Origin of the sequence: Polynucleobacter sp. JS-JIR-II-b4, from assembly GCF_018687815.1 — a bacterium.
Lineage (GTDB): Bacteria > Pseudomonadota > Gammaproteobacteria > Burkholderiales > Burkholderiaceae > Polynucleobacter.
Genome location: NZ_CP061306.1, coordinates 1,255,314 through 1,485,999 on the forward strand (window position 1 = coordinate 1,255,314; position 230,686 = coordinate 1,485,999).

The 230,686-nt window shown below is 45.8% G+C and carries 222 protein-coding genes, 3 tRNA genes, 1 other RNA gene, 3 pseudogenes and 1 riboswitch (2 of these 230 only partly in view); of the genes and pseudogenes, 83 read left to right on the forward strand and 146 right to left on the reverse strand.

The window, feature by feature from the left end; translation table 11 throughout:
• Both ICV90_RS06335 and ICV90_RS06340 read right to left on the reverse strand, forming a co-directional pair.
• Nucleotides 1–1,235 carry the 5' portion of an exo-alpha-sialidase gene (locus ICV90_RS06335; RefSeq protein ID WP_215357194.1) on the reverse strand. It extends 4 nt beyond the left edge of the window, so only the first 1,235 of its 1,239 coding nucleotides appear in the window; it begins with the start codon at nt 1,233–1,235; its stop codon lies off the left edge, out of view.
• A complete protein-coding gene (locus ICV90_RS06340) occupies nt 1,232–2,953 on the reverse strand; it encodes a glycosyltransferase family 39 protein (RefSeq protein ID WP_215357209.1) in 1,722 nt (573 codons plus the stop codon). The genes ICV90_RS06335 and ICV90_RS06340 overlap by 4 nt, the downstream gene beginning before the upstream one ends.
• A gap of 179 nt (nt 2,954–3,132) precedes the next feature.
• Between ICV90_RS06340 and ICV90_RS06345 the strand changes: the two genes are divergently transcribed.
• Nucleotides 3,133–3,465, forward strand: coding sequence for a c-type cytochrome (locus ICV90_RS06345; protein ID WP_251367701.1), 333 nt, complete (start codon nt 3,133–3,135; stop codon nt 3,463–3,465).
• A gap of 14 nt (nt 3,466–3,479) precedes the next feature.
• Nucleotides 3,480–4,754 carry an NAD(P)/FAD-dependent oxidoreductase gene (locus tag ICV90_RS06350; protein ID WP_215357211.1) on the forward strand — a complete coding sequence of 425 codons (1,275 nt, stop codon included), beginning with the start codon at nt 3,480–3,482 and terminating at the stop codon, nt 4,752–4,754.
• Nucleotides 4,755–4,811: 57 nt separating this feature from the next.
• On the opposite strand, the gene ICV90_RS06355 is transcribed toward ICV90_RS06350, so the two are convergent.
• The gene (locus ICV90_RS06355; RefSeq protein ID WP_215320159.1) at nt 4,812–6,149 is read right to left on the reverse strand and encodes a DUF3422 domain-containing protein; all 1,338 of its coding nucleotides are present in this window, start codon (nt 6,147–6,149) and stop codon (nt 4,812–4,814) included.
• 70 nt (nt 6,150–6,219) lie between these two features.
• On the reverse strand, nt 6,220–7,644 hold the full coding sequence (locus ICV90_RS06360) for a TAXI family TRAP transporter solute-binding subunit (RefSeq protein WP_215357213.1): 1,425 nt from the start codon (nt 7,642–7,644) through the stop codon (nt 6,220–6,222).
• Between the two features lie 86 nt (nt 7,645–7,730).
• Between ICV90_RS06360 and ICV90_RS06365 the strand changes: the two genes are divergently transcribed.
• On the forward strand, nt 7,731–8,432 hold the full coding sequence (locus tag ICV90_RS06365; RefSeq protein ID WP_215357215.1) for a pirin family protein: 702 nt from the start codon (nt 7,731–7,733) through the stop codon (nt 8,430–8,432).
• Nucleotides 8,433–8,453: 21 nt separating this feature from the next.
• On the opposite strand, the gene ICV90_RS06370 is transcribed toward ICV90_RS06365, so the two are convergent.
• From ICV90_RS06370 to ICV90_RS06385, 4 genes are read right to left on the reverse strand one after another with little or no spacing between them, the layout of a single operon-like run.
• Nucleotides 8,454–9,437, reverse strand: a complete 984-nt coding sequence (locus ICV90_RS06370) for a tripartite tricarboxylate transporter substrate binding protein (protein ID WP_215357217.1) — start codon at nt 9,435–9,437, stop codon at nt 8,454–8,456.
• Between the two features lie 27 nt (nt 9,438–9,464).
• A complete protein-coding gene (locus tag ICV90_RS06375) occupies nt 9,465–10,514 on the reverse strand; it encodes an Ldh family oxidoreductase (RefSeq protein ID WP_215357219.1) in 1,050 nt (349 codons plus the stop codon).
• Nucleotides 10,515–10,520: 6 nt separating this feature from the next.
• Nucleotides 10,521–11,255 (reverse strand): GntR family transcriptional regulator, encoded by a 735-nt coding sequence (locus tag ICV90_RS06380; protein WP_215357228.1) that lies wholly within the window; start codon nt 11,253–11,255, stop codon nt 10,521–10,523.
• 1 nt (nt 11,256) lies between these two features.
• The gene (locus ICV90_RS06385; protein ID WP_072583457.1) at nt 11,257–12,189 is read right to left on the reverse strand and encodes an SMP-30/gluconolactonase/LRE family protein; all 933 of its coding nucleotides are present in this window, start codon (nt 12,187–12,189) and stop codon (nt 11,257–11,259) included.
• Nucleotides 12,190–12,332: 143 nt separating this feature from the next.
• On the opposite strand from ICV90_RS06385, the gene ICV90_RS06390 reads away from it, so the two are divergent.
• The 4 genes from ICV90_RS06390 (at nt 12,333) to ICV90_RS06405 (ending at nt 16,307) form a co-directional block, all read left to right on the forward strand.
• Nucleotides 12,333–13,268, forward strand: a complete 936-nt coding sequence (locus tag ICV90_RS06390; RefSeq protein ID WP_215357230.1) for a 3-hydroxyacyl-CoA dehydrogenase family protein — start codon at nt 12,333–12,335, stop codon at nt 13,266–13,268.
• Between the two features lie 135 nt (nt 13,269–13,403).
• Nucleotides 13,404–14,951, forward strand: coding sequence for a UxaA family hydrolase (locus ICV90_RS06395; RefSeq protein WP_215357232.1), 1,548 nt, complete (start codon nt 13,404–13,406; stop codon nt 14,949–14,951).
• A 61-nt stretch (nt 14,952–15,012) separates the two neighbouring features.
• Nucleotides 15,013–15,993, forward strand: a complete 981-nt coding sequence (locus ICV90_RS06400; RefSeq protein ID WP_215357234.1) for a DnaJ C-terminal domain-containing protein — start codon at nt 15,013–15,015, stop codon at nt 15,991–15,993.
• Nucleotides 15,994–15,998: 5 nt separating this feature from the next.
• Nucleotides 15,999–16,307, forward strand: a complete 309-nt coding sequence (locus ICV90_RS06405; RefSeq protein WP_215357236.1) for a chaperone modulator CbpM — start codon at nt 15,999–16,001, stop codon at nt 16,305–16,307.
• 9 nt (nt 16,308–16,316) lie between these two features.
• Here the strand turns inward: ICV90_RS06405 and ICV90_RS06410 are convergent, their stop codons facing one another.
• Nucleotides 16,317–18,251, reverse strand: a complete 1,935-nt coding sequence (locus ICV90_RS06410; RefSeq protein WP_215357238.1) for an ATP-binding cassette domain-containing protein — start codon at nt 18,249–18,251, stop codon at nt 16,317–16,319.
• Nucleotides 18,252–18,318: 67 nt separating this feature from the next.
• Between ICV90_RS06410 and ICV90_RS06415 the strand changes: the two genes are divergently transcribed.
• Complete coding sequence (locus tag ICV90_RS06415; RefSeq protein WP_215357240.1) at nt 18,319–18,915, forward strand: AAA family ATPase; 597 nt, start codon at nt 18,319–18,321, stop codon at nt 18,913–18,915.
• 61 nt (nt 18,916–18,976) lie between these two features.
• Here the strand turns inward: ICV90_RS06415 and ICV90_RS06420 are convergent, their stop codons facing one another.
• From ICV90_RS06420 to ICV90_RS06430, 3 genes are all read right to left on the reverse strand, one after another.
• On the reverse strand, nt 18,977–19,612 hold the full coding sequence (locus ICV90_RS06420) for an OmpW family protein (RefSeq protein ID WP_215357242.1): 636 nt from the start codon (nt 19,610–19,612) through the stop codon (nt 18,977–18,979).
• A gap of 169 nt (nt 19,613–19,781) precedes the next feature.
• Nucleotides 19,782–21,197 carry an oxygen-independent coproporphyrinogen III oxidase gene (gene hemN / locus ICV90_RS06425; RefSeq protein WP_215357244.1) on the reverse strand — a complete coding sequence of 472 codons (1,416 nt, stop codon included), beginning with the start codon at nt 21,195–21,197 and terminating at the stop codon, nt 19,782–19,784.
• Nucleotides 21,198–21,215: 18 nt separating this feature from the next.
• Nucleotides 21,216–22,829 carry an NAD(P)/FAD-dependent oxidoreductase gene (locus ICV90_RS06430; protein ID WP_215357246.1) on the reverse strand — a complete coding sequence of 538 codons (1,614 nt, stop codon included), beginning with the start codon at nt 22,827–22,829 and terminating at the stop codon, nt 21,216–21,218.
• A gap of 120 nt (nt 22,830–22,949) precedes the next feature.
• Between ICV90_RS06430 and ICV90_RS06435 the strand changes: the two genes are divergently transcribed.
• Both ICV90_RS06435 and ICV90_RS06440 read left to right on the forward strand, forming a co-directional pair.
• Nucleotides 22,950–23,495: a YaeQ family protein gene (locus ICV90_RS06435; RefSeq protein ID WP_215357255.1), complete on the forward strand. Its 546-nt coding sequence runs from the start codon at nt 22,950–22,952 to the stop codon at nt 23,493–23,495.
• Nucleotides 23,496–23,504: 9 nt separating this feature from the next.
• Complete coding sequence (locus ICV90_RS06440; RefSeq protein WP_215357256.1) at nt 23,505–23,921, forward strand: putative toxin-antitoxin system toxin component, PIN family; 417 nt, start codon at nt 23,505–23,507, stop codon at nt 23,919–23,921.
• Here the strand turns inward: ICV90_RS06440 and ICV90_RS06445 are convergent.
• Nucleotides 23,916–24,914 carry an LLM class flavin-dependent oxidoreductase gene (locus ICV90_RS06445; protein WP_215357258.1) on the reverse strand — a complete coding sequence of 333 codons (999 nt, stop codon included), beginning with the start codon at nt 24,912–24,914 and terminating at the stop codon, nt 23,916–23,918. The two genes, ICV90_RS06440 and ICV90_RS06445, sit on opposite strands and share 6 nt — an antisense overlap.
• 33 nt (nt 24,915–24,947) lie before the next feature.
• Here ICV90_RS06445 and ICV90_RS06450 point away from each other — a divergent pair, with 33 nt between their 5' ends.
• Genes ICV90_RS06450 through ICV90_RS06460 form a run of 3 tightly spaced genes read left to right on the forward strand, consistent with a single transcriptional unit; the run spans nt 24,948 to nt 25,788 of the window.
• Nucleotides 24,948–25,169: a hypothetical protein gene (locus ICV90_RS06450; RefSeq protein WP_215357260.1), complete on the forward strand. Its 222-nt coding sequence runs from the start codon at nt 24,948–24,950 to the stop codon at nt 25,167–25,169.
• 10 nt (nt 25,170–25,179) lie between these two features.
• On the forward strand, nt 25,180–25,380 hold the full coding sequence (locus ICV90_RS06455) for a SlyX family protein (RefSeq protein WP_215357262.1): 201 nt from the start codon (nt 25,180–25,182) through the stop codon (nt 25,378–25,380).
• 60 nt (nt 25,381–25,440) lie between these two features.
• Nucleotides 25,441–25,788, forward strand: a complete 348-nt coding sequence (locus ICV90_RS06460) for a phage holin family protein (RefSeq protein WP_215320197.1) — start codon at nt 25,441–25,443, stop codon at nt 25,786–25,788.
• A gap of 23 nt (nt 25,789–25,811) precedes the next feature.
• Here ICV90_RS06460 and ICV90_RS06465 read toward each other — a convergent pair whose 3' ends face one another.
• Nucleotides 25,812–27,611 carry an AsmA family protein gene (locus ICV90_RS06465; protein ID WP_215357264.1) on the reverse strand — a complete coding sequence of 600 codons (1,800 nt, stop codon included), beginning with the start codon at nt 27,609–27,611 and terminating at the stop codon, nt 25,812–25,814.
• A gap of 66 nt (nt 27,612–27,677) precedes the next feature.
• On the opposite strand from ICV90_RS06465, the gene ICV90_RS06470 reads away from it, so the two are divergent.
• Nucleotides 27,678–28,022, forward strand: coding sequence for a zinc ribbon domain-containing protein YjdM (locus ICV90_RS06470; RefSeq protein ID WP_215320201.1), 345 nt, complete (start codon nt 27,678–27,680; stop codon nt 28,020–28,022).
• Nucleotides 28,023–28,085: 63 nt separating this feature from the next.
• Here the strand turns inward: ICV90_RS06470 and ICV90_RS06475 are convergent, their stop codons facing one another.
• Nucleotides 28,086–28,301 carry a YdcH family protein gene (locus tag ICV90_RS06475; protein ID WP_215320203.1) on the reverse strand — a complete coding sequence of 72 codons (216 nt, stop codon included), beginning with the start codon at nt 28,299–28,301 and terminating at the stop codon, nt 28,086–28,088.
• Between the two features lie 217 nt (nt 28,302–28,518).
• Between ICV90_RS06475 and ICV90_RS06480 the strand changes: the two genes are divergently transcribed.
• Nucleotides 28,519–29,397, forward strand: coding sequence for a hypothetical protein (locus ICV90_RS06480; protein ID WP_215357266.1), 879 nt, complete (start codon nt 28,519–28,521; stop codon nt 29,395–29,397).
• A gap of 367 nt (nt 29,398–29,764) precedes the next feature.
• Here the strand turns inward: ICV90_RS06480 and arsB are convergent, their stop codons facing one another.
• Genes arsB through ICV90_RS06495 form a run of 3 tightly spaced genes read right to left on the reverse strand, consistent with a single transcriptional unit; the run spans nt 29,765 to nt 31,610 of the window.
• Nucleotides 29,765–30,808, reverse strand: coding sequence for an ACR3 family arsenite efflux transporter (arsB, locus tag ICV90_RS06485; protein ID WP_215357268.1), 1,044 nt, complete (start codon nt 30,806–30,808; stop codon nt 29,765–29,767).
• Nucleotides 30,805–31,284 carry an arsenate reductase ArsC gene (locus ICV90_RS06490; RefSeq protein ID WP_215357270.1) on the reverse strand — a complete coding sequence of 160 codons (480 nt, stop codon included), beginning with the start codon at nt 31,282–31,284 and terminating at the stop codon, nt 30,805–30,807. Before ICV90_RS06490 ends, arsB begins: the two co-directional genes overlap by 4 nt.
• A complete protein-coding gene (locus tag ICV90_RS06495) occupies nt 31,281–31,610 on the reverse strand; it encodes a helix-turn-helix transcriptional regulator (RefSeq protein WP_215357272.1) in 330 nt (109 codons plus the stop codon). Before ICV90_RS06495 ends, ICV90_RS06490 begins: the two co-directional genes overlap by 4 nt.
• A gap of 252 nt (nt 31,611–31,862) precedes the next feature.
• On the opposite strand from ICV90_RS06495, the gene ICV90_RS06500 reads away from it, so the two are divergent.
• Both ICV90_RS06500 and ppk2 (ICV90_RS06505) read left to right on the forward strand, forming a co-directional pair.
• Nucleotides 31,863–32,045, forward strand: coding sequence for a hypothetical protein (locus tag ICV90_RS06500; protein ID WP_215357274.1), 183 nt, complete (start codon nt 31,863–31,865; stop codon nt 32,043–32,045).
• Nucleotides 32,045–32,818 (forward strand): polyphosphate kinase 2, encoded by a 774-nt coding sequence (gene ppk2, locus ICV90_RS06505; protein ID WP_215357276.1) that lies wholly within the window; start codon nt 32,045–32,047, stop codon nt 32,816–32,818. The genes ICV90_RS06500 and ppk2 (ICV90_RS06505) overlap by 1 nt, the downstream gene beginning before the upstream one ends.
• A 4-nt stretch (nt 32,819–32,822) precedes the next feature.
• Here the strand turns inward: ppk2 (ICV90_RS06505) and ppk2 (ICV90_RS06510) are convergent, their stop codons facing one another.
• Nucleotides 32,823–33,728 carry a polyphosphate kinase 2 gene (gene ppk2 / locus ICV90_RS06510; protein ID WP_215357278.1) on the reverse strand — a complete coding sequence of 302 codons (906 nt, stop codon included), beginning with the start codon at nt 33,726–33,728 and terminating at the stop codon, nt 32,823–32,825.
• Between the two features lie 46 nt (nt 33,729–33,774).
• Nucleotides 33,775–34,569: a 1-acyl-sn-glycerol-3-phosphate acyltransferase gene (locus tag ICV90_RS06515; protein ID WP_215357280.1), complete on the reverse strand. Its 795-nt coding sequence runs from the start codon at nt 34,567–34,569 to the stop codon at nt 33,775–33,777.
• Between the two features lie 103 nt (nt 34,570–34,672).
• Between ICV90_RS06515 and ICV90_RS06520 the strand changes: the two genes are divergently transcribed.
• From ICV90_RS06520 to ICV90_RS06535, 4 genes are read left to right on the forward strand one after another with little or no spacing between them, the layout of a single operon-like run.
• The gene (locus tag ICV90_RS06520) at nt 34,673–35,482 is read left to right on the forward strand and encodes a UDP-2,3-diacylglucosamine diphosphatase (protein WP_370623812.1); all 810 of its coding nucleotides are present in this window, start codon (nt 34,673–34,675) and stop codon (nt 35,480–35,482) included.
• Entirely contained in the window at nt 35,479–36,507 is a 1,029-nt protein-coding gene (locus tag ICV90_RS06525) for a glycosyltransferase family 1 protein (protein WP_215357282.1), read from the forward strand. The genes ICV90_RS06520 and ICV90_RS06525 overlap by 4 nt, the downstream gene beginning before the upstream one ends.
• An 11-nt stretch (nt 36,508–36,518) precedes the next feature.
• On the forward strand, nt 36,519–36,923 hold the full coding sequence (locus tag ICV90_RS06530) for a diacylglycerol kinase (RefSeq protein ID WP_083564292.1): 405 nt from the start codon (nt 36,519–36,521) through the stop codon (nt 36,921–36,923).
• A gap of 19 nt (nt 36,924–36,942) precedes the next feature.
• The gene (locus ICV90_RS06535) at nt 36,943–37,866 is read left to right on the forward strand and encodes a GNAT family N-acetyltransferase (RefSeq protein WP_215357284.1); all 924 of its coding nucleotides are present in this window, start codon (nt 36,943–36,945) and stop codon (nt 37,864–37,866) included.
• Between the two features lie 72 nt (nt 37,867–37,938).
• Here ICV90_RS06535 and ppx read toward each other — a convergent pair whose 3' ends face one another.
• From ppx to ICV90_RS06565, 7 genes are all read right to left on the reverse strand, one after another.
• Nucleotides 37,939–39,501, reverse strand: a complete 1,563-nt coding sequence (gene ppx, locus ICV90_RS06540) for an exopolyphosphatase (RefSeq protein WP_256441477.1) — start codon at nt 39,499–39,501, stop codon at nt 37,939–37,941.
• 112 nt (nt 39,502–39,613) lie between these two features.
• Nucleotides 39,614–39,820: a GDCCVxC domain-containing (seleno)protein gene (locus tag ICV90_RS10345; RefSeq protein ID WP_305848937.1), complete on the reverse strand. Its 207-nt coding sequence runs from the start codon at nt 39,818–39,820 to the stop codon at nt 39,614–39,616.
• Between the two features lie 52 nt (nt 39,821–39,872).
• The gene (locus tag ICV90_RS06545; protein ID WP_215357286.1) at nt 39,873–40,589 is read right to left on the reverse strand and encodes an MgtC/SapB family protein; all 717 of its coding nucleotides are present in this window, start codon (nt 40,587–40,589) and stop codon (nt 39,873–39,875) included.
• A gap of 18 nt (nt 40,590–40,607) precedes the next feature.
• Complete coding sequence (locus ICV90_RS06550; protein WP_215357288.1) at nt 40,608–42,353, reverse strand: alkaline phosphatase; 1,746 nt, start codon at nt 42,351–42,353, stop codon at nt 40,608–40,610.
• An 83-nt stretch (nt 42,354–42,436) separates the two neighbouring features.
• A complete protein-coding gene (locus ICV90_RS06555) occupies nt 42,437–43,789 on the reverse strand; it encodes a DUF2252 domain-containing protein (RefSeq protein WP_215357290.1) in 1,353 nt (450 codons plus the stop codon).
• 145 nt (nt 43,790–43,934) lie between these two features.
• Complete coding sequence (locus ICV90_RS06560; RefSeq protein ID WP_215357292.1) at nt 43,935–44,438, reverse strand: arsenate reductase ArsC; 504 nt, start codon at nt 44,436–44,438, stop codon at nt 43,935–43,937.
• A 24-nt stretch (nt 44,439–44,462) separates the two neighbouring features.
• Complete coding sequence (locus tag ICV90_RS06565) at nt 44,463–44,639, reverse strand: hypothetical protein (protein WP_215357294.1); 177 nt, start codon at nt 44,637–44,639, stop codon at nt 44,463–44,465.
• A gap of 349 nt (nt 44,640–44,988) precedes the next feature.
• Here ICV90_RS06565 and ICV90_RS06570 point away from each other — a divergent pair, with 349 nt between their 5' ends.
• Nucleotides 44,989–45,465 carry an MgtC/SapB family protein gene (locus tag ICV90_RS06570; protein WP_215357296.1) on the forward strand — a complete coding sequence of 159 codons (477 nt, stop codon included), beginning with the start codon at nt 44,989–44,991 and terminating at the stop codon, nt 45,463–45,465.
• Between the two features lie 83 nt (nt 45,466–45,548).
• Nucleotides 45,549–45,749: a hypothetical protein gene (locus tag ICV90_RS06575; protein ID WP_072583835.1), complete on the forward strand. Its 201-nt coding sequence runs from the start codon at nt 45,549–45,551 to the stop codon at nt 45,747–45,749.
• Nucleotides 45,750–45,752: 3 nt separating this feature from the next.
• Here the strand turns inward: ICV90_RS06575 and phoR are convergent, their stop codons facing one another.
• The 12 genes from phoR to ICV90_RS06635 all read right to left on the reverse strand — a co-directional run bounded on the left by phoR (nt 45,753) and on the right by ICV90_RS06635 (nt 59,235).
• The gene (gene phoR / locus ICV90_RS06580; RefSeq protein ID WP_215357299.1) at nt 45,753–47,051 is read right to left on the reverse strand and encodes a phosphate regulon sensor histidine kinase PhoR; all 1,299 of its coding nucleotides are present in this window, start codon (nt 47,049–47,051) and stop codon (nt 45,753–45,755) included.
• 64 nt (nt 47,052–47,115) lie between these two features.
• Nucleotides 47,116–47,829: a phosphate regulon transcriptional regulator PhoB gene (gene phoB / locus ICV90_RS06585; RefSeq protein WP_215357307.1), complete on the reverse strand. Its 714-nt coding sequence runs from the start codon at nt 47,827–47,829 to the stop codon at nt 47,116–47,118.
• Nucleotides 47,830–47,845: 16 nt separating this feature from the next.
• Nucleotides 47,846–48,553, reverse strand: a complete 708-nt coding sequence (phoU, locus tag ICV90_RS06590; protein WP_072583832.1) for a phosphate signaling complex protein PhoU — start codon at nt 48,551–48,553, stop codon at nt 47,846–47,848.
• 12 nt (nt 48,554–48,565) lie between these two features.
• A complete protein-coding gene (gene pstB, locus ICV90_RS06595; RefSeq protein WP_192846867.1) occupies nt 48,566–49,402 on the reverse strand; it encodes a phosphate ABC transporter ATP-binding protein PstB in 837 nt (278 codons plus the stop codon).
• 8 nt (nt 49,403–49,410) lie between these two features.
• The gene (gene pstA, locus ICV90_RS06600) at nt 49,411–50,277 is read right to left on the reverse strand and encodes a phosphate ABC transporter permease PstA (RefSeq protein WP_215357309.1); all 867 of its coding nucleotides are present in this window, start codon (nt 50,275–50,277) and stop codon (nt 49,411–49,413) included.
• On the reverse strand, nt 50,274–51,260 hold the full coding sequence (gene pstC, locus ICV90_RS06605) for a phosphate ABC transporter permease subunit PstC (RefSeq protein WP_215357311.1): 987 nt from the start codon (nt 51,258–51,260) through the stop codon (nt 50,274–50,276). Before pstC ends, pstA begins: the two co-directional genes overlap by 4 nt.
• A 73-nt stretch (nt 51,261–51,333) precedes the next feature.
• Nucleotides 51,334–52,356, reverse strand: coding sequence for a phosphate ABC transporter substrate-binding protein PstS (gene pstS, locus ICV90_RS06610; RefSeq protein WP_215357313.1), 1,023 nt, complete (start codon nt 52,354–52,356; stop codon nt 51,334–51,336).
• A gap of 215 nt (nt 52,357–52,571) precedes the next feature.
• Nucleotides 52,572–54,410, reverse strand: a complete 1,839-nt coding sequence (recQ, locus tag ICV90_RS06615; RefSeq protein WP_215357315.1) for a DNA helicase RecQ — start codon at nt 54,408–54,410, stop codon at nt 52,572–52,574.
• A 120-nt stretch (nt 54,411–54,530) separates the two neighbouring features.
• Nucleotides 54,531–54,620, reverse strand: a tRNA-Ser gene (locus tag ICV90_RS06620).
• Between the two features lie 252 nt (nt 54,621–54,872).
• A complete protein-coding gene (gene serS / locus ICV90_RS06625; protein ID WP_215357324.1) occupies nt 54,873–56,183 on the reverse strand; it encodes a serine--tRNA ligase in 1,311 nt (436 codons plus the stop codon).
• A 48-nt stretch (nt 56,184–56,231) separates the two neighbouring features.
• Nucleotides 56,232–56,963, reverse strand: coding sequence for an outer membrane lipoprotein carrier protein LolA (locus tag ICV90_RS06630; protein WP_251367702.1), 732 nt, complete (start codon nt 56,961–56,963; stop codon nt 56,232–56,234).
• Entirely contained in the window at nt 56,923–59,235 is a 2,313-nt protein-coding gene (locus ICV90_RS06635; protein WP_371743824.1) for a DNA translocase FtsK, read from the reverse strand. The genes ICV90_RS06630 and ICV90_RS06635 overlap by 41 nt, the downstream gene beginning before the upstream one ends.
• A gap of 39 nt (nt 59,236–59,274) precedes the next feature.
• On the opposite strand from ICV90_RS06635, the gene trxB reads away from it, so the two are divergent.
• The gene (gene trxB, locus ICV90_RS06640; protein WP_215357326.1) at nt 59,275–60,231 is read left to right on the forward strand and encodes a thioredoxin-disulfide reductase; all 957 of its coding nucleotides are present in this window, start codon (nt 59,275–59,277) and stop codon (nt 60,229–60,231) included.
• A 78-nt stretch (nt 60,232–60,309) separates the two neighbouring features.
• Here trxB and ICV90_RS06645 read toward each other — a convergent pair whose 3' ends face one another.
• The 3 genes from ICV90_RS06645 to ICV90_RS06655 form a co-directional block, all read right to left on the reverse strand.
• The gene (locus ICV90_RS06645; protein WP_215357328.1) at nt 60,310–60,651 is read right to left on the reverse strand and encodes a DNA-binding transcriptional regulator; all 342 of its coding nucleotides are present in this window, start codon (nt 60,649–60,651) and stop codon (nt 60,310–60,312) included.
• On the reverse strand, nt 60,629–60,907 hold the full coding sequence (locus tag ICV90_RS06650) for a BrnT family toxin (RefSeq protein ID WP_215357338.1): 279 nt from the start codon (nt 60,905–60,907) through the stop codon (nt 60,629–60,631). Before ICV90_RS06650 ends, ICV90_RS06645 begins: the two co-directional genes overlap by 23 nt.
• A 123-nt stretch (nt 60,908–61,030) precedes the next feature.
• The gene (locus ICV90_RS06655) at nt 61,031–63,091 is read right to left on the reverse strand and encodes a sodium-translocating pyrophosphatase (protein WP_215357340.1); all 2,061 of its coding nucleotides are present in this window, start codon (nt 63,089–63,091) and stop codon (nt 61,031–61,033) included.
• Between the two features lie 182 nt (nt 63,092–63,273).
• Between ICV90_RS06655 and ppa the strand changes: the two genes are divergently transcribed.
• The 3 genes from ppa to ICV90_RS06670 all read left to right on the forward strand — a co-directional run bounded on the left by ppa (nt 63,274) and on the right by ICV90_RS06670 (nt 65,870).
• The gene (gene ppa, locus ICV90_RS06660) at nt 63,274–63,810 is read left to right on the forward strand and encodes an inorganic diphosphatase (protein WP_215320286.1); all 537 of its coding nucleotides are present in this window, start codon (nt 63,274–63,276) and stop codon (nt 63,808–63,810) included.
• Nucleotides 63,811–63,841: 31 nt separating this feature from the next.
• Nucleotides 63,842–65,461: an NAD+ synthase gene (locus ICV90_RS06665; RefSeq protein ID WP_215357342.1), complete on the forward strand. Its 1,620-nt coding sequence runs from the start codon at nt 63,842–63,844 to the stop codon at nt 65,459–65,461.
• A gap of 70 nt (nt 65,462–65,531) precedes the next feature.
• Nucleotides 65,532–65,870: a P-II family nitrogen regulator gene (locus ICV90_RS06670; RefSeq protein WP_072583818.1), complete on the forward strand. Its 339-nt coding sequence runs from the start codon at nt 65,532–65,534 to the stop codon at nt 65,868–65,870.
• 34 nt (nt 65,871–65,904) lie between these two features.
• On the opposite strand, the gene ICV90_RS06675 is transcribed toward ICV90_RS06670, so the two are convergent.
• Nucleotides 65,905–66,915 carry a helix-turn-helix domain-containing protein gene (locus ICV90_RS06675; protein WP_215357350.1) on the reverse strand — a complete coding sequence of 337 codons (1,011 nt, stop codon included), beginning with the start codon at nt 66,913–66,915 and terminating at the stop codon, nt 65,905–65,907.
• A 78-nt stretch (nt 66,916–66,993) separates the two neighbouring features.
• The gene (locus tag ICV90_RS06680; RefSeq protein WP_215357352.1) at nt 66,994–67,623 is read right to left on the reverse strand and encodes a response regulator transcription factor; all 630 of its coding nucleotides are present in this window, start codon (nt 67,621–67,623) and stop codon (nt 66,994–66,996) included.
• Between the two features lie 229 nt (nt 67,624–67,852).
• On the opposite strand from ICV90_RS06680, the gene ilvD reads away from it, so the two are divergent.
• Nucleotides 67,853–69,544 (forward strand): dihydroxy-acid dehydratase, encoded by a 1,692-nt coding sequence (gene ilvD / locus ICV90_RS06685; protein ID WP_215320294.1) that lies wholly within the window; start codon nt 67,853–67,855, stop codon nt 69,542–69,544.
• An 81-nt stretch (nt 69,545–69,625) separates the two neighbouring features.
• Here the strand turns inward: ilvD and ICV90_RS06690 are convergent, their stop codons facing one another.
• From ICV90_RS06690 to ICV90_RS06725, 8 genes are all read right to left on the reverse strand, one after another.
• Nucleotides 69,626–70,102 (reverse strand): copper chaperone PCu(A)C, encoded by a 477-nt coding sequence (locus ICV90_RS06690; protein WP_215357354.1) that lies wholly within the window; start codon nt 70,100–70,102, stop codon nt 69,626–69,628.
• A gap of 37 nt (nt 70,103–70,139) precedes the next feature.
• The gene (locus ICV90_RS06695) at nt 70,140–70,616 is read right to left on the reverse strand and encodes a TlpA disulfide reductase family protein (protein ID WP_215357356.1); all 477 of its coding nucleotides are present in this window, start codon (nt 70,614–70,616) and stop codon (nt 70,140–70,142) included.
• Nucleotides 70,613–71,860: a sialidase family protein gene (locus tag ICV90_RS06700; protein ID WP_215357358.1), complete on the reverse strand. Its 1,248-nt coding sequence runs from the start codon at nt 71,858–71,860 to the stop codon at nt 70,613–70,615. Before ICV90_RS06700 ends, ICV90_RS06695 begins: the two co-directional genes overlap by 4 nt.
• 2 nt (nt 71,861–71,862) lie before the next feature.
• Nucleotides 71,863–74,052 (reverse strand): TonB-dependent receptor, encoded by a 2,190-nt coding sequence (locus tag ICV90_RS06705; RefSeq protein WP_215357360.1) that lies wholly within the window; start codon nt 74,050–74,052, stop codon nt 71,863–71,865.
• A gap of 58 nt (nt 74,053–74,110) precedes the next feature.
• Nucleotides 74,111–74,482, reverse strand: a complete 372-nt coding sequence (locus ICV90_RS06710; protein ID WP_215357368.1) for a DUF2946 domain-containing protein — start codon at nt 74,480–74,482, stop codon at nt 74,111–74,113.
• Between the two features lie 113 nt (nt 74,483–74,595).
• Nucleotides 74,596–75,858 (reverse strand): oxalate/formate MFS antiporter, encoded by a 1,263-nt coding sequence (gene oxlT, locus ICV90_RS06715; RefSeq protein ID WP_215357370.1) that lies wholly within the window; start codon nt 75,856–75,858, stop codon nt 74,596–74,598.
• A gap of 546 nt (nt 75,859–76,404) precedes the next feature.
• The gene (locus ICV90_RS06720; protein ID WP_215357378.1) at nt 76,405–76,872 is read right to left on the reverse strand and encodes a DUF1854 domain-containing protein; all 468 of its coding nucleotides are present in this window, start codon (nt 76,870–76,872) and stop codon (nt 76,405–76,407) included.
• Complete coding sequence (locus ICV90_RS06725; protein WP_215357380.1) at nt 76,869–79,202, reverse strand: ABC transporter ATP-binding protein; 2,334 nt, start codon at nt 79,200–79,202, stop codon at nt 76,869–76,871. Before ICV90_RS06725 ends, ICV90_RS06720 begins: the two co-directional genes overlap by 4 nt.
• A 203-nt stretch (nt 79,203–79,405) precedes the next feature.
• Here ICV90_RS06725 and cphA (ICV90_RS06730) point away from each other — a divergent pair.
• Nucleotides 79,406–81,586 (forward strand): annotated as a pseudogene (gene cphA / locus ICV90_RS06730) (cyanophycin synthetase); the annotation flags it as partial.
• A gap of 12 nt (nt 81,587–81,598) precedes the next feature.
• A complete protein-coding gene (gene cphA, locus ICV90_RS06735) occupies nt 81,599–84,169 on the forward strand; it encodes a cyanophycin synthetase (RefSeq protein ID WP_215357384.1) in 2,571 nt (856 codons plus the stop codon).
• Nucleotides 84,170–84,234: 65 nt separating this feature from the next.
• Here cphA (ICV90_RS06735) and ICV90_RS06740 read toward each other — a convergent pair whose 3' ends face one another.
• Complete coding sequence (locus tag ICV90_RS06740; protein ID WP_215357393.1) at nt 84,235–85,233, reverse strand: class 1 fructose-bisphosphatase; 999 nt, start codon at nt 85,231–85,233, stop codon at nt 84,235–84,237.
• A 169-nt stretch (nt 85,234–85,402) separates the two neighbouring features.
• Here ICV90_RS06740 and ICV90_RS06745 point away from each other — a divergent pair, with 169 nt between their 5' ends.
• Both ICV90_RS06745 and ICV90_RS06750 read left to right on the forward strand, forming a co-directional pair.
• Complete coding sequence (locus ICV90_RS06745) at nt 85,403–85,606, forward strand: type II toxin-antitoxin system VapB family antitoxin (protein ID WP_215357394.1); 204 nt, start codon at nt 85,403–85,405, stop codon at nt 85,604–85,606.
• Between the two features lie 2 nt (nt 85,607–85,608).
• Nucleotides 85,609–85,992: a type II toxin-antitoxin system VapC family toxin gene (locus ICV90_RS06750; protein ID WP_215357396.1), complete on the forward strand. Its 384-nt coding sequence runs from the start codon at nt 85,609–85,611 to the stop codon at nt 85,990–85,992.
• Nucleotides 85,993–85,996: 4 nt separating this feature from the next.
• Here ICV90_RS06750 and pepN read toward each other — a convergent pair whose 3' ends face one another.
• The 5 genes from pepN to ICV90_RS06775 all read right to left on the reverse strand — a co-directional run bounded on the left by pepN (nt 85,997) and on the right by ICV90_RS06775 (nt 92,823).
• Nucleotides 85,997–88,606, reverse strand: coding sequence for an aminopeptidase N (pepN, locus tag ICV90_RS06755; protein WP_215357398.1), 2,610 nt, complete (start codon nt 88,604–88,606; stop codon nt 85,997–85,999).
• A 45-nt stretch (nt 88,607–88,651) separates the two neighbouring features.
• Nucleotides 88,652–89,227, reverse strand: coding sequence for a TMEM165/GDT1 family protein (locus ICV90_RS06760; RefSeq protein ID WP_215357400.1), 576 nt, complete (start codon nt 89,225–89,227; stop codon nt 88,652–88,654).
• Between the two features lie 87 nt (nt 89,228–89,314).
• Complete coding sequence (ald, locus tag ICV90_RS06765; RefSeq protein WP_215357408.1) at nt 89,315–90,433, reverse strand: alanine dehydrogenase; 1,119 nt, start codon at nt 90,431–90,433, stop codon at nt 89,315–89,317.
• Between the two features lie 12 nt (nt 90,434–90,445).
• Nucleotides 90,446–91,828 (reverse strand): amino acid permease, encoded by a 1,383-nt coding sequence (locus tag ICV90_RS06770; RefSeq protein ID WP_215357410.1) that lies wholly within the window; start codon nt 91,826–91,828, stop codon nt 90,446–90,448.
• A 245-nt stretch (nt 91,829–92,073) separates the two neighbouring features.
• A complete protein-coding gene (locus tag ICV90_RS06775; RefSeq protein WP_215357412.1) occupies nt 92,074–92,823 on the reverse strand; it encodes a ThiF family adenylyltransferase in 750 nt (249 codons plus the stop codon).
• A gap of 22 nt (nt 92,824–92,845) precedes the next feature.
• Here ICV90_RS06775 and pdxH point away from each other — a divergent pair, with 22 nt between their 5' ends.
• Complete coding sequence (pdxH, locus tag ICV90_RS06780) at nt 92,846–93,481, forward strand: pyridoxamine 5'-phosphate oxidase (protein WP_215357414.1); 636 nt, start codon at nt 92,846–92,848, stop codon at nt 93,479–93,481.
• Between the two features lie 13 nt (nt 93,482–93,494).
• Here pdxH and msrA read toward each other — a convergent pair whose 3' ends face one another.
• Nucleotides 93,495–94,067: a peptide-methionine (S)-S-oxide reductase MsrA gene (msrA, locus tag ICV90_RS06785; RefSeq protein ID WP_215357416.1), complete on the reverse strand. Its 573-nt coding sequence runs from the start codon at nt 94,065–94,067 to the stop codon at nt 93,495–93,497.
• Between the two features lie 49 nt (nt 94,068–94,116).
• Here msrA and ICV90_RS06790 point away from each other — a divergent pair, with 49 nt between their 5' ends.
• The 3 genes from ICV90_RS06790 to ICV90_RS06800 all read left to right on the forward strand — a co-directional run bounded on the left by ICV90_RS06790 (nt 94,117) and on the right by ICV90_RS06800 (nt 97,924).
• The gene (locus ICV90_RS06790) at nt 94,117–95,514 is read left to right on the forward strand and encodes a coniferyl aldehyde dehydrogenase (RefSeq protein ID WP_215357418.1); all 1,398 of its coding nucleotides are present in this window, start codon (nt 94,117–94,119) and stop codon (nt 95,512–95,514) included.
• Between the two features lie 296 nt (nt 95,515–95,810).
• Nucleotides 95,811–97,349: a DEAD/DEAH box helicase gene (locus tag ICV90_RS06795; RefSeq protein ID WP_215357420.1), complete on the forward strand. Its 1,539-nt coding sequence runs from the start codon at nt 95,811–95,813 to the stop codon at nt 97,347–97,349.
• A 2-nt stretch (nt 97,350–97,351) separates the two neighbouring features.
• Nucleotides 97,352–97,924, forward strand: coding sequence for a chorismate lyase (locus ICV90_RS06800; protein WP_215357422.1), 573 nt, complete (start codon nt 97,352–97,354; stop codon nt 97,922–97,924).
• A gap of 16 nt (nt 97,925–97,940) precedes the next feature.
• On the opposite strand, the gene ICV90_RS06805 is transcribed toward ICV90_RS06800, so the two are convergent.
• Nucleotides 97,941–98,765: a uroporphyrinogen-III synthase gene (locus ICV90_RS06805; protein ID WP_215357424.1), complete on the reverse strand. Its 825-nt coding sequence runs from the start codon at nt 98,763–98,765 to the stop codon at nt 97,941–97,943.
• A gap of 34 nt (nt 98,766–98,799) precedes the next feature.
• A complete protein-coding gene (gene hemC / locus ICV90_RS06810; RefSeq protein ID WP_215357426.1) occupies nt 98,800–99,765 on the reverse strand; it encodes a hydroxymethylbilane synthase in 966 nt (321 codons plus the stop codon).
• 43 nt (nt 99,766–99,808) lie between these two features.
• Here hemC and argH point away from each other — a divergent pair, with 43 nt between their 5' ends.
• Genes argH through ICV90_RS06825 form a run of 3 tightly spaced genes read left to right on the forward strand, consistent with a single transcriptional unit; the run spans nt 99,809 to nt 103,313 of the window.
• Nucleotides 99,809–101,227 (forward strand): argininosuccinate lyase, encoded by a 1,419-nt coding sequence (gene argH / locus ICV90_RS06815; RefSeq protein WP_215357428.1) that lies wholly within the window; start codon nt 99,809–99,811, stop codon nt 101,225–101,227.
• Nucleotides 101,228–101,232: 5 nt separating this feature from the next.
• The gene (locus tag ICV90_RS06820) at nt 101,233–101,784 is read left to right on the forward strand and encodes a TRAP transporter small permease subunit (protein WP_215357430.1); all 552 of its coding nucleotides are present in this window, start codon (nt 101,233–101,235) and stop codon (nt 101,782–101,784) included.
• The gene (locus ICV90_RS06825; protein ID WP_215357432.1) at nt 101,781–103,313 is read left to right on the forward strand and encodes a TRAP transporter large permease subunit; all 1,533 of its coding nucleotides are present in this window, start codon (nt 101,781–101,783) and stop codon (nt 103,311–103,313) included. Before ICV90_RS06820 ends, ICV90_RS06825 begins: the two co-directional genes overlap by 4 nt.
• A gap of 294 nt (nt 103,314–103,607) precedes the next feature.
• On the opposite strand, the gene ICV90_RS06830 is transcribed toward ICV90_RS06825, so the two are convergent.
• From ICV90_RS06830 to ICV90_RS06845, 4 genes are read right to left on the reverse strand one after another with little or no spacing between them, the layout of a single operon-like run.
• On the reverse strand, nt 103,608–105,875 hold the full coding sequence (locus ICV90_RS06830) for an arginine/lysine/ornithine decarboxylase (RefSeq protein WP_072583773.1): 2,268 nt from the start codon (nt 105,873–105,875) through the stop codon (nt 103,608–103,610).
• Nucleotides 105,872–106,786: an ion channel gene (locus ICV90_RS06835; RefSeq protein ID WP_215357434.1), complete on the reverse strand. Its 915-nt coding sequence runs from the start codon at nt 106,784–106,786 to the stop codon at nt 105,872–105,874. Before ICV90_RS06835 ends, ICV90_RS06830 begins: the two co-directional genes overlap by 4 nt.
• Before the next feature lie 12 nt (nt 106,787–106,798).
• Nucleotides 106,799–107,365 carry a dCTP deaminase gene (gene dcd / locus ICV90_RS06840; protein WP_071464932.1) on the reverse strand — a complete coding sequence of 189 codons (567 nt, stop codon included), beginning with the start codon at nt 107,363–107,365 and terminating at the stop codon, nt 106,799–106,801.
• 40 nt (nt 107,366–107,405) lie between these two features.
• The gene (locus ICV90_RS06845; protein WP_215357436.1) at nt 107,406–108,248 is read right to left on the reverse strand and encodes a formate dehydrogenase accessory sulfurtransferase FdhD; all 843 of its coding nucleotides are present in this window, start codon (nt 108,246–108,248) and stop codon (nt 107,406–107,408) included.
• Nucleotides 108,249–108,409: 161 nt separating this feature from the next.
• Here ICV90_RS06845 and metG point away from each other — a divergent pair, with 161 nt between their 5' ends.
• The 4 genes from metG (at nt 108,410) to panC (ending at nt 112,088) form a co-directional block, all read left to right on the forward strand.
• Complete coding sequence (gene metG / locus ICV90_RS06850; RefSeq protein ID WP_215357445.1) at nt 108,410–110,080, forward strand: methionine--tRNA ligase; 1,671 nt, start codon at nt 108,410–108,412, stop codon at nt 110,078–110,080.
• A 103-nt stretch (nt 110,081–110,183) separates the two neighbouring features.
• Nucleotides 110,184–110,372 carry a DUF3460 family protein gene (locus ICV90_RS06855; RefSeq protein WP_215357447.1) on the forward strand — a complete coding sequence of 63 codons (189 nt, stop codon included), beginning with the start codon at nt 110,184–110,186 and terminating at the stop codon, nt 110,370–110,372.
• The gene (locus ICV90_RS06860; protein ID WP_215357449.1) at nt 110,365–111,240 is read left to right on the forward strand and encodes a ScpA family protein; all 876 of its coding nucleotides are present in this window, start codon (nt 110,365–110,367) and stop codon (nt 111,238–111,240) included. The genes ICV90_RS06855 and ICV90_RS06860 overlap by 8 nt, the downstream gene beginning before the upstream one ends.
• A complete protein-coding gene (gene panC, locus ICV90_RS06865; RefSeq protein ID WP_215357461.1) occupies nt 111,237–112,088 on the forward strand; it encodes a pantoate--beta-alanine ligase in 852 nt (283 codons plus the stop codon). The genes ICV90_RS06860 and panC overlap by 4 nt, the downstream gene beginning before the upstream one ends.
• 25 nt (nt 112,089–112,113) lie before the next feature.
• On the opposite strand, the gene ICV90_RS06870 is transcribed toward panC, so the two are convergent.
• The 9 genes from ICV90_RS06870 to ICV90_RS06910 form a co-directional block, all read right to left on the reverse strand.
• The gene (locus ICV90_RS06870) at nt 112,114–112,593 is read right to left on the reverse strand and encodes a cupin domain-containing protein (protein ID WP_215357463.1); all 480 of its coding nucleotides are present in this window, start codon (nt 112,591–112,593) and stop codon (nt 112,114–112,116) included.
• A 15-nt stretch (nt 112,594–112,608) separates the two neighbouring features.
• Nucleotides 112,609–114,048: an amino acid permease gene (locus ICV90_RS06875; protein WP_215357478.1), complete on the reverse strand. Its 1,440-nt coding sequence runs from the start codon at nt 114,046–114,048 to the stop codon at nt 112,609–112,611.
• A 47-nt stretch (nt 114,049–114,095) separates the two neighbouring features.
• Complete coding sequence (locus tag ICV90_RS06880) at nt 114,096–114,767, reverse strand: amino acid ABC transporter permease (RefSeq protein ID WP_215357480.1); 672 nt, start codon at nt 114,765–114,767, stop codon at nt 114,096–114,098.
• Nucleotides 114,768–114,769: 2 nt separating this feature from the next.
• Entirely contained in the window at nt 114,770–115,498 is a 729-nt protein-coding gene (locus ICV90_RS06885) for an amino acid ABC transporter ATP-binding protein (protein ID WP_215357482.1), read from the reverse strand.
• On the reverse strand, nt 115,495–116,154 hold the full coding sequence (locus ICV90_RS06890) for an amino acid ABC transporter permease (protein WP_215357484.1): 660 nt from the start codon (nt 116,152–116,154) through the stop codon (nt 115,495–115,497). The genes ICV90_RS06885 and ICV90_RS06890 overlap by 4 nt, the downstream gene beginning before the upstream one ends.
• A 20-nt stretch (nt 116,155–116,174) precedes the next feature.
• The gene (locus tag ICV90_RS06895; RefSeq protein WP_072583785.1) at nt 116,175–116,927 is read right to left on the reverse strand and encodes a transporter substrate-binding domain-containing protein; all 753 of its coding nucleotides are present in this window, start codon (nt 116,925–116,927) and stop codon (nt 116,175–116,177) included.
• A gap of 138 nt (nt 116,928–117,065) precedes the next feature.
• Complete coding sequence (locus ICV90_RS06900; RefSeq protein ID WP_215357486.1) at nt 117,066–118,775, reverse strand: multicopper oxidase family protein; 1,710 nt, start codon at nt 118,773–118,775, stop codon at nt 117,066–117,068.
• A 7-nt stretch (nt 118,776–118,782) separates the two neighbouring features.
• A complete protein-coding gene (locus ICV90_RS06905; RefSeq protein WP_215357488.1) occupies nt 118,783–119,865 on the reverse strand; it encodes a hypothetical protein in 1,083 nt (360 codons plus the stop codon).
• Nucleotides 119,866–119,885: 20 nt separating this feature from the next.
• Nucleotides 119,886–121,118: a YHYH protein gene (locus ICV90_RS06910; RefSeq protein WP_215357490.1), complete on the reverse strand. Its 1,233-nt coding sequence runs from the start codon at nt 121,116–121,118 to the stop codon at nt 119,886–119,888.
• Nucleotides 121,119–121,283: 165 nt separating this feature from the next.
• On the opposite strand from ICV90_RS06910, the gene ICV90_RS06915 reads away from it, so the two are divergent.
• Nucleotides 121,284–121,907: a TetR/AcrR family transcriptional regulator gene (locus ICV90_RS06915; RefSeq protein ID WP_215357492.1), complete on the forward strand. Its 624-nt coding sequence runs from the start codon at nt 121,284–121,286 to the stop codon at nt 121,905–121,907.
• On the opposite strand, the gene ICV90_RS06920 is transcribed toward ICV90_RS06915, so the two are convergent.
• The 6 genes from ICV90_RS06920 to ICV90_RS06945 form a co-directional block, all read right to left on the reverse strand.
• On the reverse strand, nt 121,908–122,840 hold the full coding sequence (locus ICV90_RS06920) for a methionyl-tRNA formyltransferase (RefSeq protein ID WP_215357495.1): 933 nt from the start codon (nt 122,838–122,840) through the stop codon (nt 121,908–121,910). It abuts the gene before it with no gap.
• A gap of 1 nt (nt 122,841) precedes the next feature.
• The gene (frc, locus tag ICV90_RS06925) at nt 122,842–124,089 is read right to left on the reverse strand and encodes a formyl-CoA transferase (protein WP_215357497.1); all 1,248 of its coding nucleotides are present in this window, start codon (nt 124,087–124,089) and stop codon (nt 122,842–122,844) included.
• A 140-nt stretch (nt 124,090–124,229) separates the two neighbouring features.
• On the reverse strand, nt 124,230–124,658 hold the full coding sequence (locus ICV90_RS06930) for a PAS domain S-box protein (protein WP_215357499.1): 429 nt from the start codon (nt 124,656–124,658) through the stop codon (nt 124,230–124,232).
• A gap of 82 nt (nt 124,659–124,740) precedes the next feature.
• A complete protein-coding gene (frc, locus tag ICV90_RS06935) occupies nt 124,741–125,991 on the reverse strand; it encodes a formyl-CoA transferase (RefSeq protein WP_215357501.1) in 1,251 nt (416 codons plus the stop codon).
• Between the two features lie 49 nt (nt 125,992–126,040).
• Nucleotides 126,041–127,750, reverse strand: coding sequence for an oxalyl-CoA decarboxylase (gene oxc, locus ICV90_RS06940; protein ID WP_215357503.1), 1,710 nt, complete (start codon nt 127,748–127,750; stop codon nt 126,041–126,043).
• 204 nt (nt 127,751–127,954) lie between these two features.
• On the reverse strand, nt 127,955–128,572 hold the full coding sequence (locus ICV90_RS06945) for a Crp/Fnr family transcriptional regulator (RefSeq protein ID WP_072583791.1): 618 nt from the start codon (nt 128,570–128,572) through the stop codon (nt 127,955–127,957).
• Between the two features lie 82 nt (nt 128,573–128,654).
• A riboswitch (cobalamin riboswitch) is annotated at nt 128,655–128,870 on the forward strand.
• A 142-nt stretch (nt 128,871–129,012) separates the two neighbouring features.
• Between ICV90_RS06945 and ICV90_RS06950 the strand changes: the two genes are divergently transcribed.
• From ICV90_RS06950 to ICV90_RS06970, 5 genes and pseudogenes are all read left to right on the forward strand, one after another.
• Nucleotides 129,013–131,043: a TonB-dependent receptor domain-containing protein gene (locus ICV90_RS06950; protein WP_215357505.1), complete on the forward strand. Its 2,031-nt coding sequence runs from the start codon at nt 129,013–129,015 to the stop codon at nt 131,041–131,043.
• 27 nt (nt 131,044–131,070) lie between these two features.
• Nucleotides 131,071–131,358, forward strand: a complete 288-nt coding sequence (locus ICV90_RS06955; protein WP_215357507.1) for a hypothetical protein — start codon at nt 131,071–131,073, stop codon at nt 131,356–131,358.
• Nucleotides 131,339–131,554: pseudogene (locus ICV90_RS10365) on the forward strand (cell division protein ZapA); the annotation flags it as partial. The gene ICV90_RS06955 and the pseudogene ICV90_RS10365, both read left to right, overlap by 20 nt.
• Nucleotides 131,555–131,653: 99 nt before the next feature.
• Nucleotides 131,654–131,872: non-coding RNA, 6S RNA (ssrS, locus tag ICV90_RS06965), on the forward strand.
• The gene (locus ICV90_RS06970) at nt 131,873–132,691 is read left to right on the forward strand and encodes a sulfite exporter TauE/SafE family protein (protein ID WP_215357516.1); all 819 of its coding nucleotides are present in this window, start codon (nt 131,873–131,875) and stop codon (nt 132,689–132,691) included. It abuts the RNA gene before it with no gap.
• Here the strand turns inward: ICV90_RS06970 and ICV90_RS06975 are convergent, their stop codons facing one another.
• From ICV90_RS06975 to ICV90_RS07015, 9 genes are all read right to left on the reverse strand, one after another.
• Nucleotides 132,692–134,215, reverse strand: a complete 1,524-nt coding sequence (locus ICV90_RS06975) for a malonyl-CoA synthase (protein ID WP_215357518.1) — start codon at nt 134,213–134,215, stop codon at nt 132,692–132,694.
• Between the two features lie 40 nt (nt 134,216–134,255).
• Nucleotides 134,256–135,614, reverse strand: coding sequence for a TRAP transporter large permease (locus ICV90_RS06980; protein WP_215357526.1), 1,359 nt, complete (start codon nt 135,612–135,614; stop codon nt 134,256–134,258).
• Between the two features lie 2 nt (nt 135,615–135,616).
• Nucleotides 135,617–136,123 (reverse strand): TRAP transporter small permease, encoded by a 507-nt coding sequence (locus ICV90_RS06985; protein WP_215357528.1) that lies wholly within the window; start codon nt 136,121–136,123, stop codon nt 135,617–135,619.
• Nucleotides 136,124–136,126: 3 nt separating this feature from the next.
• Nucleotides 136,127–137,194, reverse strand: a complete 1,068-nt coding sequence (dctP, locus tag ICV90_RS06990) for a TRAP transporter substrate-binding protein DctP (protein ID WP_215357544.1) — start codon at nt 137,192–137,194, stop codon at nt 136,127–136,129.
• A gap of 131 nt (nt 137,195–137,325) precedes the next feature.
• Complete coding sequence (locus ICV90_RS06995; RefSeq protein ID WP_215357546.1) at nt 137,326–138,630, reverse strand: malonyl-CoA decarboxylase domain-containing protein; 1,305 nt, start codon at nt 138,628–138,630, stop codon at nt 137,326–137,328.
• Between the two features lie 138 nt (nt 138,631–138,768).
• On the reverse strand, nt 138,769–139,677 hold the full coding sequence (locus tag ICV90_RS07000) for a LysR substrate-binding domain-containing protein (RefSeq protein WP_215357565.1): 909 nt from the start codon (nt 139,675–139,677) through the stop codon (nt 138,769–138,771).
• A gap of 7 nt (nt 139,678–139,684) precedes the next feature.
• The gene (gene lgt, locus ICV90_RS07005; protein WP_215357567.1) at nt 139,685–140,473 is read right to left on the reverse strand and encodes a prolipoprotein diacylglyceryl transferase; all 789 of its coding nucleotides are present in this window, start codon (nt 140,471–140,473) and stop codon (nt 139,685–139,687) included.
• A gap of 5 nt (nt 140,474–140,478) precedes the next feature.
• Nucleotides 140,479–140,943, reverse strand: coding sequence for a DNA polymerase III subunit chi (locus tag ICV90_RS07010; RefSeq protein WP_215357569.1), 465 nt, complete (start codon nt 140,941–140,943; stop codon nt 140,479–140,481).
• 27 nt (nt 140,944–140,970) lie between these two features.
• Entirely contained in the window at nt 140,971–142,575 is a 1,605-nt protein-coding gene (locus ICV90_RS07015) for a leucyl aminopeptidase (protein WP_371743893.1), read from the reverse strand.
• A 163-nt stretch (nt 142,576–142,738) separates the two neighbouring features.
• Here ICV90_RS07015 and lptF point away from each other — a divergent pair, with 163 nt between their 5' ends.
• The 3 genes from lptF (at nt 142,739) to ICV90_RS07030 (ending at nt 146,009) form a co-directional block, all read left to right on the forward strand.
• Nucleotides 142,739–143,854 (forward strand): LPS export ABC transporter permease LptF, encoded by a 1,116-nt coding sequence (gene lptF / locus ICV90_RS07020; protein WP_215357587.1) that lies wholly within the window; start codon nt 142,739–142,741, stop codon nt 143,852–143,854.
• Complete coding sequence (gene lptG / locus ICV90_RS07025) at nt 143,851–145,005, forward strand: LPS export ABC transporter permease LptG (RefSeq protein ID WP_215357589.1); 1,155 nt, start codon at nt 143,851–143,853, stop codon at nt 145,003–145,005. Before lptF ends, lptG begins: the two co-directional genes overlap by 4 nt.
• Nucleotides 145,006–145,067: 62 nt before the next feature.
• Nucleotides 145,068–146,009: a CysB family HTH-type transcriptional regulator gene (locus ICV90_RS07030; RefSeq protein ID WP_215357591.1), complete on the forward strand. Its 942-nt coding sequence runs from the start codon at nt 145,068–145,070 to the stop codon at nt 146,007–146,009.
• Between the two features lie 38 nt (nt 146,010–146,047).
• Here the strand turns inward: ICV90_RS07030 and ICV90_RS07035 are convergent.
• Nucleotides 146,048–146,132: transfer RNA gene (locus tag ICV90_RS07035), tRNA-Leu, on the reverse strand.
• Between the two features lie 152 nt (nt 146,133–146,284).
• Here ICV90_RS07035 and ICV90_RS07040 point away from each other — a divergent pair.
• The 8 genes and pseudogenes from ICV90_RS07040 to rng all read left to right on the forward strand — a co-directional run bounded on the left by ICV90_RS07040 (nt 146,285) and on the right by rng (nt 152,961).
• Nucleotides 146,285–147,004 (forward strand): YebC/PmpR family DNA-binding transcriptional regulator, encoded by a 720-nt coding sequence (locus tag ICV90_RS07040; protein WP_072583807.1) that lies wholly within the window; start codon nt 146,285–146,287, stop codon nt 147,002–147,004.
• A 52-nt stretch (nt 147,005–147,056) separates the two neighbouring features.
• On the forward strand, nt 147,057–148,334 hold the full coding sequence (gene purD / locus ICV90_RS07045; RefSeq protein WP_215357593.1) for a phosphoribosylamine--glycine ligase: 1,278 nt from the start codon (nt 147,057–147,059) through the stop codon (nt 148,332–148,334).
• 42 nt (nt 148,335–148,376) lie between these two features.
• Nucleotides 148,377–149,288, forward strand: coding sequence for an oxygen-dependent coproporphyrinogen oxidase (gene hemF, locus ICV90_RS07050; protein WP_215360418.1), 912 nt, complete (start codon nt 148,377–148,379; stop codon nt 149,286–149,288).
• On the forward strand, nt 149,285–149,974 hold the full coding sequence (locus ICV90_RS07055; protein ID WP_215357595.1) for a nicotinate-nucleotide adenylyltransferase: 690 nt from the start codon (nt 149,285–149,287) through the stop codon (nt 149,972–149,974). Before hemF ends, ICV90_RS07055 begins: the two co-directional genes overlap by 4 nt.
• Nucleotides 149,975–150,019: 45 nt before the next feature.
• Nucleotides 150,020–150,406, forward strand: a pseudogene (rsfS, locus tag ICV90_RS07060) (ribosome silencing factor); the annotation flags it as partial.
• A gap of 23 nt (nt 150,407–150,429) precedes the next feature.
• Complete coding sequence (gene rlmH / locus ICV90_RS07065; RefSeq protein ID WP_215357603.1) at nt 150,430–150,873, forward strand: 23S rRNA (pseudouridine(1915)-N(3))-methyltransferase RlmH; 444 nt, start codon at nt 150,430–150,432, stop codon at nt 150,871–150,873.
• Nucleotides 150,874–150,877: 4 nt separating this feature from the next.
• Nucleotides 150,878–151,501, forward strand: coding sequence for a nucleoside triphosphate pyrophosphatase (locus ICV90_RS07070; protein WP_215357605.1), 624 nt, complete (start codon nt 150,878–150,880; stop codon nt 151,499–151,501).
• Nucleotides 151,498–152,961: a ribonuclease G gene (gene rng, locus ICV90_RS07075; protein ID WP_215357607.1), complete on the forward strand. Its 1,464-nt coding sequence runs from the start codon at nt 151,498–151,500 to the stop codon at nt 152,959–152,961. Before ICV90_RS07070 ends, rng begins: the two co-directional genes overlap by 4 nt.
• Nucleotides 152,962–152,971: 10 nt before the next feature.
• Here rng and msbA read toward each other — a convergent pair whose 3' ends face one another.
• Nucleotides 152,972–154,735, reverse strand: a complete 1,764-nt coding sequence (gene msbA / locus ICV90_RS07080) for a lipid A export permease/ATP-binding protein MsbA (protein ID WP_215357616.1) — start codon at nt 154,733–154,735, stop codon at nt 152,972–152,974.
• A 10-nt stretch (nt 154,736–154,745) separates the two neighbouring features.
• Between msbA and ICV90_RS07085 the strand changes: the two genes are divergently transcribed.
• The 3 genes from ICV90_RS07085 to ICV90_RS07095 are packed head-to-tail and all read left to right on the forward strand — an operon-like array spanning nt 154,746 to nt 157,455.
• Nucleotides 154,746–155,507 (forward strand): glycosyltransferase family 2 protein, encoded by a 762-nt coding sequence (locus ICV90_RS07085; RefSeq protein WP_215357618.1) that lies wholly within the window; start codon nt 154,746–154,748, stop codon nt 155,505–155,507.
• On the forward strand, nt 155,504–156,283 hold the full coding sequence (locus tag ICV90_RS07090; RefSeq protein WP_215357620.1) for a glycosyltransferase family 2 protein: 780 nt from the start codon (nt 155,504–155,506) through the stop codon (nt 156,281–156,283). Before ICV90_RS07085 ends, ICV90_RS07090 begins: the two co-directional genes overlap by 4 nt.
• Nucleotides 156,284–156,297: 14 nt before the next feature.
• Complete coding sequence (locus ICV90_RS07095) at nt 156,298–157,455, forward strand: glycosyltransferase family 9 protein (protein ID WP_215357622.1); 1,158 nt, start codon at nt 156,298–156,300, stop codon at nt 157,453–157,455.
• 28 nt (nt 157,456–157,483) lie between these two features.
• Here ICV90_RS07095 and dnaE read toward each other — a convergent pair whose 3' ends face one another.
• Nucleotides 157,484–161,101 carry a DNA polymerase III subunit alpha gene (gene dnaE, locus ICV90_RS07100; RefSeq protein WP_215357631.1) on the reverse strand — a complete coding sequence of 1,206 codons (3,618 nt, stop codon included), beginning with the start codon at nt 161,099–161,101 and terminating at the stop codon, nt 157,484–157,486.
• A gap of 3 nt (nt 161,102–161,104) precedes the next feature.
• Between dnaE and gluQRS the strand changes: the two genes are divergently transcribed.
• Nucleotides 161,105–162,055: a tRNA glutamyl-Q(34) synthetase GluQRS gene (gene gluQRS, locus ICV90_RS07105; RefSeq protein ID WP_215357634.1), complete on the forward strand. Its 951-nt coding sequence runs from the start codon at nt 161,105–161,107 to the stop codon at nt 162,053–162,055.
• Between the two features lie 24 nt (nt 162,056–162,079).
• Here the strand turns inward: gluQRS and ICV90_RS07110 are convergent, their stop codons facing one another.
• The 3 genes from ICV90_RS07110 to ICV90_RS07120 all read right to left on the reverse strand — a co-directional run bounded on the left by ICV90_RS07110 (nt 162,080) and on the right by ICV90_RS07120 (nt 165,289).
• Entirely contained in the window at nt 162,080–163,546 is a 1,467-nt protein-coding gene (locus tag ICV90_RS07110) for a DEAD/DEAH box helicase (RefSeq protein ID WP_215357636.1), read from the reverse strand.
• 6 nt (nt 163,547–163,552) lie between these two features.
• Nucleotides 163,553–163,960 carry a heme-binding protein gene (locus ICV90_RS07115; protein WP_072583972.1) on the reverse strand — a complete coding sequence of 136 codons (408 nt, stop codon included), beginning with the start codon at nt 163,958–163,960 and terminating at the stop codon, nt 163,553–163,555.
• 144 nt (nt 163,961–164,104) lie between these two features.
• Entirely contained in the window at nt 164,105–165,289 is a 1,185-nt protein-coding gene (locus ICV90_RS07120) for an alanine--glyoxylate aminotransferase family protein (RefSeq protein ID WP_215357644.1), read from the reverse strand.
• Between the two features lie 216 nt (nt 165,290–165,505).
• Here ICV90_RS07120 and ICV90_RS07125 point away from each other — a divergent pair, with 216 nt between their 5' ends.
• Both ICV90_RS07125 and ICV90_RS07130 read left to right on the forward strand, forming a co-directional pair.
• Nucleotides 165,506–166,192, forward strand: coding sequence for a GntR family transcriptional regulator (locus ICV90_RS07125; protein WP_215357646.1), 687 nt, complete (start codon nt 165,506–165,508; stop codon nt 166,190–166,192).
• Nucleotides 166,189–169,266 (forward strand): FAD-binding and (Fe-S)-binding domain-containing protein, encoded by a 3,078-nt coding sequence (locus tag ICV90_RS07130; RefSeq protein ID WP_215357657.1) that lies wholly within the window; start codon nt 166,189–166,191, stop codon nt 169,264–169,266. Before ICV90_RS07125 ends, ICV90_RS07130 begins: the two co-directional genes overlap by 4 nt.
• Before the next feature lie 32 nt (nt 169,267–169,298).
• Here ICV90_RS07130 and ICV90_RS07135 read toward each other — a convergent pair whose 3' ends face one another.
• From ICV90_RS07135 to queG, 3 genes are read right to left on the reverse strand one after another with little or no spacing between them, the layout of a single operon-like run.
• Nucleotides 169,299–169,661 carry an AzlD domain-containing protein gene (locus ICV90_RS07135; RefSeq protein ID WP_251367703.1) on the reverse strand — a complete coding sequence of 121 codons (363 nt, stop codon included), beginning with the start codon at nt 169,659–169,661 and terminating at the stop codon, nt 169,299–169,301.
• The gene (locus ICV90_RS07140; RefSeq protein WP_215357660.1) at nt 169,658–170,443 is read right to left on the reverse strand and encodes an AzlC family ABC transporter permease; all 786 of its coding nucleotides are present in this window, start codon (nt 170,441–170,443) and stop codon (nt 169,658–169,660) included. Before ICV90_RS07140 ends, ICV90_RS07135 begins: the two co-directional genes overlap by 4 nt.
• A 27-nt stretch (nt 170,444–170,470) precedes the next feature.
• Nucleotides 170,471–171,565: a tRNA epoxyqueuosine(34) reductase QueG gene (queG, locus tag ICV90_RS07145; RefSeq protein ID WP_215357662.1), complete on the reverse strand. Its 1,095-nt coding sequence runs from the start codon at nt 171,563–171,565 to the stop codon at nt 170,471–170,473.
• Nucleotides 171,566–171,608: 43 nt separating this feature from the next.
• Here queG and tsaE point away from each other — a divergent pair, with 43 nt between their 5' ends.
• The 3 genes from tsaE (at nt 171,609) to ICV90_RS07160 (ending at nt 173,674) form a co-directional block, all read left to right on the forward strand.
• Nucleotides 171,609–172,151 carry a tRNA (adenosine(37)-N6)-threonylcarbamoyltransferase complex ATPase subunit type 1 TsaE gene (tsaE, locus tag ICV90_RS07150; protein WP_215357675.1) on the forward strand — a complete coding sequence of 181 codons (543 nt, stop codon included), beginning with the start codon at nt 171,609–171,611 and terminating at the stop codon, nt 172,149–172,151.
• Between the two features lie 14 nt (nt 172,152–172,165).
• A complete protein-coding gene (locus ICV90_RS07155) occupies nt 172,166–173,512 on the forward strand; it encodes an N-acetylmuramoyl-L-alanine amidase (RefSeq protein ID WP_215357678.1) in 1,347 nt (448 codons plus the stop codon).
• Nucleotides 173,513–173,598: 86 nt separating this feature from the next.
• A tRNA-Lys gene (locus tag ICV90_RS07160) sits at nt 173,599–173,674 on the forward strand.
• A 66-nt stretch (nt 173,675–173,740) separates the two neighbouring features.
• Here ICV90_RS07160 and ICV90_RS07165 read toward each other — a convergent pair.
• The 6 genes from ICV90_RS07165 to ICV90_RS07190 form a co-directional block, all read right to left on the reverse strand.
• Nucleotides 173,741–174,559 (reverse strand): sulfite exporter TauE/SafE family protein, encoded by an 819-nt coding sequence (locus ICV90_RS07165; RefSeq protein WP_215357681.1) that lies wholly within the window; start codon nt 174,557–174,559, stop codon nt 173,741–173,743.
• A gap of 52 nt (nt 174,560–174,611) precedes the next feature.
• On the reverse strand, nt 174,612–175,913 hold the full coding sequence (locus tag ICV90_RS07170) for an amidase (RefSeq protein ID WP_215357691.1): 1,302 nt from the start codon (nt 175,911–175,913) through the stop codon (nt 174,612–174,614).
• Between the two features lie 63 nt (nt 175,914–175,976).
• Nucleotides 175,977–176,948: an ABC transporter substrate-binding protein gene (locus ICV90_RS07175; RefSeq protein ID WP_215357693.1), complete on the reverse strand. Its 972-nt coding sequence runs from the start codon at nt 176,946–176,948 to the stop codon at nt 175,977–175,979.
• Between the two features lie 28 nt (nt 176,949–176,976).
• Nucleotides 176,977–177,792, reverse strand: coding sequence for an ABC transporter permease (locus tag ICV90_RS07180; RefSeq protein WP_215357695.1), 816 nt, complete (start codon nt 177,790–177,792; stop codon nt 176,977–176,979).
• Nucleotides 177,789–178,577 (reverse strand): ABC transporter ATP-binding protein, encoded by a 789-nt coding sequence (locus ICV90_RS07185; protein ID WP_215357704.1) that lies wholly within the window; start codon nt 178,575–178,577, stop codon nt 177,789–177,791. The genes ICV90_RS07180 and ICV90_RS07185 overlap by 4 nt, the downstream gene beginning before the upstream one ends.
• Before the next feature lie 200 nt (nt 178,578–178,777).
• The gene (locus tag ICV90_RS07190; RefSeq protein WP_215357706.1) at nt 178,778–179,593 is read right to left on the reverse strand and encodes an alpha/beta hydrolase; all 816 of its coding nucleotides are present in this window, start codon (nt 179,591–179,593) and stop codon (nt 178,778–178,780) included.
• A 47-nt stretch (nt 179,594–179,640) separates the two neighbouring features.
• Between ICV90_RS07190 and ICV90_RS07195 the strand changes: the two genes are divergently transcribed.
• From ICV90_RS07195 to ICV90_RS07215, 5 genes are all read left to right on the forward strand, one after another.
• On the forward strand, nt 179,641–180,819 hold the full coding sequence (locus ICV90_RS07195; RefSeq protein WP_215357708.1) for an amidase: 1,179 nt from the start codon (nt 179,641–179,643) through the stop codon (nt 180,817–180,819).
• Nucleotides 180,820–180,886: 67 nt separating this feature from the next.
• Complete coding sequence (locus ICV90_RS07200) at nt 180,887–181,882, forward strand: ABC transporter substrate-binding protein (RefSeq protein ID WP_215357711.1); 996 nt, start codon at nt 180,887–180,889, stop codon at nt 181,880–181,882.
• 2 nt (nt 181,883–181,884) lie between these two features.
• Nucleotides 181,885–182,658, forward strand: a complete 774-nt coding sequence (locus ICV90_RS07205) for an ABC transporter permease (protein WP_011903027.1) — start codon at nt 181,885–181,887, stop codon at nt 182,656–182,658.
• Nucleotides 182,655–183,425 (forward strand): ABC transporter ATP-binding protein, encoded by a 771-nt coding sequence (locus ICV90_RS07210; RefSeq protein ID WP_215357713.1) that lies wholly within the window; start codon nt 182,655–182,657, stop codon nt 183,423–183,425. Before ICV90_RS07205 ends, ICV90_RS07210 begins: the two co-directional genes overlap by 4 nt.
• 5 nt (nt 183,426–183,430) lie before the next feature.
• Complete coding sequence (locus tag ICV90_RS07215; RefSeq protein WP_215357725.1) at nt 183,431–183,856, forward strand: lipocalin-like domain-containing protein; 426 nt, start codon at nt 183,431–183,433, stop codon at nt 183,854–183,856.
• Here the strand turns inward: ICV90_RS07215 and ICV90_RS07220 are convergent.
• The 17 genes from ICV90_RS07220 to ICV90_RS07300 form a co-directional block, all read right to left on the reverse strand.
• Nucleotides 183,853–186,288, reverse strand: coding sequence for an ATP-binding cassette domain-containing protein (locus ICV90_RS07220; protein WP_215357735.1), 2,436 nt, complete (start codon nt 186,286–186,288; stop codon nt 183,853–183,855). The two genes, ICV90_RS07215 and ICV90_RS07220, sit on opposite strands and share 4 nt — an antisense overlap.
• Nucleotides 186,285–187,157 carry a branched-chain amino acid ABC transporter permease gene (locus tag ICV90_RS07225; RefSeq protein ID WP_215357737.1) on the reverse strand — a complete coding sequence of 291 codons (873 nt, stop codon included), beginning with the start codon at nt 187,155–187,157 and terminating at the stop codon, nt 186,285–186,287. Before ICV90_RS07225 ends, ICV90_RS07220 begins: the two co-directional genes overlap by 4 nt.
• 31 nt (nt 187,158–187,188) lie before the next feature.
• Nucleotides 187,189–188,358: an ABC transporter substrate-binding protein gene (locus ICV90_RS07230; RefSeq protein ID WP_215357739.1), complete on the reverse strand. Its 1,170-nt coding sequence runs from the start codon at nt 188,356–188,358 to the stop codon at nt 187,189–187,191.
• 32 nt (nt 188,359–188,390) lie between these two features.
• Complete coding sequence (locus ICV90_RS07235; protein WP_215357741.1) at nt 188,391–189,617, reverse strand: amidohydrolase family protein; 1,227 nt, start codon at nt 189,615–189,617, stop codon at nt 188,391–188,393.
• Between the two features lie 596 nt (nt 189,618–190,213).
• A complete protein-coding gene (gene infA, locus ICV90_RS07240; RefSeq protein WP_215357749.1) occupies nt 190,214–190,474 on the reverse strand; it encodes a translation initiation factor IF-1 in 261 nt (86 codons plus the stop codon).
• 85 nt (nt 190,475–190,559) lie between these two features.
• Nucleotides 190,560–190,763 (reverse strand): cold-shock protein, encoded by a 204-nt coding sequence (locus ICV90_RS07245; protein WP_072583619.1) that lies wholly within the window; start codon nt 190,761–190,763, stop codon nt 190,560–190,562.
• Between the two features lie 382 nt (nt 190,764–191,145).
• Nucleotides 191,146–192,627, reverse strand: coding sequence for a DUF1254 domain-containing protein (locus ICV90_RS07250; protein WP_215357757.1), 1,482 nt, complete (start codon nt 192,625–192,627; stop codon nt 191,146–191,148).
• A gap of 130 nt (nt 192,628–192,757) precedes the next feature.
• On the reverse strand, nt 192,758–193,543 hold the full coding sequence (locus ICV90_RS07255) for a hypothetical protein (RefSeq protein ID WP_215357759.1): 786 nt from the start codon (nt 193,541–193,543) through the stop codon (nt 192,758–192,760).
• A 301-nt stretch (nt 193,544–193,844) separates the two neighbouring features.
• Entirely contained in the window at nt 193,845–194,246 is a 402-nt protein-coding gene (locus ICV90_RS07260; RefSeq protein WP_215357761.1) for a hypothetical protein, read from the reverse strand.
• Nucleotides 194,247–194,574: 328 nt separating this feature from the next.
• Nucleotides 194,575–194,967 (reverse strand): VOC family protein, encoded by a 393-nt coding sequence (locus tag ICV90_RS07265; protein ID WP_215357763.1) that lies wholly within the window; start codon nt 194,965–194,967, stop codon nt 194,575–194,577.
• 21 nt (nt 194,968–194,988) lie between these two features.
• Complete coding sequence (locus ICV90_RS07270; protein ID WP_215357765.1) at nt 194,989–195,924, reverse strand: hydroxymethylglutaryl-CoA lyase; 936 nt, start codon at nt 195,922–195,924, stop codon at nt 194,989–194,991.
• Nucleotides 195,925–195,934: 10 nt separating this feature from the next.
• Nucleotides 195,935–197,128, reverse strand: coding sequence for a CaiB/BaiF CoA-transferase family protein (locus tag ICV90_RS07275; protein WP_215357767.1), 1,194 nt, complete (start codon nt 197,126–197,128; stop codon nt 195,935–195,937).
• A 119-nt stretch (nt 197,129–197,247) separates the two neighbouring features.
• Nucleotides 197,248–197,856, reverse strand: a complete 609-nt coding sequence (locus ICV90_RS07280; RefSeq protein ID WP_215357775.1) for a glutathione S-transferase — start codon at nt 197,854–197,856, stop codon at nt 197,248–197,250.
• A gap of 22 nt (nt 197,857–197,878) precedes the next feature.
• Entirely contained in the window at nt 197,879–198,175 is a 297-nt protein-coding gene (locus tag ICV90_RS07285) for a hypothetical protein (RefSeq protein WP_215357777.1), read from the reverse strand.
• 110 nt (nt 198,176–198,285) lie between these two features.
• Complete coding sequence (locus ICV90_RS07290; RefSeq protein WP_215357779.1) at nt 198,286–198,438, reverse strand: DUF2256 domain-containing protein; 153 nt, start codon at nt 198,436–198,438, stop codon at nt 198,286–198,288.
• A gap of 8 nt (nt 198,439–198,446) precedes the next feature.
• Nucleotides 198,447–199,994 (reverse strand): cryptochrome/photolyase family protein, encoded by a 1,548-nt coding sequence (locus ICV90_RS07295; protein ID WP_215357781.1) that lies wholly within the window; start codon nt 199,992–199,994, stop codon nt 198,447–198,449.
• Nucleotides 199,991–200,260 (reverse strand): TIGR03643 family protein, encoded by a 270-nt coding sequence (locus tag ICV90_RS07300; RefSeq protein WP_215357783.1) that lies wholly within the window; start codon nt 200,258–200,260, stop codon nt 199,991–199,993. Before ICV90_RS07300 ends, ICV90_RS07295 begins: the two co-directional genes overlap by 4 nt.
• A gap of 41 nt (nt 200,261–200,301) precedes the next feature.
• Here ICV90_RS07300 and ICV90_RS07305 point away from each other — a divergent pair, with 41 nt between their 5' ends.
• Together ICV90_RS07305 and ICV90_RS07310 are read left to right on the forward strand one after the other, a co-directional pair.
• Nucleotides 200,302–200,652, forward strand: a complete 351-nt coding sequence (locus tag ICV90_RS07305; RefSeq protein WP_215357785.1) for an HNH endonuclease — start codon at nt 200,302–200,304, stop codon at nt 200,650–200,652.
• Between the two features lie 176 nt (nt 200,653–200,828).
• A complete protein-coding gene (locus ICV90_RS07310) occupies nt 200,829–201,047 on the forward strand; it encodes a hypothetical protein (RefSeq protein WP_215357787.1) in 219 nt (72 codons plus the stop codon).
• Between the two features lie 9 nt (nt 201,048–201,056).
• Here ICV90_RS07310 and ICV90_RS07315 read toward each other — a convergent pair whose 3' ends face one another.
• The 3 genes from ICV90_RS07315 to ICV90_RS07325 form a co-directional block, all read right to left on the reverse strand.
• Nucleotides 201,057–201,434, reverse strand: coding sequence for a hypothetical protein (locus ICV90_RS07315; protein ID WP_215357794.1), 378 nt, complete (start codon nt 201,432–201,434; stop codon nt 201,057–201,059).
• Nucleotides 201,434–201,661 carry a hypothetical protein gene (locus tag ICV90_RS07320; RefSeq protein WP_215357796.1) on the reverse strand — a complete coding sequence of 76 codons (228 nt, stop codon included), beginning with the start codon at nt 201,659–201,661 and terminating at the stop codon, nt 201,434–201,436. Before ICV90_RS07320 ends, ICV90_RS07315 begins: the two co-directional genes overlap by 1 nt.
• 90 nt (nt 201,662–201,751) lie before the next feature.
• Nucleotides 201,752–202,981 carry a dicarboxylate/amino acid:cation symporter gene (locus ICV90_RS07325; RefSeq protein ID WP_215357798.1) on the reverse strand — a complete coding sequence of 410 codons (1,230 nt, stop codon included), beginning with the start codon at nt 202,979–202,981 and terminating at the stop codon, nt 201,752–201,754.
• A gap of 129 nt (nt 202,982–203,110) precedes the next feature.
• On the opposite strand from ICV90_RS07325, the gene ICV90_RS07330 reads away from it, so the two are divergent.
• Nucleotides 203,111–203,776, forward strand: coding sequence for an alpha/beta hydrolase (locus tag ICV90_RS07330; RefSeq protein ID WP_215357818.1), 666 nt, complete (start codon nt 203,111–203,113; stop codon nt 203,774–203,776).
• On the opposite strand, the gene ICV90_RS07335 is transcribed toward ICV90_RS07330, so the two are convergent.
• From ICV90_RS07335 to pmbA, 4 genes are all read right to left on the reverse strand, one after another.
• Complete coding sequence (locus tag ICV90_RS07335; RefSeq protein ID WP_215357825.1) at nt 203,769–204,554, reverse strand: sulfite exporter TauE/SafE family protein; 786 nt, start codon at nt 204,552–204,554, stop codon at nt 203,769–203,771. The genes ICV90_RS07330 and ICV90_RS07335 overlap by 8 nt on opposite strands.
• 9 nt (nt 204,555–204,563) lie before the next feature.
• Nucleotides 204,564–205,841: an NRAMP family divalent metal transporter gene (locus ICV90_RS07340; protein ID WP_215357827.1), complete on the reverse strand. Its 1,278-nt coding sequence runs from the start codon at nt 205,839–205,841 to the stop codon at nt 204,564–204,566.
• A gap of 114 nt (nt 205,842–205,955) precedes the next feature.
• On the reverse strand, nt 205,956–207,038 hold the full coding sequence (locus ICV90_RS07345; protein WP_215357829.1) for a TRAP transporter substrate-binding protein: 1,083 nt from the start codon (nt 207,036–207,038) through the stop codon (nt 205,956–205,958).
• 74 nt (nt 207,039–207,112) lie between these two features.
• Nucleotides 207,113–208,459 carry a metalloprotease PmbA gene (gene pmbA / locus ICV90_RS07350; protein ID WP_215357831.1) on the reverse strand — a complete coding sequence of 449 codons (1,347 nt, stop codon included), beginning with the start codon at nt 208,457–208,459 and terminating at the stop codon, nt 207,113–207,115.
• 26 nt (nt 208,460–208,485) lie between these two features.
• Here pmbA and mog point away from each other — a divergent pair, with 26 nt between their 5' ends.
• Complete coding sequence (gene mog, locus ICV90_RS07355) at nt 208,486–209,118, forward strand: molybdopterin adenylyltransferase (RefSeq protein ID WP_215357839.1); 633 nt, start codon at nt 208,486–208,488, stop codon at nt 209,116–209,118.
• A gap of 74 nt (nt 209,119–209,192) precedes the next feature.
• Here the strand turns inward: mog and orn are convergent, their stop codons facing one another.
• Entirely contained in the window at nt 209,193–209,789 is a 597-nt protein-coding gene (gene orn, locus ICV90_RS07360; RefSeq protein WP_215357841.1) for an oligoribonuclease, read from the reverse strand.
• 15 nt (nt 209,790–209,804) lie between these two features.
• Between orn and ICV90_RS07365 the strand changes: the two genes are divergently transcribed.
• Nucleotides 209,805–211,058 (forward strand): M48 family metallopeptidase, encoded by a 1,254-nt coding sequence (locus ICV90_RS07365; RefSeq protein ID WP_215357843.1) that lies wholly within the window; start codon nt 209,805–209,807, stop codon nt 211,056–211,058.
• A 2-nt stretch (nt 211,059–211,060) separates the two neighbouring features.
• Entirely contained in the window at nt 211,061–212,074 is a 1,014-nt protein-coding gene (gene rsgA, locus ICV90_RS07370; RefSeq protein ID WP_215357845.1) for a ribosome small subunit-dependent GTPase A, read from the forward strand.
• On the opposite strand, the gene ICV90_RS07375 is transcribed toward rsgA, so the two are convergent.
• The 6 genes from ICV90_RS07375 to rpsP all read right to left on the reverse strand — a co-directional run bounded on the left by ICV90_RS07375 (nt 212,019) and on the right by rpsP (nt 215,992).
• Nucleotides 212,019–212,978 (reverse strand): CobD/CbiB family protein, encoded by a 960-nt coding sequence (locus tag ICV90_RS07375; RefSeq protein WP_215357847.1) that lies wholly within the window; start codon nt 212,976–212,978, stop codon nt 212,019–212,021. The genes rsgA and ICV90_RS07375 overlap by 56 nt on opposite strands.
• Complete coding sequence (locus ICV90_RS07380; protein ID WP_215357849.1) at nt 212,975–213,712, reverse strand: CoA pyrophosphatase; 738 nt, start codon at nt 213,710–213,712, stop codon at nt 212,975–212,977. The genes ICV90_RS07375 and ICV90_RS07380 overlap by 4 nt, the downstream gene beginning before the upstream one ends.
• A 64-nt stretch (nt 213,713–213,776) precedes the next feature.
• Nucleotides 213,777–214,169 (reverse strand): 50S ribosomal protein L19, encoded by a 393-nt coding sequence (gene rplS, locus ICV90_RS07385; RefSeq protein WP_215357851.1) that lies wholly within the window; start codon nt 214,167–214,169, stop codon nt 213,777–213,779.
• A gap of 136 nt (nt 214,170–214,305) precedes the next feature.
• Nucleotides 214,306–215,052: a tRNA (guanosine(37)-N1)-methyltransferase TrmD gene (gene trmD / locus ICV90_RS07390; RefSeq protein WP_215357867.1), complete on the reverse strand. Its 747-nt coding sequence runs from the start codon at nt 215,050–215,052 to the stop codon at nt 214,306–214,308.
• Between the two features lie 35 nt (nt 215,053–215,087).
• Nucleotides 215,088–215,654, reverse strand: coding sequence for a ribosome maturation factor RimM (rimM, locus tag ICV90_RS07395; RefSeq protein WP_215357869.1), 567 nt, complete (start codon nt 215,652–215,654; stop codon nt 215,088–215,090).
• Between the two features lie 92 nt (nt 215,655–215,746).
• Complete coding sequence (rpsP, locus tag ICV90_RS07400) at nt 215,747–215,992, reverse strand: 30S ribosomal protein S16 (RefSeq protein WP_011902362.1); 246 nt, start codon at nt 215,990–215,992, stop codon at nt 215,747–215,749.
• Nucleotides 215,993–216,216: 224 nt separating this feature from the next.
• Here rpsP and ICV90_RS10335 point away from each other — a divergent pair, with 224 nt between their 5' ends.
• Both ICV90_RS10335 and ICV90_RS07410 read left to right on the forward strand, forming a co-directional pair.
• The gene (locus ICV90_RS10335; protein WP_215357871.1) at nt 216,217–216,747 is read left to right on the forward strand and encodes an META domain-containing protein; all 531 of its coding nucleotides are present in this window, start codon (nt 216,217–216,219) and stop codon (nt 216,745–216,747) included.
• 38 nt (nt 216,748–216,785) lie between these two features.
• Complete coding sequence (locus ICV90_RS07410; RefSeq protein ID WP_215357873.1) at nt 216,786–217,232, forward strand: hypothetical protein; 447 nt, start codon at nt 216,786–216,788, stop codon at nt 217,230–217,232.
• A 68-nt stretch (nt 217,233–217,300) separates the two neighbouring features.
• Here the strand turns inward: ICV90_RS07410 and ICV90_RS07415 are convergent, their stop codons facing one another.
• The 5 genes from ICV90_RS07415 to ICV90_RS07435 form a co-directional block, all read right to left on the reverse strand.
• Nucleotides 217,301–219,088 (reverse strand): acyl-CoA dehydrogenase, encoded by a 1,788-nt coding sequence (locus ICV90_RS07415; protein ID WP_215357875.1) that lies wholly within the window; start codon nt 219,086–219,088, stop codon nt 217,301–217,303.
• Nucleotides 219,089–219,145: 57 nt separating this feature from the next.
• A complete protein-coding gene (locus ICV90_RS07420) occupies nt 219,146–220,081 on the reverse strand; it encodes an electron transfer flavoprotein subunit alpha/FixB family protein (RefSeq protein WP_215357877.1) in 936 nt (311 codons plus the stop codon).
• Nucleotides 220,082–220,831, reverse strand: coding sequence for an electron transfer flavoprotein subunit beta/FixA family protein (locus ICV90_RS07425; protein ID WP_215357879.1), 750 nt, complete (start codon nt 220,829–220,831; stop codon nt 220,082–220,084).
• A gap of 87 nt (nt 220,832–220,918) precedes the next feature.
• Nucleotides 220,919–222,571: an acyl-CoA synthetase gene (locus ICV90_RS07430; protein WP_215357887.1), complete on the reverse strand. Its 1,653-nt coding sequence runs from the start codon at nt 222,569–222,571 to the stop codon at nt 220,919–220,921.
• A gap of 36 nt (nt 222,572–222,607) precedes the next feature.
• Nucleotides 222,608–223,528 (reverse strand): histone deacetylase family protein, encoded by a 921-nt coding sequence (locus ICV90_RS07435; protein ID WP_072583659.1) that lies wholly within the window; start codon nt 223,526–223,528, stop codon nt 222,608–222,610.
• Between the two features lie 50 nt (nt 223,529–223,578).
• Here ICV90_RS07435 and ICV90_RS07440 point away from each other — a divergent pair, with 50 nt between their 5' ends.
• The gene (locus ICV90_RS07440; protein WP_251367705.1) at nt 223,579–224,874 is read left to right on the forward strand and encodes a lytic transglycosylase domain-containing protein; all 1,296 of its coding nucleotides are present in this window, start codon (nt 223,579–223,581) and stop codon (nt 224,872–224,874) included.
• Here ICV90_RS07440 and cysM read toward each other — a convergent pair.
• From cysM to lapB, 6 genes are all read right to left on the reverse strand, one after another.
• Nucleotides 224,871–225,782: a cysteine synthase CysM gene (cysM, locus tag ICV90_RS07445; protein ID WP_215357889.1), complete on the reverse strand. Its 912-nt coding sequence runs from the start codon at nt 225,780–225,782 to the stop codon at nt 224,871–224,873. The two genes, ICV90_RS07440 and cysM, sit on opposite strands and share 4 nt — an antisense overlap.
• Before the next feature lie 41 nt (nt 225,783–225,823).
• Nucleotides 225,824–226,252, reverse strand: coding sequence for a helix-hairpin-helix domain-containing protein (locus tag ICV90_RS07450; RefSeq protein WP_215357895.1), 429 nt, complete (start codon nt 226,250–226,252; stop codon nt 225,824–225,826).
• A gap of 88 nt (nt 226,253–226,340) precedes the next feature.
• Nucleotides 226,341–227,360 (reverse strand): ADP-glyceromanno-heptose 6-epimerase, encoded by a 1,020-nt coding sequence (gene rfaD, locus ICV90_RS07455; protein ID WP_215357897.1) that lies wholly within the window; start codon nt 227,358–227,360, stop codon nt 226,341–226,343.
• Nucleotides 227,357–228,286 (reverse strand): D-glycero-beta-D-manno-heptose-7-phosphate kinase, encoded by a 930-nt coding sequence (gene rfaE1 / locus ICV90_RS07460; protein WP_215357905.1) that lies wholly within the window; start codon nt 228,284–228,286, stop codon nt 227,357–227,359. Before rfaE1 ends, rfaD begins: the two co-directional genes overlap by 4 nt.
• Nucleotides 228,287–228,297: 11 nt before the next feature.
• Entirely contained in the window at nt 228,298–229,662 is a 1,365-nt protein-coding gene (locus ICV90_RS07465) for a UDP-glucose/GDP-mannose dehydrogenase family protein (RefSeq protein ID WP_215357907.1), read from the reverse strand.
• Nucleotides 229,663–229,728: 66 nt separating this feature from the next.
• A protein-coding gene (gene lapB, locus ICV90_RS07470) for a lipopolysaccharide assembly protein LapB (RefSeq protein ID WP_215357909.1) crosses the window boundary here: on the reverse strand, nt 229,729–230,686 show its 3' portion. 254 nt of this gene lie beyond the right edge of the window; only the last 958 of its 1,212 coding nucleotides appear in the window; its start codon lies off the right edge, out of view; the stop codon is at nt 229,729–229,731.

The window sequence follows — 230,686 nt, forward strand, 5'->3', positions numbered from 1 at the left end:
TGCTGCACCTCCTGATGAGCCGTATCTGCTTCAGCACTGCTTACTTGCTGATAGGCATGCTTTAACCAAGCACCAGAAAAATAACGATGTCGGATCTTCTTACGATCCCAGGTATAAACTAAGTGCGCATCATCACCATCTACGGTGATTAAGTAAGGGTATGAGAATTCTTTACGTTGAGCTTCAGGTATAGCTTCATCGTCCTCCAATACCTCAATGGTTTGCCACTGTCCAGATGTGACATCGCTCATCAGTAAGACCAAACGATAACGCCCATTTTCAATATTGTTTAATACCAAAATGCGAGCGCCGCTTTTGAGAACAAGCCCAGCAACTGCAGAATTGGGATTGGCGATGGCCAAATCTTCTGACTGATGCCATGTTTGACCCGCATTTTGGGTATGACTAACCGGGATTTGCTTTGGTAAACCAGAGCTTCGTGTTTGTCGAAAATAAGCACTGGCATCTTGCGCGTCATTTACAAATACGAGTGGCTGAATCGCTCCGCGTCCAGAACTCATACGACGTTTATCGATTACTTGACCTGCCTCTATTCTTAGAAACTCGCCAAAACGCCCTATCCATTCATGATAGGCAGGCAAGCCTAGTAGGCCATCAGCGAACATTACATTAGGGGATTTGACGAGGGTACTTAAATTCAGTAACGGGGAGCTAATGAGGCGTTGCGGCTTACTCCATGTCAAACCTTCATCATCCGAAGTTATGGCAGAAATTGAGCTACCCGCCCAACCACCAATAGATACAGTAACAAAGAACAATTGCAGACGTCCATCAGCCAATCTGGCTGGCACTGGATTGCCTAACTTAGCGATATAACGTGAAAGCCCCTTCTCTGCACTAATTCGATCCATCACAACAATGGGCGCACTCCAGCTAGAAGTCTTCGAGTCATATACGGAGCTGTAGATTGATACATCAGCAGCGCCTTCGCGACTACCGGCAAACCAAAATGCTCTCACTGCACCATCCTTGAGGGCAATCATTGAAGCTGCATGGACTGAGGCAGCGCCAGTATCAGGAAGCCAATGTGATTGAGGCGCGGGAATGTTGATCTTGATGGGACCTTTTGTCTTTGTTACTGCTGGCTCATCTAGAACTTCATCTACCTGGAATGCAGGAGTAGCAAATGGCGCCCACACTGGGCGACTATCAATATGCAGAAAGCCAATCACTGCAGCAAGCAACAAAAAACAAAGAGCAATGACACGACTCATCTACAAACATCCTTTAAGTTCGATAAATCTGGGTTCGCTACCGGTGTAGAGATCAGGTATTCATTAACAAATAAATGTTTACCAATCTGTCCCATCAACATTTCCTGAATTTCTTCATTAGAGTGACGGGCTCTCATCTCCATTCTTTGTCCAACAATCTGACAAGAATCACAGAGTACAGGCTGAGCACCCAAAGAAGTATGCGCCGCAACTAAAGGGTAGGCGGATGTCAGAGTTGCGACATCACTAGCATCTTTCGCTAAATAGCCATGCAGTTTTGCACCTGGCAGCAACAATCGATACTCCTCATCCTTAGCTCGATAGTCACAAGGAATCCAAACATCCCTGCCTTGCAACTGAGCAATCGTTTCTGCCGAGTAGCGCCCTAAGCTCCCTTCTAATGGAGCAAGACTACTAGTCAACCCGCAATAAACCAAAAAGCAGGCTGCCAAAGAAATGGTTTTAGTAAAACGTCGATTCAGTAAGCCAAGCAAGACCAGCAATATTCCTGCCGCCATGAGAATCCAATGGCAATAGGAGTAAATCCATACGCCAGCATCACTCATAAATTGTGAGAACTGAAGATTGATACCAATCCATAGCAAGAGCGATAACACTAGTAATTGCAAAAGCAAGGCAATGCGGAAGCCCCATAAAGGCAACTTATCCCAATATAAGGCAATTAGCGCCGCAAACGCTGGCATCACTGGCAAAAGGTAACGACCTGAACGCTGACTAGGTAAGCTGAACACAATGAAGAACGCTGCTATCAAGAGCAGTAATAGAACCTCTTCTAAATTCAGAAAGCGACGTGCACGCCAGCATTGCATCACACTCGATATCAATACAAAGCTAAATAAGCCTGCATTAGCAATCGTCGTCAAAATTAAAAGCCAAATGCTGTCTCCACCGCGCAGTAAATCCATCAAATAACTAGACTGGCGAGCAGCAAACTTACCGGCATTCTCGCCCAGTACAAATTCGTTCCAAACAGCCACTGGATATGGGTCCATGGCAAACCACAAGGCAAATACGCCTAGGGCAAGCACAGAAATCAAGATCAACTTATATAGGTCGCGGATGAGTACCTGAGGAATACTCCACTGCCGCCAGCGCCAGTAATACAGCCCCAAAGCAAAAGTAGCAGGAACGATGTAGGCAAAAGATTTGGCAAATAGCGCAAGACCAAAACAAACCCCCGCCATCAATGGGAAAAAGAGTTTAGATTCGAACGCACTCTTACCCCAATACAAAATCGCCATAAATGGTAGCGATACCCAAAATACTTCTGGGGGATCCGCCAAGAATGGTCGACCATAGCGATAGGTTGCAAAAAAGGAAAGCCAAACTAATGCTGCCAATATTCCAGTTTGCGTTTTACCACTGAAACGTCGGACTGCTAAAAATAAGAAAAATGCCGTTAGTGCGGTATATAAAACACTAGGCCAACGCAAATTTGCCAAACTCCATTCGCTTGCCCAATGCGTACTAGCGATACCCTGCCAAAAAATCAATGGCGGCTTAGTGTTTTTAATGCCATCCATTTCAGACTGCAGAGGCAGCCATTGGCTCGACTCCGCCGTCATTCGCACAATATGCATATAGGGGTACTCATCACCGTTTTTTGGCGCAAATCGGCTATCCAAACCATAAAGGTAGGTAAATACACCTAAAAGGAGTATCAATATGGCGGAACGGTAAGAAAATGAAATTCTCATACCCGTAGTTTATAGGGCTTATAGAAAATTCCAACAAAACACATCAGGCCCGTATTTTCGAATGAGCTTATGAAAAATGAATCTGAGGTAAGCGCTACTTTTTAAGGATTTCTTGATTAAGATACTCATAAAGCAATACACCTATGAGTCAAAAAATAATTCGAATGGAGAAAAACCGCATGCGAACACTGTTTTCAAGACCCGCAATCGTAGTGTCGACATATATTGGATTGTGTCTATGGAGCAGTCTTTCTTTAGCGCAAAATCCAGATGCAAGCAATTTATATAAACGTAGTCTTGCAGCAACCTGCGCAAATTGTCATGGCACTGACGGAAACGGTGTTGTTGATGGCAACATCCCACTCATCAACAATCTTACTCACGCGCAAATATTAGAAAAATTGATGGCTTATAAATCTGGGTTACTGGAAGGCACTATCATGCCGCAGCTTACCAAGGGCTATACCGAAGAACAGCTTAATACCATCGCCAATCAACTTGGCAAGAACTAACAAGGAAGCTCATCATGGATCGTCGACACTTTATCGGTCAGAGCACCGCCGCACTTGGTTTGCTGGCAGGCTTTTCTGGTCAAGCCCACGCTAATTTACAAAAGGCAGAAATCCTCGTGATTGGCGGAGGGTATGGTGGCGCTACTGCTGCTAAATATTTACGCCTGTTTTCCAACAACACCGCCAAGGTGACGTTGATTGAGCCTAATGTTGCCTTTGTTTCCTGCCCACTATCTAATTTAGTTGTAGGTGGCTCACGCACAATATCTGAAATCACGACCCCTTATGACAATCTGACTAAGCGTCATGGCGTGAAGATCATTCAAGACAGCGTCTCCAGCATCGACCCCGATAAAAAAACAGTCAAGCTTGCCTCTGGGAAAACCTTACGCTATGACAAAGCGATCGTTTCACCCGGTGTTGCTTTAATGATGAATAGTATTGAAGGACTGGCTCAAGCCAATAAAGCAGGCGTTACCCTCCAGGCCTGGAAAGCAGGCCCCGAAACAGTAGCCCTACACAATCAACTGGCAGCAATGCGCGATGGTGGCACCTTCGCTATCAGTATTCCAGAAGCCCCCTATCGCTGCCCTCCAGGACCTTACGAGCGAGCCTGCCAGGTAGCAAACTATCTTAAGCACCACAAGCCTAAGTCTAAAGTTCTCATTTTGGATGCTAACCAAGATGTCACCTCAAAAGGTGCGCTCTTTAAGAAGGTGTGGGCAGAACAGTACCCAGGATTGATTGAGTATTTGCCCAAATACAATGTCACCGCCGTGGATGCAAAAACAAAAACTTTGAAATTTGAAGTGCAAGAAGATATTAAGGCTGATGTTTTAAATCTTCTACCGGCGATGAGCGCCGGTGAGATTGCCGTCAAAACTGGGTTAGCAAATTCCAATGGCCGCTGGGTTAATGTGAATTACCTCAACTTTGAATCTACCGCACAAAAAGACATTCATGTCCTGGGTGACTCGATTCAAGTAGCGCCAGCAATGCCTAAGTCAGGGCACATGGCCAATCAACATGCCAAAGTGGCGGCTGCGGCGATTGTGGCTGAACTCAGTAATTGGGAAGTTAATCCAGCGCCAGTAGTAAACAATACTTGCTACAGTTTTGTGAACGAACGAGAAGTGATTCATGTGGCAAGCGTTCATCAATACAGCGCTACTAAGAAAACTTTTGAACCTGTTCATGGTGCAGGAGGGCTATCTCCAGCACCCTCAACTCTTGAAGGGGTATACGCCTGGGGCTGGGCTCATAACATCTGGGCTGATAGCTTGGGCTAGAGCCTTTACCCTTAATAAAAAAGAGACCTTCGAGTCTCTTTTTTATTGATCAGGACATCAAGACGATAGCCGATGCCGTCTACGCCGACTAATAATTATGAAAATAATGGCAATCACTGGCGCCGCTATAGCAGCAATAATCTCAGGGTGAATATCGAGACCTGCCTCTTTCCCGCCTTTGACAATGTATGCCAATAAACTCACAGCATAATAAGTTAGCACCAGCACCGATAAACTCTCGACCGTTTCTTGAAGTCTTAACTGTAATCTGGCCCGTTGATCCATACTAGCTAGTAATTTTTGCGTTTGCTCCTCGTTTACAAACTCAATTCGAGTTCTTAGGGTTTGCGTTGTTCTGGAGATACGATCAGATAATTCTCGTAAACGTCGCTGAGTCCAAATGCATGTTCCCATAGCTGGCTGAAAACGCCGATCCATAAACTCGGACAATGTTTGCACCCCTGGGATAGATGACTCATTTAAGCCTATTAAATTCTTTGATAGAAGCTGACTATAGGCTTCAGAAGCAGTAAATCGAAGTCCATACCCAGAGATCCATTGCTCAATACGAGAAGCTAAGCGAGAAAGCTCTTCTAGAAAAATCCCATCTTTTTCCGTATTCACACCGGCCTCACCTTGTAACTGCGATATCTTTTCAGACAAGGCGGCTAACTCAGACTCTGCCTCTCTTAATGGCAAAGAAAGGCTTTTAGCTACCGGAAAAGAAATCATGGCAACCATACGGTATGTTTCTGCTTCTGCTAACGCCCTAGCGATTCGCCCTAGCTGTCTTGAGCCCATCCCCTCATGCGGGATGAAAAAAGAAATGAATCCATCCTGATCAAGTTGTAAGTCGGTCCATAACTGAGCCTTTTTACTAGAAAAGATGTGGCTACCTAAAACGGTATTGCCGCTAAAAATTTCGGACACTTCTTGCGCCTCTATAAATAGTGGGCGATGCTCAAAAACTAAATCTAAAGCAGAAATTCTTTGGCCGCCAGCCTCAGAGATGATCGGGCAACCTAGATCCTTAAAAAGTAAATCTAACTCGCGCTCATTTTCCAATCTAGACTTGAGCAAAGGTTCTTTCACCTTCGACTTGTTGTGAAAAATTACCGCAATGGTTGCGAATTCTCCGTGCAACTCCCACTTCACCAGCACTCTTTCGGGCTCTGGCGCTAACCGCAAGATCATAAAAGAGTGGTCATCTGTATTTGGAGGACGTCCTAAGGCATTGCCTAATTTTTGCACCCACTGGATTTGTTGCTGACGAGAGGCGGCATCCAATAAAAAGGATTGGGATATCACCCTTTCATTTGGCCACAGTGGGATTGGAGGACGTGCATGAACCTCTTCATGCAAGACTGCTCTAGAGGGATGGTCGTAAGGTCTCATAAAAGGGTATAAATTTCTAAGTTATTACGATCATATACCCAGATTTATAAGCTAATAAGGCGCCATAAATCTAATAGCGCATATTGCCAGAGCCTAGGTCAACAACTTCATCAAATTGATAGGGGTGTACGCCCCTATTTAAGCAATTTCGCACGTAATCAATGCTAGCTCGTAAGGCATAGTAGTCGCCAGACAGGCGCTTAGAAACTTTAATATTTAAAGCTTGATACTCAAGTAAATTAAGCCTCTTTAGATAATCATCCCGCTGTTGATCATCAAAACCATTGAGCAATTCTTGCTCCAAAGATTTTAAAGAGCCATATAAGCGATTGATCTTATTTTGCATGCGCTTAGCGCGATATCCTGGCAGTGCCTGCAAAAGCGGATAACCCAATACACAGAAAGGTAGCAATACAAAAATGAGGCGATTAATGAGCTCAGCCACCCAGAACGGAAAATAGGTTACCAATAAGGGGTAATTATTTTTCTCGTAATGAATTGCGACAGGACTTTCAGGCAGCATGGAATCTTTAAATGATGGAAACTCTCCGCGCTCAGAAAAGAAAGATTCTTTGCCGTTAATCTCTCTAGCGGCCTCCAAAAATAAAAATTGAATAGCTGGATGCATGCGATCATCGATGAGAAGATTTGTTGTAGTAGCCAAAAGCTTAATATCAGATGGTGGAAAGTTACGCGGCAAATTCAAGGATCCTTGGGGGACATCCAAAATATTGAGATAAGGCATTAATTTGACATAGGCTGCTGCACGTTTAAAAGTGACTAAATGCAAGGACTTATCGTTCAATAAGGCCTGTACATTGGGAGCATCATAGGAATCCACAATAAAGGTGCCATCTATCTCGCCCGCCTGCAGCGCTTTCACCGCATCATGCCCAGCAAGATTGAAAACTTGCACCCCTTTTTCATAGCCGGCGGCCTTCAGTATTTTGGTTGACTGAGCATAGGTGCCGCTGCCCTCAATTCCCACAGAAATCTTTTTATTAGCAAAATGTTGAAGTACGACACCAACCGAATCGGACTCGGTAGACTTTAGCTCCGAACCTCGATAAAAAAACCAAACAGGATCATAGGCAATAGCACCCAAGGACTGAATACCAGTCACCTCTTTGGCATGATCAACCCCAGCTTGAACAAAGGCTACTTGTACAGGGTCGTTACGATCCGATAAGCGATCAATGTTTTCTTGCGCCCCCGTAGTAGCTACGAGCTCGAGAGTAATTCCCTTTGCCTTGAAAAACTCTACATACTTTTTCCCTAGGGCTTCGTATGAGCTGCCCGATGAACCGGTAGCCATGAGGACGTGTCTGGGAGGGGGCGGATCTGCATACCACCAGATCCCCATCAGTATTGCTAGCAAGAGAATGAGGAGTGGCCAAGCCTCTTGCAGGAACTGGGTAAAGTCATCCCACTTCTCCCGAGCGCTCTCAGAAAGCCCTAAATACGTTTCTGTTATGTCTTGTTTAAAGCTTCCCATGTGCTACCGATCGGCAAATATCATTAAAGCTAATGATAATAGGCTTATTCTGATTCTTTCAATTAGACTTTTAACACCCCAAAAACATGATAAATCTTAGAAAATCCCAAGATCGCGGCTATGCTGACCATGGCTGGCTTAAAAGCTTTCACTCTTTCTCATTTGCTGGCTACCACGACCCCCGTTTTATAGGCTGGGGAAATCTGCGCGTCATTAATGAGGATCGCGTGGCTGCAGGAATGGGTTTTGGCAAGCACAGCCATCGCAATATGGAAATTATTAGTTACGTACTATCTGGAGAGTTGGCGCACGAAGATAGTATGGGCAATATCAAAGGTATTCCACCCGGGGATGTCCAGCGTATGAGTGCAGGTAGTGGAGTTACACATAGCGAGTTCAATCACGCCAAAGATCAGACTACTCATTTTTTACAAATCTGGATAGAGCCCAATGTTTTAGAAATTGAGCCAAGCTATGAACAAAAATCCATCCCAGAAAGAGAAAAAGATGGCAAGCTGCGCATCATTGCCTCCCCTACCGGAACTGATGGTGCTGTGAAAATTTATGCAGATGCCAAGGTATATGCTGGACTCTTTGATCAAGGTCAATCATTCGAACTAGCACTAGATCCCAATAGAAAATTCTACGTTCACCTTATTCGCGGTTCACTTGATGTGAATGGCCACGTTTTAAACAGCGGTGATGCCCTCTTAATACAAGATGAAAACCAATTAGCACTCTCTCATGGAAAAAGCGCCGAAGTCTTGGTATTTGACCTCAGCGCTTAGCGTATTTCTGAAGGGCCAGAGTTAATCTAACTTAATTTTGGCCTTTTCAATTACTGTTTTCCATCGAGCAATGTCTGAAAAATACAGGTCTGAGAATTGCTGAGTATTCATTGGGGCAATTTGTACTCCAGCCTTTTGAAAGCGATCTTTCATCTCAGGGGTTTCTAGGATCTTCAAAATAGAGTTATTCAGCTCCTTGATAACGCCTTGAGGCGTTTTGGCAGGCACAAAGACTCCCTGCCACAAAGCCATCTCGTAACCCTTAACTCCCGCCTCCTGAATCGTTACCAACTCTGGAGCGCCACTGAAACGATTTTTACTAGTGACAGCCAGCGCCCTCACCTTGTCGCCTTTATACAAAGGGAGGCCTACTGGCATGCCTGCGAAATAAAAGTCGATCTGCCCACCCATCAAGTCTGTAGCAGCAGGTGATCCACCTTTATACGGAATATGAATCGCCTGCAATCCAGTAGTAGCTAAAAATAATTCGCCAGCCATATGATCTGAATTACCAATTCCTGAAGAGCCAAAACTCAATTTACCTGGCTCGGCTTTAAGCATTGCCATTAAATCTGCAACACTCTTGGCTGGTGAGTTGTTATTGACAATCAGAATATGAGGGGTTGCCGCGACCCCAACGACCGGCAATAAATCTTTTTGGCCATTGAACGGCAGTTTTGGATTGGCTGCCACATTAATAGCCAGGCCATTTTGTGCGAACAAGATGGTGTAGCCATCAGGGGCGCTTTTTGCTACCGCATCCGCTGCTAAGCTTCCTGCTGCGCCGCCACGATTCTCAACAATAATAGGCTGCTTTAAAGCAATGCTGAGATCATTGGCAATCATCCTGCCGACAATATCAGTAGAGCTTCCTGGCGCATAACCAATCATCATCTTGATCGGTTTATCAGGGTAGGCAGCCCAAGCTGCCCCCGCAAATACTGGAACAACCGCCGGAACAACTACCGCACTTATTACTATGTTTTTTATTAGTTTTTTAAACATATGTCTCCTCCAGTAATTTAGTATTTTTTAAAACGTTAAAGCGGGGATGCCGCATTCCTGAGCGCAAGCATTCAATGCCTCTAGCAGCTCGGGCGAGACAGGGATACCCCTTTCACTTCTCTCTGCCATTGTTTTTGCTGCGCCTTCACCTGGCACACGAATCTCTTTAACGCCAGGCAATGTTGACGAATTTTTTAAATCGTTCACTAAAGCAATTACTCTTTTAATAAACTCTTCCGTGTTACCAAATGCACTTGGATCGACTGCAATAATCGTTTGCCCCGTATTTGTAACCAAGTCGTGGTGAGCATTGAAATCAATTGTGCCCTTGCCAACTGCTGCATTATTAAGTGCGCCTGCAAGCAAGCCAATCATGACTGCTAAGCCATAACCCTTATATCCACCAATGGGCAATAAAGATCCTTCGGCAGATTTTTTAGGATCCGTTATTGGCTTGCCCTGGCGATCAATCATCCAATCGTCTGGAATGGACTCACCCTTTTGCGCAGCTACTTTTACTTTTCCGTAGGCCGCTACAGTAGTTGCAATATCCAAAAGCACTGTTGGCCCATCGCCTGCTGGCACCGCAATCGCAATTGGATTGGTTGATAACAATAAGTCAATGCCGCCCCATGGCGCCATATGATTTGCATTACCAACAGCCATATAAATACCAATGTAGCCCTGCTCCGCTAACTTACGAACATATACCGAAGCGGCGCCTGAATGATTGCCGTAGTGACTACCAATCCAACATACGCTGTGCTGCTTCACTTTTTCGATAGCGAGGTCTACGGCTCTATTCATGACCAAGTGCCCTAAGGCATTATCACCATTAATTAACGCAGTTGCACCCTGCTCACGCTCAATATGAATATTGGGATTCAAATTCACGCCACCAGCCCGAATTCTTTTTAAATAAGCCGGCAAACGGAAAATGCCATGACCATCCGCACCAACGAGATCAGACTGCACCATCAGACTGGCAATGATGTCTGCATCACTTGCAGGAACTTTCTCTGCTTGAAGTGCGCTCGAGATAAAACGCTCTGCATCAGTTATAGATAAATAGTTCATTCTGATTTAAGCCTCTGAGCTCGCTTTAAATTCCATGCTGTAAACATATTTATTCTCCGGATGATGCGTTACTGTCACTTCAAATAATTTATCCTGGTCATCAAAATAGCGGCGAATAATGACTAGACATGCAGTGTCAGGCTTGATGTGGAGTTTTTCCGCAATTTCTGGCGACACTTGAGAAGCATATACATCTACCTCCGCCCTCTCGATACGAGCGCCATATTTTTCCTCAATCTGCTCGTACACCATTACCTGGGTATGTTCTGGATCTTTTGTCAACGAAGCAAACTGGGGCAATATATAAATATCCGTCCAGGCTATGACCTCCTCTGCCTGTTGGCGCTTTCGAATTCCGCCAATGTGATACCAAGATGATCCAATCGGTGCGCCAACAATCTGACTTAGAGACTTATCTAGCTCAATGAATTCTTCGACTATGTTCTGACGATAGGTATCCCGTGAATAACTCAGAATATCAATTGGAGAGTTATAGCTTTGGGTGAAACGGCGTAAGCGCTGTCTAGACACCACCTTTGTAGGCGCGCCTTGATGGCGATAAATCAGGCCATTAGCTTCCAGAATTTGTAGTGCATGCCGCAATGTATGCCGACTAGACTGAAAATCCCGACAAAGATCCGCCTCGGCAGGCAAGACGGATCCCACTGGCCAATCACCGTTATAAATACGCTGCTCTAGCGTTTTGGCTAGAGACTTATATAACGGTGATCGTTCACTCAATTTAAGAAAGTCCAAACATTTTTTTACCAGCAACTGGCAAACGTGCTTTTAGAATATCGCCAGATAAAGACTCGGTAATGTAGAGATCTTTTCCGTCCGCTCCACCAAAACACATATTAGCCAAATGATGGTGATGTGGGTTCTCAGAGTAGATCAAGTGGGTTGGCAGCATATTGTTATCAAATCTCCAGATTCCAATACCAAGGTGACATACCAACAAACCATTTTCTGAGTCCATTTCAATACCATCTGGACCTGCCACGCCACCCGTTAACTGTATCGCTACACCTGTCTTGGAAACGGAGCCGTCAGCCATCAAAGGCAATCTCCAGATTTGCTGAGATCTAGTGGCCGCTACGAATACATGCTTTTCTTGAGTATTCAAAGTAATGCCGTTTGGGCTTGGCACATTAAGCGCCAAACGATCTAATTGACCATTGGCACGCAATCTAAACACGCGACCAGTTGGATCGGCAATACCGGTCTGACCTTGATCTGTGAAATACAAATCGCCATTCGAGGCAAAGTGAAGATCGTTCAAGCCTTTAAAGTTTTCGCTATACATTGATCCCAAAATGGTTTCAATTTTTCCAGTTTTTGGATCTAGCGCTAGCAAACCTGCTTTGTAGTCGCAAATAAAAGCACGACCATCTTTATGAAACTTCATACCGTTTGGCCAACCATCATATTGAGTAATCAGCTCCCACTCGCCCTTGGTGTCAATGCGGAAAATGCGGCCAAAGGGAATGTCAACAAACCATAAATTACCTTCACGATCGAATGAAGGCCCCTCTAAAAAGCACTCAACCTCTGCACCTTGACGATTAGGATCGGACCATCCGGTACGGGATTTTTTGCGAAACTTCTCTGGCATGGTTGAAAACACTTCCGTTTTAATTTTCTCAACGGGCTGGAAAGGGTTATGCATCGTCATGGGGAGATCTCCTAGGGTAAGTTATACGGATAAGTACGTTTTATTATTAAACAATTAAACCATAAATAATGATAACCTAAGGTAATTATTGATCAGCAATGATCTTGCCCTATTTATTACTTAACCGTATAGGTTTAAAAAATATGAAATCTGTAGCTGTTATTGGAACTGGAATCATGGGTGCTGGCATTGCAGCCGGCTTTATTGCCCAAAACATACCCGTAGTCATTCTGGGGAGATCAAAAGACAAGGCTGACGCCTGCTTAGATAAAGCTATCAGCCTTGCCAAAAAAATAGGTATGGTTGGAGACAACGCCACTAAAGATGACGCTGACATTAAGAAGCAGCAATTCATTGGCGTCCTAGAGGATTGGCAGGACTGGAATCAATTCTCCTGGGTGATTGAGACTGTTGCCGAGAACTTAGAACTAAAACAAAAAGTTTTCCAACACCTTGATCAAGTGGTGCCGGCAGATATTCCTATTGGCAGCAATAGCTCGGGCTTCCCCATCAGTAAAATTGCAGAAGGCCTCAAAACAGCAAACCGCATGATGGGTGCGCACTATTTCATGCCAGCAGAAGTTGTCCCCCTAGTTGAGATTGTCATGGGACAAAAAACAGAACTTAAATATGCGGAGCAAGCTTGCGAGCTTTATAGGGCCATCGAAAAGAAGCCTGTCCTGGTAAAGAAGGATATTCCCGGATTTTTAGCGAACCGTATTCAACACGCCTTGATGAGAGAAGCGCTCTCGCTCGTACAAGAGGGAATTGCTACGCCAGCTGATATTGATGATGCCGTGAGGTATAGCTTTGGCTTCCGTTACGCCGCTGTAGGCCCAATGACACAGAAGGAAATTTCAGGCTGGGATGGAATGGCAAATGCCGCTAAGGAAATTTATCCATCGCTTTCTAATATCACTGCCCTACCTCCAAAAGTAGTTCAGCTCATGGCTGATGGAAAAACAGGCATGAAAGCTGGGGAAGGATTTAGGAAGTGGACCCCAGAAGAAATCAAAACCGTTTCCGACTCATACTCCCGTAGACTGAAAGCTGCTTTTGACGTTCTTAATATTGAATGATTGAGAAACCATGAGCGCCATCACCCCAAAATACCAAGGCGAATATATTAAGTCCGAAGCTGCTAAGTGGGCCCCTATTGTTAAAAAATCTGGCGCAACTGCTGAATAAATAAACTATTGAATCGAAAGAAACCTATGATTGAAATCTCTGAAAAAAAACTGGCTGGCCCTATTATTCGCCTGCATCCTAATGACAATATTGTGGTCGCACGGGTTGATGTTGGAATTGGTGCTGAAGTTCCTAGCGAGAACTTTACAAGTCGCAGCCAAGTGCCTGCTGGCTACAAAATTGCTACCAAAAAGATCCTCAAGGGCGAGCCAATTCTGAAATACAACGTCACGGTAGGTTTTGCGAATACCGACATTGAACCCGGCACGATGGTACATAGCCACAATACCGAGTTCCGTGAGTTTGATCGTGACTATGCTTATGCAAGCGAATATAAGCCGACCCAATTATTACCTGAAGATCAGCGCGCTACATTTCAGGGTTATGTCAGACCCAATGGAAAAGTAGGAACACGTAATTTCATCGGCATTCTATCGACAGTAAACTGCTCAGCAACCGTTGTGAACAAAATTGCAGACTGGTTTACCCCCGAAAGATTGAAAGATTTTCCTAATGTAGATGGAGTCGTAGCATTTAGTCATGACATCGGCTGTGGCATGGAGATGAGTGGTGAGCCGATGCAATTGCTTCGCCGTACTATGGCTGGATATGCTCGTCATCCCAATCTAGCGGCCGCTCTAATTGTGGGTCTTGGTTGCGAGCGCAATCAATTAAAAGGTTTGATGGAGCAGGAAGACCTGGCCAAAGGCAATACTCTGCATACCTTCATCATGCAAGAATCGGGCGGCACGCGCAAAACTATTGAGGCTGGCATCGAGGCTGTCAAAGCACTTTTGCCTGCAGCCAATCAAGTAAAACGGCAAACGGTATCTGCAAGCCACCTGACGGTTGGCTTGCAGTGTGGTGGTTCCGATGGCTTTTCATCAATTACAGCCAATCCTGCACTAGGTGCCGCGATTGATATTTTGTCGCGTCATGGTGGCACTGGAATTCTTTCAGAAACACCAGAAATCTATGGCGTGGAACATACTCTCACCCGCCGTGCTGTTAGCAAAGAAGTGGGCGAAAAACTCATTAAGCGAATTCGCTGGTGGAAGGATGAATACTCTGTTGGTAGAGATGTGCAAATTAACGGGCAAGTAAGTCCCGGCAATCAAATTGGTGGTTTAGCGAATATTTTTGAGAAATCTTTAGGCTCCTCCATGAAGGGTGGCACTGGTCCTCTAATGGAAGTCTATAAGTACGCAGAGCCAGTGAGCACTAAAGGCTTTGTATTTATGGATACCCCGGGATTTGACCCCGTATCCGCCACTGGCCAGATCGCTGGCGGCGCTAATCTGATTGCCTTTACCACCGGCCGTGGATCCATGTTCGGCTCTAAGCCTGCTCCCTGCATCAAACTGGCCACCAATACACCAATGTATCAGCGCCTTACTGAAGATATGGACATTAATTGCGGTGAGATTTTGGATGGCACTGTCTCCGTTCAGGAGATGGGTCAGCGGATATTTGAGCTATTCCTGCGTACTGCTTCCGGGGAGGCCTCCAAAAGCGAACTTCTTGGCCTGGGAGACTATGAATTTGTTCCATGGCAAATTGGGGTAATGAGCTAAGAGAACTGTAGAATCAATCCTATTAGCATAACCCAGACAGAAACCGAACTGAAACAGGCTTATGAAATTTAGGGATTACTACGAAACTCTTGGCGTAGCTCGTGGCGCCACTGAAGCTGAGATTAAATCAGCCTATCGCAAGATGGCGCGCAAGTTCCATCCGGATGTTAATAAAGAGCCTGGTGCTGAAGAACAGTTCAAGCAAATCGGCGAAGCTTATGCCGTATTAAAGGACACTGAGAAACGCGCAGCCTACGATCGCTTTGGCGAGAACTGGAAAAACGGTCAAGACTTTACTCCTCCGCCAAATTGGAATGAAGGCTTTGAATATTCTGATGACGGCTTTGGCGGTGGTCATCCAGGTTACGGTGGCGGTTTTGAAGGTGATCAAAGCGAGTTCTTTGAATCTCTGTTTGGTCGCGGCAAACATCGCCAAGGTGGTCGTGGTGGCAATCCTCGACAGGGTATGAATTTCAAAGGCCAAGATCATCACGCCAAAATTTTGATTGATCTCGCTGATGCATATAACGGAGCTAAGCGCACTATTGCATTACATATGCCCGTGCAAGATGCGAGCGGCCACGTCAGCACCCAAGAACGCAAGTTAGATGTCAGCATTCCTAAAGGCATTAAGGCCGGACAAAATTTGCGACTCTCCGGACAAGGTGGTCCTGGTGTTGGCGAGGGCCCTGCTGGTGACCTCTATCTCGAAATTGAATTTCATCCTAACGCTATTTATCGCGTAGAAGGCAAAGACGTCTTCATCGATATTCCTTTGGCACCATGGGAAGCGGCACTCGGTACTACCGTCAACGTCCCCACTCCTGCAGGCAGCACTTTAGAATTGAAGATCCCCGCAGGAACTGTTGCTGGTCGAAAGATGCGCCTTAAAGGTAAAGGCATACCAAGTTCAGAGCCAGGTGATTTATATGCGGTACCTTCTATCGCCTTGCCTCCTGCTGATAATGAATCACAAAAAGAAGCTTATCAAGCCTTTGAGAAGGCTTTTGATTTCAACCCTAGAACACACTTGAAGGGATGATTGATATGACACAAACTAATATCACTTGGATTGAAGGTGCTGTTGTGGAGAATGAGGTGCACATGACCATTGTTGAACTCTCTCATGCCTCACGCACACCTGAAGAACTCATCATGACCTGGGTATCCGAAGGCGTTTTAAGTCCAGCTGGCTCTTCACCTCAGGATTGGCGCTTTAGTGGCGACTCTTTGCGAAGAGCAAAAACCGCAGCACACCTCACCCATGATCTTGAATTAAATGTGCCTGGGGTTGCCTTGGCGCTAGACCTGCTTGATGAAATCGCCCAGTTGCGCGCTCGTTTACCGCGCGACTAGGCTATAGCACTAAGACTCTGAACGACTCAATAGCTGTTCCCAGCGTTGCAGCTTTTGATCTAAGTCAGCAGTGATTTCACTCAAGCGCGCTTGCATGCTCGCTGCCAACTCAGGTTCATTTTTATAAAGATCGGGATTGCTCATGGCAATACCAATATCAGCTTGCTCAGTTTCCAATGTCTCGATCTGTAATGGCAAAACTTCCAGTTCTTGGCGCTCTTTGCCATTGAGTTTCTGAACTCCACTTTTGGCTACAGGCTTAACTTCTGTCTTAACTTCTACCTTTGCCTCTGCTTTGACCTCAACCTTATCCACAGTTTTAGTGTTGGCATTGCCATTGGCAGCACGAATTTTGTCTGAGCGCGCTTTCTGGATTTTCCAATCCTCATAACCCCCTTCGTACTCACGCCAGAAGCCATCGCCCTCGTTGGCAATAATGCTAGTGACGACGTTATCTAGGAAGTAACGATCATGACTGACCAAGAAGACCGTGCCCTTATAGTCTTGCAAGAGTTGCTCAAGCAAATCTAAAGTATCAATATCTAAATCGTTAGTAGGTTCATCCAAGACCAAGACGTTTGCAGGCCGCGCAAATAGGCGTGCTAGTAATAAACGATTGCGCTCACCGCCCGACAAAGTACTTACTGGGGAATTGGTTCTCTCGGGAGCAAATAAGAAATCACTCAGATAACTCTTAACGTGCTTTTTATTGCCATTGATTTCAATCCACTCACTCCCTGGGCTAATGTAATCTTCCAGCGAAGCATTCAGATCTAAACCTTCACGCATTTGGTCAAAGTAAGCCACTTCAATACGCGTACCCATAGTTGCAGTACCAGAGTCTGGCGCAATAGTTCCCAAAATCAATTTCAGCAAAGTTGTTTTGCCTGCACCATTAGGACCCAGCAAACCAACCTTATCACCGCGCAAAATCGTTGCCGTGAAGTCTTTCACAATCGGACGATCATAGGTTTTGCTAACGTTTTGAAGATCAGCCACAATCTTGCCGCTTCGATCTCCAGCAGAAACAGCCAACTTCACCTGCCCCATCGCATCTCTGCGTTCGGCACGGCTACTCCGTAATTTTTCTAAACGGGCAATTCGGGCAACGCTTCGAGTGCGGCGTGCCTCAACCCCTTTACGAATCCAGACCTCTTCTTGCGCCAATAATTTATCGGCACGAGCATTAGCCAAGGATTCAGAATTCAGTTCTTGTTCTTTTAAAACTTCATATTGCGTAAAGTTACCAGGGTAACTGCGCAAAATACCGCGATCGAGCTCAACAATCTGGGTGCAGACGTTATCCAAGAAGGCGCGATCATGGGTAATCAAAATTACTGAGCCTTGATACTCTTTGAGCAATTCCTCTAACCATGCAATCGAATCCAAATCCAAATGGTTGGTTGGCTCATCAAGTAGGAGTACGTCAGGCATCTCAACTAAAGCACGCGCTAAGGCAACCCGTTTCTTAGTACCGCCAGAAAGCGTATTAATTTTGAGATCAGCCTCTAAGTGCAAACGATCTAATGTTTCATAAACACGCTGCTCCCAATTCCATCCACTCAAAGCCTCTAATTGCGACTGCACTTCGTCAAGTCGATCATGGGAAGCATCATCCCACTCACCAACGCTGAGAGCCTCATATTCCTCGCGCAAAGCCTTAGCTTGAGCAACGCCTTTGGATACCGCCTCGAAGACAGTCTCTTCTGCCTCAAATATAGGCTCTTGAGGAACATAAGCAATTCTGAGACCTTGCTGATATTGCAACAGGCCATCATCCATTTTTTCTATACCGGCCAATATCTTCAACAAGGAAGATTTACCAGTGCCATTGCGGCCAATTAAGCCAACACGTTCACCGGATTCCAGTGAAAAAGCGGTGTTTGCGAGGAGGTCAACGTGGCCAAAAGCCAGTTTTGCATCAGTGAGTACGATTAAAGCCATGGCGACATTATCGTCACTTCCCTAAAAGAAGAGATATTTCTACTTATTTCTGCGAGACTAGCTACTTATGGTCTGTAAATTAACCCCCTCCGCGCCCCGCCTAATCCTCTTTGCAGGACATGCCGGCACCGGAAAGTCGACTTTAGCCAAAAAAGCGTTACCGCTGTTGATCGAGAAAACCGGGGAAGATTTTTTCTTTTTAGATAAAGACACCGTGTATGGCCGCTTCAGCGCCCATGTCATGGGCCTCACTACTCAGAACCCCAATGACCGTGATAGCCCCTTCTACCTTGAGAATCTCCGCGACTGGGAGTACCAAGGATTAATTGATATCGCTAGAGAAAATTTACTCCTGGGCATCAATGTCATTTTGGTTGGGCCATTCTCGAAGGAGATTCAGAGCGGCCAGATGTTTGACGCGCAGAAATTGGAAGTGCCACCACAGACCTCTATTCAGGTTGCCTGGATAGATCTAGAGGAGCTTGAGGCCAAAAAACGGATGGAGAAAAGAGCTGACCCAAGAGATGAATGGAAACTTGCACACTGGGAACAATATGCTAAGCGCAGGACTGAACCGCCAACCCACCTCTCATTGCATAGATTTGATAACTTCGTTTTGAACGAAGCTGCATTTGAAAAGCTAATTGATGACTTGATTCAATAAAGTCGAGACAAAAAAATAGAGCCCCTTAGGGGCTCTACCTCAAGACCTAAGAACTAAATTCTTAGAACTTGTAAGTCACACCAACAGCTGGCATCCATGGGTTCAATGTCAACTTGCCAGATGCGCCGGCAAGCGCTCCGCTACCAGTTACATTGGTGCTCATAGTTGCATATTTCACATCAACGTTTAAACCCCAATTTTTATCCAGCATGTAATCCATACCAACTTGACCTACAAAACCAACGCTTGACTGATCAACTTGGACCTGATTTCCGAGCGCAGGGAAATTTTGACGATTTCCAAAGATGGTGTAATTGATACCAGCGCCAACATAAGGTTTAAAAGCACCTAAATCAGTAAAGTGGTATTGAGCTAAAAGTGATGGCGGCAAAGCTGTAATCTTACCGGCGTTGGCATTACCTGGGCCATAAGTAATATTCACCTGTTGCGGCCATGTCAACACTAACTCAGCAGCAATATTTTTTGTGAAAAAGTAAGAAACATCAAACTCAGGAATAACTTGATTTTTAGCTTTTACGTTTGCGGCTTGAACCAAACCAGACTGTCCATTTTGCCAAAGCAAGTCGACCGCACGGACACGCAACATCCATGGATTTTCTTCAGCTTGAGCTTGAGCCGCGATTGGGGCTAAGGATGCTACAGCAGCCATTGCTGCTACGAGTGTCTTAATACGCATGATGGTTTCCCTTTTTGTTATCAATTTCGATGTAACTATTTTCGAATTGATGAAGGGGGTGCAATTTGATGTAAATCAAATTGACTGAGACTGGAGATTTTTTATTGGTTTAAAAGCAACAGAGTTTTTAGGCTTATTTGATCTAGATCAAATTACCTCAGATTTACCCTTACAGAACCTTGGAATAGGTCCCTTTGGCTTGAGACTCTCTAAGGTGCCGATCAAAAGTCATGGCTACACGCCTAGCGAGGAGACGGCCCTTGGTGGGAACCAGGATACTTTCACCCTCCCAGCTGAGGAGACCAGCCTCCTCTAGACTCTTGAGTTCTTCTATTTCCGTCTTAAAGTAATTTGAGAATTCAATTTGATGTGATGTTGCAAAAGCTTTGGTGTCTAGGGCAAATTGGCACATCAACTCACCAATTAACTCACGGCGCATCAGATCGTCTTCATCAAGACGCAAACCTCGGAGTACCGGTAAGTGACCTACATCTAATGCCTCGTAATATTCATCCAAAGTGCGCACATTCTGAGAGTAGCAATCATCCACTTTACCGATTGAAGAAATTCCAAATGCCAGAAGATCGCATTCTGCCTGGGTAGAGTAACCCTGAAAGTTGCGATGCAGCCTGCCTTCTTTTTGGGCTATAGCCAACTCATCATCTGGTTTAGCGAAATGGTCCATGCCAATAAAGACATACCCTGCCTCACCTAAGCGTGCAATGGTATTGGAGAGAATATCCAGCTTATCTGCTGCCGCAGGCAAGTCAGCTTCAGCAATGCGCCGTTGCGGCTTAAAGATATGCGGCAAATGTGCATAGTTGTAGACGGATAGGCGATCTGGATTCATTGCCAATACTGCATCGACTGTTTCCTTGAAAGTCTCTGGCGTTTGCTTTGGTAGACCATAGATCAAGTCAACGCTTCTGGATTTAAACCCATACTTTCTGGACCAATCCATGACTGCTTGGGTTTCCTCAATAGTCTGCACACGATGTACTGCCTCTTGGACGGCCAAATTAAAGTCTTGCACGCCCAAGCTAATACGGTTAAAGCCTAGATCGGCCAAGAGTGCAATATCTTGCTCAGTAACACGGCGCGGATCAATCTCAATTGAATACTCACCGCCAGGCAGTAGCTCAAAATGCTCGCGAGTGTGCTGCATCAACTCGGTCATCTCTTCATGCGATAGAAAAGTAGGCGTGCCACCACCCCAATGCAATTGTGTAACGGGAATCTTTTTCTGAGCACCCATGGCTTTAGTAACCATGGCCATTTCTTTAGCGAGATATTTGATGTATTTGGCGCTACGCCCATGATCCTTGGTGATGATCTTGTTGCAGCCACAGTAATAACAAATATTGGGGCAAAACGGTAAATGGAAATATAAGGAAAGTGGCTCATTAGCTTTGGCCACCCTGTTGAGTGCACCCAAATAGTCAGCCTCAGAAAAGTCACTCTGAAAACGATCGGCGCTCGGATAAGAGGTATAACGTGGCCCATTAATATCAAACTTCTTCAACAACTCCGGATGAAATAGAACTTCTTTTTCTTCGGCTGATGAATGAGTTACTTCAGAATTCATGGAGTTCTTATGTGATATTTACTTCGACAGATAGTCTAGTGCGACTGCTTCTGCTACTTTAATCCCATCAACACCTGCCGACAAGATTCCACCGGCATAGCCAGCACCCTCTCCCGCTGGATAAAGGCCTTTGATATTCAGACTCTGATAGTTGGCGCCTCGAGTAATTCGCAAAGGAGAGGAAGTGCGCGTCTCCACACCAGTTAAAACAGCATCTTTCATAGAGAAGCCTTTAATTTGCTTCTCAAAAGCAGGAATCGCCTCGCGAATAGCCTCAATAGCATAAGCTGGTAAGCTTTCTGCCAGATCCGTTAAATGAACGCCGGGCTTGTATGACGGCATGACGCTACCGAACTGAGTTGAAGGCTTGCCTTCTAAAAAGTCACCAATCAGCTGGCCCGGCGCTTCATAAGTTCTACCACCCAATTCAAAAGCCTTTGATTCAATAGCGCGCTGAAACTCAATACCTGCCAATGGGCCACCCGGGTAATCTTCTGGCGTAATGCCAACGACGATGCCCGCATTGGCATTTCGTTCGTTACGAGAATATTGGCTCATGCCATTGGTAACCACACGATTCGGTTCGGAGGTGGCGGCGACTACTGTCCCACCAGGGCACATGCAAAAACTATAGACGGAACGACCATTTTTGGCGTGATGGACTAATTTGTAATCTGCCGCACCAATTAACTCATTACCCGCGTGAGGACCCAGACGTGCTTTATCGATTAGTGATTGGGGGTGCTCAATCCGAAAGCCAACAGAAAAGGGTTTAGCTTCCATGAAGACGCCAGCATGATGCAAGGCCTCAAATGTGTCACGCGCACTATGTCCAAGCGCCAAGATGACGTGGTTAGCAGGCAGATCTGCCTGCCCCTCAATCTTGACCCCGGTAATTTGCTCATTTTCAATATCAAAGCCAATTACCTTTTGCGAGAACCGAATCTCACCGCCTAAGTCAATAATTTCTTGGCGCATCTTCTCTACCACGCCAACTAGGCGGAAGGTGCCGATATGCGGCTTAGCTACATAGGTAATTTCTGCGGGAGCGCCGGCTTTTACAAATTCGTAAATAACCTTACGTCCATAAAACTTAGGATCTTTGATCTGGCTGTACAACTTGCCATCTGAAAACGTACCAGCCCCGCCCTCGCCAAACTGCACATTAGATTCTGGATTTAAAACATTCTTACGCCACAAGCCCCAGGTATCCTGAGTGCGCTCACGAACTTTCTTGCCACGCTCAAGAACGATAGGCCTAAATCCCATTTGCGCTAACACTAGAGCGGCAAAAATACCGCATGGGCCAAATCCAACGACTACTGGGCGCAGCTCTTTGCCAGAGTCTATAGTTTCAGGGGCTTTTGCTACAAAGTGGTAGCTCGTATCCGGGGATGGTCTTACATGAATATCTCCAGAAAATTGCTTCAGAAGAACATCTTCATGCTTTGCAGATAAGTCAACCGTATAGATAAAAGAGAGGGCGACGTTCTTTCGAGCATCGTAACTACGCTTAAAGACCTCAAATCGTATTAAGTCTTTAGCGTCTAAATTGAGACGCTTCAATATCGCCTTCTCCAGAGCTTCTGGAGCATGGTCAATTGGCAGACGTAATTCAGTAATACGGATCATGGGTTTTACGGTACACAGTAATTTGAGGCATTTCCAGGCTCATCAGGAGCCCCAAGCCAAATAATACTGGTTATGAGCTCACTCAGGCCAGGAGTTGGTTCATAAAGGCGATAATAGGTCATGGCTCTACGCGCAACTATCCACAAAGCCGACCTTCATGTCGCAGATTCTGACCGCCACTACTATGGCAGTCATTCATTAACTATTGCTAAGCACCCTTCTGAGACTGAGCAGCGGATGATGATCCGCATCATTGCCTTTGCATTGCAGGCAAATGAGGATCTAGTGTTTACAAAAGGTTTGAGTGATACCGATGAACCCGACCTGTGGATTAAAGATCTTACCGACGCAATTAAGTTGTGGATTGAAATCGGCCAACCAGACGAGCGTCGTATTCTGAAAGCCTGTGGTCGTTCTGATCAAGTGATTGTCTATTGCTACGGCGGACATACCAGCAAAATCTGGTGGGATGGCATTGCCAACAAACTCACTCGTGCTCGTAATTTACAAATAGTCTCTATACCAGCAGAACAAGCGGAAGAGCTGAACAAGTTGGTTGAGCGCAGCATGGTGATCCATGTCAATGTTCAAGATGGTGAAGCTTACGTCTCCTCTGATAAAGGGCAGGTCACCATTACTCCAGAGATTTGGCGCAACAATCAATAGGCCTTAGAGATGAAGGTAGTAGTTTTCGATACCAATGTCTTGCTAGATCTTTTTGTCTTTAATGACTTTAGAGCGCTTCATTTAAAGCAAGCGCTGATCGAAGGCAAAATAGATGCACTCGCAACTCCAAATACTTTAGAAGAATTTGCTGATGTGATTGCTCGCCCCCTGTTTTCGCTCGATGAAGTGCAACAAGAGCAAATTCGCCAGCAATGGCATGGTTTAGCAAGAATCATGGATGATAAAAACTTAGCCAAAGCCCCCTGGATATGCCAAGACCTAGATGACCAAGTGTTTTTAGACCTTGCTTACACTGCAAAGCCCTGCATCTTAATCAGCAAAGACAATGCAGTGCTGCGATTTGCGAATCAGGCTGCAAAAGAACAAGTATTGATTACCGCAGATTACAACGCAGCGATCTTATAGGCTTTGTGCGGCTTGTGCGGCAATCTCAAATGATCGGAGACGAGCCTGATGATCGAAAATTTGCCCAGTCAAGATGATTTCGTTTGCGCCAGTCAGATCCAACCAACGACGCATCCCCTTCTTTACTGTCTCCAGTGAACCCACTACTGAAACCTGCAAGGTATGATCTGCAGCTGCTCGTTCATGAGGCTCACAAAATTCATTCATATCAGTAATTGGAGGTGGTAGCTGCCCGCGTGTATTGCGTCGCATCCTGATGACGTTCTGTTGCAGAGTGGTAAATAAATATTGAGCCTCTTCATCGGTATCCGCAGCAACTACATTCATCACAAATGCTGAGTAGGGCTTATCTTGTTGTGCAGATGGCTTAAAGAGCTCACGATAAATCTTCATTGCCTCTAAAAGTTGCTCTGGCGCAAAGTGAGAAGCGAAGGCATAAGGTAAGCCAAAGTGAGCAGCTAATTGAGCTCCATACAAACTAGAACCTAAAATCCAGATAGGAACATTGCTATCTACTCCTGGTATCGCCTTTACAGATTGCCCCTCTTGTAACGGGCCAAAATAATGCTGTAACTCACGGACATCCTGCGGGAAGCGATCATCACTCCCCAATAAGTCCCTACGCAATGCCCTGGCGGTCATTTGATCGGTACCGGGTGCACGACCCAAGCCAAGCTCAATTCTTCCTGGATATAAAGCTTCCAGGGTGCCAAATTGCTCAGCAATTACCAAAGGAGCATGATTAGGCAGCATCACACCACCAGAACCTACTCGGATATGAGAGGTGCCAGCTGCGATATAACCAATCAAGACTGCGGTTGCAGAACTCGCATTACCCGTCATATTGTGATGCTCTGCTACCCAGTAGCGGGTATAGCCCCATTTTTCGGCATGCCTTGCCACATCCAAAGAGTTGCGCAGTGCATCGGCAGCAGTAAAACCCTGGGGAATCGGAGATATATCTAGAATGGAGTATGGGATGGAATTTGCCATCGCTAGATCATACCGAGAAAGTGCATTGTTGACATGAATAAACCTAAAATGGCCGATCCTGACGATGGCCTCTTTAAGCCAGGCAGTAGATTGCGCCACATTAAGACTGGTGGATTTTATAAGGTGGTCTTCTTGGCCAACATAGAGGCAAATCTTGAGCCAGCCTACGTTTACGAATCCATGCAATCACATGATTTCTGGATTAGACCCAAAGCAGAAATGGAAGATGGGCGCTTTGAGCTTATCTCAGAATAGAAAGTAAGTTATGTCAGAAGAACGCATCACTAATCTAGAAATCAAATTGAGCTTTACAGAAGACTTAATTGAAAAGCTCAATGAGACCGTCTATAAACAGCAACAGCAAATCGAATTTCTGTACCGCGAATTAAAGGCCATCAAAGAACAAGCCAGCAGCAGCGGCGGTGGCGGCGCAAGTTCTCAGGATGAAATCCCCCCGCACTATTAATCAACTGCTAATATAGTCACTAGGCCTAAACCCCTTACAACACCAGCAAAGGAATCATTCATGAGCAACTTAACTCTATTTCTAGTCCAATGGGGCTTAACTTCTTTATCCCTTTGGGTCGCAAGTTATATTTTCAGTGGTCTGCGCTTTGCGGATGGTGGCTCATTATTAATTGCCGCCCTCCTATTGGGATTTGCCAATGCCATCGTTAAACCTTTACTTATACTTTTCACGCTGCCATTAACAGTAGTAACCATGGGCCTCTTCTTGCTCGTGATTAATGCTTTGGTATTGATGCTGGTTTCTGCAGTGGTGAGTGGCTTTACGATCTCTAGCTTCTGGACCGCATTTTTTGCCAGCATCTTTATTTCTTTGTTCAGCCTCTTTGTCAGTGGCTTAGTTTTCTAAGAAATTCTTAGACTTAGTCTCTCTTACTTGCTTGCAGGATAGATATCAGACCAAGGGTGCAGCGCTGTTTTACAGGGCTGCGACTTGGTCGCCAATGATTTAGCATTTTCCGCCGCGATACTAATACCGCCGGTTAAGAAACCCAGCCCAATCGAGACGGCACTATTCACCACCCCTGCTTTATTCACCCCAGTTTGCGGGTTTTTCAGAGTTCCCTCAATTTTGACAAGACCACCTAAATCTAGACCCGTTGTGAGTCCTGATTTTTCTCTTGGGTTAATGCTGATATTGAGAGCCTCGTTGGCAAGATTGATCGAGCCCGCTAAGGTGATATCAAGACGATCAGTCTCTACCCCAACTGAATTCTGAATATTCACCATCCCACTATTGATGGGCAAGTAGGCAACTGCACAATCTAAAGTAGTTTGATTGGATTTCTTATACATCGGATTGATTGCATCTATTACAGTGATGACAAAGTCTCCGCCTTTATTGATGAACTTCGAATCTAATTTACTTTGTCCTACTGAAACCTGAATAGCACCATCAGCTCGGCTAGCCATTTGATGCAAACTCATCCCGCTTCCCCGCAAGTTCCAAGCGACTTTTGCATCACCACCAGAAACTCTAGCGCTTGAATCAGTGACGGCAATAATTTGTTCCAAGGTAAAGTCTTTGGCAATACCCTTCACAGAAATCTTAGGCGCAGGGCCGGTGAACTGAGTAATGGACAGCTGTGCTTGGGCACTTCCCTTGCCTATATTAAAGCTAACATCGCTCGCATCAATCCTATCTTTCTGAAATTGGAGTGTCGTTTTGAAGTTCGTAAACGGCGCCTGATGAGGAATCCCAAGCTCAGCAATATTGATATTAATAAGGCCATCAGCCAAAGGCAAAAGATCAAAAGGCAGCGCGTCATCGGAGAATAAATACTTTCCTTGGGCCTTATGAGTGGATGCCGTGGAAGTTTTTCCAGCTGATCCAGCAATTACAACAGAACCCGCTAAGGGTGCTAAATCAAAGGATTTTGAATTGAGGTTGATATTGAATTTTGGCAATAGATCTGGCTTCTTATCAATGTCGCCCGTAATTGCAAGCGACTTACCGTTTAAGGTTAGAACTAAATCGAGATCTAGGTTTACTGGAGATTGATTCCAAGCGAAGTAAGCATTACGCAGTGAAGTTGTTTTACCCTTTAGATTCAGGGTGTAGTTAGTACGCTGAACATCTACCAAAATCGTAGACTTCCCATCGCCACCGTCTAAAGAAAGTTTAGGAATACTAATCGGGCTGGCTGCTTTTTCTCCGTCTTGATAATTGATGCGCGCATCTACGACATCAACAGTTTTAATAGAGACTAGCGCGTTATTAGAAGAGTCGCTAGTTGCAGACTGTGCTGCCGAACCACTGGCAACTATCGTAGGTGGAGTGAGATTCCAATTACCCTCCCCAGCCTTATTGGTTTGTAAGTTTGCCTCTAATCCTCTTATACCGATTCTGCTGATTTCAACGCTACCTTTCAGAAGCGGAAGTATCCTAATATCTAATTCAATATGCTTGAATACAAACATATCAGGATTGCTTGCCCATGAGGCATTGCTCAAAGACACCTGTTCGGCTTTTACGCTAATTGATGGGAAAAGACTCAGACTTACTGGACCGGCGATTTTCAACTCACGCCCAGTAGCATCTTTGACCGAAGAACTTAGGAGCTTGGTTACCTGGGCAGGATTTACAAAAGATGATGCATACCATGCACCCAAACCTATTATGGCAAGACAGCCTATCAGAGCAATAAGAATAATCTTCAGGGTTTTATTCACCTAACCATTCTAAATCGAGTGCTAAATGCGGGACAAGACTGATCACCTGTAGACTAAAATGAGTCAATGAGCACAGATAATCTACCAAAGTGTCCTGCCTGCCAGGAAGATATGACCTACCCCGATGGGGAAAATTACGTTTGTGCCCAGTGCGGTCATGAATGGCCTATGGCTGCTGTTGCAGAAGAGGCTGAGGCTGGGCTCATTGTGAAAGATGCCAATGGAAATTTATTGGCAGATGGCGATACAGTCACCCTCATTAAGGACCTCAAGGTCAAAGGCTCTTCCACCACCCTGAAGGTTGGCACCAAGATTAAAGGGATTCGTCTGGTATCAGGTGATCATGAAGTCGACTGCAAAACAGAAGCGGGCAATATGCTACTCAAAGCCTGTTTCCTGAAAAAAGCCTAGAAGTATTTTGTATCTAGACTTTTCTAAATCAATGCTTGCTTAGTTAGTTAATTAGTTACTTAGCTAGTTACTAGCCTTCTTTAAGACGGCATAAATCTGGTCTTTTAAAAGGAGTTTTTCCTTTTTCAAGGTCTCGATTTCTTCTGGGGTACTTGGCTCTGAATGGGATTCCATTCTTTGGATCTTTTGATCTAAATTGTTATGCTTATCAAATAAATGTGAGAAATGACGATCTGTCGTTTTCAGCTTGGTGATGAGTTCGCGATATTCAGGAAACATAGACCCTCTTCATATTTAGGTTAGACAAAACTTCACGCTTTTAGTGTAGCAACCCTGCATTGCAAGAACAATGGCTACGTCCATCTATTTATTTCACCCCTACCCTTGTAATCCGCAGGAAAAACCCCATATAGGAAAGGCGAATTCCCCAGGGAATTTGCAGTAATATCAGATAGTGCATCAAGCACGATAACTACCGAAAGAAGGGTAATAAACCATGGCTACAAAGAAGTCTCCAGCAAAAAAGAAAGTAGCTACCAAGGTGGTAAAAAAAGCCCCTGTTAAAAAAGCTGTCAAGAAAGTTGCCGCTAAGAAAGTAGCAAGTAAAAAGACGGTCAAAAAGGTAGTGAAAAAACCAGCAGCCAAGAAAGTGGCTGCAAAGAAGCCTGCTGCCAAAAAAGTAGCAGTTAAAAAATTAGTGGCAAAGAAACCTGCGGCCAAAAAGCCAGCAGCGAAGAAAGTTGCCAAGAAGACTACAAAACCTGCTTCATCTAAATCGCCTAAAGTAGACCAATATGGTCTTGAGCTAGATGATGAGTTTTACGGTCTGTATTTTGCAAAGTCTACCAACAAGGGATTGGTTGAAGTAAAACCCTGCACTTTCTCGCTGATGTATTGGTGGAAAGGCTTGCTTGGCTACCCTGACATGATCGAGATCTCCAAGGGAAGCAATACTGCTATGTTGCAGTTTGAATCCACATTTGGTGGTGGCGATTCTGGCGAAACTGAGTTAACTGAAAAAGATGTGCTGGATATTGATCACATCATTGAAGTAGATGAAGAGGAAATGATGATCTCCCTCTACTCCTATGTGCCTATCCCAGTGCCCGAGAAATTGGTTGGGGCTTTGAGCCTAGCTGTTCTCAACATTAACCCAGAAACTCGCTATGGCAGTCTAGAAATCTGCCCAACCGAGAATGAAAATGGTGAAACTGAGCACTTCTTGCGTTACCGTGCTGCAACCTATTTGCGTGGTATCAAGTCTGGCAAAGTGGAGGCAATCGAAAGCATGGTGACCAATGGTTCTGAGTTCTTTGGCCTTGCTTTAGATGCGATGTGCGTCAACAAGTCGATTAAGAAGTGGTTGCTTAGCTAAGAACCAATCAATGGCGAGCTAACTAATCGCCACTATCTGCAAAGATAGATATAAGTTAAGGGAAAACGGTCATTGACCGTTTTTCTGCTTTCTACAATCGTCGCAGTTCTCTTCCCCAGTTTTTTACACTCCTCAAGTGCCACTTCTTGCGCTTCATTTTCTTTTGCATCTTTGGGCGCATGAACCCCAACCGTGCCATCTGATTGCTTGTACACACCAAACTGACTGACTGGTGTGGAGCAGGCCGCTAATAGCAAACATATTAGTAGAAATAAATAGCGACTTAACATTTTAAATGCTGCCCAACAGATAGGAGATAAATGAATTCTATCTTATTCCAACTTATGAAAAGCGAGAATTTACAGCATTAAGCCCGAAAGAACCTCTCTTTAAGCCTGAGAGCAACCGAGACAAGACCAACCATAATAGGCACTTCCACCAGGGGTCCAATCACTGCCGCAAAGGCTGCTCCAGAGTTAATTCCAAATACCGCAATAGCTACGGCAATAGCTAACTCGAAGTTATTACTAGATGCCGTAAACGATAAAGTGCAGCAACGCTTATATTCAATGCCCATTTTGATGGTGATAAAGAATGTCAGTAAGAACATCACCACAAAGAAGACTAACAATGGAATTGAGATGGTAACCACATCCATTGGCAACTGAAGAATTAACTTACCCTTCAAACTAAACATCACTACGATCGTGAAAAGCAAAGCAATTAAGGTGAGCTTGCCTATTCTGGGAACGAAAGTATTTTGATACGACTCTCTCGATACAAATTTGAGGGCAATGTATCTCGTCAGGAAGCCAGCCACACAAGGGACGCCCAGATAGATAGCAACTGTCTTCGCGATTTCGCCAATGGTGATATTGACAACAGAGCCTGCAAAGCCAAAATATGGTGGCAGAACTGTTAAGAAGAGATAGGCATACAGACTAAAGAACAGCACCTGAAACACGGCGTTAAAAGCCACTAAGCCAGCCGCATATTCCGTAGAGCCTTTGGCTATATCGTTCCAGACAATCACCATGGCAATACAAGGCGCTATTCCAATGAGTATTAATCCGGCCATATATTCTGGCTGATTGGGAACAAAGAGGATAGCCAAGAAGAACATCAAGGTAGGCGCCACAATCCAATTGAGCAAGAATGCCAATCCAAAGATCCGCTTGTCTCTAAAGACATCAGGCAAGTCTTCGTACTTCACCTTCGCGAACGGTGGATACATCATCAATATCAATCCAATGGCTATTGGGATATTGGTAGTGCCCGATTGAAAGGAATTAATGAACCCCTCTACTCCAGGAACAAAATATCCCAAGCCAATACCTGCCGCCATGGCAGCAAAGATCCAAACAGTGAGATATCGATCTAAAAAGGAAAGTTTGCTGGTAACTGTACTCATGATTTAGTGTGAATTTCTTGAAGGCTGAGTGAGTTAAGTCGATCTAATGGCATATCCGCCAGAAGATCAATGCGTTTTTTTAAGCCAATCATGACTTCTTTAAATGCACGGCGTTTATCGTCATCCGTACCGGGCACTTGTGATGGATCCGGGAAGCCCCAATGGGCGGTAGCTGGCTTACCTGGCCAGAATGGGCAGACCTCTCCAGCAGCGTTATCACAAACCGTAATAATGAAATCCATCTTTGGAGCTTCCGGTAAACCAAACTCATCCCATGACTTGGAGCGTAATTTAGATTCGTCGTAACCCATCTGCAAAGCCAACTCACGTGCAAATGGATTTACTGAAGTGCCTGGAGTGGATCCTGCTGAGTAGCCCACAAATTTGCCGCTGACATGAGTTGAAGCAAGCGCCTCCCCCAAAACAGACCGAGCAGAATTATGGGTACATAAGAAGAGAATATTGAACTGCTTCATTTAGCCTTCGCCTTTTTCAAGATTAATACTGGAGCGCATGATTTGCCACCGCAGCAGTTTTCAAGCAAGAACTCGCTTAACTCTTGCACCAAGCCTGCATTGGGTCGATAGATGAGATTGCGGCTTTGACGCTCTACTGACAATAAATCAGCGCCTACTAGTTCTTTCAGGTGAAAACTCAGTGTGGCGTTAGCAACCCCTAGCTTTTCAATCATCTCGCTAGGCGTTAATCCAGTATCACCACGCTGAACTATCAAGCGAAAAATATTCAAGCGGGTCTCTTGACCCAGGGCCAGGAATGCTTTGATGGCATCAGTATTTTTCATATTTCCAATTGTATCGAAATATATATTTCATAATAGTGACAATCAATGTCACATAACTGACATATATGTGTCATATATGCTTGAAAATAGAGAAAATTAAACGTAGGATTGATTGAAGATACGCCAATACAACGAATTCACAATCAACCCAGGAATCAGCATGAGCCAAAAGAAATTAGTTAAGCAGCTATTAAAAAGCTCGATAAATTAGAGTCAGATAGAGAAAAGCTCATCGACAAACTTGGAAAAGCGTTGGATAAGTTAGATAAAAAAGTAGCAACGAAGAAAACTCCGGCCAAAAAAGCACCCGCCAAAAAAGTTGCGCCTAAGAAAGTGCCTGCTAAGAAAGCAGCAGCGAAAAAGGTGGCAGCCAAGAAAGCTCCTGCTAAAAAGGCGCCCGCTCCAAAGCCAGCCACTACCAATGAAGCAAGCTAATGGGCCAAAAAGGCAAAGATAAACTAGAGCGATCTAGCTATGATGATCAACTTCGTTTATTGCAAATTGAGTTGGTTAAGCTACAAAATAGTTTAATAAGCAAAGGTGATCAAATATTGGTCATTCTTGAGGGCCGTGATACGGCAGGCAAGGATGGCACTATTAAAGTCATCACTCAACACTTAAGCCCTAGAGAAACTCGCGTGGTTGCACTTGGCAAACCATCTGATAGCGAATCTGCTGAATGGTACTTTCAAAGATATGTAGCAGAACTACCCAAGAAAGGTGACTTTGTTCTATTCAATCGCAGTTGGTACAACCGTGCTGGCGTTGAGAAGGTCATGAATTTCTGTACCAAGCCGCAATATGCCAACTTTATGGGAACCGTAAATGAGTTTGAGTCCATCTTGGCCAGCTCAGGCATGACTATTCTCAAATACTATTTAGACATCTCAAAAAAGGAACAGGCTGTTCGTCTTGCAGATAGAGCTAAAGATCCACTCAAGCAATGGAAGATTAGCCCGATTGATCAGCAAGCGCAGAAAAACTGGAATGCCTATAGCAAATGTAGAAATGACATGCTAGAAAAAACCAGTTCCAAAGATGCGCCCTGGATCGTTGTGAAGGCGAACGATAAAAAAGTTGCTCATCTCAATATGATTCAGGATCTTCTTTCTAGAGTTTCATATCCAGGAAAAGATAAGGGCTTGCTGAAGGCTGATAAGGATATCGTCTTCAAATGGGACGGCAAACTATCTAAGCTCGAAAAATAAGTCCTTAAAAAACCTCAGGAACATACATTTCAGGCGGTACTGGCCCTCGTAGGTAATCCGGGTTATGAACGCGTTTTGGCAAGGTAATCACTGGGTGATCAATCTCTTTATATGGGATTTGATCCAATAAATGCGTAATGCAATTTAGACGTGCTTTTTTCTTGTCATTGGCAGCAACCACCCACCAAGGCGCCTCAGGAATATGCGTACGCTCAAGCATGGTCTCTTTGGCCTTGGTATAGGCCTCCCACAACCTTCTTGCCTCTAAATCCATTGGACTTAACTTCCACTGCTTTAAAGGATCGTGAATACGCATCATGAAGCGGTTGTACTGCTCGTCATCAGAAATAGAGAACCAATACTTAATCAAGATAACGCCCGAACTAATCATCATGCGCTCAAGATCAGGAACCGTTCTTAAAAATTCTTCATACTCATAATCCGTACAGAAACCCATCACTTTTTCAACACCTGCGCGGTTGTACCAGCTTCTATCAAATAGAACGATCTCGCCGCCAGCAGGTAACTGGGAAATATATCGTTGAAAGTACCACTGCGTCTTTTCGCGTTCGTTAGGTGCGGGCAAAGCAACTACTTTACAAACCCGGGGATTCAATCGCTGGGTAATGCGCTTAATCGCCCCTCCCTTACCAGCAGAATCTCGACCTTCAAATAGGACTGCCACCTTAAGCTTGTTCTCTACCACCCAGTCTTGAAGCTTTACTAACTCACCCTGGAGTCTAAAGAGTTCTCGGAAGTAAACGTTACGTGGAATTTGTGAATGGCTATCACCATCAGGAGATAGGCGGTCATCATCGAGCTCCATTTCAAGCTCTTCATCCATGCTGTCCAGAATCTCTTCTTGTGCACGGCGATACCACTCGGCCATTTCGTTATGTTTTGATGTCATATTGTTTCCCTAATAATACTTATAGCGGGGGAAAATGACACTTTTGTTACATAGAGGGCTGATTACCCTTTAATTGATTAGAAATCGCCTCTTGACTATGCAAAGCCAGCCATTTGCGATCGCTAGAAGCCTCAGGACTAGCTCCTGAGGGTGACAAGAAGGCTAGTTCCACTATCAGCTTTCGATCCTTCAGGATCTTAGCCATGGATTCCAGTAACCCCATCTCACCCACAAATGCAGGCACTTCACTTCTCTCGCCAGATGACAGGGATCTATAGGTAATTGCAAGCGAATAGACTGGCACTTGAGCAATAACCGCAGATTCAAATAAATTGGGCTTAAAAGGTAGGACACCCTCACCTATTGTGGAGGTGCCCTCTGGAAAAATGCAAACAGACTGAGCTTTAAGTACATCACTCACTTCGTTAGCAACATACTTTCCATGACGAGCACTATCACGCTTGATAAATACCGTACCCAATTGCTTGGCCATCCACCCAAATATAGGCCAGCCCTCTACATCGGACTTTGCTACAAAGCGAATAGGTTTAAAAGCATTGATAGCGTGGATATCCATCCAAGAGATATGGTTTGATGCCAGTAGATAGGGGGTAGCAGGAAGAATTTCTGGATTCCTGAGTCTTAATTCAATTCCAAATATAGATAACAGTCTTCTTGACCACTTCTGAATATGTGCATTTTTAGCTTCCTGAGTGGCAAATGGAAACTGAAAAGACAGAGTCGCCAATCCAGCCATCACATGACACCACACCAGAACCCACGACCATGCATAAGCCCAATATTGAAACGGGGGCTGTTTGGAGTGTTTATTCAGGCTCATATGTTGTAGGAATATAAAACAATTTCAGAAAATACTGCGTCGTCATAAAACTGTCTTAGAACTGTCATGCTGGTTTCATACTCAGTAGGCTTAATACTGTTTCATGATGCATTACAAAGCCATCTGGATTTCAGACGTACACCTAGGAACATCAGGGTGTCAGGCAGACTACCTTCTCGATTTCCTAAAGCACAACGAAGCAGATAAATTCTACTTAGTTGGCGACATTATTGACGGCTGGAGACTAAAGAAGTCTTTCTACTGGCCTCAATCACATAATGATGTAGTACAAAAACTCTTACGTAAGGCGCGCAAGGGCACCGAAGTCATCTATGTCCCCGGAAATCATGATGAAAGCGCTAGACAGTTCTTTGGAATGTCTTTTGGTGATGTCAAGGTAGTCGAGGAAGTCATTCACACAACCGTAGATGGTAGAAAGCTATGGGTAACTCATGGCGATCAGTTTGATGGCGTGATGCAATATGCTAAGTGGCTGGCTTACGTTGGTGACAACCTCTATTCGCTCATTCTTTATATAAACCGTTACTTTAATATGGTACGTGCCAAGATGGGGCTGCAGTATTGGTCGCTATCTCAATACTTAAAACATCAAGTCAAAAATGCCGTCAGCTATATCGCAGACTTTGAACACATCATGGCCAGAGAGGCCCGCTTAAGAGGCTGTGATGGCGTAGTTTGTGGTCATATTCACAAAGCAGAAATTCGCGAGATCGATGGCTTGCTGTATTGCAACGATGGTGATTGGGTCGAGAGCCTTACTGCCTTAGTGGAAACACAAACAGGCGAACTCAAAATTATTCACTGGACACAGATCAAGGGTGAGCCAGTTGAATCACCTCAAATCACTCTTCAACCTGCTATCGAATCACTCATCAAAGAGGCTGCGCTATGAAAATTATGATCATTACAGATGCATGGGATCCACAAGTAAATGGTGTGGTCCGCACCCTGAAGCAAACCCGCGCTGAATTAACTGCCATGGGGCATCAAGTGGAAATGATTACTCCCAACGGCTTTAAATCCATTCCTTGCCCAACCTATCCTGATATCGCCCTCTCACTCTTCCCGGGCAAAGAAGTAGCTCGTCGCATTAAAGAATTTGCACCGGATGCAATGCATATTGCAACAGAAGGCCCACTAGGTTTATCGGCTCGTGCCTACGCAGTTAAAAATCGCCTGCCTTTTTCTACTGCTTATCACACTCGCTTCCCAGAATATGTCAAAGCGCGTACCGGTATTCCTCTAGCAATTACCTATGCCTTTATTCGCTGGTTTCATAAACCGTCAATGGCTGTCATGGCGCCAACGATTGTCGTAAAGGATGATCTGGAAGCTTATGGTCTAAATAACGTAGTGTTGTGGTCAAGAGGTGTTGATCTGGATATCTTTAAGATGCAAGATTCCAAAGCCTTAAATACCGCGCATCCCATCTTTTTATACGTGGGCAGAGTTGCTGTTGAGAAAAATATTAATGCATTCTTAGAGATTGATTTACCAGGTTCAAAGTGGGTGGTAGGAGACGGTCCAGCAATGGCTGGAATCAAAGAAAAATATCCAGAAGTAAACTATCTGGGCGTGCTTCAGCAGCATGAGTTAGCAAAAGTGTATGCAGCAGCAGATGTATTTGTATTTCCTAGCAAGACCGATACATTTGGCCTGGTTTTACTAGAAGCCATGGCATGCGGGACGCCAGTAGCCGCTTATCCTGTTACTGGCCCTATTGATGTCTTAGGCAACTCCAATTCTGGCGCCATGAACGAAGACTTGCGTGAGGCTTGCATGCAGGCCCTCAAAATTCCTCGCGAAGTAGCACGCGCACATGCGGAGAGATTCTCCTGGAGAGCGGCTTCAGAGCAATTTGCCAATCACCTTAAGCCTGTACCAACAACAGAAGTACATGTAACAGCACTAGCTTAAGAAGACCCAACTTGAACTCCCCATATCACATAGATCAGAATCCCCATAAGGGCAATCGAGGCCTTGCCAGAGCATGGCATGCGGCCAAGAACTCTTGGTGTGGTTTGGTTTATGCATTTATGGAAGAAAGCGCCTTTAGACAAGAGCTGACTTTATTTGCTTTGCTAACACCAGTCGCCCTCTTGTTGCCGATCACACTGCTAGAGAAATCATTACTCATTTCTTCCTTGATGATGGTGCTGGTTATTGAACTATTGAACTCCAGCGTGGAAGCAGCGATCGATCGAATCTCATTCGAACATCATGATCTCTCCAAAAGAGCAAAAGATTTTGGTAGTGCCGCCGTCATGCTTGCGCTATTTGTCGCAGCTCTACTCTGGGCTGCAGTCTGCATCCCTTTGCTCCTGAAACTTTAATTACCTACTAAGGCTAGCCATGTCTGATATCCCTAATCCAATTGGTTCATTTGAGATTTTCACCCCCAAGAAAGTCAAAGCATTAAAAAGAAATAAGCCAAACCCGTTTAAAAAGCTCTCTAAAAAGTTGGCCAAAAAGCTGTTTGGTAAGAAGTTTGTGACAAAAACAAGGGCTGAGCTCAGAGAAGTAGCTCCTGTTCCTGCGGTTCAGATTGATAAGCCTAAAAAGCCTGCCTTTCAAATTGTTTGGGCAAGCACACCGAGCGAGATTAAAGAAGCACAAAGATTGCGCTATAAAGTATTCGCCGAAGAAATGGGTGCCAATCTTCCTAAGAACGCTGAAGGCTTAGATGTTGATGAATTCGATTCCTATTGCGATCATTTATTGATTCGTGATCAAGACAGCCTGAGAGTAGTAGGCACCTATCGCGTATTGCCCCCACATAAGGCACAAGAAATCGGTCGCCTCTATTCTGATTCCGAGTTTGATTTATCCCGTATTAATCACCTGCGCCCTAAATTGGTTGAGCTTGGTAGATCTTGCGTGCATCAAGACTATCGCTCAGGAGCGGTCATCATGGCGCTATGGAGTGGCTTGGCTCAATATATGCAAAAGAATGGTTATGAAATCATGCTTGGTTGTGCCAGCATTCCAATGGCAGATGGTGGTCACTTTGCAGCGAGCCTTTATAACTCTCTAGGCAACGATCAAATGGCTCCAACAGAATTCCATGCCTTCCCGCGCCTGCCTTTGCCTCTTGATAAGCTAAATGGTGGTTTAGATGTGCAGCCTCCACCATTGATTAAGGGCTACCTAAAGCTGGGGGCAAAAATTTGCAGCTCCCCAGCCTGGGATCCAGACTTCAATACAGCTGACTTATTGACGATGCTCCGCCTTTCAGAAATCAACCCTCGTTACGCAAAGCATTTTCTAGGTTTGTAATATTCAAGCATCGACTCTTAAAGAAAAAGCCGCTTCGCATTGAAGTGGCTTTTTTCATTCTGAGATGTATCCCTACTTAAAGCTAACTTGGTAAGAACGCCCTACCCTTTCCCATTCTGCCGCCTCTTTCAGAAGGCTAAATTCAGTCAAGGGATGCTCGGCAACCCATTCCTTTGGAAGGCTAACTAAATACGAACCATCGTGTTCAGAAACTTTTACTTTAGGAAAATTGGTGTCATTTCGGCCGCGACACAGCACTTGAGCCAGTCGCAAACAAAAGAGCATGCGCCAATCTTCAAAGCTAGCATTATTCGCCAACTTGCCTAGCTTGCCAGTATGCCCAATGAGTAATGCGGCAAGCCTGGCCTGATCATTTTTAGAGAATCCCGGCATATCAGCGTTGCCCGCTATGTAGGCAGAATGTTTGTGATAACCGTTGTGGGAGATTGATAAGCCGATTTCATGTAAATTGGCTGCCCACTGCAATAACGCCACGTTATCCGCCCTGCTCTCCGATTCAGGTTTTGGCAATTGCTGTAAAAAATCTGCAGCTAATTTACCAACCCGATCTGCCTGCTCTCGATCGACGGTGTAGCGTTGCATAAATTGCTCTACAGTCACATAGCGCATATCGTGATGTTGTGATCGGCCAAGTAAGTCATACAAGACACCACTTCGCAATGCAGCGTCCGTTACCTCCATCTCTTCAATGCCTAATTCATCGAATGCCGCCAACATAATCGCTAAACCGCCTGGCCACACAGATCTTCTGTCATCCTTCAGACCCTCTAGCTCTACTTGATTTACATGTTCATACTTGAGAAGGTGTTTTTTGAGATTCTTAAGGCCTTCACGGGTAATCATTCCACTCGAGCTATTGACGCGGCCCATCATTAAGCCATCGCCACTTCCATTGAAATGATTATTTCCGATGAGATCAGCTAAAGCTCTAGCGGTACCGGAAGAGCCAATAACTTGCTTCCAACCACTTTTTAAATAAGCTCCTGATATAACCTGTATTTCACGGCGAGCTGCCAACTCAGCCTCCTTAAAGGCATGAGCATCAATATTTCCCTTAGGGAAAAATCGCATACTGTGAGATACGCAGCCGATATAAAGGCTTTCCATCAACTTAGGCTCATAGCCTTTGCCGATAATAAATTCAGTAGAACCACCGCCAATATCAATCACCAATCTATTACCCTGTACAGCCTGAACCTCATGCGCCGCTCCGATATAAATCAGCCGTGCCTCCTCAACCCCAGCAATGACTTCAATCGGGAACCCTAGGGCTACTTGTGCATCTTCAATAAATTGCTGAGAATTTTTAGCAACGCGCAAAGTATTAGTTGCCACCGCTCGAACATTGGCAGGATCAAAGCCGCGAATGCGCTCTCCAAAGCGCCGAATAGCAATCAAACCCCGTTGATAGGCATCATTACCAAGCAATTTATTTTCAGTCAGACCAGCAGCCAGGCGGACTGTCTCACGCAAGGTATCAATAGGGCGTAACTGTGTGCCAGAGGGGGTATTTACTGCTTGGGCCACCAGCATGCGAAAACTGTTCGATCCCAAGTCGACCGCAGCAACAAGGTCTTCTGAATGAACTAAAGGATCTACGGGATTGCTGGCCAAAATATTCCCCAAAAATGGAATGCTGTATCAATTATGTCTATTTTATGTAAAAACCATGACATCCTGATGAAATCAACAGCAAGCCTTAGTGGCTGGGATATATGAGCCTTGTTTAGGCTGCTAAGTTTTGCTCTGAGCTAGAACAATCTCGATTACCGAAGCTACACAAAATGCAGCAATCGCCAGATTTTGGCTTCAAGATAGCGCTACATGAGCGGCAGCGATACAAGTGCTGAGCACCCTCTTCGGAATTAATAAGCTCGGAAGCCTGGCAATGGGGGCAGGTAACGATAGATTGGAGATAGTTGGTCTTATTCACATCGCAATACTGAACCAGAAATATTTCAATATTGTGTCAATAAATAAATGGCTTAGTCGGTTGTGCTGGGACTCCAGAACGCCTGGGTAACAAATTCTTGATCAGCAATCTTAGCGATCAACTGATCCATCTCATCGCCATCAACAGCCGATGCAGTTAAAACGGCCTGTATTTCAACATCATCGCTGCCAAATTGATGCACTTCAATATCTTGGGTTTGATAGCCTGCCTCTTCGAGCGTCTTAATAAATTGCTTTAAGGCATGCTTTTGAGCATGCTTAGGAGTGATGATATATACCGAATTAGTCACCTCTACCGCTTCGGTATCTAGGGGCTGCCTATTAATTAAGCTGACTACTGGGCGAAGTAAGGTATTGGCTGCCAGAACAAAAACAGTAGCTAGGCAAGCCTCTAAAATTAAGTCAGCCCCTGCACATGCACCCACTGCGCCCGATGCCCACAAAGTAGCGGCAGTGTTGATACCCCTGACGTTGCCCTCTTCTCGCATGATGACACCGGCGCCCAAAAAGCCAATTCCAGAAACAACATAAGCCATCACATGAACAGCCCCATCATGACCAGTGAGGCGATTGCCAGCGTCCACAAAAATTGCAGCTCCGATAGCAACTAGAATATTTGTTCTTAAGCCCGCAGTCCGTTGGCGGTATTGGCGCTCTAAACCAATTAATCCCCCCAAAATAAAAGCAGCGCAGAGGCTGACGCTCGTATCGGTCAGCGATCCATAGTTAATGTTGTTAATGAATTCCATGGCAGCTTTAATCCAAAATTATTTTGATCCTAAACCTAAGGATTGCACCATTATCTTAAACACTTCCGTGTTATCCATAAAGCCCTTGAAGTTTTCTGAGCCGGGGCCCATGGCATTCAGAACAGCATCATCTGCCGTATGAACGCCAGACTCTTGGTGCGATGGCAAATTACCGCCCACATGAATTGCATCCTCCTGAAGCTGAAGATATTTTGGATTAGCTACATATTTACCAGAATCATCTTTAACGGCAGGAACAAAAGTGCCATCCATTTTAGGATGTAGGGTTTCATAGTGATCGGGGTAGTTACCATAAAAGAAGGCAATGCGCTTAGATACATCGATCTTATTTGGGTAACCCTGAATATCTGCTTTTGGATAATTTGGATAGCCGGCCTCGGCGTAAATACCCACCTTTTCACGTAAAGGTCCAGGCTTGTCATCATGCACTACCCCGCTAATGGATCCACTGTGAGTATGATCAGGCGTCACGATGATTAAAGTATCTGGATGCGTTTTAGCAAAGTCCTTAGCGATTTGTACGGCATTACTAAGCATGATGGTATCAAATGCAGCTCGCTCCCAATCAAGAGGGTGATTGAACTTATCAATTAAAGCTGCCTCTACCATCAAGAAAAATCCATTGGGATTTCTGGATAACACATCAATGGCAGATTGGGTCATCTCGGTTAAATCGGGCTGATTGGGAAATTGTTCAACCGTATTCTTTTTCAGATACAAACGATCCAGCGATCCATCCATATTGTCTGGATGAAAGACGCCAAATAGTTTTTTTGTACCTTTACTCTCTGATGCTAAAAGTAATTCTTGTTTTGTAAAAGCTAACTGATAGCCCTTCAACTTGAAGTTTTCAACCAAATTCTTCTCATCCTTACGTCTTGAGCCCTTAGTGGATTGCGGATAAAAATAGGCAGAGCCACCGCCTAGGATGACTTCAGCGCCACTAGATAAGAGCTGATCAGCAATATATTGTTTATCTGCTCTACGCCTAGTATGAGATACCATGGCGCCCGGGGTTGCATCCTCCAACTCGGCATCAGAAACAATGCCTACTGCCATCTTGGTATTGCGCTTGATCAGCTCTGCAATGGTTTCCACTTTGGGATGCGAGAGATTATCGCTAGCTCGGGATACATAAACGCCCATGGCATTCACTGCTGTCTTATGCCCTGTTGTGTATGCGCTCATAGAGTTTGCAGAGTCTGTAATTAGTGAATCAGACCCTGAAGTACCTATCATGGCTGTACTGGGCATATCGTCAAATGCCAATCTGCCTTGATATTTGCCCTCTTGAATTCCCTTCGAGAGGACTCTTGCGGTTGTCCGGTTAGCAATCGTCATACCATCGCCAATAAATAGAATCACATTTTTTACGCGGCGAGGACCAGTTGCATATACATCCCAATTTACTTGCAAACGCTCCTGGGGTGCTCGAGCCACGATTTGATATTTACCAGCCTTAGTTAACTGAACCTCTCGATACAGGATGGAGCTACCTTTGCCATTTTCATTAGAAATAAACTCGGGTTGGGCGCTAATAATTTTATTTATTGGTGCGCCATTGAGTTCGATCTCAGCATCCCCAAGATTAATGACGGTATTAAATTCAATCTTGATATCAAACTTAGATCCAGCCAAAATGGCAGCTTGGTCGATTGGATAGATAGCTGCAGCTTGGATAAATCCTGCAATTGATCCAAAAAAAATGAAGGAGGCAATCCTGATAAGACGGGGAGTTTTCATAGAGTCGAAATGGTGAATAAGCTTAGGGAAGCTACAATATCCACCAATAAAGTGACACTCTCATGACTACGCCCTGATAGGCCTTAAAGGGCTGCTTTTTTCTTAGCCGCTTTCAATCTACCCGATTTGACCGCCTTACGAAATAAATCGAAGTCTTGCTCATTCTGCTTTGCATAGGATCTTGCAAAGGAATACATTGCCTCGCCAAATTCTTTTAATTCACCACAATAACCGGTAAGTTCAGCCGCATCTCCAGAGCGAGCGTGACCCAGGGCAAGAGCCCAGCCGAACAATTTTGAATAGTCGGCAAAGTTCTTTAGAGAGATGCCGCCAGGACCGATCGGAATACCTCCCTTCATATCGCGTAGTTGGCGAAGGTAAAATCCCTCGCTATTGTCTATATCAAACTGTACCGAGCCGTAGTTTAAAAAGATATCTGGAGCACCCTGAAGTAATCTCTGACCAGCCACCACACGCTGACCCATATCACGATAAATGGATGCCCCAAGATAAGGACTCAAGACAGACTTTTGAGCTTCCTTGTATTGCAAGAACAGGGGATCATTTTCACTATCACCCTCAAAATAAAGAACCAAGCAATTAGTCCCCACGCTACCTACGCCAACCACCTTACGTGCAAAATCTTTTAAAAAGTAGCGCTCGAATAGAATCTTGCGATCAGCTAGTAAAGTACTTGAATAATTTAACAAGGCCCTATTAATAAGAGAGCTTAGAGGTTGTCCGTAAGCACTCCCTTTGAAATGCTCAATTAAAGGAGGCTTGTTGATGATCTTTCTATCTTTGCCAACAAGCGTAGTCAGTTTTTGCAGTACTTGTATATTGCCCTGCCCTTTAGTCTGCTTTAAATAAACATCAATTTGCTTTTGATGTTCTTTAGAAAAATGCTTACGTATCTCTGAATCACTAATAAATTCTTGAGCTAAATCCAAATAAGGCATATGCGCATATTGAGCCATCCGCTTTTGATACTCAGCGCAAATACGCAATACTATTTTTTTACTTAATACTTTGTCGCCACCATTGCTTTCACAGGCAATGACTGCGCTTGCAACAAGACGTTTGAGGTCCCATTCCCAACTACCAGGCAAAGTTTCGTCAAAGTCATTAATACCAAATACCAGTCGATGTTCGGCAGTTCCAAACAAGCCGAAATTAGATACGTGCATGTCTCCACATAGCTGAACCGTGATATTGGTAGATGGTTGGTTAGCTAAGTCTTGAGCCATGATGGCGGCTCCCCCTCGATAAAATGCAAAGGGCGACTGCAGCATGCGCTCATAACGAATCGGGATCAGCGACTCAATTCGAGTCTTAGCTTGATTCTCCAGAATGGTGACAGGGTCAATTCGGTGTTTTGGGGGGGGTATAGATACCCTGCTGAGCAATGCTGACCTTTTTTCGCAAGGCTTTACCATCTGCCATGCGCTTTTTGATGCTGGGCCTAGGATTACTAAAAGACTCTACCGACCTAAGAACAGCAAATTTTGGCTTTTTCTCTATAGACATCAGATTCCTCAAAAGGGTTACATTCAATCTTAACCCTTTATTCGATGCTATTGCCTATCTAAACTTTAGGCGATGATGAATGGACTGTAGTTCATCCTTAATTTGCACATGATCTAATTTATCTATGGGTAAATCCATGAGTAGTTCAATGCGATTTCGCAGCCCCATTTCGACCTGCCTAAATGCATCTAGCATGGCTACATCCCCTGAATCTACAGCGGCAGGATCAGCAAACCCCCAATGGGCGCTAACAGCATGGCCGGGCCAGTAAGGGCACTCCTCACCAGCAGCAGAGTCACAGACCGTAATAATGAAGTCCATACGTACAGCCCCATCTACTCCAAACTCATCCCAGCTTTTACTACTCAGCAGCTCTAGTGGGTAATCTAATTGCCTGGCAATACCCAATGCGATTGGATGCACATACTTTGATGGCCTAGATCCAGCTGAATACCCTCTAAATCGTCCATGGCTTAGAGTGGTTGCCAATACTTCACCAAGAATGGATCTTGCGGAGTTGCCAGTGCATAAAAATAAAATATTGTACTGATTACTCATTAATATTTATGCACTTCAATTGGATTAAATAATTTCGTCAAGACGAAGAGAAAATCTCCCATCCATCAAAAATTGATTTTGATGAGAATCTAATGGTTGATTCTGAGAAATGATTTCTTTCTCAATTTTTTCAATTGTGGATTTTCCATCGACACCAATTCTGAGCGCCAAAGGAAGATACTTAACAAGATTCTCAGTCATTTGGAATGCATTCTTATGTATAAAGTTAAGATCAATATTAGGCGTAATTTATGGCAGTTTTATTAATATATAAATCGAAAAGCCCAATAAAGCTGGCATTCAAATCAACTACCTAGCCTATGAAAGACGTAGCGCTTTGCATAAGCCCGTCTTGCCTCGTACCATGCTTGCCAAACCATCATAAGAAATTTTTTCATCGCGTCATCCCTTTGTTTAAAGAATTATTCCAAAACACCTTCATGACTAGTGTGACTTTGAAACATGTCAAGGTGATGGCTTATTTGTGACCAATCAAAGCATCTGATATACACTGAAGTTATAAGAAGTCTGATTGTTAAAGGGAAGTCATATGACTCAATGGGAAATATATGGGGCCATTGCCCTAAGACTAGGTTTGGCTTTGTTAGTAGGCACCATACTGGGCCTAAATCGCTGGCTTCATCACAAACCCGCAGGCATTCGTACACATTCGCTAGTAGCCATTGGTTCTGCAACCGCAGTATTACTCATTAGTGATTTTGTTCAAGATGATGCGCAATCAGTCAGTCGTGTTTTGCAAGGTCTGATTACAGGCCTAGGATTTTTAGGTGCTGGCGTCATTATTCGCGAACAAAGATTACAAAAAATTCACGGCCTAACTACAGCAGCAAGTATTTGGTCTTGCGCCTTAATTGGCGCTGCTTTTGGGGCGGGCCAATTTGCCCTGGGAGGTCTTAGCTTGGGCGCCATCCTACTGACATTAGTCATTGGTGGTCCCCTTGAAAGGTTTGTCGCCAGGCTTAATGGGATCAAGCGGAGCTCCGAAGTATCTAGCGATCCAGACTAAAACCCGTATTGAGGCCTCAAAAAGCAGTTTTGTCATATTAGTTTGCTAGGATTGGCTCCATCCTGATCCTTAGTTGAAAAAATATGAGCAAATACCTATACGAAGACGCTGTAAAACAATTACAAGAGTCTGGCAGCATTGGATTGGCAGACTTAAAAAACCTACCCCATGAAGATCTAGTAGAACTGCTTGAGGAAATTAAGGTTTGGTGTCTTTATGCCAACGGCAAAGCCGAGAAGCTACCTAAAGAATCCAAAAAGAAGAAGAAAAAGAAAAAAGATTAATGCTTAAGAAGTAACGCGCTCTTTAGGGAAGCGGAGCATAAATTTACTACCTCTTCCCGGAGTGCTTTCTATTACCAGCTGAGCCTGGTGCCGATTGGCAATATGCTTCACGATAGCCAATCCCAAACCAGTTCCACCCGTATCTCTTGACCGACTTCGATCTACACGATAGAAGCGCTCAGTTAATCTTGATAAGTGCTCAGATGCAATGCCTGGACCCGTATCAGTAACCGAGAACTCACCCTGCCCTTGCTCGTTAACATTCCATTCAACACCGATAGAACCAATATCAGGCGTGTAGCGAATAGCATTAGATACCAAATTACTGAATGCAGAAAGAATTTCTCTTTCATCACCCATTAAATTCTGTTTGGAATTCACAACAAAATTAAATGCATGCTTACCTTGAGAAAGCGCTTCAGCATCATTCTTCAGCAGCGCCATTAAAGTCTCGACTTTGACTACCGTATTTGTGGCTGGCAATGCATTTGACTCGAGGTTTGCCAAGGTCAATAAGTCCTCAACCAAACTCTTCATCCTCTGTGCCTGCGACATCATCATTTCAAAGTATTGATCCTGCTGATCTTTCTTAAGCTCCAGGGATTGGACGGTCTCCAGAAAGCCCATTAATACAGTAATCGGTGTACGCATTTCATGAGAAACATTGGCTACGAAATCACGCCGCATCGCATCGGCTTTTTGTAAATCAGTTACATCTTGAATCAAAAGAAGGTTGCGCTTTTGACCAAAGGGGAAAGCTTGCAACATCAAACTCAAGCTACCATCGGGCCCCATGCGCTCCATTAGCAAAGGCTCATCAAAATTACGCTTATTTAAATACTGTATAAATTCTGGGCGTCGTATCAAAAAATTAATGCGCTGCATGACATCGCGTTTAAAGATGAGCCCAAAGAATCTCTCCGCAATACCGTTACACCATTCAATCTGGTCGCTCTCATCGAGCATGACAATTCCATTGGGGGAGGCCTGGAATGCCTCAATAAAGTGCTCGTGTTGCTGCTCAATACTTCGGATATGTTGCTTTAGGTTTCTGACGAGACGCTGAAGCCTAAAAAATACCTCTTCCCAAAAGCCACTGGGTAAGGGCATGCTTTCAACAGAATCAGCAAGGGTATATTTTCTCAGGCGGGCTAAGTTGATATAAGCGTAGACCAGCGGAATGGAGAGTACAGATATTCCCACTGCGATAGCCCACTGCGCACCCCATAAAGACAATGTTGTGAACGCCAATACAAATGCGACGCAAATAATGACAAAGAAACGGGTGAGCACAGATAACATGATGCAATATTAGAGCATCTCCAAAAATCCCTGGAGATTCCCAATAAAATAGAGAAATACGGGCTTAAGATTCGGTTGGAGTCTTGGTAATTCGGTAGCCGCTACCACGCACTGTCTCAATATAGCGGTCACAGTCAAACGGAGCGAGGGCTGCTCTTAAGCGCTTAATATGAACGTCAACCGTTCTTTCTTCGATATAAACCTCGCTACCCCACACCTTATCTAGCAAGCTGCCCCGAGAGTGAACACGCTCAGGATTAGCCATGAAATACTGGAGCAATCGAAACTCTGTTGGCCCAAGAGCAATGGATTTATGCTCCTGATTTGGCCAGATAGCCAGCACACGATGAGAGCTTGGATCCAACTTTAATGGGCCAACAGTCAGCGGACCGGTATCTTCGATCGGCATCTGCCTCCGTAGAATTGCCCTCACCCTAGCCACTAATTCTTTTGGAGAAAATGGCTTAGTAACGTAATCATCGGCGCCTGAGTCCAAGCCAAGAACCTTATCAGACTCTTCACTTTTGGCGGTCAGCATCAAAATCGGCAATGCCTTAGTGCGTTCATTAGAGCGCAGCTCTTTTGCAAACTGGACGCCAGATTTGCCAGGCAACATCCAATCCAGAATGATCAGATTAGGCAGCTGATCATTCATCATCATCAATGCGAGATCGGTTTGCATGGCCTTTTCAACTTCATAGCCTGCATGTGACAGGTTAATCGCAATCAATTCTGCAATTGATGGCTCATCCTCTACTATGAGTATGCGGTGAGTCATTATTAGGGGCCCCTAATTATTGTCTGTTGGCTTCGCGAACTAAATCTTCATGCGGGATGTGACGTACATCAGACCCCTTAGCAATGTAGATGACGAACTCTGCAATATTTTTGGCGTGATCACCGATACGCTCAATTGCCTTCGCAATCGTCAGCATATCCAAGCCTGTACTGATCATATGTGGATCTTCAGACATATAGGTGATGAGCTTACGAACAAAGCCTCTGAACTCTTCGTCAATCTGACGGTCTTCCTGGACCACATCAGCGGCTGCGATCGTATCTAGACGAGCAAAAGCATCAAGGCTACGACGCAATAAGGAAATTGCCATTTGACCCGAAAGACGGATTTCTGCAACGTTAATATTGTGTGGCAAGCCGGATTCAATTAAGCGCTTAGTGCGCTTAGCAACGCGCTCAGCCTCGTCACCAGCACGCTCTAGATTGGTAATTGCTTTAGAAACTGCCATTACTAAACGCAAGTCTCGAGCTGTTGGCTGTCTACGTGCAATCAGCTCAGTACAAGCCAAGTCGATCTGAATCTCTAAGTCATTGACTAACTTTTCATTTTCGATCACTACATTGCAGGTATCGAGATCCATTTGGGTAAAAGCACGCATCGCTGTTGCGATTTGGGATTCGACTAAGCCACCCATTTCAAGCAAGCGGCTTGAAAGAGAATTGAGATCGGCATCAAATTGTGATGATAGGTGTTTATCTGGCATATATTTCTCCAATTAACCGAAGCGGCCGGTGATGTAGTCTTCGGTCTCTTTACGCTTAGGCTTAATAAATATTTCGTCCGTTTTGCCGTACTCAATCATGCTGCCCAAATACATATAGGCCGTATAGTCAGATACACGCGCTGCTTGCTGCATATTATGAGTCACGATCGCAATCGTATAGTCCTTTTTGAGCTCATGAATCAACTCTTCCACTTTTCCAGTAGAAATAGGGTCCAAAGCTGATGTTGGTTCATCCAGAAGAATCACTGAAGGCTTGACCGCTACACCACGTGCGATACATAAACGCTGCTGTTGACCACCAGAAAGGGATAAACCACTCTGGTTTAACTTATCTTTCACCTCATTCCACAAGGCCGCCTTATTCAATGCCCACTCTACGCGCTCATCCATTTCAGAGCGGGAAAGCTTTTCATAGAGACGAACACCAAAAGCAATGTTTTCATAAATAGACATTGGAAATGGAGTTGGCTTCTGAAAAACCATACCAATTCGAGAACGCAATAAGTTCAGGTCCTGTCCAGGCTCTAGAATATTCTGACCGTAGAAGTTAATTTCGCCTTCAGCACGTTGACCTGGATAGAGGTCATACATCCGATTTAGTGTTCGCAATAGGGTGGATTTTCCACAGCCTGATGGACCAATAAAAGCAGTTACCTTGCCTTGCTCAATATCTAAGTTAATCTTTTTTAATCCCTGAAATGCGCCATAGTAAAAATTCAAATCGCGCACTTCAATAGCATTAATAGCCGTTTTTTTCGGCTCTTGGTTTACCGTATCCACTCTACCCCCTTGACCATCAATCTTATTTAAGTCAAACATTGTTCTCATATTGCTCATCATCCCTGCACCTTGTCACGGAATACAACGCGCGCCAAAATATTCAAACCCAGCACCGCAAATGTAATCAGGAGAGATCCACCCCAGGCCAAGCTAACCCAATTGTCATATGGACTCATAGCAAATTGGAAAATCACCACCGGCAAATTAGCCATAGGCTTATTCATATCTGTTGAGAAAAACTGATTGCTTAGGGCGGTAAATAGTAAAGGCGCTGTTTCACCACTAACCCGAGCTAATGCCAACAGAATTCCTGTCATGATGCCGCTTTGCGCAGCACGTAAAGTAACCATAAAGGCCACTTTCCACTTGGGAGTCCCTAATGCATAGGCGGCTTCTCGCAAGCTACCAGGAACCAAACGCAACATATTTTCAGTAGTGCGTACAACTACCGGAATAGCAATCAAAGCTAATGCTACGGTCCCAGCCCATCCTGAGAAATGCTGAACCTTGGCAACATATAAGGCATAAACAAACAGGCCAATCACAATCGAAGGTGCGGAAAGCATAATGTCAGTCACGAAACGGGTAAGAGAGGCAACCTTGCTGCGATCCCCGTATTCTGATAAATATAGGCCAGCCAGGACTCCAACAGGTGTACTAATAAAGGTACATGAGCCAACCAATAAGAGACTTCCCACAATGGCATTGGCTAAACCCCCGCCTTCAGTGCCAGGGGCAGGAGTACTTGCTGTGAACATATTCAAATTAATGGCAGAGAATCCTTTAATGAAAAGGATGCTGAGAATCCAAATAAGGCTAGCCATACCAATGGCCATAGCTAGCAAAGAGAGAGTTAATCCAATTTTATTTGCTCTCTTACGACGGGCAAATACTGCCATATCCAAATTAACATTAGAACTCATGATTTAAGCCCTTGTTTTTTCTCCATGCTAATTAAAAGCCATTTAGCAAAGGCTAGAACAATAAATGTAATAAAAAATAGCGCTAGCCCCAAGGCAAAAAGCGAAGAGTAATGCAAACCAGCTTCCGCCTCACCGAATTGGTTTGCTAAAGTCGATGCAATAGAGCTACCTGGCGCAAAGAGGGATGGTGAAATACGTTGGGCGTTTCCAATCACGAAGGTGACTGCCATAGTCTCTCCGAGTGCCCTACCTAAACCTAACATCACACCGCCAATGACGCCTGCCTTTGTATAAGGCAACACAATATTTCTGACAACTTCCCAGGTGGTACAACCTATTCCGTAGGCCGATTCCTTGAGAACTGGTGGAACAATTTCAAATACGTCACGCATCACAGAGGCAATAAAAGGCAAAATCATGAGGGCAAGAATTAATCCGGCACACAACATACCAATGCCATTGGGCGCTCCTGAAAACAGAATTCCAATTAGTGGAATTTGACCTAAAGTAGCCTGAAGAGCAGGTTCAATATAGTCGCCAAATATTGGGGCAAAAACAAATAAACCAAACATGCCATAGATGATGGAAGGCACTGCAGCCAATAGCTCAACTGCGGTACCAAGAGGGCGGCGGAGCGATGGAGGGCAAATTTCTGTTAAGAAAAAGGCAATACCAAAACTCAGGGGGACAGCAATCAACAATGCAATCACTGAAGAAACTAATGTTCCATAAATTGCTATCAAGCCGCCGAATTCGCCATTAACAATATCCCAGTTCGAGGTTATAAAAAACTGGGGGCCGAACTCTTGCAAGGCAGGCCATGCATTTACGAACAAGGAGCCAATAATTCCTAATAGCGCGAATAACACCGATAGGGAGAAAAATTGGGTAACTCGATGGAATAAAAAATCCTGAACCCGCTGGAGTCGCGCAATTTTTGAAGCCATGAGCGTCGGAGCACCGGAAGATTCTAGAGTATTCATTCTATGCTTAACTTAAGTAGAAAAACGACCCTGAACAACAGGGTCGTTAAAAACATAATAATAAAAATAATTATTATTTAGAGTCAACTTGCGACCAAACCTGCTTGCGAATGTAATCCACGGTTGCATCAGGCATTGGGACGTAATCTAACTCTGAAGCAGCTTTTTTACCATCCTTGAATGAATAGTCAAAGAATTTTAGTACTGCTGCAGCTTGTACTTTATTCTCAGGCTTTTTGTAAACCACCACAAAAGTTGCGCCTGTGATTGGCCATGCTTTAGCGCCTGATGCATAGGTAATGAAAGTATTCATTCCAGGAAATTTAGACCAGTCTGTACCAGCAGATGCAGCAGCAAACGCTTCTGCTGTTGGAGACACCATTACGCCATCAGCATTGCGAACTTGCGTGTAGCTCAGATTGTTCTTTTTGGCGTAAGCATACTCAACATAGCCAACAGAGTTCTTAATACGTGCAACGTTTGCAGCAACGCCTTCATTTCCCTTACCGCTTACAGTTGAAGCCGCTGGCCATTTAACTTGCGCACCGAAACCAACGGCATCCTTAAAGTTGCTGCTTGCTTTAGAAAGGAAGCTGGTAAAAATTGCCGTAGTACCAGAGCCATCAGCACGAGTAACAACTGTGATTGGGCCAGAAGGAATCTTCACACCAGGATTGAGCAGGGCAACACGTTTGTCGCTCCAATCAGTTACTTGACCTTGGAAAATATCTGACAATAGGTCACCAGAAAGTTTCAACTGGTTAGGACCAATGCCTTCAATGTTCACTACAGGAACTACACCGCCAATAATTGCTGGAAACTGAACCATGCCATGGCTTTGCAGATCATCAAAACTTAATGGAGCATCAGTAGCGCCAAAATCAACAGTTTTTGCCTTAATTTGCTTGATACCGCCGCCAGAACCAATCGACTGATAATTTAAGCTGTCACCACTTTTGGCTTTATAGGATTCAGCCCACTTACTTAGAACTGGGTAAATAAATGAAGAACCAGCACCCGTCATCTCCACAGCGAATGCTGTTGGAGCAAGAGAAATAGCACCAATAACGAGGGCTTTTTTCAAAAAAGATTTCATTTAATTCGTCCTTAGATTGAATGTGCGCAACAGCGCGATATAAGAACGATACGGATGGAATGTGACAGCTATATGACAGCTCTATGACACCCCAAAAACAGCGTTTTTTGCATGCCTAGAGGCATTAATCACTCAAATCACTCTTAATCAAAAAGTTATCGAGCACGTTAAATGAACGAAATTCAATTAATGGTAATCCCACTAAATATAGCGATTTATGCGGGATTCGTTAAGTTTTCCTGTATGACTTCAATAAAGTGTTCGCCATAGCGCTCTAACTTGGCCTGCCCCACCCCGCCAATACGGCTAAATTGATCTAAGGTCTTTGGCGCAGACTTAACCATCTCCTGCAAAGTGCTGTCATGAAAAATCACATAGGGTGGAACCCCTTGCTCACGTGCCAGCTCAGTGCGCTTCGCTTTGAGTGCCTCCCACAATCTTTCATCTGCAACATTACTAAAGGGGTGCGTAGAACTTTTCTTTGCTCCCGATTTCGTAGCCTTAGTCTTGGAGTAGCCCGTTTCTTTGCGCAACCAAACCTCTTGCTCGCCACGCAGCACTGGTAATGCGATCTCATCGACCAACTTTAAGCCACCATGCAGGGCAATATCCGCATCTAGATAACCGCCTGCTACCAATTGACGATAAATGCTATTCCATTGAGCCTGATTGAGTTCTGTACCGATTCCAAAGGTACTGACCTGCTCATGAAAGTACTGCTTCACTCTGGGAGTAACCTTGCCAAGGAGTACATCAATTAAATGGGTTACTCCAAAACGCTGGCCCGTACGATATACACATGACAATGCTTTTTGCACTTCCTGTGTGGCATTCCAAGTCGCCACTGGCTCTAGACAGTTATCACAGTTCCCACAGCCGCCAGGATGTGTTTCTCCAAAGTAGCGCAAGATCGTTTGATGGCGACAGGTTGTGGATTCGCAATAGCCTAGTAGTCCGTTGAGTTTTTGGCGCTCTACCCGCTTACGGTCTTCAGATGCTTCGCCAGAATCTACCATTTGCCGCAAGCTGACTACATCCCCAAATCCATAGACCATCCAAGCATTTGCGGGTAAGCCATCACGTCCTGCTCGCCCCGTTTCCTGGTAATAGCCTTCCATACTTTTAGGCAGATCTAAATGGGTTACGAAGCGAACGTTAGGCTTATCAATGCCCATACCAAAAGCCACCGTTGCAACCATGATGACGCCCTCTTCACGCAAGAATCGCTTTTGATTCGCGCTGCGTGTTTCTACGCTTAATCCTGCGTGATACGGCATTGCATCCCACCCGCGATCTTTTAACCATTGCGCAGTCTCTTCTACGCTACGTCGCGATAGACAATAAATAATGCCTGAGTCATCGGCATGCTCAACATCTAAAAAATGCTCTAACTGTTGTTTGGCACTCTGCTTTTGCAGAACACGATATTTAATATTGGGACGATCAAAGCTGGAGACAAACTGCTCGGCAGATTCGAGCGAAAGGCGCTCTACGATTTCGGCTCGAGTTGGCGCATCTGCGGTTGCTGTTAAGGCGATACGAGGTACCTTAGGAAATCGCTCATGCAATACAGTGAGTTGGCGATACTCTGGACGGAAATCATGACCCCATTGAGAAACGCAATGCGCCTCATCAATCGCGAACAAGGCAATTCCAGGGCCTGAATTAAGTCTATCGAGTATCGATAGAAAACCAGGGTTCATGAGACGCTCAGGCGCCACATAGATTAAGTCAAGATCCCCAGCCAGCAACTGACTGGTCACCTTTTGAGATGTAGCCGCATCCAAACTGGAGTTTAGAAAAGAGGCTTTAACGCCTAACTGGGTTAATGCATCAACCTGATCCTGCATTAGTGCAATCAGGGGTGAAACTACTACGCCAACACCACGTCGAACAAGTGAGGGAATTTGATAGCACAGCGACTTACCGGCGCCAGTGGGCATCAGAACCAAAGCATCGCCGCCTGCCACTACATGTCTAACAATAAACTCTTGAGCCCCGCGGAATTGATCAAAGCCGAAAACATCATGAAGAACTTGGTGGCTCGACTGCAAAAGTAATACTCCCCTGTCTTATTCAATAACTGCGGATTGCAAACTACGTATAAATAAAAAGCCCCACGTCACGCGGGGCTTTTTAAATATTTTCTCTACAAAACAAATATAGAGTCTAAATGGCGGAGAGGGTGGGATTCGAACCCACGGTAGGTTTGACCCTACGCTTGATTTCGAGTCAAGTACATTCGACCACTCTGCCACCTCTCCGGACCGAAGGGGAATTATAGCGGGCATACCAAGAATATCCGCGTAACAACAAGGGGCTTAAATCCCTTGAGTTTCCATTGCGACAATCCAATAATCATAATATGAGTGAAACCCTGAAACAGAATAAATTAACCAAGCCTCCATTTGATAGAAAAAAGTTTGCTCAAGAACTTAGAACGCACAGAGCCTCAATGAAGATGGGCACCTCAGTTATGAATGAAGTCCGCTCTGAGCCCCGCTACGAACTGGCTACTAAATCGACTGAAGTACTTCCAATCCACCCAAGTAAGGTTGTAGTGCCTTCGGAATAGCAATACTGCCATCCACTTGCTGCTTGTTCTCAAGTAATGCAACCAACGCCCTACCAACTGCAAGGCCTGAACCATTTAAGGTATGCACCAATTCTGGCTTGCCTTGACCCGCTTTAAATCTAGCCTGCATCCGTCTTGCCTGGAAATCACCCATGCTGGAGCATGAGCTAATTTCTCTATAGGCTTTTTGTGAAGGCACCCAAACTTCTAAGTCATAAGTCTTGGTACTACCAAAACCCATATCACCGGTGCAGAGTAATACTTTTCTGTAAGGTAACTCAAGCAATTCCAGAATACGCTCAGCGTGGCCCGTGAGCTCTTCCAAGGCTTGCATGGAATCTTCTGGCTTAGTGATTTGTACTAACTCAACTTTGTCAAACTGATGCTGACGAATCATGCCTCGGACATCGCGACCATAGCTACCGGCTTCTGAACGGAAACATGGTGTGTGAGCCACAAACTTCATTGGCAAGCTATCAGCATTAACGATTTCGTCACGCACTAAATTCGTTACAGGCACTTCTGCAGTTGGGATGAGGTAAAAGTTTTCAGTCTTCGCTTCACCACCCTCGTCTTCACCGCCCATTTGACGCGGAACCTTAAATAGATCCTCCTCAAACTTCGGCAACTGACCAGTACCGCGCATAGAAGCAGCATTCACCATGTAAGGCGCATACACCTCTTGGTAATTGTGATCTGTGGCATGCGTATCAATCATGAACTGCGCCAAAGCGCGGTGCAATCTGGCAATCGGCCCCTTGAGAACTACAAAGCGTGAGCCGCTAATCTTAGCCGCCACTTCAAAGTCCAAACCGAGTGGACCGCCGAGATCAACGTGATCTTTAATCTCAAAATCAAAAATGGGCTCTTCACCCCAACGCTTTACTTCTTTGTTTTCAGTTTCATCTTTACCAGCAGGCACAGACTCATCTGGTAGATTGGGAATACCCATCAAGAAATCAGAGATTTCTGCTTGCAGCATACCCAGTCTTGCGGCACCAGATTCCATATCAACATTAACGCCTGCAACTTCAGCCATCTCGGCAGAGGCATCCTCACCCTTACCTTTTTTCATGCCAATGGCTTTGGATAATTGGTTGCGTTTAGCTTGCAATTCTTCGGTACGGGTTTGCAGAGATTTACGCTCAGATTCCAAGGTGTTGAATTTCTCAACGTCGAGTTGGAATCTGCGAGTTGCTAAACGTGAAGCAACTGCGGCGATATCTTTACGGAGTAATTGCGGATCAATCATGTGATGCTCTGTAGATTAGGGGTTCTAGGTTTTAGTTTTATACGGGCTCTAGTTTAAGCGCAAGACTTCGGCTCCAGCTGGCGGAGTGAAAGTAAAGCGATTGGCGGGCAAATTAACATTGAGTTGGATCTTATCCAGAGTCACCAGAACCACACTTCCAAGCCCATCGGTTAACTCCAAAGCTTTGGGTAAGCCGTTAGCCATGCCAATTGAGATCTTTGTATAAGGCAGGTCATTTTTATTCTTGGCGTTGGGATCTTTTTTTGGAATCAAAGCTACCCACTTCATTCCTAAACGCTCTTCGCCTTCAACCAAGTCAAAATGCTGTTCTAGCGAAGTCTCACCAAACAAAATAGCCGCCGGCGTCGAAGCTAAAGCCTGACCCGCCGGACGAAAAGTCGCCTGGTTTAAATCTTTATCCCATAAGATTAGTTGCTTGCCATCCGCAATTAACTTTTGCTCGTAAGGCTTTTGGGTATCCCAGATAAATCTTCCTGGACGCTGAAACACAAAATGACCTTGGGTTTGACGGAGGACTTTCAAGCCCTTGTCTTGTGACTCATTGGCTTTAGGTGCGCGCAACTGTTGCTGCACAAAATCTCCCTCTGCAGTTTTGGAGTTCCGTACAAATTGACGCAGCTGCTCTGAGCCACTCTCGCTTTGCGAATGAGAAACACCTGAAAACAGAATGGCTGTTCCAAGCAATACTGCAGATAAGAATCTTTGCAAAATGGCTGCCTTACTCTGAAGGGCGATGAAGAATCTCGCGATTACCACCATTACCCATCTTAGATACAAGTCCTGCTTTTTCCATATCTTCGAGTAGGCGTGCGGCACGGTTGTAACCAATACGCAGGTGACGCTGGACTAATGAGATCGATGGGCGTTTATTTTCTAGAACAATAGCAACGGCTTGGTCATAAAGAGGATCCGCCTCACCACCACCCTCGCCAGTCAATGCATCCACATTGGATTCGTCAGCACCTTCAAGGACGCCATCAATATAGTTGGCTTCGCCCTTCTCTTTGAGCCACTCCACTACGCGGTGCACTTCATCATCCGATACGAATGCGCCATGAACACGAACTGGCAAACCGGTACCTGGCGCCATATAGAGCATGTCACCCATACCCAACAATGCTTCCGCGCCCTGCTGATCCAAAATCGTACGACTATCAATCTTGCTGCTGACTTGGAATGAGATACGGGTTGGTACGTTGGCTTTAATTAAACCAGTAATGACGTCAACGCTTGGGCGTTGTGTTGCTAATACCAAATGAATGCCTGCAGCACGAGCCTTTTGCGCAATACGGGCAATTAACTCTTCGATCTTCTTGCCCGATACCATCATCAAGTCAGCCAACTCATCAATCACGATGACGATGACTGGTGCCTTGTAGATTGGCTCTGGATCATCTGGAGTTAAGCTAAATGGATTGGTGAGCTTCTCACCTTTTTCCTCTGCTTCTAGAATCTTTTTATTAAAGCCAGCTAGGTTACGAACGCCAAACTTACTCATCAGTTTGTAACGGCGCTCCATCTCATTTACCGCCCAGTTAAGTGCGTTGTATGCCTGCTTCATATCCGTTACAACTGGGCACAACAAATGTGGGATCTTGTCGTAGATGGCCATCTCGAGCATCTTCGGATCAATCATGATCAAACGCACTTCATCAGGCTTAGCCTTAAAGAGTAGCGACAGAATCATGGCGTTGATACCAACTGATTTACCGGCACCCGTAGTACCCGCAACTAAACAGTGAGGCATCTTTGCTAAGTCAGCCACCATTGGGCTACCAGAGATATCTTTACCTAAGGCTAGAGTCAGCAATGAATGATTGTCGTTGTAAACCTGCGAAGTCAAAATCTCTGATAGGTAGACTGACTGGCGCGTTGGATTTGGTAACTCCAAAGCCATGCAAGTCTTGCCAGGAATAGTTTCTACAACACGCATACTGACAACGCCTAGTGAGCGCGCTAAGTCACGTGAGAGATTCACGATCTGACTGCCCTTTACACCAATCGCAGGATCAATCTCGTAGCGAGTCACTACTGGGCCAGGATAGGCGGCAATCACTTTCACTTGAACATTAAACTCAGCTAACTTGCGTTCGATTAAGCGTGAAGTAAATTCCAGCACGTCAGCAGAGATGGTTTCTTTTGCTTCAGGTACAGGATCAAGTAATGCGAGCGGTGGTAATTCTGAATCTGGAATATCCACAAACAATGGCTGCTGCTTCTCGCGCTCTACACGGGCACTCTTCGGAATCTCAATGGGAGCACGTACGATTTGCACTGGCGCTGCAACCTCAACGCGTCCGCGGAACTCTTCTACAAACTCTTCACGCTCCTCTGCAGCCGCTTCACCTAACTTGCGGTCTTCTTCGCTATCGCGACGTTCACGAATGCGGTGATATGTCACCTCCAAGAAACGTCCCACTTTTTCAGCAACATCCAGCCAGGAGAAATGCAAGAACAAAGAGAGGCCAGCACAAAGACCAAATAGGAGAACCAGAGTGGAGCCGGTAAATCCAAGAGACATTTGCAATGGGTCACCAATCAGCTCACCCAAAATACCGCCAGGAGGTCTAGGGAGCTCCCAGGACAGCGAATGCATGCGGATGGACTCCAAACCCATACTGCAGGCCAGAGTCAGTCCAAAGCCTAACCAACGCATTAGTAGAGAATCTGGCTTTGCATCCGGATCTGGCGGCAAAGGAATGCTCCAAAGCTCACGCCAGCCATTTAAGACGCGGCGCCCAAAGAGAGCAACCCACCAAAAGGCAGAAATACCAAAGATATACAGCATTAAATCGGCTAAATAGGCCCCAAAACGACCCCCCAGGTTCTTGGGAGCCTCAAAACTGGCATGGGACCAGGCTGGATCAGCCTTGGAATAGGTCAGCAAAATGGCAAATAAGCCCAGGCATAAGCCTAGAGAGATAAACCAACGAGCCTCTAATAAGAGGCGGGGCATCCTGCCCTGCGGGCCGTTCTCTGGGGGCTGGGAGCTCATTGGAGCCTTGGACTTCGGGTATGCGGTTCTTGCCATGTTCTACCGATTGTAATCAAGCAAATCTATAATTTGAATATGACTACAAATACCCCAAAACACTCCAAAGTTCTGATCCTCGGATCCGGCCCTGCTGGCTATACAGCAGCTGTTTATGCAGCCCGAGCCAATTTAAGCCCCACCCTGATTACCGGCCTAGCTCAGGGCGGTCAATTAATGACCACTACTGACGTTGAAAACTGGCCTGCGGATGCTGATGGCGTTCAAGGTCCAGAGCTGATGGAGCGTTTTTTAAAGCATGCTGAACGCTTTAATACTGAAATCATTTTTGACCATATTCATACGGCAGCCCTGAAAGAAAAGCCGATTCGCTTGGTTGGCGATTCTGGAACCTATACCTGCGATGCCTTGATTATTTCTACTGGCGCTTCTGCACAATATATTGGCTTACCAAGTGAAGAAGCATTCATGGGTCGCGGTGTTTCTGGTTGCGCCACTTGCGATGGCTTCTTTTACCGTAATCAAGATGTGTGCGTAGTCGGTGGTGGCAACACTGCAGTTGAAGAAGCGCTCTACCTTACTGGTATTGCTAAAAAAGTAACCGTTATTCATCGTCGCGATAAGTTTCGTGCTGAACCAATCTTGAATGACCGCTTAATGGCAAAAGTTGTGGAAGGCAAAGTAGAACTCAAATTGAACTCAACACTCGACGAAGTTCTGGGTGATGAAAAAGGCGTTACCGGTGTGCGCATTAAGAAGCAAGATGGCAGCACTGAAGATCTCGCTGTGACTGGTGCCTTTATTGCCATTGGTCACAAGCCTAATACAGAACTTTTTGTTGGTCAGCTCGATATGAACAACGGCTACCTCAAGACCCACTCAGGACTGGAAGGCAATGCCACTGCCACCAATATCCCAGGCGTGTTTGCTGCTGGCGACGTACAAGACCATATCTATCGTCAAGCCATTACCAGTGCTGGAACAGGCTGTATGGCTGCATTAGATGCGCAACGTTATTTAGAAACTTTGGAGTAAGTTTTATTTGCTTAGAACTTTAAGTAAGTGTGAAATAAAAAACGCCTAGCAATGCTAGGCGTTTTTGTTTGAGCTTTCCTATACGCTCAAGGCCAGTAAAGCCACCTCAGGGGCACGATCCAATATCTTTAGCAGCGCCTTTGCTGCGCCTGTAGGACTTCTTTTTCCCTGCTCCCAGTTTCGAATAGTTTCTAAAGAAACTTCTATGCGACTTGAGAACTCTTGTTGAGATAAGCCAATCCGTTCACGAACTCGCTTTGCATATTTTGCAGCATCTTGCATGGCTTCGTCATCGTCTTGCCGTTGGTGTAGCTTTATGAGGCGCTCAGAAGTTGCATCTAATAGCTTCTTATCTACAACCCCCTTGGGGAAACTTTTAGGGTTATTTAGATCAACGCTAACTCGTACTATTTTTTTCATATCGCTTGACCTCCCTGTTATTAGCTTTCCTTGCTGAAATAATTCTGATGGCCTTAACTCTTCTGGTGAACACAACTACGAAGACTCGTTTATCAATGGCCCCTATTGCGCGATACCGCTCTTCCCCGTAATCCCATCTTTGGTCATGCTCAATAACTATCGTAGGATCTTTAAAAATTGATACCACATATGCGAAATCAAAATTTCGAGAGATCTGGCATGAGTTACTTTTAGCCAAATCCCATTCAAAATCCATTGACCCTATAGTAGGCCAATGGCCTACACTTTGTCAAGTGGCGTCAACATAAATAAAAACGCCTAGCAATGCTAGGCGTTTTTATTGCTGCAGTCTGATTGCTACTGCATTGAACTTCTTTTCTTAACGCGAGATCACTGGCAAGAGTGGCACGATGAGCAATGCCACGATATTGATGATCTTGATGAGAGGGTTCACGGCAGGACCCGCAGTATCTTTGTAAGGGTCACCTACGGTGTCGCCAGTAACTGCAGCTTTGTGAGCTTCAGAACCTTTTCCGCCGAAGTTACCTTCCTCGATATATTTCTTCGCGTTGTCCCAAGCACCACCACCGGTACACATCGAAATTGCTACGAATAAGCCAGTCACGATAGTTCCCATGAGCAAGCCACCCAATGCAGCAGGTCCTAACAAGAGACCTACGACAACTGGAGCAACCACTGGCAAGAGGGAAGGAACGATCATTTCTTTAATAGCAGCAGAAGTCAGCATATCGACAGCTTTGCCGTACTCTGGCTTTGCAGTGCCTTCCATGATTCCAGGGATATCACGGAACTGACGGCGCACCTCTTCCACCACAGCGCCAGCACAACGACCGACCGCTTCCATCGCCATCGCACCAAACAAGTAAGGAATCATGCCGCCGATAAAGAGGCCAATGATGACCATGTGATTGGACAAGTCAAAAGACACTTGTTGGCCCATGCCCTCTAAAGCATGGGTGTAGTCAGCAAAGAGTACGAGCGATGCCAAACCAGCTGAACCAATTGCATAGCCTTTAGTAACTGCTTTAGTAGTGTTGCCAACTGCATCCAATGGATCGGTAATATCGCGAACAGATTGTGGCAAGCCTGCCATCTCTGCAATACCACCAGCGTTATCTGTAATTGGGCCATATGCATCAAGCGCAACCACAATACCTGCCATGGACAACATGGCTGTTGCTGCAATTGCAATGCCATATAAACCAGCCAACCAATACGCTGCAAAAATCGCCGCACAAACAAAGAGAACTGGATAAGCAGTTGACTTCATCGAAATACCTAAGCCAGCAATGATGTTGGTACCGTGACCTTTGGTTGAAGCTTCAGCAATATGTTGCACTGGCTTGAACTGGGTACCGGTGTAGTACTCGGTAATCCATACCAAACCTGCTGTAAGCAACAAGCCCACTACGGTTGAACCAAACAAACGCCATTGGCTGCCAGGGATACCTAATGCATCATCCGGCATGATGAAGTTGGTTACAAAGTAGAAAGCAATCAATGACAAACCACCGGCAATGATCAGGCCCTTATACAAAGCAGGCATCACATTTTTCATGCCAGGAGTTGCCTTTACAAATGAGCAACCGATGATGGAGGCAATGATAGAAACGCCGCCCAGCACTAATGGATAAATAATTGCAGCGACTGGTGCGCTAGAAACCATTAAGGATCCCAGCACCATGGTTGCAATCAGCGTGACCGCGTAAGTTTCAAATAAGTCCGCCGCCATACCTGCGCAATCACCAACGTTGTCGCCAACGTTATCAGCAATCACCGCAGGATTGCGTGGATCATCTTCCGGAATTCCAGCCTCAACCTTACCGACCAAGTCAGCGCCAACGTCTGCACCCTTAGTAAAGATGCCGCCACCTAAACGAGCAAAGATCGAAATCAAAGAGGAACCGAATGCCAAACCAATCAGGGGATGCAATACAGAAGAGAGATCTTGTCCAGCGCCAATCGATACGAGGAACATAAAGAAGAGGCCAACACCCAAGAGACCCAATCCAACTACCAACATACCGGTAATAGCACCGCCTTTGAATGCCACATTAAGCGCTTCGTTCATACCCTTGGTGGCCGCTTCCGCTGTCCGCACGTTTGCGCGTACTGAGACATTCATACCAATGAATCCGCAAGCGCCGGAAAGCACAGCGCCAATGACAAAGCCAATCGCGGTCGCAAAATCAAGGAAGAGCGCCATAAGAATGGCCAGAACCACCCCAACCACGGCAATCGTTTTATATTGGCGCGACAAATACGCTGCCGCCCCCTGCTGAATTGCCTCAGCAATTTCTTGCATTTTGGCATTACCCGTACTTTGCTTCAAAATCCAGCCGCGCATCACAAAACCGTAAATCACGGCCAGGACACCGCACGCCAAGGCAAAATACAAGCCTAAAGTGACATTACTCATGCTTGAACTCCCCAAAGTTAATCATTTGTTAATCTTTATTGTTTTGTATAACTGCACTTAGGTAGACCTGGTTTCCGAAAGCTTTAAACTATGGTCTTTAAGCTGTATCAGTATGTAACAGAATCACCCCTGCTCTCCCTTGATAGGATCAGGGTATTTACTAATCAATATTCGGAGTATTTATGAGTCTCGAAAAAGTCAAGCCAGGTAAAAAGATCCCTGAAAGCTTCAACGTCATTATTGAAATCCCAATGAACGCTGATCCAGTGAAGTACGAAGTGGATAAAGAGTCTGGCGCAATTTTCGTTGACCGTTTTATGGGCACTGCAATGCACTACCCATGTAACTACGGATACATTAATAAAACGATTGCCGGTGATGGCGACCCTGTTGATGTTCTCGTAATTACTCCATTTCCACTCATTCCAGGTGTTGTTGTTAGCTGCCGTGCAATTGGCATCCTACAAATGGAAGATGAGGCTGGTCAAGACGCTAAATTATTGGCCGTTCCAGAAGACAAAATTTTGCCTATCTATACACACTGGCAAAAACCTGAAGACATGAACCCATTGCGTTTGAATCAAATTCAACACTTCTTCGAGCACTATAAAGATCTCGAAAAAGGTAAATGGGTAAAAGTTAAAGGCTGGGGTGGCGTTGCTGATGCTCATAAAGAAATTCTTGAAGGCATCGAGCGCTACAACAAAGAGAACAAGTAATTCTTTTATTGAAAAGGCTTTGTGATTCGGAGTGAGCACGCAGAAAATTGCCTTAGCCCAAATCAACCCATTACTGGGTGATTTGGCTGGCAACGCGCAACTCATTCACAAAGCCGCTCTAGATGCCTACTCACAAGGCGCCAAACTCGTAGTCACCCCTGAGCTTTCGCTCACCGGCTATCCCCCAGAAGACTTACTCCTCCGCCCTGCTTTTATTGAGGCGGCACAATCACAGCTCGAGCTCTTGATGAAAGAGCTAGCTCAGTACTCTGATCTGACAGTCATCGTCGGTCACCCCAAACAAACATCTGCAGGTTTGCAAAACTACGCATCTGTTTTACGAAACGGCAAAGTCATTGCGAGCTACGCAAAACAAGAATTACCTAACCATGAAGTATTTGACGAAGTTCGCTACTTCGTACCTGGTAATCAAGCTTGTGTTTTTGAATGCGAAGGTGTTCGCTATGGATTGATCTTGTGTGAAGATGCCTGGCATGCAGGTCCCGCTAAACAATCTCATGCTGCTGGCGCACAAGTATTGTTAGTCCCCAACGCCTCTCCTTACCACCTGCAAAAAGAAGCCTTGCGTATTGAAGTGCTCCGTGGGCATATTGCACAAACCAAAATGCCACTGGTTTACGTCAACGCTGTTGGCGGTCAGGATGAATTAGTTTTTGATGGCGGCTCATTTGCATTAAATAGTGATGGCAAAGTCGTGATGGCCATGCCTCAGTTTGAAACCGGCCTAGGCCTTGTTACCGTGACAGCAACTGGCGAGCTAGAAAAAGGTCTGATCACCCCACCCCAATCCGTTGAGGCACAGGCCTATCAAGCGCTGGTTTTGGGTGTACGTGACTATGTCACCAAAAATCGCTTCCCTGGCGTGATTATTGGCCTATCTGGCGGTGTAGATTCAGCTTTGGTATTGGCAATTGCCGTGGATGCCTTAGGTGCTGACAAGGTGCGCACCGTCATGATGGCCTCTCGCTATACCGCCGATATCTCTTGGATTGATGCACGGGAGATGGCCCAGAACTTAGGCGTGCAATACGACGAGATTCCGATTAGCGGGCCGGTAGATGCTTTAGAAGCATCTCTAGCGGAGCAATTCAAAGGTTTAACAGTAGACGCCACCGAAGAGAATATTCAGGCACGCGTTCGTGGCACTCTGCTAATGGCCCTATCTAATAAAACAGGTCGACTTGTTTTGACTACCGGCAATAAGAGTGAAATGGCAGTCGGCTACTGCACACTCTATGGGGATATGGCGGGTGGCTTTGCAGTCATTAAAGATATCGCCAAGACTTTGGTGTATCGCCTGTGCGCCTATCGCAACAGTATTACGCCAGTGATTCCGGAGCGAATTCTGACCCGCGCACCTTCGGCAGAGTTACGTCCAGACCAAAAAGATCAAGATAGCCTGCCCTCTTATGAAGTGCTGGATGGCATTGTTGAGCGCTATATGGAGCAAAACCAATCGATTGCTCAAATCATTGCTGCAGGCTTTGATGCCGAGAGCGTAGAAAAAGTAACCCGCTTAATCAAGCTTAATGAATATAAGCGTCGCCAAGCCCCACCGGGAGTCCGTGTAACCACTCGTGCCTTTGGCCGCGATTGGCGCTACCCCATTACCTCGCAATTTAGAGCCTAGAACGCTCAGCGGGTCGGTTTTTGGTAGTTCAGAACAGATCTAGGTATGATTACTGAATTAGGGGGAACACATGAAATTAATTACATCCATCATTAAGCCGTTCAAACTCGATGAAGTTCGTGAGTCATTGGCAGAAGTCGGTGTTACAGGTCTGACCGTTACTGAAGTTAAGGGCTTTGGCCGTCAAAAAGGCCATACTGAACTCTATCGTGGCGCTGAGTATGTAGTCGACTTTTTACCTAAAGTAAAAGTAGAAGCCGTGGTTTCTGATGACCGTGTTGAAGCTGCTATTGAGGCAATCACTAAAGCTGCTCGTACCGGGAAGATTGGTGACGGTAAGATTTTCGTGACTGCAGTTGAGCAAGTGATTCGTATTCGTACCGGTGAAACTGATAACGCTGCGGTTTAATTCAACGAATTAAACCTGCGAACCTCTCAGGCCATCAACGTAGCTGAGAGTCTGTGGAGTTTGATGGAGCTGCAGGCTGAATCATTTCAGCCGGCTCCAAAATAATTGTCTTACTAGTTGTATTTCCCACGCGCACCTTTGCACCTTGGTAATACAAATCCACCTGATTTAAACCACCAGTTAAAACCTTTAATGGCGGCTTGCCATAAACACTCGTACCAACTCCAGGTTCTAGAGTTTTATTCTGGGTCTTACCTGTAGCATCCACCACACATACTGTTTGCGCAGTCTTTGATTGCAGATAAACCATGTCACCCGCTTTTTTAGGGGCTTCGGGCCTGTAATTGAGTGCAGATGCATCTGCAGGCGGGCATTCCGCACTAACCGCTAATGGAGTTGTCTCTGGTACTGCTGCTGGGGCTTGCTTTGCCTCTGCCGGAGCATCTGCCGGGGCAGGCTCTTGTGCTACTTCTTGAATAATCACCACTTCTTCTTTAACCGGTTCGGGAAAAAATAGGGGGCGCAAGTTCACTACAGAGAAAATCACTGCCGCGCCAATTGCCAACAGTAAGAATAATTTCTTTTTAGGATTTGCAGAAGCAGTTAACTTCACGCGATAGTCAACAACACTGTCTGTAATTTTATTAACGTTACTCTTCTGAGGTTTTTGTTTTGCAGCCACCGCTGGTGCAGTTTCTTTTTCTTCTTTGGCGTTCTCAGCCTTTGTCTTATTTCCTACCGCAGAAGCTTTTGTCTCCAGCTGCAATTTCTCTTCAACATCAGCTGCTTTAACAGGTTGCGCGACACCAGAAAAATCAAACGCCTCTTCTGGTGTGAGCTTTAGTAAGCCAGCTACTTTTTTTGCTGCCGTGAATTTCACTTGATCGCCATAAAAAGAGCTGATCTCACCATTTTCAATCTGCTCAATTTGGCGAACAGAAAGGCAAGCCGTTCCCGAAAGATCTTTCGTGCTGAGGCCAAGGCTTTCTCTGGCCTTAGTAAACGCCTCTTTACGAATCTCAGGAAGTTTGACTGGTTTATTCACTACGCAGTAACCATCTCATATGGAATTAATAAGATTGATAGTAATACCAAAATGGGACAAGAGTAATTAGCCACAAAGCTAGGTGTTTAATGGATGGTTCTCAAGGTTGGATTCAAGATACTTCTTCACCAGCACTTGCAGGGAATCCGCATGCATTTTGTCCATCACCCGAGCCTTGTGCACCTTAATGGTGGCATCAGTGGTTCCTAGTTTTACGGCAATATCCTTGTTTAGGAGGCCCTTAACAAGCCATCCACATACCTCACGCTCTCTAGGAGTGAGGCTTTCATAGTCTTTCTTAGCTTCAACATCTAAAGAAACGCGCTTCAACTGACGGCTATCAAAGTCAATTGCGTCTGCCACGGCCTTTAGTAGCTCCTCTAAATTAAATGGCTTGAATAAGAAATCTAGTGCGCCCCGCTTAAGGCCTTGAACGATTTGATGGGGATGACTTTGACCGCTCACAAATACGATAGGAGTCTTGCGACCTAACTTCTGGAGTTTTTCTTGTAAATCAAGGCCGGTCATATCCGGCATCTGCATATCTAACAAGATGACAGCTGGAGATACCGGAACTGATTTCTCCAAGAAAACGGTAGCAGACGCATAGTCATCGACGAGATAACCTAATTCACGCAGCATTCTAGATAGAGAGATGCGCATCGACTCGTCATCATCAATTAGGTATATGTGGCCGACTTTAGTCATTGAATTCAAAGGAAAAAGTGATTGATGACTTAATGTACTGCAGCCTCTTTTACTAAGCTATTAGCTCCTTAGCTAATATTTTGATCTAAATCTATGAATTCTTTGGCATTTTCATACTGCAGTGCAACATTTGTAGTAATTATGATGAGCTCATCGATCTAAAGCACCCTTAACCCATCTCACGGCACAATAGAGCCTTTCGACACAAACCTTTTCTGGAGTAATAAGCATGAAACGCCTTAATGAACGCTCGCGCATGGTCACCGAAGGGGTCGCTCGCGCACCTAATCGTTCGATGTATTACGCAATGGGTTACGAAGAAAAGGATTTCGTAAAGCCGATGGTTGGCGTTGCGAACGGCCACTCCACTATTACCCCCTGTAATAGTGGTTTACAAAAATTAGCCGATGCTGCTGTTGAAGCTCTAGAAGCAGCCGGTGCAAAAGCACAAGTATTCGGTACACCAACTGTTTCCGATGGCATCGGTATGGGCACTGAGGGTATGAAGTACTCCCTAGTGTCACGTGAAGTGATTGCTGACAGTATTGAAGTGTGTGTAAATGGTCTCTGGCAAGATGGCGTTGTCGTCATTGGTGGTTGCGATAAAAACATGCCAGGCGGCATGATGGCCTTAGCCCGCACTAATGTGCCCGGCATCTATGTCTATGGCGGCACGATTAAGCCAGGTCATTACAAAGGCAAGGAACTCAATATTGTTTCTGCATTTGAAGCGGTTGGTGAATTTACTTCCGGTCGATTGAGTGAAGAAGATTTAAAAGGTGTGGAACAACACGCCTGTCCAGGTAGCGGCTCTTGTGGCGGCATGTACACCGCAAACACCATGAGCTCCTCATTTGAGGCTTTGGGCATGAGCTTGCCCTACTCCTCTACGATGGCGAACGTTGATGCTGAAAAAGTAGCGAGTGCTGCCGAATCAGCGCGCGTACTGGTTGAGGCTGTGAAAAATAACTTGCGTCCCCGTGACATCATCACCAAGAAGTCCATTGAGAACGCTGTCAGTGTGATCATGGCAGTTGGTGGATCCACAAATGCAGTATTGCATTTCTTGGCCATCACCAGCGCAGCTGAAATCGACTGGACGATTGATGACTTTGAGCGTATTCGTAAACGCGTTCCTGTGATCGTTGATATGAAGCCATCCGGCACTTACCTTGCAACTGACTTGCATCAAGCCGGCGGCATTCCACAAGTAATGAAGATTTTGCTTGATGGCGGATTACTTCACGGTGACTGCATGACCATCACTGGAAAAACGATTGCTGAAGTACTAAAAGATGTTCCGTCAGTACCGCGCGCTGATCAAAAAGTGATTCGCACCTTAGACAATCCTTTGTACAAACAAGGTCACTTGGCAATCTTGAAGGGCAATATTTCTCCAGAGGGTTGCGTGGCTAAGATTACCGGCCTCAAGAATCCTTCGATCACTGGCCCAGCCCGTGTGTTTGATTCTGAAGATGATGCCATGGCAGCCATCATGGCTCAGAAGATCAAGGATGGTGACATTGTTGTGATTCGTTATGAAGGCCCTAAAGGCGGCCCAGGCATGCGTGAGATGCTTGCCCCAACCTCTGCTCTTGTAGGACAAGGTCTAGGTGAGTCTGTAGGCCTCATCACTGATGGCCGCTTCTCTGGTGGCACCTGGGGTATGGTTGTGGGTCACGTAGCTCCTGAAGCCTACGTAGGTGGCACGATTGCTCTCATTCATGAAGGGGACTCGGTAACCATTGATGCCCATCAACTACTGATTCAATTGAACGTTGATGAAGCAGAAATTGCGAAGCGTCGCGCAGCTTGGGTGCAACCTAAGCCTCGCTACACTCGTGGCTTACTGGCAAAATATGCTCGCCTTGCAAGTACTGCAAGTAAAGGTGCGGTAACCGACTTGAACTTGGGTGACTAAGTTGATAAAGTAAAAGCCTCAAAAGAAAAAGCCCCCAGGTAAAACTAGGGGCTTTTTTATTACGTGTACCACCCAATCTACTTAGTGCTTCATGGCTCCAGCACCCATTGCATTAACTGGCATCTTGACCTCAACATCACCTGCCTTAGCAAACTTCAGCTTCACGGGAACGGTTTCACCTGCAGCTAATGGAGCTTTAATGTTGATAAACATTAAGTGCAAGCCACCAGGTTTTAATTCAACAGCGCCACCTGCTGGCACAGCGATATCCCTCACTTGACGCATCTTCATGACATTACCTTCCATTGCCATCTCGTGGAGCTGCACTTCACCTGCAAGAGGTGAGCTGGCAGAGATCAATTGATCAGCAGCGCCTTTGTTTTCAATCTTCATAAAGCCACCAGCTACCTGCTGTCCAGGAACTGTGGCACGGGTATAGGCATCTTCAATTTTGATAGCGTTAGTAGTAACGGTTTTGGAAACGTTTTGCGCCCATGTCGTTCCTACGAAAGCTATCCCTGCAACGGCACACAGTGTTACTAATAGTTTTGTCTTCATTTATATTCTCCCGGTAATTGATAAGCGATACATTTAATTATGGTTTAACTATCAAAGCATTTTGCAATTGCTGAAAGTCTACTAAGCCTGTTTTTCTGGTGGCTTTGCCATTTTTATCAATCACTATGGTTGTCGGTGTTTCACCATGCCATTTGGGATCAATTTCATAGCGCAAGCGCTCATCAAAAGGCGCTGCGACATAATAATTATTGGCCTTATCCAGATTTGCTTTGCTCAACATTTTTTTCATCGACTCGATTGATACATCATCAACCTGAATAAAAACTACTTTAGCGCTTGGATTGTTTTTGATAAACAAACCCCACTGCGGCATCTCTTTAACGCAGGATGGGCAAGTCACCCCCCAAAAATTAATAGCTAGAGGTCCACCATTTGCAGCTTTGATGATGGATTTCCAATCGCCTGCCTGATAAGGCTTCAGAGAAACTGGATCGGCAAAGGTAAACCCAGTCACCGATAAGGCGAGTATAAAAAAGAGCCAATATCTTTTCATTGCTTTTGTCCAATATTAATTAACTGGTATCCATCATGACGCGTAAGCCAGGATAAAAATACAAGATTCTCTTGAGCTAGCAACAAGGGATGATCACTATACCCTGCTGTACTAGATAGTATTTTAGGAGTTGCCCAAGTTTTTCCATTGTCGCTAGATTCTTTTAAATATACGGAAGATTGCACACCATCGAATTCTTTCCATACCAACCAAACTTGCTGGCCCAATGCCAATAGATATGGCCTGGATACATTGGCACTTTCAGAACCTACGCGACTAGGCTGGGAATAGGTGGCACCTTGATTGGTGGAATTGGCATAAAACACTCCAGAGCGCTTACTGCCTTGGGTATACCAAGCCACATGGTATGTACCGGCGTTTGATACGGCTATGGATGGCCCATGATGCGGGCAAGCATCCGTTTTCCAGTTGTCATCAGCCACCTTACGGATTGGTCCAGCACCTGAAGCTGAAATCACTTGACTTGCTTGATCCCGAATTCCGCCAGGAAATATTGCTCTGTACGCTAGCACCGGATTACCTTTTGGATCAAGGCTGCCACCGATGCGACAGCACTCACAACTACTCTCATTAGCAAAGCGCTCTGCCTGGAAGTTTTTGCCGCCATCCTGAGAAAAAGAATAGGCAATTGAGCCACCAAGACGATTTTGTCCACCCTGCTTCGCAGCAGAAACTAAACGCTTATCGATCCAAGAGATAAAAATATCGCCATCTGGCTTTATCAGAACGGATGGAAAACGCTGACTAGAGCTGTCATTGACCAAGGACTCTGGTTTGGTGAATGTCTTAGCCCCATCGGTCGATCTAGCAGTATTAATTTGCGCATTCCAGTTAGCATCTTTGAAAAATGCATATGCCAAAAAGACATTCCCTTGTTTATCAGCAACAATTTGCGGACGTGCATCAGCGCCAGCATCTAATGATTTACCGTGCTCAGCAATTTTGACTGCCGGTGAAAATGTTTTTCCTAAATCAGAAGACTGCGCAACAGCAACTACCCCATTTGCCGTCCATGCCAACAATAGCTTTCCATCCTGCGTAAAAAATGGGGTTGCAGCATTGGCGCACTCCAAACCAGCGCCCTGACAGGTATTGCCAGGCTTTGCGCTAACCATAGACGAATGATCCATTTGCATTTGCGCCTGCGCAGGAAAGCTCAGCGCCCCCAATAGAAGCGCTCCGAGCAATAAGAATCGATTAAAAGAGTATGGGATCGGATTCATGATTAGAAGATGATACGTGCACCTACAGAAATGGCTTGCGGCATACCTAAGACATAGCTTGAATTATTATTACCCGTACCGAATGTGATGTATTGGCGATTAAATAAGTTCACTGCGGAAGCATACACAGTCGTATTTTTTGTCATCTCGTAGTTAGCACGCAACCCCACTACCGCATAAGCAGCAACCGGCAAAGTATTGGCAGTGTTCATCCAAGAGCTGCCTACATAACGAATGGTCGCGGTAAAGCTGGCCTGCGGAACTGGGAAATAAGTTAAACCGCCACCTAAAATATTTTGCGGAACACCACCAACCTGCTTATTAATAGGGTCGCTTGTCGCACTCATCGTTAACTTGGTACTAGTGAATGCATAGTTAGCATCCGTAGCCCACTTTGAACTGATGTCGTGATGAAACTGGAACTCGATACCCTGACTCAGGAGATTTTGGTTATTGGTGTAGTAGCTAATGCTAGTGGAGTTACAAATTCCGACATTACCTGTGCCGGTGAGTGGATTGCCAGTGGCGCCACATAAGCTTTTGGCTAACGCTACGTCTGTGGCGCTCTTAGAAGAAAGACTGTAGCTAGCTACAGCATTCTGAATGTAGTTATTAAATGCGGTCAACTGCGCAAAGCCCCCCTTCCATCGATAATCTGTACCGACCTCGTAACCCGTCATAGTCTCAGGGGTTAAATTAGGGTTAGCAAAGCTATAGCCTGTTGAAGAACCATATGAACGAAGAGTGTTGTTCATACCCGGCGCATGGAATGCTTGATAAGCAGCAGAGCGTAAATCCCAGTCCTTACTCATCTTATATAACAAGCCAAGAGTGGGGCTCACCTGGGTCTTGCTTTGGTTGGGAATATTTTGATAGGCAGGATTGGCGCCATTCGGGCCCGCGTTGTAACTGGTTGGTGTTTGGCTATTCCATTGATCCACCCGGGCAGCTAAGGTTGTCTCTAGCGGAAAGGATTCCGCTTTAGACTTCAGTTGACCCATAAGCCCGTAAAAAGATTGTTGCCCTTGGGCATAATTTACCGCGGCTGAAGTGCCATTGTTGTTTAAGTTATTGGTTTGATTTGAGCCAGCAATATTGCGCGCATCCACCCCGACAACATATTGATCAATTAAGCCCACAACTTCTTGGGTGTATTGAGCAGAAGCGCCAACCGTGCTGTAAGGATCTTTGTAGTTCGCATTGATGTAGGGGGTATTGGCTGGAATATTGTTTGATTTTGTTGTGGTCGTTGAACCATTTTGCTTATTAAAGCCCGTGTTCTCATAGAAGAAATTGACATCTACCTTTGACTTGTCGTCTAAGCGGGTTGTTGTGCCACCAGCCAAATCCGTCTCTTGCATGATGTTAGTTGCAAAGGCATAACCCGAAGAGAGGTCGGACATGGTGTGATAACCCAAACGGAAGAAACCGTTAGTGTCTTGCGTTGCCTTGAAATAACCCTGCATTCTGACGTTGGAGTTATGTGAGGCAGCATCGCCCTGCCCGTTCTTGATACTGGTTGGTGATGCAGGTGAAATCGTTGCAATATTTTGATAGCCATCAGTATTGAAATAATCTGCCGAGAATCGTAGTTGGAGATTTTCAGACGCGATCAGATCCTTAGAGGCGGCTACGTTACCCGTACCAAATGCCCCGTAACTAGCTGATGCTTCTTGCTGACTGTTCACTGGCGTCTTGGTTTTGATATTAATGACGCCGCCCATGCCATAGTTACCCCACAAGCTAGAAACACCCCCTCGGATAAACTCAACCGAATCAATTGAGGACATGGGAACCAAATTCCACTGGACGGTTCCATAAAAAGCATCATTCGCTGGAACGCCATCGATCAATACCAAGGTTCTCGCATTACCCAGACCGCGCACATTAATGCTTTGACCAGTTGGGTCTTTTTGGTAATAAGGCGTGTCATTCAAAATAACGCCAGAGACATTTTTTAAAATTTGATCAATCGTTTGGTCTGGAGCTACCTCTAAGGCCTCCTTAGTCAAAACGGTTGTATTTAATGGGATCTCATCCAAAGGCGTACCAGAACGGGTTGCCGTTACAGTGACGCTTTTTAATTTCTGATCGTAGTCAGGTGGTGGGGCAATTTGCGCTTGCGCACTGATTAGTGCTGACCCAAATAGCATACCCACGCATGCGCTAATTTTCTTTTGCTGCAAAAACATTAAACTCTCCACACAACTTCATTGCCAATTACATAGCTAGGCTATGCCCTAATTTTGATTAGGCTTGTGCTGGTGGAGCTGCTGAAGGTGGGGTTACCCAAACAGCAAGTGGTTTAGGTGATTGATAGAAAAGCTGAGGCAACAGAGCTAAAGTCTGTGGAGCTTCAAATCTGAGATTAGTATTGAATGCCGGAGTGATAACACTCTGCGCCACGCAATACGGGCAAGGCTGCATTTGATTGGCAACGTATTGCCCATCATCTTGAACATCGATTTGCATCTTGCTGCCATCAACAGAACAAATCTCCATTGCAAAACCTTCGCCATGCTTAGCCATGGAAACTGCTTGAGATGCAGCTGGCGCAAGCGCACTCATTGCAATTGCCAAGGCAGCAATCCAGTGAACGAAGCGGTTTTTGGAGGAATTCATGATGGAGGAATTTTATCTGATTTCCACCTTTGACCAATGCTATCGAGCTTTACTTTATTTTGGGCAAACAAAAAGGGGTCCGAAGACCCCTTTTCTTAGGCTTTTGACCTGAATTACATAGAAGCAGAACGCTCGATGAGTTTGCGACGCATTGGGCGCAATACAAACCAAGCCAAGATCGCAGCAGTTCCATTTAAGAAACTCGCAACCCAGAACACCACTTCCCAGCCACCAGTAGTAGCCACCAATACGCTAGACAAAGGCACCAGCAATGAAGCAGTTCCTTTTGCTGTGTAGAGGAGACCTGCGTTACCAGCAGCATATGTTGATCCAAAAGTATCAGCGTTAGTTGATGGGAACAAGCTATAGATCTCACCCCATGCAAAGAACACTAAACCAGTTAAGAGAACAAACATGACTGGATCGCGACCGAGGTAATACAAACCGAGAATACCTAAGCACTCAAATGAGAAGCATAAGGTCATCGTTTGTTCGCGGCCAATCTTGTCAGACACCCAACCAAAGAAAGGACGGGTCAAGCCATTCAATACACGGTCAACAGTCAATGCAAAGGTCAAAGCAGGTAATGCCAAGCCCATCAAGCTCACAGTTACGCCAGCAATTTGGAAGTCTTTAGCAATTGGGCCTAATTGCGCTGTAGCCATCAAGCCACCAGCTGCAACCATCACGAACATGAGATACATGATCCAGAACACTGGTTGCTTGATCATTTCCATTGGGCGGAAGTCTTTGCGAGTCTGAACAACAGCAGCTTTCACAGTGGTGATAGCGCTCTTGATTGGCTTTGAAAGCAACAAGCTCAGAACAACAACGATGATGCCTTGCCAGATACCAAAGTACCAGAATGCATCTTGATAGCCTTGATTGGCAATCATATTAGCGATTGGAATAACAGTTAATGCGGAGCCTGCACCAAAGCCTGCAGCAGTCATACCAGCAGCCAAACCACGGCGATCTGGGAACCACTTGAGCGCATTACCTACGCAAGTACCATAAACAGCACCAGCACCTACACCACTAACAGCAGCAGCAACGTAGAGCATAGTCAATGTATCAGCATGAGCATTCATCATCCAGCCCAGGCCACACAAAATACCGCCACAGAAAACAACTGGGCGTGGACCAAACTTATCAACGAGGTAACCTTCGATTGGCACCAACCAAGTTTCAGTCAGCACGAAAATGGTAAATGCAACTTGAATCGCTGCGCGACCCCAACCAAACTTAGCATCGATTGGGTTTACAAACAAAGTCCAACCGTATTGCAAGTTTGCAATCATCGACATACAAATGATGCCAATTAGTAGCTGAAACCAACGACCTCCTAAAGGTCCTGCAGTTTTCTCGCCGCTCATCCTGAATCTCCTATTTTTACTTTTTATAAATACAAATCGCACCCAAAAATTTGGGTTATGTGATTTTTAAGCATTTACATATTTGAATACTTGACACTAATCAAGTTTTACTCAATTCCCCACTAGTGATTACCCTTGCCTTAACCCTATGAAATATAAGCTTTACAAGGGTAAATCATCGGTTTTTTTACCCCACTGACTAGCAGCAATAGGAAACAAAAAAGCCACCCGAAGGTGGCTTTTGAATTGCTGTAATTTTTTAAATTACATGCCGCGGTAAGCGCCGTCAAAATCATAGTGACGAGCAGGCTTTGCTTGGCTTGGTTTGCTTTCAGAAAAAAGCTGGTTAATCATATTCAATAAAACAGTCATTTGAATCTCCTTAAGGGTTAGTACCTAGAGTATAACCCTAATACTATTGCAGTGCAACAGGCCTAAAAAACGGGCAAAAGTGTCGTAAGCCTATGTTTTTACAAGGAATTAACTCAATTTAGGGGAAATGCCTGGGATACGCCTGTCCAATGGGGATTGGCGTGGCAAACCTTTTTAGCGGAACCGGTCTAGCAGTTTTTTACTGACTTTATCCAATTGCGTAGAGTCTTTGATGAGAAATTGCAGCCCGTTGGAATCGGCAATCAGCAATGTATTGCCAGCAATTCGACGAATATCTTCCTCGCCCTTGAGGCGAATTCGTGTTGGACCTCGGTCCGTTTCGATATCCCAAATACTAGGAGTAGCGAACGTAGAAACCTTAGTGATCCTCTCAATGACTGGCATGAACTCGCGCTCAGCCAGTTCTTCCTCGATCAACCCAAGTTCTGCTTCAGAAATAGCGGTGACATCCGGAAACCAGCAAAGCTCTTTTCCAGATTGATTCATGATGCCAATACCCGCAGCAGGCGCAGTAATTGGAAAAGCTCTGACAGGATGAACGCCAATGTGTCGCTCACCTTTGTTGTCGATAAAGACCAGACGGCCTAGCGCATCACGCTCTAGCTGATGAGTCGTACTCATACCCCACCCCCAACTTGCTTAGCAACTTCTTCCAGTTTTTCTTCTTGCACTTCTTCCAGACTTTCACCAATAGCACCGCCTTCAACAAGCTCCGCAGCATGACGCAGCTGGGCCTGATACAAGGTGTAATACGCGCCCTGAGCTTCCATCAATTGATCGTGAGAACCTATTTCTACAATCTCACCCTTATCTAGAACCACTAAGCGATCCGCTTTTCTTAAGGTGGAGAGACGGTGGGCGATTGCAATCGTAGTGCGGCCCTTCACCAGGTTATCCAAAGCGCGCTGGATTTCTTTTTCAGTAGTGGTATCAACAGATGATGTTGCTTCATCTAGGATCAGAATGCTTGGATTAATCAGCAGTGCTCGCGCAATTGATATACGCTGACGTTCACCGCCAGAGAGAGATTGGCCACGCTCTCCTACTAAGGAGTCATAACCTAGAGGAAGGCGAAGAATAAATTCATGGGCATGAGCGGCGCGTGCTGCCTCAATAATTTCTTCGCGAGTTGCATCTGGTTTACCGTAAGCAATATTCTCCGCAATCGTTCCAAAGAATAAAAATGGCTCTTGCAATACCAAGCCAATACGCTTGCGATAGTCAGCAATTCTGATACTGCGAATATCCCGACCATCCAAGGAAATCGATCCTGCGCTCACGTCATAGAAGCGGCAGATCAAGTTCACCAAAGTGCTCTTACCAGAACCACTATGACCTACTAGGCCAATCATTTCTCCGGGAGCGATATCTAAGTCAATGCCTTTAGAAACAGCACGATTACCATAACGGAAGCCGACGCCACGCAGGGAAATGCGGCCTTTGACTTCACCCAAAGGCGCTGGATTGATAGGCTCAGGGACGCTAGAGACGTGATCCAAAATATCAAAAATACGTTTAGCGCCAGCGGCTGCTTTCTGGGTATGAGAAACAATTCGACTCATGGAATCTAAGCGAATATAAAAACGTCCGATATAGGCCAAGAAAGCAATCAAGACGCCAACAGAAATTTTCTGATGCGCCACCTGCCAAATACCAAAGCCCCATACCACTAGTAAGCCCGTTTCAGTAAGCAAAGTTACCGTAGGAGAAAATAATCCCCATACGCGATTCACGCGATCATTGATTTGTAGATTATGTTTATTGGAATCCACGAAGCGCTTGAGTTCGCGGTCTTCTTGTGCAAATGCTTTGACTACTCGAATGCCCGGGATAGTGTCCGCCAAAATATTGGTTACTTCAGACCAGATGCGATCAATCTTTTCAAATCCAAAACGCAAACGATCGCGCACGACATGAATCATCCACACAATGAATGGCAATGGCGCCAAGGTAACCAAGGCCAGCAAAGGATCAATGGATACCAGGATGGCCGCGGTCATGGTGATCATCAACACATCGGTAGCAAAGTCAAGCGCGTATAAGGAGAGGAAAACGCAAATACGATCGGTCTCAGCGCCAATGCGGGCAATCAAGTCACCTGTTCTCTTGCCGCCAAAGTATTCCAGTGAAAGTTTAAGTAGGTGTTCGAAAGTAGTATTGCGTAAATCAGCACCAATGCGCTCACTCACCAATGCAAGTAAATAGGTCTTCCACCAACCTAAACCCCAAGCAACAATTGCTGCACCAAATAATGCAAACAGATACATGCTGGCCAAATGAAAATCAATTGGATTGCCGCGCTCATATGGAATCAACACGTGATCCATTAATGGCATGGTGAGATACGGTGGAATTAAAGTGGCGCCCGTAGATAACAGAGTCAACACAAAACCCAGTAGCAATTGTTTTTTGTAAGGGCGAGCAAAACGCCAAAGCTTGAAGAGCGTCCAAGTAGATGGCGGTGCATCATCCTCAGGATCACACGTCGGACAAGAATCAGAATTTGCTGGTTTTGGACTCAAACAAACCGGGCAGACCTGCTTGTCATACTCACTGACCTCACCATTGCTCAGCTCCTCGCCGCGAGTTAATTGCTTAAAACTGGATTGGAGGCGAAGTACCTGGGGATTTACCGCCAAGGTGAAATTCCAGGATCTCAATAATTTATCGGGAGTTTCCAGGCGCAAATGGCCTACTCCAGCATGATCACCGTGAATTAAATGGGTATTTGTCTCTAATTTCCAAGACTCAAACGCATTGCCGTCTGTCCAAAACAAGCCTTGTTCACTGAGTAAAAGCAGGCTTTTTTCAAAGCGTAAATCGAGGCCTAAATCGAGCTCAACCCAAGCTAGTAGGTCTTCAGAGCTCTTTACTGGGGAGGTTTCAGCCCCCAAAACAGCCAACCAATAGCTCGGTAGCACGGGGGCAAAAGGTAGGATTTGTGGCTTCATTGACCTTAAAAGTATAGTGGAGCTGAATTTTTTAGATTTATTGCTCCTGTCAACTTTAGAGGGTCAAAAGCCGTTAAATTGTCTATGTAGGCCCTTTTATGTATTTTTGCTGAATTTGTGAGTTTTTCAATAACTATTAGAAACAGAGAGACTGTCTGACGCGTCAACGCCAAAACCTGGCGCCGGCCATCGCAACACTGCATATGCCCCAATTACTAGATAAATCCATCGAGATTCTGAGCGTTAAGCATCTCCGTGGCCCCAATATGTGGACTTACCATCCCGTGATTGAGGTTTGGCTCGATATTGGCGATTTAGAGGACTACCCCTCTAACCTGATTCCTGGCTTTTATGAACGCTTAGTCAAAGCTCTTCCAAGCCTCGTTGAACATCGCTGTAGCTATGGTGAAACTGGCGGATTTTTAAAGCGTGTTGAAGAAGGCACCTGGCCTGCTCACATTCTCGAACACTTAACTCTTGAGTTACAAAACCTAGCCGGCATCCCTGGCGGCTTTGGTAAGGCACGTGACGGCGATAGGCGCGGCGTTTACAAAGTGATGGTTAGCGCTATCAATGAGGAGGTTACACTCACCGCTCTTAAATATGCGCGTGATCTTTATTTAGCTCTAGCGCAAGACAATGCTGACTGCGTTGCTCTTGTGCAAACCATCATTGAAAATTTACGTGATCTTGGCGATGATCTTTTGCTGGGTCCAAGTACAGCATGTATTGTGAATGCAGCTGAAGAGCGCGGTATTCCATCGATTCGTTTATCTGAAGGTAACCTGGTTCAACTGGGTTACGGTGCTAAACAACGCCGCATCTGGACAGCAGAGACCGATCAAACAAGCGCAATTGCGGAAACCATTTCTCGTGACAAAGATTTAACCAAGAGCTTACTTCGTAGCGCCGGAGTTCCAACACCTGAAGGTAGAACCGTTACTAGCCCTGATGATGCTTGGGAAGCGGCACAAGATATTGGCTTACCTGTAGTGGTTAAGCCGATCGATGGCAATCATGGCCGCGGTGTATTTATTAACCTGTATACCCAACAAGAAATTGAAGCTGCATATGCCGTTGCGATCGATGAAGGTAGTGAAGTTTTAGTTGAGCGCCACATTGTTGGTGATGAGCACCGCTTGCTAGTTGTAGGCAACAAGGTAGTTGCTGCGGCAAAGGGTGAAACCGTATGGGTCACTGGTGATGGCAAACATACTGTTCATGAACTGATTCAAATACAGATTAATTCTGATCCCCGTCGCGGCACCGCAGAAGAGCACCCTCTTAATCCTGTACGTATTGATTCTGCAGTAGAGCTCGAGCTGGCCCGTCAACAATTAAAAGGTGACAGCGTTCCTGCAATAGATCACAAAGTACTCATTCAAAGTAACGGCAACGTGGCATTTGATGTTACTGATTTAATTCATCCTGATGTTGCTAGCCAAGTAGCCTTAGCAGCTCGTGTTGTTGGCCTTGAAATTGCCGGTGTTGATTTAGTAGCGCAGGACATTAGCAAACCATTGGCAGATCAAAATGCTGCCATTGTTGAAGTCAATGCAGGCCCAGGACTTCTGATGCATCTCAAACCCGCAAGCGGCAAACCACAACCTGTTGGCAAAGAGATTGCGAATCATCTCTTTCCACCTGGGGTAGATTTCCGTATTCCGGTAGTTGGTGTCTGCGGTGAACGAGGCAAAACCCCTGTCGCCGAAATGATTGCCCATTTCTTACGCTTAACGAATGTCTATGTTGGCCTGTCTTGCAGTAAAGGCCTCTTCTTTGGTAACCGCGCTATTCCAAACTCCAATGCATCAAATTGGGAGAATGCCCGGCGCACCCTACTTAATCGCGCAGTAGAAGCTGTCGTGATTGAGAATAATCATTTATCGATGTTGATTGAGGGCTTAGCCTACGATCGCTGCCAAGTGGGTGTTGTTCTCAATGTGGATCCAAAGGCAAACTTCCCGCAATACGCAATTTATGATGAAGACCAAGTCTTCAGCGTTGTACGTACCCAGGTTGATGTCGTTCTTCCAACTGGTGTTGCTGTACTCAATGCTGATGATCCAATGTGTGTACAAATGGCCGAGCTTTGTGATGGTCAGGTGATCTTCTTTAGCGAAAATTCGGACTCTGAGATTGTCAAATCCCACTTAGCAAACGGTGGTCGTGCAGTTGTCATTGGCAAACAGCAAATTACCTTGAAGTCTGGAAAGCTGGATCAGAAATCCATTCCTGTGCCACGTCACTCTGAAGCCAACCACTCTACTCCTTGGAAGACCATGAATTTAGGTGCGGCTATAGCAGCAGCCTGGGCTCTTGAAATTCCATTCAATGTTATCGAAGCAGGCGCAGAAACATTCGTGCCTGATGCCACTACTGCTACAGGGGCTTAATTGGAAATTACTCGTATTCGCATGTTGCGCGGCCCAAATTTATGGAGCCGCCACACCGCTTTAGAAGCGATTGTTTCTTGTGATGAGTCTGAACGCTCAATCGATTCTATCCCTCAATTTGAAACTAAGATTCGCGAGCGCTTCCCTCAACTAGGTAGCATGCGTCGCGGTGGGCACAATGAGGTACTTTCTTTAGCTCATGCTCTTGAACATGCGGCGCTTGGACTTCAAGCGCAAGCGGGTTGCCCCGTCACCTTTAGTCGCACAGTACAAACAGTCGATACCGGCGTTTATCAAGTCGTAGTGGAATATACCGAAGAAGTAGTTGGTCGCATGGCTTTTGACTTTGGTTTTGCTTTGATTCAAGCCACCCTCAACGATGCACCATTTGATCTTGCTGCCGCCCTCTCAGAGTTAGAAGCTCTTTACGAAGACGTTCGCCTTGGACCAAGTACTGGATCCATTGTTGATGCAGCAGTACAGCGCAATATCCCCTACCGCCGGATGACCGAAGGCAGCATGGTGCAGTTTGGTTGGGGTAGCAAACAGAAACGCATTCAAGCTGCAGAGACTAGCGACACCAGCGCGATTGCTGAAGCGATTGCTCAGGATAAAGAACTCACCAAGAACTTACTTGCCGCTGCCGGCGTATCCGTTCCCATTGGCGAAGTAGTTACCACTGCAGACGATGCTTGGCGTGCCGCTCAAAAAATTGGTGGTCCGATTGTTTTAAAGCCGAAAGATGGCAATCAAGGCAAAGGCGTTGTTGCCAACATTCAAACTGAAGAAGAGGTTCGGGCTGGCTTTGTTGTGACTCAAGCCTTTGGTCGTGAAACTATTGTTGAGCGCTATCTCCCTGGTGCAGACTACCGCTTGCTCGTAGTTGGCAATCGGCTCTCAGCCGCCGCTCGTCGTGAGCCAGCACAAGTAGTTGGCGATGGAAGTCACTCCGTTGCAGAGCTAGTTGAAATCGAGAATAAAAATCCATTGCGTGGCGATGGCCATGCAACAGCTTTAACCAAGATTCGCTTTGATGACATTGCTATGGCGCATCTCGCAAGCTCTGGCCTCACTCCACAATATGTGCCCAAGACTGGCGAACGCGTTTTACTCCGCAATAACGCCAATCTCAGTACCGGCGGAACCGCTACTGATGTTACTGACGATGTTCATCCAGACGTGGCAGCAAGTGCAGTGGCTGCCGCCCAGATGATTGGACTGGATATTGCTGGTGTAGATATCCTTTGTGAAAATATTTACAAGCCATTGGAACAGCAAGGTGGCGGTATCGTTGAAGTCAATGCCGCACCTGGTTTACGTATGCACCTCAAGCCTTCGTATGGCAAAGGACGCCCCGTTGGCGAAGACATCATCAATATGATGTTCCCGCTAGGTGAAGATGGTCGCATTCCAGTGGTAGCGGTTACCGGTACAAACGGTAAAACTACTACAGTGCGCCTTATTGCTCACCTGTTAAATGAAACTGGCCTACGCGTTGGCATGACAGGGACTGATGGCGTTTACATCAATCATCGCCTCATTGATACCGGCGATTGCAGCGGACCGAAGAGCGCCCGAAATGTCCTGATGCATCCAGATGTAGATGCAGCTGTACTTGAAACTGCTCGCGGTGGAATGCTCCGCGAAGGTCTTGGCTTTGATCGTTGCGAAGTTGCGGTTGTAACTAATATTGGCGAAGGTGATCACTTAGGTCTTAATTACATCACCAGCGTTGAAGATTTAGCCATTCTCAAGCGCGTGATTGTGCAAAACGTTGCCCCAACCGGTGCCGCAGTACTCAATGCGGCAGACCCAATGGTTGTGAAGATGGGTGATAAGTGTTCTGGTCGAGTGATTTTCTTTGCCCAAAATCAACATCACCCAGTCATTGCTGCTCATCGCGCCAAGAATAAAAAAGTCATTTATTTTGATGGCACCTACATAGTTGCCTCCAAGGGATCACGCGTGATGTATCGCTTCCCCGTAAGCGAAATTCCCCTGACCCAAAATGGCGTACTGGGCTTCCAAATTGAAAATGCTATGGCCGCGATTGGCGCAGCCTGGGCCCTTGGTCTTGATGCCGAAAAGATTGCGCGCGGTTTACATAGCTTTGAAAGCGATCCGAATTCCGTACCGGGACGCTTTAATCAATTCCAACACAATGGCGCCACCGTCATTGCTGACTACGGCCATAACCCCGATGCTATGCGCGCTCTTACTAGCGCAGTTGAGGCCATGAAACCGAAGAAGAGCCATGTGGTTATTAGTGGTGCAGGTGATCGCCGTGACGAAGATATCCGTGATCTAACCCGTATCTTGGGCAACTCATTTGACAACGTCATTCTTTATCAAGATGCTTGCCAGCGTGGTCGTGAAGATGGTGAGGTATTAAAGCTATTGCAAGAAGGCTTAGTTGGCGCAACTAAGGCCAAACAAGTCAAAGAGATTCATGGTGAATTCAAGGCCATTGATACAGCACTAAATGATCTTGCTGCAGGCGATATTTGCTTGATTCTGATTGACCAAGTGGAAGAGTCACTTGCTTACCTTAAGCAACAAGTAAGACCTTAAGAACAACTTTTGCCAATAAAAAACCCAATCAATCGATTGGGTTTTTTATTATGAAGTGAGATTACTTATGCGTGATAGTGCATGATGCGATCAATCTCTTCTTTTGAGCCGAGCATTACAGAAACACGCTCATGGAGATCAGTTGGCTGCAAATCCATAATGAGATCCGTGCCATTGGTAGAGGCACCACCCGCTTGCTCTACCAGAAAACTCATTGGATTTGCCTCGTACATCAAGCGTAACTTACCTGGCTTGTGTGGTTCACGCTGATCCCATGGATACATAAATACCCCGCCACGAGATAAAACACGGTGCACATCCGCCACCATGGAAGCGATCCAACGCATATTGAAATCCTTGTCACGCGTCCCACTAACGCCAGCTAAGCACTCTTCAACATAACGACGAACCGGGTCAGCCCAATGGCGCATATTGGACATATTGATTGCAAACTCTTTAGTCGAATGAGAAATCTTGACCGCATCCTTGATGAGCAAAAACTCACCAGTCACCTTATTCAAGGTAAACATCACCACACCATCACCCAAGGTTAAGGCCATCGTGGTTTGAGGACCATACACCACATAACCCGCAGCAACTTGATGACGTCCTGACAATAAAAAGTCAGAGGTCTGTAACGGTGCATTCGGGTCCCGCTTCTTGAGGACTGAGAAAATGGTTCCAATCGAAACGTTCACATCAATATTCGATGAGCCATCAAGTGGATCAAATAACAGAAGGTAGTCACCTGTACCTTGAACTGGAACTGGCAGCTCCATCTCTTCTGAAGCTAAACCTGCGAGTGATTTACAAGCCTTTACGCCGTCGATCAGCAAATCGTTTGCAATGATGTCGAGCTTTTGCTGAACTTCGCCCTGTACGTTGCCAGTGCCCGCGGAACCCAATAAGCCAATCAAGGCGCCCTGCGCTACTTCATGACTGAGAGTTGAGCAGGTATTAACAACCGCGGTCAGCAAATCTTGCAATCCAACCGGGATAGCGGCGCCAGCCGGCTTTGTGGAGGCCAAATATTGCTTGAAATTAATATGGGTACTTGAGGACAAAGGTATTTCTCCAAAGCTCTATTGAAATTAAGGTCTATTTTGCCTTGTTCCGAATGCCAACCTCAAAATATTGATATTTCCCATCTAAATGATCATTTGGGCACTAAACCACTCTAATTTTGATGTTATTTTAGATGTTATAATGCATCAATAATGATGAGGGATATATATGAGAACTACTGTCACGATTGACGACGATCTATATCAAAGAGGTTTGGATCTTGCTGACCCTGATATGGATAAAGCTGATCTCTTTAGGGAGGCCATTAACGTATTCATAAGAGTTCAAGTTGCTAAGAGGTTGGTAGCATTGGGTGGTAAATCACCTCAGATGAAGGCTACTCCTCGCCGCAAACCGAAGGATGGCCAGTAATCATGACCATGGTTTTAGTTGACACATCAGTCTGGGTAGCTCACTTTAGAAAGTCAAATGCATCTTTCGAAGCTCTACTACTAAATGACCAAATACTGTGTCATCCCCTAATCCAAATAGAATTAGCCTGCGGATCACCCCCATCGCCACGCTCTAAAACCTTGGGCTATATTAAAAAATTACGACAAGCAACTATAGCCACCCCTTATGAAATATTGGAGTTTATTGAAAAGCATCAACTCCAAGAGTCTGGATGTGGGGCTATTGATATGTCACTCCTTACATCAACTCTGCTTTCAGAAAATGCCCAGCTTTGGACTCTGGATAAGAGCCTAGAAAAGCTTGCAATTCGATTGGGTATTTCGTACGGCAATAAGCTCCATTAACTTCTTAGTTACCCAGCGCCTTTCCAATCACTTCCCTTACATCGGGAGAGAGTGTTGGGCATGCAGAAACACGCTCTAGAGCTGCTTTCATATGATCTTGATAGGGTTGAGCAAATAAACGCCAGCGGTCCAGCGCTCTTGCAAGACGAGCCGCTACCTGGGGATTGATGGGATCAAGAGCTAATACGCTATCGGCCCAGAACTCATAACCACTGCCATCCGCCTGATGAAAGCTAGCTGGATTGTTAGCGCAGAACGAATGAATCACGCTACGAACTCGGTTTGGATTATTTAGCTTGAACGCAGGATGCTCACGGAGCTTCTTCACCTCGGCGAGAGTGGAGTCAAGACCGTCAACAGGGGGGCGACTAGATTGCAGGCCAAACCACTTATCGATTACCAAGGCGTCATTCGCAAATCGATTGTAAAAATCAATTAAGCAATCTTTAGCTTGTTTTGCGCCGTGCACCACTAATGCAGATAAGGCCGCATAACGGTCAGTCATATTGTCAGCAATTTGATATTGATTGGCTGCCATTGGTGCCCATACTGCTGGTGCCGCCTCCAGCAACATACTCAATGCTAGATTTTTCAGGGCACGCTTACCAGCATCTACCCCATCAGACTTAAATGGTCCAGGTGTTTGCATCTGCTGATACAAGGCGGCCCACTCAAGTTGCAGCTGTTTGGCAATCTCTTTACGGAAAGCGCGTCGCGCAGAAAATATCTCCTGAGGATCAACGCTCGTGCATTGCTCATACAAATAAGACTCTGCAGGCAGCGTTAAAGCCAGATCTTTAAAGGCGGGATCCAAATTAGGGTCTAGCAAAATATTGCGATACGCCTCAATCAATTTCTCATCCGGCAAACGATGATTCAGAATCATTTGCATCGCTAACTTCTGACCAGCTTCCCAACGATTAAATGCATCATCATCACTTGAGAACAAAGTCAGAAGATCTGCCTCGGATTGCTCAAAATCTAAATTAATCGGCGCAGAGAAGTTGCGATTGATTGAAAGCACTGGTCGCTCTTCAATATCGTCAAAAGTCCAGGTTTGACTCTCTTGCGTTAATTCCAATAGCTGTTCAGCTTGGTCATTTGCCTTGGTAATTAAACGCATCTTCAGCGGAATATGAAAAGGCTTCTTCTCCGGCTGGCCTGGGCTAGGCGCACAACTTTGCGTCAGCGTCAGCTGATACTGCTTCTTAGCGGCGTCATAGCACTCTTGCACCTTAACCCTTGGGGTGCCTGCCTGGCTGTACCAATTCTTAAACTGAGTCAGGTCCTTGCCATTGGCGTCTGCCATCGCAGCCAAGAAATCATCGCAGGTAACCGCCTGACCATCATGGCGCTTAAAGTAGAGATCCATTCCTTTGCGGAAGCCGTCTTTACCCAAAAGAGTTTGATACATCCTAACAACTTCTGAACCCTTCTCATAGACAGTAACGGTATAAAAGTTATTGATTTCTTGATACTCATCCGGACGAATTGGATGCGCCATCGGACCCGCATCTTCAGGAAATTGCAATTGACGAAGCAAGCGAACATCTTCAATTCGCTTTACCGCCCTACCGGATTCACTACCCATTTGATCAGCAGAAAACTCTTGATCTCTAAATACAGTCAAACCTTCTTTCAGGGATAGCTGGAACCAATCCTGGCAAGTAACGCGGTTACCTGTCCAATTATGGAAGTATTCATGAGCAACGACACTCTCAATATTGGCAAAGTCTGCATCTGTCGCAGTTTCTGGCTGAGCAAGAACAAACTTGGTATTGAAAATATTCAACCCTTTGTTCTCCATTGCGCCCATATTGAAATCGCTTACCGCCACAATCATGAAGCGCTCTAAATCCAACTCCAGTCCAAAACGCTTTTCGTCCCAATGAATAGAGGCAATTAGGGAGTCCATGGCATGTCGAGTCTTCTTGAGGTCATGCGGCTCAACCCAGATCTGCAGTAACTTCTTAGCGCCGCTGCTAGTGGTGATGGTCTCCTCAATACATTCCAACTTACCAGCAACTAAGGCAAACAAATAGGATGGCTTAGGAAACGGATCTTCCCAAGTAGCGCTATGCCATCCATTAGGTAGTTTTTCTGTAGTCAGTAAGTTGCCGTTGGATAACAGCACCGGGCACTCTGTTTCGCGCGCACGCAATGTCACGCGATAACGCGCCATCACATCTGGGCGGTCCAAGAAGTAAGTAATCTTTCTGAAACCTTCTGCTTCACATTGAGTGAAAAAGTTCCCGTTGGAAACATACAAGCCCATCAGAGTAGTATTTTTTTCTGGGACGCAAACGCAAATAATTTCTACGACAAACTTTTCTTTACCTTCATTTGGCAGCGTATGAATCGTTAGTGTTTCTGGTGTTAATTCAAAATGACGATGAGCCTCACCATTGATGCGCAAACTAACAAACTCAAGCTCTTGCCCGACCAAAACCAAGGGGGCTCCTACCTTAAAACTTTTGCCTGGCAAAACCTCAATACGACTTTTCACAATAGTTCGCGCTGGATCCAGAGCGATATCGAGTTCGACTTGATCGAAGGTGTATACAGGCGGTAAGTATTCGAGCCTACGAAAGCTCTGGGGGAGATCAGTTTTCATGAGCCTATTTTAAGTCTTGGCTGGCAGACGGGTTGGTTCGCTATCTCAGGCCCATATCAGGGTAGCCAAGCCAATTGCAATAAAGGTGACGGCTGCCACTGCATGCACCCACTTAATGGGCACACGTTTCGTGAATTTCTGACCAATCCAGACGGCGGGGGCATTTGCCAGCATCATCCCCAATGTGGTGCCAACCGTTACGGAGAATACGTCCTCGTAACGGGCGCCTAAGGCAATGGTCGCTATTTGCGTCTTATCGCCCATCTCGGCCAAAAAGAACAAGCCTACCGTGAGCAAAAATACTTGGAGAGCCCTATCAGTTACCCTAGAGCCAGCTGCATCATCGATATGATCTGGCACAAGTAACCATAAGCCGATTCCTAAAAAACTCAAACCCAAAATCCAACGCATCACATCTGGCGACACTAAAGTCGTAAGCCAATGACCTAATAATGCAGCACAGGCATGATTAGCAATAGTGGCAATAAAGATGCCTGCAATGATCGCTAATGCTTGCTTGGGATAGCGAGCCGCAAGCATTAATGAAAGCAATTGGGTTTTATCCCCCATCTCTGCTAGGGCAACTACCCCGGCAGAGAGGGTTAAGGCTGAAAAATCCATAAATGATGTGGGTCCAGTAAGTTTTGCGTATCAGAGATAGTTTAAATCCTAGCGCTCACTAGACCCACTCATTTTGGAAATATATTGCTATGCCACTAAAAGCTCCTCAGCCAGCGCATAGTCTAGGCCCTGAGCCATTGCAACTGGCTTTGATGTCAACACCCCTTTGTGCACATTCAAACCATTGCGCAGGTGATGATCAATTGAGAGTGCCTTCATCACCCCCCGGTTTGCCAAAGCCTCAACAAACGGATAAGTTGCATTGGTTAAGGCAAAGGTAGATGTTCTCGCAACTGCTCCAGGCATATTGGCTACGCAATAATGCAGTACGCCATCTACTAAAAAGGTTGGATCAGCATGCGTAGTAGGCTTGGATGTTTCAAAACAACCGCCTTGATCAATGGCAACATCCACCACAACCGAACCAGGCTTCATTGTTTTAATCATTTCACGCGTCACCAACTTTGGAGCTGCTGCCCCAGGTAGCAAAACTGCTCCAATCACGACATCCGCTTCACACACTTCTTGCTCAATCAACAAGCTGTCAGAATAAAAAGTTCTGACGCGATTGCCATAGAACATATCGATCTGACGCAAGCGATCAATATCACGATCAAAGATGCAAACATCAGCCCCCATACCGACCGCCATTTGCAAAGCGTTACGGCCCACGACGCCACCGCCCAGAATGACAATCTTGGCCGGTGATACGCCAGGTACACCCGCCATCAACACACCTAAGCCACCATTGGTTTTTTCTAAATGCGATGCAGCTGCCTGGATGGACATGCGACCCGCTACTTCACTCATGGGCGCCAAAAGAGGGAGAGCGCCATTCATAGCAGTCACTGTTTCATAAGCAATGCAGGTAGCGCCTGATTGCAACAAAGCTTTTGTCTGCCTCGGATCTGGGGCTAAGTGCAAATAGGTAAACAGAATTTGGTCCTCGCGCAACATAGCGCACTCTTGCGCCTGAGGCTCTTTGACTTTCACAATCATCTCGGCCCTATGAAATACTTCAGCCGCACTATTGACCAGGCTAGCACCAGCAAGTCGATAAGACTCATCCGTTAAGCCGATTTGCTCACCCGCTCCTCTCTGGATCAGGACAGAATGTCCCTGCTTACAAAGTCCGCTGACATTACCTGGGGTTAATCCCACCCGAAACTCATTATTTTTTACTTCTTGAGGTACGCCAATAATCATTACCTTCTCCTATTATTTAAAGTCACGCTGGTTTGCTGTTTTGCGATGTAACCCCACGACATAGAACATTGCGAGATACACGCCCAATAAACACGGCCCCACTATGAGTGCGATCCGTGCATCCTCATGAAAGCCCATTAGCACCACAACCAAAGCAATGAATGCCAAAGCAAACCATGAGGAATAAGGCCACCAGGGAGCGCGATACCCTAATTCCGCCACTTGGGATTTAGAGAGCGAGCGACGGAATTTGATCTGTGTAAACAAGATCGCGATCCAAACCATTAAGCCAATAAAGGTCACTGCAGCCATCATGTATTGAAAGGCTTTGTCAGGCACAAAGTAGTTCAGTACTACGCCCGACATACAGACCCCAACCGTAGTCATCACTGCACGATGAGGAACGCCATACCTAGAAAGCTTTGAAAAAGATCTAGGAGCGTAGCCGTTAGACGATAAGGAGTACAACAAGCGTCCACCGCTAAAGATACCTGCATTACAAGAAGAGAGTGCTGCAGTGATCACGACAAAGTTAATTAAGCCAGCTGCCTCTCGCAAGCCCAGCCTCTCAAACATCACCACAAATGGACTGCCTTGCTGCCCAACTTGATTCCAAGGAAAGATTGCCAAAATAACCAGGATGGCGCCCATGTAAAAAATCAGAATGCGCCAAGCCAAAGAATCAATGGCCATCGGAATGGTTTTTTGTGGGTTCTCAGCCTCGCCCGCAGAAAGACCAATCATTTCTATACCAACATAAGCAAACAAGACCATTTGCAATGAGAGCAACATTCCACTAATGCCATTTGGAAAGAAGCCACCGTGCTGCCATAAATTACTGAGGCCAATGGGCTGCCAATCATTCGTAAAACCAAACAAGATAACCGAACCTCCCAGTGCAATCATGGCGACAATCGCCACCACTTTGATCAGGGCAAACCAAAACTCAAACTCCCCAAATACCTTTACGGCAATCAGATTGATTAAGCCCATCATCACAATGGAGGACAGTGCCCAAATCCACTGCGGCGTTTCAGGAAACCAAATGCCCATATAGATGCCAACCGCTGTAACTTCAGCAATGCCAACCACAATCCAATAAGTCCAGTATCCCCAGCCCACCATATACCCCGCCAGTGGACCCACATAGGTATTGGCGTAGGCCGCGAAAGAACCGGCTACAGGTTCATGCACCGCCATCTCACCAAGCGTCCGCAGAACAATGAAAGCAACAATGCCTGCCAGCAAATAACCCAGAAGAATGGATGGGCCCGCTATTTGAATTGCGCTTGCTGACCCTAGAAATAATCCAACGCCGATCGTTGAGCCTAAGGCCATCAAACGAATATGCCGTACTTTGAGGTGACGTTTTAAGCCATTGTGTTCAGTCTGCAAGAGAGACCTCCTTTCGATTTGTCGTTGGCGATTTACCAACGGAGCAAAGTCTAGGGAGGACTGGTGATCAGCACTAGGGGAGAAAAATTACTAAAGTGACTAATTAAATAAATCTATTTAGACAAATATTGAAATGCCTTTGAAATCAACGCAGGGATTGAAATAAATTATTTCTGATTGCAAAAGAATCAGTAATTTCCTACAGGGAATCCCCTTAAGGATTTACAGCAATGTTTGAGAAAAACTTACTGTGCAGAGATGAGATTCAGAATTTCTGCGGCAGCTGCAAGCCCACAAGCAGCCGTTACCATCACGGTAGAGCCATAGCCCGAGCAGGCCAGACCTCCGCTGGAAGCCCCCGCTCGTGGTTCATGCGAGTAGATCGCACGAATGCCAATTTTTTTCTTCAGATTTCTGGAGAACCCATGATCTTGTCTGAGTCCTTGGCGAACCTTAGCCAATAAAGCATCTTGTTCAGTACGAGAAAGATCTTCGCAGCGCACCGATGTGGGATCTGACTTCCCTCCAGCGGCGCCACACATAACTAAAGCACGATTATTTTTCACGGCCCACACTGATAAAGCAATTTTGGTTTGTACTGAATCGGTCGCGTCTAATACCAATGCATTTTCTGGAATAAGTCGATCTAAGTTTTCTGGCTCCAAAAATTCATCACAAGCAGTCAAATTGATCTCTGGATTAATTTGCAGAATGCGCTCCTTCATCGCCTCGACTTTTGCTTTGCCGAACTGCCCTTCTATGGCGTGCAGCTGTCGATTGGTATTGCTTTCGGAGATATGATCAAAATCAATGATGACAAGGTGCCCGACACCCGTACGAGCTAAGGCCTCTGCCGCCCAGGACCCAACACCCCCTAGACCAGCCACCACTACCGTTGCATTCAGAAAGCGCTCGCGCAGTTCTGGCCCATAGAGTCGTGAGACCCCGCCAAAACGACGATTTTCTAAGCTGCCTTCTACCTTGTCTTCTGCCATAGCTTCTCTTTATACTGAATAAATGGACTCCATTGCACAACTTCGCAAAAACTATACCTTTGGTCAGCTCTCAGAGACCGAGGTTCCCCAAGACCCGCTCCAGCTTTTCAAGCTTTGGTTTGATCAGGCGGTGAAAGCAGAATGTCCTGAACCCAACTCCATGACCTTGGCAACGGCTAACCAAGCTGGCAATCCATCAGCCCGTATTGTCTTACTAAAAGGCGCAGACCAAAACGGCTTCACCTTTTTTACTAACTACGAGAGTCAAAAAGGCAAAGACTTGGCCATCCGCCCTCAAGCAGCCCTCCTCTTCCATTGGCATGAATTAGAGCGCCAGGTACGTATTCAGGGTGCTGTTGAGCGGGTTAGCGCAGCCGAAAGCGATGAGTATTTCCATTCTCGCCCAGCCCCCTCCAGAATTGGTGCCTGGGCCTCGCCTCAGAGCACTGCCATCCCAAACCGTGAATTCTTAGAAGAAGCGGAAAAACGTTTTAAGACAGAGTTTGGTGATACACCCCCACGCCCAGAGAATTGGGGTGGTTACCGCTTACGCCCTACTGAAATTGAATTCTGGCAGGGACGCCCATCTAGATTGCATGACCGCATGCACTACAAACTAGAAGGTGCCAACTGGCGAGTAAATCGCCTAGCACCCTAGAGACTGTTAACCCTCAGGAATATTGTGGCGCTATGAGCGATTTAAATTTCGCTCTAAATTTAGCCAGCTTAGGCGCAACTACCGCCATGCAATATCCTTGGTTAGGGTGCTGCTGAAAATAATTCTGGTGATAGTCTTCTGCAGGATAAATGGTTGGCGCAGAATCGATCTGCGTCACCACTGGATTAGCATAAATTTTTGAATCCTCAAGTTCTTGCACAACCTCGTGCGCAATCTTGAACTGCCCTTCACTATGCGTAAAAATCACCGAGCGATATTGCGTGCCATGATCATTGCCTTGATAGTTCAAGGTAGTCGGATCATGAATCACGAAAAAGATTTCTAATAAATCCCTAAATGAAACAATTTGCGGATCAAACAAGATGTCGACAATTTCGGCATGGCCAGATACACCCGTGCAAACAGCCTCATACGTCGGATTAGGTCTAGCGCCACCGGCATAGCCAGAAACCACCGACCGAACTCCAGAAATTTGCTGGTAAACCGCTTCCAAACACCAAAAACAGCCCCCACCCAAGGTGGCACGCTCTAAAAGAGGTTCTTTTTTATCTAAATTTGTTTCCATGGCTTTATCCTAATGCCTTATTCCAATACCTGCCAACTATTAATAGACTATGAATCGCTTCACTATCCAGCTCGATGAAATGAGAGCAGCCTACGCTGCAGAACCAAACCCCACCCTCGAAGTGAGACTGGATCGAATTGCTCGCATTGAAAAAATGATTGAGGCAAATGAAGAAAAAATCTGCAAAGCCCTCGAGGCTGACTTTGGGGTGCGCCACCCAGTAGAAACGAGACTTGCTGAATGCCAGATGATTTATCAGGCTTGCAAGTACACCCGCAAGCATCTCAAAGAATGGTTGAAGCCTGAGCAAAGAGAAGTTCCAACACACATGGGCGCCTCGCAGGCTTGGGTTCAAAGTCAATCACTAGGCGTAGTTGGCATTCTGAGTCCCTGGAACTATCCGGTTCAATTGGCCCTCATTCCAGCAATCGCTGCTTTTGCTGCTGGTAATCGCGTTTGGCTCAAGCCATCTGAGCGCAGCTCACGCACCTCAGGTTTTGTTGCCAGCCTCATTCAAGAATATTTCCACCCTAGCGAGTTCTGTGTCACTACTGGCGGCCCAGAAGTAGCCGAGCAATTTTCAGCGCTACCTTTTAATCATCTTTTCTTCACTGGCTCAGGAACTATTGGCAAAAAAGTGATGCGTGCTGCTGCAGAGAATCTCACGCCAGTCACCCTAGAGCTTGGGGGCACAACACCCGTCATCATTGATAAGAGCGCCAAACTCAAAGATGCTGCTGCCTCTATTGCTTATGGAAAATTACTGAATGGTGGTCAAACCTGTATTGCCCCTGACTATGTTTTGCTAGAACCAAGCATTCAAGAAGAATTTATTCAAGAATTACAAACTGCAGCTCAAACCCAATTTAGCAACCCTGAAGAACTGACGGGCCCTATTGATGAGCGCCAACTGGAATACTGGCAGCATCTAGTCAGTGATGCTCTAGACCGTGGTGCAAAAGTGATTCCTTTGCTCAACAACCCTTGTGCTGGCGCAAGACCGTTTGAACCTATCGCACTGATCAATGTTCCGCCGGAAGCCCGAATTCTTCATGAAGAAATCTTTGGACCAATACTGCCGATCGTGACTGTTGCAGATACCTCGGCAGCGATTGCTTATGTCAACAACAAACCCAATCCCTTGGCTCTATATTGGTTTGGCAAAGACAAAAAGAATATGAAGCGTGTTTTAAATGAAACATGCTCTGGTGGCGTCACTATAAATGACGCGCTTCTACATATCACCATTGAAGATCTTCCTTTTGGTGGAGTGGGTGCGAGTGGCATGGGAAGTTATCACGGCAAAGCAGGCTTTAATACCTTCAGTCATCAAAAGTCGATCCTGGAAGTGCGCGGCTTCTTTGGTTTAAACCTTTTCAAGGGAACTAAAACAGCGCGCCCTCCATATGGAAAAATGACTGAGTGGCTTTTGCGTTATCTCAAATAGAGAGTCAAACAAGCAATACTTCTATTACTAAGCTCAGAAGATGAAGCTTTAAACCTCTATTTCTGAATTAAGTCGGGAAAACCCTTGTAATCGAGTGCTGAAAATGCCATAATAGGAGGCTTTTTTAAAGCAATTTGATTCATCGCCCCCCAGCTCTATTTCAGCGATTAGTTTAGAAGTCATAAACACAACAACGCTGCCGCTTGTCTGATGGTCGATGCCTTTGACCATCGCACCCTATAAAAAACAATGGGTGCAACATACGGAGACATCCCTTAAAGGGGATGTGTAATAGCATGACTTTTTCTAAAGAAACTAATCACGAGTCGAAAGACTCAAAGAGCACTGGAACTGAGTTCCAGAATTTTGCCCTAGCGGCATCACTCCTTAAAAACGTTGCTGAACTGGGTTATACCCAAGCCACATCCGTGCAAGCTCAGGTTATTCCTGCGGCTTTAGCTGGTGGTGACTTATTGGTCAGCAGCCAAACCGGTAGCGGTAAAACCGCAGCCTTTTTATTGCCTTTGATTAATCAACTCATCGAAGACAACCCGAACAACTCACCTGTACCAGGTCGCGCACAACCTAAAGTGTTAGTGCTCTGCCCTACTCGTGAATTGGCTCAGCAGGTTTCTGCTGATGCAGTGAACTTAGTTCGTGGCATGAAAGGTATCCGTATCGCAACTGTGATGGGTGGCATGCCTTACGGAAAGCAGATCCAGGCATTGAAAGGTGCGTTGTTAGTTGTTGCAACTCCAGGTCGTTTGCTCGACTTGTGCGATAGCAAAGCAATTCGCTTAGATGATGTTAAACAACTCGTAATCGACGAAGCTGATCGCATGCTTGACATGGGATTTGCTGATGACCTTGAGGCTATTGACAAGCGTTGCGCAGGCCGCAACCAAACTTTGATGTTCTCCGCAACTTTTGCGCCAAAGATTATGTCTTTAGCAAACGAGTTGACTACAGATGCCAAGCGTATTGAACTTGCTCACGCAGGTGAAAAGCACGCCAACATTGAACAGAAGTTACATTGGGCTGACAGCATGTCACACAAGCATAAATTGCTCGAGCACATTTTGGCTGATGCCGATTTGGATCAAGCAGTTGTGTTTGCAAGCACTCAAGTTGAGAGCGAAAAAATTGCTGACACATTGCGTGCCAATGGCTATGAAGCCACTGCCCTACATGGTGCAATGCCTCAAGCTGTGCGTATGCGCCGTCTCGAGTCTTTACGTAAAGGTCACACCAAGATTTTGGTTGCAACTGACGTAGCGGCTCGTGGTATCGATGTGCCACGTATTAGTCACGTGATTAACTTTGGCTTGCCAATGAAACCAGAAGACTATACACATCGCATCGGTCGTACAGGTCGTGCAGGTCGTAATGGTGTTGCTATCACTTTGGTTGAACATCGTGATCGCGCGAAGATCCGCAATATCGAACGCTTCACACAGCAAGATATCGTTGCTTCAGTCATTGCCGGTCTTGAGCCACAAGCCAAGCCAAGCTTTGGTGGTGGCGGTGGCGGCAATCGCTCTGGTGGCGGTCGCTCTGGTGGCGGCTTCGGCGGTGGCAATCGCTCTGGCGGTGGCGGTGGTGGCCGTTATGGCTCAGGTGCTCGCTCAGAGTCTCGCTCTGGCGGCGGCTTCGGTGGCGGTAATGCTGGCGGCGGTCGTTCAGGTGATTCACGTCCAGCGCGCTCTGCTGACTCACGTCCTGCGCGTTCTGCTGACTCACGTCCGGCACGCTCTGGTGACTCACGTCCAGCAGGTGGCCCGCGTTTTGCTAAACCAAAGGCTGGCGGTCAACGTCGTAGCTTTAGCGGTAGCTAAAAATGATTCACCGTAATCGTCTCCGTTCTGCATGGAATCGAGTCGGTTCCGGTGAAATCCATCGGGCGCCACGCGAGTGGCAACCTTGGCTAAGCGATACCGGGTCTCTCACCCAAAAAATTGAGAACGCAATTGGGCAAAAGCTAGAAGTTCAGGTTTTGCGCGACTGTCCTCAATCACTTAATAGCGACGAAAGTCGCTATTTTCATTTCAAGCTCAGACGCTGCAGAGTACGTGAAGTACTGCTCTGCTCAAATGGCATTCCTTTAGTAATGGCGCACAGCGTCATTCCAACACTCAGTTCCAGCGGCAGCAATCATCAGGTCTTGCGCTTAGGTACTAAGCCTTTGGGCGCAGTCTTGTTTAGCAAAACTCGCAAACACTCCAAGGCAAAGCCACCGCGCGATATTGCACGTCTAGATAAAAGCAGTGAATTGTGGAAAAAATACTCTAAGCACTTTGCTGACTTGAGTTCACCCTTATGGGCAAGACGCACCCTCTATCGCTTAAAGGGTCATCCCATCTTGGTTAATGAGATTTTCTTGCCTGCCTTACTACAGACCGCAAAGCGTTAGTCATTCGCTTTTACTTTTAGATTGTCAGCCAAGCTAAAGTTGACTTGATTAAGGCTTCATCGCCTGGCTCACTCGTAAAGACTTCACCAAACCCAATCATTTCGGCCGCATCCGCAATATTGTGATGCGGACATAGCGCGCTGGCGACATTGAGATTTTGCGTGAATTGGTCTTTCATAACTTCGCCAAGATAGCGAACAGCTTCAGATGAAGTAAGTAACCAAAGTGATTTACTCAAATCCATTTCTCGCACAAGTTGCCAAGACGGATTATCAATATCCAAAGGTACGCGCGTGTAGGTTGAAATAGCTTCCACAGTTGCCCCTGCCTTTTTCAAAGTGTCAGCCAGCCAATCACGGCCACCCTCACCTTTAAAGATCACTACTTTTTTACCCTGCCAATTCCATTTCAGGGATTGAAGCTCTTTCCACAAACCTTCGGAGTCCCAGTTTTCGTTATTTCCTGGGATGATGATGGGGGTGGGATTATCTTCCGATCCGACACCATGATTTTTCAGGGCAAGATGACTGCTGCCACCCATCACTCCAATCGGAATAATCTTCTTAGAAAAATCTTGCCAATCTCGCTCCAATAAACGCATCACACTCTCGATGGCATTAGGACTTACAAAGATGGCAAGATCTGCGTCACTCAGGGTGGTAGCGATATGGTCAGCTAAATGCCCATCCGACTTCGGAACAATCGTTAGCAAAGGCAGAGAGAGTATTTCTGGAAGACTGCGCTTTCCGACGCCGCTTGCCTCGATTGCCCTGGTGAGCACTTCAATCAATTGACGAGCCTGACCACTAGGTCTCGTGACAATGATAGTTTTAGTGCTCATACTGAATGGCTGCTTTTTCTCTATTTTTTATGTGTTACTTAGAAATTGTAGGAATTAAATCTGCGGCGCCTTGTGACAGTAAGTCCTTTGCCACTGCAAGGCCCAAGGCCTCCGCATCTTCAACTGACTTCACTTGAGCGCTACCATTAGCCAAGCAAATTGCTTGGCCATCAACACTCGCTACAAAAGAGCGAATGTTCATTTGGTTCTGATCCCATACTGCGTGCGCAGCCAGCGGCACTTCACATGACCCGCCTAATTGGCGAGACACCATACGTTCAGCAGAAACAGCAAACAAAGTTGGCAAATCATTGAGTGGAGCAAGCCACTGTTTGATATTGGGGTGCTTACTTAAAGTTTCGATGCCCAAGGCACCCTGACCTGCAGCAGGAGTGTAAGGATCGTATGGCAAGTAAGCGCGAATGCGTGACTCCAAACCCAAACGCTTCAAGCCAGCGGCTGCCAAAATGATAGCTTGATATTCACCTCGATCTAACTTGCTCATGCGGGTATCTAAGTTGCCGCGTAATGGCTGTATGGCCAAATGAGGAAACTTTGCGCGCAACACCGATTCACGTCTGAGGCTCGATGTACCCACAATGGCCCCATGAGGAAGATCCTCAAGACTGGCGTAATCATTAGAAACAAAGGCATCGCGTGCATCTTCCCTAGCCATGACGCAAGAAAGATCAAATCCCTCGGGCATCACCATTGGGACATCTTTTAAAGAATGTACCGCTAGATCGGCGCGCCCATCCTCTAGCGCGGTTTCGAGCTCTTTCACAAAAAGGCCCTTACCACCCACTTTAGAGAGGGCTCGGTCCAAAATCTGGTCCCCACGGGTGGTCATACCCAAAATCTGGACATCGCAGCCTGGATAGAGCTTTTTAAGGCAATCCCGGACATGCTCAGCCTGCCACATAGCTAGGCGACTTTCGCGGGAGGCAATTACAAGGCGCTTTGGAGCGTCGGATGGGGAGGAATTCAGGGTTGGGGACATAACATTTAAAATAATCAAAGACCTACACCAATATACTGTGTTTATGAGCTCATCAAATAATTCCTTAGCCAACAAAGCCCAAGCTTGGTCGGCCCGTTTTGCAGAACCTGTCGACGAACTCGTTCAGCGTTATACCGCTTCTATTGGCTTTGATCAACGCTTTGCCATGGTTGATATTGCCGGCTCCCTGGCCCATGCTGAGATGCTGGCTACCCAAAAGATCATTAGCAGCCAAGATTTGGCCGATATTCAGAAGGGTATGGCTCAAATCAAGAGTGAAATCGAGTCAGGACAATTTAATTGGCAATTAGCACTAGAAGATGTGCACCTGAATATCGAAGCACGCTTAACCGCATTAGTAGGAGATGCTGGTAAGCGTTTGCATACCGGTCGTTCACGCAATGACCAAGTAGCAACGGATTTACGCCTATGGTTGCGTAGCAGCGTTGATGACATTGCAGTCACCCTAAAGTCTTTACGTCTTGCACTATTAGATTTAGCTGAAAAGCATGCATCCACGATCATGCCTGGTCACACGCATTTGCAAGTTGCGCAACCGATTACATTTGGTCACCACTTGATGGCCTACTTTGAAATGTTTAGCCGTGATGCCAGTCGATTAGTAGATTTGCGTGCTCGTTTCAATCGTCTGCCTTTAGGTGCGGCAGCATTAGCCGGAACCACCTATCCGATCGATCGCGAACAAGTAGCTAAGGCCTTAGGATTTGATGGTATCTGCAATAACTCATTAGATGCCGTTTCTGATCGTGACTTTGCAATTGAGTTTTGTGCCTTCTCATCGATTTTGATGATGCACGTGTCGCGCCTATCTGAAGAACTAATCTTGTGGCTGAGCCCCCGCTTTGGCTTCATTGATTTACCAGATCGCTTCTGCACTGGTAGCTCGATCATGCCGCAAAAGAAGAATCCGGATGTTCCAGAATTAGCTCGCGGTAAGACTGGCCGCGTATATGGCGATCTGATTTCTTTGTTGACCCTAATGAAAGGTCAACCGCTGGCTTACAACAAAGATAACCAAGAAGATAAAGAACCTTTGTTTGATGCAGTAGATACCGTGCAAGATACCTTGCGGATTTTTGCTGACATGGTCCCGCATATTGAAGTCAAAGCTGAAGTCATGAAGAAGGCTGCTGAAGAAGGTTTTGCGACAGCAACCGACTTGGCTGACTACTTGGTTAAAAAAGGCTTGGCATTCCGCGATGCCCATGAAGCAGTCGCCCATGCAGTTAAGGCTTGCGTAGGTAGAAACTGCATGCTCACTGATCTCAGTCTTTCTGAGTTGCGTTTTGCATGCGGTTTAGATAACCGCCCCGAACTCATTAGCGATGATGTGTTTGTCTTGCTCACCGTTGATGGCTCAGTGCAATCACGCCAACATGCTGGTGGTACCGCCCCCGCCCAAGTACTTGCTGCTATTAAACGGGGTCGTGCAGACCTCTAAAGTGCATGGGGTTTTGGTCCAAACTCTCTGCAGGCATTGATCGTGTAAACCAGCTTCTGGGTAAGGCAGCCAGCATCATGATTTTGCTGTCTTGCATAGTGTCAGCGCTCAATGCCCTACTCCGCTACGGATTGGATGTCAGTAACAACTGGCCACTAGAACTGCAATGGTATCTCTTTGCCGCAGCCGTTATGCTTGGTGCTTCCTACACCCTCAAACGCAATGAACATGTTCGCGTAGATTTAATTTACTCACAGCTTTCTGATCGTGGGTGCTTGTGGGTTGATCTTTTTGGCTTGGTGTTCTTTTTAATGCCAGCCTGTCTCTTATTTGCTTGGCTCTCTTGGACGACACTCTTTTACCCATCATGGTTGGTCATGGAGCATTCACTGAACTCTGGTGGCTTAGCGCGTTACCCCATTAAGTTTGTAGTGCCCTTTGGGTTTTTGATGCTGAGCCTGCAAGGTGTTTCAGAAATCATTAAGCGTATCGGTGCTTTGCAGGGCAAAACAACCCTCCCGGCCGAAGACCTTCATTACGAAAAGCCGATGCAATGATTCCATTAGAGTGGATGCCGCCCTTGATGTTTGGTGGACTAATCGTCTTTATGTTGATCGGCTTTCCGGTTGCATTCTCTTTAATGGCTGCGGGATTATTTTTCTCAGCCATTGCTATTAGCGAGGGTTTCTTTGGCATCCCATTTTTGCAAGCCATTCCGCAGCGCATCTTTGGCAGCGTGCTCGCCAATGATCTACTGCTAGCCATTCCCTTCTTCACTTTCATGGGCGCCATTTTAGAGCGCTGTGGTCTCGCAGAAGAAATGCTCGATTCGATGGGCCAACTGTTTGGGCGCGTACGTGGCGGCCTTGGTTACTCTGTCATCATCGTTGGATTTATCTTGGGCGCTATCACTGGCACTGTAGCTGCTCAGGTGATCGCTATGGCGATGATTTCTTTACCGGTAATGATGCGTTACGGCTACAACATGCGCTACGCTACGGGCGTTTTAGCAGCCTCTGGGACCATTACGCAGTTAGTACCCCCATCATTAGTATTGATTGTGCTGGCAGACCAACTCAAAACACAAAGCGGCAGTGCGGATGTGGGCAGCATGTATCTCGGCGCATGGGGTCCATCGCTTTTGCAGATCGCCCTCTTTGCCCTGTATACCTTCTTCCTGAGTCGCGTTCGCCCCGACTATCTACCGCCAGTACCAGAGGGCGCCCTCACACTTAAAGGCTGGGCGCTTTGGAAAAAATGCCTCATGGGGATCATCCCATCAGCGGTCCTGATCTTCCTGGTTCTGGGTACCATCATGACTGGCATTGCCACGCCCACAGAATCTGGTGCCATGGGTGCAATGGGCGCACTTCTTCTCGCTTGGCTGCGCCGTGCAAGCATCCCCAATCTCAAGGGATTGGTACAAGAAGCTTATCAAAACACCATGCGTATTACTGCCATGGTGGTGTTCATCCTCATTGGATCAACTTGCTTCTCTGTTGTCTTTCAGGGGGTGGATGGTGGCTTCTGGGTTGAGGAACTCTTCTCGAGCCTTCCTGGTGGTTGGATTGGATTCTTAATCGTTGTGAATTTGTTTGTTTTCTTTTTGGCCTTTTTCTTAGACTTCTTCGAAATCGCCTTCATTGTTGTGCCAATGTTGGCACCAGTAGCAGTGAAATTACTCTCACCGGTATTACTCGATTCCATGAATGGCAATCCTCAAGCAGCAGCCAGTGCAGCACTAGTGTGGTTTGGGGTCATGCTTTGTGTGAATATGCAGACTTCTTTTATGCATCCCCCTTTTGGCTTTGCCCTCTTCTACCTGAGAGGCGTAGCGCCCAAAGAGGTGAAGAGTAGTGATATCTACTGGGGCGCACTCCCCTGGGTAGGTCTGCAGCTAGTGATGGTCGTGCTGGTGATGGCCTTCCCCGCGCTGGTAACAACACTCTTAGATAAGCCTGCTGCTGTGATCGAGAGCAAAGACTTTAATTTCACAGGGGGCGAAGAGGGTAAGCCAGAAGCACCATCAACGAAGACGGATGAGGATACTCCTGTAACATTTCAGTTAGATAAACCGATTAAATAAAAACTAATCGCGTCAATATTTCTTTTTCTTGCCATTTAAATATTGGGCAATGGATAAGCTAAGATGCCTAGCATTTGCTGGCCACCTCAATAGATTTAAGGTCTCCGTCATACCCTTATCAGCATGCGTAGAGTTTAGAGGATGGCCTAATAAAAATTTTGGTACGCGTTTCTTGCCCATTAAAATCTCACTCTTTCAAAATAATTATTAAGCAAGATACAGTACCGTTTTTAGATCGGCAAATAAAAAAATGCCCTGAAATTTTCAGGGCATTAGCTCAACTAAGAGGTGAGATTAAAGGGTGATGTCCCGCCCTTGCCTGACACAATCGACGTAATACTCACTCTTACCATCGATACTGGCTTTAACGAGCCCATGAATATCCGTCTCAAATCCAGGGAACTTCTCATTAAAGTCTCTAGCGAAGTAGAGATAGTCAATGATGCGTTTGTTAAAGCGTTCACCCGGAATCAGAAGCGGAATGCCTGGAGGATATGGAGTAACCAACATGGCTGTTACGCGCCCCTCTAATTGGTCAAGCGGCACACGATCCACTTCTTTGTGTGCCATCTTCGCCCATGCCTCTGAAGGCATCATGGCTGGAACCATATCTGAGGTGTACATCTCAGTAGTCATGCGCGCTACATTGCGGCTCTTATAGAACTCATGAATTTGCTGACAAATATCTTTTAAGCCAACGCGCTCATATCGTGGATGTTTAGCGACAAACTCAGGCAATACTTTCCAGAGTGGCGCATTCTTATCAAAGTGATCCTTGAATTGCTGCAACTCTGTTACGAGCGTGTTCCAACGACCTTTGGTAATACCGATCGTGAACATGATGAAGAATGAGTAGAGACCGCACTTCTCCACGATCACGCCATGCTCAGCAAGATACTTTGTCACGATGCTCGCTGGAATGCCCATAGAGCCAAAGTTGCCCTCAATATCCAAACCAGGCGTAACCACTGTAGCCTTAATAGGATCAAGCATGTTGAAGTCTTTGGCCAATTTGCCAAAATCATGCCAAGCAGCAGAGGGTTCCAATACCCAATCTGAACGCTCGCCAATACCTTCTTCGGCCAAATGATCTGGGCCCCAAACCTTGAACCACCAGTCAGCCCCAAACTTATCATCCACCTCGCGCATGGCGCGGCGGAAGTCCATTGCTTCAGCAATAGACTCTTCAACCAAGGTTGTGCCGCCAGGAGACTCCATCATGGCCGCAGAAACATCGCATGAAGCAATAATGGCGTACTGAGGGCTGGTAGACGTATGCATTAAATAAGCTTCATTGAAGCAATCTCGATCCAGCTTAGTATCTTCAGCATCCTGCACTAATACCTGCGATGCTTGGGATAAACCAGCCAGCAACTTGTGAGTGGACTGAGTTGCAAACATCAAACTCTTCTTGGTGCGCTTACGATCTGAACCAATGGCATGCATATCCTTGTAGAAAGGATGGAATGCGGCATGTGGCAACCAAGCTTCATCAAAATGCAATGAATCTACTTTGCCATCAAGCATCTCTTTAATCATTTCAACGTTGTAAACGATGCCATCGTAAGTGCTTTGCGTCAGCGTCATTACACGAGGTACAACATTCTTATCTTTGATGAACGGATTAGCATCAATTTTCTTCTTAATGTTTTTCCATTCGAACTCTTCCTTCGGAATCGGGCCAATAATGCCCAAGTGATTACGAGTAGGCATCAAGAAGATGGGAATCGCGCCCATCATGGTGATGGAATGAATCACAGACTTATGACAATTGCGGTCAACCAAGACCACGTCGCCAGGAGCAACCGTAGAGTGCCAAACAATCTTGTTTGAAGTCGATGTGCCGTTAGTAACGAAGAACAAATGGTCTGCATTGAAGATGCGTGCTGCATTGCGCTCGCTCTGTAGCACTGGGCCCGTATGGTCCAGAAGCTGACCCAACTCCTCCACGGCGTTACAGACGTCAGCGCGCAACATATTCTCGCCAAAGAATTGGTGGAACATTCTGCCTACTGGGCTCTTTAAGAAAGCAACGCCACCAGAGTGGCCCGGGCAATGCCAAGAATAAGAACCTTCAGAGGCATAGTTGGTTAATGCACGGAAAAATGGTGGCGCCAATGAATCTAAATACACCTTGGCTTCACGAATAATATGACGTGCCACAAATTCTGGAGTGTCTTCATTCATATGAATGAAACCGTGTAGCTCACGCAAGATATCATTAGGCATGTGACGTGAGGTGCGTGTCTCGCCATACAAGAAGATGGGAATATCTTCATTACGCTTACGTACTTCAGTAATAAAGGCACGCAAATTATTCAGAGCTGGAAGATCATTATCTTCAGAGTCAGAATCAAACTCTTCATCATCGATCGAGACGATAAATGAGGATGCACGAGAAGCTTGCTGAGCAAACGAAGTCAGATCACCATAGCTAGTTAAGCCAATAACCTCCATACCTTCATTCTCAATCGCCTCGGCGAGGTCACGAATTCCCGAGCCCGAAATATTTTCGGAGCGGAAGTCTTCATCAATAATGATGATTGGAAAACGAAATTTCATAAAAACTCTCCTGCTAATTTATCCGAGACATTCGGAACCCACTTCTCAAAGTTGGCTAGATCTATTATCCGACTGCCATCTGACGAAACCGTGACTATATCGACAAAAGTCGCATTTTGCTGCACATCTCTAGGTAAGTAAACATGGCGGGCATAGACTTGATTGGCCAAGCTCTCGTGATACCCCGTAAAGGTAATTAAAAGGTGCCAATGACCATTCAATTCCGCTTTACCCAAGAAATCTTTTAGCGGGCTTGCCTCATCCACACTATGCATCGCTGTCCAGGTCAAGGAAAAGACCGGGCTCTCTGAGCGATGGAGCTGCAATTCAACGGATCGACGATAGCGCTCACCCTCGCTTGTCATGCTTTCTGCGATAAGCCATAGTCGCAGTTGCGCCTCCACAATATGGGAGCTGCGATCATTGGCCACACGGAACTTAAATGTTTTTACGCCGTCATGGTTACCAACCACAGCCACTTTAGAGAAACGTATGCCTGCGGTAGGCCTAGTAAAACGCGCAAAAGCTAAACCCGTAGTCAGCGCAGAGTAAACAATTCCAAAGAACGCCTCAAAAGTCACAATCGCATTAGGCCAGCTACCAGTAGGCGTCATGCGACCATAGCCAATGGTTGCCATCGTTTGAACGCTAAAGAAAAAGACATCTAACAATGAGCCTGGTCTGGCATTAGTAATGGCGCCATCCCCACATGCCATATAAGCAAAAGCAAATAAAAGGTTTGTCCCAAGATATACAAAGACAACAAGCAACATAAAGCTAGTCCAGGTGGTACCTAGTAGCCAATGGTAGAAATTATTTTCTGGTCGCGCCATTTCTGAGCGCGAGAGTGTGGCGCGATATTCTTCTAGATTAATCCGCGATGGACGGCGATTAAATAGAAATTTACGCACTGCCGTTATGGCTTAGGTCTTAGGCAGGGTAACGCCCCGCTGACCTTGATACTTACCACCGCGATCTTTGTATGATGTTCCACACACTTCATCACTCTCAAAGAAGAGTACTTGCGCACATCCTTCACCCGCATAAATTTTGGCAGGCAATGGTGTTGTGTTTGAAAACTCTAGAGTGACATAACCTTCCCACTCAGGCTCAAATGGCGTGACGTTCACAATAATGCCGCAGCGAGCATACGTACTCTTACCAACGCAGACGGTTAATACGCTGCGTGGAATCTTGAAGTACTCAACGGTTCTTGCCAATGCAAAAGAGTTTGGTGGAATGATGCAAACATCACCCTTGAAGTCGACGAATGATTGTTCATCGAAATTCTTCGGATCAACAATGGTGCTATTGATATTCGTAAAGATTTTAAATTCGTCCGCGCAACGAATGTCATAGCCATAGCTTGAAGTGCCATAACTTACAATTTTGTTACCGGCGGCGTCTTGGCGAACTTGCCCAGGTTCGAATGGGCTGATCATGCCTTGCTCGCCCATGCGGCGGATCCAGTGGTCTGATTTAATAGTCATGACCGAATTGTAAAACCTTCGCTCTCACCTGCTGACGAATTTATTGGGGTTTTTGGCTAAAAACGACCCTCTCCGGGGCGTTATAGATCTCAAAGTGTTTGCCGGAGCAACGGGAGAGGATGGTGAGATTGGTTTTCCGCGCCAGCTCCAGACCCATCAAGGTCACACCCGAGCGGGTCAGAAGGAAAGGAATGCCCATCTGAGCCCCCTTGATCACCATCTCTGAGGTCAGGCGCCCAGTAGTAAAGAAAATCAAATCCTTGCCCGGTTTATTCACTCGCCACATCAAGCCAGAAATGGAATCTACCGCATTATGGCGGCCAACATCTTCAATAAAGTGCAACAGTCGCACACCATCCTGACCGTCTCGCTCAAAGACCGCACAGGCATGGACCGAGCCAGACTTCTTGTAGATGGTGTCGTGGATTCGAATGGAGTCAATCAAGGCAACTATTGCCTCTTGAGAGAGTAGCGGCCCCTCGGGAAGCTGAATTGCATCCATCTCCTCAATCAACCCACCAAACATCGTTCCCTGACCGCAACCAGTCGTTACTACCCGTTTGCTGGTTAGGGCATCAATATCCACCGTACTACGGCGGGTCTTAACGGCAGCTGAATCCGTCTCCCAGTCCACCTGGATACTCTCGATATCGTCCGGAGACTCCACAAGACGCTGATTACGCAAATAACCCAAGACCAAAGCTTCTGGGGCGCTCCCCAAGGTCATGAGCGTCACGACTTCACGTTTATCCAAATAAATGGTTAAAGGGCGCTCCCCAGGAATATGGGTAGTTTTAAGGCGACCCAGCTCATCCATGACCTCGACCTCATGCACCAAGGGCACTGAGGCAGAAGACATCTGAATGGTTGGTTTTGCTGCCATAAAACACTTTCTAAGGTCGGGCGAAACTCAATTTTATCGGGGTTTAGGGACACTCCGCGGAGCTTTACTTTAACCGCAGACTAAAATCACTGCATTAGCCAGCATAATTGAGTGCCGCACCCTATTTAACCTTCTTACCTTCTTATTTAAGTCCGTATTACATGAGCAGTTCTCAACGCCGCCTTCTTGTTACCTCCGCACTACCGTATGCCAATGGTCAGATCCATATCGGCCATTTGGTGGAATACGTACAGACTGATATTTGGGTGCGCTTTCAACGGATGCGTGGCCATGAGGTGCATTACGTTGGCGCCGATGACACGCATGGCACCCCTATCATGTTGCGCGCTGAAAAAGAAGGCATCACCCCTAAAGAACTCATTGCTAATGTTTGGAAAGAACATAAGCGCGACTTTGATAACTTCCTCATCTCGTTTGATAACTACTACACCACAGATAGCCCTGAGAATGAGAAGTTAGCACAAAGTATTTATCTCAAGCTGCGTGATGCCGGCTTGATTGAAAAGCGTGCGATTGAGCAAGCTTACGATCCTGTTAAAGAAATGTTCTTACCGGATCGCTTCATCAAAGGCGAGTGCCCTAAGTGTGGCGCTAAAGATCAGTATGGCGATAATTGTGAAAAGTGTGGCGCCACCTACTCACCAACAGATTTAAAAAATCCTTTCTCGGTAGTCAGCGGTGCAACACCTATCAAAAAGATTTCTGATCACTACTTTTTTAAGTTGTCTGATCCACGTTGCGAAGAGTTTTTACGCGACTGGACCCAAGTTAAAACACCGTTGCAGCCAGAAGCTCGCAATAAGATGAAAGAATGGGTTGGCCAGCCCGGCGAAAGCAAGCTGGGCGACTGGGATATCTCTCGCGATGCCCCATATTTCGGGTTTGAGATCCCTGATGCGCCAGGCAAGTACTTCTATGTGTGGCTTGATGCCCCAATTGGCTACTACGCTAGCTTCCTCAACTATTGCCAAGCTAAAGGCCTTAATTTTGATGAATGGGTCAAGCCAGATACCACTACCGAGCAATACCATTTCATCGGTAAAGATATTCTGTATTTCCATACTTTGTTTTGGCCTGCTACTTTGAAGTTTGCTGGCTATCGCACACCAACTAACGTATTTGCTCATGGCTTCTTAACCGTAGATGGCGAGAAGATGAGTAAGTCACGCGGCACTTTAATTTCTGCAAACAGCGTGATTGAGTGTGGCTTTAATCCTGAGTGGTTCCGCTATTACTTTGCGACTAAGCTTAATGACAGCATGGAAGATTTAGATTTAAATCTTCAAGACTTTGTTGCGCGCGTGAATAGCGACTTACTCGGTAAGTACATCAATATTGCGAGTCGTAGCGCAGGCTTCTTAGTGAAGCGATTTGGTGGCGTAGTTTCTGATGAAGCAATGAGTAATCCATTGCTCAAAGAAATTGCTGCTGCTAGCGAAAAAATAGCTGAACTCTATGAGGGACGCGAATATGCAAAAGCATTGCGTACCGTGATGGAGTTGGCTGACAAAGTTAACGGCTTTGTCGATGAGAACAAGCCATGGGAAATCGCTAAAGATCCAGAACGTGAAGCGGATTTGCAGCGGGTTTGCAGCATTACGCTGGAAGCATTCCGGATGATGAGTCTGTACCTCAAGCCAGTGATTCCTCAAGTTGCAGCTGGCGTTGAAGAATTCTTCTCCTTGCCACCCCTCTCCTGGGAAGATATCAATACACCGCTCTCCAGCAAGAACCCTATCAAGCCCTATAAACACCTCATGACCCGGGTCGAAGCCCCTCAAATTGAGGCTTTGCTGGCTGCAAACTTGTAAAAATAGCCCTAAAAAGCACCTATAATGGCGGTTGTAGTCCCTAGATAACTTTTCGAATTAATTTCATAAGTTATTGAATTTATTGAGTATTTTAGGAAATGCCATGGCAAGATATCAATCTGAAATCACCCAGTTCTTAACTGAACTCAAAACTGAGCATCCAAACCTCGAAGCTGAACAGCAGGCTGGTCGCGCCCTCCTTTGGGACAAAGAGCCATTAAGCGTTGAAGATCAGCGTCGCGCCAAAGAGGCGAAACTCAAGCAACGCGCCTACGTGTACTCGAATGACTAATCAAGGCAATGAGCCTAGCGCTCAGCCAATATCGGATTTACTCGATAGCACTCCATCGGTTACCGATGGCATGTCGTCTGCTTTCGCCAAACTGTATGGTGAACCGCTTTTTAAGCTCCCTACCGATCTTTACATTCCACCAGATGCTCTAGAAGTTTTTCTAGAGGCATTTGAAGGTCCATTAGATCTATTGCTGTACTTGATTCGCAAACAGAACTTCAATGTTCTCGATATTCCAATGGCGCAGGTTACTCAACAGTACCTGAGCTATGTTGATCAAATCCGTCATCACAATCTTGAACTGGCTGCCGAGTATCTACTCATGGCTGCCATGTTGATTGAGATTAAATCTCGCATGCTCCTGCCAATGAAGAAGGCAGACAGCGAAGAAGAAGTAGAAGATCCTCGCGCAGAATTAGTACGTCGCCTCCTAGAGTACGAGCGTATGAAGTTAGCAGCGCAAGAGCTTGATCAGATTCCACAGCAAGGTCGTGACTTTCAGGTGGCTCATGGCTATGTTGACACTACCGTTGCCATTGCTTGGCCAGACGTCAATGTTGAAGATTTACAAATGGCCTGGCGTGATGTTTTACACCGCGCCAAACTCACTCAGCATCACACCATTACGCGTGAAGAATTATCAGTGCGCGACTTCATGACGCGTATCTTGCGTCGCCTGCAAAGCACCAAATTTGTAGAGTTCAGCGAGCTATTTGAAGAAGCCATTAATTCTGGCAAAGGCATACCGGTTGTTATCGTGAACTTCATTGCGATGCTTGAACTCTCACGTGAAGCCTTAGTAGAAATTACTCAAGCTGAGCCTTATGCCCCGATTTATGTGCGCCTCGCCTATACCCCTGTTGCATGAAAATCATTAGCGACATACAAGAATTACGTGACCATTTAAGAGGTCAAAACCGCGCTTCATTTGTACCGACTATGGGCAACCTTCATGAGGGCCACCTCTCATTGATGCGTCTAGCAAGACAGCATGGTGATCCTGTAGTCGCTAGCATCTTTGTGAACCGTTTGCAGTTTGGTCCTAACGAAGATTTTGATAGCTACCCCCGCACTATGCAGGCAGATATCGATAAACTGGAAAAAGAAGGTGTGTACATCTTGTTTGCACCTACTGAGCGAGATCTCTATCCACAACCGCAAGAGTACCGAGTCGATCCACCACAGCAATTAGGGGACATCCTTGAAGGTGAGTTCCGCCCAGGATTCTTTAAAGGGGTTTGCACCGTTGTATTGAAGCTCTTTTCTTGTGTACAACCCAAGGTTGCCGTGTTTGGCAAAAAGGATTACCAACAGCTGATGATTATTCGTCAGATGGCTAAGCAGTTTGCCTTGCCAGTAGAAATTATTCCTGGTGAAACGATTCGTGCAGATGATGGGCTTGCCCTCTCATCACGCAACGGCTACCTCTCAGTTGAAGAGCGCGCTGAAGCACCAGAGTTAATGAAGGTGCTCAGAGAAGTCCGGGAGCGCGTCATCCAACTGAAGGATCGCAATAGTCAATCTATCTCCGAGATTGAAAAAGCTGCAGTTGCTTCTTTAGCGAAACGTGGCTGGCAGCCTGATTACATTGCCATTCGCCAACAAAGCGATTTAGCCCCTGCAAGCAACGAGCAATTACAAGCTGGCGAGCCACTCGTCATTCTGACGGCAGCTAAGCTGGGCAAAACTCGACTGATTGATAACCTCGAAATCTAAGTGTTGGGGTCGGTCAAAACATTGATCAAGCCCTCGTAAGGGTCTCAATAGCCTTGATGTTATCTGCAGAGTGGCCAAGCTCTCTTAACAAGATCTCCCGCTGACCAATTTCAAAATCCGCAAACTCAAATCCGGGTGCTACAGCACAACTCACTAAACAAAACGAGTTTTGATGTATGGGTTTGGCAGCAAACCAAGTATTGGCTGAAATAGTGGCTTGCAAGCATTTCGAATCCAGTCCCAATTGAATGGTTTGCAGCTCTTTATTCTTATCAAAGAAATAGATACTGACATCGCAACCACTATGAAAGTACCAAGTCTCATCTGATTTAATCCGATGCCATGATGAGAAGTCGCCGCCTGATAGCAGATAATAAATACTGGTGTAGGCACTCTTTAGTCCTGCGCCTTCAGCACTAACCATAGTTGGCGAACGATACATTTCTCGATAAAAGCCACCCTCAGGATGCGGAAGAAGCTTGAGATCAGCAACGAGAGAATTCACTATTTGCATATGCCCCTATCGAGCTCTATATATTTCTGCAGCAGCATTTTGTTCAATGACTTTTTTCTTAAACGCTGCGATCAATGCTTTCTGATTCAGGCTTCTACGAGTCTTAAACCAGTAGAAGAATCCAAGCACCACAAACCATAATGGCAGAAAGTACAGCGCAATGCGTGTGTTCTCATTTAGGCCTAGAGCGTAGATGACAATAGCAAAAAATACAAATGCAACATAAATCATCGTTTTACCCAGAGGAGTCTTAAACTTCGACTCATCATGAACCTGAGGTAAACGCTTGCGATATGCGAGATAGGCAAACAAAATCATTGACCAAATATAAATAAAGAGGATGGCTGTTACGCTGCCAACCAATTCAAATGCACTCATCATGGACTGTGTGGTTGTGAGTATGAGGGATGCCGATAGCACAAGGCCAGTTCCAAAAAAGATACCGCCAGTAGGAATCTTATGGGAAGATAACTTTCCAAAGATGGATGGCGCATGATGATTCTTTGCCAAGCCATATACCATGCGTGATGTAGCGTAGATGCCGCTATTGCTCGATGAGGTAGCCGAACTAATCACCACTCCATTAATCAAGGATGCAGCACTTACCATTCCCACAAGAGAAAACATGCCAACAAAAGGACTCTCATCGGGAGAAATATCGACCCAAGGAGTCACCATCATTAAAACCATGACAGTGCCAATATAGAAAATCATGATGCGGAATGGAATTTTATGAATCGCATCAGGCAGCATTCGCTCTGGATCCTTTGTTTCTGCCATCATGGTGCCAATGATTTCCATGCCAGCAAATGCGAAGATGGCGCTCTGTAGACCTCCCAGCAAGCCCGAGACCCCATTAGGAAACAATCCTCCGTAGAACCATAGGTTACTAATATGAGCGGTAACCCCACTCGGAGAAACAAAGCCGGTAATACATAAGTAAATCCCGAGAGCAATCAGACTAACAATAGCGATCACTTTGATAATAGCCAACCAAAACTCGAGCTCCCCGAATGCCTTAACACTGAGGATATTTAAGGCGAGCAATAAAAGGACAAGCGTAAGTGCCGATATCCAAGGGGGTAAATTAGGCCACCAGAAAGCAATATAGCCAGTAATAGCAATAATCTCAGCAATCGCAGCGACGATCCAAGCAAACCAATACGTCCAGCCCATAAAGAAGCCTGCTGACGGCCCCAGTAAGTCTTCTGAAAAATCAACAAAGGATTTGTAATTGAGGTTAGATAGGAGCAACTCTCCCATAGCTCGCATCACAAAATATAAGATGCAGCCAATGACGGCATAAATCAAAATGATGCTGGGGCCAGCAATCGATATGGTCTTTCCAGAGCCCATGAATAAGCCGGTGCCAATACAGCCGCCGATGGCGATCATTTCGATTTGGCGCTGACCTAAACCGCGCTCTAATTTATGATTACTTTCCATACAAATCCAATTTCTGATGAAACAAATTTAACTGAATTCAGCTGAATTCAGCTAATCGGTATTAGCACCCGCCGCTCAATCCTTCTAGCAACTAAGACAATCACGGAAACCAAGAGTAAATATACTAAAGCGGTGAGCAAGTAGGCTTTGAAGAACTGAAAATTAGTAGAGGCTAACTCTTGCATACGGGCAAAGAACTCGGTGTACTGAATTAAAAACGTAATCGAGCTGTCTTTAAGGTTGCCTATCACTTGGTTAGTTAATGCTGGCACCGAAGTACGTAACACTTGCGGCAGAGTAATCAGGCGAAATACCTGTGACGGCTTAAAGCCTTGTGCCCTAGCAGCTTCTAACTGAGTCTTATCCAGGCCATTAAATGCCGTCTTTAGATATGCAGCGTTGTAAGCAGCCACATTTAAGGTAAATCCGATCACTGCCACTGTAAATGGATTGAGTCGGACTCCCCACTGAGGAAGCCCGTAATACATTAAGAACAAAAGCACGATTAAAGGCATGCCAATAAAAAAGGAAATGTAACCATTAATGGCATTGCGGATGAAGACATTCCTACTGAGCGTCAGATAGAAGACAAAAACGCCCAATAAAAATCCCGTAATACTAATAACAACTGCTAATTGGAGAGTATTTGAGAGACCGGCCAATATAAGTGGCATCTGCTCGATGAAATCGCGTTCAAAACCGCTCCAAGATCCCGTCATGACTACTCTCTCTTACCAAAAAAAGCTTGTAGTTCTGGATCGGAATGATTGTTGGCGAGAACATCGATGCGCTCGTCTGCACGAATGACACCCTTATCCAAAAATAGCACCCGATCTGAAATGGCGCTTGCTAAACCCAAGTCATGAGTTACACAAATCATGGTGATTCCATTGTGGTGTAGGCGATTTATGAGATCTCCCACATCACGAGACATGATAGGATCCAGCGCTGAGGTTGGCTCATCAAGTAGCAATACGGCTGGGTCCATTGCTAAAGCTCGTGCAATAGCAACGCGCTGCTTTTGTCCGCCAGATAATTGAGCTGGGTACTTACTTTGATGGGATGTCATCTCAAATCGAGACAACTCATGTAAGGCCTTTTCATTGGCCTCTTTAAGCCCCATACCCTCTAATTTACGTAATGCTAATGTGACATTTTCTAAGACAGTGAGATGGCTATACAAAGCAAATTGCTGAAATACAAAACCAATCTGCTTGCGCAATTGCCGTACATCTACATTGGGGCCCAGGATCTCATTGCCCTTGAATTGAATTGATCCGGACGTAGGTTCTACCAAGCGATTTAAGCACCTCAAGAGGGTTGATTTACCACTACCAGATGAGCCCATCAGGACTTTCACTTCACCCTGCTGCAAGTCCAGGTTAATCCCCGAGAGTACTAACTGACCCTCAAATTCCTTGGTGAGGTCTCGAATGGAAATTACCGTCATACAGCAGCTTCTTTCATGCCTGGGATCTCATAATGTTTTTGAATCAACTGAACACCGACTAATAAGATCCGATAAATCACAAAATAAAGGACTCCAACCATCAGATAAACATCAATTCCCTTCAGGGTATTGGCTGTCAATGTCATGGCCTCCTTAGTAATCTCTGGAATGCCAACGGTGTAAGCGAAAGGAGAGTATTTCAGAACGGAGGTAAATTCATTGACCATGCCAGGAATGGAAAAGCGTAGCATCTGCGGAATCTCAATATAACGAAGAACCTGGATGCGACTCATACCCATTGCCTGTGCAGCAACTATCTCGACTGGATCGACAGAATTAAATGCTCCGCGAAAGACTTCTGTGAGATAAGCGCCAGCTACTAAACCCAGACTAAGGGCCATTGCCATTAAAGGCGGAGGTTTAATGCCAATTCCGGGAAGGCCAAAGTACACCAAGAATAAGAGAACAAGTACCGGAACACCCCTAAAGACATAGGCATAGATATCGATGAGAAATGAAACACTGCTGATGGAGAGTCGATGCAAGCTCGAAAGCAGCAGACCGACGACAAGGCCGGTCATACTGCAAACTAGTGTGACGATAACGGTGTAGACAACACCCTTACAGAGCTCTAGCAGAATATCTAAAAGACTCATGACGAACTTTTGCTAGAGGATTACTTCATCCACTTATCTAAGATCGCTTGAATTTTTTCTGGTCCTAGCTCTGTTAAATACTTATCAAAGTCATCGCGCAACTTGGATCCCTTGGCAAAGGCAAATCCCAATTTATCGTAACCCTTGAATACATATGCACTTTCCAAAGGAAGCTTCAACTTGTTTTCATAATTCAAGAGCACAGGCTCTTCAATAAATGCTAAATCAATATTGCCATTCTGCAGATCAGTTACTACCTCAGCATATGAGGGATAAAGCTTTACCTTGCTTAAAGAGTAATAGCCCTTGGGCTCTAGCTCATTTCTGATCAGGTCATCGTAAGCCATGCCGCGTGGGTAGCCAATCGAATATTTCTTGAGTTGATTTAAATCAGTGATCTTGATGTTTTTACTTTTAAGACTTACTAAATGCCAAGAGTTATCGTAATAAGGCTGAGAAAAATCCATCGCCTCTTTGCGCTTATCCGTAATCGAGATACCAGAAAAGGCAACATCAGCTTGACCGCTTGAAACTGCGCCCAGCATTCCCTGCCAATCATAAGGAGTCACTTTTAAAGTGCAGCCACGAGACTTGCAATAACCTTGAAAAATGTCCATATCTACGCCAACAATCTGACCATTTTGATCAAATAGCATTGGTGGTGATGCAGGCGATACAGCTACCTTAATTTCGCTTGAATTGGTTCCTTTAGAGCAGGCAACCATGCCTAAACTTAGAGCACAAATCAGTAATAGCAAAAATCGGCGTTTCATAGACAAAATCCTTGTAGTAAAAGATCAGAAGGCGGCAAATTCAGAAAATACAATAAACCATAAACTTGTAATTTGCCCCAATAGGCATAGAGGAAATAATAGCTGAAAACTAGGAAGAAAATGTAAGTGTTTTGGGGATCAGACGGGCACTACCGTTACCCGCTGCACCATCCCCAAATCTGAATACTGCAGCATCTGGCTATGCAAAATATAGGGCCCAACAAAATCCTTAAAGCGCATCCGGAACGTTACTGAGGTAGGCATCTCTGGGGTGCCCCCAGGTGGCAATGCGACTGTGTCACACCAATAGGGCTCAACTGGGCTACCGTTTACTTTGGTGACATACATCGGGTTGACATGGATGTGAAAAGAATGAGCAATGCTGTTGCAATTGAAAATAGTCCATTCTTCTACAGCGCCAAGAATCACATTCTGAGTAATGGAATTGGATCTCTGTAATTGGAGATCGGCAGATTGAGTGCCAGGTGATTGCGTTAGCCCATCGCCCCCAACTATATTAAAAACAATACTGCGCTTTTTACCGCCGCATCTAGCAAACTCTTCGTTACTAATTGGTTCTAGAAAATCAGAAATCGGAAGAGGCGCGGCTGGCATCTTCTCAGCAATCAGTTTTTTAGGCTGCCTCTCCACGACAATAATTTTTGCCAACACATCTCCAGGTAGCACTGCCTCCTGTTTACCTTGTGCAATTTTGACTGGCAGAGATCTTAGCAAGTAAGTGCCTGGCGCACCCGCTTTCATAATCACTGAAGAACGATTGCCTGCCGCCAGCACGATGCCCCTGCCATCCTTTTCACGAGCATCGGGATAGTCTTGATAATCGGTGCTACCCCAGCCATCCATGGTGTATTGATGCAAGACATGACTGTCTAAATTGAGATTGAGGCAATTAAACGTCTGAGTATTGATAAAACGCCATCTTTGCACCTCACCACTTTCCATCACAATCGTGGGTTGACGGACCCCATTAATTAATACTGGTTGTGCATCTATATATCCATTATTCGAATTATTAAGTCCATGACCTGTTGGATGATTGGCAATTTGTGCAAACTTTTCCAATGAGCCCTCTTTGACATCATAGTTTTCACTTGCTTTGCTATTGGCAAAATAGGGTGCCTGAAATAAAAAAATGAGCTCAGTCGCTTGCGCCATTTCTGGTAACTCATCTACAGGCCCCCTCACCATGATGGCACCCTGCATTAGGCTTGCTACTTGAATAGCGCTCGATCCATGGAATTGAGGGTGGTAATAAAAAGGTCCGGCCGGATGATTGGCTGGTATGTCATACACATATTGCCGAGAGTCACCCTGAGGTACTACTCCGCCAGAATTGGAATCTACAACATAGTCACCATACTCAGCAGACTTAGAGTCTGGGTAGACACCAGGGAACACATGAAGACCATGAGTATGCAAGTTTGTTGTGTTGGGCTTCATATATAGAAGCGGATCATTGGGTGCAGCAGGTGGATTCAGAGGCAATTGATTAATCAGCCGAATTCTTAATTTATCGCCACCTTTAACGACTAAGGTTGGGCCAGCATAACTAGGCTGATTGTTGTTATAGCCATAGGCACGCAAAGACACCGGGTATTTATTTGCGGGATCCGCTCCAGATAACTGAGTATTCCAATACGATACGGTCAGCGTTACATCCAATACACCATTTTCTGAAGCAAGCATCACTGGCTGCACAAAGGTTTGTCGAAGATCCTCTTTGCCACATCCACCCAAGCCAATGGGAAGCGCAATTCCAGAGGCTATGCCTATACCTAAGCGCAAGAACTCGCGTCGCTGGTTTACTAGTATTGGTTTATTTGCCATGCTTGACTCAAGCAATCGTCAAAAAAGGATTTGGGGTCAACTGTCTTAAGTCAGATTTACCTATTTGGTTAGAACCATTGTTACCCCAGCCCAATAAATGATTTTTTCCAACTGCAATCGCGTGCATTTCTCCAGCTGCAATTGAGCGAATGCCTGATAGATTAGGGACCAAGGTAGGAATTGATCGCGACTGAAGATCGCCTAAGCCGAGTTGACCAAATCCATTCCAGCCCCACGCATAGACTTTTCCTGAAGAAGCTAGCGCAAGAGAAAAATGGGTGCCGGCTGCTACAGCAGCAATCTTTTCTGGGAAGGAAATCAACTTGGGGCTATCTATATATGGGCGGGAGCCGCCGCTAGACTGTCCAAAGTTATTACTACCCCAGCCGTATACCCTACCCTCAGCCGAAACTGCAAGTACGTGCGTAGAGCCTACGGCGACACTCTTAATCTTGGCTGAGAGAGCTATAAGCTGGGGGGTTTCTGCGGTTCGGAGATGGCCAAGACCTAATTGTCCCGCTGAATTATTACCCCATGCATAGACCCTATGATCGCTTGATAAGGCCAACATAAAGTTATCCCCTATTTGCACATCTTGTATAGGTGGCAGCTTGGGAATGATGGCGGGCAATGCATTGATTTGTGCGGTATTGCGTCCTAACGCGCCATCTACATTTAAACCCCAGGTATATAGGCTAGCTTGTGCATCTATGGCGGCGAATATAAATTGGCCTGCAGCAAGCTTGCTGATATTTGTAATACCTTCAATTGCCGAGGGAGCTTCAGTAACCAACCCCTGATTACCAAGCTCAATTTGAGAAAAACCCCAGATGAACGGCTTTTGCTTGGAGACCCCCAAGCTCAGTCCATAACCAGCGGCAATATCTGAATAATGCGCAGGCTTGCTCAGATACGCGGGCTTGCCGTCTGACCCTTTTAAGGCGCTACAAATATCGATATAGGGAGGTGCGTAGCGGCCACTTCCTGGGCCGCCCCAACCTAAGACCTCTCCAGACTTCAGCAGCGCTAAAGTCTGGTCCTTGCCGGCCGTGATTGCAGTGATCTCAAAAAGATCCGTAGGAATTCCCATGCAATCAGTCTAACAACTATTTATCGCAGAACCTTGGTGATTACCGAAGAAAAATACTGCAAAAACAAGTCTTTATTACTTTGCGCAAGAGCTGCTATATCTTGCGCTAGAGTAGTTGCTGTAGCTGGCGTAATTGAGGCTGGAATTAAGGCAGTAATACCGGCGTAATTAGCACCCTCAGTCATATCGCTATTCGGCAATGCTTTTGCATAATCCACCACACCATGGAAACAACCGACTGAATATGGGTATTCACGGTTTAGATGGTAGTGATAGATATTCGTCATCTGGCCATCCCACATCACGGGGGCTGTATGGCCATGGCACTGATCCAATTGTTTATTGGTAATCATTTGTCCATCCTCACCGCGTGGACCATAGATTCCATAACCATCTAAAGCGTAACCAAATATTGGTGATGGGCCAGAGTTTCCTTGATTTGGGAAGCACTTCCAGGAGTAGCCGTGAATGTGATATTGCTTGTTATAAGGATGACCCCAACATTGATCCAATGGCAATGCTGAAGATGGGTTGTACCAAGAGGTGCTTGAGTTTGCTAATTCGGCATGCCAAACGGTTCCAGTCAAAGCAATCCCGGTAATTAGAGATGAAATTGGGCCAGGCAATACATTGCCATTGGCATCCTTGATGTTCTCAACAGGAACTTTTGGAATGTAGCTCTCAAGGTTGTAGGTAGCAACGGGAATTAAGTCAGCTGTTGGATATTCCGCGCTACCCCCAGGTAATGCGTTGTAATAAGGATAGGCAGGCGTTCCTGGTTGAACTGGAAATTTACCCATCGCAAAATTTGGCAAGCCATTGCCCTTGAAATAACGATAAGGAACATTCGTGATGCCTGCAGTATTCGTCCCCGTGGTACTCGTCACCGTCAGATTGAAGCCAGCAGGATCAATATCCGTTGCATAAACAGTTCCGCTCACATAAGGCATCGCTGACAACACAATCGTATTGTTACTTTGATCAATCCAAGAATATGTGGATTGTGCAAATTGCGTGTTCGCAGGAATTGGGCTATTCGGAACTAGGCCAAAGACAGGATTCAAGCACATACCATTGACAGCACATAGATAAGGACTCATCCCGTTAGCAGAATTTACTAAGGTAGTTGGTGTGCCGGGATCAGAGGTAGACGAGGACGAAGATGAGCCACCGCCACATGCAAATAAGCCAGCAGTCACCAAAGATACTGCACCCATTAGAACTACACGTTTTTTAGTTACCTTAATGCCCATTGCAGACCTCTATTAAATTTGAATGCCTTGTTTATAACCTTTAAAGGGGGTTTAGAGATATCAGAATGTGTTCACCTTTTTCTGATTTAGGCACCCTTTAAACCCAATAACCATGGGGTTTGGTAGACTCATTCATATATCTATTTCTTCTGTTCACTTATCAAAATGTCTAAAAACCTCGAAATTGACTTTTCAGATGCCAAGCAAGATCGATCAAAGAAAACCCTGGATGACCTTCTTCAGGCTGCCTATGCAATTGTTGAGGAGGCTGACCCTGCCGCATTTACTAGCCGTTCCTTAGCCGGCAAAGCTGGTTACTCGCTTGGCACCTTGAGCAAAAGATTGGGTTCGGTGGAAAATGTCTTCTTCTGGGCCATCCAGAAAGGTAGAAAAGGCAAATTCAATCAAGTTGCGAAAGACATGGATCAATTAGATCCAAAATTAAATGTCCGCGAATTTGTAGAGGTATTTGTTGATAAAAGTTTCTCCGGAATCAATGTAGTGACTCCGTCAGTCATGCGCTTTTATGATCAAAGGTTTACTAAGAAAAATGGTTTAAGTCCTGATTACTTTGACTATGTCGATGTATTGGTTGAGCCCTATCAGCGGATGTGCTTGAGAAATGAAAGTAACACTTTCAGAGTCATTTCTCAGGATGAGGCAAGATTGATTTTTAAAGCGATCTTAACTTTTGTAGAGAGGCCTTTTGCAAATGGCGACCCAATTATGGGCACGGCAGAGCATCGCAGAATTGCTGTTGAAGTAATTACCAGAATGCTTGCTAAGTAGTTAAAGCGTAAAGAACTGCCCTACTTCTAGATTCAACTCTTTAGCTAACTCAGCACCAGTCACTTTACCCGCAGCGCCTTTAGCCTTCAGGACCTCAATCTGTCCACCGTGGCAGGTAATGAAGAAAGAATCTAGCGTGATTTGAGTAACTTCTCCCGGCTTGCCTTTAACAGCACCAAACGTTGCAGCCACATGTTTGTGGCAATCGTAGATCTGTACTTTCTGCTCGCCAAACTTAGTCCACGCACCAGGCGCAGGATTGCATGCACGAATGAGGTTATAGATTTGACTGATGTGTGTTGCCCAATGAATCTGTGCAGCATTTACATCAAACCAACCTTCATAGTTTGCTTGTGATTCATCTTGAACTATTTCTTGATGCTTACCTGCAACTACAAGATCAGCAGTCTCTAGGAGAGCTTTCACACCGATCGGAAATAAATGATCAAAGTAGATCTTGCCTAATGTGTCATTAGGTCCAATGGCTACTTCTTTTTGCAAAATCACTTCGCCTTCATCTAAGCCATCGGATGGACGGAAGATGGTTAAACCAGTCCTCTCTTCACCCAATGCAATTGCCCAATTGATGGCGCTCGGACCACGGTATTTAGGCAGCAAGGATGGGTGGTACTGAATCGTGCCGTGCTTAGGAATCTTACAAAGCTCTTGCGGCACAAACTGAAGCACATAAGCCATTACACAGATGTCTGCATTGGCATCAATCATGGCCTGAGCGGCTTCTGGGCCCTTCAAGGAAGCAAACTGCAAGGGGGTTAAACCCCTTGCTAACGCCGCTTCTTTTAAGACTTCGGGTTTGCTTGATTTAGGATTGTCGGGTGGGCAGAAAACGGCAACCACTTCGTCGCCGCGATCTAAAAAGGCCTCTAATGCCGCCTTACCAAAATCCGCACTCCCAATTAAAGCAACCCGCATCTTAGATCACCTTCTCGTGACGTAATGCAATCAATTCATCAGTTGAGTAACCTAACTCACTAAGAATCTCATCAGTATGCTCACCAAGCAATGGTGAACGCTCTACGTCAGTCGGGCTATCGGACAACTTAATTGGGTTGCCAACAGTGAGGTACTTGCCACGAATTGGATGATCTACCTCAACCACTGTTCCAGTCGCGCGCAACGCTGGCTCTTCAGCAATTTCTTTCATGGAAAGAATTGGGCCGCATGGGATGTCATATTTATTCAATACGTCCATAACTTCAAACTTCGTCATAGTCATGGTCCACTTTTCGATCTCACCGAAAATTTCCATCAAGTGTGGCAAGCGTGCCATTGGCGATGCGAAACGCACATCTGTAATCCAATCTTCACGCCCAATTACTTTACAAATCGCTTCCCAAACTGGTGCCTGTACGATCACATACATGTAAGCATTTGGATCAGTTTCCCAGCCCTTACACTTCACAATCCAACCAGGCTGACCACCGCCAGAAGCATTACCAGCACGGGGTACAGCGTCACCGAACTCGCCGTTCGGGAATTGTGGGTACTCTTGCATCAGACCAACGCGCTCTAAACGCTGTTGATCACGCAACTTCACGCGGCACAGGTTCAACACTGCATCTTGCATCGCTGCCAATACTTTCTGACCACGGCCAGAGTGAGTGCGTTGATACAGTGCTGTCACGATACCTAATGCCAAATGCAAACCCGTTCCGCTATCACCAATTTGTGCACCAGTAACCATCGGAGGGCCATCATCAAAACCAGTGGTGGATGCTGAACCGCCCGCGCACTGCGCTACGTTCTCATACACCTTGCAATCTTCATATGGGCCAGGACCAAATCCTTTAACAGATGCCATGATCATCATTGGATTGAGTTCTTGAATACGTTCCCAAGAAAATCCCATGCGATCGAGTGCACCTGGTGCAAAGTTCTCAACCAATACGTCGCACTCTTTAATGAGGCGTTCTAGAATTTCTTTACCCTTTTGGGTTTTAGTATTCACGGTAATCGAACGCTTGTTATGGTTCAACATCGTGAAATACAAACTATCCGCATCGGGGATGTCACGCAATTGACCGCGTGTTGCATCGCCTTCACCGGATTTTTCTACTTTGATAACGTCTGCACCAAACCAAGCCAGCAACTGAGTGCAGGTTGGGCCTGATTGAACGTGCGTAAAGTCGAGGACTTTGACCCCCTCTAGTGCTTTTGCCATGATTTAAGTCCTAATAAGAATGAAAATTTTGAATTAAGGCAATTTTACCAGTGGGGAATAGGGAAAATTGAGGCGTGCCCGTTTTTTGGGCATGTATTCCATCTAAACCTGCATTTACTCTTGTTAGGGTCTATATGCGGCTAAGTCTGAGGATTTTCAAGCTCAGAAAGTCGCTTTTTAAGGGCCCTTTCTTCGGCAAAACGCTCGCTTTCATCCCGAATAATGGCAGCCACCCCGCTAGCCTTCCCCGAGGCGTCAAACAGCATGCCTACAGTGAATGCAATCGATATAGTGCTGCCATCCTTGTGCTTGGCTGGCACTTTCAATAAGGATGCGCCATAACGGGTCGTGCCCGTCTCCATTGAATGGTTGTATCCCTCATTGTGTTTCTGGCGCTGACGCTCAGGAACAATGAGATCTAAAGTATTTCCAAGGGCTTCTTGCTCTGAATAACCAAAGATGCGTGTGGCGGCAGGATTCCACAGCACGATCTTTTCATGGGCATCAGCAACCACAATGGCATCGCCTACGCACTCTACTAACTGGTGTAAATCAATATTGGTGTTCATGTGATCAGTCTATAGAGTTTTTAAGAAATAAAAAAGGCGCTCACTAGGAGCGCCTTCAAATTAATGCCAGTATTACTTGTTATTAAACTGCTTTAGCTGTGTGTAACTTAGCGATGTCATCAGCGCTATAGCCTAGATCAGCCAATACTTCGTCAGTGTGCTCACCCAATACTGGTGATGGACCAACTTCGATTTCCAAATCAGAGAACTTGATTGGGCTACCGATAGTCAAATACTTACCACGTACTTTGTGATCCACTTCAACGATAGAACCACTCTTACGCAAGTCAGGTGAGTTAGCCAATTCTTTCATTGAGAGAACTGGAGCACATGGAATATCGAACTTGCGGAGAATGTCCACAGCTTCGTATTTAGTCTTGTCTTTGAGCCAATCTTCAATAGTTGCGAAGATGTCAAAAATCTTGTCTTGACGAGCTTCAGCAGTCATGTACGCTGGATCAGTTGCCCACTCTGGCTTACCAATCGCACGAGTAATTGGCTCCCAAGCGTGACCTTGAATAGTGAAGTAGATGTATGCGTTTGGATCTGTTTCCCAACCCTTACACTTCAACACCCAACCTGGCTGACCGCCACCACCAGCGTTACCGCCACGTGGAACTACGTCAGTGAATGAACCGTGTGGGTACTGTGGGTACTCTTCCAAGTAACCAATCTTGTCCAAACGTTGTTGATCGCGCAACTTCACGCGGCACAAGTTCAATACAGCGTCTTGCATTGAGCAAGATACTTTTTGACCTTTGCCAGTTTTTTGACGCTGCATCAACGCAGTCAAAATACCAATCGCCAAGTGCATACCGGTATTGGAATCGCCCAAGGCAGCAGCAGAAACAGTAGGAGGACCATCCCAGAAACCAGTTGTTGAAGCAGCGCCGCCAGCACACTGAGCAACGTTCTCATATACCTTTAAGTCTTCGTATGAGTGGCCATCGCTAAAACCTTTTACAGAAGCCATGATCATTTTTGGGTTCAATTCTTGGATACGCTTCCAAGAGAATCCCATACGATCCAAAGCGCCCGGGCCAAAGTTCTCAACCATGACATCAGAAGTTTTGATCATCTTCTCTAAAACTTCTTTACCTTCTTGAGTCTTAGTATCCAAAGTCAAAGAACGCTTGTTACCGTTCAACATTGTGAAGTACAAAGCATCTGCACCTGGAATGTCGCGCAATTGGCTACGAGTTACGTCGCCAGAACCTGGACGCTCAACCTTGATTACGTCAGCGCCGTACCAAGCCAACAACTGAGTACATGCAGGGCCTGCCTGTACGTGTGTGAAGTCAATAATGCGAATACCGTCTAATGGTTTAGTCATGTGTGTTTCTCCTTAAGTCTTTCTTGTTTACTTCTAAATTAGTCTGGAATTACTTCTTAGCAGCTGCTGTGGATGGGTTTAAGTTCGTTAAACGTCCACTCTCAGTACCTGCAGTTTCATCAATAACAGCATTGATGAGGGCTGGTTTACCGGCAGCAATCGCTTCTGTTAACGCTGCTTCTAATTCTGCTGGAGTAGTTACGTAGTAACCAACACCACCAAACGCTTCAATCATTTTGTCGTAACGAGCATCTTTAACGAATACAGTTGGTGCAACATCAGCACCACCTGTTGGGTTTACATCAGTACCCCGGTATACGCCGTTGTTATTGAATACAACAGTCGTGATTGGCAGGTTGTAACGGCAAACTGTTTCCAATTCCATACCGCTAAAGCCAAATGCGCTATCGCCTTCAACTGCAATTGTTGGCAAGCCGCTAATGACAGCTGCGCCAATGGAGTAACCCATACCAATTCCCATAATGCCCCAAGTTCCGGAGTCAAAACGCTTACGTGGCTTGTACATATCCACGATTGCACGGCAATAGTCGAGTGTGTTTGCGCCTTCGTTAACCAAGTTCACATCTGGGTTCTTCTTGATCACGTCACGAATCACACGTAATGCGCCATGGAAGTTCATTGGATTTGCTTCTTTAGCCAATGTCTCTGCCATCTTGGCTAAGTTCTTATCCTTCTTCTCAGTGATCGCAGCAATCCACTCAGCGCTTGGCTTAGGAACAGCAGAGATACCCTTCAAGAGTTCACCAACGCATGAACCGATATCACCGATCAATGGAGCAGCGATTTGTACGTTGCTATCCACTTCGTTTGCCTGAATATCGATTTGGATAAATTTCTTAGGCTCTTTGCCCCAAGTTTTACCTTTACCGTGTGCCAGCAACCAGTTCAAACGTGCACCAACCAATAACACTGCATCAGCTTCAGCCAATACAAATGAACGCGCTGCAGAAGCAGATTGTGGATGATTGTCTGGCAACAAACCTTTAGCCATCGACATCGGCAAGTAAGGGATACCTGATTTTTCAACTAAGTCACGAATCTCTTTATCGGCTTGAGCATAAGCAGCACCCTTACCCAAGAGAATCAATGGACGCTTAGCGCCCTTCAACACATCTAATGCACGAGCAACTGCATCAGCCGCTGGAATTTGACGTGGAACTGGATCGATTACTTTGAAAATGGATTTCTTAGCTTCATCAGCAGGCATTGTTTGAGCCAGCAACTGAGCTGGCAAATCTAAATACACGCCACCTGGACGACCAGAAACGGCAGCACGGATTGCGCGAGCAAAACCGATACCGATATCTTCAATGTGGTTAATACGATAAGCAGCTTTGCAATATGGCTTAGCTGCATTGAGCTGATCCATTTCTTCGTAGTCACCCTGTTGCAAGTCAACGATTTCACGTTCGCTTGAACCAGAGATCAAAATCATTGGGAAGCAGTTCACAGTTGCATTAGCAAGTGCTGTCAAACCGTTCAAGAAACCAGGAGCAGAAACAGTCATACAGATACCTGGCTTTTGCGTCATGTAACCAGCAATAGCGGCAGCATTACCTGCGTGTTGTTCGTGACGGAAGCCGATAAAACGCAAACCTTCTGCTTGCGCCAAACGACATAAGTCGGTAATTGGAATACCAACGAGGCCGAAAATAGTATCGAGGTCGTTTGCTTTCAGGGCGTCAATGACGAGGTGAAAGCCATCGGTTAATTGTGTGTTTTGATTATCAGTTGTCATAGAAATTTATATAGAAATTGCGGGTTTGCTCTTGTAGAGCCAATGCAATTTAGCTTTCGCTAACGTCTCCAATGTAGTTATAAATCGCATAACGGGTTTTGTATCCCGCTTAGGCTGAGATGAATATTAGGCTTGGGGAAGGGGTTCATCATTGACTTCGGTCAATTTCCCCTTAAATCCTATAATTACGAGCGTTTTTGGCCCTTAAACAAAGAGCTCTTTATGCTTCGTTTTAAGGCGACTTAGGGTCTCAGGAGAGAGATTGAGGTAGGCTGCCAGCTCCTTCTTTGGGAGAAGCTCGAACAAATCCTCGTATTTACGCAAGAAACGCTCTACCCGGCCTGGAGCATCGAGCATATGCAAGGTAATGGTGTGAGCCATGATTTCACTCATCAGGCGCATCACCTCGAACTCAAAGCTCTCTTTGAGGGGTTTGTGCTCCTCAAGGAATTCTGCCCATTTCTTCATGGGCATCCGGGCTACACGCGCCTTAGTGACACACGCAATACTGTATGGGGCAGCGGTTTTTAAGCGCCATGCGGCATAGCTCGTTTCAATATCTTTTTCGATGGCGAAACGCAAAATCATCTCTTTGGCATCCGCGCTCGAAACAATCCGCTTCAGAATGCCATCCAGAACGAAGTACTGCTCCATCTGGTGATCACCTTGATGCAGCAAGATTTCTGATTTTTTGAGGTCCGCAATCTCTAAATGGCGCTCTAAATCAGCCATTGCCGAGGGATCCAAGCTTTTTAAGACCGAGTTTTGACTCAACTGTAGACGAATCAGGTTTTTTTCGGGATGCTTATCTAATACGGTCATGAATCCTTGCTCCAAGACCCTCTATTGTAGGCTTTTTTACCTCTCAAAGCCTTGAATACCCTCTTGGCGCACTTCAAATCCGCTAGAATGAAGAGGTCGTGGTGCTTTATTGCAGTGCAATAAAGTTAAACGGGAAACACTAAACGTGTGCTGCCCCCGCAACGGTAGGTAAATACGCCCTTTTGGTTTATTTGGGGCGTCAGGAATCTGACAAAGCCACTGTGCGCGTCAATCGCATGGGAAGGCCAGATTCTGATATTTACTAGCCCGGATACCGGCCAAGACAGGTGGAATTTTGCGGACGGGGATCTTCGCGCGCCAAGTAAGCGCTGAGTCTCTTGATACTGCGCCCAACTGACGCCTGAACTCCTGCACGGGAAATTCTGTTCGACCCAGCTAACGGGGAAGTTAGCTAGGCAATCGATAACAGAAAGTGAATCATGAAGCAGCAGTTCATTAAAGCGGTCGCTACATTCTGTGGCGCCATAATCACATTAAGCATTTTTTCAACAGCATCAGCTCAGGTTGGCTCAAGCGTTTCAGTGACCAACTCACTTAGCCCAAGCGAACCAGTGATTGTCACTGCCAATCGAGCCCCAACCCTGGGCAATAACGTTTTGGCAGATTATGACTACATAGGCCCAGAAGAAATTGCTCAAGCTGGCCAATCTTCTTTAACGCAACTTTTGCAGAGACAACGCGGCGTAGAAATCACAAGTGGTAATGGAGCGGGCGGAACAGGAGCTAGCGTATTTTTACGCGGCGCATCAAATGGACAAAGCATTGTCTTAATTGACGGCATACGCTCTGACTCAGGATTTAATGGAGGCCCTACTTGGGAGTCTATCCCCCTGCCATTAATTGATCACATTGAAATTGTCTTCGGTCCACAGAGCAGCCTATATGGATCAGACGCAATTGGTGGCGTAGTACAGATTTTTACCAAGGATGGTTCTGGACCGCCTAAGGTCAGCGCATCAACGGGTTACGGCACTTATGGAACCAGCGTTAGCGAGGCTAGTGTTTACGGCGCTACTGAAGGTGAGCAAAAGATTCGCTACTCGCTCGGCGTTAGCCAAACCCTTTCAACCGGATACAACAGCATTGCAAGCAACAACCCTTTTGGACTTACTGCAATGAAAACCGGCTACGTACAAAGTGGTGTAACTGGAAAATTATCCCAAGAGTGGTCTAAGGGTCAAGTAATTGGCGCTCAATTTATGCAGAGTCGCTTAAGCAATCAAGTGCCAGGATTTAATGCGGGTGATTATGCTAACAATCCAAGTTATACCGACTGTTCCTACAATACCGCGGGCCCTTGTGGTGCCCCAGGGCCTCAGCAAGCGCAAAGCTTTATTAATCAGCTTGGCACCTACAGCCTGTTTTCACAAAATCAAGTGACCGATATTTGGAAAAGTTTGTTACAAGCATCCCTGTCAAATAACAGTGGACAGAATTTACAAGATGCCACTACTTATAGCCCTGCGTATAACCCAATCACCAAAACCAAGCAAAATATTTACACTTGGCAAAACGATATTGCAATCGGCACAGATCTCTTGCAACTCCTGGCTGAGCGCCGCACTCAAAATGTAGACCTCAATCAAATTAACTTTTTTACAAGCGGCTTGCCAGAAGCATTTAGTCAAAGTAGAAATACCAACTCAGCAGCAGCCTCTTACCAACTAAAGCGAGGCTCCAATCTTGCGAACGTGTCGCTTAGAAATGACAGCATCACCGGTTACGGCCCCCAAACCACTGGTGGCGCATCATATGGATATTTTTTCACGAAAGAGTGGCGAGCAAATATTAACTATGGAACTGGATTTAGAGCGCCATCATTTAATGACCTCTACTATCCTGGCTACGGCAACCCCAATCTTCAGGCCGAAAAAAGTAAAAATACTGAGGTGGGATTGCATTACGACACTAATACATATGATGCTCATTTAGTCGGCTACAACAACACCACCACCAACCTGATTCAATTTGCAAACGTGAATTGTCCTGCTTCATTAATTTATGGATGCGCCTCTAATGTTGCTGTGGCAAAAATTAGCGGTGTGTCGATTGGGCTAGGCGCACGTCTAGGTAACTTCGCATTAAAAGGCTCTTTTGATCAGCAAAGTCCAATCAACCAAACCACCGATCAAGTCCTAGCAAAACGTGCCCGAACATTTGGCAATGCTTCCGTTGAATACAATCGCAATCGCGTTATTGCAGGCTTAGGGGGCACCTTCTCGGGCCAGCGACAAGATATTTCTGGGACAGATGCTAATTCTGGCAATGCTTACAACGGCATCATGGGTGGTTATTCCATCCTCAACCTGTATTCGAGCTATGAATTCGAGCCAAATTGGACTGTATTTGCACGCTGGAACAATATGCTCAATAAACAGTATCAATTGACATACGGGTACAACACGCCAGGATCCAACGTATTTGCCGGCCTGCGTTACGCCATGAAATAAGCTCTTTTTTCAGACTACAATGCCAGTATGAGCGAGACCCCCCCTCTTTCCACTGGCGACCTAGCCTCAGACATGGATGCGCTATGCGCATCCATCAATCGAGTGACTGGAAAAATTCAGGTTATTGCTGAGGCCGTTCAAAACTCCAATCAAAATCGAGTGCAACTCGAAAACAAGATTGAAGATGCGCAAAAGCGCATTCAACACATCCTAAGTCGCCTGCCAGAACAAAGCGACGGCCGCCAACTCAATCTACTGGGCGAAGCTATCCCACCAAATAACCCTGAGGATGACAATGAGCCAACAACGCATTGAGGTAAGTCTCGCCGGTCAGAAAATTACTCTGGCAACCAGTACTGAGCATGAGCCATTACTCCGTGCAGCATGTGTCTTGGTGGATGAACAAATTCAACTAGCCATCAATGGTGGCAACCGCAGTATTGAAAGAGCGAGCATGATGGCCGCACTCAAAATTGCTGGTGATCTCATTACTTTACAAAAAAATCCATCGCAACAAAGCACTCCCTCCCATGTGAGCGCTGATGAAGTAACTCGTCTTCAAGGTGAGATTCGTGCACTTGAAGATCAAGTAGATGCTTTGATGCAAACCCTTTCCCTGCCTGGTTCGCCAAGGCCAATAGTTCCTTGAACCGATGCGCAAGCATCCGGAACGATCTTTACCTTGTGGGCGTGAGCGTTTTGCGAGTTCACAGTGCCAACTTAGACTTGGTTACTCCCTGAGCCCCTTAATGCACCCGAAGCAGAGTAGCCGTTCCACCTTGAACCTTAGGGTTCAGGATGACGGCCTAGCGGCTAAGGCGGGGAATTCATGTTACTAAGCGATATCTTGATGTTGATGTTGTGCGGCGCCATCTCTGGCTACTTGGCTGGACTGCTGGGTATTGGTGGCGGCATGATTCTGGTGCCCTTCATGATCTTGGTTTTTAACCATCTGGGATTTAGTCAAGAAGTCATCGTGCATATGGCCATTGCAACAGGCATGGCCACCATTCTATTTACCACCACCTCTGCAATTTGGGCACATCACAAACATGGCTCTATTGATTGGAAGCTCGTCGCCTCCTTGAGTCCCGGAATGATTTTTGGTGGACTGGTTGGTGGCAGTGAATTGTTTGAGGCGCTCAAGACCTCATGGCTCTCACTTTTCTTCGCAGTCTTCATTGTTTACACCTCAATCCAAATGCTCCTCAATAAGAAGCCTAAGGCAGGCAGAGACTTGCCTGGGACGCTTGGATTATTTTCGTTTGGCACCTTTGCTGGAGCCCTTGCAAGCTTAGTAGGCGCAGGTGGGGCATTTATTACTGTGCCATTTATGCTTTGGTGCAACGTCAAGCCACATACAGCGATGGCCACCTCATCTGGCTTAGGCTTTCCAATTGCTGCAGCGGCGACGATAGGCTATATGTTTGGAAGCTGGGGCAACCCCAATCTTCCAGCAGGCTCTTTGGGCTTTGTTTATTTACCGGCGGTTGCGTGCATCGTGACGGTCAGTATCTTTACCGCACCTTTAGGTGCAAAGATGGCCAGAAAACTCGATATCGCTCAGCTCAAACGAGTTTTTGGCATCATGCTTTTTTTCCTTGCAGCCTTCATGTTTAATGAAAGCCGCAAGGCATTCGGCTTCTAATTACGCCGTGTACTGCTGACGCAAAATATTCTTTTGCACCTTACCCATAGCGTTACGAGGTAAATCAGCAACAATCTCTACGCGCTTTGGAATCTTAAAGTTTGCAATTTGTGTTTTCAAAGTAGCAATCATTGCTTCCGCATTGAGTTTTGCGCCAGCCTTAGGCACTACTACTGCCATCACTGCCTCACCAAAATCAGGATGCGGAATACCAATCACAGCACTTTCATCAACGCCAACCATATCATCGATAAAACTTTCGATCTCTTTCGGGTAAACGTTGTAGCCACCAGAAATAATCAAATCTTTGCTACGACCAACGATACATAAGTAATCATTAGGCGCTTTCCCACCATTAGCATCGCCACCCCAACGACCGACGTCACCAGTTTTAAACCAGCCGTCTTTGGTAAATTCTTCGGCAGTCTTCTCAGGCATGCGCCAGTATCCTGCAAACACATTCGGACCCTTCACCTGAATGCTGCCAATTTCATTAACCTTGCATGGCTTGTTATCTTCAGTCACTACACGTACCTTAACGCCAGGCAATGGCAGACCAACTGAACCACCTACGCGTTTTCCTTTGTAAGGATTGGAAACCAACATCACCGTCTCACTCATGCCATAACGCTCAAGAATCGGCTGGCCAATCACTTCTTTGAAAGTGTTAAATGTTTCTGTCAGCAAAGGAGCTGAACCAGAAACAAATAAACGCATATTGCTTGCTACTTTTTTAGTAAATCCTTTGTCAGCCAATAGACGTACATAGAATGTCGGCACACCCATCATCACGGTGGACTGCGGCATGTGCTTAATCAACTGCGCAGTATCTAAACGCGGCAACCAAATCATTTTGCTGCCATTAATCAATGCGCCATGGGCCGCCACAAACAATCCATGAACGTGGAAGATAGGCAAAGCGTGCAGCAATACATCACCTTTTTTCCAACCCCAGAACTTTTGCAACACTTGTGCATTGCTGCCAAGGTTCTTATGAGTAAGCATTGCGCCCTTGCTACGGCCTGTTGTACCGGAGGTATACAGAATCGCTGCAAGATCATCATCTTTTGCTGGAACAGTCTTGAATTTGTCGCTCAGATTTCCTGCGCGCTCCAATAAAGTACCCGTACGATTCTCGTCCAGCGTGAATACATGCTTAGTACCAGCCTTAGAAGCCACCTTGGAAACCCAAGAGAGATTCTTGCTGCTGCAGACAACTACTGCTGGCTCAGCATTCTCTAGGAAGTACTGGATTTCGGCTGACTGATAAGCGGTATTCAGCGGCAAATACACATAGCCCGCACGAATGGTTGCTAGATAAAGAAAAAGTGCCTCAGGAGACTTCTCAACCTGTACTGCAACCCTGGCTCCTTTTGGAAGCTTCAGGCTAGCAAGCAAATTAGCAAGCTTGGCGGTTGCTGACTCAAGGTCACCCCAAGAGTAATAAAGACCGTCGTGCGTCTCGAGAGCACACGCTTTTTTATCTTTTGGAAAACCTTTTTCCAAGAGTGAATATAAATTCATGAAATTTCCTATAAGACTATTATTTTTATCAATACTGCAATCAATGTACCTTGGCCACACCCATAACCAAATCAGATAATCCGGTAGCAATCTCTGGCACAAAGCAGAGCAACACAACAGAAAGAATCATGATGATCACAAATGGGAATACGCCCCAGATGATTTCATTTAGAGAAATATCCGGTGCGATGTTTTTGATTACGAAGATATTGAGGCCCACCGGTGGATGTATCAAACCCGTTTCCATCACAATGGTCATTACCACTCCAAACCAAACCAAATCAAACCCAGCGGCTCTTAGTGGTGGCAAGAAAATTGGTGCAGTCATCAAAATAATAGAGACCGGCGGCAAGAAGAAGCCCAAGATCACCACCAAAATCAAAATAGCAGCCAATAATCCCCAACGTCCAAAGCCAAGGTCAACAATCGCTTGCGCAGCTGACTGGCTGAGATGCAAATGGCTCATCACATTGGAAAACAATAAAGACATTCCAATAATGAACATCAACATTGTGGATTCTTTAATGGTGGCATTGAGCAATGGCGACAAATCCTTAATGCGCCACATTTTGTAAATGCCAGCAATTAATGCGAAGGCTAAGATTGCACCAAGGCCCGCAGTTTCAGAAGGTGTTGCATAGCCGCCGTAGAGCGCAACCATCACACCAATCAATAAAACCAAGAAAGGCAGCACCCGTGGCAGAGAACTCATCTTCTGCTGCATGGTGTATGTGTGTCGCTCCAATATTGGATGACTAGGAGCGCCAACCTGAACAGCCGCTAAGGCTAGGTTGTATTCCTTACGGAAGCGATAAACGGTGTAGATTGAGAAGAACAGTACCAGCATCAAGCCAGGGCCAATGCCAGCAAGGAATAAACGTCCCAATGATTGCTCTGCAGCAACTGAGTACAAAATCATCGTAATGGAAGGTGGCAAGAGAATACCGAGAGTGCCGCCAGCAGCAATAATGCCCGCTGCCAATCCAGGTGAGTAACCACGCTTACGCATCTCCGGAATGCCTGCGCTGCCAATAGCGGAGCATGTTGCAGGACTGGATCCTGCCATCGCAGCAAACAGAGCACAAGCTAAAACGTTAGCAACGCCCAATCCACCAGGAACTTTACCAAGCCAAACGTGCAAAGCTTCATACAAATCTTGACCGGCGCGTGAACGTCCGATCGCCGCCCCTTTTAAGATAAATAGCGGGATCGAGAGCAAGGTGATGCTGGCCATTTCTTCGTAGACGTTCTGCGTCACTGTATCCAATGAAGATACAGGCATGAAGAACACCATAAATACAACGGCTACTGAGCCTAATGCAAAAGAGATAGGCATCCCTGAAAACATTACCAATAAGGTAACTGCTGCAAACAATAATCCTAGAGTCATGATTGACATGCTTATTCCCCTTCGCCTGGATTAACAACATCTCCAAACGCTTGGAGCAAAATCTGAAACGCCAACAAGGTCATACCAATAGACATCATGATGTATGGAATCCACAGAGGTGGAGCCCATGAAGATGAAGTCACTTGACCATCTACCCACGCTTCATGAAATAAAGCCCAAGACTTCCATGCAAAAAAAGCACAGAAGGCACAAGAGGCGATATCAATAATCAATACTCTGAGACGATTGACTGCTTTTGGCAGCATAGTAGATACAGCCGAAATACCCACATGTCCACGAATTTGCTGGACGTAAGCACCACACAAGAATGTGGCACCCACCAGGCAAAATACCGCGGCCTCATCTTGCCAATCAGTCGTTGCTCCAAAAAATGCCCTTGAAGCAACGCTGTAGCTCAAGATAACTGAAGCAGCCACCAATGCCAATGATCCAAACAACACCATCAGCTTATTAATTCCAGACATTAAGCGGTCTGTCGCTTTTAAAAGTTGAGTCATGATTTAGGTTACTTTTTCTGCTGCTCTTAACAATGATGCGCAGCTTTCATTCTTCTCTGCGTAGTCTTTCCAGGCGCTATCACGTGCAATAGCTTTCCACTTATCCACAATAGCTGCATCAACGTCAGTGACTTTGCTACCCGCTCTTGCATAAGCTAAGGCCGCAGTCTTGTCATCATCTTTTGCAGCCTCAAGTCCAAACTTCTCCATCTCGGCGCCAGCTGCCATGAGAGCATCGCGTTGATCTTTTGGCAAAGCATCAAAAATTTGCTTAGACATCATCAGCGGCTCAAGCATGAACCAATAGGATTTTTGACGTGCACTAGTAAATGCTTTCGCCAACTCTTCGAGCTTGAATGACATAAAGCTTGTAGAGGATGTGTAAGCAGCATCCATAGCACCAGTTTGCATTGCTGCGTAGATTTCGTTAGAAGGTAATGAGATTACCGAAGCCCCTGCCGCCTTGAGCATAAGGTCAAATTCACGACTACCGCCACGAATCTTCATCCCCTTAACGTCCTCTGGGAGAACAATTGGCTTGCTTCTACTTGCTACACCACCAGCTTGCCAAACCCAACTTAAGAGAACAATTCCTTTGTCTTCTAAAATTTTGGTCAGCATCTTACCTACTTCAGCAGTCTTCCATTTAGCAGCCTGCTCGTAACTAGTAACCAATGCTGGCATTAAGCCAATGTTCAACTCAGGAACTTCTCCACCAGCATAGGGCATTGGGAATAATGAGATATCTAAAGCACCCTTACGCATTGCACTGAACTGCGCATTGGTTTTCATCAATGATGAACCTGGGTATACCTGGAACTTCAAAGCCCCTTTGGTACGTTTTTCAACAGATTCAGCAAATTTACGGCAGAGGCGATCACGGAAATCACCTGCCTGAATAGTTCCACCAGGAAACTGATGTGAGATGTTCAAGGTTTTAGTTGCGCCTTGAGCGTTTGATGCAGGGCTATAGCCTACGATGCCAGCTAGAGGCAACGCTGCAGATCCCGCCAATAATTGGCGACGCAAAGCATTTGGCTTATTAGATCCAGATTTCAATTCATTGCTCATATTGTTCTCCTAGTAGTGTTTTATAGACTGCATAATACGGTCAGATCTTAGTGTCTGCTTCCTTGCCACATACTCTAAAGCGAATAATCTCTGAATTCTGCTTTTAGAGCCTCTCCTCCAAAAATATATTTCTAGGCCTGCATTAATCGGCCAACTGCACGTGAATAATCAATTTCCCCATGGGTAAAGCGCTCATGATTCTCCTCAACAGAGGAAAGATCGTACAAATAATTAACCATGAGTGCTGCTGACTGTCGTAAACCCTTGCGAGAGAGATCTCCAGCCCAGTTAATTTGATGAAGCTTGGCGCCATTACCCAAGTGAAACTTAGCAACCGGGTTACCGTTACGACCAGCAGAGCCTAAGCCCAAGTAAATACTTGCGAGACATAGTAAAGCGGCTTTTTCTTTTTCAGTAGCATTGTCTGGATGCCAGCCAGCACTTAAACGCTCAGGCCAAGAGCGATGAGCAAGTCCAAGGGCTTCTAAGGATTGCTCGCGCGCTGTACGAATTGCAGGCTTGAGTTGAGTGCCGGTCTTTTCGCCGCCAATATCTGCGCCAGCAGCAACCCAGTCAATGAAGCCTGGAATAGGTGAAAGCGTCACAAAGGTTTTGAGACCAGGGAATTCTGCATGCAATTGTTCTGCAACGCGCTTAATCAAGAAGTTACCCATGGAAACGCCGCGCAAGCCTGGCTCACAGTTACTAATGGAATAAAAAGCAGCCACTTTATATTGCGAAGTTTGATGAACGGTCTCCGCCTTCTTATCTACCAACGGAGTGATGACAGCGGGGATCTCTGGCAAAAGCGCTACTTCAACGAAAATCAAAGGCTCATTTGGAAGCTGCGGATGAAAGAAGGCAAAGCAGCGGCGATCAGGCTGTAAGCGGCGGCGCAGGTCATCCCAGCCATCAATTGCATGAACAGCCTCATGCTGAATGAGCTTTTCAAGAACTTCAGCAGGCGACTTCCAATCTACCCGATGCATCTTCAAAAATCCTGGGTTAAACCAAGAAGATAAGAGGTGACGCAAGTCAAAATCAACCGCAGTTAACTCAGGTTGCTTTTCGAGCAACTGCAACAGATCACGACGCATTCCTACTAACGCAGCAGTTCCATTGGTTGCGCGATTCAGTCGACGAAACAATTCTTGCCTCGGCGGCTCAGTCACACGCTGTAATTTAATGTAATTACGAGCACTTGCTTCTGCTGAAAAATTTTGCGCGGCAGCCATGACTGCAGCAGCATCAGGATTGAGTTTTTCAAATAGAAAATTGAAAAATTTAGAATGTTGATCTTTGGAGAGCTTGCGATAGTTGTGGATCACATCGTCAGCCATGCTGACGGCATTCGATTCACCACGCTCTGAAATGAGTCGGTTGACCGCGCCGGTAACGCGGGAAAAGTAACGGGCTTTTGCTAGCTTTTCAAGCATGTATATCTCTCAAAGAATTCAACCCAAAGGGTGAGGGGTTGAGCACTAATGTATAGCTGAGCCATACCTGAATCAATTAATGAAAGTATATATTCATTAACTTTAAGTTAATAGATTAGCTAACGTGTTAAGACAGGGTTAGGAATTATTGCGATGCAACATGCGGGTTTCAGCCGCTAGAGCGAGGATATTGGGGTTTGATTCATTAGCCTGGAGGTACATTAGGGCAATATGTTGGGTTACCTGATATTTTGGCAATAAAGGGGTAAATTCAATCGCATCACCCATTAAAGCCTTCACCCGACCAGGCAGCAAAGATCTTCCCAGGTCGCCTGAGACCATATTCATGAGAGAAAAGATATCGCCCACCTTCATCACCACATTGGGGGCAAATCCAGCTAACTGGAAAGCTTCATAAAACCCTGAAGTGGTGGCAAAACCATCTTGAAGGGTCAGAAACTTCTCATTTTGGTACTCGGATAAATCAATATTGGCTTCGGTTGGCTTATTGTTTTTTGAGGAGGCTAAAAACAACTGGTCCTCAAAAAGAGGAACTACCTGGACGCCCTCTGGAAGATCTCTTGTAGGAACTGCCATGACTACTGCATCTACATTACCCTCGCTGAGCCGCTTCATCAAATCCTCGTTAGATCCCAGATATAAATCAATATCCAAATCAGGTCTACGAATTTTGGTGCCCATGATGACTCTAGGAATGATATTGGCAGTCAAAGAGTACATTGACCCTAGACGAATTTGCCCGCTCTCGACACCGGCCTTGGCTCTAGTCTTTTTTAGAACGCGGTCTACATCGGCCAATAAATCTGCACTTGCTTCAGCCAAATAAATAGCAGCTGGCAAAGCTTTTAACTGACGCCCATCTTTTACAAATAGAGCGCACCCTATTCCGGATTCCAGCGAATGCAATGCCTTGTGAATACTGACTGAACTTAAGCGTAACTCTTCCGCTGTTTTAGAAAGACTGCCAGTCCGTATAAACGAGCACAGTACCTCTAATTTTCGAAGTGTTAGCTCTTCATTCAGCATGCGCTAATTATTGACTCTTGGATTTGAATGCAGTCATGAGATAGAGGCCAAACAACATCATTGGCACACACAACCACTGACCCATAGATAAGCCCAAGCCCAAGAGGCCCAAGAAGGAATCGGGCTCACGCGCATACTCCGCTAAGAAACGGCAAATACCGTAACCCAACAAGAAAAATCCGGACACCTGACCAACACGTCTAGGCCTACCTGCATAAATCCAGAGCGCAATACCGAGCAGCACACCTTCACCAAGCAGTTGATAAATCTGCGATGGATGGCGTGGGATGGAATCCACTAAAGGAAAAATCATCGCCCAAGGTAAATCAGTAGGCCTGCCCCATAACTCACCATTAATAAAGTTCCCCAGTCGACCGAAAGCCAAGCCAAAGGGAACTAGTGGCGCAACCAAATCACTCACGACAAAAAAGGTGGTCTTGTGTTTTTTAGCGAACCAGAAGAGTGCAACCAGCACCCCTAACAAGCCGCCATGAAAAGACATGCCGCCTTCCCAAATTTTAAAAATACTCAAAGGATGAGTTAGATAGAAGCCTGGCATATAAAACAAGGTGTAACCCAAACGACCACCTAGCACCACGCCAAGAACGCCGGCAAAAAGAAGATCCTCAAGATCTTTATAGGTCCAACCCAGGGCTTGGTAGCGTGGGGCGAGAATACGCAAGCGCCCTAGAAGTAAAAATTGAACGAAGGCCATTAAATACATCAAGCCATACCAATGAATTGCAAAAGATCCAATACGAATTGCTGCAGGGTCAAACTGTGGATGAATCAACATAGCTCTTAGTTTTTGGATTGATCGAAGTTATGCAGCTCATGGCCCAACTCTCGATAAGCCTTAAAGCGCTCGCGCCCTGCCAATCGCTCTGCTTCATTCACAGTGACCACCTCAACGATTCTGGGAAAGCGCGCAACCAAGGCTGGCACATCAGCAGGCATACGCATTCCCAAATGAATCATGACATCAGCATGGGGAATACCGCTCAAGGATGGGGAAGCAAAGTCATCCGTTAGTACTATTGGGGTTTCGGCTGCGGCCTCGTCCTCAATAAAACAGTGCGGCAAAAAATCAGTACTACTAAATGCCCAAAGAAGTTCATTCAGCTTTTTCAGATCCGCCTTCTCGCCCACCATCAGAATATTGCGGACTGGTTCACCTTCTGGCGTAGCGCTCCAAATCTTCCGCGTGAGGCGACAAGCGTATTCGAGCTTGTCACTAACATTGCTATGAAAATCGATTCGAGCCATTCAATATTTACCCAGGATATAGAGTGCTTACTTGCGCTCGAGCAAGAAGTTCACTAAAAGCGGCACAGGACGACCGGTAGAGCCCTTGGCGGCGCCACTCTTCCATGCAGTGCCAGCGATATCCAAGTGCGCCCATTTGTATTTCTCGGTAAAGCGAGACAAGAAGCAGGCTGCTGTCACACTGCCAGCTGGACGACCACCAATATTGGCCACATCTGCAAAATTGGATTTAAGTTGCTCATGATAGGCCGCATCCAAAGGCAAACGCCATACGGTATCTAAAGAAGCATGACCCGCTTTAGTCAGCTCACTTACCAAGTTCTCATCTTCAGAAAACAAACCGCTGTGCACATGACCCAAGGCAATCACGCAAGCACCAGTTAAGGTGGCAACGTCAATCACTGCTGCCGGTTTAAAGCGCTCTACATAAGTCAGCGCATCACACAAAATTAAGCGTCCCTCTGCATCAGTGTTGAGAATCTCAATAGTCTGTCCAGACATGCTCTTCACAATATCGCCAGGACGAGTGGCTTGGCCTGATGGCATATTTTCACAAGTAGGAATGACGCCAATCACATTCTTCTTCAATTTCATTAAAGCAACGGAGTACATCGTACCGATCACTGAAGCTGCGCCACACATGTCGTACTTCATTTCATCCATGGCTTCACCTGGCTTTAATGAAATTCCGCCAGTATCAAAAGTAATTCCCTTGCCCACCAAAACAATCGGCGCCTCTCCTGCTTTGCCACCTTGATGTTTCATCACAATAAATTGCGGCGGGGTAGCGGATCCTTTGGCAACGGATAAAAATGAACCCATTCCCAATGCTTCAATTTGCTTAAGCCCAAGCACATCCACTTTCAGAGCAGTTTTTTTACTTAAGCCCTGCGCTGTCTTGCCGAGGTAGGTAGGTGTACAGATGTTTGGGGGGAGGTTACCCAAATCCTTCGCCAGATTCATACCCTCCACCATAGCTACGCCCTGCTCTACCGCAGGCTTCAGCTCTTTAGCGCAGGCATCGTTACCTGCAAAGACGAGATGCTTAAATATGTCTGCTTTATCTTTTACTTTGAATTTCATTGCTGGTTGACGCACGCCAAAACGATAGGCTTGGTCGCCAGCGTATTGAACTGTAAGACGAACCTCTTCGGCAATGAAGTCAGCTTTGTGTGCAAGCGCAAAACTTGGTGTAAACCAAAGCGCACTTTCAATTGATCCGCCACTTAAAACCTTCAAAGCTGCACGAGCAACTTTGGAATAGGTAGTCAAACTCCGTTCGCTAGCAAGATGTACATCGCCCAAACTCACTAGCAATACTCTTTTTGCTTTAACGCCATTGCTAGACCAAGATTTTTCTGCACGCAACATGCATACGGAAGCTTGCTTGGAATCTAAATCCCCAAGAATATTGGCGTGATTGACTGCGCCTCCGAGCAAGAGATCTAACTCTGGCAAAAATCCTACTTTTGCCTTGGCGCCCTTAGCGCCTGAGAAACTATCTAAATCCGCCTGGGAATATGCCAAAACCAAGCAGTCGGTATTGTTGCTAAGCAAGGATTTGAGGCTAGATTTCTGGAGTTTTAGGCTCTGAAGGTCTGCTTGAGGGAAAATCTTGGTGCTGAATTGAATTGTCATAATCTATTAAGGTGTTTTGGTCGATTCAAAAGGGGTAATCTGCTAATTTGGGACGTTTATCCATTATCCTCCGACATGAGAATAACTTCCCTTACCTCCAGCAATATAAGCCATTTACAAGCCCAATAACCTTTCGAATCCAGACCTATAAATTCTCATGATTTTTAACCAGGCCCTTCGCCGCGAACTCAGTTTTACGACTGGCGGGGTCTTTTTGGTCTTAGTCACCATTATGGTGACCACCTTGGTGATCCGAATTTTGGGTTATGCCGCTAACGGGGCGGTCAATCCAGAAGATGCACTCGTTTTGATTGCTTTGGCTACCCTGGGTTATCTTGCCGTTCTTTTAACAGTCTCTCTATTTGTCGCAACCCTCATTGTTCTGGTGCGCTGGTACAAAGACTCAGAAATGATTGTGTGGTTTGCTAGTGGCTTAAGCGTTACCAATCTCATTCGCCCTATCATGCAATTTGCTACGCCGCTCATCATTGTGATCGCGCTTCTGGCTCTTTTTGTCTGGCCCTGGGCAAACCGAGAATCTACTTTAATTAGTCAACGCTTTCAACAACGTGATGATGTATCCATGGTGAGTGCTGGACAATTCAAAGAGTCCGCAAAAGCAGAGCGCGTATTTTTCATTGAAGAGCTCGATGTTGATAAAAGTGAAGTCAAGAATATCTTCGTAGCCGACTCTAAGAATGGTCGACTGAGTATTGCAGTTTCCCAAACTGGCTATATTCAAAACTCTGCAGGTGGCGAGAAATCTATCGTGCTGCATAACGGCAGGCGCTATGAGGGGCAACCCACGCAGCCCGATTTCAGAATTCTGGAATTTAATGAATACAGTACCAAGATACGGAGTAAAGAATCATTGGCGCCCGCACCACGTGATCGCGAGAAGACAATCACTGAACTTTTAAATGATCCTAATCCAGCCTCTATCAACCCTAATCGTGCTGAGTTACTGTGGCGTATTGGCTTGCCATTAATGGCATTGGGTTTGGTGCTGATTGCAATTCCGCTGGCTTATGTGAACCCTCGCTTGGGTAATTACACTGCGATGTTTTATGCGGTCTTAATTTATTTAATCTATAGCAACTTGCTTAACCTAACGCAAAATTTTGTCTCGCAAGGCAAGGTCAGTGTTTTTGTTGCCATCTGGCCTATTCATTTGCTTGCCCTCTTAATTGCGACAGCCTTAATTCGCAATCGTATTAATCCCTCTCTAAAGTGGTGGCGCCGTCAATTGCCCGCCTCTATGGCCACCAAATGAAATTGCTCTTTCCTTTCATTTACGAGCGCTATTTAGCCAAGCAGATTTATGCTGCTTTTGGCTTTATCTTGTTCGCCTTGGTAGCTTTGTTTTTGTTCTTCGATATCTTGAGCGAGTTAGGGTCTGTGCAAGGAGCCTACACACTTCCTCTAGCGCTACTTCATGTTCTTCTAAAAGCGCCAAGCCGAATCTCTGAAATCATCCCCATTGCAGGCTTGATTGGCAGTATCTATGTGTTTGCAATGCTGGCTAGCCAGTCTGAATTCACCATTTTGCGCATCGCTGGATTAGACGTTAAACGCGGGCTCATTACCCTCACAAAAATTTCCCTTCCCTTAGTAGCGCTCACACTCATCATGAGTGAATGGGTTGGCCCTTATTCCGAGGCAAAGTCTGATCAGATTAGGATGAAGGCTATGGGCTCAGCCTATACGTCACAATTTAAAACAGGTGTTTGGGTAAAGGATCGCTTACGCGATGAGGATGGTAGCGGACCTGTGAGACCTGGAGTGCGCTATGTCAACGTAGGTAAGGTTGATAAAGATAATGAGATTCAAAATATCCGCATGTATGAGTTTGATGACACCTATCATCTTCTCTCTATTCGTAGCGCAGTCTCCGGACAGTTTGATGAGACTGGCATCTGGGTTTTAAATGACGTCACCGAAACTCGCTTTAAAGAAACCAAGCAGTCTGACCCACTGAACCCCGTTTTTTCTGCACAAACTTTTACGCATCCGATTCTCACTCTGGAGTCGGAGGTCACGCCCCAAATTTTGAATGTGCTCTTAATCAGCCCTGAAAAAATGTCGATCATGAGCTTAGGTCGCTTCATCTCTCACCTGCGTGAAAACAAACAAGATGCGCAAAGACATTCCATTGCTTTCTGGAAGAAGGTGGTTTATCCCTTCACAATTTTTGTGATGCTCACACTAGCCCTTCCGTTTGCATACCTTAAGGTTCGAGCAGGTAGTGTTGGTATCAAGGTGTTTGGTGGAATCATGCTGGGTATGAGCTTCCAGCTGTTTAACTCCCTCTTCTCTAACGTTGGGCTCTTAGGTTCTTGGCCAGCACTACTAACAGCGCTTACCCCGCCTTTGCTCTACTTCCTTTTGGCGCTATTCGGGTTGCGCTGGGTTTCTAAGGCTTAATACCCAAAAATCATTTAGAATTTGATTCCTATATTATTGCTGATATATAGATAGGAATCCTTATGAATCTCCACCAATTCCGCTTTGTACGTGAAGCCGTTAGGCAAAACTTCAATTTAACGACAGCAGCTAAAGCCTTATTCACCTCTCAGCCGGGGGTTTCTAAGGCCATTATTGAGTTGGAAGATGAGTTAGGTGTGGAGATCTTTCGTCGCCATGGCAAGCGCATTCGCTCCTTGACCGAACCAGGTAAACGTATTTTGAGTTCTATTGAGCGCATCCTCGATGAAGTGGAAACACTGAAGAGAGTGGGTAAAGATTTTGCTAGCCAAGATCAAGGCAGTCTCGTCATTGCCACTACCCATACACAAGCGCGCTACGCACTTCCTAAAGTGCTGACTGAATTTACCAAACGCTTTCCAAAAGTTAAGGTGAGTATTCAGCAAGGTAATCCAGGTCAAATTGCAGAGTTACTCACACATGATCGTGCAGATATTGCCATTGCTACCGAAGGGATTGCGAATACCCCAGGCGTGCTCGCTTTACCAGGATATCAATGGCAGCACGTACTCATGGTGCCCCTAAGCCATCCCCTTCTCAACCAGGCAACGCTTACTCTAGAAGAGATTGCTAAGTACCCCATCATCACTTACGACAAAGCATTTGCTGGTCGCAGCAAGATTGATGCAGCCTTTGCACAAAGAAATATTGCGCCCGATATTATTTTGGAAGCCATCGATGCTGACGTCATTAAGACTTATGTAGAGACGGGTATGGGCATTGGTATTGTTGCGGGTCATGCTTATGACCCTGATCGAGATCGCAATCTCAAGGTCATTCCTGCGGGACATTTATTTGGCAACAACGTCACCCATATTGGTGTTAAACAAGGCGCCTACCTCAGGTCCTTTGTTTACACCTTCATTGAACTCTTCTCACCAACACTCACGAAGAAGATTGTTGAGCAGGCAATGAATAACGAATCCGAGACTTACGAAATTTAAATAATCTGGGGATGCTCAAGGACTGAACAGTCTTTGAGTGGTGCCTCGGGGCGGACTCGAACCGCCACGCCTTGCGGCACCGGATTTTGAGTCCGGCACGTCTACCAATTCCATCACCGAGGCAGGTGTTTGCAGTGGAAATTCTGCTTACTTTGCTACTTTGTTACTACTAAGACATGAGAGTGTAACAAAAAATGCTTGCTTACCCCCTACCTTGGGTCTAGAACCCCTTAAAATGAGGTCTTCTAGCCAAATTATTAAAAGGACTTACCCGTATGGCCGGCCATTCGAAATGGGCCAATATTCAGCACCGCAAAGGTCGTCAGGACGAAAAACGCGGCAAGATTTGGACCAAACTCATTAAAGAAATTACCGTAGCCGCCAAATTAGGCGGTGGTGATATTGCTACCAACCCACGTTTACGCTTGGCTATTGATAAGGCCAAAGACTCAAATATGCCGAACGATAACGTGCAAAGAGCAATTCAACGCGGCACCGGATCTCTAGAAGGCGTGAACTACGAAGAAATTCGTTATGAGGGTTATGGCATGAATGGCGCCGCCATTATTGTCGATTGCTTAACCGATAACCGTACTCGCACCGTTGCAGAGGTTCGCCATGCTTTTAACAAGAATGGCGGCAATATGGGTACCGAAGGTTCTGTTGCTTTTTTATTCAAGCATTGTGGGCAGATGTTATTTGCCCCAGGCACTAGCGAAGATCAACTCATGGAAGTTGCATTAGATGCTGGCGCTGAAGATGTGATTACTCACGATGATGGTTCTTTAGAGGTACTGTCTCCTGTTCCTGATTTTTCAAATGTACAAGATGCTATTAGTAAAGCAGGCCTCAAGCCTGAGCTAGCAACGGTTGCCATGCGCCCTGAGACTGAGATTGCTTTGGAAGGTGATCAGGCTGAGAGCATGCAGAAATTATTAGATGCGCTCGAGAACTTAGATGACGTTCAAGAAGTGTTTACGAACGCTGCACTTTAATTTTTAAATTCATTTTCTTTAATTACTTCATTTAAATACTAGATAGCTTGTTATGAAAATTCTCCTAATCGGATCTGGCGGACGCGAACATGCGCTAGCTTGGAAGTTGGCCCAATCCCCGCAAGTCCAAACGGTTTATGTTGCTCCTGGCAATGGTGGTACAGCAACTGCTAAACAAACTGCTGCAGGCATTGAGAACTTACCGATCACTGGATTACAAGAGCTCGCTGATTTTGCTAAGCGCGAGAAGATTCATTTAACGGTTGTGGGTCCAGAAGCACCACTTGCTGCTGGCATCGTGGATGTGTTCCGCAACAATGGCTTGCGTATTTTTGGCCCAACACAATTGGCGGCTCAATTGGAATCTTCTAAAGACTTTTCTAAAGCGTTTATGAAACGTCACGGAATTCCAACGGCTGACTACCAAACTTTTTCTAGCGCCCTAGAAGCACATGCCTACATTGATGCCAAGGGTGCTCCGATTGTGATTAAAGCTGATGGCCTTGCTGCAGGTAAGGGCGTAGTGGTTGCCATGAGTCTTGAAGAAGCACATGCTGCGGTTGACATGATGTTGGCTGATAACAAATTGGGTAATGCAGGCGCCCGTGTTGTGATTGAAGAATTCCTAACGGGTGAAGAAGCCAGCTTTATTGTTCTTGTAGATGGCAAGAATGTTCTTGCATTAGCAACCAGTCAAGATCACAAGCGTTTACTCGATGCTGACCAAGGCCCAAATACAGGTGGCATGGGTGCCTACTCCCCTGCACCAGTTGTTACCCCAGAAATTCATGCACGTGCATTGCGTGAAGTGATCATGCCAACAGTGAAGGGCATGCAAGCAGATGGCATTCCGTATACAGGCTTCTTGTATGCAGGCTTAATGATCTCTCCTGATGGCAAGATCAAAACTTTGGAATTTAACTGCCGAATGGGCGACCCAGAAACACAACCGATCATGGCTCGCCTGCGCAGTGATCTCGTCAATGCACTAGATCATGCGGTTGACGGCACGCTCAATGAAGTTGAGTTGGAATGGGATCGCCGCACCGCCTTAGGCGTTGTGCTTGCTGCCCACAATTACCCTGATACCCCACGTGCAGGTGATGTGATTACCGGCATTCCGGCTGATACTGAAGATCAAATTACGTTCCATGCTGGTACGAAATTGCAAGATGGCAAAGTGGTGACATCCGGTGGACGGGTGATGTGCGTTGTGGGTCTCGCAGATACTGTACGTGGTGCCCAACAAAAAGCATATGAAGCTATTAACCATATCCAGTTTGACGGCATGCAATATCGTAAAGATATTGGCTTCCGCGCAATTAAGTAAACCCATCAAGTTAGAGCACCCTTGTCAGATCAACAGACCCAAATCGATATCGCAACCCTAAAGGACTATTTTTTAGGGTTGCAAGATCGCATCACAAGTACCATGAGCGCTTTGGATGGCAAGGTCTTTGTTGCTGATGAATGGCATAAGCCAGAAGACAGCAAACTCAAAGGCTATGGTCGCACCTGCATTTTAGATGGCGGTAATATTCTGGAAAAAGGTGGTGTGGGCTTCTCCCATGTTCGTGGCGATCAAATGCCTCCTTCCGCATCTCATCATCGTCCAGAGGTAGCAGGTCGTAGCTTTGAGGCAATGGGTGTGTCTTTGGTATTCCACCCGAATAACCCCAAAGTACCCACCACGCATATGAATGTGCGTTGCTTTATTGCGCAAGCGCCTGATAAAGAGCCAGTATGGTGGTTTGGAGGCGGCTTTGACCTCACTCCTTATTACGGCGTTGATGAAGACTGCAAACACTTTCATCAAACTGCCAAGGATGCATTAGACCCTTTTGGCGAAGAGCTTTACCCTCGCTTTAAAAAATGGTGTGATGAATATTTCTACCTCAAGCATCGCGAAGAACCGCGCGGCATTGGTGGCGTTTTCTTTGATGACTTTAATGAGCTTGGTTTTGAGAAAAGCTTTGCAATGACGCGTGCAGTTGGGGATGCATTTATCGATGCTTACCTACCAATCGTGCAGCGCCGCTATCAAGACAGCTTCACCCCCGAAGAAAAGGCCTTCCAAGAATATCGCCGCGGTCGCTATGTGGAATACAACTTGATCTTTGATCGCGGGACTATCTTTGGCTTGCACTCGGGTGGACGTACCGAATCCATTCTGATGTCGATGCCGCCAGTAGTTCAATGGTGGTACAACTGGCAGCCAATGCCCGGAACCCCTGAGGCTAAGCTATATGACTATTACCTTAAGCCACGAGATTGGCTAGCTTGAGCGCTATAAAGAAAATTGGCATTCTTGGGGGTACATTTGACCCTCCTCATGTGGGTCATTTGAAATTGGCTACCCATTTTGCAAAGCTACTCCACTTAGATGCACTGCTACTTATTCCGAGTGGTGAGCCATGGCAAAAGGGAACTGGCATCACTGCCGCAGAAATGCGTCTGAAGTTAACTGAAGCTGCTGGCATTGATTTGGCGAGAGCATTTTTATATCTCAAGATCTCCACTCAAGTAGGCATTGATCGCATGGAGATTGATCGCGCTGGGCCTAGTTATGCGATTGATACCGTTAAAGCCTTGCGTGAGCGCTTTGGAACAAACGCTAGCCTGACTTGGCTGATGGGAGCAGACTCTCTTGTTGCCCTCCCTAGCTGGAACTCCTGGGAGAAGCTAAGCCAGTTTGTCAATTTTGCGGTGGCAACTAGGCCACATCATGATTTAAAGCGAGAAATAAGCTCCGAAGTGAGTCAATTCTTGAAAACTAATCAAACATCTGATGCTAAAGCTCTTGAAAATAGCGCTGCAGGCCTCATATACATCGATGAAAGCTTGAATATTGATCTATCCTCAACCGCATTACGAGATCGCCTTAAATCCAGCTCACGGAGCTCTATTGCATCCGAGCAAATTCCAACCCACACCCTAGAAATCATTACAAATCTGGGCTTGTATCAGTAATCAAGCTAAGATCACCCTAATTAGAAAAATTATTGCCGAGAAAATATGGACTTACGTAAATTACAACGCGTCGTGATTGATGCCTTAGAAGATGTTAAAGCACAAGATATCCGCGTGTATGACACCACTAAATTAAGCGAGTTATTTGATCGAGTGGTCATTGCCACTGGTTCTAGCAACCGCCAAACGCGCTCTTTAGCCATGTCGGTTAAAGAAGAGGTGAATGCTAAAGGTGGAGAAGTTATTTCTATCGAAGGTTTAGAAACTGGTGAATGGGTACTGGTTGATTGTGGCGATATCGTCGTACATATTTTGCAACCAATGTTGCGCTCCTACTATCAGCTTGAAGGTATGTGGGGTGCTAAACCTGTACGCGTGAAATTAGCTGGTGACAAAGGTCTTGTTAAGGCCAGCGAATCCGAAGACGACGAGTAATCTCGTCGTCACTTGCGGCAATGCGGCTCACCATCGTCTCTGTTGGTCATAAGATGCCTGATTGGGTTGCTACGGCAACTCATGACTACATCAAAAGAATGCCGGCAGATTGCAGCATTGAAATCAAAGAGATTAAACCCGATCTCACCCCTACTAAAGAAGCCTTAAAGATTGCAGCAGCCATTCCCAAGGGATCCAGAGTGATCGCTTTGGATGAGCGAGGCAAAGACCAAACCACTCAGAATCTTGCCACTCAACTGGCTAGCTGGCGTCAACAAGGCTTCGACATTACCTTCTTAATTGGTGGCGCAGATGGCTTGGACCCCAGCCTGAAAGCGGGTGCACAGGCGATGTGGCGACTCTCCAGCCTTACCTTGCCACATGCCATGGCCAGAGTCATGTTGGTAGAGCAGCTTTATCGAGCCTGGACTATTCTGCAAGGCCACCCCTATCATCGCGAGTAATCCCTTGAACTCTTTTATTTATCTCGCCTCACAAAGCCCTCGCCGCCAAGAGCTCTTAAAGCAAATGGGTATTTGCTTTGAAATGCTGCTACCAAGTTCAGATGAAGATAGCGAGAGCATCGAAACCCCTCTCCCGCAAGAAAAGGCACACACCTACGTAGAGCGCGTTACCTTAGCAAAAAGTGCTGCAGCACTTTTAAGGTGGAAAAAAAGTGGTTTGCCTTGGGCCCCCATTCTTTGCGCCGATACTACTGTGAGCTTACCCACTCATCCTAATGGTGAAATTCTGGGCAAGCCAGTTGACGCAGAGGATGCCACTCGAATTTTGAAAATGCTCAGCGGCAAAATACATGAAGTTCTCAGCTCAGTAGCGGTGACCGTCAGTCCCGATGAAAATCCCATACAGCTTGTACAGGTTTCTAAAGTTCAGTTTGCCGATTTATCAACGGAACAGATTGATGCCTATATTGCTAGCGGCGAACCCTTTGGTAAGGCTGGCGCCTATGGCATACAGGGCTTGGGTGGGGCTTTTATTCCTTCAATTCAGGGCAGCTATAGCGGTATCATGGGTCTACCTATTTATGAAACAAAGCTTTTACTAGATCGCGCCCAAGTCAGCAGCATATGAATGAAGAAATACTGATCAATATCACCCCGCAAGAAACGCGCGTTGCTTTAATTCAGCAAGGGGCAGTTCAAGAGTTACAAATTGAGCGCACTCGCCAACGCGGCATCGTGGGCAATATCTATTTAGCCAAAGTCGTTCGTGTACTACCAGGCATGCAATCCGCATTTATCGAAATTGGTCTTGAGCGCACCGCATTTATGCACGTCGCTGACATCACACAAAATAATCCTCAAGCACAAATTGAAAAATTATTGTTTGAAGGTCAAACACTATTGGTGCAGGTATTAAAAGATCCTTTAGGGACAAAAGGTGCACGCTTAACAACCCAACTGAGTATTGCTGGACGTAATTTAGTCTACCTACCTCCGGCAGGTAGCGATACTGCTACTGAAAAATATATTGGCGTTTCTCAGCGGATTGATCAACCTGAAGAGCGTGAAGCCATTAAGACGCGTCTCGCAGGTTTGATGGCTGCAGATGAAAAAGGCGGCATCATCGTTCGCACCAGCGCTCAAGACGCTTCCGACACAGAACTACAGCACGACATGCTTTACCTACGTACCACCTGGGAAAACATTCATGCAGCCATGAAACACAATCCGGCGCCTACACTACTCTATCAGGACCTTAGTCTAGCGGAGCGTGTATTACGGGATGTTGCCGGTGAAGACACCACCCAAATCCGTGTGGATTCTGCCGAGAATTTTGAGAAGCTCAAAGCATTTACAAATGCCTACATGCCTAACCTTTTAGGTAAGTTGACTCTGCATCGCGGCGAACGCGCGCTCTTTGACTTATTTGATGTTGATGCAGAAATTAATAAAGCGCTGGGTCGCCGAGTAGACCTCAAGTCTGGCGGCTATCTCATGATCGATCAAACAGAGTCTATGACTACGATTGATGTGAATACAGGGAGTTATGTAGGCGCTCGCAACCTCGATGACACCGTCTTTAAAACCAATCTAGAAGCGGCCCAAGCGATTGCGCGCCAACTCCGTTTGCGTAACTTAGGTGGAATCATCATTATTGATTTCATCGACATGATTGGCAAAGACCATCAAGAATCTGTATTACATGAACTCAAACGTAATCTTGAACGCGATCATGCACGCACCTCAGTAAGCGACTTTTCTGCATTAGGCCTAGTAGAAATGACCCGCAAACGGACGCGTGAGTCTTTGGCCCATATCACTTGTGAGCCATGCGCCACTTGCCTTGGCAAAGGTGAAATTAAAACTGCCCAAACGATTTGTTATGAGATTTTGCGGGAAATTGTGCGAGAGCACCGCCAATTTAATCCACGTGAATTTAGGATTGTGGCTGCGCCTGATGTGATTGATTTATTCCTAGAGGAAGAGAATCAATTCTTGGCGCAGTTGGGGGACTTCATTGGCAAGCCAATTACCCTTCAAGCAGAAGGCAGCTTCCGCCAAGAGCAATACGATATCGTTCTGAGTTAAGGTTTTCGAATTAAGCGTTCGAGAATTGGATGCGATGTAAGTTCGCATACAAGCCATCGTGCTTAATCAAATCTTCGTGAGAACCATTCTCGATAATTTTGCCATGCTCTAGAACCACAATCCTGTCAGCATGTTCAATGGTCGATAAGCGGTGTGCAATCACTAAAGTCGTTCTATTGGCCATTAAGGTATCTAACGCTTCCTGAACCTGACGCTCAGATTCAGAATCCAGAGCCGATGTGGCTTCATCCAAAATCAGAATTGGTGCATCTTTGTAAATGGCACGTGCGATAGCCAAACGCTGGCGCTGCCCACCAGACAGGCGATTGCCGTTATCTCCCACCATAGAATCAATACCATCTGGCAGCTCCTTAATCATGGCGCTGAGATTGGCGGCTTCCAGCGCCTCCATCACGCGACCGCGATCAATTCCATCTTGACTACCGGCACCATAAGCCACGTTGGCGGCTATAGTGTCATTGAAAAGTATGACGTCTTGACTCACAAATGCAATTTGTCGACGCACATCAGCCAGCACAATATCTTCCAGAGGAATGTCATCGAGGAAAATATGGCCGCTAGTGGGCTTGAAGAATCGAGGCAATAAATTGACCAGGGTTGACTTGCCACCACCAGAAGGCCCTACAAAAGCAACTACCTCTCCAGGTTTGATAATGAGATTGATATTGCTTAAGGCATCTTTTCGATCGTCCTGTTGTTCATATGAAAATCCAACATTCTCAAAACGAATGCCGCCCTTGGTTTTATTCAAAGGAGTCATATTGAGCCTACGATCCTCATCTTCTTCAAAGGGCTGATCCATTAATCCGAAGATCATTTCTGCGGCAGTCAATCCACGCTGCAAAGGTTGGTTGATATCCGCTAAATGCTTCAAGGGAGAAATCACCAACATCATTGCAGTAATGAAGGCTGCAAACCCACCCACAGTGGTTCCTTCGGTAGCAGATTGCATTAAGGCAATCACTAAAACCACCGACAAAGCCATCGAGGCAATGAGTTGTGTAATTGGCTGATTCAGGCCACCTGCCACTGCTGACTTCAGCGCAAACTGACGCAAGCGTTCTGCCTTTTGCATGAAGCGAGTCATTTCATACTCTTCAGCACCATGTACTTTGACGATCTTGTATCCTGCCGCAGCCTCTTCAACAATATAGGCAAGATCACTTGTCAGTGTTTGCTGCTCTCTATTAAGAGACCTTAAACGACGATTAATTTTGCTCATGATGAATGCAATCACGGGGAAAATAACCAAGACGACTAAAGTCAACTGCCAATTCAGGTAAATCAAGTAACCAATTAGCCCGACTACTGTTAGAGAGTCACGCACTAAGCTAATTAACATTCCCCCCATGACAGAAAGAACGTTGTTCACCTCAAAGACAACTGCATTAATCAGATTGGATGCCGAGTTCTTTTGAAAAAAGGTTGTTTTTGCATGCAAAAGTGTTTGAAACATTTGCTTGCGCAATTTAAGGAGGACGGAGTTAATTACTCTCGTGAGCAAATAACTCGATAGAAACTGAGCCAAACTTCGAACTAAAGCCAAGCCAACCAAGAAAACTGGCACTTGCCAAAGCTTGCTATTGAGTTGCCCTGTGAAACCCCTATCCAATAAAGGCTTCATTAAGGCGGGGATTGAGGTTTCGGCACCAGCTACCAATGCCATGGCCAAAAGCGACCCAATAATCAGGCTAATATGGGGCTTGAGATAGGTAATTAAGCGATTTAGGACGGTACGGTCTTGAGCATTCATATAATGAATTATGCCCACCTTATCAGTCATACTCATCACCCGCAATGAAGAGGCCAATTTGGACGATTGTCTGGCCTCCCTAGAGGGGCTCGCCCAGCAGATCGTGGTTGTTGATACCAACAGCTCTGACCGCACCTTAGAAATAGCCAAAAACTATGGGGCAACGATAGCCCAGCCCCCAGACTGGCCCGGTTTTGGACCCCAGAAGAACCGCGCCTTAGATCTAGCTACCAGCGAATGGGTGCTCTCGCTGGATGCTGATGAAAGACTGACCCCAGCACTAAAGTCGGAAATTCTGACGGCAATACACCATAGCGCCCATGTGGATTGCTTTGCCATCCCCAGACTTTCTTGGTATTGCGGACGCTTTATCCGCCACTCTGGCTGGAGCCCGGATTTTGTTGATCGCTTATTTAAACGGGGCACTGCCCGATTCTCAGATGATTTGGTTCATGAGCGCCTCGTTCCGAACGGTCAAGTAGCCAAACTCAAGAATCCTATGCTGCATTACAGCTTCATGAATTACTCTCAAGTACTCCAAAAGCTAGATCGCTACTCTACTGCTTCAGCAGAGCAAGCATTTGCTAGAGGTAAAACCAGCAGCCCCCTTAAGGCAGTTCTGCATGGTGCTTGGGCATTTTTCCGTACCTATATTTTGCGTGCGGGATTCTTGGATGGTCCTCAGGGATTTGCATTGGCGGTATCTAATGGTCAAGGAACCTATTACCGCTATATCAAATTGTGGCACCTGAATCAGGAAGCCAGTAAATGATTTCGATTTTGTTGGCTACGTATAACTGGCCACAAGCACTGAAGCTGTGCCTAGAATCTCTAGCTACGCAAACCGATCAGAACTTTGAAATCATCATTGCCGATGATGGCTCGACCGAGAGTACAAAACATCTCATTGAGTCCATTAAAGGTTCACACCCCGCCTCCGTCACACATCTTTGGCAAGAAGACCGAGGCTTTCAGAAAACCAAAATTCTTAATAAAGCAATTGCTGCAGCTCATGGCGACTATCTGGTTTTCCTGGATGGCGATTGCATTGTCCAGCCAGACTTTGTGTCTCAGCATCGTGCGCTGGCACAAAAGGGATACTTAGTTACCGGCAGCAGAGTCCTGCTTAATGAACACCTCACCACCGAACTACTCACTTGGCCCCAATGGAGTTTTGAGCGCTTTTGTTCAAACCTCATTAGCAAGCGCTTGAGTGGTGGCATCAATAAATATTGGCCCCTCAAAGTAAAGTTAGGTAATGGCTCTTGGCGTGATTACAAAAAATTTGTTTGGCGCCGCATCAAGGGTTGCAATATGGCTTGCTGGAAGGCCGATGCTGAAGCCATTAACGGCTTTGATGAGGCTATGACAGGCTGGGGTCATGAGGATGCAGATTTCATCTTCCGCTTACAACACCATCGTATCCGCCGTAAGTCAGGCTCATGGTCTACTGAAGTGCTCCATCTCTTTCATAAAATTCACGATCAAAGCAATGCTGCCGAGAACGCTCGACGGGTTCGTGAGAAGATCTTGGCTAAGGCCCTTTGAACATTCTCACCGCCATGACTACGTACTCCACACTCAAACCTAAAAAGGTTTTATTTATTGCCACGAGGCAAATTGGAGATGTATTAGTAACAACGCCTCTGATTAGCAAAGCCAGAGAGCTCTGGCCTGATGCGGAGTTTCATTTTTTAGGGTATCGCGGCAAGTTAGAGATGCTCCATGGCAATCCCGATATTGCAGAATTAATTGAAACTTCGGATCGTCCCGGTTTTGGTGAATATCTAGCGCTCTTTAATCGCCTGTTTCAACGCTATGATTTAGCCGTTGTTACACAACCCAGCGATCGCGCCTACCTTTATGGCTTGGTAGCGGCCTTTAGAAGAGTCGGCGTACTGGGCGGTCATCCTCAAGGCAAAGATGCGCAGGATCAACAAAAGCGCAGTAAAAGTGAGAAGCAAAATGCCTGGAAGAAATTCATCTGTATGCACACAGTGGATGTTGACTACTTTCAGCAGCATGTCATTACAGAAAAGCTCCGCCTACTAGAAGCTTTCTTTAAGAACCCTCCTGAACTATTTTCCAAGCCGATCTCAGTTACTCCGCCCGCTGGAGAACCCTTAACGCCGATCATTACAAACGAACTTAAGCAGCCTTATGTCGTTGTGCACCCAGGTCCACTAACAGCATACAAACGTTGGCCGCTAGCGTATTGGCAGGAGCTCATCACCTGGCTCGTAAAGCAAAACCTTCAGGTGGCATTAAGCGCCTCACCTGCCAAGCAAGATGTACAACTTAATCACGACATCATTTCCCTGTTGGATGAAGAAACTAAGAAAAAAGTAATTAATGCTGCTGGTAAATTATCCATTCCTCAAGCGGGCACTTTGATTCGTGGTGCTGCCTTGTATATTGGGGTTGATACTTCCATCACCCACTTAGCAGCAGCATGCAATACCCCAACCATCACTCTCTTTGGCGCCACCCCACCAACGAACTTTGGCCCATGGCCCAATGGTTTTATTGGTGAGCAGCCATATCAATTGCGGGCTCGTACCCAAACCGTTGGTAATGTCACCATACTGCAAGGTCCTGGTGAATGCGTGCCTTGCCGTAAAGCAGGATGCTTAGATAAAGCCGATAGTTACAGCGAGTGCCTGGACTTACTAGAGCCTAAGCAAGTCATTGAAGCGATTCAGAAAGCATTACCGAACTAAAGGAACGGTCAATACTGCAATGCCGAACTTAGTGATACTGAATCTGTACGGGATCTTTTTGCTTAGAAGCCAAGATTTGATTTAAGCCATGCAAGCAGGCATCGTCAGGATAAATTCGTAACTCTTCTGGGAACTGCATCAAGCAAGCGCCACCACTGGTAGTGACAGCAGCCGTCAGCATCAAGCCCTTCATGCCATCATTAGATCCTGGTGCAGCAGGAGCAGACGCCCCTAACTTGGGATCACGCACACGATTAGCCATCAGATAAGGATTAATTTGGCTACGGAGCATCTTGATATCAATCGCATTATCAATACAGACATGCACATTGCGGGCAAAACGCATACGCGCGCCCGTAATATCCATTACCGCTTCAGACACAATACGCATGCCGCCTGAGAACTTATCGGGCGTCACATTGACCTTGGCAACCAAGAGCTCATCTTCTTTTAGCCAGGAACGATTCGGCTCATAGACTTCGCTATACAAGGTGACTTCGAGGGCTGCAGAGCCGTCATCGATAGTTGCAATCATCATGCGCCCACGTTGACCAGTCAGCATCCGTGCTGAAGTAATAATGCCGGCAATGAGCTGATCCTTGCCTTCTGTAACTTTAGATAATGGCTGACGAATAAAGTGTGAAGTCTCATCACGATAGGCATCAAACATATGGCCAGTTAAGCAAAGCCCTAAAGAAGTCTTCTCTTCTTGCAGACGTTTCTTCTCAGACCAGACAGGCTGGCGCACTAGCTCTGGGAGATGGCGGTCCTCTTCACCAGCCGCCTCAAATAAGCTCACCTGATGAATCGATGCCTCCGCTTGCTCAGCAGCCTCAATCGCTCTAGCCAAAGAGGCGAGCAAGGTAGAGCGGATGTCATATAAATTACCGCCAGCTGGAACGGAATCACGATACAAGCTATCAAAAGCGCCTGCACGCATGAGCGCTTCAATCGCGCGGCGATTGACTTGTCTACGATCCACTCGTGCGCAGAAATCAAATAAATCTTTAAATGGCCCGCCACTTTCACGCGCCTTAACGATGGATTCAATTGCCGCCTCACCGGTACCACGCACAGCGCCTAAGCCATAGCGAATGTGACTGATGGATGAATCTGGAGCTGCATCAGGTGCGCGCAATGGCGTGAACTCATAGACGCCGGTATTGATATCTGGTGAGAACACCCGAATGTTATTAACTAAGCAATCGTCATACAGAATTTTCACCTTATCGGTGTCATCCATTGCGAGTGATAAGTTGGCTGCCATAAATTCGGCTGGGTAATACGCTTTGAGCCAAGCAGTTTGATATGCCAAGAGTGCGTATGCAGCAGCATGGGACTTATTAAATCCGTAGCCAGCAAACCGCTCCATCAAGTCATAGATCTCATTTGCCTTTGACTCGGTAATGCCGCCCGCTTTTGCACCATCACTAAAGATCTTGCGATGTTGAGCCATTTCTTCAGGCTTTTTCTTACCCATCGCACGACGTAACATGTCGGCACCACCCAATGAGTAGCCGCCAATCATTTGCGCCATTTGCATTACCTGCTCTTGGTAAACCATGATGCCGTAGGTTTCTTGCAAAACGGGCTCGATACGGGGATCTGGGTACTCCACTTTTTGACGCCCATGCTTACGCTCAATAAAGTCCGGAATCAAATCCATAGGGCCCGGACGATACAAAGCCACTAAAGCAATAATGTCTTCAAAGCGGTCAGGCTTAGCTTCACGGAGCATGCCTTGCATGCCACGGCTTTCTAGCTGGAACACAGCAACGGTGTTAGCGCGCTTCAGAACATCAAAGGCTTTTTCATCATCGAGTGCAATCTCGCCAATATTCCAATCTCTGCGATCAGCGTGTAAGGCTTTAATCCAGCGCTCTGCTGCTGCCAAAATGGTTAGGGTGGTCAAGCCCAAGAAGTCGAACTTCACCAGGCCAATCGCCTCTACGTCATCTTTATCAAACTGACTGATGACGGAGCTACTGTCTTGATCTTTACTTTCTTGGGTGTAGAGCGGACAAAAATCAGTAAGGCGCCCTGGGGCAATTAATACGCCGCCCGCATGCATGCCGACGTTGCGAGTCATGCCCTCTAACTGTTGCGCCAAGGAAAGTAGTTGACGCACTTCATCTTCATTCTTTTCGCGCTCGGCTAATTGCTTCTCTTCTTTCTTCGCCATCTCAATGGTCATGTACTGACCTGGCTTATTCGGAATGAGTTTAGCGATGCCGTCTACGAAGTTATAGCCCTGCTCTAGCACACGCCCCACATCGCGAATGGCCGCCCGGGCAGCCATAGTTCCGAAGGTGGCAATCTGACTCACTGCGTCTTTACCGTACTTATCCTTTACGTACTGAATCACACGGTCGCGACCATGTTGGCAAAAGTCGATATCAAAGTCGGGCATCGATACCCGCTCTGGGTTAAGGAAGCGCTCAAAGAGTAAGTTGTAACGGAGTGGATCCAAATCGGTAATACCGAGTGAGTAGGCCACTAAAGAGCCGGCACCGGATCCGCGGCCTGGGCCTACAGGCACGCCATTATTTTTAGCCCAGTTAATAAAGTCCGCAACGATCAAGAAGTAACCCGGGAATCCCATTTGAGAAATCGTCTTGACTTCAAATACCAAACGCTCGTGATAGCGCTTCATTTCTGTTTCGCGCTCTTCGACATCCGGGAAATTACGCTCCATGTGGCGCTTCAAACCGACCTCGGATTGCTGCAACAAATAGTCTTCCAAAGTAATTCCGGGCGGTATTGGAAAATCTGGCAAGCGTGGTTGACCTAATACCAATGAGAGATTGCAACGCTTGGCAATTTCAACCGAGTTCGCTAGTGCGACTGGCAAATCAGCAAAGCGCTTCTCCATTTCCTCTTGGGTCAGGAAGTACTGCTCATCATTAAACTTTTTGGTTCGGCGTGGATTGCCGAGTAACTCCCCTTCAGCAATACAAACCCGAGCTTCATGCGCCGTAAAGTCGCTCTTTTGCATGAACTGCACTGGGTGGGTTGCAACCACCGGTAGATTTAGTTCACTGGCGAGATGGCAAGCAAGCTGGAGTTGTTTTTCATCTTGAGGATTACCGCTGCGCTGTACTTCGATATAAAAAGATTTCGGAAAGAGTTTTTCGTAGCGTCTGGCAACAATCTTGGCATGGTCTTCTTGCCCACCCAATAGCGCGATACCGACTTCACCCATGCGTGCGCCAGAAAGTGCAATCAAGCCATAAGAGAGTGTGCGCTTAGCTGCTTTATCTTCTGCTTTAGCGGCAGGCTCACTAAACCAAGCGGAATCGACTTCAGCACGACCACGGGATTGATTATCGAGAGATGCTCTACTAAGCAGCTCACATAAATTGAGGTAACCGGAATGGTTTTGCACCAAGAGTAACAAGCGGTGAGGCTGATCTGGATCCTGGGGGTTGCTCACCCAAACATCCGCTCCGGCAATCGGCTTGATCCCGCCAGAACGAGCGGCGGTATAGAACCGCACTAAACCAAATAAATTACTTAAATCCGTAATTGCTAACGCGCCCATCTCATCTTTGACGGCGGCAGCTACCGCATCGTCAATGCGCACGACTCCATCCGTAATCGAAAACTCGGAATGGACGCGAAGATGAACAAAACGGGGTGAAGCCATGAGATGATTTTAGCTGTGTCGACACCCAAAAACCTTCCATCCCCAGCCGGCGGCTATCGCGGGCGATTTGCCCCTTCCCCTACCGGGCCACTGCATGCCGGATCGCTGGTTGCCGCTCTCGGAAGCTGGCTAGATGCCCGTAAAAATGGGGGTAAATGGCTGCTCAGAATCGAAGATTTGGACACCCCGAGATGCATCCCCCAGGCAACCGAGCAAATTCAGGCTCAATTGCTCGCCTGCGGCCTTTCTTGGGATGAGGAGGTCATGCATCAATCCCAGCGCCAAGAGGCTTATCAAAGGGCTTTAGAGCGCTTAAATGGGCTTCAATGCCTGTATTCCTGCACTTGCTCAAGACAAACCATTGCCAATGCCCTAGCCAAGCTCGGAATAGAGATATCCCGCAACCAAGAAATTGTCTATCCCGGCACTTGCCGCCCTGCACACTTAATCAGCAATCCCACAGAATCTTTCGGGGAATTGCAGCGCGCTTGGCGGATTGCCCTTCCCCAAAATTGCCATATGGAATTTAGGGATTTAGCTTTGGGCTCTCAAAGCCAAAACCTCAATACAGAAGTAGGTGATTTTGTCCTACGCAGGAGTGATGGCTTATTTACCTATCAGCTAGCTGTAGTCGTTGATGATGCCGAGCAGAACATTACACACATCGTTCGTGGCAAAGATTTGCTGAGTAATACTGCAAGGCAAATTTATCTACAAGAAATATTGGGATATAAGCGGCCAGAATATCTTCATCTACCACTGGTGCTCGATGAGCATGGTGAAAAACTGAGCAAGCAAACTTTAGCAACACAAATTAATACGCAAGATGAGAAACACTCGCTGAGAGAGTTACGTAAAGCAGCAACACATTTGGGATTGCAGAATTTGCCGGATGGCGAGAATGTCACTATTGCAGAGTGGCTATTGGCAGCCACTCATGCATGGCGAAGTTAATTACTCAGTTAATTACTCAGTTAATTATTTTTTCTTAAAGCCGCCGAGTAAAGCACCAACAGCAGGTTTAGCAGGAGTAATACCCGCTTTCTTCTCTTCTGGCTTAGAGGGATCTACAGTGGAAGCAGCCGGTGCACTTGGCTCGTAAGGCTTATAGAAGAAAGGGTCAGACATTTTGACTGGTGCGCTGTAAGAGCTTCTAGAGCCACTGGAGCCGCCATAGCTACTAGATGAAGGACGACTTTGTGAAGGCGCACCTTCAGGCAAAGGCTGTACGTCCAACTTACGCTTCATTAACTTTTCGATATCGTCAAGCAAACGCTTTTCACTAGCATCCACTAAGGCAATCGCATCACCTTTGCTGCCAGCACGACCTGTTCGACCAATGCGGTGAATAAAGTCTTCTGCGTTGTAAGGCAGCTCGTGATTAATCACGCACGGCATATCGGGAATATCTAAACCACGTGCAGCAACATCGGTTGCTACTAATGCTTCGATTGCGCCAGACTTAAAGGCATCCAAAGTTAAAGTACGCTCGCCCTGACTCTTGTCACCATGAATCGCGCCCGCTTTAATACCGTCACGCTCTAAGGCACGAGATAGCTTTGCGCAACCCAAACGGCTATTAGTAAAGATGATGCATTGGCGTGATAAACCAGCACGGGTACGCGCTTCTAGTACTTTGACAATCGCGCGTTGCTTGTCGGCAGAGGAAACCATGTGCACTACTTGCTTCACCGTATCAGCCGCAGCATTTTGACGTGCCACCTCAACTGTTACTGGAGTACGCAAATAACTTTGTGCCAGTTTCTTAATTTCTGGTGAGAACGTTGCAGAGAACAACAATGTCTGTCTTTGCGCAGGAATCAGATCAATGATGCGCTGTAGGTCAGGCAAGAAACCCATATCGAGCATGCGATCGGCTTCATCCAAAACCAAAATCTCTACTTGAGAGAGATTGGCAACCTTAGAGCCAATGTGATCTAGTAAACGTCCTGGGGTGGCGATCAAGATCTCTACGCCATTACGCAGTATCGCGACTTGCTCTTTCATATCCACGCCACCATAGACAACGGCAGCCCGCAAATCAGTATGTTTGGAGTAGCTTGCCGCATTCTCGGCTACTTGCACTGCCAGCTCACGGGTCGGAGTGAGAACCAATGCACGGATTGGATGACGTGCTGGCGATGCGCTGTTACTCGCGTGACGCAAAATCTTTTGAATGATCGGCAATACAAAGGCGGCCGTCTTACCAGTACCAGTTTGTGCCGCACCCATCAAGTCACTGCCCGCCAATACATGCGGAATAGATTGAGCTTGAATCGGAGTAGGAATGGTGTAACCCTGTTCAAGAACCGCTTTTTGAATTTTCGGATCTAAACCAAAGTCAGCAAAAGTAATTGTTGCTGGAGGAGCAGTATCAGTAGCACCAGGGGTAGCGGTATCGCTCACCCCTGTAGATGAATTTATTTCAGTAGCAATATTTGTCAAGGTAACTTACAGGATGGCCGCAATGCCGGCCTTAGCGGTTTCAGCATCCTCGGTCGATTTAACGCCGGAAACGCCGACTGCGCCGATGGTAAAGCCATTTACATCGATATTGACCCCACCTTCCAACATGCCCGAAATATGTGGAGCAGATAAGAAAGAGGTGCGGCCGTTATTAATAATTTCTTCATAAACGCGACTCTCACGTTTACCCATTGCAGCTGTACGTGCTTTTTCTTGTGCAATGTATGCAGATACCGGAGCACAACCATCACGACGAATCAAGCCCAACATATGACCGCCGTCATCACAAACGGCAATCGTTACTGCCCAATTATTGGCAGCCGCATGCTTATTTGCTGCATCCAAAATCTTTTGAGCATCAGCTTGAGTGAGGTAAGGTTTAGTTGCGGTCATGTTTAATCTTTCTGTCTCGAATATGGTGTATTTGTTTCATGCACTTCTATATAAGTACTTGAATTATAAGGGGTGTAGCCAGATTGAACCTGAGGAATCTAGCTCCGCCCACCCTAATTTGCTCTAAGTTGCCCTAAGTACTTCTTATTTAAGGAACTCTTGGGCTGCAACGACTCCGCTGGCCTTCGGTTTGTAACCCATAGAACCCAGACTCATCTCTACCCCACTGAGGGCGGCCATCAAGCTCAATTCATTGCAATCGCCTAAATGGCCAATGCGGAATGCCTTGCCTTTGATCTTGCCTAAACCTGTTCCCAAGGAGAGGTTGAATTTCTCTAGTGCATGTTTACGCAATACGTCTGCATCCATACCTTCTGGCGTCGCAATACAAGTAAGTACTGGTGAGTAACAGTCTTTATCTTGACACTGAATTTCTAGACCCCATGCATTAACCGCTTCACGACAAGCAGCAGCTAAACGCTGATGACGTGCAAAGATCGTATCCAATCCTTCGGCCATCATCATGTCCATGGCTTCATGTAAACCGTACATCAAATTGGTGCTCGGCGTAGTTGGCCAGTAACCTGTTTTATTGGATTCAAGAATCTCATCCCAAGCCCAATACGCTTTTTGCATTTTGTTATTTTTACTAGCTTCAATTGCGCGTGGTGACAAAGCATTAAAGCCGATACCGGGCGGTAACATCAAGCCTTTTTGTGAGCCAGAGATAGTAACGTCCGCGCCCCACTTGTCATGCTCGTAATCAGCTGAACCCAAGCCAGATACACTGTCTACGAGCAATAAGGCTGGATGCTTTAAGGAATCAATTGCTTTACGAACCGCTGCAATATTGGAAGTAACGCCAGTTGAAGTTTCGTTATGCACTACGCAAACAGCTTTGATCTCATGACCAGTATCTTTACGTAAGCGCTCTTCAATCACAGATGCATCTACACCCCAACGCCAAGAATCTTGTCCGGATTTACCAACTACCTCAACATCCAAACCAAGACGCTTACCAAGTGCACGCCACAAGTTGGCGAATTGGCCAGTTTCATAGAACAACACTTTGTCACCAGGATTGAGAACGTTGACTAATGCACCTTCCCAAGCGCCAGTTCCGGATGCGGAATAAATAATGACGGGTTGATCAGTTTTGAAAATCTTTTTGATGCCATCTAATACCTTCAAACCGAATGCACCGAACTCTGGACCACGGTGATCGATAGTTTGATAGCTAATGGCGCGGAGTACGCGTGGAGGCACAGGACTTGGGCCAGGGATATGTAAAAAATGGCGTCCTGATGCGTGGTTATCAAGTTTCAACATGCTTTGTCTCACTTTTAAAGTGTTTATAGGTAGTTATTTCTGCTGCTAGTGTATGACAATTTTTGGGAAATTTCCATTTTGTATACAAATTATTTGAAATAATCCTCAGAATAAAGCCTAAATTAAGCATTTAAAGGCTGTATTTATGCTTTAAGATGGTTTATTCTTATTTTGTATACAAATTAAGAAGCTGAGAGCTTAACTAAAGGTTGATCCATGACGGTAGTAGAACAGCCAAATTCACAAAATTTGCATGAAGCGACTTTCGAGAAGCTGAGATCCCTCTTGGTCGAGGGCAAGATTGCCCCTGGCAGCAAATTGAATGAACGTGAATTGGCTGAGAGTCTCAACGTCTCCCGCACCCCCATTCGGGAGGCGATTCGCCGTTTGGCGGCTGAAGGCTTAGTAGAACTCATTGCCAATCGTGGCGCCATCGCCGTGCAACTCAGCCTTGCAGATGTATTAAATACCTTCGATGTCATTGCAGACCTCGAGGGGTTCTCCGGAGAATTGGCAGCCAACAATATTAGCGATGCCACTCTCTCTGAATTAGAAGCTCTCCAATATGAAATGATGGCCTCTTATGCACGCCGTGATTTATCCAGTTACTACAAACTCAATTTACGCATTCATCATCTGATTAATCAGGCAGCAAACAATCCTGTTTTATCAAAACTCTTTACCCAAGTGAATGCGCGCATTGAAGCACTACGCTTTCGCTCCAATCAAGATGGCGTCAAGTGGGAAAAGGCTGTGGAAGAACATCAAGAAATGCTCGATGCCCTTAAGGCGCGAGATAGTGTCCGCATGAGAAAAATTATGATCCAACACGTCAGAAATAAACGCGATGTCGTTGCTCAATTACTCCAATCAGAAGCCCTGTTAGAAGCTACCAAATCATGAACAAACCCTTAGATCTTAAAGAACTCATGTTTGATCAAGCGGCTTTAGCGGCACGTCTTCGCAAAGAGACTTCAGGTGAAGTAATGACCGATAGTGCCAGTCGTGGCCGCTATGCAACCGATGCCTCCATCTATCAAGCCATGCCTGTTGCAGTCTTTGTGCCGAAAACTGCTCAAGATATTGCAAATGCGATTCAGATAGCAGCAGAGATGGGTGTGCCAGTGCTACCCCGTGGCGGTGGCACAAGTCAGTGCGGTCAAACTACTGGCGCAGCACTAGTGATTGATAACACCAAATACTTCAGAAATGTTTTAGATCTCAATCTGGATAAGGGTTATGTTGAAGTTGAGCCAGGCATTGTGCTGGACCATCTCAATGGCTCGCTCAAGCAACATGGTCTTTGGTATCCAGTAGATGTTTCTACTGCTGGACAAGCCACGATTGGTGGTATGGCTGGTAATAACTCTTGCGGTAGCCGCTCAATTGCTTACGGCAATATGGTGCATAACGTTTTGGGAATTGATGCCTGGTTAGCAGATGGCAGAATTGCCAACTTCAGCGATTACGCAAGTAGCACCGGGGCCGCTAAGCAGTTGGGTGACTTTGTTAAAAATCTAGCCACCACCCTCCAACCAGAAATCGAGGCACGCTTTCCGAAGGTATTGCGACGTGTAGCTGGCTATAACCTCGATATCTTTCATCCACAGAGTGAGTTGCCTTACACAAAAGATGGCAGCGTCAATCTAGCCCACCTTCTAGTTGGTAGCGAAGGCACTCTTGGGTACTTTAAGTCACTCAAACTCAAGCTTGCGCCTTTGCCACAACATAAGGTGCTGGGTATTGTGAACTTCGCCAGCTTTTATAAAGCGATGGATAGCGCCCAACATATTGTGAAGCTCGGCCCTACTGCAGTTGAACTAGTCGATCGCACCATGATTGATTTAGCACGCAGCAACCCTAGCTTTAAGAAAACGATCGAGACCGCCTTAATTGATCACACAGCACAAACTCCAGAAGCCATCTTGTTGGTTGAGTTTTCTGGTGAGTCTCATGCACCATTGCTTGAGAAGCTCAAAGCACTACAAGAACTCATGAGTGACCTGGGCTTGCCTGGATCTGTTGTGCCGATGCCCGATGCTTCCCCACAAAAGAACTTATGGGAAGTGCGCAAAGCAGGCCTGAACATCATGATGAGCCTTAAGGGCGACGGTAAGCCGGTGAGCTTTATTGAAGACTGTGCTGTTCCGCTAGAAAGTTTGGCCGAATATACCCAAGCCTTAACAGATGTGTTTTCTAAATATGGCTCACGTGGCACTTGGTATGCTCATGCCTCTGTGGGCACATTGCATGTCCGGCCTATTTTGGATATGCGCAGAGATGGCGCTCAGAAGATGCGTGCGGTTGCTGAAGAAGCTTCTGCCTTGGTACGTAAGTACAAAGGGGCCTATAGCGGTGAGCATGGCGATGGCCTCTGTCGTGGCGAATGGATCTCTTGGCAGTTTGGCCCCAAGATCACTGAAGCCCTCGCAGAAATCAAATACGCTTTTGACCCTAAGGGATTATTTAATCCAGGCAAAATCATCAATCCACCCAAGATGGATGATGCGAGCAACTTTAGATTTCCACCAAGCTATAAAGTTATTCCATTGCAACCTGCATTAGATTGGTCTGCCTGGAACGTTCAGAACGATCCCATCACAGAAGCAACAACCGCACCTGGCACTGGCGGTGATCCCGCCATGGGCTTAGCTAAAGCAGTGGAGATGTGCAATAACAATGGCCACTGCCGCAAGTTTGATGCTGAAGTGATGTGCCCAAGCTACCGCGTAACGCGTGATGAGAAACACCTCACTCGCGGCAGAGCAAACACCTTGCGTCTAGCGCTTTCGAATCAACTCGATATCAAAGATGAAACGTCGCCACTCGGTAGCGATGCCATTAAAGAAGTGATGGAGTTGTGTGTGAGCTGTAAAGCTTGCCGTCGTGAGTGCCCTACTGGCGTGGATATGGCCAAGATGAAGATTGAGTTCTTATCTGCCTATAAGAAACGTGTTGGTCATTCATTACGAGATCTAGCAGTTGCCTATTTACCTAAATACGCAAATACAATTAGTGCCATTCCATTCTTGCCAGCATTACTCAACTTACGCAATCACATTAAACCTATTGCAACACTTCAAGAGTGGGTCATGGGGATTTCTGCACAAAGAAGCTTGCCGATTTGGAAGGGTAAAACTTTCTGGAATCAGAAAGCGGCAAACACTTATCAATACAGCCCAGAACAATTGGCTAGCAATACTGATGGTAAAGGTGTAGTTTTATTGGCAGACACCTTTAATGCCTACTTTGAAGATGAGAATCTCCAGGCAGCATTAAAAGTACTGAATGCTGCTGGCTATCGCGTGCATATTCCGCACAAGAGTCAAGCAAACAAAATAAAGCAAGCCAATGCTAATGAAAATAGTTGCTCTAAAGAATTTTGCTGTGGCAGAACCTATTTAGCTGCTGGTATGGTTGATAAAGCCAAGGAAACTCTTGGTGAATTGGTTGATCACCTCGCGCCCTACGCAGATAAGAACATTCCAATTATTGGTTTAGAGCCTTCTTGTCTCTTTACCTTAAAGGATGAGTCCTTAGTAATGGGTTTTGGCGATCGTGCTGTCAGTGTTTCTAAACAAGCGCAATTGCTCGAAGAGTTTTTGGCTAGCGAAGTACGAGCAGGCAAGCTCAAATTGAATCTCAAAGCAGCTGATAAGTCAGTATTGTTTCATGGTCACTGTCATCAGAAAGCATTTGCTGCAGTGACCCCTGCAATGGAATTACTCAAACTTATTCCGAATGCAGAGCCTAAGCTGATTGAGTCTTCTTGCTGCGGTATGGCCGGAAGCTTTGGCTATGAAGCCGAACATATTGAAGTATCCAAGCAAATGGCAGAAGCTAGTCTTTTGCCTAGCATTCGGAAATCACCAGATAGCTGGGTGGTTGCTGATGGCACCAGCTGCCGTCACCAAATTGCCGATGGCACCCAAAGAGAAGCTGTGCATATCGCCAAAATATTGGCGGCGCATCTATAAGAGCAAAAGAGGATGGGGCGGCGTATTTTTATTTAACGAATTACGCCGTAACCCACCATCAGCAAAGTTCCTGTCAGTAAGGCAGGAACCAATCGCTTGGTAGGTTTAGAGATCATCACGCCGATAGCTAAGGCACAAATCAGCGCTCGTATCCACAAGGGTACGGTTGCCATCAGGCCGAGTGGCATCACAATCAAGCGAATAGTTAAAGCGGCAACCATCGCATAAGTGACAGCAGCCAACCAGCGGAAGATCTCGCTATCTTGATTGATGCTTTGCGATAGCAGGACACCAATTGCGCGACAGAAGTAAGTACCCAGACAGGCGCCCACTAAAGCAATCCACAAACCCCAACCCGAGAGCGCGTTAGTCATGGTGTTGATCGTATCCATCATCCAACTACCCCAGTTTTCTTGCGCAAGAACTTGCGATCAATAAAGTAAGCCATGGTTCCGGAAACCAATCCCGCGGTTAATAGGCTGGTATCGCGATCTACTATAAAGAAGATGGGGCCAAAGATACATCCCAAGCAAATCGCAATACGATTAATCCAAGGCTTTACCTCGGTAAAGGTCAACAAGAAAAACAAGGGGTTAATAAAGACTAAACCTAGGGTCACAGCGGGTGGCACCATACCCGCCAAGTAAAAACCCAGAATGGTTCCCGGAATAGAGATCAACCAACACAACAATCCTAAGCCAACAAAATAACTCAGGCGATGCTTCACCTCAATCGCATGAAACTCGCGCATGGAGATAGCCCATGCCGTCATCGCTAATAGATGAACCGAAGCATAGAGACTACGATTGCGATCCTTTTGATGAAACTGCGGAAAGAGTGTCACCGTCATCGTAATGAAGCGCGTAGATGTGAGCGTGACTGCTAAAGCAATAGCCACAACTGATGAGCCGGTAATGGCCATCTCAAGCAAGACAACCTGCCCTGGTAATGCGAACATAAAGAAGGAAGTAAAGGTCGTAAACCAAACATCAAAGCCGTTGGTTTTACCCATTGCTCCGAAGCCCACCATGCCAGCAAAGAGCACCATCGCAGGAGCACCCGCTGCATCCCGAATACCAGACCAAAATGCATCGCTGGGACTTTTAAAGCGTTCTGCAGCCGACTCTTCTAGCGCGATTTCGCTAGGATCAATATAGGGCTGGTCTGCGGATGACATGACTTAATTGTAATCTTTGCAGGACTTCTAAGCCTTTAGGGCCCATTCAATATGCTCAGCTACTAGAGGATCAGCTTGGGCAAGCACCTCACTTAAAGCTGTGCGTATAGCTGACTTATCGCTATCTGCTACAGCAGCGCTTGCTAGCGCATTGCCTATTGCTACGGCTAAATTGCGACGCCAGCGGCTATAACCAATTCTACGAATAGCACTACCTTCATGGCGTTGGTCAAACTCAGCCTCAGTCCAGGACCACAGGTGTAAAAGTGATGCCTGCCCCAAGCCATGACGTCTTGCAAAATCTGGTAACTCTGTGCGTTTGGCAAATTTATTCCAAGGACAAATCAGTTGGCAATCATCGCAACCGTAGATACGATTACCCATGGCGCTTCTAAATTCAACTGGTATAGCTTCAGGATTTTCGATGGTGAGATAAGAGATACATCTACGTGCGTCTAATTGATATGGCGCAGTAATAGCTTGAGTAGGACAAATATCGATACAAGAGGTGCAGGTACCGCAATGCTCTTCAATCTCTTGATCCAATGGAAGTGGTACATCCACCAAGATCTCACCCAAGAAAAACGTTGAGCCAGACTCTCGATTCAGTAATAGTGTGTGTTTGCCACGCCAACCTAAACCCGCCTTACGTGCCAACTCAACCTCCATTAGCGGAGCCGAGTCCGTGAACACGCGATAACCCAATTTACCAATGCGCTCTTCAATGCGTTGGGCAAATTCTTGCAAGCGATTACGGAGTACCTTGTGATAATCGCGCCCTCTGGCGTATATCGAGACCACTGCTTGGGTTGGATCCTCTAGCCTTTGCCACTCAGTATCGAAATCAGTTTCGGGTGGGAGGTAGTTCATGGATACACAAATGACGCGCACTGTACCGGGTACCAAGAGCTCAGGATTGGAGCGTAATTCGGCATGACGTTGCATGTATTCCATATGGCCATGACGTCCCTCAGCCAGCCATTCCTGCAAACGTTCTGTTGCAGGCCCTAAATGGGTGTCGGTAATGCGTAAGCCACCAAATCCCAAGGATGCAGCCTGCTCCCCAAGCCAATCACGTAGATTGGACTCATCTAAAGGTTGAGGACTAGTAGATAAAGGCATATGGAATACAGAATGTAGCGCAATAATTGAATAAACTAGGGGAATGGCTCAAACACAGGCAACCACGGCAATTCCGCTCACTGCAATAGAACTCTATTGTAGGCAGGAAGCCGATACCGCTTCTCTTGCTAAGCAACTGGCGGCTCGTTTTGAGCAATTTCTGACTAAGCAGCCAGGTTCACACTTAAATATCTCCCTAGAGGGTGATCTTGGCGCCGGCAAAACAACCTTTGCAAGATACCTCATTCAAGCATTGGGTCATGAGGGCAAGGTAAAGAGTCCTACTTACACTTTGTGCGAACCCTATCCACTCAATTTAAAAGATCAAGCAATCACTGTTCACCACTTTGATTTGTATCGCATGCGTGATCCCCTGGAATGGCAAGAAGCGGGATTTGCAGAACATTTTGATTTTCCGGGTATTTGCTTAATCGAATGGCCAGAAAAAGCAGAAGGCACTTTGCCAAATTTTGATATTCAGATTCTGTTATCTGCAGGCACAGATGAGAATGAGCGCTCGATCACTATTAATGCCTTATCTATTCAAGGTAAAGCTGTAGTCGATGATATTCAAATCCCTCAGTAATGACTCAATAGTGAATGAGAAATAAAAAGATCAACCTCTCTAGAAGGCAGCATCTTAAGGCTTCCGCAAAGCTCTTGAGCTTTGCCCTTTTGCTTACTGAGATAGATATTGCTTGGGGTGCCAAGATCTTAGGTGTTCGTGTCTGGCCTTCTGAGGACTACACCCGCGTTACCTTGGAGTCCGATACACCACTGCCTATTACCCAACAGATTCTGACAAATCCAGATCGCTTAGTAGTTGACGTGCAAGGATTGGAGCTCAATCCCACTCTAAAAGATTTGGTAGCCAAGGTAAAGCCAAACGATCCCTACATCTCGCAAGTTCGGGTTGGCCAGTTTCAGCCAGGAGTTGTGCGTTTGGTATTTGACTTAAAAGAACCCATCAAGCCACAGCTCTTTACGCTTGATCCCATTGGTGAGTACAACTACCGCATGGTGTTTGACCTCTACCCTACTACGCCACCAGATCCATTAATGGCTTTAGTGAGAAGTAGCGCCAAGAAAGAAAGCGCTCTGGAAAAATCTAATGAAGAAGTCGATCTGATTGCGCAGTTCGCCACCAAGAAAGAAAAAGAGCTGGCTAAAACTCCAGCAGCACCAGTTGCACAAGCCATTCCAGACCCCAAGGAATTGCCAGCGCCCGCTAAGTACAAACGTTTGATCACGATTGCAATTGATCCTGGCCATGGTGGTGAAGATCCTGGTGCGATTGGTGCTGCAGGCTCACGAGAAAAGAATGTAGTGCTTGCAATTGCCAAGAGACTCAAAGACAAGATTGAAGGCGAGGCCTATATGCGCCCTTTCTTAACTAGAGATGGCGATTACTTTGTGCCACTGCATGTCAGAGTTCAAAAAGCCAGACGTGTTGAAGCCGATTTATTTGTATCCATTCATGCAGATGCCTTCATTGAAAGAAACGCCAAGGGAGCATCCGTATTTGCACTTTCTCAAATGGGAGCCAGTAGCACTGCTGCCAGATGGATGGCCAACAAAGAAAATGCTTCTGACCTGATTGGCGGCATCAATATCAAAACACAAGATCGTCAAGTTGCTAACCTACTCCTGGATATGTCGACTACGGCCCAGATCAAAGACTCACTACAAGTGGGCAACTCGATTCTGAAGCAAATTGGAGGATTTGCACCCCTACATAAGGGGAAGGTGGAGCAAGCCAGTTTTGCGGTTTTGAAGGCTCCAGATATTCCCTCAATCCTAGTTGAGACGGCTTTTATTAGCAACCCACAGGAAGAGGCCAGGTTGAATGATGATGGCTACCAAGATCGGATTGCAGAGGCGATTTTGAGGGGAATTAAGGACTATTTTTCTAAAAATCCACCGGTTGCCAGACGGATCAACTCCTAGGAACTTGTAAGTACAAGGGCTGAGGGGCAGACCCCACAAACCCAGGGAAGACCTACAAACTTCTTGCTATAATTTATGGCTTAACTGGGTCGGTAGCTCAGTCGGTAGAGCAGCGGACTTTTAATCCGTTGGTCGCGAGTTCGAATCTCGCCCGACCCACCAGTTATACAAAAGCCACCTTCGGGTGGCTTTTTCTTTTAGAGACGCAAGCAATCAAGAGCCCTTTTTTTAATACCCAAACGCTTTTCTGCTTTCATTGAGCATGAATAATGCAACTAGAAAAAGAGTGCATCCAAAAATACGTTTTAATCTAGGCGCCTCTAATTTATTTACCACTCTTGCCCCGAGCGGTGCAGCAAGAATGCTCGTAATAACAATGCACAATAAAGCGGGTACATACACATAGCCAAGAGAGTACTCAGGTAAAGATGAATTACCCCAACCTCCATAGATATAACCCAATGTAGATGATGCAGCGATTGGAAAACCTAAGCCCGAGGAATTTGCCATTGCATTATGGGGTTTGATATTGCACCAAATCATAAATGGGACCGTAATAAAAGCGCCGCCCGCACCTAATAGACTAGCGATCACGCCCGTCAACACACCAAAAGCAAAGAGCCCAAAGGCTCCAGGTAAACCTCGTGCAGCATGAGGGGACCTATTCAGAATCATTTGGGTGGATGAGTAAAGCATAAAAATGGAAAATCCTAGCGATAGCCAAGCTCCATTAATGACATCAAAAAATTTTCCGCCGCCAATTACAGCCCCCAAGACAAGACCAGGAGATAAGGAAATAACTAGTTTCCAGTTAATATTGCGACGTTTCTGATGAGCTATTACGGCCGAGGAAGTAGTAAATAACACGCTAGCCATACCTGTAGCAATTGCCATATGCATCAGAACATTTTCATTAAAGCCTAAACGGCCAAATATCAGAATCATTAGTGGAACTAAAATTACTCCACCCCCAATTCCCAGTAGGCCAGCTAAAAATCCAGATAGGCTTCCACCTAGCATCAACCAAGCTATATCACCGATTGACATGCCTCACCCCACAAAGAGTAACAAGAACTTCAGAGGATGGGGCATGTAAAGATTACTTCGCTAGAGCGGACTCAGAAAACTTAGCTACACTTAGTAACTTAGCATCACATCTATAGTTTCCAATAAGCTGAATGCCTAGTGGCAAACCATTCTTTGACTTACCAGCAGGAATCGTAATAGAAGGGGTTCCCAAAAAGCTCCAGAGGGCACAGAAGATTGGATCCCCAGTAGATGCCTGACTCTTAGGAGCCTCTCCACTTGCCGGGGCCATTAAAAATGCATCAAAGCTATCAAAGTAAGTGGCGATAGAATTACGTAGATTTTTTTGTAAGAACTTTGCGGCAACATAAGCAGGAGCGTTATGCTTTAGACCCCTTGTAACCAACCCTTGAATATGAACGCTAAGTGAATCATTCACATGCTCAGTATGATGCGCATGTATTTCTGCAGCCTCTGACTCCAAAATAAGATTCATTGCTTGGATCGCGTCCCAGTACTCTTGGGGCAAAGATAACTTCTGAACGATAGCGCCTGATTCTTCGAGTTTCTGGACAGCTAAATTTAATGCCTGCTTCTGATCATCAGACATCATATGGTCCAGCGGTGTCTCTAGCAATGCAATCTTTGGCTTGTCCAGCATAGGCAACTCTTTTGTTGCGCCAAAGACCAAATCTGGAATAACGATTAATTCAGGATCAGATGAATCACTATTTTTTAAATTATTAAAAGCAAAAGCCATATCGTCAACCGACCGCGTGAAAAACCCAATATGGTCTAGCGAGTAGGACAAGGCGTGAGCACCAAGCTTAGAAACTGCACCGTAACTCGCCTTATAACCAACTACCCCACAATATGCTGCCGGCCTAATAATTGAGCCTTGCGTTTGCGATCCCAGCGCTAATGGCACTATCCCTGCGCCAACCGATGCCGCTGAACCACTAGAGGATCCTCCAGGGGTATATTCAGCATTAACTGGATTTGTTGTTGGGCCTGGATTACGCCAAGCAAACTCGGTCGTTACTGATTTACCAAATATTACGCCGCCAAGACTGCGAATTTTTTTAACAATCGTAGCGTCTTCGGCGGGAGTCTTATCTTTATAAATGGGTGACCCATTAGTCGTTGGAAGATCAACAGTATTAATAATATCTTTAACGGCAATTGGAATTCCTGAGAGCGGGCCTGCCTTTATCTGCTTGGTCATAGAATCTAATGAGGCTCTTGAAACAAAGGCCTTAAGAACGGGCTCCACTTCATTTGCCCTATCAAAACAGGCCCGCAAAAAATCTATAGGCTTTAATTCATCGGCAGAAATTAAGTTACAAGCCTCAGTCAGTCCAATTGTATTTTTCATATGTTTTATTTATTCAAAGAAATGGGGCGTAAAAATACGCCCCAAGTGGATTAATAATAGCGATTACTTCAATTTCAAAGCGTTTTGAATATAGGTTTCGTTAATAAAGTTTTCAAAGACAGGTTGCTCTTTTAAATTACCTAAAGCAATTTGTGTATCCATTGAAATTTTGAGTGCCGCAGGAGTGATTTGAACGCTCTTAGGGAATACGTTTTCACTCATCATGCGAGTTACCGCATTTTCAACAACTTGAGGATCAAGCGTTGGAAACTCTTTTTTGGCAACCTCAATAGCTCCCTTGGGATCTTTAGCCATATAACGAAGCGCAACCTCCATACCGTTCACCATTCTCTGAGCTGATACTGGATCAACCGTCTTCATTGCAGTAATGGATGAGAAAGCGTAAGCACCATAAGTTTTCGGGAAGCCTAAAACAACCTTCATTCCTTTGATCGCCACTTGATCAAGGCCCGGCTCGTACAGCACCGCAACCTTTGCCTGACCACCCAATAGCGCCGCAGGTTCTGTGCCCAGAGGAACCTGGATCATATCGATATCTTTATCACTCATGCCATTTTCCTTAAGCAACTTAAGGAACAAAGAGGTGCTTGTCGTTGGCATTAAACCAGTAACAACTTTTTGGCCCTTGATGTCCTTAACATTCGTAAATTTCACATCAGGAGCTGTTGCAATCCATACAGCAGCGCCGTTAACAGCATTACTAATAATGCCAACATTGGCGCCCTTAGAAGCGGCAATAGCAGTCCATTCTGGACCATGAATTGAAAACTGCGAACTTCCTGAAAGTACCGAAGATAAAGCCGCGGTAGGAGATCCAGCGGTTTCTTTAATCACACTTAAGCCCTGGTCTTTAAAGAAGCCTTTATCAATTGCGACATAAAGGGGTAGATACAACATTGACTGAAATGCCTGAGAAATAGTGACTGTCTTTACTTCTGCGGTAGCGCTAAACGACATGCCAGCAATAGCTAATGCAGCAACTGTTACTTGTAGCTTTTTGTAAATCGATTTCATGAAAAACCTCCGTGAGATTAATAAAAAATTACATCCGAATTTGTGTGCGTCCAGAATCATTGCGCCATGGGAACAAGAAGCGCTCCAGCGAATCAATGCCGTGATACAGAAAGAAACCAACAATCATCAACATGAATAACCCAACCCAAACAGAATTGAGCTCATATAAGCTTGAGGCGTTGTAAATCATGTGTCCTAAACCAGCTTTTGATGAAATGAATTCACCCACAACTGCGCCAACTAATCCAAAGCCTACATTGATGCGAAAGTTGGAAACAATCGCCGGCATTGAAGAAGGGACAACCACTTGACGAAATATTTGTTTGCGGTCAGCGCCCATGGAATACAGCAATGATTGCAAATCCTTATCGGCTTCTTTAGTTGCCTGATGTGCTGCAATGAGAGCAATAATTGCTGTCATAGAGACAACCAATACGACCTTAGCACCCAGACCTGTTCCAAACCAAAGCAAAATAATGGGAGCTAATGCAATTTTTGGAACGCTATTAATAGCAACAATGAATGGCTCCACAATCTGGGAAACCCATTTTGAGTACCAAAGGAGTAACCCAATACTAGTACCAACAAGCGTACCAATCACAAAGCCCAATAAAGCCTCCCAAAGCGTATACCCCGTATCAATAAAGATGGAGTAATCCATCACGCTCGCAATGAATCTTTTCCATATCCCAAAAGGAGTTCCAACTAGAAATTCCGAGATGAATCCAAATTCCGCGAGGATTTGCCAAATAGCGAAAAAAATTACAACCGATAAAATCTGAATAAGTGACTTTCCAAAGCTTGTATCGAGCATTTGGCTCATTGTTTTCTTTTCGCGGCTCATGCCAATTCATCCTTTCTGGTTTGAATATCCAATTCAGAGCAAAGTAGATGAAAATATTCACCAAAATTTTTGTGTGATCTAGCTTCGATTGGAGATGAGCGCTCAATATCAATTTGATGCACATTTTTAACTACTGTAGGTCTACCGCTTAGCGCAACAACTCGCTTAGATAAGGCTACAGCCTCATCAATATCATGGGTAACTAAGATGACCGTCTTTTTAAACTTTGCTACAGCATCAAGCAGAACACTCTCAAGGTAGAGTCTAGTTTGATAATCCAGGGCCGAAAATGGCTCATCAAGCAATAGGATGTCGGGATCCATTAAAAGAGTACGGATCAGTGCAACGCGCTGACGCATCCCCCCCGAAAGAGTCTGAGGGTAGGATTTTTCAAAACCGGATAACCCAAAGGTGTTGAGGTAGTCCCTTGCCTTCTCAACCCCATTAGCATCATCCTCGCCCCGAACCCGCAATCCAAGCATGACATTCTCAAGAACCGTGCGCCATGGGAACAGAAGGTCTTTTTGCATCATGTAACCAACCTTACCTCTGAGGCTTTGAATTTTGCTGCCTCTATAGATCATATTTCCGTTATCAGCCTCGAGGAGCCCGGCAATGATATTAAAAATAGTTGACTTTCCACACCCACTCGGCCCAATGATGCTTAAAAAATCTTGCTCCATCACATCAAATGTAAGTCCATTAAGAACTGGAACTGGGCCATCTTTACTAGAAAATGACTTGCGTATTGAATCTAATGAAAGTTGCACTACAGGAATACTCACTATCAATCTCCATGAAATATTTTTATTGGGGTTGATACTTACATAAGCTCCCATCACTAGTGAATGTAGCTGCATTAATTTAGTGCGCAATCATCGATAAAAGTGCAGCATTCATCAATGTGGTGCGCACTATCAGTACACTACTTAGTTCAAATAAAAAAACTACCCTTAGGTAGTTTTTTTATTTGAATGATTAATAATTAAATTAAACGACTGACTAAAACTTTAAATATCTCTCCATTTTTATCCGTCAGTTCATCTAGTATTGTGTAGTGATTTTTTTCGGGGATGGTTTTAAAACTGCCCTCCGCCTCAGTTGAATTTCTATAGACAGAAAAATCAACCGACTGCCTTTGCATCTCTGGCAATTCAGAGCCACCTACAAAGATATCTAGGGGCTTGGAGGTATTTTGCTGAAGCAGAATTGGTGAATTCTTTAATGAAGTACCTTCATCCAGCGCTAGTTTTTCATTGATATAGCAATGTCTCATTGGCTCTAAATCGTAAATCCCACTAATTGCAGTGCCCCCTAGGACGCACTCTTCATCCTGAACCATTGATATGAGATGGGCACCCGCAGACCAGCCTATTAGCCATAGACCTTGAGGAACCATCTGATTCTTATTCATGTAAACGCCAATTGCTTTTAGGCCATCTCTTACATCCCGAACAATTTCATGCATATTGGCATAGGGCGCCAAACGATACCCGAGCATTGCCACGCTAAAACCCGCCTGAACCAATGGAGGAGCAACGAAAGTAAAGTCATCCTTAGACCGCATCTGCCAGAACCCGCCATGCAAAAATACGATAACGGGAGCATTGTCTCCCGCGGAGAAAAAATCGAAAGATTGAAATTTTGTATCCCCATAAGAAATATCACAATCCCCAGGTAGTTTTTCCTTGGCCGAGATACTAGACTGAACCCATGACCGCACGATCTCTGCGCTATTAGCAACGGCTAAAGAATTGTTGTAAGCCTTATCTAAATTCTCTTTGGAAAAATTTTTCCACATGCCCTACACTCCTAAGATAAATTCAATCACTTACTTATTGGTCCATTATGCCCACAATTTTTGAACGCGATACAGCCCGAGCCTTTTGTGTAGATGCTCCGATAGAGATACTCTCGACAAAATCAGGCCCGCTAAAAGATTTAACCTTTGGGGTAAAGGATATTTTTGACATCGCTAATATACCAACAGCATTTGGGAGTCCTGCCTGGCTGAACTCCCATCCCATTCCTACTGAGACGGCTACATTTATCTCAAGCCTTGTAGATGCTGGCGCGTCATTAGTTGGGAAGACTCATACTGACGAACTAACCTATAGCATTCTAGGAATGAATGCGCATTACGGTACACCCTTAAATACTGCCGCCCCCAACAGAGTTCCAGGAGGATCTTCTAGCGGATCAGCATCTGCAGTTGCTGCTAAGCTAGTTGACTTTGCTATAGGCTCAGATACTGGGGGTTCTGTTAGAGCTCCGGCTAGCTTCTGCGGTATATATGGTTTCCGCCCTACACATGGGCGTATTAGCCTTGAGAGAGCTCGTCCACTAGCAAAAAGTTTCGATACTTTAGGTTGGTTTGCACGAGATCCAGAAATCCTCTTAAAGGTGGGAGAAGTTCTTTTTAATGAAACTCGGGCAAGAAACGCCAGCGCATCCTACTTTTTCTTAAAAGAGGCATTTAACTTATTACCCCCCAGCCTTAGCAAACAGGCGCAAGAAGCTATCTCACTCCGACTGGGAAGAGCTCAAATTCCTACGGTTGAGATCGGCAACTGCGAGCTCAAAGATTGGGCAGAGACATTTAGAATTATTCAAGCTGGAGAAATCTGGGAACAGCATGGTAATTGGGCATCCGAACATCTCAGCGAGATGGGGCCTGGAGTAAAAGATCGCTTTGAGGCTGCGCGCTCCATCACTGAGGATCAAAAAATTAAAGCTCGCTCTGACCGAGAAAAAGTCACTACCAAGATGGCTCAACTGCTTTCTGAAAATACTTATCTAATACTTCCCACCGTTTTTGATATAGCGCCACGCTTGGACTCAAGCGCAAAAGAATTTGATGACTTTAGAAAAAATAGTTTTCAATTACTTTGTATCGCTGGCCTATGCGGCCTCCCACAAGTAACACTGCCCTTGCTTACCATTCAAGATGCACCATTTGGGGTATCCATCCTAGCCAAGCAAAATATGGACATGTCACTTTTAGGTGAAATCTATGCACCAACATGAAGAATAGTAATCGTTAATACCTATAAGATAGCCTTAGGATGCATACATTACTTAAAGGAATGGATGCATGAACTCAAAAAAATTCTCTAGGCGCGACACACTGGTACTCGGCCTCAAATCTAGTCTTGCTTTAGCGATGGGATCTATCGGCCTCAGCGCAAAAGCAGAAGAAAAGAAGTTATTGATTGGGTATTGGCCCATTGCAGCCGGCCTACCTTTTTATGCTGCCGTTGATCGTGGTCTCTTCAAACAAGCAGGAGTAAATGTAGAGGCCGTGAAGTTTGCAAGCCCAAATCAGGTAGTAGAAGCTATGATCGCTGGCAGGATTGATGGTTGCGCAAATGGGGTAGCCATTACAGCGCTTGCCTTAGCTGATGCTCAGTCACCCGGTTCAATCAAATTTACTTGCATGAACTACGCAAACGAAAAATATATCTTGGACCAGGTTATCGTTCCAATTAACTCCAGTATTAAGGGGATTTCTGAGCTTGCCGGGAAAAAAGTTGCCTGTGGTCCTGGAATCAATAATGTTACTCTCGCTAAAGCAGTTCTAGCAGGCGCGGGAGCGATCAATGCTCAAGTCATTGAGTTGCCTATTGCCCAAATCCTACCGGCCTTAGTAGCCGGTCAAATTGATGGGGCCTATGTACTAGAGCCAACTGCAGTCATTGGAAAACAACAAAAAATCTCACGCTCGATTGGCGCAGGAGTGGTATCAAAATATGTTTTGGGTGATAACCTTCCTTGGATAGGCGGCGCAGCTGCACTCACCTCTAAGACGCTAAAAGAAAAAGCGGACTTAATTAATGGATTTATTAAAGGGTATGCAGGGGGCGTTGAGTATGTTCGCAAAGAAGGTATGGCTGCCAATCAATATCTAAAAGGCTATACAGCGATTGACGGCGATTTAGCCAAAGAGGTGCCAATTAGCGGATACATCCAATATAACGAAGTGAAAGCTGCTGATGTAAAAGCATTGCAACGACTATTTGATGTATTTACCGAGCGTAAAGTTTTTGAAAAACCCATATCGGCACTAACACTTATCTACAAGCAGTCCTAATAATGAATTTGAATCATCGCAAGCACCTATTCATGGTGCTTCCCTTTATTGGGCCGGTCCTGCTTTATCTACTCTGGTCGCTAACACTCTCGGCGAAGTGGGTTTCACCAACGTTACTGCCTGCTCCGAATGCAACCTTTGAATACATGGGCCACCTATTTGTTACGGGGGCAATTTTTAAGGATCTTTGGGCGACTGTACTTCGCACTTTCTACGCATTTCTAATTGCCTGCGTAATCGGAGTTCCTCTTGGCGTCATTTTAGGTAGCTCAGTCCCAGCCTACAGAAGTGTTGAATTTTTAATTGATTTTTTCAGATCAACACCATCTTCGGCACTGATTCCGTTGTTTATGCTGATCTTTGGTATTACTGATATTAATAAAATTGCGATCGCCGCCTTTGCAGCCGTGCTTGTTATTCTCTTTAATAGCGCCTATGGCGTAATGAATGCCAAGAAAACCCGGGTTATGGCAGCCAAGACTATGGGCATTAGTAACTTCCATATTTTTAAAGACGTACTTCTAATGGAAAGCCTGCCTCAAACCTTTGTAGGGCTTAGGACTGGTGTATCCCTAGCGCTGGTTATAGTGATTGTTGCCGAGATGTTCATTGGGTCTGAAGCAGGTCTAGGGCACCGAATTATTGATGCTCAGCAAGTATTTAATATCAAAGATATGTATAGCTCAATACTTATTACCGGTGCACTTGGTTACGCGCTTAATTTAATCTTTATGGCAACTGAATCGAAGTTAGTTCACTGGAGCGGAAAAGCATGAGCCAAAACCCGCCACGCACGCACGTCACTATTCGGAACTTATGCAAAGAGTTTGGCGGCGCGACTCTTTACAAAGACTTTAACTTTGAAATTCCGTATGGAAAGATTATTTCTATATTTGGGCCAAATGGTTGCGGAAAATCTACTCTTATTAATATGATCGCAGGGCTAATGCCCTATGACTCTGGTCAGGTCTTGTTTGATGGAAAAGATTTAAAAGATACTAAGATTGGGTATGTCTTTCAAAACTACAGAGACGCTCTATTTCCATGGATGAGCTCCCGCGACAACATAGCCTATCCGCTAAGGCGCACTGGAATGAGCGAGGCTAAAGTAACTGCTCGCGTCAAGGAATTGGTTCAGCTATTTGAAATACGATTCAATCTGGATCTATACCCTTATGAGCTTTCTGGTGGACAACAGCAAACCATATCAATTATGCGAGCCTTAGCACCTAAGCCAGAGATACTCTTCCTAGATGAGCCATTCTCAGCCTTAGACTTTGAAATGACACTCTTCATCAGAGAAAAGCTGCAAGAGGCGAACATTACCACTGGTACAACAATGATGATCGTCTCTCATGATCTTGAAGATGCGGTCTTTCTAGCCGATGAGATTCTCCTTCTCACAAGAAGACCAACGGCGATTGCCTCTCTTTTATATTTTGATATGCCAAAACCACGCTTGCCTGAAGCAGTAAGCCATCCTGAGTTCATTCAGATCAAGTCAAAAGCCCTTGAAATCTTTCAAGCAGAAATGCGAAAATAAGCCTCATGAAAAGCAATCAAGCACTTATAGGAATATGGAAATTATTTTCCTACGAAGTAGAAATACAAGAAACGGGCGAGTTTTTTTATCCCCTAGGACAGAAACCAACTGGATTCATCTGCATCACTGAAAATAACCATGTCATGGTGACATTAACTGGTGAGGGTCGAAAGCCAGCCTCAAGCAGCGAAGATAGCGCGGAATTATTAAACAGCCTAGTATCCTACGCAGGCACCTACCGCATAGAAGGTAATGAATGGATCACGAGCGTTCAGGTTGCCTGGAAGCCTGATTGGGTGAATACAGAGCAAAGACGTCAATTTGAAATTCAAGATGACCGCCTTCGCGTTTTGACTACTTGGCGCATCATGCCCAATTGGGCAGATAAAGGTCTACAGCGCAGTATCTTAACCTTTGTTAAAACAGATTAACCCTCTCCCAAGTACTCGCTAATCATTTCCTCTGATTGCAGTAGATCTACTGCATTACCTTCTAGGGTAATTTTTCCAGAAGAAAATACGTATCCACGGTCAGCAATCTGCAATACGGTTTTCGCGAATTGATCTACCACCATCAGCCCCGTACCCTCACCTGCAATTTTTTGGATTGCCTGATAAACCTCAGCCACCAGCTTAGGGGCAAGACCTAAAGACGGCTCATCCAATAGGAGTAGGTCTGGTGCTGACATCATCGCCCTTCCAAACGCCAGCATTTGCTGTTCGCCTCCAGAAAGAGTTCCAGCGGGCTGGTTAAAACGCTCTCGCAAGCGCGGGAAAAGCGTCAGCATATCTTCAATTCTTTGCTTTCGAATAGAAGCAGATTTTGTATAACCGCCCAGCAATAAATTTTCCCCAACCGTTAGCTCTGGAAATACCTGTCTACCCTCTGGTACAAGCGCTAATCCAAGGGATACCCGTTGATGCCCAGGGATGCTGGATATATCCCTGCCCTTAAATCGAATACTTCCCCTGCTTGGGATCAAGCCCGACAATGCCTTCATTAAAGTGGATTTACCCGCTCCGTTTGCGCCGAGCAAGGCTAAGGTCTCATGATTTTTTGCAACGAGGTTAATATCTTTTAAAACAGATAAATTTCCATAGCCGGCTGATAAATTACTAATCTCCAATATCGCTTGTGGATCTATGTTGCTAGCCTTAGGAAAAACATGAAGCTTCGCCACCCCAAGATAGGCCTCGATTACTTGAGGCATCTCACGCACTTGCTCAGGCGCACCCTGCGCAATAACTTGGCCACTATCCAACACTACTATTTCATCGCAAGTGCCCATGACAAGCCTGACATCATGCTCCACAAGTAATACCCTAATACCTAGACCAGCAAGATGGCCAAGCAATTGACTCAAATCGTCTTTTTCTTTTGCAGACAAACCAGCGGCTGGCTCGTCTAATAAGATGAGGTCTGGATTACAAGCTAGCGCACGAGCAATCTCAACTAAACGGCGATCAACAAACGCCAACTCACTCGCATAGCAGTTTAACTCTTGCTTATATCCAACTAAATTGAGTAATTCATAAATAATGGAGTCATGATCAACTCCTTTTGGCAGGGCTATATATAAATTTTCATAGACTGTAAGTGAGCCAAATAATTGAGTCGCCTGAAATGTTCTTGCAATACCAAGGCCAGCCTGTTGATAAGTTGGATGTGACGATAAATTTTCATTCAAGCGACTCACATGACCACTTCCAGCTTGATAAAAACCACTAATTAAGTTCAGTAACGTGGTCTTTCCGGCACCATTTGGACCAATCAGGCCAACGATTTTTCCAGGCTCGATTGAAAAACTGACATCGCTAACGGCTTTTACTCCACCAAAACGAATAGAAAGATCTTCTATCTTTAATAAGCCATTTCGGAGGCCTGCTTTAAGCCATTGATCAATATTGCCATTTCCAATTGGTTTCTTCGGGTTTTTAGTGCCCGCTTTCGCCTCATAAAGAGAAGCAATTCCATTTGGGCGGATCCAAAGAATTAAAACTAACAATATTCCGAAGACTAGGATTCGATACTCCGCCAATCCCGACAAGACTTCCGGTAGGCCCGCAATAATGATGGCCCCAATAACTGGTCCAGTTAGAGTTCCCACTCCACCTAAGATGGTGAGTAGAAGAAATAAGATGGATTGGAATAAATTAAAATTTTCAGGGCTAATAAACCCTACCATTGGAGCAAAAAGCGCTCCAGCTAATCCAGTAATTCCAGCAGAAATTGCAAAAGCTAAACTACGAATTTGAACTGGATTTATCCCAATAGCGATCGCAGCTGCTTCAGCATCACTGGATGCCTTAAGTGATTTGCTAAATCGTGATTTAGTTAGGAGTAAATAAGCAAAACCGGTTAACACTGCTATTAGGATAATTAACCCAACATGCCAGCGGATATCAAATACAAATCCAAAAAGGCTGGGCTTATCGATATCCGAGATACCGTTAAACCCTCCGGTAATTGGCTCCGCTTCAATAATGATATTTTCTAATATCAGCCCAAATGCAATAGTCACCATTGCTAGATACGGACCCTTGACTCGTAATGCAGGCGCAGCCAAAATCAAACCCAGCACAAATGCCATCAACACGCCTACAGGCAAAGTCTGCCAAAAACTAAATCCATATTTAGTAGTGAGGATGGCTTCGGTATATGCCCCAATCGCAAAAAAGGCAGCGTGACCTATTGATATCTGTCCTGCAATACCAATCAGCAAGGCTAAGCCATAGCCAACCATTGAAAAAATACCTGCCATACCTAATATATAGAGCCAATATGTATTCGGAGAAAAAATAACTCCGAATATGCCCAATAAAATGAAGAGGGTAGCCGCTACTGCTGTTGAATTGATCCTCATACTTTATAAACCCCTTTTTTTCCAAAGAGGCCATTTGGTTTGAAGATCAGAATAATGATAAGTAAGCCAAAACCTAGAATTTCTCTAAATGCAGAAGGCAACTGGGCAGCAATAATGGACTCAAAGACGCCATAGCCAATTCCAGCCACTAGACAACCTGGGGCACTCAATATCCCACCAATAATTGCAGCAGCGAATGCCTTTAAACCAATGAGAGTACCCATGCTTGCAGAGACATTTAATTTTGGTGCAATTAACATCCCTGCCAGACCTGCCAGCGCCGTTGAAACTACGTACGCCAAAATAATTAATTTTTTAACGTTAATACCCTGAAGGATTGCGGCATCTCGGTTTTGAGCTGCCGCTAGTAATGCTCTACCAACAATGGTTTTTTTAGATAATAGCCACAGAATTATTGCAACACTGATTCCCACTGCGGGAATAATGAACTCAATAGGATAAATTCCAGCATTGAATAAACGAATAGGCTCAGAAATAGACGGCATAGGAATACTTCTAGGCTCCTGACCGAAAGTGAAGCGAACGATGTTTTCTAAAATAATTCCAAACGCAATCGTAGACAGCAGCCAGGAAACAGAATTATTTTGACAAAAAGGCCGAACGAAGAAACGCTCAACGATTATTCCGAGCAGCCCAGACATCAGCAGAACCAGCGGAACGGCAATTAAGATGTCAATGCCTAGACGTGTATGCACTTCATAAAACATGACTGCGCCAAACATGAGTGTGGCACCAAGAGAAAAATTAACGGTATTTGAAACTACAAAGGTGATGTGATACCCAAGTGCTAGTAGTCCGTAAATACTCCCCGTTGCTAAGCCTGCAATTAATACATCTAAAGAAATCATAATTTAAGGATAGTAACGGGGGGTAAAGAAATTAATTGACCGGTACTGCAACGTTACCTACAAAATGAACCCATATGTAGTCACGATCTGTGAGCGCATCTTGGCTTTCAGCTGAGAAAGGCTTCTTATAAGTCTTGATGAGCCCCTTGTACTCAGGGATTTCATAAAATGCCTCGCGAATTTTTTCACCGTTAGTTGATCCAGCTTTATTAATAGCTAAAGCTGTCAACATAGTCGCATCATATGCATTAGCCGTACCTACCGGCGCTACGATATCATTAACTCCCTTAATCTCAGGATAGCGCTTTTTCAACTCAGCAATCACTTTTTCGCCAACCGGACTTTGCTTGCCAAAGAAGCTGTAAGTCTGAACGAAAACAACGTCTTTGTAGCGAGGGCCCGCTAATTCATCAAAACGGCCACCCGAGATGCCCCAATGTGAAACTACTGGAACATTCCAATTCATGCGCTCTAAAGATTTCATTACTTGCGCAGCTACTCCAGTATTGCCAACCAAAATGATAGAGTCAGCACCGGCATTTTTAAGGCGCGTCAGCTGAGCAGTAGTATCAATATCATTAGTATTGTATTTTTCTTGGCCCGCAAGCGTAATATTTAAGGCGGCAGCGGCCTTTTCTAAGCCCTTCATATTTGAATCGCCCCATGGGTTATTCACCAACATAGATCCAGGATGCTTTGACTTGAATTTATCTTGTGCATATTTAAGCATTCCATAATCTACACGCTCATCAACTGCCGATACCCTAAACATATAGTTAGGATTTTTATTGTTGTTAGTGATGCCTGTGCCTGCTGCCCATACGCCCATATATGGAGTTTTTAATTCAGACATCACGTTAATTAAGGACATAGATACTGGTGTATCGATTCCACCAAACACTACAGCAACCTTCTCCTTCTCAATCAACTCCCTTGCGGCTAATTGGCCTTTGGCTGGATTTGATTCGTCATCACGTCTTACCAATACTAATTTCTTACCACCCAGTACGCCGCCTTTTGCATTAATTTCATCAATCGCCACCGTCATTCCTCGGGTAATGGATTCTCCAGATAATGCGGAGTCTCCAGATAAGGCGGCTACAAGGCCGATTTTGACTTGCTCTTGCGCACTAACAGGAGCTGATAGAAACATCAAAGGAAGAAGCAAAGATCCTAAATATTGAGTTGGAGTGAGTTTCATGTATTTACCTTTTAAGCAAAAGTGAAGTTAAGTTAAATGTGATGTGGATGATGAATTTCTACTGCATTTCTTGTAAAACTACGTCGTCCATTCTTAAGTCCGAACAAAGGGATGGCTAACTCAGCAATGGCTTGCGAAGAAGATGTGCAATCGAGCACTACTAAATTTGCTGGATGATTTACTTCAATACCGTAGTTAGAAAGACGCATTAGTTGAGCGGACCTCGTAGTCACCATATCTAGGCAGTCGTGGAAATTTGGCTCGCTGACATGGGCAATATTTGCATATAGATTCGCCATTCGAATTAATGAGCAATCCCCAAAAGGGGTAAAGGGATTTAGGACGTTATTCGTAGAAAGACTGCAATTGACTCCATGTTCTAACATTTCATGGACACGGACCACACCTCGATTATGGTTACACGTATGGTCTCGCCCCATCAAGTAAAGATCAGTTGAAGGCAATACAGTTACCGCCACCCCAGAATCAGAAAGCATTCCAATGACTTCACCCAAGTGCTCAGATGGGAGATAGGTCAGCTTGGTTACATGCCCAATAGCTACGCGTCCGCCATAGTTAAATTCTTTAGTTTTTTGACATACGTATTCAACGTCTAAATAGTCAGCGTTATTTCCAAAATCTAGATGCATGTCGATATCCGCATCGAAATCCTTAGCAATCCGGAATACACGATCGATTTGCTCTTTTGAATCTGCGTCCGTATAGGGTGCGGCACCTACTACTCTAGCGCCCATTTTCATAGACTCAACCATTAGTTCTTCAGTGCCAAGATTATTAGTCAACCCTTCTTGCGGGAATACGCACACCTCAACATCAATAGCCCATTTATATTTTTCAATGGCAGCAAACACACCCTCAAGTCCCCGTAGACCAATAACCGGATCAACTTCAACATGGGTACGCATATGCATCGTACCGTGTGAAATCGATTTCTCTAGAGTCTTGCAAGCACGCTCGAAGACATCATCCTGAGTAAACAACTTCTTTTGAAGTGCAACCTGGCTTATAGCCTCTTCAATAGTTCCTTTAGAGCTATGACAGCGTGACAATATGCATGACTTATCAAGATGAATATGGGATTCACAGAATGGCGGGATAACTAAGCGCCCACCCAAATCCAGAATTTCATGGGCTTCGGAAAGGCTCTTTTCAATAGCAACAATCATTCCTTGGTTGATGCCGATATCTACCGTCTCTGTACGCCCGTTAATTCGAGCATTTTTTAATATTAATTCCATGGCATTCATTAAGTTGAGGCTGAAAACGAAAGTTCACTACAAGCGGAAGAACCGTCAGATTAAGAAATCCGCGTGGAATTAAATTTAGACCCAAGGAAGAGGTCGAAGATTAGTCATTGCACTAAATTAGTGCGAATAAATTTTGATAGCCTTTAAATAGTGCAGTGGCAGCACCGAATTGACTTAATTCAAGAAAAATTAGCAAGATGTAGATTTAAAGAAACCATCTATTAATCGCACATTCAATCGCACGCTCATTTTTTGGTCGGATAGGCTATTGATTTATGTGGGGTTTTGAAGACCCGCGACTTCTTTTAATCCGTTGGTCGCGAGTTCGAATCTCGCCCGACACACCAGTTATACGAAGGGATCACAGCAATGTGGTCCCTTTTCTTTTGGTTGTTTGGAATGTGTCGGTAACTTATGGCGGCAATAAGCAATCTGTTGGACCGCTGTAGACTGGGATGACAGACGACCAAAGAAAAAACCACCCGAAGGTGGCTTTAGTATTTCTTGCTTGCCTAGGGCAGTATCAAAAAAGGCCTGAGATTCTTTACAAATATTTATTTAACTTGCAGTTTTAAACCACAAAGCTGTCAATGTCGCCTATACGGTGCACTAGTAAAAGATTGCTTTTTCTCAAGATGTCTAAATGTAATACGGCCTTTACTCAAGTCATAGGGAGAGACCTCCAAAGAAACCTTATCTCCTGCCAATATACGGATGTGATTTTTTTTCATTCTTCCCGCTGTATAGGCAATAAGCTTATGGCCATTATCCAAAGTAATTCGATAACGAGAATCTGGCAGAATTTCATCAACAAGACCTTCCATTTCCAGCAAGGCTTCTTTTGCCATTTAACATCCTTTATAAAAATAAAAAGCCCAGTCATGCTGGGCTTTGGACCAGGCAAATAATTTCCGCCTGGCATTTGCATCTGATTTAAACAGGTTGAATATTGGATGCTAACTTGCCTTTAGGGCCAGTAGTAATATCAAAAGTCACCTTTTGACCTTCAGCTAAAGACTTAAATCCGCTGCTATTGATTGCTGAAAAATGGGCAAATAAATCTTCGCCACCGAGTTCAGGGGTAATAAAGCCGAAGCCTTTAGCGTCGTTAAACCATTTCACAATTCCGTTTGCCATATCTGACTATTCCTTAAAAAATATAAAAGGGACAAAGCCCCAAATGAGGCGAAAGTCAAGAATGGCGGGGGAGATGCTAAGAAGAACTATCGCAGAACTGCGGTATTAATTACTAGTACAACAACACTATTAGCTTGAAAATCGCTATATGTATTTTACTCTACTTTTGTCATAAAAGATTACTTACTAACAAATTACCTCTAAAACAGCCATAGGTGCAGGTAAAAGCGCTTTGGCTATCTATTAGTCGCAAGTTCAAATACTGCCCGACCCACCTGTTATATAAAATCCCCCGAACTTACGTTCCGGGGATTTTTCCGTTGCCTAGGCGAAATACAGGTCACCCCAGGTGACTATGGGCTTTCCATTGGAGCGAAGTAAGTTAGTTCACCAAAGCAATTCCAGGCGGCTTCCACTCCCCCTCACCTGGCGGCAATATAGATGGAGGACTCTCTTTTGGCCAGTAAAGACGCATAACCATATAAATTGGACCGTTGGGTGCTGGCAGCCAATTTGCTTCTTTTGATTTACCTGGTGATTTATTTTGAATGTAGATCGTTACCGATGCATCAGCATTCTTCTTCAACCCTGGCAGCATTGGAGAATTAATTAGATAGCGATTGATTGGATTTTCGATTAAGAGTTGCGTCTTGCCATCGTAGATCGTGATGGACCAAAAGGCATTCACCGGTGGAAGTTGACCCTTTACAAAGGTGAACGTGTAACTGTGCTTGCTGCCATCAAGCATTTCTCCTTGGCTATCCATGCGAGTTAATGGATACATGGCTTCAACTGAATCGTTTGCGTAGATGCCGGCTTTTGCAACAGCAGCGCGTTTTAACCAATCTCCATTGAAGAAAGTACGATCCCCACCAGCTAGGCCGCCCACTCTCCACCCATTAAAGTCTTTACCTCCATTTGCAGCCATTTTTTCAATCTTCTCCTCACCTTCCTTCATGGCTAAAAGGATTGCAGCTTTGTGTTCGGCCGAGAGATCTTTGAACTCAAACTTTCTGCCGGGTCCGATACCAATGCTTGCCAATTTTTCCCGGATGGCATTTTCCTCGGGGCCGGCTGGTGCGTACTGAAGGGCAAAGCTTAGATATGCGAAGAAATTGGTTTTCACCATCTCTTTATTGATCTTAGGAAAATCAATTGCTGGGGCAGCGACTGGAGTAGGCTGTTTGAGATAAGCCGAAAGCGGTTGCGCTTTATACCCACTTTGCACCTTAACTACATTGGGCATATCAGCCGCATTGAAAAGTTGAGTGCGATAGATTGCTGCAGAAAATTGGGTTGATGAACGAAAGACTTTTTTAATACCCTTAGGTGTTTCGCCCTGCCAATCAGGCCCAACTACCATATAGTCGCCAGCCTCATTGCCAGTAGCGCGGCTACCGATATAACCATAATTAAACGTATTACCATCGCATAACATCACTGCGTAATAACGCTTTTTATCTACTGCAGGCACCGATAACACCATTGGCTCTGATCTCAAATCCATAAACACAATCGAATAAGGAGTATCGCTATTGGGCGAGACTACTGTCGTATCTTTATAGGTAAAGACACGCGCCTCATTATTGATTTCATTAAAGGGAGCTTTGAACTGCCCTGAGTCACGATCAATCGCGTAGTCATACATGACTGCATAGTTCATGACGATCGGAAGTCCGTAGATGAATCCTTCTTCTGCAATCGCCTTTGTCTCTTCAAGGCTTGGTACTGGAATGCCCGCTACGGCATCTTTCTTTTCCGTTTGAGAAACGGCATCGTTCTTATTGCTGCATCCAACACTCATTACTGCCACGATGGCCGCAATGATTAATCCGATAAAAGCTGAAATGTGGCGATTTTTCATGGTGCCATCCCTCTTTTTTCTCAAGCAATTCGATATTGATACCACTGCACATATGCAGCATCACCCACCCTCATCACGGGGTGGGCAGACGCAGAACAAACCTAAACCACTACCGCCGGTCAATAACGCGCTATTTTTTGGCGCTGGCGCCAGCGTTGTACTGGTAGTTGCCCTCAAGCTGGTCGAGAACGATGGTGTTAGGCGGGTTGGAATCAGCATTCGACGTCAGAGTCATGTCCTTATCCAACTTGCGCGATCTAAATTTCCATCCCTCCGGCAAGGTTAGGCGGTTGCCAAGAGTTGGCAGGCTTTCGATGGTGTTCTTGGGATCAATCTTCAAGGACAAACTGAACATGGTATACACAGCGCCCTCTGGGGTGATCAGCTCATACACTGTTTCGCCTGCATTGAAGAAAAAGGTATTGGTTCGCTTAGACACCAGCGCCTTATAAGCAGGCAGGGTTCCAGTGACGGCCTTGCTCAGGTCAGGGGTTTCGAAGAGGCCGAGTACGCGCAAGGGGATCGTGGAGATCACTCTCTCCTTGCAGCCATCCCAGGCCGTCCCGGTAATGCTGTTCGCTACGAGACGGCGCGGACCATTAAAGAGGACTCCATCGCTCCCGTATTTCTTTTTCAATTCATCTGCATTCAGCGCGCGGAAGCGTGCGTCCATCACATCGTTGGGTGCCTCAAGGTCCTTGCCAAGAGAATTGTAGTAGTAGCCGATCCCGCTGCCGTTGGCCTGGCGGTTCATGAATAGTATTTCGTAGAATGCCTTACCGCGCCAGTTTTCAATCTTGATTGGACAGGGATCCGTCAGACCAACTTTTTGGTCGGCTAAGGCCGGTGTCATGCCAACAAGCAATATGAGCGTTAGCGCAGCTACTTTTATAGTTATATCTGTAATTATCTTCATTTAGCTCTCCCGTAAGAAGGTGATATAGCGCTCGAGATGATGAGTACATATTACTCAAAATCATAAATAATTCTACCTAAGTCGCGTAGATTTATCTATCAAATCAAAAATTACTGCAAGTCTACGATTTAAGTCAAAACCAGAGTAAACCAAGACCTGTTCTTATTCCAGCCCGCCTAGTTGATCAGCAGTACATCAATCACTACACGCCGATTCTAGAGGTCAGACTTAGGCTTGCAGGTGAGCGACTGGCTCAACTACTCAATAAAACTTTTTAATAGTAATTGAAGCTTCAGAAAAACTATTCACAAATACCCGTCAAGAGTAAGCTGCCAGAGAAGAAACCAAAAGGTTTTTGCTTCCCCTTTACAAATTCATCAATATTCAAATAATCTACAAAGACCCCACTTTTACTGGCTGCCTTTTGGACCCAAAGTACTTTAAATGCATTTTTCTCGCTGCCGGACGCAAGCACCTTAGGATTTTTTAGAGCGTCCATTACATCGCCAAAAACCTCGCCCGTTTTCTTCATCACAGTAAATTTCTGCCCTATTCTTGAGTTATTTTGCAAAATCTCTAAAGAACCATCATTCTTAATATGAGCATCGCTCATCACTTCGCATTGGTAAATTTTGGAATCAGCCAAGACTTGCAATGGAGAGGTCAATATGATTACGGAAAGTATATTGAATAAGTAATTCATAGTTTTATCTCTTTGTAATAAGTTCGAAAAAAATCTTTAGATCCACTAATTTCTTTTAATCATTCAGCCATACAAAAACCTTCACTACTCATCCCAAGGAAATCTAGCGCGGGACAGCTCCTCCATGATTTCTCGTTTACTGCGACCGACCCTTCTAGAATGATTGGAGGCTTGCAGACCTTCACTCCCATGATTCGATGGTGTTCCTGATTGCTCCCGCCCCAACTCCTCTGGTGTAGAGGATTCACTCTTAAGGTCTTCCTTCTTGGCAGGCTCTATATTGGAATGATTAGTTATCACTTAGTACAGGGATTAATTTAAAAATCGATCAAGTTAATTCAGAGATTTCAATCAAGTTCTGATCTGGGTCTCGGACATATACGGAGTTAATTTTCTGTGTAGCGCCAGTACGAATCACCGGACCCTCAATGATGGGCCAGGCTTCGACTTTAAGCTTTTCAATCACTTGCTGTAGTGGGCAATCAGCAATAAAACAAAGATCTAAGGAGCCTGGAGTAGGAATGTCGGCCTTAGGCTCGAATTCCTTACCTTTGATATGTAGGTTGATCTTTTGATTGCCGAACTTAAAGGCTTTACGTTCAACAGGCGGAGTGCCCCCAATAAAAGATTCCAGCCTCATTCCAAGAACCCGGGTATAAAAATCCACACACTCGGCCTCCCTTGCGGTGGTGAGAACTAAGTGATCTAAATGGTCAATCATGCTTATCTTCTGATCTAGACTTTATTGAGCGCGGCGTAATTCATCAACATAATCTGGCTCAGGATGCAATGCGCTGGTAGTGCCGGCCTTTGCCACCTGCCCAGGAACCTCATGCCCCACAATCTTTGGTAGCTCTCTTGCCAGTTGTATTAACTTGGGAATATTCATGCCGGTGTCATAACCCATCGCATCAAGCATATGGATCGCATCCTCACTAGATATATTGCCGCTAGCTCCAGGCGCGTATGGGCATCCGCCCAGGCCACCTAGCGAACCATCAAAGCGAACAATGCCAGACTGTACTGCAGCTAAGACATTGGCTAAGCCCATGCCTCTGGTGTTGTGGAAGTGCAATGTCAGTTGTAGATTTGAGAATTGCTTCTGCAATGAGTCGCACATTCTCTTTACTTGATCAGGATTTGCCATGCCTGTGGTGTCGCAGATTGTTACACCTCTTACACCGAGGTCTGCAAAACGTTTTGTAAATCCTTCAACTACCGCCTGAGAAACCTCCCCTTCCATGGGGCAGCCAAAACTGGTGGATAAGGAAACATTAATAGGCGTTCTGCCATCAACATACTTAATTACTTCAGCCAATCCAGCAAAGCTCTTTTCTCGACCCATTCTTAGGTTCGCTAAGTTGTGAGTCTCTGAAGTCGACATCACGAGATTAAATTCATCAGCCTTCGATTCCAAAGCGCGCTCGGCACCTCTTAAATTGGGGACTAAGACGGTGCACTCCACTCCAGGTACGCGCTTAATACGTCCCATCACTTCCTCGGCATCGCGTAGCATCGGAATAGCCTTAGGCGAAGTAAATGAGGTCACCTCAATTTTGGCAAAGCCACACTCACTGAGCGTATCAACCAGCTTTACCTTATCGTCCGTTGGTACAAAGTTAGGCTCAATCTGAAAGCCATCCCGCATTACGACGTCATTGAAATAAATTCTGGTCATGGTTTTATCTTTATTTAGTAAATGCAATGCCGCGCTCTTTTAAAGAGGCGACCTGATCATCACTCAAACCAATGCTTTTGAGTATTTCATCGGTGTTCTGCCCAATATCTGGGGCAAGAGTCTTAATGGATCCCGGCGTACGCGATAACTTCGGAATCACACCCGGCACATCCAACTTCGTGCCATCTTGCATCTGAATTGTTTGTATATTTTCACGGGCTTTGTAGTGTGGATCGCTTGCGATATCAGCAACGGTATAAATTTTTCCAGCTGGTACAGATACAGAATCTAGCGCCTCCAATGCTTTGGCAGTACTCACTGTTTTAGCCCACTCACCTATAGCTTGATCAAGCTCAGCCACTCGTTTGACGCGACCATCATTGGTTTCCAGCTGGGGGTCATTACCTAAATCTTCGCGCCCAATCACTGTCATCAGGCGCTTGAAGATGCTATCGCCATTGCCGGCAACCAATACATAGCCACCATCAGCGCACTGGTAGGCGTTGGTTGGGGCAATACCAGGTAAGGCGCTACCAGCCGCTTGGCGCACCTCACCAAATGCGCTGTATTCAGGCAAAAGGCTTTCCATACAATTAAAGACTGCTTCATACAATGCAATATCAATAATCTGACCCTTGCCACTGTTATGACGCTCTTGAAGAGCTAGCAAGATACCAATCACACCATGCAAAGACGCTAAAGTGTCGCCGATGCTGATACCAACCCGCACCGGTACTCTGCCAGGTTCAGCAGTGAGATGTCGCAAACCGCCCATAGCTTCTGCAACCACACCAAATCCTGGCTTATCTCTGTATGGACCTGTCTGACCATAACCACTGATACGAAGAACAATTAATTTGGGATTAAGTTGAAGTAATTTTTCTGGATCAAGACCCCAGCCCTCCAATGTTCCAGGGCGAAAGTTTTCGATTAATACATCCGCCTCTTTTACCAGTGTCCTGACAATATCTTGAGCTTCCGCTTTTCTTAAATCCAGGGAAAGTGATTTCTTATTGCGTGACTGCACTTGCCACCAGACTGAAGTGCCATCTTTAAGAAGGCGCCACTTGCGCAATGCATCGCCCTCTTTGGGTGGTTCGATCTTGATAACATCAGCACCAAAATCAGCCAAGGTCTTAGCGGCAAATGGTCCAGCAATGAGTTGCCCCATCTCTACGACTTTTAACTTTGATAATGGCTCCATCAAATCCCCTGAAATATGCTTTTATGCCCTAAGTGGGTACTTTAAATCAATCAGCAATTGATCTAATAAAAGTCCATTTTCTTAGCCTAAAACACAGCTCTTTTTATGGTGGGGGTGACTCAATCTTTCCAGGTGGGATGTTTTTGCATCACTGAATCGAATAATTCAGATTCAAGCTGCTGATTGAGCCATTTTTTGACTGCGGGTATAGGGAGTTGCTCAAACCTTTTGGGATCCACCATTGAGAACTGCCTAATGAAAGGGAAGATGGCCACATCCACCCAAGTTAATCTGCTCCCCATGAGGTATTGGAAGTTTTGCAGCGCCTGCTCCATAGGAACCAACATGACTTGCAATGCTTCATCGAGAACTGCTTCTGGATCTAGCTCTGGGAATCGATTGGGGTATTTGTATTGATCCAATAGAGTCTTAAATGGGCCATCATTTTTTTCTATCCAAGCTTTGGCGACAGACCCATCTACATCCATCCACCCATGGGGGTCAGACTGTTGCAATGCCCAGTGAAGAATATCCAGACTTTGATCTATTACGAGATCATCCATCCGTAAAACGGGGACGGTTCCCTTGGGAGAGAGTTGCAACATTGATTGCGGTTTATTGCGCAACTCAATCTCTCGGTGTTCAACCTGAATACCCGCATACTTCAATGCCATGCGGGCTCTCATGGCATATGGGCATCTTCGATAAGAATATAAAGTGGGCGTCATGCAAGCACTTTACTCCCAGCAACTAATATGTCACTCGTTGCCAGCCACTTGGACAGGCTTGTGTCTGTGGATAGTACAGTCCATTTTCAGGGCAATAGGCAGCAGTTTGCGGTTGCGGAGGATAAACATATTGTGGTGTGTAATAAACGCGCGGAGGCCTGTAGTACGCATTGGCAACAGCCACTCCAGCCACAGCACCAACCGCAAAAGGCGCCCAACCGCCATATCCACCGTGCCACCTACCACCATGAGCGCTGGCTGAGCTAGCCATTCCCGCAAGCATGACACCTGTAAGCAAGCATATTAGTAACTTTTTCATATAGACCCCTATTCATAAAGGCTTTAAGGCCTTTCTTACATAACGGATCAACTTTCAGGTGGGTTGACGCTATCAAATTAAATACTTTCATAAGTATTAATAGGCAGGTCTTAAGGGAGTTTTTTCTTCCTACAAGCATCAGAGCAGTATTTAACTGATTCCCAATTTTTAGCCCAGGATTTTCTCCAAGTCATTTCTTTTTTGCAGACAACACAAATCTTACTTGGGAGAGCGCTTTTGTTTCCCTTAAACGTTGTCTTCATGAGTATTTTTATAGCGTGTCGAGCTGATTCAGAATCTTTTGGGCATGCAGCACAATTTCTTTTTGATCCTCATCACTAATTCTTTTGAGATTTGCCGTCATTAACTTAGTGCGTGGGCTAGATTCAAATTGAGCGCGATGTTTGATCAAGAAGTTCCAATACAAATTCGTTATGGGGCATGCCTCTTCTCCATAACGTACCTCAGGTTTGTATTTACATGAGCCGCAATAATTGCTCATGCGTTTGATATATGCCCCGCTGGCTATATAGGGCTTACTTGTAAACCGTCCGCCATTGGCAAATAAGGCCATCCCAGCAGTATTAGGCAACTCAACCCACTCAATCGCATCCACATAAATTGCCAGATACCACTCACACACTTCCTGAGGCAGTATTTCTGCAAGAAGAGCAAAGTTACCAGTCACCATTAAACGCTGAATATGGTGCGCATAACCATATTGCAATGTTTGGCCAATAGCATCTTGCATACAGGCCATTTTGGTCTGCCCAGTCCAATACCATTTTGGTAATGAGCGCTGATGTTGATAGAAGTTATCCTGCGCCATTTTTGGCATATCCAGGTAATACATGCCTCGGACAAATTCACGCCAGCCTAATATTTGCCGAATGAAGCCCTCGATTGTTGATAGATCTAAAGCATACTTTTTCCATGCAATGATGACCGCATCAATCACCTCGCGAGGATTTACTAGCTTTAGGTTTAATGCGCTCGACAAAATAGAGTGCCATCCAAAGGGGGTATCAGTCCACATAGCATCTTGATACACACCAAAATTTCTGAGGCGGTATTCGACAAAATACTCAAGAGCTTGGAGAGCCTGGTTTCTGGTAACAGGCCAGTTAAATGACTCCAGAGATCCAGGATGATCTGGGTAAGTCTTTGCAACGAATGCCAATACTTCTTTGGTAATCACATCCACTTCAAACGCCGCAGGAGCATCGATGATGCCAGGCCCCTTTTTCGGATAGGGCTTGCGATTATCTTGATCGAAGTTCCACTGACCACCCTCGGGGTTACCTTCAGCGTCTATCAACACATGGTGCTTCTTACGCATTAGGCGGTAAAAGTACTCCAGCCTGAGTTCTTTCTTATTTGCCGTCCACTCCACAAACTCTTGGCGCGAGCAATAGAAATGCTCATCCTCAAGCATCTCCAGCTCAATATTGAGCTCTTTTGCTAACGCCTCAATCACCTGCTTGAGACGCCATTCGCCGGGTTCGATACAAACTAAATGCTTTACCTTCTTTTGCAGAATATGCTCTTTGAGAACCTCGACAATAGGCAGAGGCGAGCCTTGAACGTAAGTCAGCGGGTATTCCAGCTTTTTCAGCTCAACTGCAAAGTGACGCATTGCCGAGAGAAATAAAGCAATTTTGGCTTTGTGTGACCAAACATACTGAGCCTCATTGGCCGACTCAATCATGATGATTTCATCTGCTTGAGGATCAAAGCCTCGTAATGCAGCGCTTTGCAAATCGAGCTGATCTCCTAAAATCAGAACTAAGCGCTTAGGCTCCGCGGTTTGCTGCTTCATTTATTTTTGTATTGAGTGGGGCAATAGGCTCGAGTCACATCTTCATTGCGTAAAGCACTATGTTTTGTGGCTCGTCCAGTTACCCGCTTGCGCCAAAGCTCAAAGGAGCTGCGTTTCAGCTCTTTACGCATAATGGCTATGACCTGGGGCTCACCCAGGCCGAAGGTTTTCTCAATCGCATCAAATGGCGTGCGATCCTCCCAAGCCATTTCAATAAGGCGAGATAAATCGGGTTCTGCGAGGGTCTTGGGGGCTGGTTTTGGCACTCTGCAAGTTTAAGACTTATTCAATAAACTAGCTTGAGCTCATGATTGGAAAAATTCGTCAAAAACTGATTTCTCAAGAGATTCCGGCCATACAAAAGCCGGCGGCAATCATTTGCCCTATCTGTGATCGACCCATCCCAGATTCCCAGAAGGATGCCCACCACCTCATCCCCAAATCTAAGGGCGGGAAGACAACCGAATACCTTCATCGCATTTGCCATAAGCAAATACATGCCTTGTTTACCGAATCTGAGTTAGCCCAGCAATATCATCATGCCCAGATCCTAAGAGAACATCCGGAGATGAAGAAATTTATTCAATGGGTCAAAGACAAGCCCAATTCTTTTTATGAAAAAACTCGTAAGAGCGCACGCTTGAAAGACTCTTATTAAGTATTCACTTTGCCCTATTTAAGTGCATTGAAGAGTTTAATTGACCTATTAGCGACTCAAGAACCTTTTTTAAAGGGCATTAAAGAGAGATCAATCTAAACCCCTCTTTGGTGCATGAGTTTTTGAACTTGTGCAAACCTAAATATCATTCTAATGATTGAAACTTAAGATACGTCATGCGTATAAAAATTACAAAAAGCTTGGTATTGCCGGCCCAAGTACTCGAGACCGAAAGCATCCCTGAAGCCCTGTTTCCTGAGGGAGATTATCTTGCCAACCTTACTCCCGATGGAAAGATTGAAGTGATCAATACACGGAAAATAAAAGCCCTTTTTTCCTTCTCGCAATTTAGAGAAAGAATCTCACTAGGTGAATTTATTGTGATGGAGGCTTAAGCTCGGATATCAGTGCGCCCAATCCAGGCTCACTACTACCGCGGTCATTGCAGCAACGGATTCAAATGCTTTTGAATTAACACCACTGATATCAATATCCTCCCAGTTGAACTCCATGGAGAAGTGGGCGGACTCGACGATAAGCTCATAACTAGTAGACGCCTTATTGCCCTCGCCCCCCTTTGGCTCATCACTTACAGGAACGCGTAAGGATTCGATGGCAGCAACTAATGTACTCGCCTCATTACCCGTTAACTCCCGGGTGCGCAGTACATCGTCCGTACGCTTAATAGAAATCTTGGAGACATCATCAATCGTCACCTCATATTGGTTAAGACCTAAATCTTCCCACACAGTTAATTCCAAAGCAATCGGATATGTTTTCATCAATCTACCTCGTCAACATGGGGTTCGTCAAAATGCGTCTTGGGAGGCCGAAGCTTTACTGCCAGCTGAGTCCATTTACTTTGATGGATTCGGTAATCGCAATGCTCAGCGTGATTCTCTAGTAAGCCAAAAATGATGGTGGTTGGGATTTTGCAATGAAGACAGCGGTAAGCATGTTGATGCTCTTCAATCTTCTCCTGGGGATAGTCGATATAAAACAGCTTCATTTGAGCCCCCTTTTTTCATACCTAGGTCAAGTTAATAAAACCATCTTACACCTGAGCTTTAATAAAGTGGGACTCATTTCAGGGCTAAACCTAACCCTCAAGCTCACCCTCCCATTTAGAGATCACGGCCGTTGCCAAGCCATTACCCAATACATTGGTTGCTGAACGCGCCATATCTAAGAAGTGATCTACCCCAAGGATCAATAGGACGCCCGCTTCTGGCAAGTTAAATTGGGATAGGGTTGCAGCAATAACCACTAATGAGGCTCGCGGTACACCAGCTATCCCCTTTGAGGTGATCATTAACACTAGCAACATTAAGAGCTGCTGACTGAGCTCCATCTCAATACCGTATACCTGCGCAATAAAGATTGCAGCAAACGTGCAATACATCATCGACCCATCTAAGTTAAAGGAATATCCCACCGGCAAAACAAAAGAAGCAATTTTGTTTTTACAGCCAAAGCGCTCTACTCTTTCCAGAGTCATTGGATAGGCCGCCTCTGAACTCGCAGTCGTAAACGCAAGTAAAGCAGGTTCACGTAACATCTTCACCAAAGTCCAAGTGCGATTTTTTAATACTAAGGAGCTAATCAGAATAATGACAATCCATAAGGTGAAGATGGCAGCATAAAAACTGAGCATGAATTTCCCATAGGTCATCAATATGCTGACGCCATTCTCAGCAATGACCGCAGACACTGCCGAGAAGACAGCGATAGGAGCCATTTTCATCACTGCAGTCGTAATCTTGAGCATGATGTGGGAGAGCATATCCAAATTACGAATGAACTCATCTGCTCTAGCCCCCATGCCTGCTGCGCCAACGCCAAAGAAAACAGCAAAAACCACAATCTGCAAGATCTCGTTTTTAGCCATCGCATCAAAGATACTGATCGGAAAAATATGTCTCACAAAATCTGGAAAATTTAAGCTGGCTTTATTTAATCCTGTATTAGCTGCAATCTCTGGCAGAGTTAATTCCACACCAATACCTGGTTGCAAAATGTTGACCATTACCAAGCCAAGCAATAAAGAAACCAGCGACATGGAAATAAACCAAGAGAATGTTTTTAAACCCACTCTACCGATAGTCGAGGCATCACCCATTTTCGCGATGCCAACAACCAAGGTAGCAAATACCAAGGGGGCAATGATCATCTTGATCAAACGCAAAAAGACATCCGTCAAGATTGAGATGTAAAGAACATACTGATCAGGGAGCGAAGTTCCTGCGCCGTACAAGTTGACGAGATAGCCAACCAAGACACCCAAGACCATTGCCCCCAGAATAAAGTTGGTTAGCTTTTTAGAATTCATGGATGGCCTAATAAATGAGGGAACAGGAAGATTCTAACCATCTTTAAGCTCCTCAGGGTGTCAACTTAGAATGAAGAAACCTGTATCCGTCGATAATCATCAACTAAACATACTTTAGAGAAAATAAATATGCTCCCTTGTATTGAATTGGAAACCAACCCGAATCCAACAGCCGCTGTGATCTGGTTGCATGGCCTTGGAGCCGATGGCAATGATTTTGTACCCATCATCCCCGAATTAAACCTAGCGGGATGCCCAGGGATTCGCTTTGTGTTTCCCAGCGCCCCAAGCATGCCCGTCACCGTCAATGGCGGCTACGTCATGCCAGCCTGGTATGACATCATTGGCAGAAACCTGATGGATCAGGAAGATGCTGCAGGCATTCAAAAATCAGCAGCGGCGATTGTTCAGTTAATCGAAAAAGAAGCTGAGCGCGGGATTGCCTATGACAAGATTGTTTTGGCTGGCTTTTCTCAAGGGTGTGCAATGGCCTTGCATATTGGCTTACGTTTTCCACACAGACTTGCCGGCATTATTGCCCTGTCAGGCTACCTACCCTTAGCAATGACTGCCAATATTGAAAAGCATGCGGCCAATGCCAAGACGCCGATCTTTATGGCACATGGCACTTATGATCCCGTGGTTGCCCTTGATCGCGCCCAAGCATCGCATGCTTTGCTAGAGCAAATGGGATTCCAAGTTGACTGGAATGAGTACCCTATGGAGCACTCCGTTAATCATGAAGAGCTCGTGGATATCTCGCGCTTCTTACACGAAGTATTAGCGACTAAATAAGTCCATCCGCTATTAACTTAATGCTGGCAATCAGTAAAAAGAATCTCACTGTTCGGTAATACCATTTCATTGAGATTCTTTTAGCTAAGTAAAAGCCAAAGTAGACACCTACTGGTGCGCAAGGTAACAAGATGATTGAGGTTGCTAATTGCTTGTAATTTAATAGATCTAAATAGGCATAAGGCCCCAGCTTCCCAAAATTCATGACCGTGAAGAAGACTCCTAAGGTCGAGGTGTAAACCATTGGCAAGAGCTTTTCTCTGAGCATGTACACCGTAATCGGTGGCCCACCAATATGTGCAACAAAGGAAGTAAAGCCAGACGTCAACCCCATGGCTCGCCCAAGCCAGGGATAGGACTTTGTCTCCTTAGCCTCTATGCGAGACATAGCAAGATTCTGAATCAAAAAGAGGAGGGTAAAAATGCCAATCGACAGCGTCAATACTTGAGGCGTGATGGCAGTAAAGAAAATCATTCCCAATAGAAGGCCTGCTATGGCTGGCGGAATAACAATCTTCAGAATGTCCCAGTTCGCATTCTGAATGTATCGACGCAAGCCCACTAAATCAATCACAATTAAGAGCGGCAACATAATTGCTAAAGCTTCATTAATTGGAGCCTGGCTAGCCATCAAAGGTAGTGAGAGGGTACCAAGCCCGGCACCAAAGCCGCTTTTAGATATACCTAGAATGGTGACGCTGATGACCGCACATACAAAAAAAGCAAGTGAGTGTGCGTGAAAAGATTGCACGAGGGAGGCAAAGAGTAAATCAAGCATCCAGCGATCTTACCAAGCTATGAATAGGTAGGCAGCGGCCACGGCCATAAAGCCTGTGGCTAGCCATCCGAAAATCCTCATGCTCAAAGAGGCGACATGAGCCCCCATCACTGACTGTTTTGATGACAAAACCATAATGGCTACCATGAGTGGTACAGCGACAATCCCATTGATTACCGCACTCCAAAACAAGGCTTTCATGGGGCTAATGGGTGAGTATTGAATCGCTAGAGCAATTAACACGCTTAAGGCGATGATGGCGTAAAACTTGCTTGCTTGAGCAGCGCTATCTTCCAAGCTAGAGCGCCAGCCAAATACTTCTGACAAAGCATAGGCAGCCGAACCAGTAAGAACGGGTACACCCATCAGCCCGACGCCCAAGATCCCTAGTGCAAAAAGTAAAAAAGTAAATTCTCCCGCGAGAGGCCTTAGTGCTGATGCAGCTTGAGCAGCAGTATTGATATCGCGTATGCCTGCAGCATGAAGAGTGACTGCTGTAGCGAGAATAATGCAGTACGCAGCCACATTGGAGTACAGCATACCGCTCCATGTATCCCAATGAATTCTTCTGAGCTCTGCAGTGACCACCTCGGGATTTTTCTGCTCAAGCAGACTGGGCTGACCATGCAAGTTCATGTCCTCTACTTCCTGGGAGGATTGCCAAAAAAATAAATAGGGGCTGATAGTAGTGCCAAAGATTCCAACTACTACTGCAGCCGAATCTGCACTCCAGGTCAACTGAGGGAAGAAGGTACTCCAGATCACATCACCCCAAGGAATATGCACCGTAAAAAGGACGGCGCCATATGCCAGTAGGGAAAGTGATAACCACTTCAAAAAGAAAACATAGTGGCGATAAGGAATCAGTATCTGCAAAACCAAAGTCAACAATACAAAGATACCGGTCATGATGTGCCAATTAACACCCGTAACCAACTGTGCCACCTCACCCATCGCGGCAATATCTGCAGCGATATTGAGAACATTGGCAATCAATAGCAGCAACACTAGAGCAACCAATACAACCGGCGGAAAAGCCAACTTCATATTGGCGGATAAACCACGACCAGTCACCCTACCGATACGAGCGCATAAGACTTGAATTGTCGACATCAAAGGATATGCAAAGGGCATTGTCCAAAGCATATTTAAACCAAATTGCGCACCCGCTTGAGAATAAGTGACGATCCCACTTGGATCATCATCCGCTACACCCGTCACCAATCCCGGACCTACTCGAGATAAAGGATGCTGCTTAATGCGGACCCAGATTTCCGAGAGATTCATATGGGTTGCGGTGAAAATATCATCCTTTGAGTGTAGTCTTTAATAGAGAGCTCAGGAGGATCCACTCAAAAGAAAAGGGCTCATATAGAGCCCTTACGCTGATTGATTTAACTCTCAAAGTTTCTTACTAAAACTATATTGAGCAAATGCTTGCTCGGCCACATTAAACCACTGCGCCTCCATGTTTCTAAATGCACGGTAGTCCTCAAAAATCTTTTTGAATTGCGGATTCTTGGCAGACTCCTCTGCATACGTTTCTTGGCTTGCTTTAAAGCACGCATCTAGGATAGAAGTGTTGAACTTGCGAAGTACGGCGCCGTTTTGCAGGAGGCGTTGTAATGCAGGCGGATTGAGCGCATCGTACTTTGCGCACATATCGGTATGGGCTTCGAAACAAGCTGCCTCCCATGCTGCCTGATAGGCAGGCGGCAAAGAATCCCACTGCTTTTTATTTACCAAGAAAGAAAGTCCGGCCGCACCCTCCCAGAAAGCTGGGTAATAGTAATTCTTGGCAACCTTTGCCAGGCCTAGCTTTTCATCGTCATAGGGTCCAACAAATTCAGCAGCATCAATCGTGCCTTTTTCTAAAGCCGAATAAATCTCACCGGCCGGAAGCTGTTGTGGCACTACACCGAGTTTTGCAAGCACCTGCCCTGCAAATCCAGCGATACGGAATTTCAGGCCCTTCAGGTCTTCTGGTGATTTAATTTCTTTTCGAAACCAGCCACCCATTTGCGTACCAGTTTGACCGCCTAAGAAATTCACAATGTTGTAACTGGCATAGAGTTCACGCATTAACTTCATACCATTGCCATACAGCATCCAAGCGGATTGTTGGCGTGCGGTCAAACCAAATGGTGCAGCGGTATCGAATATGAAAGCACTGTTTTTACCAAGGTAGTAATAACTTGCCGTATGTCCACACTCTACGGTGCCATTTTGTACAGCATCCAATACCTGAAGCGCTGGAACCACTTCACCAGCTGCAAATACCTTAACGTTAAATTTTCCGTCAGTAGCTTTACGCAAAGCGTTAGCAAATACTTCAGGCGTACCAAATAAAGTATCTAATGATTTAGGGAAGCTCGAAACCAAACGCCAATTCAGAGTTGGCAAGCTTTGTGCAAGCGATGGCGCTGCTAAGGCCGCAGCTCCAGCACCAATTGTGGCTTTCTTTAAAAATGAACGTCTTTGCATTTCCGTCACCCCTTTTAAAAATAATGAAGTTTTATATTGATACTATTTTTAGAGTCCGTATTGATTGTCTTGCTTTATTTTCCACCAACCGTCATTGAGCCCAGTAAGATTGATCCCGTCTCTTTAGTGCCACGAATGAGGGTATCACTGCCAATTAACTGAATATCCATCAGCATATCGCGTAGATTACCAGCGATAGTAACCTCTTCAACAGGGTATTGAATAACTCCATTCTCAACCCAGTAACCAAATGCGCCTCGTGAATAATCACCCGTCACGTAATTGACACCCTGCCCCATTAATTCTGTCACCAATAAACCTGTGCCCATTTCTTTCAATAGTGCAGGTAAGCCACCCTTAGGCGTTTTCTTACTTTGTAAAGTCAGGTGATGCGATCCACCAGCATTACCGGTGGTTTTCATACCCAACTTGCGCGCAGAATAAGTCGATAAAAAATAGCCTTCGAGTATTCCTTTATCTACAACTGTTCTAGCAGAAGTTTTTACGCCCTCCTCATCAAATGGTGCACTACCCGTCATTGACTTTAGATGCGGATCTTCAAACAAGCTGATATGTTTTGGCAACACTTGCTTACCCAGGCTATCGAGTAGAAAGCTGGAGCGGCGATACAAAGCGCCGCCTGAAACAGCTTGTACCAGGCCCCCCAATAAACCCGCAGCGAGCGGCGCCTCAAAGATCACCGGGCAACGTCGAGTTGTCAAAGATCTAGCCTTGAGTCTTGACAAGGCTCTCTGAGCCGCATACGTTCCGATTGCAGCAGGATCGGCCAACTCCTCAGGAATACGGGAGCTAGAGTACCAATCGTCACGTTGCATGTGAGCCTTCTTGCCACCTTCGCTAGCGATTGGCGCACAAGAAATATAGTGACGAGAAAAAGGATAGCCGCCCATAAATCCATGTGACGTTCCCATCATGAAATGCGCATGGTGCGCGGATACCGATGCGCCATCACTATTTTGAATTTGTTTGCTCACTGAAAATGCCGCACCCTCAGCACTACGTGCTATTTCTACGGCAGCAGCTGCATCAATATTCCATGGATGAAACAAATCTAAATCCAACGGATTTTTTTCTAAGAGCTCAGCCTCAGCAGGACCCGCACATAAATCCTCTGCCGTGTGTTGTGCGATGTGATAGGCAGCATCTACTGTTGCCTTTAATGATGCTTTAGAGAAATCGCTAGTGCTGGCGTTACCGCGGTGATGACCCAAAAATACGGTGACCCCCACTTGCTTATCCAGACTTTGCTCGATAGTCTCGACCTCACCCTTGCGAACGGTAACGGAGAGGCCCTGACCCTCTGAAATCTCCGCTACGGCATCTGAGGCGCCCCTTCTTTTGGCCTCTTTAAGCATGAAATCGATGATTTCTTGAAACTGGTTGGATGTGTATGTAAACATACCCTAATAATAGCTAGAATAGAAACATGAAGCATACAGAAGCCCTGAAACGAAACAGCCCTAACGAGGTCAAAATTGGCCTCATATCCATCTCGGATCGCGCCAGTAAGGGCGTCTATCAGGATGAAGGCATCCCTGCCCTACAAACCTGGCTTATTAAGGCCATGAGCAATCCCTGTGTTTTTCATGAACGGCTCATTGCCGATGAGTCTGAAAGCATCACCGAGACGATTGTTGAACTAGTAGATGAGCTAGGCTGCGATCTAGTGCTCACCACAGGCGGTACTGGCCCCTCTAGAAGAGATGTCACCCCTGAGGCTACCCGTGAAGCCGGCACTCGTGAGATGCCTGGTTTTGGCGAACAAATGCGGCAGATTAGCTTAAGTTTTGTACCGACTGCCATTCTCTCTAGACAGACAGCCGTCCTCAGAGAAATTGATAGTCATGCCGCCCTGGTCATTAACCTGCCCGGACAACCTAAGGCAATTGCAGAAACGCTTGAAGGCCTCAAGGATGAAAACGGTAAATCGATTGTTCCTGGCATCTTTGCAGCAGTGCCTTACTGCATTGATTTAATTGGCGGCCCGTATATCGAAACTGACGAAACCGTCATTAAAGTCTTTAGACCAAAAAGTGCTCTTAAGAAAACCGGGGCTTGATTCGCTAACCATCAATAAAAAGGTCCGCATTGCGGACCTTTTCTTTTGTCACTCCCATCAAGGCATCCGCCAAATCACTGAGGTAAAGGCACAATAAACTTCTCGCGGTAATACTTCAGCTCTTCGATAGACTCTTCTATATCTGCTAATGCTGTATGCGCCTGGTTCTTTGTGAAGCCTTTCACCAACTCAGGATGCCAACGTTTACAGAGCTCTTTCAAAGTAGAAACATCAATATTTCGATAATGAAAGTAAGCCTCTAACTTTGGCATGTACTTCGCCATAAAGCGTCTGTCTTGCCCAATCGTATTGCCACACATTGGAGCAATACCAGCCTTAATATATTTTTTCAAAAAGGCAATGCATTCCGCCTCCGCTGTTGCCTCATTTAGAGTGGATGCCTTCACTTTATCGATCAAACCAGATCGCCCATGCGTACCTTTATTCCAGGCATCCATTGCATCCAAAACGGCATCCTCCTGATGTACTACCCAGACTGGGGCTGTGGCAATAGTATTGAGGTGGGCGTCCGTCACGATGATGGCAATTTCCAGAATCCGTTCGGTTTCCGGGTTTAGGCCTGACATCTCCATATCCACCCAAATCAGGTGTTCATTCGCTGGCGCTGCCTTGGATGCTGGTGTGGCTGTAGTGTTAGTTTGCTCGCTCATATCTATAATGATCTCATGACATTCACAATTGTTTTTCTAATTGCCTTTATTGCTAGCTTTGGCTTACGCCATTGGCTCTCCCAACGTCAAATTCGCTATGTGGCACAGCATCGCAATGCCGTCCCCGCAGATTTCGCTGAAAAAGTGACTTTAGCTGAACATCAAAAAGCAGCTGACTACACCATCGCTAAATTACGCCTTGGTATTTTAGAGAATGGGGTCAGCGCTATCATTTTAATTGGCTTCACCCTATTAGGTGGCCTACAGATTCTGAACCTAGCATTACTGCAATTTTTGGGCGAAGGCATTGCTCAACAAATTACCCTGCTGGTTTCCATCGTGATCATTTCTGGCGTGATTGATATGCCTTTCTCTTGGTACAAGCAGTTCCATTTAGAGGAACGCTTTGGCTTTAACCGCATGGGTAAAAAACTATTCTTCACGGATATGATTAAAGGAATGGCAGTAGGCGGCGCCATTGGTATTCCATTACTTTGGGTCATCCTGACCTTAATGTCTAAGGCTGGTGATTTATGGTGGCTTTGGGCATGGGCAGTATTGACAGCATTTAGCTTGCTCATGCAGTGGATCTTCCCCACTTTTATCGCACCCCTCTTCAATAAGTTTCAAGCCTTAGAGGATGGGCCTTTAAAAACACAGATTGAAGCACTACTAAAACGCTGCGACTTTGCGAGCCAGGGCCTATTTGTGATGGATGGCAGTAAACGTAGCGCTCACGGCAATGCATTCTTTGCCGGCATGGGTAAAGCCAAGCGCATCGTATTTTTTGACACCTTGATTGAAAAGCTTAATCCGGGCGAGGTAGAGGCGGTTCTCGCACATGAGCTTGGCCATTTCAAATGCAAACATATTCGTAAACGTCTCTTGGTCTCATTCGCTCTCAGTTTTGCGATGTTTGCTCTATTGGGTTGGATCAGCACCAAAGTCTGGTTCTACACTGACTTAGGCGTGATGCCTAGCCTCAATGGTTATAACGGTGGCCTTGCATTGGCACTCTTTATGCTGGTCTCTCCTGTATTTAGTTTTTTCTTCACACCACTTTCTAGCCTAGCCTCTCGTAAGCATGAGTACGAAGCGGACGGATTTGCTGCCGAGAAATCTTCTGCAAAAGATTTAATCGCGGCACTAGTGAAGTTGTATCAAGATAACGCCTCAACCCTCACGCCTGATCCGATCTATACCGCTTTTTATAGCTCACATCCGCCTGCGCCCTTGCGCATTGCTAACTTACAGCGATTTAGCTCATAAGGATGGAGCAATTTCATGCGCTACTCATTGCCTCCTACGGAAGGCATTATTTAGCGCAGCGTTTAATTGCAGATGCTGCTGGTCAAGAATCACCTGATGGCCCATTAATACAAGTCAGCACACCAGCCAAGCAACATATTGGAGCCGTTGGTGACCGAATGTTGCTTGAAATGACTTCAGCTGATCAAGCGCGCATTATCCAAATTGAGCCACGAGAAAATCTCCTCTATCGTTCGGATGCTTTTAAGAGCAAGCTGATTGCATCGAATGTGGATCAAATCTTGGTAGTACTTGCTACTCAACCTGCTTTCTCGCCAGACTTATTGGGAAGAGCGGTAGTAGCTGCAGAGGCCAATCAAATTGGTCTACATATTTTGCTCAACAAATGTGACCTTAAAGATAATCTTGAGCATGCTCGTAAAATCATCGCGCCCTATGCTCGCATGGGTTACCAAGTTAGCGAAGTTTCAGCCAAATTTGATCCAGCCTCAATCGATTCCTTGCAGTCTGCTCTACAGGGCAAGGTCTCTGTCTTTGTAGGCCAATCAGGCATGGGCAAGTCCAGCCTATTAAATGCCTGGATACCGAATGCTGCCGCACTGACCCAAGAATATTCTGTGCGCTTAGATACCGGGAAACACACTACTACTGCATGCCGTTATTTTGAATTGCCTGAGGCTTGGGGCAGAGATGCGACAGGTAAGCTTGGTGCCCTGATTGATTCTCCGGGATTCCAAGAGTTTGGTTTGGCACACATGTCAGTAAGTGAATTGCAACATGCATTTAGAGAATTTAAAGACTTGCTAGGTAAGTGCCGCTTTCATAACTGCGCACATTTGACTGAGCCAGATTGCGCAGTAAGAGAAGCGGTAGATAGAAATGAAATAGCACCAGAAAGACTAGCGCTATTTAGACAGCTCCACTCGGATTCAAAAACAGCTGATGTACAAATTCAGGGAATTAGCCAAGCCAAAGAGCGATGGTCAGCATTAGCAACAAAGCCATCCAAGCGATAACGAGACGCCATACCAATCCGACTGCAGAGCGCATGGTTCGTTCGGTAGGTTCAAGACCTACTTCATAAATAACTGGTTCACCTGCTTCAGCCATACGTAATGCCTCATCACTATCAGGCTCACTCATTGGCTCACCAAGACGTACGCCCAATGCACCACTGCCAGCTGCCAAAATTACTGCAGACAAAGAGTCTGACCACTTTTGCGTGAGATAACGCCAGCCATATACAGCACCTTCGAAGTTGCCAACAATAGCAAAGCCCATCGCGGTAATACGCGCAGGGACCCAATCCAATACGTAGAAGAAATGACGAGCAGATTCGCTGAGGTTAAAGTCGCCACGTTCTGACCAGCGTTGAGAAGCAATATCAGCCAAGCGGTAAAGCACAACACCTGCTGGGCCCATTGGCATCATGAACCAGAACAGCACGCCAAACACATGATGGTGTGAACCAATAATGGCTCGCTCCAGCGCCAAAGAAATCACTTCTGTCTCTGAAAGATTGGAAGTGTCTAATTCAGGGCCATACCACTCACCCAAGGCTGCACGCGCAGCAGGTAAGTCATGCGCTTCAATTGCTTCATGCACGGCAGTAAAAGAATGACTGAACTGACGAAAACCAAAAAACAAATAAGCGATGACGATATTCCAAAGAAAGCCTAGGATTGGATAAGTCACCATGCAAGTGACATACACAATGAAGACTAAAAAAGTTGGCAGTATGAAGGCCACCAAGCAGGCCATGCGAGCACCGATAGGGCTTGCACCGTCTTCAGTCTTGCCACCGAACTCAGCGGCGACCCAGTCTAACCAGCGAGCACATACACGCGCAATCCAATGGCTTGAAGTCACTGGGCGGTATTGCTCAGCAATAAGGGCAAAGAGAATAGAAAAGAAAGTCATACTTTTAATAAATGATAAAGGTTACGCAACATTCCCGCAGTAGCACCCCAAATAAAGCGGTTCTCATAAGGCATTGAATAAAAACGTCGTCCACCCTGCTCACTTTGCCACAATCTGACTTGATGATTAGCGGGATCCAACAAAAAACTCAGAGGCACCTCAAAGACATCGGCCACCTCAAACTCATCTAAGACATATTCTGCCTGAGCTTGGACCAATCCTACTACTGGCGTAACGCTATAGCCAGAAACCGTTAAATACTGTGGCAAATGACCAATGATCTCCACTCGCTCAGGATCTAATCCGATTTCTTCCTGGCTCTCACGCAAAGCGGTGTCATTTGGGCTTTGATCTTCGGGATCCATGCGACCCCCTGGAAAGCTAATTTGCCCCGCATGATCGCGTAAATGATTGGTTCTTTGCGTCAGTAATACTGACAAGCCATCCTCCTTCAATAGAAGCGGAATGAGCACTGCAGCTTTAGTAACTTTTCCAACAGCTTGCCGCTTAGCAATAATGTCAGCTGCAATCACATGACGATTTTCATCCGTAATCTCAGGCTCCCATGGAGGAGGTGATTTGAGCCTAGCCCTTAAACCTGCCGGCTCCAAAAATTCTGTTGCTACCTTTTTTTCAGCTGTGCACACCGTATGAATCGGAATTGCTTGCGCATCAAATCCTGGAGGCGCAGCAACATTGATTGCATTATCTTCAGGTGTTGAGTTCTTGGACATATTCATATTCTAAGGCAACAAAAAAGGCGACCGAGGCCGCCTTTTTAAATCAAGCCAGCATTAATTATGCGGCTGGAGTTACTACTGCTACTTTACGCGCAGGAAGCTTCTCTTTAATACGTGCAGACTTACCTGAACGATCACGCAAGTAGTACAACTTGGCACGACGTACATCACCGCGACGCTTCACTTCAATGCTAGCGATCAATGGTGAGTAAGTTTGGAATGTACGCTCTACACCTTCGCCAGATGAAATCTTACGAACGATAAAGCTGGAATTGAGTCCGCGATTGCGCTTTGCAATCACAACACCTTCAAACGCCTGAGTACGCTTACGCGCACCTTCAACAACGTTCACGCCAACAACAACTGTATCGCCAGGAGCAAAGCTTGGCAAAACCTTGTTAGCACTTAAGCGAGCAATTTCTTCTTGCTCAATTTTTTCAATTAAATTCATTTTTAATCCTTAAACATCGTATTAGCGTTTAATCCCGAGACCTAAATCAACGGACCTAATAGAGGATGCAGTTAAAACAATTTCACTAAACCAAAAACTAAACCACCTATTCACCACTGCACACTACTGAAAGTATTTACAGAGAGCGAAGAAATTGTTCATCTTCTCGGGTTAGCAACCCTTTGGCTCTAGCCGATTCAATTAAGTCCGGCCTTAACCTGAACGTCAGCTCTAAAGACTTCTGCCGACGCCAATCCGCTATTTTAGCGTGATGTCCGCCCAAAAGCACGTCCGGGACGGATAAATTTGCATATATTTCGGGGCGGGTGTAGTGCGGATAGTCCAAAAGACCGTTCATAAAGCTATCCTGGGTGGCAGATTCGCCATCTCCAAGCGCCCCTGGAATCAATCTAATCACCGCATCCATCATCGCCATGGCGGGGATTTCACCCCCAGAAAGCACAAAATCACCTATAGAAAGCTGTAAATCGACGTTTCGATCGACAAAACGCTGGTCTACAGCCTCATATCTACCGCAAATAAAGCTTAAATTTCCGTAATTGAGGATATCTGTCGCTATCTTCTGAGAAAAACACTCACCTTGGGGTGCCAATAGGCAAATTGGGCCGCTTTTGAGGCCTGCCGCCTGATGGGATGCCTTAATTCCGGCAACTGTGTCTTCCAAAGGCTTAGCCATCATCACCATTCCGGGGCCGCCACCATAAGCGCGGTCATCCACTGTTTTACGGGGGTCTGCGCAAAAGTCCCGAGGATTCCAAAGGTGGACGCTGGCCAAAGATTTTTCACATGCACGCCCAGTAATGCCCCACTGCGTTAAAGCAGAAAACATTTCAGGGAACAAGGTGACAACATCAAAGCGCATATCGGTAATTATTTTTGAAATTAATCTTAGCGTTCTTATTGCCAGTCAGACTGCCAATCAAGAGTAATCGTTTTATTTGGCAAGTCGACGTTTTGCACTACTTCTTTGACAAAGGGAACTAAGTACTTGGCTGTCTTGGATTCTGCATCGCCGACAGCAATAACGCCATGAGCGCCATTCTCGGTGACATCAATCACCTCACCAAGCACTTCGCCTTGCAAATTGACTGCATTGCAGCCAATCAGATCAACCCAATAATAGGAATCACTATCTGCCTTTGGAAACGCATCGCGTGCCACCAAGATACGAGAACCTTTTAATGCGAGCGCCTGATCACGATCAGTGATCCCATCCAGAGTAAGCACCACATTACCGCTATGCATCTTGGCGCATTTCACTTTGTATTGCGTCAAAGAAGCTTGCTCTAGCGACGCAGAAACGCCCGCTTCCCTACGAGGGATCAGAGACAACCAAATAGATTTAGAAGAGAGAAGTGCTACAGGCTCTGATGAGTGAGGTCTTACCTTCACTTGACCTTGTAAACCTTGCGCCTCAGATATGGCACCAAGTTCAATTAAATCATTCAGGGAAGGCGTACTCATTTGTAAGACACCTTATTTTCCCGGAATAGAACTACTAGAAATTCTGTCACTAAAAGCCTCATCACATCGATGAAGCTTTTAGTAATCGAATATTAAACAGCTGGATTGTTTTTGATTAAACGAACTACTGTTGGGGAAATCTGTGCGCCAACACCAGTCCAATAAGTCAGACGATCTTGAGCAATACGCATTGCTTGCTCAGTTGCCGCTGCTTGTGGGTTGAAGTAACCGATACGCTCGATAAAATTCGAGTCGCGACGGTTGCGTTTATCAGTAGCAACAATGCTGTAAAAAGGGCGCTTCTTAGAACCGCCGCGTGCCAGTCGAATGACGACCATACTTATTCCTTAAAATCTAAAATGAAAACAGGTTGATTACAACCCAATGAAATTTCTACAAAAAATCTTGGGCTCCAGCTCACCAAATAAAGATACGGTAGAGCGGAAAACCTCATATTCTAGACGAAAACCCCTACTTCTTCCACCTATTTAAGCATCTAAGACAGTAGAATAGAATGTCTACTTAGATAAAATATATATTAAAAACAATAACTTAGGTAAATATGGTCCTTAAATCCAGACTTTTAGACTCCCTCAGAAAGCCATCAAAAGGGTTCTTTCTGGCACTTTCTTGCCTAAGCCTTGGACTTTTCGGTGGCTGTGCAAACGTCATCCCTCCTTGCGGGGCAAAAATCAGCCCACCGAGCAGCGAACTCAAAAATACCAAATGGGAGCTTACCCGTTGGAACTTGCCCCCCAATAGCAACGGAGAAGTGCGCGTCCGCCAAATTCCACAAGGCGATGCCAGCAACCCCATTCAAATCATTTTTGATTCCAGCGGGCAACGTCTGAGTGGCTCAACAGGATGTAATCGGTTTACCGCAAGCCTTGATGAAGATGCGCGCGGGTTTTCTCTTAAGCAAATTGCTAGCACCAAGATGGCTTGCAGCCCACAGCGCATGGAATTGGAAAATGATTTCCTCTATGAGTTAAATGACTATCGCAGCATTGTGCGCAATGGCGATCAATTACTGATGATCGGCACCGATCGTGAAGTACTCAGCTTTACTCAAAAACCAAACAACAATAAATAAGCTTCACATTATTCATTAGCAATATCACTGAAAGATTCATGAAAAAATCCAAACTTCTTTTTTGCGCACTCGGGTTACTCCTTCCGGGCAGCGGCCTCAATTGTTTTTATCTACAAGGACTTAAATCTTTTTGGGCGTGGGTTCAGTTATTTGCCTTGATAGGTGGCGCAGCAGGCTGGGTCATCTTGAAAGATGCTCACTTTCATTCGGCGCCAGGATGGGTACTCGTTACTTTTGGCTTTATGGCTATTGAAGCAAGCTGGTTAACCACTATTGCCTTTGGTCTTCGCTTAGATGAGAAGTGGGATGCCCAATTTAATCCCGGCATTGAAGATCACCGACGCAGCCGCTCTGGCTGGCTCGAGATACTGACCGTGATTTTCTCTTTGGTATTGGGTGCTGGTGTGATGATGACTTTTTTAGCAGTCTCATTTGAGCAATTCTTCATCTCTCAAATCCATGAAGCAAAAAAGCTATCTCAATAATTGCAGATAGCTTTCAATTTGCAAGAGCCGCTCTTAAGAGCGGTTTTTTTATTCTCTTTTGCGCCCCTTTAGAACTGCTCTACTTCTAAGGCGTTGGTGGAGTGACCGCTTTCAACAATCGACGTTGCTAGAGCTTGTGCTTGAGGCATGAGATTCTCAGCAAAGAAACGGGTTGTAGCAATCTTCGCATCATAGAATTTTGGATCGCCATCGCGTAGACGCTCAGAAGCTAAGAGCGCCCTCGCCATTTGCCAGCCGCCTAATACCAAGCCAGATAAGCGTAAGTAAGCAAAGCTACCGGCATAGACAGCCTTAATGTCCGTCTTTGCATTCGCAACAATGTATGCAACTGCTTGTTCGAAGGCCGCGCGCGCCAAAGTGAGTTGCTTGAGAACCGCTTTAGCATCAGCACTTCCACTGGCAGCTAAATCTTTTTCAGTAGCGGCAATTCTTTGGGAAAGCTCTTTTGCAATAGCGCCACCATCACGTACTGTTTTTCTACCGACCAAGTCATTCGCCTGAATCGCAGTAGTCCCTTCGTAAATCGTCAAGATACGCGCGTCACGGTAATACTGTGCTGCTCCGGTTTCTTCAATGAAGCCCATACCGCCATGGACTTGAACACCTAAGCTTGCCACTTCAATTGACATCTCTGTAGAGAATCCCTTAACAATCGGCACCAAGAATTCATAGATGGCTTGATTGGCTTTGCGTGCTGCCTCGTCAGGAGCAGCATGCTGTGCATCATAGGCAGAAGCCGCGTAATAAGCTAAAGCACGTGATGCCTCTGTGTATGCGCGCATAGTCATGAGCATGCGCTTTACATCAGGTTGATGAATAATTGCAACAGGGCCCGGTGAACCGGTTAGGTCACGGCTCTGTACTCGATCCTTTGCATATTGAACTGCCTTTTGATAGGCACGCTCAGCTACCGCTACGCCTTGCATGCCTACTGCAAAGCGAGCGGCATTCATCATCACAAACATGTATTCGAGACCGCGATTTTCTTCGCCAACCAAATAACCGATTGCACCACCGTGGTCACCAAATTGCAGAACAGCTGTTGGACTCGCTTTAATACCTAATTTATGCTCAATCGAAACGCAATGCACATCATTACGTTCACCTAGTGAACCATCTTTATTCACCATAAACTTCGGCACTACAAATAATGAAATGCCCTTCACCCCCTCTGGTGCGTCCGGTGTTCTGGCTAGCACCAAATGGATAATGTTCTTAGCCATATCGTGCTCACCATAGGTGATATAAATTTTGGTACCAAAAATCTTGTAAGTGCCATCGCCCTCAGGAACAGCACGTGAGCGAACCATCGCCAGATCAGAGCCAGCTTGTGGCTCAGTCAAATTCATAGTTCCAGTCCACTCACCAGAGATCATCTTCGGAACATATTGCTCCTGAAGCTCTGGGCTAGCAGCAGTTAATAGAGCCTCAATAGCGCCATCGGTAAGTAATGGGCAGAGTGCAAAAGAAAGATTGGCCGCATTCACCATCTCTAGACAAGCAGTGGAGATCAATTTTGGTAAACCTTGGCCGCCAAACTCTGCCGGATGAATTACACCCTGCCATCCTGCAGCAGCGTATTGCTCAAAAGCTTGTTTGAAGCCAGGTGTAGTTGTCACTACACCATCTTTTAAGGAACTTGGGTTTTGATCACCGGCCCAGTTAAGTGGGGCTACTACATCTTGATTAAATTTGGCCGACTCTTCCAAGATCGCAGGCGCTAAATCTACATCTGCACCCGCATCAGCATAAGTAGGATAAGCTACGACATCCGAAAGCCCAGCTAATTCATTCATTACAAACAGCATGTCTTTCACTGGGGCTACGTATGGCATTACAACTCCTCTTTATACAGTTTGATACTTAATTAATCTTTAACTTCAATCTTCAACTCAACCAAGTGCTTTTGTTAACTCCGGCACAGCAGTATTCAAATCCGCCACTAGACCATAGTCAGCAACACCAAATATTGGCGCCTCCGGATCTTTGTTGATTGCTACGATCACTTTGGAGTCTTTCATTCCAGCCAAATGCTGGATGGCACCAGAGATACCAACAGCGATGTAAAGCTGAGGAGCAACAATCTTGCCGGTCTGACCCACTTGATAATCATTGGGAACGTAACCCGCATCCACCGCAGCACGGGATGCACCCAAAGCAGCGCCGAGCTTGTCAGCCAAAGGTGCAATGAGCTCCTGATACTTTTCACCAGAACCCAAACCGCGACCACCAGAAACAATAATCTTGGCGGCAGTCAATTCTGGACGATCAGATTTAGTCAGCTCACGACCAACAAAGGAGGATTTGCCAGCAGATTCAGCGGCAGCTTGTTTCTCAACTGCTGCAGAACCACCAGTAGCGGCAACTGGATCAAAACCAGTAGTACGCACAGTAATCACTTTGATTGGGTCGGTGGATTGCACGGTTGCAATCGCATTGCCCGCATAAATTGGACGCTCGAAAGTATCCGCAGAGATGACTTTAGTAATGTCAGACAATTGAGCCACATCTAACTTAGCAGCAACGCGTGGCAATACATTCTTGCCATTAGCAGTTGCAGGAGCGAGGATATGACTGTAGCCATTCACATTGGAGAGGATCTGGGCAGCTAAAGGTTCAGCTAATTGATCAGCCAAATTAGCGGCATCAATTTGAATGACTTTGCGCACGCCAGCAATTTGAGCTGCGGCAGCTGCGGCTGCATCTGCACCGCTACCAGCAACGAGCACATCCACTTCGGGAGAGCACTGCAAAGCAGCTGCTACAGCATTAAGGGTTGCCGCCTTTAATGATTGATTGTCGTGTTCAGCAATAACAAGTGCGGCCATTTAGATCACCTTCGCTTCATTTTTGAGTTTTTCTACAAGGGCTGCCACATCAGCAACCATCACGCCAGCAGAGCGCTTTGGGGGCTCTTCTACTTTAAGTGTTTTCAGACGTGGGGCAATATCGACACCCAATTCTTCAGGCTTCACGATATCAATTATTTTTTTCTTAGCCTTCATGATGTTCGGCAAAGTGACATAGCGCGGTTCATTCAAGCGCAGGTCAGTGGTAATCACTGCCGGCAAAGATAGCGCAATCGTCTCTAAGCCGCCATCGACTTCACGAGTCACAGTGGCTTTGCCGTCTGCAACCACCACTTTGGACGCAAAGGTAGCTTGAGGGATATCCAACAAGCTTGCCAACATCTGACCGGTTTGATTGCTGTCATCGTCAATTGCTTGCTTACCGAGAATGATGATTTGCGCTTGCTCTTTATCAGAGAGCGCCTTGAGAATCTTTGCCACCGCTAAAGGTTGTAGCTCTGCATCTGTCTCAACCAGTATGGCTCGATCGGCACCAATCGCTAAAGCAGTACGGAGGGTTTCTTGACACTGGGTTTCACCGGCACTCACCACTACCACCTCAGTGGCTACACCCGCCTCTTTTAAACGTACCGCTTCCTCTACTGCGATTTCATCAAAGGGATTCATACTCATTTTGACGTTTGCTAAATCAACCCCAGAGTTGTCTGATTTCACCCGAATTTTGACGTTGTAATCAACAACGCGTTTTACAGCTACTAAGACTTTCATCCCTCAAACCTCTCTAATATATATAAATCGAGGATAAACCCTCAATAAAAAGCACGATCGTTTTATTTTACCTGAATATTTGCTAAATTAAACATCAATTGCAGTTGCTGAACCCGCTTGTTTACGGAGCTCAAACTTCTGAATCTTGCCGGTCGAGGTCTTCGGAAGCTCACAAAACACAATGGCTCTAGGAACCTTAAAGCCTGCTAAATGCTGTTTACAGTGGGCAATAATCTCCTCGGCAGTCACTGCTGAGCCAGGTTTAATCTCCAAGAAGGCGCAGGGCGTTTCACCCCATTTGGGATCAGGCTTAGCAACCACTGCAGCAGCGTTAATAGCCGGGTGTCGATAGAGCACATCCTCAACCTCTACAGAGGAAATATTTTCACCTCCAGAAATAATGATGTCTTTGCTGCGGTCCTTCATCTTCACATAGCCATCTGGATTCATTACCGCCAAATCACCCGAGTGGAACCAGCCACCTTCAAATGCCTCTTGGGTTGCTTTTTCGTTCTTTAGATATCCCTTCATGGCGATATTGCCCTTGAACATTATTTCACCCATGGTTTCACCATCTGCTGGAACGGCCTGCATGGTTTCCGGATCAAGAACAGCAATTGCCTGTTGCATGTGATAACGCACACCTTGACGTGCATTTAGGCGGGCACGCTCACCGATATCAACATCATTCCACTCGTCTTGTTTAACGCACACAGCTGCCGGCCCATAGGTTTCAGTCAAACCATAGACGTGCGTTAAATCAAATCCTAACTTTTCCATACCCTCAATAATCGATGCAGGTGGTGCAGCGCCCGCGATCAAGCCTTTGACTCCTGTAGGCACTCCCACCTTCAGCTCATCCGGTGCGTTGACTAATAGGTTATGCACGATAGGTGCCGCACAGTAGTGCGTCACACCATGTTCTTTAATTGCCGCAAAAATATGTTGCGCATCAACCCGACGCAAGCAGACGTTGACACCAGCGCGAGCGGCGATAGTCCATGGGAAGCACCAACCATTGCAATGGAACATTGGCAAAGTCCAGAGATAGATGGGATGCTTATTAATATCCCAGTCCAGCACATTGGAAACGGCATTAATTGCAGCGCCACGATGGTGATACACCACACCCTTAGGGTTACCAGTAGTTCCCGATGTGTAGTTCAAGCAAATCGCTTGCCACTCATCTGCGGGAACTTGCCACGCAAAATTTGGATCCCCTTCGGAGAGTAATTTCTCATAAGTGAGTTTGCCTAACTTCTCGCCAGGAACATCGAACTCTTTTTCTTCAACATCCACCACCAAGAAATCACGACCAGAATCTTTCTTGGCAATCTCAAGCGCTTTTTTCATCACCCCTGAAAATTCAGGATCAACAATGACTACCTTTGCTTCGCCATGATTCAACATAAAAGCCACTGTCTCTGCGTCTAAACGAGTATTAAGAGCATTCAAAACTGCACCCGCCATCGGAATACCAAAGTGGGCTTCTACCATTGGAGGTGTGTTGGGCAACATCACCGCTACGGTGTCACCCAAACCAATACCATGCCTTTGTAAGGCGCTAGCCAAGCGACGGCAACGCTCATAGGTTTGCGCCCAGGTCTGACGCAATTTCCCATGAATAACGGCAGTTTTATTGGGGTAAATTTCTGCTGAGCGCTCTAAAAATAAGAGCGGTGTAATTGGGGTGTAGTTGGCTGGATTGCGAGCCAAACCTTGTTCATAAATATTTGCCATCTTCAGCTTTCGATTTCTGTTTTACTAAATTTTTTATTAAATATCTGCTAGCGCTTTAATATGGGCCACCACACTGCGACCCAAAGCAGAGAGGTTATAACCACCCTCTAGGCAACTCACAATGCGTCCTTGCGCATACTCATTAGCAATCTCTTTTAAACGTTTGGTAATCCAGACATAGTCATCCTCAACCAAGCCCATCTGACCTAAATCATCCTCGCGATGGGCATCAAACCCTGCTGAAATAATCACGAGCTCAGGCTCAAAATTACGCAAAGCTGGCAACCATTGCTCTTCCACAATGGAGCGCACCACATCGCCCCGAGTCGCAGCAGGCAAAGGTACGTTGACCATATTGTTCGCATGATCAAGGCCACTGTAGGGATAAAAAGGATGTTGAAAAAAGCTACACATCAAGACATTAGGGTCATTGAAAAAAGCAGCTTCAGTACCGTTGCCATGATGGACATCAAAATCAACGATGGCGACACGTTCAATGCCGTATGTTTCCATTGCATATCGCGCAGCAATCGCCACGTTATCAAATAAACAAAATCCCATAGAACGCGTTGGTTCTGCATGATGCCCTGGCGGTCTTACGGCACAAAATACATTCTCAACCTCACCCTTCATCACAGCATCTACACCTGCAATAGCAGCGCCTGCTGCCCTGAGTGATGCTCTATAAGTATGGGGATTCATAATAGTGTCACCATCGAGCATGAAGTACCCACTCTCTGGGGCGCGATCACGGACAAAAGAAACGTGGTCAGGACTATGGACCAATTCCAATTGGTCCTCAGTGGCCAAAGGTGCATCTAAATGATGTAAAAATTGATCAACACCGCTGCGAATCAGTTGATCATTGATCGCCTGAATTCTCTCCGGACACTCTGGATGATGGCTTCCCATCTCATGTTTCAGAAAGTCCGGATGAGTTATGTATCCTGTTGTCATTACTCGAAATCCTCAATAGCAAATTTGTAATTTTTATAATCTAATTAAACGTGCTCAACATTCGAAAATCCAATACCAATACCAATACCTTAGGCATGAACTTTCACGTCTCCTATCTACTTCTTGCTCTTGCGCTAGCGGGTTGCTCAAGCGCACCCACACAACTAACCCAATCGCAACAGTCCATCGTAAACCAGACTGATGATGCCGCTACCGAGGCGCGCTTTAGCCAGAACCTCAACGAACTCCTAACCCAGGTCTCCCAAAACCAAGAAATCCCACTCCCAGCCCTAGAAATGGGCTTTCTAGATGCTAAAACGGTTCCCTCAATTCGGAAATTGGTATTACCCCCATCGGGTACATTTAAGAAGAATTGGCTGGCTTATCGCAAACGCTTTATTGAGCCCGTACGCCTTAAGGCTGGCAGGGTCTTTTGGGATCAAAATCAAGCTTTTTTGAGCCAAGTTGAGCAAGAGTCAGGGGTACCAGCTGAGATTATTGTGGCCATTATTGGCATCGAGACCATCTATGGGCGCCAAACTGGTAATTTCAGGGTGAAAGACGTTCTATCTACCCTCGCCTTTAGTTACCCAGATACCCCTAATAAACCAGCACGTGAGCAACTCTTCAAGGACCAACTCAAAGAACTCATTCTGATGTGCTGGACTGGGGCGGGTGGCAAGCCGCCCTCCAAAAATAGTAGTCAAGGTATCAATAGCGCACGCTTTAATGCCTGCCTAAATCAGAATAGCTCTTATGCTGGCGCCATCGGTCTGCCCCAGTTCATGCCCAGCAGTATTCGCAGCTTTGCAGTCGATGGTGACGGCGATGGTCAAATTGATTTAAAGCAAAGCCCTAAAGACGCTATTGCGAGTGTTGCTAACTTCATGAAAAAACATGGCTGGCAACCCGGTATGCCGATTTCATTTCCAGTTCAAGAAAGTGGCATCAGTGCTGCCAAAGCATTGGCTGATGGTGAACCGCAGTTGAAATTTACTGTACAAGAGCTCATTGAAAAAGGAATATTGACTCAACAACAAGGTGATCTACAAAGTGGTGGTGTAGAGCCGCAAAGCAAAGCTTTCATTGTTGACCTACCGTATCCAGATAAAGATGGCGTAGACCAAGTGCAATATTTTGTTGGCTTAAATAATTTTCTGACAATAGTGCAATACAACCGCAGTTATTTCTATGCGCAAAGTGTTGCTGAGTTTGCCCAAGCCTTAGGATATAAAAACCAAAGTGTTGTGCCAGTAGAAAACCCAAGCAAAGCTGGCGGCTCAAAGGCGGCTTCTGAAAAGTCTAAACCCAAGAAATCCAGCGCTAAGAAAAAAGTAAAGTCTTAAGCCGGAAAAACACCAGTAGATAGATAGCGGTCACCACGGTCGCAGACAATAAAGACGATCGTGGCATTTTCAACTTGACGGGCAATGCGCAAAGCCACTACCAAGGCACCTCCAGCAGAAATACCGCAGAAAATACCCTCTTCTGCTGCCAAGCGACGGGCCATCTCCTCTGCATCCGCTTGCGAAACATACTCAATCAGATCTACCTTATCGCCTTGATAAATCTTGGGCAGGTACTCGGGTGCCCACTTCCGAATACCAGGGATCTGTGAGCCCTCTTCTGGTTGTGCACCAATAATCTGAATCGCAGGATTCATGGACTTCAGATAAGTGGAGACTCCCGTAATGGTTCCAGTGGTACCCATGGCGGATATGAAATGGGTAATCTGCCCATCAGTATCTCGCCAAATTTCTGGTCCAGTAGTTTCTATATGTGCTCTCGGATTGTCAGGGTTGGCAAACTGATCAAGTAATCTGCCGCGACCTTCTCTTTGCAGTTGCAAGGCATAATCTCTAGCAAATTCCATACCGCCAGAGGCTGCGGTCAATATTAATTCAGCACCATAAGCCGCCATACTTTGACGACGTTCAATACTTTGATTTTCTGGCATGACTAAAATCATTTTGTAGCCAAGCATCGCTGCGGTCATTGCTAAAGCAATGCCCGTATTACCGCTGGTTGCCTCAATCAATGTATCGCCAGGTTTAATCTCACCGCGCTCTTGTGCGCGTGAGATCATCGACAGCGCAGGTCGGTCCTTCACCGACCCGGCTGGATTATTTCCTTCCAACTTACCCAAGATCACATTATTGCGATTCTCGTTTTCTAAACCAGGAATACGCTGCAAACGAACTAAAGGCGTATTGCCAACAGTCTGCGAAATGGTAAGGTAGGAAGGTTTGCTCATAAAGCCATTTTAGCCATAAGCCGCCTTACACTCGGAAGGGTTTAATTTCTGCGACCCGATCCCGAACGCTCCTGCTGATTGCGAGGACTAGCTTGATTACGCGAATGGCGTCGGCCAGATGCTCCGCCCTCTTTCTTCGTGCGGCCATTAGGCTCCCGAAAGGAGCTGGGGGCTTCAATGGTTAAACCGTTATCCACCATTTTTTCGACTGATTTCATACCAATGCCACGCACCCGCTTCTGCAGATCATTGGCATCCTGAAAATGGCCACCGTCCAAACGTTCAGCAATAATGGTTTTTGCCTTAGCAGGGCCAATACCCTTAATGCTCTCAAGCTCCGTTTGAGTGGCAGTATTGACATTAATAGGTGAAGCGTAAGCCGCCCCAGAACCCAATACTAGTACAGTTAATGTTAGAGCTACAGCTCCAACTAAAGTCTGAACTTTACTCAAAGTTAAATTTTTTATCATCTTCTCTCCTGTAGTAAATAAAAAATCCACGGACACAAAGTGCGCGTGGATCGTTTACAACGAAGAGAAACTACTTTTGTTGACTGACTTACAAGGGGTTAGCCAGAAAACCAGCATTAGCCTCCAACCACTCGATATATTTTCCTACACCCTGCTCAACACTGAGGAAGGGCTCTGTATAGCCCGCAGCCCTCAACTTAGACAAATCAGCTTGAGTAAAGCATTGATATTTGCCTTTGAGTGCATCCGGAAATGGAATGTACTCAATGGCTTTTTCTTTGACTAGCTCTTGTAGAGTTGCAGGCGCCGCTTTATCTAACTTACGCATAGAGTTAGCTACGGCATGCGCTACATCATTAAAAGGCTGTGCGCGACCGCTACCTAAATTGAAGATGCCACTGATTTCTGGATGATCCAGGAAGAAGAGGTTTACTTTAACTACATCCTCAACAGATACAAAGTCGCGACTTTGCTCACCAGGTGCATAACCACCGTACTCACCAAACAGCTTTACATGACCATTAGCTTTGTATTGGTGATATTGATGAAAGGCAACTGAAGCCATACGACCTTTATGTGACTCACGAGGGCCATAAACATTAAAGTAACGAAAGCCAACAACCTGCGCTGTATTTGCTTTTTCAGCAAAGCGCTTACGCATGACTTGATCAAATAAGAACTTAGAGTAGCCATAAATATTAAGAGGCTTCTCATGCTCACGACTTTCTACAAATACGTCTGAGCCTCCATAAGTTGCAGCAGAAGAAGCATAGAGGAGTTGTACTTTTTGCTCAGTACAGATATCCAATAAATCCATGGTGTAGCGATAGTTATTCGCCATCATGAAAATACCATCAGTCTCCATGGTGTCAGAGCAAGCACCCTCATGAAATACTGCCTTAACCTTACCAAAACGACCACTTCTAAATGCCTCTAGAAACTCATCCTTATCGAGGTAATCAATGATGTCCAAATCGGCGAGATTGCGATACTTATCGGCAGGACGAAGATCGTCCACTGCAATGATATTTTTCTCGCCACGCGCATTGAGCGCTTGAACAATATTGGCGCCAATAAATCCAGCTGCGCCGGTTACGATAATAGTCACTGTAATTCCTCTGAAGTAACGGTTGCAGTTCCCAGCTTACCAACAACGATGCCACCTGCACGATTTGCAAGTGCCATGGCTTTTTCTAAAGGCCACTTCGCAGCTAAGGCTACAGCCAATGTTGCAATCACAGTATCGCCAGCACCAGAGACATCAAAAACTTCACGCGCCTGCGCTTTAACATGGCTCACCCCGGATTCGGTATACAGGCTCATTCCATCCTCGGAACGCGTTAGGAGCAAGGCTTGTAAGTCAAGAGACTTTCTAAGGTCTTGAGCCCTCTTAGTCAAATCTTCTTCACTTGTCCACTGACCAACCACTTGACGTAATTCACTACGGTTGGGCGTTAAAACAGTGGCGCCACGATACTTCTCATAGTCTTCACCCTTAGGATCAACCAAGATCATTTTGTTTTGCGCTCTAGCCTGCTCAATCATATGAGCTACTTGGCCCAATGCGCCTTTGCCGTAATCAGAAAGTATGACTACGTCAGCAGCACCAACGAGCTTTTCAAAACGCTCTAATTTATGAGCAAGCGCTTTTGCACTGGGGGTTTCTTCGAAGTCCAAGCGAATGAGTTGTTGCTGACGAGCAATTACACGGAGTTTCACAATAGTAGGAACGTCTGCATCAATTTCTAATTGACTATCCACGCCACCGGCTTTTAATAGCTCAACTACACGCTTACCGGGTTCGTCATTACCAACAATACCGAGAATAGTTGCTTTAGCGTCTAGTGCGGCTACGTTACGAGCCACATTAGCAGCACCGCCTAGACGCTCATCAATCTTGCCCACCTGCACCACCGGCACAGGCGCCTCAGGAGAAATACGATTAGTATCGCCAAACCAATAGCGATCGAGCATGACATCACCCACGACTAGGAGACGGGCTTTAGAAAACTGTTCGCGGTTTGCTTTTTCCATTTGCGTCTACTTTAATTATGTCTACCAATACCATAGTACTCAATACCTAATTCTTGCATAGAAGCTGGCTCGTATAGGTTACGACCATCAAAGATTACTGGGCGCTTGAGCTTTTGTAGCACTTGATCAAAGTCTGGGCTTCTAAAGGCCTTCCACTCGGTCACAATCACCAGGGCATCGGCAGCATCTAATGCACTCATCGGGTCATCGACCATCGACACTTGTTTGAGCCCTGCTGGGTTATCTTTAAAGTCTACATCTAAGCAATGCTTAGCTTCTGGCATCGATACGGGATCATGAGCTACTACTTGTGCACCACGCTTAACGAGTTCTTGGATGATCACACGACTAGGCGCCTCGCGCATATCGTCAGTGTTCGGTTTGAAGGCTAGGCCCCATAGAGCAAACTTCATACCCTTGAGATCGCCGCCAAAACGCTTTTCGATCTTTTCAACCAAGATGTACTTTTGGAGTTCATTGACTGCTTCTACAGCATCAAGGATCTTCAGATCCCGACCATGCTCTTTAGCGGTTTTGGATAGTGCTGATACGTCTTTTGGAAAGCAAGAGCCGCCATAGCCGGTACCGGAATATAAAAAGCCATAGCCGATGCGTGAGTCTGAACCAATGCCTTGGCGAACATGTTCAATATCAGCACCAACCAAGTCAGCCAAGTTGGCTAACTCATTCATAAAGGAGATACGGGTTGCTAACATCGCATTAGCGGCGTATTTAGTGAGCTCAGCACTTTTGACATCCATGTAATAAGTGCGCTCATGGTTGCGGTTAAATGGGGCATAGAGCTTGCGCATTTGCTCTTTAGCGCGCATTCCTGCTGGAGTATTTTCGGTGCCGATCACAATGCGGTCCGGACGCATAAAGTCCTCCACTGCCGCACCTTCTTTGAGGAACTCGGGGTTAGAGACTACAGAACAGAGCTCTGGAGATAAATTTCTTTTTTCTAACTCTTCAGTGATTGCCGCACCTACCTTATCAGCAGTGCCCACTGGGACAGTCGACTTATCGACGATGACTTTAGGCGCGGTCATGTGACGACCAATATTACGAGCTGCTGCAACCACATACTGTAGGTCAGCTGAGCCATCTTCATCTGGTGGGGTGCCTACTGCAATGAACTGAATTTCACCATGAGCAACTGAGGCAGCAATATCCGTAGAGAACTGTAAACGACCTGCAGCGCGATTGCGCTCAATCATCTCTTTAAGGCCAGGCTCATAAATGGGCACGCCACCAGAGTTGAGAATCTCAATCTTTTTGGAATCAACGTCAACACAAAAGACGTTATTGCCTTGCTCAGCTAGGCATGCGCCCGTTACTAGACCTACGTAACCGCTGCCGATGATGGTGACTTTCAATTGACCTCCGTTAAATTTTTATCTGAATACATCATTACATATTGAAATCATGACGGTTTAATTAATTTACATTGAAGGGCCGCTTGGTGCGGCACCTTCACTACGTCTTGGAGAGTATGCTTCCCAATGATTACAGCCAGGACATTGCCAATAAAATCTTCTCGCTCTAAAGCCACAATTACCACAAGTGTAGCGAGCCAAGCTAGTGGTACGTTGACGCAAGAGATTCAAAATCGATTCAAGTTCCAAGAGCCTCTCTGGACTGGCAACACCCTCCTCCAATGCAAGGCGAGTTTCAGCCATCTTCGACAAAGCAATCAAAGTTGGTGAATGCTGCATTACGTCAGATAGCATTGCATTGGCCGCCTGAGGCCCCCGAATTTTCATAAGATGCTTATGAACAATATCTAACAATTCACCGCTAGCTTGAGTTTTAAGCAACTCACAGAGGCGATCTAAACCTTCGCTCTCCTTACCGATTGCTGCATGCGCAAGCATCCAGCGATCTGCTAATAAATGCATATATGCGGGATGCGCGCTAGCGATTAAGCTCCAGGCCTCAATTGCTTGCGTAGGCCGTTCCATCGCAACTAAATAGTCACCTTGCAAAATTAAAGCACGGGCATGATTTGGCACAGCCTGTAAAGCACGTTGTATCGATTGTTCAGCTTCAGCCAAATCTTTGCGTCGCAACGCTTCTTGAGCAAGCTCGCAGTGAAATTGGGCGATCTCAGTATGGTGTGATTTACCTTGCAAACCTTCAAGCTCACTTGCAGCAATGATGGCTTTTTTCCAATCATGCTCAATTTGGTACATCTCGAGCAAACTTTCTTTTGCGGGCTCGGCATATTTACCATCACCCACACGATTTAATGAGGCCTCTGCTCGGTCGAGTAATCCTGCGCGCAAAAAATCACGGCCCAACTCATATGCAGCATGGTCACGATCACGTGGCTTTAGATCATCACGATTTGCTAAGTGCTGATGCACCCGAATTGCACGCTCAGTCTCACCACGACGACGG

Coding starts and splice junctions, on each gene's coding strand:
- ICV90_RS06340 (WP_215357209.1), bottom strand. CDS start 2,953: ATGAGAATTTCATTTTCTTACCGTTCCGCCATATTGATACTCCTTTTA.
- ICV90_RS06345 (WP_251367701.1), top strand. CDS start 3,133: ATGCGAACACTGTTTTCAAGACCCGCAATCGTAGTGTCGACATATATT.
- ICV90_RS06350 (WP_215357211.1), top strand. CDS start 3,480: ATGGATCGTCGACACTTTATCGGTCAGAGCACCGCCGCACTTGGTTTG.
- ICV90_RS06355 (WP_215320159.1), bottom strand. CDS start 6,149: ATGAGACCTTACGACCATCCCTCTAGAGCAGTCTTGCATGAAGAGGTT.
- ICV90_RS06360 (WP_215357213.1), bottom strand. CDS start 7,644: ATGGGAAGCTTTAAACAAGACATAACAGAAACGTATTTAGGGCTTTCT.
- ICV90_RS06365 (WP_215357215.1), top strand. CDS start 7,731: ATGATAAATCTTAGAAAATCCCAAGATCGCGGCTATGCTGACCATGGC.
- ICV90_RS06370 (WP_215357217.1), bottom strand. CDS start 9,437: ATGTTTAAAAAACTAATAAAAAACATAGTAATAAGTGCGGTAGTTGTT.
- ICV90_RS06375 (WP_215357219.1), bottom strand. CDS start 10,514: ATGAACTATTTATCTATAACTGATGCAGAGCGTTTTATCTCGAGCGCA.
- ICV90_RS06385 (WP_072583457.1), bottom strand. CDS start 12,189: ATGACGATGCATAACCCTTTCCAGCCCGTTGAGAAAATTAAAACGGAA.
- ICV90_RS06390 (WP_215357230.1), top strand. CDS start 12,333: ATGAAATCTGTAGCTGTTATTGGAACTGGAATCATGGGTGCTGGCATT.
- ICV90_RS06395 (WP_215357232.1), top strand. CDS start 13,404: ATGATTGAAATCTCTGAAAAAAAACTGGCTGGCCCTATTATTCGCCTG.
- ICV90_RS06400 (WP_215357234.1), top strand. CDS start 15,013: ATGAAATTTAGGGATTACTACGAAACTCTTGGCGTAGCTCGTGGCGCC.
- ICV90_RS06405 (WP_215357236.1), top strand. CDS start 15,999: ATGACACAAACTAATATCACTTGGATTGAAGGTGCTGTTGTGGAGAAT.
- ICV90_RS06410 (WP_215357238.1), bottom strand. CDS start 18,251: ATGGCTTTAATCGTACTCACTGATGCAAAACTGGCTTTTGGCCACGTT.
- ICV90_RS06415 (WP_215357240.1), top strand. CDS start 18,319: ATGGTCTGTAAATTAACCCCCTCCGCGCCCCGCCTAATCCTCTTTGCA.
- ICV90_RS06420 (WP_215357242.1), bottom strand. CDS start 19,612: ATGCGTATTAAGACACTCGTAGCAGCAATGGCTGCTGTAGCATCCTTA.
- hemN (WP_215357244.1), bottom strand. CDS start 21,197: ATGAATTCTGAAGTAACTCATTCATCAGCCGAAGAAAAAGAAGTTCTA.
- ICV90_RS06430 (WP_215357246.1), bottom strand. CDS start 22,829: ATGATCCGTATTACTGAATTACGTCTGCCAATTGACCATGCTCCAGAA.
- ICV90_RS06435 (WP_215357255.1), top strand. CDS start 22,950: ATGGCTCTACGCGCAACTATCCACAAAGCCGACCTTCATGTCGCAGAT.
- ICV90_RS06440 (WP_215357256.1), top strand. CDS start 23,505: ATGAAGGTAGTAGTTTTCGATACCAATGTCTTGCTAGATCTTTTTGTC.
- ICV90_RS06445 (WP_215357258.1), bottom strand. CDS start 24,914: ATGGCAAATTCCATCCCATACTCCATTCTAGATATATCTCCGATTCCC.
- ICV90_RS06450 (WP_215357260.1), top strand. CDS start 24,948: ATGAATAAACCTAAAATGGCCGATCCTGACGATGGCCTCTTTAAGCCA.
- ICV90_RS06455 (WP_215357262.1), top strand. CDS start 25,180: ATGTCAGAAGAACGCATCACTAATCTAGAAATCAAATTGAGCTTTACA.
- ICV90_RS06460 (WP_215320197.1), top strand. CDS start 25,441: ATGAGCAACTTAACTCTATTTCTAGTCCAATGGGGCTTAACTTCTTTA.
- ICV90_RS06470 (WP_215320201.1), top strand. CDS start 27,678: ATGAGCACAGATAATCTACCAAAGTGTCCTGCCTGCCAGGAAGATATG.
- ICV90_RS06475 (WP_215320203.1), bottom strand. CDS start 28,301: ATGTTTCCTGAATATCGCGAACTCATCACCAAGCTGAAAACGACAGAT.
- ICV90_RS06480 (WP_215357266.1), top strand. CDS start 28,519: ATGGCTACAAAGAAGTCTCCAGCAAAAAAGAAAGTAGCTACCAAGGTG.
- arsB (WP_215357268.1), bottom strand. CDS start 30,808: ATGAGTACAGTTACCAGCAAACTTTCCTTTTTAGATCGATATCTCACT.
- ICV90_RS06490 (WP_215357270.1), bottom strand. CDS start 31,284: ATGAAGCAGTTCAATATTCTCTTCTTATGTACCCATAATTCTGCTCGG.
- ICV90_RS06495 (WP_215357272.1), bottom strand. CDS start 31,610: ATGAAAAATACTGATGCCATCAAAGCATTCCTGGCCCTGGGTCAAGAG.
- ppk2 (WP_215357276.1), top strand. CDS start 32,045: ATGGGCCAAAAAGGCAAAGATAAACTAGAGCGATCTAGCTATGATGAT.
- ppk2 (WP_215357278.1), bottom strand. CDS start 33,728: ATGACATCAAAACATAACGAAATGGCCGAGTGGTATCGCCGTGCACAA.
- ICV90_RS06515 (WP_215357280.1), bottom strand. CDS start 34,569: ATGAGCCTGAATAAACACTCCAAACAGCCCCCGTTTCAATATTGGGCT.
- ICV90_RS06520 (WP_370623812.1), top strand. CDS start 34,673: ATGATGCATTACAAAGCCATCTGGATTTCAGACGTACACCTAGGAACA.
- ICV90_RS06525 (WP_215357282.1), top strand. CDS start 35,479: ATGAAAATTATGATCATTACAGATGCATGGGATCCACAAGTAAATGGT.
- ICV90_RS06535 (WP_215357284.1), top strand. CDS start 36,943: ATGTCTGATATCCCTAATCCAATTGGTTCATTTGAGATTTTCACCCCC.
- ICV90_RS06545 (WP_215357286.1), bottom strand. CDS start 40,589: ATGGAATTCATTAACAACATTAACTATGGATCGCTGACCGATACGAGC.
- ICV90_RS06550 (WP_215357288.1), bottom strand. CDS start 42,353: ATGAAAACTCCCCGTCTTATCAGGATTGCCTCCTTCATTTTTTTTGGA.
- ICV90_RS06555 (WP_215357290.1), bottom strand. CDS start 43,789: ATGGTAAAGCCTTGCGAAAAAAGGTCAGCATTGCTCAGCAGGGTATCT.
- ICV90_RS06560 (WP_215357292.1), bottom strand. CDS start 44,438: ATGAGTAATCAGTACAATATTTTATTTTTATGCACTGGCAACTCCGCA.
- ICV90_RS06565 (WP_215357294.1), bottom strand. CDS start 44,639: ATGACTGAGAATCTTGTTAAGTATCTTCCTTTGGCGCTCAGAATTGGT.
- ICV90_RS06570 (WP_215357296.1), top strand. CDS start 44,989: ATGACTCAATGGGAAATATATGGGGCCATTGCCCTAAGACTAGGTTTG.
- ICV90_RS06575 (WP_072583835.1), top strand. CDS start 45,549: ATGAGCAAATACCTATACGAAGACGCTGTAAAACAATTACAAGAGTCT.
- phoR (WP_215357299.1), bottom strand. CDS start 47,051: ATGTTATCTGTGCTCACCCGTTTCTTTGTCATTATTTGCGTCGCATTT.
- phoB (WP_215357307.1), bottom strand. CDS start 47,829: ATGACTCACCGCATACTCATAGTAGAGGATGAGCCATCAATTGCAGAA.
- phoU (WP_072583832.1), bottom strand. CDS start 48,553: ATGCCAGATAAACACCTATCATCACAATTTGATGCCGATCTCAATTCT.
- pstB (WP_192846867.1), bottom strand. CDS start 49,402: ATGAGAACAATGTTTGACTTAAATAAGATTGATGGTCAAGGGGGTAGA.
- pstA (WP_215357309.1), bottom strand. CDS start 50,277: ATGAGTTCTAATGTTAATTTGGATATGGCAGTATTTGCCCGTCGTAAG.
- pstC (WP_215357311.1), bottom strand. CDS start 51,260: ATGAATACTCTAGAATCTTCCGGTGCTCCGACGCTCATGGCTTCAAAA.
- pstS (WP_215357313.1), bottom strand. CDS start 52,356: ATGAAATCTTTTTTGAAAAAAGCCCTCGTTATTGGTGCTATTTCTCTT.
- serS (WP_215357324.1), bottom strand. CDS start 56,183: ATGATTGATCCGCAATTACTCCGTAAAGATATCGCCGCAGTTGCTTCA.
- ICV90_RS06630 (WP_251367702.1), bottom strand. CDS start 56,963: ATGGTGGTAATCGCGAGATTCTTCATCGCCCTTCAGAGTAAGGCAGCC.
- ICV90_RS06635 (WP_371743824.1), bottom strand. CDS start 59,235: ATGGCAAGAACCGCATACCCGAAGTCCAAGGCTCCAATGAGCTCCCAG.
- trxB (WP_215357326.1), top strand. CDS start 59,275: ATGACTACAAATACCCCAAAACACTCCAAAGTTCTGATCCTCGGATCC.
- ICV90_RS06645 (WP_215357328.1), bottom strand. CDS start 60,651: ATGAAAAAAATAGTACGAGTTAGCGTTGATCTAAATAACCCTAAAAGT.
- ICV90_RS06650 (WP_215357338.1), bottom strand. CDS start 60,907: ATGGATTTTGAATGGGATTTGGCTAAAAGTAACTCATGCCAGATCTCT.
- ICV90_RS06655 (WP_215357340.1), bottom strand. CDS start 63,091: ATGAGTAATGTCACTTTAGGCTTGTATTTTGCCTTGGCGTGCGGTGTC.
- ppa (WP_215320286.1), top strand. CDS start 63,274: ATGAGTCTCGAAAAAGTCAAGCCAGGTAAAAAGATCCCTGAAAGCTTC.
- ICV90_RS06670 (WP_072583818.1), top strand. CDS start 65,532: ATGAAATTAATTACATCCATCATTAAGCCGTTCAAACTCGATGAAGTT.
- ICV90_RS06680 (WP_215357352.1), bottom strand. CDS start 67,623: ATGACTAAAGTCGGCCACATATACCTAATTGATGATGACGAGTCGATG.
- ilvD (WP_215320294.1), top strand. CDS start 67,853: ATGAAACGCCTTAATGAACGCTCGCGCATGGTCACCGAAGGGGTCGCT.
- ICV90_RS06690 (WP_215357354.1), bottom strand. CDS start 70,102: ATGAAGACAAAACTATTAGTAACACTGTGTGCCGTTGCAGGGATAGCT.
- ICV90_RS06695 (WP_215357356.1), bottom strand. CDS start 70,616: ATGAAAAGATATTGGCTCTTTTTTATACTCGCCTTATCGGTGACTGGG.
- ICV90_RS06700 (WP_215357358.1), bottom strand. CDS start 71,860: ATGAATCCGATCCCATACTCTTTTAATCGATTCTTATTGCTCGGAGCG.
- ICV90_RS06705 (WP_215357360.1), bottom strand. CDS start 74,052: ATGTTTTTGCAGCAAAAGAAAATTAGCGCATGCGTGGGTATGCTATTT.
- ICV90_RS06710 (WP_215357368.1), bottom strand. CDS start 74,482: ATGAATTCCTCCAAAAACCGCTTCGTTCACTGGATTGCTGCCTTGGCA.
- oxlT (WP_215357370.1), bottom strand. CDS start 75,858: ATGAGCGGCGAGAAAACTGCAGGACCTTTAGGAGGTCGTTGGTTTCAG.
- ICV90_RS06720 (WP_215357378.1), bottom strand. CDS start 76,872: ATGAGTACGACTCATCAGCTAGAGCGTGATGCGCTAGGCCGTCTGGTC.
- ICV90_RS06725 (WP_215357380.1), bottom strand. CDS start 79,202: ATGAAGCCACAAATCCTACCTTTTGCCCCCGTGCTACCGAGCTATTGG.
- ICV90_RS06745 (WP_215357394.1), top strand. CDS start 85,403: ATGAGAACTACTGTCACGATTGACGACGATCTATATCAAAGAGGTTTG.
- ICV90_RS06750 (WP_215357396.1), top strand. CDS start 85,609: ATGACCATGGTTTTAGTTGACACATCAGTCTGGGTAGCTCACTTTAGA.
- pepN (WP_215357398.1), bottom strand. CDS start 88,606: ATGAAAACTGATCTCCCCCAGAGCTTTCGTAGGCTCGAATACTTACCG.
- ICV90_RS06760 (WP_215357400.1), bottom strand. CDS start 89,227: ATGGATTTTTCAGCCTTAACCCTCTCTGCCGGGGTAGTTGCCCTAGCA.
- ald (WP_215357408.1), bottom strand. CDS start 90,433: ATGATTATTGGCGTACCTCAAGAAGTAAAAAATAATGAGTTTCGGGTG.
- ICV90_RS06775 (WP_215357412.1), bottom strand. CDS start 92,823: ATGGCAGAAGACAAGGTAGAAGGCAGCTTAGAAAATCGTCGTTTTGGC.
- pdxH (WP_215357414.1), top strand. CDS start 92,846: ATGGACTCCATTGCACAACTTCGCAAAAACTATACCTTTGGTCAGCTC.
- msrA (WP_215357416.1), bottom strand. CDS start 94,067: ATGGAAACAAATTTAGATAAAAAAGAACCTCTTTTAGAGCGTGCCACC.
- ICV90_RS06790 (WP_215357418.1), top strand. CDS start 94,117: ATGAATCGCTTCACTATCCAGCTCGATGAAATGAGAGCAGCCTACGCT.
- ICV90_RS06795 (WP_215357420.1), top strand. CDS start 95,811: ATGACTTTTTCTAAAGAAACTAATCACGAGTCGAAAGACTCAAAGAGC.
- ICV90_RS06800 (WP_215357422.1), top strand. CDS start 97,352: ATGATTCACCGTAATCGTCTCCGTTCTGCATGGAATCGAGTCGGTTCC.
- ICV90_RS06805 (WP_215357424.1), bottom strand. CDS start 98,765: ATGAGCACTAAAACTATCATTGTCACGAGACCTAGTGGTCAGGCTCGT.
- hemC (WP_215357426.1), bottom strand. CDS start 99,765: ATGTCCCCAACCCTGAATTCCTCCCCATCCGACGCTCCAAAGCGCCTT.
- argH (WP_215357428.1), top strand. CDS start 99,809: ATGAGCTCATCAAATAATTCCTTAGCCAACAAAGCCCAAGCTTGGTCG.
- ICV90_RS06820 (WP_215357430.1), top strand. CDS start 101,233: ATGGGGTTTTGGTCCAAACTCTCTGCAGGCATTGATCGTGTAAACCAG.
- ICV90_RS06825 (WP_215357432.1), top strand. CDS start 101,781: ATGATTCCATTAGAGTGGATGCCGCCCTTGATGTTTGGTGGACTAATC.
- ICV90_RS06830 (WP_072583773.1), bottom strand. CDS start 105,875: ATGAAATTTCGTTTTCCAATCATCATTATTGATGAAGACTTCCGCTCC.
- dcd (WP_071464932.1), bottom strand. CDS start 107,365: ATGACTATTAAATCAGACCACTGGATCCGCCGCATGGGCGAGCAAGGC.
- ICV90_RS06845 (WP_215357436.1), bottom strand. CDS start 108,248: ATGGCAGCAAAACCAACCATTCAGATGTCTTCTGCCTCAGTGCCCTTG.
- metG (WP_215357445.1), top strand. CDS start 108,410: ATGAGCAGTTCTCAACGCCGCCTTCTTGTTACCTCCGCACTACCGTAT.
- ICV90_RS06855 (WP_215357447.1), top strand. CDS start 110,184: ATGGCAAGATATCAATCTGAAATCACCCAGTTCTTAACTGAACTCAAA.
- ICV90_RS06860 (WP_215357449.1), top strand. CDS start 110,365: ATGACTAATCAAGGCAATGAGCCTAGCGCTCAGCCAATATCGGATTTA.
- panC (WP_215357461.1), top strand. CDS start 111,237: ATGAAAATCATTAGCGACATACAAGAATTACGTGACCATTTAAGAGGT.
- ICV90_RS06875 (WP_215357478.1), bottom strand. CDS start 114,048: ATGGAAAGTAATCATAAATTAGAGCGCGGTTTAGGTCAGCGCCAAATC.
- ICV90_RS06880 (WP_215357480.1), bottom strand. CDS start 114,767: ATGACGGGATCTTGGAGCGGTTTTGAACGCGATTTCATCGAGCAGATG.
- ICV90_RS06885 (WP_215357482.1), bottom strand. CDS start 115,498: ATGACGGTAATTTCCATTCGAGACCTCACCAAGGAATTTGAGGGTCAG.
- ICV90_RS06890 (WP_215357484.1), bottom strand. CDS start 116,154: ATGAGTCTTTTAGATATTCTGCTAGAGCTCTGTAAGGGTGTTGTCTAC.
- ICV90_RS06895 (WP_072583785.1), bottom strand. CDS start 116,927: ATGAAACGCCGATTTTTGCTATTACTGATTTGTGCTCTAAGTTTAGGC.
- ICV90_RS06900 (WP_215357486.1), bottom strand. CDS start 118,775: ATGGCAAATAAACCAATACTAGTAAACCAGCGACGCGAGTTCTTGCGC.
- ICV90_RS06905 (WP_215357488.1), bottom strand. CDS start 119,865: ATGGGAATTCCTACGGATCTTTTTGAGATCACTGCAATCACGGCCGGC.
- ICV90_RS06910 (WP_215357490.1), bottom strand. CDS start 121,118: ATGGGCATTAAGGTAACTAAAAAACGTGTAGTTCTAATGGGTGCAGTA.
- ICV90_RS06915 (WP_215357492.1), top strand. CDS start 121,284: ATGTCTAAAAACCTCGAAATTGACTTTTCAGATGCCAAGCAAGATCGA.
- ICV90_RS06920 (WP_215357495.1), bottom strand. CDS start 122,840: ATGCGGGTTGCTTTAATTGGGAGTGCGGATTTTGGTAAGGCGGCATTA.
- frc (WP_215357497.1), bottom strand. CDS start 124,089: ATGGCAAAAGCACTAGAGGGGGTCAAAGTCCTCGACTTTACGCACGTT.
- ICV90_RS06930 (WP_215357499.1), bottom strand. CDS start 124,658: ATGAACACCAATATTGATTTACACCAGTTAGTAGAGTGCGTAGGCGAT.
- frc (WP_215357501.1), bottom strand. CDS start 125,991: ATGACTAAACCATTAGACGGTATTCGCATTATTGACTTCACACACGTA.
- oxc (WP_215357503.1), bottom strand. CDS start 127,750: ATGACAACTGATAATCAAAACACACAATTAACCGATGGCTTTCACCTC.
- ICV90_RS06945 (WP_072583791.1), bottom strand. CDS start 128,572: ATGACCGTATTAGATAAGCATCCCGAAAAAAACCTGATTCGTCTACAG.
- ICV90_RS06950 (WP_215357505.1), top strand. CDS start 129,013: ATGAAGCAGCAGTTCATTAAAGCGGTCGCTACATTCTGTGGCGCCATA.
- ICV90_RS06955 (WP_215357507.1), top strand. CDS start 131,071: ATGAGCGAGACCCCCCCTCTTTCCACTGGCGACCTAGCCTCAGACATG.
- ICV90_RS06970 (WP_215357516.1), top strand. CDS start 131,873: ATGTTACTAAGCGATATCTTGATGTTGATGTTGTGCGGCGCCATCTCT.
- ICV90_RS06975 (WP_215357518.1), bottom strand. CDS start 134,215: ATGAATTTATATTCACTCTTGGAAAAAGGTTTTCCAAAAGATAAAAAA.
- ICV90_RS06980 (WP_215357526.1), bottom strand. CDS start 135,614: ATGTCAATCATGACTCTAGGATTATTGTTTGCAGCAGTTACCTTATTG.
- ICV90_RS06985 (WP_215357528.1), bottom strand. CDS start 136,123: ATGACTCAACTTTTAAAAGCGACAGACCGCTTAATGTCTGGAATTAAT.
- dctP (WP_215357544.1), bottom strand. CDS start 137,194: ATGAGCAATGAATTGAAATCTGGATCTAATAAGCCAAATGCTTTGCGT.
- ICV90_RS06995 (WP_215357546.1), bottom strand. CDS start 138,630: ATGCTTGAAAAGCTAGCAAAAGCCCGTTACTTTTCCCGCGTTACCGGC.
- ICV90_RS07000 (WP_215357565.1), bottom strand. CDS start 139,677: ATGCTGAATGAAGAGCTAACACTTCGAAAATTAGAGGTACTGTGCTCG.
- lgt (WP_215357567.1), bottom strand. CDS start 140,473: ATGTTGATTCATCCACAGTTTGACCCTGCAGCAATTCGTATTGGATCT.
- ICV90_RS07010 (WP_215357569.1), bottom strand. CDS start 140,943: ATGGCTCGAATCGATTTTCATAGCAATGTTAGTGACAAGCTCGAATAC.
- lptF (WP_215357587.1), top strand. CDS start 142,739: ATGATTTTTAACCAGGCCCTTCGCCGCGAACTCAGTTTTACGACTGGC.
- lptG (WP_215357589.1), top strand. CDS start 143,851: ATGAAATTGCTCTTTCCTTTCATTTACGAGCGCTATTTAGCCAAGCAG.
- ICV90_RS07030 (WP_215357591.1), top strand. CDS start 145,068: ATGAATCTCCACCAATTCCGCTTTGTACGTGAAGCCGTTAGGCAAAAC.
- ICV90_RS07040 (WP_072583807.1), top strand. CDS start 146,285: ATGGCCGGCCATTCGAAATGGGCCAATATTCAGCACCGCAAAGGTCGT.
- purD (WP_215357593.1), top strand. CDS start 147,057: ATGAAAATTCTCCTAATCGGATCTGGCGGACGCGAACATGCGCTAGCT.
- rlmH (WP_215357603.1), top strand. CDS start 150,430: ATGCGGCTCACCATCGTCTCTGTTGGTCATAAGATGCCTGATTGGGTT.
- rng (WP_215357607.1), top strand. CDS start 151,498: ATGAATGAAGAAATACTGATCAATATCACCCCGCAAGAAACGCGCGTT.
- msbA (WP_215357616.1), bottom strand. CDS start 154,735: ATGAATGCTCAAGACCGTACCGTCCTAAATCGCTTAATTACCTATCTC.
- ICV90_RS07085 (WP_215357618.1), top strand. CDS start 154,746: ATGCCCACCTTATCAGTCATACTCATCACCCGCAATGAAGAGGCCAAT.
- ICV90_RS07090 (WP_215357620.1), top strand. CDS start 155,504: ATGATTTCGATTTTGTTGGCTACGTATAACTGGCCACAAGCACTGAAG.
- ICV90_RS07095 (WP_215357622.1), top strand. CDS start 156,298: ATGACTACGTACTCCACACTCAAACCTAAAAAGGTTTTATTTATTGCC.
- dnaE (WP_215357631.1), bottom strand. CDS start 161,101: ATGGCTTCACCCCGTTTTGTTCATCTTCGCGTCCATTCCGAGTTTTCG.
- gluQRS (WP_215357634.1), top strand. CDS start 161,105: ATGATTTTAGCTGTGTCGACACCCAAAAACCTTCCATCCCCAGCCGGC.
- ICV90_RS07115 (WP_072583972.1), bottom strand. CDS start 163,960: ATGACCGCAACTAAACCTTACCTCACTCAAGCTGATGCTCAAAAGATT.
- ICV90_RS07120 (WP_215357644.1), bottom strand. CDS start 165,289: ATGTTGAAACTTGATAACCACGCATCAGGACGCCATTTTTTACATATC.
- ICV90_RS07125 (WP_215357646.1), top strand. CDS start 165,506: ATGACGGTAGTAGAACAGCCAAATTCACAAAATTTGCATGAAGCGACT.
- ICV90_RS07130 (WP_215357657.1), top strand. CDS start 166,189: ATGAACAAACCCTTAGATCTTAAAGAACTCATGTTTGATCAAGCGGCT.
- ICV90_RS07135 (WP_251367703.1), bottom strand. CDS start 169,661: ATGATGGATACGATCAACACCATGACTAACGCGCTCTCGGGTTGGGGT.
- ICV90_RS07140 (WP_215357660.1), bottom strand. CDS start 170,443: ATGTCATCCGCAGACCAGCCCTATATTGATCCTAGCGAAATCGCGCTA.
- queG (WP_215357662.1), bottom strand. CDS start 171,565: ATGCCTTTATCTACTAGTCCTCAACCTTTAGATGAGTCCAATCTACGT.
- tsaE (WP_215357675.1), top strand. CDS start 171,609: ATGGCTCAAACACAGGCAACCACGGCAATTCCGCTCACTGCAATAGAA.
- ICV90_RS07155 (WP_215357678.1), top strand. CDS start 172,166: ATGAGAAATAAAAAGATCAACCTCTCTAGAAGGCAGCATCTTAAGGCT.
- ICV90_RS07165 (WP_215357681.1), bottom strand. CDS start 174,559: ATGTCAATCGGTGATATAGCTTGGTTGATGCTAGGTGGAAGCCTATCT.
- ICV90_RS07170 (WP_215357691.1), bottom strand. CDS start 175,913: ATGAAAAATACAATTGGACTGACTGAGGCTTGTAACTTAATTTCTGCC.
- ICV90_RS07175 (WP_215357693.1), bottom strand. CDS start 176,948: ATGAAATCGATTTACAAAAAGCTACAAGTAACAGTTGCTGCATTAGCT.
- ICV90_RS07180 (WP_215357695.1), bottom strand. CDS start 177,792: ATGAGCCGCGAAAAGAAAACAATGAGCCAAATGCTCGATACAAGCTTT.
- ICV90_RS07190 (WP_215357706.1), bottom strand. CDS start 179,593: ATGTGGAAAAATTTTTCCAAAGAGAATTTAGATAAGGCTTACAACAAT.
- ICV90_RS07195 (WP_215357708.1), top strand. CDS start 179,641: ATGCCCACAATTTTTGAACGCGATACAGCCCGAGCCTTTTGTGTAGAT.
- ICV90_RS07200 (WP_215357711.1), top strand. CDS start 180,887: ATGAACTCAAAAAAATTCTCTAGGCGCGACACACTGGTACTCGGCCTC.
- ICV90_RS07205 (WP_011903027.1), top strand. CDS start 181,885: ATGAATTTGAATCATCGCAAGCACCTATTCATGGTGCTTCCCTTTATT.
- ICV90_RS07210 (WP_215357713.1), top strand. CDS start 182,655: ATGAGCCAAAACCCGCCACGCACGCACGTCACTATTCGGAACTTATGC.
- ICV90_RS07215 (WP_215357725.1), top strand. CDS start 183,431: ATGAAAAGCAATCAAGCACTTATAGGAATATGGAAATTATTTTCCTAC.
- ICV90_RS07220 (WP_215357735.1), bottom strand. CDS start 186,288: ATGAGGATCAATTCAACAGCAGTAGCGGCTACCCTCTTCATTTTATTG.
- ICV90_RS07225 (WP_215357737.1), bottom strand. CDS start 187,157: ATGATTTCTTTAGATGTATTAATTGCAGGCTTAGCAACGGGGAGTATT.
- ICV90_RS07230 (WP_215357739.1), bottom strand. CDS start 188,358: ATGAAACTCACTCCAACTCAATATTTAGGATCTTTGCTTCTTCCTTTG.
- ICV90_RS07235 (WP_215357741.1), bottom strand. CDS start 189,617: ATGGAATTAATATTAAAAAATGCTCGAATTAACGGGCGTACAGAGACG.
- infA (WP_215357749.1), bottom strand. CDS start 190,474: ATGGCAAAAGAAGCCTTGCTGGAAATGGAAGGTCTTGTTGATGAAATT.
- ICV90_RS07245 (WP_072583619.1), bottom strand. CDS start 190,763: ATGGCAAACGGAATTGTGAAATGGTTTAACGACGCTAAAGGCTTCGGC.
- ICV90_RS07250 (WP_215357757.1), bottom strand. CDS start 192,627: ATGAAAAATCGCCACATTTCAGCTTTTATCGGATTAATCATTGCGGCC.
- ICV90_RS07255 (WP_215357759.1), bottom strand. CDS start 193,543: ATGAAGATAATTACAGATATAACTATAAAAGTAGCTGCGCTAACGCTC.
- ICV90_RS07260 (WP_215357761.1), bottom strand. CDS start 194,246: ATGAATTACTTATTCAATATACTTTCCGTAATCATATTGACCTCTCCA.
- ICV90_RS07265 (WP_215357763.1), bottom strand. CDS start 194,967: ATGATTGACCATTTAGATCACTTAGTTCTCACCACCGCAAGGGAGGCC.
- ICV90_RS07270 (WP_215357765.1), bottom strand. CDS start 195,924: ATGACCAGAATTTATTTCAATGACGTCGTAATGCGGGATGGCTTTCAG.
- ICV90_RS07275 (WP_215357767.1), bottom strand. CDS start 197,128: ATGGAGCCATTATCAAAGTTAAAAGTCGTAGAGATGGGGCAACTCATT.
- ICV90_RS07280 (WP_215357775.1), bottom strand. CDS start 197,856: ATGACGCCCACTTTATATTCTTATCGAAGATGCCCATATGCCATGAGA.
- ICV90_RS07285 (WP_215357777.1), bottom strand. CDS start 198,175: ATGAAAAAGTTACTAATATGCTTGCTTACAGGTGTCATGCTTGCGGGA.
- ICV90_RS07290 (WP_215357779.1), bottom strand. CDS start 198,438: ATGAAGACAACGTTTAAGGGAAACAAAAGCGCTCTCCCAAGTAAGATT.
- ICV90_RS07295 (WP_215357781.1), bottom strand. CDS start 199,994: ATGAAGCAGCAAACCGCGGAGCCTAAGCGCTTAGTTCTGATTTTAGGA.
- ICV90_RS07305 (WP_215357785.1), top strand. CDS start 200,302: ATGATTGGAAAAATTCGTCAAAAACTGATTTCTCAAGAGATTCCGGCC.
- ICV90_RS07310 (WP_215357787.1), top strand. CDS start 200,829: ATGCGTATAAAAATTACAAAAAGCTTGGTATTGCCGGCCCAAGTACTC.
- ICV90_RS07315 (WP_215357794.1), bottom strand. CDS start 201,434: ATGAAAACATATCCGATTGCTTTGGAATTAACTGTGTGGGAAGATTTA.
- ICV90_RS07320 (WP_215357796.1), bottom strand. CDS start 201,661: ATGAAGCTGTTTTATATCGACTATCCCCAGGAGAAGATTGAAGAGCAT.
- ICV90_RS07325 (WP_215357798.1), bottom strand. CDS start 202,981: ATGAATTCTAAAAAGCTAACCAACTTTATTCTGGGGGCAATGGTCTTG.
- ICV90_RS07330 (WP_215357818.1), top strand. CDS start 203,111: ATGCTCCCTTGTATTGAATTGGAAACCAACCCGAATCCAACAGCCGCT.
- ICV90_RS07335 (WP_215357825.1), bottom strand. CDS start 204,554: ATGCTTGATTTACTCTTTGCCTCCCTCGTGCAATCTTTTCACGCACAC.
- ICV90_RS07340 (WP_215357827.1), bottom strand. CDS start 205,841: ATGAATCTCTCGGAAATCTGGGTCCGCATTAAGCAGCATCCTTTATCT.
- ICV90_RS07345 (WP_215357829.1), bottom strand. CDS start 207,038: ATGCAAAGACGTTCATTTTTAAAGAAAGCCACAATTGGTGCTGGAGCT.
- pmbA (WP_215357831.1), bottom strand. CDS start 208,459: ATGTTTACATACACATCCAACCAGTTTCAAGAAATCATCGATTTCATG.
- mog (WP_215357839.1), top strand. CDS start 208,486: ATGAAGCATACAGAAGCCCTGAAACGAAACAGCCCTAACGAGGTCAAA.
- orn (WP_215357841.1), bottom strand. CDS start 209,789: ATGAGCGAGCAAACTAACACTACAGCCACACCAGCATCCAAGGCAGCG.
- ICV90_RS07365 (WP_215357843.1), top strand. CDS start 209,805: ATGACATTCACAATTGTTTTTCTAATTGCCTTTATTGCTAGCTTTGGC.
- rsgA (WP_215357845.1), top strand. CDS start 211,061: ATGGAGCAATTTCATGCGCTACTCATTGCCTCCTACGGAAGGCATTAT.
- ICV90_RS07375 (WP_215357847.1), bottom strand. CDS start 212,978: ATGACTTTCTTTTCTATTCTCTTTGCCCTTATTGCTGAGCAATACCGC.
- ICV90_RS07380 (WP_215357849.1), bottom strand. CDS start 213,712: ATGTCCAAGAACTCAACACCTGAAGATAATGCAATCAATGTTGCTGCG.
- rplS (WP_215357851.1), bottom strand. CDS start 214,169: ATGAATTTAATTGAAAAAATTGAGCAAGAAGAAATTGCTCGCTTAAGT.
- trmD (WP_215357867.1), bottom strand. CDS start 215,052: ATGCGCTTTGATGTTGTCACCTTGTTCCCTGAAATGTTTTCTGCTTTA.
- rimM (WP_215357869.1), bottom strand. CDS start 215,654: ATGAGTACGCCTTCCCTGAATGATTTAATTGAACTTGGTGCCATATCT.
- rpsP (WP_011902362.1), bottom strand. CDS start 215,992: ATGGTCGTCATTCGACTGGCACGCGGCGGTTCTAAGAAGCGCCCTTTT.
- ICV90_RS10335 (WP_215357871.1), top strand. CDS start 216,217: ATGGTCCTTAAATCCAGACTTTTAGACTCCCTCAGAAAGCCATCAAAA.
- ICV90_RS07410 (WP_215357873.1), top strand. CDS start 216,786: ATGAAAAAATCCAAACTTCTTTTTTGCGCACTCGGGTTACTCCTTCCG.
- ICV90_RS07415 (WP_215357875.1), bottom strand. CDS start 219,088: ATGCCATACGTAGCCCCAGTGAAAGACATGCTGTTTGTAATGAATGAA.
- ICV90_RS07420 (WP_215357877.1), bottom strand. CDS start 220,081: ATGGCCGCACTTGTTATTGCTGAACACGACAATCAATCATTAAAGGCG.
- ICV90_RS07425 (WP_215357879.1), bottom strand. CDS start 220,831: ATGAAAGTCTTAGTAGCTGTAAAACGCGTTGTTGATTACAACGTCAAA.
- ICV90_RS07430 (WP_215357887.1), bottom strand. CDS start 222,571: ATGGCAAATATTTATGAACAAGGTTTGGCTCGCAATCCAGCCAACTAC.
- ICV90_RS07435 (WP_072583659.1), bottom strand. CDS start 223,528: ATGACAACAGGATACATAACTCATCCGGACTTTCTGAAACATGAGATG.
- cysM (WP_215357889.1), bottom strand. CDS start 225,782: ATGAGCAAACCTTCCTACCTTACCATTTCGCAGACTGTTGGCAATACG.
- ICV90_RS07450 (WP_215357895.1), bottom strand. CDS start 226,252: ATGATAAAAAATTTAACTTTGAGTAAAGTTCAGACTTTAGTTGGAGCT.
- rfaE1 (WP_215357905.1), bottom strand. CDS start 228,286: ATGGAAAAAGCAAACCGCGAACAGTTTTCTAAAGCCCGTCTCCTAGTC.